The sequence below is a fragment of the Leisingera aquaemixtae genome, from assembly GCF_001458395.1.
Taxonomy (GTDB): domain Bacteria; phylum Pseudomonadota; class Alphaproteobacteria; order Rhodobacterales; family Rhodobacteraceae; genus Leisingera; species Leisingera aquaemixtae.
The window spans coordinates 1-220,372 of sequence record NZ_CYSR01000021.1; the positions used below are offsets into that span (position 1 = coordinate 1).

At 64.6% G+C, this 220,372-nt stretch carries 215 protein-coding genes, 2 tRNA genes, 1 other RNA gene, 2 pseudogenes and 1 riboswitch (1 of these 221 cut by a window edge); of the genes and pseudogenes, 95 read left to right on the forward strand and 125 right to left on the reverse strand.

Annotation, left to right across the window (positions count from 1 at the left end):
* From PHA8399_RS21930 to thyA (PHA8399_RS08515), 4 genes and pseudogenes are all read right to left on the reverse strand, one after another.
* Positions 1–458: pseudogene (locus tag PHA8399_RS21930) on the reverse strand (transposase); the annotation flags it as partial.
* A 30-nt stretch (positions 459–488) separates the two neighbouring features.
* Complete coding sequence (locus tag PHA8399_RS22285; protein WP_145977009.1) at positions 489–1,526, reverse strand: hypothetical protein; 1,038 nt, start codon at positions 1,524–1,526, stop codon at positions 489–491.
* Positions 1,527–1,533: 7 nt separating this feature from the next.
* Complete coding sequence (thyA, locus tag PHA8399_RS08510; RefSeq protein ID WP_058285729.1) at positions 1,534–2,430, reverse strand: thymidylate synthase; 897 nt, start codon at positions 2,428–2,430, stop codon at positions 1,534–1,536.
* 192 nt (positions 2,431–2,622) lie between these two features.
* Positions 2,623–3,189, reverse strand: a pseudogene (gene thyA / locus PHA8399_RS08515) (thymidylate synthase); the annotation flags it as partial.
* Between the two features lie 249 nt (positions 3,190–3,438).
* On the opposite strand from thyA (PHA8399_RS08515), the gene PHA8399_RS08520 reads away from it, so the two are divergent.
* The 3 genes from PHA8399_RS08520 to PHA8399_RS08530 all read left to right on the forward strand — a co-directional run bounded on the left by PHA8399_RS08520 (position 3,439) and on the right by PHA8399_RS08530 (position 6,287).
* Positions 3,439–4,344 carry a hypothetical protein gene (locus PHA8399_RS08520; protein WP_058285730.1) on the forward strand — a complete coding sequence of 302 codons (906 nt, stop codon included), beginning with the start codon at positions 3,439–3,441 and terminating at the stop codon, positions 4,342–4,344.
* A gap of 3 nt (positions 4,345–4,347) precedes the next feature.
* Entirely contained in the window at positions 4,348–5,784 is a 1,437-nt protein-coding gene (locus tag PHA8399_RS08525; RefSeq protein WP_058285731.1) for a hypothetical protein, read from the forward strand.
* A gap of 74 nt (positions 5,785–5,858) precedes the next feature.
* A complete protein-coding gene (locus PHA8399_RS08530) occupies positions 5,859–6,287 on the forward strand; it encodes a VOC family protein (RefSeq protein WP_008554058.1) in 429 nt (142 codons plus the stop codon).
* A gap of 135 nt (positions 6,288–6,422) precedes the next feature.
* Here the strand turns inward: PHA8399_RS08530 and PHA8399_RS08535 are convergent, their stop codons facing one another.
* Together PHA8399_RS08535 and PHA8399_RS08540 are read right to left on the reverse strand one after the other, a co-directional pair.
* Positions 6,423–6,614 carry a hypothetical protein gene (locus tag PHA8399_RS08535; protein ID WP_058285732.1) on the reverse strand — a complete coding sequence of 64 codons (192 nt, stop codon included), beginning with the start codon at positions 6,612–6,614 and terminating at the stop codon, positions 6,423–6,425.
* A gap of 13 nt (positions 6,615–6,627) precedes the next feature.
* The gene (locus PHA8399_RS08540) at positions 6,628–6,867 is read right to left on the reverse strand and encodes a YdcH family protein (RefSeq protein ID WP_058285733.1); all 240 of its coding nucleotides are present in this window, start codon (positions 6,865–6,867) and stop codon (positions 6,628–6,630) included.
* Between the two features lie 141 nt (positions 6,868–7,008).
* Here PHA8399_RS08540 and PHA8399_RS08545 point away from each other — a divergent pair, with 141 nt between their 5' ends.
* Positions 7,009–7,932, forward strand: coding sequence for a hydrogen peroxide-inducible genes activator (locus tag PHA8399_RS08545; protein ID WP_058285734.1), 924 nt, complete (start codon positions 7,009–7,011; stop codon positions 7,930–7,932).
* A gap of 563 nt (positions 7,933–8,495) precedes the next feature.
* On the opposite strand, the gene PHA8399_RS08550 is transcribed toward PHA8399_RS08545, so the two are convergent.
* The 3 genes from PHA8399_RS08550 to PHA8399_RS08560 form a co-directional block, all read right to left on the reverse strand.
* On the reverse strand, positions 8,496–8,993 hold the full coding sequence (locus tag PHA8399_RS08550) for a MarR family winged helix-turn-helix transcriptional regulator (protein ID WP_375543687.1): 498 nt from the start codon (positions 8,991–8,993) through the stop codon (positions 8,496–8,498).
* A gap of 76 nt (positions 8,994–9,069) precedes the next feature.
* Positions 9,070–9,327 carry a succinate dehydrogenase assembly factor 2 gene (locus PHA8399_RS08555; protein ID WP_058285736.1) on the reverse strand — a complete coding sequence of 86 codons (258 nt, stop codon included), beginning with the start codon at positions 9,325–9,327 and terminating at the stop codon, positions 9,070–9,072.
* Between the two features lie 7 nt (positions 9,328–9,334).
* On the reverse strand, positions 9,335–9,751 hold the full coding sequence (locus tag PHA8399_RS08560) for a helix-turn-helix domain-containing protein (protein WP_058285737.1): 417 nt from the start codon (positions 9,749–9,751) through the stop codon (positions 9,335–9,337).
* Positions 9,752–9,847: 96 nt separating this feature from the next.
* Here PHA8399_RS08560 and PHA8399_RS08565 point away from each other — a divergent pair, with 96 nt between their 5' ends.
* Together PHA8399_RS08565 and PHA8399_RS08570 are read left to right on the forward strand one after the other, a co-directional pair.
* Positions 9,848–11,050, forward strand: coding sequence for a pyridoxal phosphate-dependent aminotransferase (locus PHA8399_RS08565; protein ID WP_058285738.1), 1,203 nt, complete (start codon positions 9,848–9,850; stop codon positions 11,048–11,050).
* Between the two features lie 13 nt (positions 11,051–11,063).
* Positions 11,064–11,477 (forward strand): hypothetical protein, encoded by a 414-nt coding sequence (locus PHA8399_RS08570; RefSeq protein ID WP_058285739.1) that lies wholly within the window; start codon positions 11,064–11,066, stop codon positions 11,475–11,477.
* Positions 11,478–11,498: 21 nt separating this feature from the next.
* On the opposite strand, the gene PHA8399_RS08575 is transcribed toward PHA8399_RS08570, so the two are convergent.
* Positions 11,499–12,290 (reverse strand): hypothetical protein, encoded by a 792-nt coding sequence (locus PHA8399_RS08575; RefSeq protein ID WP_058285740.1) that lies wholly within the window; start codon positions 12,288–12,290, stop codon positions 11,499–11,501.
* A 219-nt stretch (positions 12,291–12,509) separates the two neighbouring features.
* Between PHA8399_RS08575 and PHA8399_RS08580 the strand changes: the two genes are divergently transcribed.
* Positions 12,510–13,373, forward strand: a complete 864-nt coding sequence (locus PHA8399_RS08580) for a delta-class carbonic anhydrase (protein ID WP_058285741.1) — start codon at positions 12,510–12,512, stop codon at positions 13,371–13,373.
* Between the two features lie 149 nt (positions 13,374–13,522).
* The gene (locus PHA8399_RS08585; protein WP_058285742.1) at positions 13,523–13,885 is read left to right on the forward strand and encodes a PRC-barrel domain-containing protein; all 363 of its coding nucleotides are present in this window, start codon (positions 13,523–13,525) and stop codon (positions 13,883–13,885) included.
* A 24-nt stretch (positions 13,886–13,909) separates the two neighbouring features.
* On the opposite strand, the gene PHA8399_RS08590 is transcribed toward PHA8399_RS08585, so the two are convergent.
* The gene (locus PHA8399_RS08590) at positions 13,910–14,356 is read right to left on the reverse strand and encodes a nucleoside deaminase (protein WP_082649498.1); all 447 of its coding nucleotides are present in this window, start codon (positions 14,354–14,356) and stop codon (positions 13,910–13,912) included.
* 171 nt (positions 14,357–14,527) lie between these two features.
* On the opposite strand from PHA8399_RS08590, the gene PHA8399_RS08595 reads away from it, so the two are divergent.
* Positions 14,528–14,896 (forward strand): DUF1428 domain-containing protein, encoded by a 369-nt coding sequence (locus tag PHA8399_RS08595; protein WP_058285743.1) that lies wholly within the window; start codon positions 14,528–14,530, stop codon positions 14,894–14,896.
* 15 nt (positions 14,897–14,911) lie between these two features.
* Here the strand turns inward: PHA8399_RS08595 and PHA8399_RS08600 are convergent, their stop codons facing one another.
* Positions 14,912–16,294 carry an MATE family efflux transporter gene (locus PHA8399_RS08600; protein ID WP_058285744.1) on the reverse strand — a complete coding sequence of 461 codons (1,383 nt, stop codon included), beginning with the start codon at positions 16,292–16,294 and terminating at the stop codon, positions 14,912–14,914.
* A 118-nt stretch (positions 16,295–16,412) separates the two neighbouring features.
* Between PHA8399_RS08600 and PHA8399_RS08605 the strand changes: the two genes are divergently transcribed.
* The gene (locus PHA8399_RS08605) at positions 16,413–17,063 is read left to right on the forward strand and encodes a TIGR02453 family protein (protein WP_058285745.1); all 651 of its coding nucleotides are present in this window, start codon (positions 16,413–16,415) and stop codon (positions 17,061–17,063) included.
* Between the two features lie 3 nt (positions 17,064–17,066).
* On the opposite strand, the gene PHA8399_RS08610 is transcribed toward PHA8399_RS08605, so the two are convergent.
* The 5 genes from PHA8399_RS08610 to PHA8399_RS08630 form a co-directional block, all read right to left on the reverse strand.
* Complete coding sequence (locus PHA8399_RS08610) at positions 17,067–17,981, reverse strand: nickel/cobalt transporter (protein WP_058285746.1); 915 nt, start codon at positions 17,979–17,981, stop codon at positions 17,067–17,069.
* A gap of 1 nt (position 17,982) precedes the next feature.
* On the reverse strand, positions 17,983–18,618 hold the full coding sequence (locus PHA8399_RS08615; protein WP_058285747.1) for a DUF1007 family protein: 636 nt from the start codon (positions 18,616–18,618) through the stop codon (positions 17,983–17,985).
* A 63-nt stretch (positions 18,619–18,681) separates the two neighbouring features.
* Positions 18,682–19,623 carry a polyphosphate kinase 2 gene (gene ppk2, locus PHA8399_RS08620; protein WP_058285748.1) on the reverse strand — a complete coding sequence of 314 codons (942 nt, stop codon included), beginning with the start codon at positions 19,621–19,623 and terminating at the stop codon, positions 18,682–18,684.
* Between the two features lie 180 nt (positions 19,624–19,803).
* Entirely contained in the window at positions 19,804–20,412 is a 609-nt protein-coding gene (locus tag PHA8399_RS08625) for a carboxymuconolactone decarboxylase family protein (RefSeq protein WP_058285749.1), read from the reverse strand.
* Between the two features lie 233 nt (positions 20,413–20,645).
* Entirely contained in the window at positions 20,646–22,061 is a 1,416-nt protein-coding gene (locus PHA8399_RS08630; protein WP_058285750.1) for a pyridoxal phosphate-dependent decarboxylase family protein, read from the reverse strand.
* 333 nt (positions 22,062–22,394) lie between these two features.
* On the opposite strand from PHA8399_RS08630, the gene parE reads away from it, so the two are divergent.
* The 7 genes from parE (at position 22,395) to PHA8399_RS08660 (ending at position 28,614) form a co-directional block, all read left to right on the forward strand.
* Positions 22,395–24,353, forward strand: a complete 1,959-nt coding sequence (gene parE / locus PHA8399_RS08635; RefSeq protein ID WP_058285751.1) for a DNA topoisomerase IV subunit B — start codon at positions 22,395–22,397, stop codon at positions 24,351–24,353.
* Positions 24,354–24,357: 4 nt separating this feature from the next.
* Positions 24,358–24,582, forward strand: a complete 225-nt coding sequence (locus PHA8399_RS08640; protein WP_058285752.1) for a hypothetical protein — start codon at positions 24,358–24,360, stop codon at positions 24,580–24,582.
* A gap of 136 nt (positions 24,583–24,718) precedes the next feature.
* Positions 24,719–25,210 carry a Pycsar system effector family protein gene (locus PHA8399_RS08645; RefSeq protein ID WP_058285753.1) on the forward strand — a complete coding sequence of 164 codons (492 nt, stop codon included), beginning with the start codon at positions 24,719–24,721 and terminating at the stop codon, positions 25,208–25,210.
* The gene (locus PHA8399_RS21940; RefSeq protein ID WP_082649500.1) at positions 25,200–25,910 is read left to right on the forward strand and encodes an adenylate/guanylate cyclase domain-containing protein; all 711 of its coding nucleotides are present in this window, start codon (positions 25,200–25,202) and stop codon (positions 25,908–25,910) included. The genes PHA8399_RS08645 and PHA8399_RS21940 overlap by 11 nt, the downstream gene beginning before the upstream one ends.
* 558 nt (positions 25,911–26,468) lie before the next feature.
* A complete protein-coding gene (locus tag PHA8399_RS08650) occupies positions 26,469–27,233 on the forward strand; it encodes a hypothetical protein (protein ID WP_058285754.1) in 765 nt (254 codons plus the stop codon).
* A gap of 29 nt (positions 27,234–27,262) precedes the next feature.
* Positions 27,263–27,919 (forward strand): DNA-3-methyladenine glycosylase I, encoded by a 657-nt coding sequence (locus PHA8399_RS08655; protein WP_058285755.1) that lies wholly within the window; start codon positions 27,263–27,265, stop codon positions 27,917–27,919.
* Between the two features lie 14 nt (positions 27,920–27,933).
* Positions 27,934–28,614, forward strand: coding sequence for a hypothetical protein (locus tag PHA8399_RS08660; protein ID WP_058285756.1), 681 nt, complete (start codon positions 27,934–27,936; stop codon positions 28,612–28,614).
* On the opposite strand, the gene PHA8399_RS08665 is transcribed toward PHA8399_RS08660, so the two are convergent.
* On the reverse strand, positions 28,595–29,308 hold the full coding sequence (locus tag PHA8399_RS08665) for a hypothetical protein (protein ID WP_058285757.1): 714 nt from the start codon (positions 29,306–29,308) through the stop codon (positions 28,595–28,597). The two genes, PHA8399_RS08660 and PHA8399_RS08665, sit on opposite strands and share 20 nt — an antisense overlap.
* A 172-nt stretch (positions 29,309–29,480) precedes the next feature.
* Between PHA8399_RS08665 and PHA8399_RS08670 the strand changes: the two genes are divergently transcribed.
* Both PHA8399_RS08670 and PHA8399_RS08675 read left to right on the forward strand, forming a co-directional pair.
* Entirely contained in the window at positions 29,481–29,915 is a 435-nt protein-coding gene (locus tag PHA8399_RS08670) for a DMT family transporter (RefSeq protein WP_058285758.1), read from the forward strand.
* Positions 29,916–29,923: 8 nt separating this feature from the next.
* Complete coding sequence (locus tag PHA8399_RS08675; RefSeq protein WP_058285759.1) at positions 29,924–30,361, forward strand: hypothetical protein; 438 nt, start codon at positions 29,924–29,926, stop codon at positions 30,359–30,361.
* A gap of 160 nt (positions 30,362–30,521) precedes the next feature.
* On the opposite strand, the gene PHA8399_RS08680 is transcribed toward PHA8399_RS08675, so the two are convergent.
* Entirely contained in the window at positions 30,522–30,863 is a 342-nt protein-coding gene (locus PHA8399_RS08680) for a zinc ribbon domain-containing protein YjdM (RefSeq protein WP_058285760.1), read from the reverse strand.
* A gap of 110 nt (positions 30,864–30,973) precedes the next feature.
* Between PHA8399_RS08680 and PHA8399_RS08685 the strand changes: the two genes are divergently transcribed.
* Positions 30,974–31,795 (forward strand): class I SAM-dependent methyltransferase, encoded by an 822-nt coding sequence (locus PHA8399_RS08685; protein WP_058285761.1) that lies wholly within the window; start codon positions 30,974–30,976, stop codon positions 31,793–31,795.
* On the opposite strand, the gene PHA8399_RS08690 is transcribed toward PHA8399_RS08685, so the two are convergent.
* The 4 genes from PHA8399_RS08690 to PHA8399_RS08705 all read right to left on the reverse strand — a co-directional run bounded on the left by PHA8399_RS08690 (position 31,792) and on the right by PHA8399_RS08705 (position 35,016).
* Positions 31,792–32,115 carry a bactofilin family protein gene (locus PHA8399_RS08690; protein ID WP_058285762.1) on the reverse strand — a complete coding sequence of 108 codons (324 nt, stop codon included), beginning with the start codon at positions 32,113–32,115 and terminating at the stop codon, positions 31,792–31,794. The genes PHA8399_RS08685 and PHA8399_RS08690 overlap by 4 nt on opposite strands.
* A 139-nt stretch (positions 32,116–32,254) precedes the next feature.
* A complete protein-coding gene (locus PHA8399_RS08695; RefSeq protein ID WP_058285763.1) occupies positions 32,255–32,914 on the reverse strand; it encodes an efflux RND transporter periplasmic adaptor subunit in 660 nt (219 codons plus the stop codon).
* A gap of 139 nt (positions 32,915–33,053) precedes the next feature.
* Entirely contained in the window at positions 33,054–33,737 is a 684-nt protein-coding gene (locus tag PHA8399_RS08700; RefSeq protein ID WP_058285764.1) for an ABC transporter ATP-binding protein, read from the reverse strand.
* The gene (locus PHA8399_RS08705; protein WP_058285765.1) at positions 33,730–35,016 is read right to left on the reverse strand and encodes a lipoprotein-releasing ABC transporter permease subunit; all 1,287 of its coding nucleotides are present in this window, start codon (positions 35,014–35,016) and stop codon (positions 33,730–33,732) included. The genes PHA8399_RS08700 and PHA8399_RS08705 overlap by 8 nt, the downstream gene beginning before the upstream one ends.
* Positions 35,017–35,233: 217 nt before the next feature.
* Between PHA8399_RS08705 and PHA8399_RS08710 the strand changes: the two genes are divergently transcribed.
* Positions 35,234–35,722: an HPP family protein gene (locus PHA8399_RS08710; protein ID WP_058285766.1), complete on the forward strand. Its 489-nt coding sequence runs from the start codon at positions 35,234–35,236 to the stop codon at positions 35,720–35,722.
* Between the two features lie 23 nt (positions 35,723–35,745).
* On the opposite strand, the gene PHA8399_RS08715 is transcribed toward PHA8399_RS08710, so the two are convergent.
* From PHA8399_RS08715 to PHA8399_RS08725, 3 genes are all read right to left on the reverse strand, one after another.
* Positions 35,746–36,261 carry a carboxymuconolactone decarboxylase family protein gene (locus tag PHA8399_RS08715; RefSeq protein WP_058285767.1) on the reverse strand — a complete coding sequence of 172 codons (516 nt, stop codon included), beginning with the start codon at positions 36,259–36,261 and terminating at the stop codon, positions 35,746–35,748.
* A 135-nt stretch (positions 36,262–36,396) separates the two neighbouring features.
* Positions 36,397–37,755: a proline--tRNA ligase gene (proS, locus tag PHA8399_RS08720; protein ID WP_058285768.1), complete on the reverse strand. Its 1,359-nt coding sequence runs from the start codon at positions 37,753–37,755 to the stop codon at positions 36,397–36,399.
* A 262-nt stretch (positions 37,756–38,017) separates the two neighbouring features.
* Positions 38,018–39,061 carry a phospholipase D family protein gene (locus PHA8399_RS08725; RefSeq protein ID WP_058285769.1) on the reverse strand — a complete coding sequence of 348 codons (1,044 nt, stop codon included), beginning with the start codon at positions 39,059–39,061 and terminating at the stop codon, positions 38,018–38,020.
* 183 nt (positions 39,062–39,244) lie between these two features.
* Between PHA8399_RS08725 and PHA8399_RS08730 the strand changes: the two genes are divergently transcribed.
* The 4 genes from PHA8399_RS08730 (at position 39,245) to PHA8399_RS08745 (ending at position 44,215) form a co-directional block, all read left to right on the forward strand.
* Entirely contained in the window at positions 39,245–40,609 is a 1,365-nt protein-coding gene (locus tag PHA8399_RS08730; protein WP_058285770.1) for an FAD-dependent oxidoreductase, read from the forward strand.
* Between the two features lie 174 nt (positions 40,610–40,783).
* Complete coding sequence (locus PHA8399_RS08735; protein ID WP_058285771.1) at positions 40,784–41,857, forward strand: AI-2E family transporter; 1,074 nt, start codon at positions 40,784–40,786, stop codon at positions 41,855–41,857.
* Between the two features lie 5 nt (positions 41,858–41,862).
* Positions 41,863–42,570, forward strand: coding sequence for an HdaA/DnaA family protein (locus tag PHA8399_RS08740; RefSeq protein WP_058285772.1), 708 nt, complete (start codon positions 41,863–41,865; stop codon positions 42,568–42,570).
* A 52-nt stretch (positions 42,571–42,622) separates the two neighbouring features.
* Positions 42,623–44,215, forward strand: coding sequence for a Ppx/GppA family phosphatase (locus PHA8399_RS08745; protein ID WP_058285773.1), 1,593 nt, complete (start codon positions 42,623–42,625; stop codon positions 44,213–44,215).
* A 14-nt stretch (positions 44,216–44,229) separates the two neighbouring features.
* Here the strand turns inward: PHA8399_RS08745 and PHA8399_RS08750 are convergent, their stop codons facing one another.
* Complete coding sequence (locus PHA8399_RS08750) at positions 44,230–44,610, reverse strand: hypothetical protein (protein ID WP_058285774.1); 381 nt, start codon at positions 44,608–44,610, stop codon at positions 44,230–44,232.
* 231 nt (positions 44,611–44,841) lie between these two features.
* Positions 44,842–45,306: a DUF1330 domain-containing protein gene (locus PHA8399_RS08755; protein ID WP_058285775.1), complete on the reverse strand. Its 465-nt coding sequence runs from the start codon at positions 45,304–45,306 to the stop codon at positions 44,842–44,844.
* A gap of 134 nt (positions 45,307–45,440) precedes the next feature.
* Between PHA8399_RS08755 and PHA8399_RS08760 the strand changes: the two genes are divergently transcribed.
* Positions 45,441–45,800: a winged helix-turn-helix transcriptional regulator gene (locus PHA8399_RS08760; protein WP_244270181.1), complete on the forward strand. Its 360-nt coding sequence runs from the start codon at positions 45,441–45,443 to the stop codon at positions 45,798–45,800.
* A 151-nt stretch (positions 45,801–45,951) separates the two neighbouring features.
* Here the strand turns inward: PHA8399_RS08760 and PHA8399_RS08765 are convergent, their stop codons facing one another.
* From PHA8399_RS08765 to PHA8399_RS08795, 7 genes are all read right to left on the reverse strand, one after another.
* Positions 45,952–46,947, reverse strand: coding sequence for an endonuclease/exonuclease/phosphatase family protein (locus PHA8399_RS08765; RefSeq protein ID WP_058285776.1), 996 nt, complete (start codon positions 46,945–46,947; stop codon positions 45,952–45,954).
* Complete coding sequence (locus PHA8399_RS08770; protein WP_058285777.1) at positions 46,928–47,626, reverse strand: molecular chaperone DjiA; 699 nt, start codon at positions 47,624–47,626, stop codon at positions 46,928–46,930. Before PHA8399_RS08770 ends, PHA8399_RS08765 begins: the two co-directional genes overlap by 20 nt.
* A 9-nt stretch (positions 47,627–47,635) precedes the next feature.
* The gene (locus tag PHA8399_RS08775; protein ID WP_058285778.1) at positions 47,636–48,157 is read right to left on the reverse strand and encodes a GNAT family N-acetyltransferase; all 522 of its coding nucleotides are present in this window, start codon (positions 48,155–48,157) and stop codon (positions 47,636–47,638) included.
* Positions 48,154–48,762: a VOC family protein gene (locus PHA8399_RS08780; protein WP_058285779.1), complete on the reverse strand. Its 609-nt coding sequence runs from the start codon at positions 48,760–48,762 to the stop codon at positions 48,154–48,156. The genes PHA8399_RS08775 and PHA8399_RS08780 overlap by 4 nt, the downstream gene beginning before the upstream one ends.
* Before the next feature lie 104 nt (positions 48,763–48,866).
* The gene (locus tag PHA8399_RS08785; RefSeq protein WP_058285780.1) at positions 48,867–49,355 is read right to left on the reverse strand and encodes an MAPEG family protein; all 489 of its coding nucleotides are present in this window, start codon (positions 49,353–49,355) and stop codon (positions 48,867–48,869) included.
* A gap of 299 nt (positions 49,356–49,654) precedes the next feature.
* A complete protein-coding gene (gene scpA / locus PHA8399_RS08790) occupies positions 49,655–51,784 on the reverse strand; it encodes a methylmalonyl-CoA mutase (protein WP_058285781.1) in 2,130 nt (709 codons plus the stop codon).
* Positions 51,750–52,685: a hypothetical protein gene (locus tag PHA8399_RS08795; RefSeq protein ID WP_058285782.1), complete on the reverse strand. Its 936-nt coding sequence runs from the start codon at positions 52,683–52,685 to the stop codon at positions 51,750–51,752. The genes scpA and PHA8399_RS08795 overlap by 35 nt, the downstream gene beginning before the upstream one ends.
* Positions 52,686–52,862: 177 nt before the next feature.
* Between PHA8399_RS08795 and PHA8399_RS08800 the strand changes: the two genes are divergently transcribed.
* Positions 52,863–53,297 carry a DUF4174 domain-containing protein gene (locus PHA8399_RS08800; RefSeq protein WP_058285783.1) on the forward strand — a complete coding sequence of 145 codons (435 nt, stop codon included), beginning with the start codon at positions 52,863–52,865 and terminating at the stop codon, positions 53,295–53,297.
* Positions 53,298–53,316: 19 nt separating this feature from the next.
* Here the strand turns inward: PHA8399_RS08800 and PHA8399_RS08805 are convergent, their stop codons facing one another.
* The 3 genes from PHA8399_RS08805 to PHA8399_RS08815 all read right to left on the reverse strand — a co-directional run bounded on the left by PHA8399_RS08805 (position 53,317) and on the right by PHA8399_RS08815 (position 56,345).
* Positions 53,317–53,820, reverse strand: coding sequence for a hypothetical protein (locus PHA8399_RS08805; RefSeq protein WP_058285784.1), 504 nt, complete (start codon positions 53,818–53,820; stop codon positions 53,317–53,319).
* Positions 53,821–53,967: 147 nt separating this feature from the next.
* Positions 53,968–56,013 (reverse strand): acetyl-CoA carboxylase biotin carboxylase subunit, encoded by a 2,046-nt coding sequence (locus PHA8399_RS08810; RefSeq protein WP_058285785.1) that lies wholly within the window; start codon positions 56,011–56,013, stop codon positions 53,968–53,970.
* 128 nt (positions 56,014–56,141) lie between these two features.
* Positions 56,142–56,345, reverse strand: a complete 204-nt coding sequence (locus PHA8399_RS08815; RefSeq protein WP_008555836.1) for a hypothetical protein — start codon at positions 56,343–56,345, stop codon at positions 56,142–56,144.
* A 677-nt stretch (positions 56,346–57,022) separates the two neighbouring features.
* Here PHA8399_RS08815 and PHA8399_RS08820 point away from each other — a divergent pair.
* Positions 57,023–58,168 carry a DcaP family trimeric outer membrane transporter gene (locus PHA8399_RS08820; protein ID WP_058285786.1) on the forward strand — a complete coding sequence of 382 codons (1,146 nt, stop codon included), beginning with the start codon at positions 57,023–57,025 and terminating at the stop codon, positions 58,166–58,168.
* Positions 58,169–58,254: 86 nt separating this feature from the next.
* On the opposite strand, the gene PHA8399_RS08825 is transcribed toward PHA8399_RS08820, so the two are convergent.
* The 8 genes from PHA8399_RS08825 to PHA8399_RS08855 all read right to left on the reverse strand — a co-directional run bounded on the left by PHA8399_RS08825 (position 58,255) and on the right by PHA8399_RS08855 (position 66,103).
* Positions 58,255–58,599, reverse strand: a complete 345-nt coding sequence (locus tag PHA8399_RS08825) for a hypothetical protein (protein ID WP_058285787.1) — start codon at positions 58,597–58,599, stop codon at positions 58,255–58,257.
* A gap of 69 nt (positions 58,600–58,668) precedes the next feature.
* Positions 58,669–58,809, reverse strand: coding sequence for a hypothetical protein (locus PHA8399_RS22645; protein ID WP_008556504.1), 141 nt, complete (start codon positions 58,807–58,809; stop codon positions 58,669–58,671).
* A 214-nt stretch (positions 58,810–59,023) separates the two neighbouring features.
* A complete protein-coding gene (locus PHA8399_RS08830; RefSeq protein WP_058285788.1) occupies positions 59,024–59,527 on the reverse strand; it encodes a DUF6497 family protein in 504 nt (167 codons plus the stop codon).
* Positions 59,524–59,952, reverse strand: coding sequence for a hypothetical protein (locus tag PHA8399_RS08835; RefSeq protein ID WP_058285789.1), 429 nt, complete (start codon positions 59,950–59,952; stop codon positions 59,524–59,526). Before PHA8399_RS08835 ends, PHA8399_RS08830 begins: the two co-directional genes overlap by 4 nt.
* A 79-nt stretch (positions 59,953–60,031) precedes the next feature.
* Entirely contained in the window at positions 60,032–61,564 is a 1,533-nt protein-coding gene (locus PHA8399_RS08840) for an acyl-CoA carboxylase subunit beta (protein WP_058285790.1), read from the reverse strand.
* Positions 61,565–61,730: 166 nt separating this feature from the next.
* A complete protein-coding gene (locus PHA8399_RS08845) occupies positions 61,731–62,939 on the reverse strand; it encodes a hypothetical protein (protein ID WP_058285791.1) in 1,209 nt (402 codons plus the stop codon).
* Positions 62,940–62,948: 9 nt separating this feature from the next.
* Positions 62,949–63,332, reverse strand: coding sequence for a hypothetical protein (locus PHA8399_RS08850; RefSeq protein WP_058285792.1), 384 nt, complete (start codon positions 63,330–63,332; stop codon positions 62,949–62,951).
* The gene (locus PHA8399_RS08855; protein WP_058285793.1) at positions 63,329–66,103 is read right to left on the reverse strand and encodes a hypothetical protein; all 2,775 of its coding nucleotides are present in this window, start codon (positions 66,101–66,103) and stop codon (positions 63,329–63,331) included. Before PHA8399_RS08855 ends, PHA8399_RS08850 begins: the two co-directional genes overlap by 4 nt.
* 181 nt (positions 66,104–66,284) lie before the next feature.
* Here PHA8399_RS08855 and PHA8399_RS08860 point away from each other — a divergent pair, with 181 nt between their 5' ends.
* The 4 genes from PHA8399_RS08860 to PHA8399_RS08875 all read left to right on the forward strand — a co-directional run bounded on the left by PHA8399_RS08860 (position 66,285) and on the right by PHA8399_RS08875 (position 70,493).
* Positions 66,285–67,496, forward strand: a complete 1,212-nt coding sequence (locus tag PHA8399_RS08860; protein WP_058285794.1) for a multidrug effflux MFS transporter — start codon at positions 66,285–66,287, stop codon at positions 67,494–67,496.
* Between the two features lie 75 nt (positions 67,497–67,571).
* The gene (locus tag PHA8399_RS08865; RefSeq protein ID WP_058285795.1) at positions 67,572–68,960 is read left to right on the forward strand and encodes a helix-turn-helix domain-containing protein; all 1,389 of its coding nucleotides are present in this window, start codon (positions 67,572–67,574) and stop codon (positions 68,958–68,960) included.
* 45 nt (positions 68,961–69,005) lie between these two features.
* A complete protein-coding gene (locus tag PHA8399_RS08870) occupies positions 69,006–69,833 on the forward strand; it encodes a patatin-like phospholipase family protein (RefSeq protein ID WP_058285796.1) in 828 nt (275 codons plus the stop codon).
* Between the two features lie 201 nt (positions 69,834–70,034).
* A complete protein-coding gene (locus PHA8399_RS08875) occupies positions 70,035–70,493 on the forward strand; it encodes a c-type cytochrome (RefSeq protein WP_058285797.1) in 459 nt (152 codons plus the stop codon).
* Between the two features lie 109 nt (positions 70,494–70,602).
* Here the strand turns inward: PHA8399_RS08875 and PHA8399_RS08880 are convergent, their stop codons facing one another.
* The 5 genes from PHA8399_RS08880 to PHA8399_RS08900 all read right to left on the reverse strand — a co-directional run bounded on the left by PHA8399_RS08880 (position 70,603) and on the right by PHA8399_RS08900 (position 77,195).
* Positions 70,603–70,842: an HP1242/YdcH family protein gene (locus PHA8399_RS08880; RefSeq protein WP_058285798.1), complete on the reverse strand. Its 240-nt coding sequence runs from the start codon at positions 70,840–70,842 to the stop codon at positions 70,603–70,605.
* Positions 70,843–71,017: 175 nt separating this feature from the next.
* Positions 71,018–72,673 carry a choline dehydrogenase gene (gene betA / locus PHA8399_RS08885; RefSeq protein ID WP_058285799.1) on the reverse strand — a complete coding sequence of 552 codons (1,656 nt, stop codon included), beginning with the start codon at positions 72,671–72,673 and terminating at the stop codon, positions 71,018–71,020.
* A gap of 166 nt (positions 72,674–72,839) precedes the next feature.
* Positions 72,840–74,297, reverse strand: coding sequence for a betaine-aldehyde dehydrogenase (gene betB / locus PHA8399_RS08890; RefSeq protein WP_058285800.1), 1,458 nt, complete (start codon positions 74,295–74,297; stop codon positions 72,840–72,842).
* 56 nt (positions 74,298–74,353) lie between these two features.
* On the reverse strand, positions 74,354–75,862 hold the full coding sequence (gene betC / locus PHA8399_RS08895) for a choline-sulfatase (RefSeq protein WP_058285801.1): 1,509 nt from the start codon (positions 75,860–75,862) through the stop codon (positions 74,354–74,356).
* Between the two features lie 124 nt (positions 75,863–75,986).
* On the reverse strand, positions 75,987–77,195 hold the full coding sequence (locus tag PHA8399_RS08900; RefSeq protein ID WP_058285802.1) for a choline transporter: 1,209 nt from the start codon (positions 77,193–77,195) through the stop codon (positions 75,987–75,989).
* Between the two features lie 159 nt (positions 77,196–77,354).
* Here PHA8399_RS08900 and betI point away from each other — a divergent pair, with 159 nt between their 5' ends.
* Positions 77,355–77,930: a choline-binding transcriptional repressor BetI gene (betI, locus tag PHA8399_RS08905; protein WP_058285803.1), complete on the forward strand. Its 576-nt coding sequence runs from the start codon at positions 77,355–77,357 to the stop codon at positions 77,928–77,930.
* 17 nt (positions 77,931–77,947) lie between these two features.
* Here betI and PHA8399_RS08910 read toward each other — a convergent pair whose 3' ends face one another.
* The 4 genes from PHA8399_RS08910 to PHA8399_RS08925 all read right to left on the reverse strand — a co-directional run bounded on the left by PHA8399_RS08910 (position 77,948) and on the right by PHA8399_RS08925 (position 81,652).
* Complete coding sequence (locus tag PHA8399_RS08910; protein ID WP_058285804.1) at positions 77,948–78,952, reverse strand: DUF1036 domain-containing protein; 1,005 nt, start codon at positions 78,950–78,952, stop codon at positions 77,948–77,950.
* Positions 78,953–79,018: 66 nt separating this feature from the next.
* On the reverse strand, positions 79,019–79,939 hold the full coding sequence (locus PHA8399_RS08915; protein WP_058285805.1) for a DMT family transporter: 921 nt from the start codon (positions 79,937–79,939) through the stop codon (positions 79,019–79,021).
* Between the two features lie 93 nt (positions 79,940–80,032).
* Complete coding sequence (locus tag PHA8399_RS08920) at positions 80,033–80,965, reverse strand: pirin family protein (protein WP_058285806.1); 933 nt, start codon at positions 80,963–80,965, stop codon at positions 80,033–80,035.
* An 84-nt stretch (positions 80,966–81,049) separates the two neighbouring features.
* On the reverse strand, positions 81,050–81,652 hold the full coding sequence (locus tag PHA8399_RS08925) for a LysE/ArgO family amino acid transporter (RefSeq protein WP_058285807.1): 603 nt from the start codon (positions 81,650–81,652) through the stop codon (positions 81,050–81,052).
* Between the two features lie 90 nt (positions 81,653–81,742).
* Between PHA8399_RS08925 and PHA8399_RS08930 the strand changes: the two genes are divergently transcribed.
* Positions 81,743–82,627, forward strand: coding sequence for a LysR family transcriptional regulator ArgP (locus PHA8399_RS08930; protein ID WP_058285808.1), 885 nt, complete (start codon positions 81,743–81,745; stop codon positions 82,625–82,627).
* 101 nt (positions 82,628–82,728) lie between these two features.
* The gene (locus tag PHA8399_RS08935; protein WP_058285809.1) at positions 82,729–83,577 is read left to right on the forward strand and encodes a COG3904 family protein; all 849 of its coding nucleotides are present in this window, start codon (positions 82,729–82,731) and stop codon (positions 83,575–83,577) included.
* 135 nt (positions 83,578–83,712) lie between these two features.
* On the opposite strand, the gene PHA8399_RS08940 is transcribed toward PHA8399_RS08935, so the two are convergent.
* A complete protein-coding gene (locus tag PHA8399_RS08940; RefSeq protein WP_058286145.1) occupies positions 83,713–84,453 on the reverse strand; it encodes a YebC/PmpR family DNA-binding transcriptional regulator in 741 nt (246 codons plus the stop codon).
* Positions 84,454–84,576: 123 nt separating this feature from the next.
* Between PHA8399_RS08940 and PHA8399_RS08945 the strand changes: the two genes are divergently transcribed.
* Positions 84,577–86,352, forward strand: coding sequence for an SLC13 family permease (locus PHA8399_RS08945; protein WP_058285810.1), 1,776 nt, complete (start codon positions 84,577–84,579; stop codon positions 86,350–86,352).
* Between the two features lie 290 nt (positions 86,353–86,642).
* Here PHA8399_RS08945 and PHA8399_RS08950 read toward each other — a convergent pair whose 3' ends face one another.
* From PHA8399_RS08950 to mgtE, 4 genes are all read right to left on the reverse strand, one after another.
* Positions 86,643–88,421 (reverse strand): SLC13 family permease, encoded by a 1,779-nt coding sequence (locus PHA8399_RS08950; protein WP_058285811.1) that lies wholly within the window; start codon positions 88,419–88,421, stop codon positions 86,643–86,645.
* A 213-nt stretch (positions 88,422–88,634) separates the two neighbouring features.
* Positions 88,635–89,447, reverse strand: a complete 813-nt coding sequence (locus tag PHA8399_RS08955; protein WP_058285812.1) for a TIGR00282 family metallophosphoesterase — start codon at positions 89,445–89,447, stop codon at positions 88,635–88,637.
* Positions 89,448–89,562: 115 nt separating this feature from the next.
* A complete protein-coding gene (locus PHA8399_RS08960) occupies positions 89,563–90,126 on the reverse strand; it encodes a 5-formyltetrahydrofolate cyclo-ligase (RefSeq protein ID WP_058285813.1) in 564 nt (187 codons plus the stop codon).
* 9 nt (positions 90,127–90,135) lie between these two features.
* Positions 90,136–91,524, reverse strand: a complete 1,389-nt coding sequence (gene mgtE, locus PHA8399_RS08965) for a magnesium transporter (RefSeq protein ID WP_058285814.1) — start codon at positions 91,522–91,524, stop codon at positions 90,136–90,138.
* Between the two features lie 146 nt (positions 91,525–91,670).
* On the opposite strand from mgtE, the gene guaD reads away from it, so the two are divergent.
* On the forward strand, positions 91,671–92,966 hold the full coding sequence (gene guaD, locus PHA8399_RS08970) for a guanine deaminase (protein WP_058285815.1): 1,296 nt from the start codon (positions 91,671–91,673) through the stop codon (positions 92,964–92,966).
* Between the two features lie 10 nt (positions 92,967–92,976).
* On the opposite strand, the gene PHA8399_RS08975 is transcribed toward guaD, so the two are convergent.
* The 4 genes from PHA8399_RS08975 to PHA8399_RS08990 all read right to left on the reverse strand — a co-directional run bounded on the left by PHA8399_RS08975 (position 92,977) and on the right by PHA8399_RS08990 (position 96,138).
* Positions 92,977–93,417, reverse strand: coding sequence for a CAP domain-containing protein (locus PHA8399_RS08975; RefSeq protein WP_058285816.1), 441 nt, complete (start codon positions 93,415–93,417; stop codon positions 92,977–92,979).
* A 4-nt stretch (positions 93,418–93,421) separates the two neighbouring features.
* Positions 93,422–94,759: an 8-oxoguanine deaminase gene (locus PHA8399_RS08980; protein ID WP_058285817.1), complete on the reverse strand. Its 1,338-nt coding sequence runs from the start codon at positions 94,757–94,759 to the stop codon at positions 93,422–93,424.
* A gap of 118 nt (positions 94,760–94,877) precedes the next feature.
* Positions 94,878–95,669 carry a histidinol-phosphatase gene (gene hisN / locus PHA8399_RS08985; RefSeq protein WP_058285818.1) on the reverse strand — a complete coding sequence of 264 codons (792 nt, stop codon included), beginning with the start codon at positions 95,667–95,669 and terminating at the stop codon, positions 94,878–94,880.
* A gap of 97 nt (positions 95,670–95,766) precedes the next feature.
* On the reverse strand, positions 95,767–96,138 hold the full coding sequence (locus tag PHA8399_RS08990) for a helix-turn-helix domain-containing protein (protein WP_058285819.1): 372 nt from the start codon (positions 96,136–96,138) through the stop codon (positions 95,767–95,769).
* A 352-nt stretch (positions 96,139–96,490) separates the two neighbouring features.
* Here PHA8399_RS08990 and PHA8399_RS08995 point away from each other — a divergent pair, with 352 nt between their 5' ends.
* Positions 96,491–97,459, forward strand: coding sequence for an NADPH:quinone oxidoreductase family protein (locus tag PHA8399_RS08995; protein ID WP_058285820.1), 969 nt, complete (start codon positions 96,491–96,493; stop codon positions 97,457–97,459).
* A 261-nt stretch (positions 97,460–97,720) separates the two neighbouring features.
* On the opposite strand, the gene PHA8399_RS09000 is transcribed toward PHA8399_RS08995, so the two are convergent.
* Complete coding sequence (locus PHA8399_RS09000) at positions 97,721–98,602, reverse strand: LysR family transcriptional regulator (protein WP_058285821.1); 882 nt, start codon at positions 98,600–98,602, stop codon at positions 97,721–97,723.
* A gap of 126 nt (positions 98,603–98,728) precedes the next feature.
* On the opposite strand from PHA8399_RS09000, the gene PHA8399_RS09005 reads away from it, so the two are divergent.
* The 3 genes from PHA8399_RS09005 (at position 98,729) to PHA8399_RS09015 (ending at position 100,499) form a co-directional block, all read left to right on the forward strand.
* A complete protein-coding gene (locus PHA8399_RS09005; protein ID WP_058285822.1) occupies positions 98,729–98,950 on the forward strand; it encodes a DUF1127 domain-containing protein in 222 nt (73 codons plus the stop codon).
* Between the two features lie 196 nt (positions 98,951–99,146).
* Entirely contained in the window at positions 99,147–99,923 is a 777-nt protein-coding gene (locus PHA8399_RS09010) for a Bax inhibitor-1/YccA family protein (protein ID WP_058285823.1), read from the forward strand.
* An 87-nt stretch (positions 99,924–100,010) separates the two neighbouring features.
* The gene (locus tag PHA8399_RS09015; RefSeq protein ID WP_058286146.1) at positions 100,011–100,499 is read left to right on the forward strand and encodes a GNAT family N-acetyltransferase; all 489 of its coding nucleotides are present in this window, start codon (positions 100,011–100,013) and stop codon (positions 100,497–100,499) included.
* A gap of 2 nt (positions 100,500–100,501) precedes the next feature.
* On the opposite strand, the gene PHA8399_RS09020 is transcribed toward PHA8399_RS09015, so the two are convergent.
* From PHA8399_RS09020 to gatC, 7 genes are all read right to left on the reverse strand, one after another.
* On the reverse strand, positions 100,502–100,927 hold the full coding sequence (locus tag PHA8399_RS09020) for a hypothetical protein (RefSeq protein WP_141890740.1): 426 nt from the start codon (positions 100,925–100,927) through the stop codon (positions 100,502–100,504).
* Between the two features lie 218 nt (positions 100,928–101,145).
* Complete coding sequence (gene rpmG / locus PHA8399_RS09025) at positions 101,146–101,313, reverse strand: 50S ribosomal protein L33 (RefSeq protein WP_008554190.1); 168 nt, start codon at positions 101,311–101,313, stop codon at positions 101,146–101,148.
* A 119-nt stretch (positions 101,314–101,432) separates the two neighbouring features.
* Positions 101,433–101,867: RNase P RNA component class A (rnpB, locus tag PHA8399_RS10790), an RNA gene on the reverse strand.
* 192 nt (positions 101,868–102,059) lie between these two features.
* Positions 102,060–102,755, reverse strand: coding sequence for an N-acetylmuramoyl-L-alanine amidase (locus tag PHA8399_RS09030; protein ID WP_058285825.1), 696 nt, complete (start codon positions 102,753–102,755; stop codon positions 102,060–102,062).
* Positions 102,755–103,522: an excalibur calcium-binding domain-containing protein gene (locus PHA8399_RS09035; protein ID WP_058285826.1), complete on the reverse strand. Its 768-nt coding sequence runs from the start codon at positions 103,520–103,522 to the stop codon at positions 102,755–102,757. Before PHA8399_RS09035 ends, PHA8399_RS09030 begins: the two co-directional genes overlap by 1 nt.
* Before the next feature lie 41 nt (positions 103,523–103,563).
* Positions 103,564–105,051 (reverse strand): Asp-tRNA(Asn)/Glu-tRNA(Gln) amidotransferase subunit GatA, encoded by a 1,488-nt coding sequence (gene gatA / locus PHA8399_RS09040; protein ID WP_058285827.1) that lies wholly within the window; start codon positions 105,049–105,051, stop codon positions 103,564–103,566.
* 5 nt (positions 105,052–105,056) lie between these two features.
* Complete coding sequence (gene gatC / locus PHA8399_RS09045; protein ID WP_008553297.1) at positions 105,057–105,344, reverse strand: Asp-tRNA(Asn)/Glu-tRNA(Gln) amidotransferase subunit GatC; 288 nt, start codon at positions 105,342–105,344, stop codon at positions 105,057–105,059.
* A 186-nt stretch (positions 105,345–105,530) separates the two neighbouring features.
* Between gatC and PHA8399_RS09050 the strand changes: the two genes are divergently transcribed.
* A complete protein-coding gene (locus PHA8399_RS09050; protein WP_058285828.1) occupies positions 105,531–106,223 on the forward strand; it encodes a metal-dependent hydrolase in 693 nt (230 codons plus the stop codon).
* A gap of 105 nt (positions 106,224–106,328) precedes the next feature.
* Here the strand turns inward: PHA8399_RS09050 and PHA8399_RS09055 are convergent, their stop codons facing one another.
* The 5 genes from PHA8399_RS09055 to PHA8399_RS09075 form a co-directional block, all read right to left on the reverse strand.
* Positions 106,329–106,952, reverse strand: coding sequence for a DNA-3-methyladenine glycosylase I (locus PHA8399_RS09055; RefSeq protein WP_058285829.1), 624 nt, complete (start codon positions 106,950–106,952; stop codon positions 106,329–106,331).
* Positions 106,949–107,242, reverse strand: coding sequence for a YciI family protein (locus PHA8399_RS09060; protein ID WP_058285830.1), 294 nt, complete (start codon positions 107,240–107,242; stop codon positions 106,949–106,951). Before PHA8399_RS09060 ends, PHA8399_RS09055 begins: the two co-directional genes overlap by 4 nt.
* Positions 107,243–107,263: 21 nt before the next feature.
* Complete coding sequence (locus tag PHA8399_RS09065) at positions 107,264–107,845, reverse strand: TetR/AcrR family transcriptional regulator (protein WP_058285831.1); 582 nt, start codon at positions 107,843–107,845, stop codon at positions 107,264–107,266.
* A 76-nt stretch (positions 107,846–107,921) separates the two neighbouring features.
* Entirely contained in the window at positions 107,922–108,746 is an 825-nt protein-coding gene (locus PHA8399_RS09070; protein WP_058285832.1) for an aminoglycoside phosphotransferase family protein, read from the reverse strand.
* A complete protein-coding gene (locus tag PHA8399_RS09075; RefSeq protein ID WP_058285833.1) occupies positions 108,730–109,200 on the reverse strand; it encodes a nucleoside deaminase in 471 nt (156 codons plus the stop codon). The genes PHA8399_RS09070 and PHA8399_RS09075 overlap by 17 nt, the downstream gene beginning before the upstream one ends.
* Before the next feature lie 62 nt (positions 109,201–109,262).
* Here PHA8399_RS09075 and PHA8399_RS09080 point away from each other — a divergent pair, with 62 nt between their 5' ends.
* The 6 genes from PHA8399_RS09080 to PHA8399_RS09105 all read left to right on the forward strand — a co-directional run bounded on the left by PHA8399_RS09080 (position 109,263) and on the right by PHA8399_RS09105 (position 115,966).
* On the forward strand, positions 109,263–110,318 hold the full coding sequence (locus tag PHA8399_RS09080) for a pseudouridine synthase (RefSeq protein WP_058285834.1): 1,056 nt from the start codon (positions 109,263–109,265) through the stop codon (positions 110,316–110,318).
* Between the two features lie 174 nt (positions 110,319–110,492).
* On the forward strand, positions 110,493–111,386 hold the full coding sequence (locus PHA8399_RS09085) for a 5-bromo-4-chloroindolyl phosphate hydrolysis family protein (protein ID WP_058285835.1): 894 nt from the start codon (positions 110,493–110,495) through the stop codon (positions 111,384–111,386).
* Between the two features lie 18 nt (positions 111,387–111,404).
* Positions 111,405–112,595 (forward strand): toxic anion resistance protein, encoded by a 1,191-nt coding sequence (locus PHA8399_RS09090; RefSeq protein ID WP_058285836.1) that lies wholly within the window; start codon positions 111,405–111,407, stop codon positions 112,593–112,595.
* A gap of 53 nt (positions 112,596–112,648) precedes the next feature.
* Positions 112,649–113,542 carry a DUF2927 domain-containing protein gene (locus PHA8399_RS09095; protein WP_167592835.1) on the forward strand — a complete coding sequence of 298 codons (894 nt, stop codon included), beginning with the start codon at positions 112,649–112,651 and terminating at the stop codon, positions 113,540–113,542.
* A gap of 26 nt (positions 113,543–113,568) precedes the next feature.
* A complete protein-coding gene (locus tag PHA8399_RS09100; RefSeq protein WP_058285837.1) occupies positions 113,569–114,756 on the forward strand; it encodes an SPFH domain-containing protein in 1,188 nt (395 codons plus the stop codon).
* A gap of 88 nt (positions 114,757–114,844) precedes the next feature.
* On the forward strand, positions 114,845–115,966 hold the full coding sequence (locus PHA8399_RS09105) for a TFIIB-type zinc ribbon-containing protein (RefSeq protein ID WP_058285838.1): 1,122 nt from the start codon (positions 114,845–114,847) through the stop codon (positions 115,964–115,966).
* Positions 115,967–116,070: 104 nt separating this feature from the next.
* Here the strand turns inward: PHA8399_RS09105 and PHA8399_RS09110 are convergent, their stop codons facing one another.
* Positions 116,071–116,490: an Hsp20/alpha crystallin family protein gene (locus tag PHA8399_RS09110; RefSeq protein ID WP_058285839.1), complete on the reverse strand. Its 420-nt coding sequence runs from the start codon at positions 116,488–116,490 to the stop codon at positions 116,071–116,073.
* A gap of 130 nt (positions 116,491–116,620) precedes the next feature.
* On the opposite strand from PHA8399_RS09110, the gene PHA8399_RS09115 reads away from it, so the two are divergent.
* The 10 genes from PHA8399_RS09115 (at position 116,621) to PHA8399_RS09160 (ending at position 126,447) form a co-directional block, all read left to right on the forward strand.
* Positions 116,621–117,301: a nitroreductase gene (locus PHA8399_RS09115; protein WP_145977024.1), complete on the forward strand. Its 681-nt coding sequence runs from the start codon at positions 116,621–116,623 to the stop codon at positions 117,299–117,301.
* A gap of 22 nt (positions 117,302–117,323) precedes the next feature.
* Positions 117,324–117,770: a D-aminoacyl-tRNA deacylase gene (dtd, locus tag PHA8399_RS09120; protein ID WP_058285840.1), complete on the forward strand. Its 447-nt coding sequence runs from the start codon at positions 117,324–117,326 to the stop codon at positions 117,768–117,770.
* 405 nt (positions 117,771–118,175) lie between these two features.
* Positions 118,176–119,759 (forward strand): ABC transporter substrate-binding protein, encoded by a 1,584-nt coding sequence (locus PHA8399_RS09125; protein WP_058285841.1) that lies wholly within the window; start codon positions 118,176–118,178, stop codon positions 119,757–119,759.
* A complete protein-coding gene (locus tag PHA8399_RS09130) occupies positions 119,760–120,716 on the forward strand; it encodes an ABC transporter permease (RefSeq protein ID WP_058285842.1) in 957 nt (318 codons plus the stop codon).
* Positions 120,713–121,528, forward strand: coding sequence for an ABC transporter permease (locus PHA8399_RS09135; RefSeq protein WP_058285843.1), 816 nt, complete (start codon positions 120,713–120,715; stop codon positions 121,526–121,528). The genes PHA8399_RS09130 and PHA8399_RS09135 overlap by 4 nt, the downstream gene beginning before the upstream one ends.
* Positions 121,525–123,162: an ABC transporter ATP-binding protein gene (locus PHA8399_RS09140; protein WP_058285844.1), complete on the forward strand. Its 1,638-nt coding sequence runs from the start codon at positions 121,525–121,527 to the stop codon at positions 123,160–123,162. Before PHA8399_RS09135 ends, PHA8399_RS09140 begins: the two co-directional genes overlap by 4 nt.
* Before the next feature lie 214 nt (positions 123,163–123,376).
* On the forward strand, positions 123,377–124,018 hold the full coding sequence (locus tag PHA8399_RS09145) for a DUF1326 domain-containing protein (RefSeq protein WP_058285845.1): 642 nt from the start codon (positions 123,377–123,379) through the stop codon (positions 124,016–124,018).
* Positions 124,002–124,850 carry a DUF2182 domain-containing protein gene (locus tag PHA8399_RS09150; protein ID WP_244270183.1) on the forward strand — a complete coding sequence of 283 codons (849 nt, stop codon included), beginning with the start codon at positions 124,002–124,004 and terminating at the stop codon, positions 124,848–124,850. Before PHA8399_RS09145 ends, PHA8399_RS09150 begins: the two co-directional genes overlap by 17 nt.
* Positions 124,851–124,983: 133 nt before the next feature.
* Positions 124,984–125,820, forward strand: coding sequence for an alkaline phosphatase family protein (locus PHA8399_RS09155; protein WP_058285846.1), 837 nt, complete (start codon positions 124,984–124,986; stop codon positions 125,818–125,820).
* Positions 125,821–125,889: 69 nt separating this feature from the next.
* Positions 125,890–126,447 carry a DUF4453 domain-containing protein gene (locus PHA8399_RS09160; protein WP_058285847.1) on the forward strand — a complete coding sequence of 186 codons (558 nt, stop codon included), beginning with the start codon at positions 125,890–125,892 and terminating at the stop codon, positions 126,445–126,447.
* Positions 126,448–126,467: 20 nt separating this feature from the next.
* Here the strand turns inward: PHA8399_RS09160 and PHA8399_RS09165 are convergent, their stop codons facing one another.
* The 4 genes from PHA8399_RS09165 to PHA8399_RS09180 all read right to left on the reverse strand — a co-directional run bounded on the left by PHA8399_RS09165 (position 126,468) and on the right by PHA8399_RS09180 (position 131,689).
* Entirely contained in the window at positions 126,468–127,394 is a 927-nt protein-coding gene (locus tag PHA8399_RS09165) for an alpha/beta hydrolase (protein ID WP_058285848.1), read from the reverse strand.
* A gap of 120 nt (positions 127,395–127,514) precedes the next feature.
* Positions 127,515–129,410 carry an acyl-CoA synthetase gene (locus PHA8399_RS09170; protein ID WP_058285849.1) on the reverse strand — a complete coding sequence of 632 codons (1,896 nt, stop codon included), beginning with the start codon at positions 129,408–129,410 and terminating at the stop codon, positions 127,515–127,517.
* Positions 129,411–129,621: 211 nt separating this feature from the next.
* Complete coding sequence (locus PHA8399_RS09175) at positions 129,622–131,421, reverse strand: ABC transporter transmembrane domain-containing protein (RefSeq protein WP_058286150.1); 1,800 nt, start codon at positions 131,419–131,421, stop codon at positions 129,622–129,624.
* 194 nt (positions 131,422–131,615) lie between these two features.
* Positions 131,616–131,689: transfer RNA gene (locus PHA8399_RS09180), tRNA-Gly, on the reverse strand.
* A 174-nt stretch (positions 131,690–131,863) separates the two neighbouring features.
* Between PHA8399_RS09180 and PHA8399_RS09185 the strand changes: the two genes are divergently transcribed.
* The 3 genes from PHA8399_RS09185 (at position 131,864) to PHA8399_RS09195 (ending at position 134,375) form a co-directional block, all read left to right on the forward strand.
* On the forward strand, positions 131,864–132,571 hold the full coding sequence (locus tag PHA8399_RS09185; RefSeq protein ID WP_082649504.1) for a CbiX/SirB N-terminal domain-containing protein: 708 nt from the start codon (positions 131,864–131,866) through the stop codon (positions 132,569–132,571).
* Positions 132,572–132,695: 124 nt separating this feature from the next.
* Positions 132,696–132,769: transfer RNA gene (locus PHA8399_RS09190), tRNA-Cys, on the forward strand.
* 166 nt (positions 132,770–132,935) lie between these two features.
* Complete coding sequence (locus tag PHA8399_RS09195; protein WP_208856281.1) at positions 132,936–134,375, forward strand: tyrosine-type recombinase/integrase; 1,440 nt, start codon at positions 132,936–132,938, stop codon at positions 134,373–134,375.
* Positions 134,376–134,499: 124 nt separating this feature from the next.
* On the opposite strand, the gene PHA8399_RS09200 is transcribed toward PHA8399_RS09195, so the two are convergent.
* Positions 134,500–135,945: a hypothetical protein gene (locus PHA8399_RS09200; RefSeq protein ID WP_058285852.1), complete on the reverse strand. Its 1,446-nt coding sequence runs from the start codon at positions 135,943–135,945 to the stop codon at positions 134,500–134,502.
* A gap of 494 nt (positions 135,946–136,439) precedes the next feature.
* Here PHA8399_RS09200 and PHA8399_RS09205 point away from each other — a divergent pair, with 494 nt between their 5' ends.
* Complete coding sequence (locus tag PHA8399_RS09205) at positions 136,440–137,072, forward strand: recombinase family protein (protein ID WP_058285853.1); 633 nt, start codon at positions 136,440–136,442, stop codon at positions 137,070–137,072.
* Positions 137,073–137,104: 32 nt separating this feature from the next.
* Here PHA8399_RS09205 and PHA8399_RS22290 read toward each other — a convergent pair whose 3' ends face one another.
* The 14 genes from PHA8399_RS22290 to PHA8399_RS09275 all read right to left on the reverse strand — a co-directional run bounded on the left by PHA8399_RS22290 (position 137,105) and on the right by PHA8399_RS09275 (position 155,276).
* Positions 137,105–137,632, reverse strand: a complete 528-nt coding sequence (locus PHA8399_RS22290; RefSeq protein ID WP_145977013.1) for a PIN domain-containing protein — start codon at positions 137,630–137,632, stop codon at positions 137,105–137,107.
* On the reverse strand, positions 137,629–138,363 hold the full coding sequence (locus PHA8399_RS09215; protein ID WP_058285855.1) for a hypothetical protein: 735 nt from the start codon (positions 138,361–138,363) through the stop codon (positions 137,629–137,631). The genes PHA8399_RS22290 and PHA8399_RS09215 overlap by 4 nt, the downstream gene beginning before the upstream one ends.
* A 787-nt stretch (positions 138,364–139,150) precedes the next feature.
* On the reverse strand, positions 139,151–140,764 hold the full coding sequence (locus PHA8399_RS09220) for an AMP-binding protein (RefSeq protein WP_058285856.1): 1,614 nt from the start codon (positions 140,762–140,764) through the stop codon (positions 139,151–139,153).
* Between the two features lies 1 nt (position 140,765).
* Positions 140,766–141,926 carry an acyl-CoA dehydrogenase family protein gene (locus PHA8399_RS09225; protein WP_058285857.1) on the reverse strand — a complete coding sequence of 387 codons (1,161 nt, stop codon included), beginning with the start codon at positions 141,924–141,926 and terminating at the stop codon, positions 140,766–140,768.
* A gap of 109 nt (positions 141,927–142,035) precedes the next feature.
* On the reverse strand, positions 142,036–142,839 hold the full coding sequence (locus tag PHA8399_RS09230; RefSeq protein ID WP_058285858.1) for an enoyl-CoA hydratase family protein: 804 nt from the start codon (positions 142,837–142,839) through the stop codon (positions 142,036–142,038).
* Positions 142,839–143,291 (reverse strand): MarR family winged helix-turn-helix transcriptional regulator, encoded by a 453-nt coding sequence (locus PHA8399_RS09235; RefSeq protein WP_058285859.1) that lies wholly within the window; start codon positions 143,289–143,291, stop codon positions 142,839–142,841. Before PHA8399_RS09235 ends, PHA8399_RS09230 begins: the two co-directional genes overlap by 1 nt.
* Positions 143,288–144,043: an SDR family NAD(P)-dependent oxidoreductase gene (locus PHA8399_RS09240; protein WP_058285860.1), complete on the reverse strand. Its 756-nt coding sequence runs from the start codon at positions 144,041–144,043 to the stop codon at positions 143,288–143,290. Before PHA8399_RS09240 ends, PHA8399_RS09235 begins: the two co-directional genes overlap by 4 nt.
* Positions 144,040–146,334 (reverse strand): bifunctional salicylyl-CoA 5-hydroxylase/oxidoreductase, encoded by a 2,295-nt coding sequence (locus PHA8399_RS09245; protein WP_058285861.1) that lies wholly within the window; start codon positions 146,332–146,334, stop codon positions 144,040–144,042. Before PHA8399_RS09245 ends, PHA8399_RS09240 begins: the two co-directional genes overlap by 4 nt.
* Positions 146,335–146,540: 206 nt before the next feature.
* On the reverse strand, positions 146,541–148,781 hold the full coding sequence (gene ptsP, locus PHA8399_RS09250; protein WP_058285862.1) for a phosphoenolpyruvate--protein phosphotransferase: 2,241 nt from the start codon (positions 148,779–148,781) through the stop codon (positions 146,541–146,543).
* A 270-nt stretch (positions 148,782–149,051) separates the two neighbouring features.
* Entirely contained in the window at positions 149,052–150,290 is a 1,239-nt protein-coding gene (locus PHA8399_RS09255) for an aspartate kinase (RefSeq protein ID WP_058285863.1), read from the reverse strand.
* A gap of 178 nt (positions 150,291–150,468) precedes the next feature.
* Positions 150,469–151,917, reverse strand: a complete 1,449-nt coding sequence (locus PHA8399_RS09260) for a TrkH family potassium uptake protein (RefSeq protein ID WP_058285864.1) — start codon at positions 151,915–151,917, stop codon at positions 150,469–150,471.
* Between the two features lie 47 nt (positions 151,918–151,964).
* Positions 151,965–152,903 (reverse strand): hypothetical protein, encoded by a 939-nt coding sequence (locus tag PHA8399_RS09265; RefSeq protein WP_058285865.1) that lies wholly within the window; start codon positions 152,901–152,903, stop codon positions 151,965–151,967.
* Positions 152,904–153,206: 303 nt separating this feature from the next.
* Entirely contained in the window at positions 153,207–154,310 is a 1,104-nt protein-coding gene (gene folE2, locus PHA8399_RS09270) for a GTP cyclohydrolase FolE2 (RefSeq protein WP_058285866.1), read from the reverse strand.
* Positions 154,311–154,421: 111 nt separating this feature from the next.
* Complete coding sequence (locus PHA8399_RS09275) at positions 154,422–155,276, reverse strand: LysR substrate-binding domain-containing protein (RefSeq protein WP_058285867.1); 855 nt, start codon at positions 155,274–155,276, stop codon at positions 154,422–154,424.
* A 109-nt stretch (positions 155,277–155,385) separates the two neighbouring features.
* Between PHA8399_RS09275 and PHA8399_RS09280 the strand changes: the two genes are divergently transcribed.
* Positions 155,386–156,174: a HalD/BesD family halogenase gene (locus PHA8399_RS09280; RefSeq protein ID WP_058285868.1), complete on the forward strand. Its 789-nt coding sequence runs from the start codon at positions 155,386–155,388 to the stop codon at positions 156,172–156,174.
* A 105-nt stretch (positions 156,175–156,279) separates the two neighbouring features.
* Here PHA8399_RS09280 and metZ read toward each other — a convergent pair whose 3' ends face one another.
* Positions 156,280–157,470, reverse strand: coding sequence for an O-succinylhomoserine sulfhydrylase (gene metZ / locus PHA8399_RS09285; protein ID WP_058285869.1), 1,191 nt, complete (start codon positions 157,468–157,470; stop codon positions 156,280–156,282).
* Positions 157,471–157,529: 59 nt separating this feature from the next.
* A riboswitch (SAM riboswitch) is annotated at positions 157,530–157,608 on the reverse strand.
* Positions 157,609–157,756: 148 nt separating this feature from the next.
* On the opposite strand from metZ, the gene PHA8399_RS09290 reads away from it, so the two are divergent.
* On the forward strand, positions 157,757–158,437 hold the full coding sequence (locus PHA8399_RS09290; RefSeq protein ID WP_058285870.1) for a glutathione S-transferase N-terminal domain-containing protein: 681 nt from the start codon (positions 157,757–157,759) through the stop codon (positions 158,435–158,437).
* 105 nt (positions 158,438–158,542) lie between these two features.
* On the opposite strand, the gene PHA8399_RS09295 is transcribed toward PHA8399_RS09290, so the two are convergent.
* The 4 genes from PHA8399_RS09295 to PHA8399_RS09310 all read right to left on the reverse strand — a co-directional run bounded on the left by PHA8399_RS09295 (position 158,543) and on the right by PHA8399_RS09310 (position 162,088).
* Positions 158,543–159,154 (reverse strand): inner membrane-spanning protein YciB, encoded by a 612-nt coding sequence (locus PHA8399_RS09295; protein WP_058285871.1) that lies wholly within the window; start codon positions 159,152–159,154, stop codon positions 158,543–158,545.
* Between the two features lie 29 nt (positions 159,155–159,183).
* Positions 159,184–160,086: an EamA family transporter gene (locus PHA8399_RS09300; protein ID WP_058285872.1), complete on the reverse strand. Its 903-nt coding sequence runs from the start codon at positions 160,084–160,086 to the stop codon at positions 159,184–159,186.
* Between the two features lie 83 nt (positions 160,087–160,169).
* Positions 160,170–161,369 carry a signal recognition particle-docking protein FtsY gene (ftsY, locus tag PHA8399_RS09305; RefSeq protein WP_058285873.1) on the reverse strand — a complete coding sequence of 400 codons (1,200 nt, stop codon included), beginning with the start codon at positions 161,367–161,369 and terminating at the stop codon, positions 160,170–160,172.
* A 77-nt stretch (positions 161,370–161,446) separates the two neighbouring features.
* On the reverse strand, positions 161,447–162,088 hold the full coding sequence (locus tag PHA8399_RS09310; RefSeq protein WP_058285874.1) for a lysoplasmalogenase family protein: 642 nt from the start codon (positions 162,086–162,088) through the stop codon (positions 161,447–161,449).
* Positions 162,089–162,220: 132 nt separating this feature from the next.
* Here PHA8399_RS09310 and PHA8399_RS09315 point away from each other — a divergent pair, with 132 nt between their 5' ends.
* On the forward strand, positions 162,221–162,616 hold the full coding sequence (locus tag PHA8399_RS09315; protein WP_058285875.1) for a hypothetical protein: 396 nt from the start codon (positions 162,221–162,223) through the stop codon (positions 162,614–162,616).
* 19 nt (positions 162,617–162,635) lie between these two features.
* On the opposite strand, the gene xseA is transcribed toward PHA8399_RS09315, so the two are convergent.
* Positions 162,636–164,132 (reverse strand): exodeoxyribonuclease VII large subunit, encoded by a 1,497-nt coding sequence (gene xseA, locus PHA8399_RS09320; RefSeq protein WP_058285876.1) that lies wholly within the window; start codon positions 164,130–164,132, stop codon positions 162,636–162,638.
* Positions 164,133–164,268: 136 nt separating this feature from the next.
* Between xseA and purD the strand changes: the two genes are divergently transcribed.
* Complete coding sequence (gene purD, locus PHA8399_RS09325; RefSeq protein ID WP_058285877.1) at positions 164,269–165,534, forward strand: phosphoribosylamine--glycine ligase; 1,266 nt, start codon at positions 164,269–164,271, stop codon at positions 165,532–165,534.
* A 726-nt stretch (positions 165,535–166,260) separates the two neighbouring features.
* Here purD and PHA8399_RS09330 read toward each other — a convergent pair.
* The 3 genes from PHA8399_RS09330 to PHA8399_RS09340 form a co-directional block, all read right to left on the reverse strand.
* Positions 166,261–167,985, reverse strand: a complete 1,725-nt coding sequence (locus tag PHA8399_RS09330; RefSeq protein WP_058285878.1) for a DUF1217 domain-containing protein — start codon at positions 167,983–167,985, stop codon at positions 166,261–166,263.
* A 253-nt stretch (positions 167,986–168,238) separates the two neighbouring features.
* Positions 168,239–168,991 (reverse strand): VCBS repeat-containing protein, encoded by a 753-nt coding sequence (locus PHA8399_RS09335; protein ID WP_244270184.1) that lies wholly within the window; start codon positions 168,989–168,991, stop codon positions 168,239–168,241.
* A 92-nt stretch (positions 168,992–169,083) separates the two neighbouring features.
* Positions 169,084–169,407, reverse strand: coding sequence for a 2Fe-2S iron-sulfur cluster-binding protein (locus PHA8399_RS09340; RefSeq protein WP_058285880.1), 324 nt, complete (start codon positions 169,405–169,407; stop codon positions 169,084–169,086).
* Positions 169,408–169,573: 166 nt separating this feature from the next.
* Between PHA8399_RS09340 and PHA8399_RS09345 the strand changes: the two genes are divergently transcribed.
* The 4 genes from PHA8399_RS09345 (at position 169,574) to PHA8399_RS09360 (ending at position 172,258) form a co-directional block, all read left to right on the forward strand.
* The gene (locus tag PHA8399_RS09345) at positions 169,574–170,035 is read left to right on the forward strand and encodes an OB-fold nucleic acid binding domain-containing protein (RefSeq protein WP_058285881.1); all 462 of its coding nucleotides are present in this window, start codon (positions 169,574–169,576) and stop codon (positions 170,033–170,035) included.
* A 74-nt stretch (positions 170,036–170,109) separates the two neighbouring features.
* A complete protein-coding gene (locus PHA8399_RS09350) occupies positions 170,110–170,640 on the forward strand; it encodes a peptidoglycan-binding domain-containing protein (RefSeq protein ID WP_058285882.1) in 531 nt (176 codons plus the stop codon).
* An 88-nt stretch (positions 170,641–170,728) separates the two neighbouring features.
* Complete coding sequence (locus PHA8399_RS09355) at positions 170,729–171,397, forward strand: Crp/Fnr family transcriptional regulator (RefSeq protein WP_058285883.1); 669 nt, start codon at positions 170,729–170,731, stop codon at positions 171,395–171,397.
* 348 nt (positions 171,398–171,745) lie between these two features.
* Entirely contained in the window at positions 171,746–172,258 is a 513-nt protein-coding gene (locus PHA8399_RS09360) for a class I SAM-dependent methyltransferase (RefSeq protein ID WP_058285884.1), read from the forward strand.
* Positions 172,259–172,331: 73 nt separating this feature from the next.
* Here PHA8399_RS09360 and PHA8399_RS09365 read toward each other — a convergent pair whose 3' ends face one another.
* The 6 genes from PHA8399_RS09365 to rpiA all read right to left on the reverse strand — a co-directional run bounded on the left by PHA8399_RS09365 (position 172,332) and on the right by rpiA (position 178,792).
* The gene (locus tag PHA8399_RS09365) at positions 172,332–173,771 is read right to left on the reverse strand and encodes a Do family serine endopeptidase (RefSeq protein ID WP_244270185.1); all 1,440 of its coding nucleotides are present in this window, start codon (positions 173,769–173,771) and stop codon (positions 172,332–172,334) included.
* A 291-nt stretch (positions 173,772–174,062) separates the two neighbouring features.
* Entirely contained in the window at positions 174,063–174,257 is a 195-nt protein-coding gene (locus PHA8399_RS09370) for a DUF2065 family protein (RefSeq protein ID WP_058285886.1), read from the reverse strand.
* Positions 174,257–175,138, reverse strand: a complete 882-nt coding sequence (gene hflC / locus PHA8399_RS09375) for a protease modulator HflC (RefSeq protein ID WP_058285887.1) — start codon at positions 175,136–175,138, stop codon at positions 174,257–174,259. The genes PHA8399_RS09370 and hflC overlap by 1 nt, the downstream gene beginning before the upstream one ends.
* Positions 175,138–176,286, reverse strand: coding sequence for an FtsH protease activity modulator HflK (hflK, locus tag PHA8399_RS09380; protein ID WP_058285888.1), 1,149 nt, complete (start codon positions 176,284–176,286; stop codon positions 175,138–175,140). Before hflK ends, hflC begins: the two co-directional genes overlap by 1 nt.
* An 80-nt stretch (positions 176,287–176,366) precedes the next feature.
* Positions 176,367–177,722, reverse strand: coding sequence for a glutathione-disulfide reductase (gene gor / locus PHA8399_RS09385; RefSeq protein WP_058285889.1), 1,356 nt, complete (start codon positions 177,720–177,722; stop codon positions 176,367–176,369).
* Positions 177,723–178,003: 281 nt separating this feature from the next.
* Positions 178,004–178,792 (reverse strand): ribose-5-phosphate isomerase RpiA, encoded by a 789-nt coding sequence (rpiA, locus tag PHA8399_RS09390; RefSeq protein WP_027244357.1) that lies wholly within the window; start codon positions 178,790–178,792, stop codon positions 178,004–178,006.
* Positions 178,793–178,931: 139 nt separating this feature from the next.
* On the opposite strand from rpiA, the gene PHA8399_RS09395 reads away from it, so the two are divergent.
* The 9 genes from PHA8399_RS09395 to PHA8399_RS09435 all read left to right on the forward strand — a co-directional run bounded on the left by PHA8399_RS09395 (position 178,932) and on the right by PHA8399_RS09435 (position 188,391).
* Positions 178,932–179,708 carry a methyltransferase domain-containing protein gene (locus tag PHA8399_RS09395; RefSeq protein ID WP_058285890.1) on the forward strand — a complete coding sequence of 259 codons (777 nt, stop codon included), beginning with the start codon at positions 178,932–178,934 and terminating at the stop codon, positions 179,706–179,708.
* A 470-nt stretch (positions 179,709–180,178) separates the two neighbouring features.
* The gene (locus tag PHA8399_RS09400; protein WP_058285891.1) at positions 180,179–180,670 is read left to right on the forward strand and encodes an Lrp/AsnC family transcriptional regulator; all 492 of its coding nucleotides are present in this window, start codon (positions 180,179–180,181) and stop codon (positions 180,668–180,670) included.
* A gap of 160 nt (positions 180,671–180,830) precedes the next feature.
* The gene (locus PHA8399_RS09405; RefSeq protein WP_058285892.1) at positions 180,831–181,973 is read left to right on the forward strand and encodes a glycine cleavage T C-terminal barrel domain-containing protein; all 1,143 of its coding nucleotides are present in this window, start codon (positions 180,831–180,833) and stop codon (positions 181,971–181,973) included.
* Positions 181,974–181,996: 23 nt separating this feature from the next.
* Complete coding sequence (locus PHA8399_RS09410; protein ID WP_058285893.1) at positions 181,997–182,446, forward strand: OsmC family protein; 450 nt, start codon at positions 181,997–181,999, stop codon at positions 182,444–182,446.
* A 23-nt stretch (positions 182,447–182,469) separates the two neighbouring features.
* Positions 182,470–183,270 carry an enoyl-CoA hydratase gene (locus tag PHA8399_RS09415; RefSeq protein WP_058285894.1) on the forward strand — a complete coding sequence of 267 codons (801 nt, stop codon included), beginning with the start codon at positions 182,470–182,472 and terminating at the stop codon, positions 183,268–183,270.
* 4 nt (positions 183,271–183,274) lie between these two features.
* Entirely contained in the window at positions 183,275–184,909 is a 1,635-nt protein-coding gene (locus PHA8399_RS09420; RefSeq protein WP_058285895.1) for an acyl-CoA synthetase, read from the forward strand.
* Between the two features lie 235 nt (positions 184,910–185,144).
* Positions 185,145–185,852, forward strand: a complete 708-nt coding sequence (locus tag PHA8399_RS09425) for a glutathione S-transferase family protein (RefSeq protein WP_058285896.1) — start codon at positions 185,145–185,147, stop codon at positions 185,850–185,852.
* Positions 185,852–187,225 (forward strand): L-serine ammonia-lyase, encoded by a 1,374-nt coding sequence (locus PHA8399_RS09430; RefSeq protein WP_058285897.1) that lies wholly within the window; start codon positions 185,852–185,854, stop codon positions 187,223–187,225. Before PHA8399_RS09425 ends, PHA8399_RS09430 begins: the two co-directional genes overlap by 1 nt.
* Before the next feature lie 251 nt (positions 187,226–187,476).
* Positions 187,477–188,391 carry a DMT family transporter gene (locus PHA8399_RS09435; RefSeq protein ID WP_058285898.1) on the forward strand — a complete coding sequence of 305 codons (915 nt, stop codon included), beginning with the start codon at positions 187,477–187,479 and terminating at the stop codon, positions 188,389–188,391.
* 3 nt (positions 188,392–188,394) lie between these two features.
* Here PHA8399_RS09435 and PHA8399_RS09440 read toward each other — a convergent pair whose 3' ends face one another.
* Positions 188,395–189,060 carry a thiamine diphosphokinase gene (locus tag PHA8399_RS09440; protein WP_058285899.1) on the reverse strand — a complete coding sequence of 222 codons (666 nt, stop codon included), beginning with the start codon at positions 189,058–189,060 and terminating at the stop codon, positions 188,395–188,397.
* A 140-nt stretch (positions 189,061–189,200) separates the two neighbouring features.
* On the opposite strand from PHA8399_RS09440, the gene PHA8399_RS22650 reads away from it, so the two are divergent.
* Positions 189,201–191,264 carry a chemotaxis protein CheA gene (locus PHA8399_RS22650; protein ID WP_167592834.1) on the forward strand — a complete coding sequence of 688 codons (2,064 nt, stop codon included), beginning with the start codon at positions 189,201–189,203 and terminating at the stop codon, positions 191,262–191,264.
* A 166-nt stretch (positions 191,265–191,430) separates the two neighbouring features.
* On the opposite strand, the gene PHA8399_RS09450 is transcribed toward PHA8399_RS22650, so the two are convergent.
* The 5 genes from PHA8399_RS09450 to nthA all read right to left on the reverse strand — a co-directional run bounded on the left by PHA8399_RS09450 (position 191,431) and on the right by nthA (position 195,292).
* The gene (locus PHA8399_RS09450; protein WP_058285901.1) at positions 191,431–191,667 is read right to left on the reverse strand and encodes a DUF2842 domain-containing protein; all 237 of its coding nucleotides are present in this window, start codon (positions 191,665–191,667) and stop codon (positions 191,431–191,433) included.
* Positions 191,667–192,980, reverse strand: a complete 1,314-nt coding sequence (locus PHA8399_RS09455; protein WP_058285902.1) for an adenylosuccinate synthase — start codon at positions 192,978–192,980, stop codon at positions 191,667–191,669. Before PHA8399_RS09455 ends, PHA8399_RS09450 begins: the two co-directional genes overlap by 1 nt.
* A gap of 685 nt (positions 192,981–193,665) precedes the next feature.
* Positions 193,666–193,992: a nitrile hydratase accessory protein gene (locus PHA8399_RS09460; protein WP_058285903.1), complete on the reverse strand. Its 327-nt coding sequence runs from the start codon at positions 193,990–193,992 to the stop codon at positions 193,666–193,668.
* Complete coding sequence (gene nthB / locus PHA8399_RS09465) at positions 193,989–194,666, reverse strand: nitrile hydratase subunit beta (RefSeq protein WP_058285904.1); 678 nt, start codon at positions 194,664–194,666, stop codon at positions 193,989–193,991. The genes PHA8399_RS09460 and nthB overlap by 4 nt, the downstream gene beginning before the upstream one ends.
* On the reverse strand, positions 194,663–195,292 hold the full coding sequence (nthA, locus tag PHA8399_RS09470) for a nitrile hydratase subunit alpha (protein WP_058286151.1): 630 nt from the start codon (positions 195,290–195,292) through the stop codon (positions 194,663–194,665). The genes nthB and nthA overlap by 4 nt, the downstream gene beginning before the upstream one ends.
* Before the next feature lie 172 nt (positions 195,293–195,464).
* Here nthA and secG point away from each other — a divergent pair, with 172 nt between their 5' ends.
* Together secG and pyrG are read left to right on the forward strand one after the other, a co-directional pair.
* Positions 195,465–195,830, forward strand: coding sequence for a preprotein translocase subunit SecG (secG, locus tag PHA8399_RS09475; RefSeq protein ID WP_058285905.1), 366 nt, complete (start codon positions 195,465–195,467; stop codon positions 195,828–195,830).
* A 172-nt stretch (positions 195,831–196,002) separates the two neighbouring features.
* Positions 196,003–197,646 carry a CTP synthase gene (gene pyrG, locus PHA8399_RS09480; protein WP_058285906.1) on the forward strand — a complete coding sequence of 548 codons (1,644 nt, stop codon included), beginning with the start codon at positions 196,003–196,005 and terminating at the stop codon, positions 197,644–197,646.
* 160 nt (positions 197,647–197,806) lie between these two features.
* Here pyrG and PHA8399_RS09485 read toward each other — a convergent pair whose 3' ends face one another.
* Positions 197,807–198,187 carry a DUF983 domain-containing protein gene (locus PHA8399_RS09485; protein WP_058285907.1) on the reverse strand — a complete coding sequence of 127 codons (381 nt, stop codon included), beginning with the start codon at positions 198,185–198,187 and terminating at the stop codon, positions 197,807–197,809.
* 146 nt (positions 198,188–198,333) lie between these two features.
* Here PHA8399_RS09485 and PHA8399_RS09490 point away from each other — a divergent pair, with 146 nt between their 5' ends.
* The 3 genes from PHA8399_RS09490 to PHA8399_RS09500 all read left to right on the forward strand — a co-directional run bounded on the left by PHA8399_RS09490 (position 198,334) and on the right by PHA8399_RS09500 (position 201,066).
* Positions 198,334–199,704: an aminotransferase-like domain-containing protein gene (locus tag PHA8399_RS09490; RefSeq protein ID WP_058285908.1), complete on the forward strand. Its 1,371-nt coding sequence runs from the start codon at positions 198,334–198,336 to the stop codon at positions 199,702–199,704.
* 44 nt (positions 199,705–199,748) lie between these two features.
* Complete coding sequence (locus PHA8399_RS09495; RefSeq protein WP_058285909.1) at positions 199,749–200,081, forward strand: DnaJ family domain-containing protein; 333 nt, start codon at positions 199,749–199,751, stop codon at positions 200,079–200,081.
* Positions 200,082–200,163: 82 nt separating this feature from the next.
* The gene (locus PHA8399_RS09500; protein ID WP_058285910.1) at positions 200,164–201,066 is read left to right on the forward strand and encodes a fructose bisphosphate aldolase; all 903 of its coding nucleotides are present in this window, start codon (positions 200,164–200,166) and stop codon (positions 201,064–201,066) included.
* A 115-nt stretch (positions 201,067–201,181) separates the two neighbouring features.
* On the opposite strand, the gene PHA8399_RS09505 is transcribed toward PHA8399_RS09500, so the two are convergent.
* From PHA8399_RS09505 to PHA8399_RS09515, 3 genes are all read right to left on the reverse strand, one after another.
* Entirely contained in the window at positions 201,182–201,457 is a 276-nt protein-coding gene (locus PHA8399_RS09505) for a hypothetical protein (protein ID WP_244270186.1), read from the reverse strand.
* Positions 201,454–201,651, reverse strand: coding sequence for a hypothetical protein (locus PHA8399_RS09510; RefSeq protein WP_008555795.1), 198 nt, complete (start codon positions 201,649–201,651; stop codon positions 201,454–201,456). Before PHA8399_RS09510 ends, PHA8399_RS09505 begins: the two co-directional genes overlap by 4 nt.
* 416 nt (positions 201,652–202,067) lie before the next feature.
* A complete protein-coding gene (locus PHA8399_RS09515) occupies positions 202,068–202,853 on the reverse strand; it encodes a crotonase/enoyl-CoA hydratase family protein (protein ID WP_058285912.1) in 786 nt (261 codons plus the stop codon).
* A gap of 143 nt (positions 202,854–202,996) precedes the next feature.
* Here PHA8399_RS09515 and PHA8399_RS09520 point away from each other — a divergent pair, with 143 nt between their 5' ends.
* Positions 202,997–204,109: a pyridoxal phosphate-dependent aminotransferase gene (locus tag PHA8399_RS09520; protein WP_058285913.1), complete on the forward strand. Its 1,113-nt coding sequence runs from the start codon at positions 202,997–202,999 to the stop codon at positions 204,107–204,109.
* A 90-nt stretch (positions 204,110–204,199) separates the two neighbouring features.
* Complete coding sequence (locus PHA8399_RS09525; protein ID WP_058285914.1) at positions 204,200–204,394, forward strand: hypothetical protein; 195 nt, start codon at positions 204,200–204,202, stop codon at positions 204,392–204,394.
* A gap of 31 nt (positions 204,395–204,425) precedes the next feature.
* Here the strand turns inward: PHA8399_RS09525 and PHA8399_RS09530 are convergent, their stop codons facing one another.
* Positions 204,426–205,634, reverse strand: coding sequence for a pyridoxal-phosphate-dependent aminotransferase family protein (locus PHA8399_RS09530; protein WP_058285915.1), 1,209 nt, complete (start codon positions 205,632–205,634; stop codon positions 204,426–204,428).
* 208 nt (positions 205,635–205,842) lie between these two features.
* On the opposite strand from PHA8399_RS09530, the gene PHA8399_RS09535 reads away from it, so the two are divergent.
* Positions 205,843–207,708, forward strand: a complete 1,866-nt coding sequence (locus PHA8399_RS09535) for an ABC transporter ATP-binding protein (protein ID WP_058286152.1) — start codon at positions 205,843–205,845, stop codon at positions 207,706–207,708.
* A gap of 102 nt (positions 207,709–207,810) precedes the next feature.
* On the opposite strand, the gene PHA8399_RS09540 is transcribed toward PHA8399_RS09535, so the two are convergent.
* On the reverse strand, positions 207,811–208,491 hold the full coding sequence (locus PHA8399_RS09540; protein ID WP_058285916.1) for a TIGR04283 family arsenosugar biosynthesis glycosyltransferase: 681 nt from the start codon (positions 208,489–208,491) through the stop codon (positions 207,811–207,813).
* 99 nt (positions 208,492–208,590) lie between these two features.
* Here PHA8399_RS09540 and ygfZ point away from each other — a divergent pair, with 99 nt between their 5' ends.
* The 7 genes from ygfZ (at position 208,591) to PHA8399_RS09575 (ending at position 219,764) form a co-directional block, all read left to right on the forward strand.
* Positions 208,591–209,325 (forward strand): CAF17-like 4Fe-4S cluster assembly/insertion protein YgfZ, encoded by a 735-nt coding sequence (gene ygfZ / locus PHA8399_RS09545; protein ID WP_058285917.1) that lies wholly within the window; start codon positions 208,591–208,593, stop codon positions 209,323–209,325.
* Positions 209,322–210,125: a fructosamine kinase family protein gene (locus PHA8399_RS09550; RefSeq protein ID WP_058285918.1), complete on the forward strand. Its 804-nt coding sequence runs from the start codon at positions 209,322–209,324 to the stop codon at positions 210,123–210,125. The genes ygfZ and PHA8399_RS09550 overlap by 4 nt, the downstream gene beginning before the upstream one ends.
* Before the next feature lie 72 nt (positions 210,126–210,197).
* Positions 210,198–210,743 (forward strand): hypothetical protein, encoded by a 546-nt coding sequence (locus tag PHA8399_RS09555; protein WP_058285919.1) that lies wholly within the window; start codon positions 210,198–210,200, stop codon positions 210,741–210,743.
* A 468-nt stretch (positions 210,744–211,211) separates the two neighbouring features.
* Positions 211,212–213,596 carry a hypothetical protein gene (locus PHA8399_RS09560; RefSeq protein ID WP_145977016.1) on the forward strand — a complete coding sequence of 795 codons (2,385 nt, stop codon included), beginning with the start codon at positions 211,212–211,214 and terminating at the stop codon, positions 213,594–213,596.
* A gap of 135 nt (positions 213,597–213,731) precedes the next feature.
* Positions 213,732–216,434, forward strand: a complete 2,703-nt coding sequence (locus tag PHA8399_RS09565) for a class I SAM-dependent DNA methyltransferase (RefSeq protein WP_058285921.1) — start codon at positions 213,732–213,734, stop codon at positions 216,432–216,434.
* Complete coding sequence (locus PHA8399_RS09570) at positions 216,434–218,497, forward strand: DEAD/DEAH box helicase (protein ID WP_058285922.1); 2,064 nt, start codon at positions 216,434–216,436, stop codon at positions 218,495–218,497. The genes PHA8399_RS09565 and PHA8399_RS09570 overlap by 1 nt, the downstream gene beginning before the upstream one ends.
* 10 nt (positions 218,498–218,507) lie before the next feature.
* Positions 218,508–219,764, forward strand: a complete 1,257-nt coding sequence (locus PHA8399_RS09575) for a GIY-YIG nuclease family protein (RefSeq protein ID WP_058286153.1) — start codon at positions 218,508–218,510, stop codon at positions 219,762–219,764.
* A gap of 310 nt (positions 219,765–220,074) precedes the next feature.
* Here PHA8399_RS09575 and efp read toward each other — a convergent pair whose 3' ends face one another.
* On the reverse strand, positions 220,075–220,372 hold the 3' portion of the coding sequence (gene efp / locus PHA8399_RS09580; RefSeq protein ID WP_058285923.1) for an elongation factor P. It continues 266 nt past the right edge of the window; the window shows 298 of its 564 coding nt (coding positions 267–564); its start codon lies beyond the right edge, outside the window; the stop codon is at positions 220,075–220,077.

A 220,372-nucleotide genomic window follows, 5' to 3' on the forward strand; every position in this document is an offset into this window, starting at 1 on the left:
GATCCGCCGGTAGCCGAACCGGCGGCGTTTGCCAGCGATCTCCTTCATCTCCTGGCGGATCTCAGGATGGTCCGGCGGGCGTTCGCGCCGGACCGTCTTGGGGTCGACACCGACAAGCCGGCAGGCCCTGCGCTGCGAGATGTCATGATCCCGCATTGCATTGAGCGCTGCCTCTCGCCGCTCTTTCGGTGTCGTCAGCTTTTTCCCAGCAGGTCTTTCAAAACCACGTTGTCGAGCATCGTGTCTGCCAGCAGCCGCTTCAGCTTGGCATTCTCATCTTCCAGCGCCTTCAGCCGCGCGGCCTCCGATACCTCCATGCCGCCATACTTGGACTTCAGCTTGTAAAAGGTTGCCGGGCTCAGGCCGTGCCGGCGGCACACCTCCGCCGTCGGCATCCCGGCTTCCTGCTCTTTGATCATCCCGATGATTTGCGCCTCGGTGAAACGGCTCTTACGCATTCGTCTGCTCCTACATAGGTTGGACAGACTCTACTTCATGGTGAGGGATTTTGCGGGGGGCAGGTCAATCTCGCTCAACTTCGAAGGGGAGCAACCTATCTTCTTGGCATAGTAACTGCGATTGACTTTTCCGCTTTTCCCCGTGACAACGGAATCCAATGCGAGATCAGATTCAAGAACCATGCGAAGCTTCTCGGCCAGAATTGCAATCTCGCGGGCAGCTATCTTCTGATTGTACTCGTCGATAACATCTTTGAAACGGTTCAGAGAGGATGGAGAGCAACCTAGCTTTTCCGAATAATATTTGCGGCTGACTTTTCCCCGGAAACTAGCGATGCGTCCTGAGGAAAAATCGCTCTCAAGAAGATCGCGGAGTTTTTCTTCGGAAAGGTGGCCGCATTTTCCCGCGATCCTAGTACTAGCTTTCAAACCTAGCTTTGCCTCGGACTCCGAGAAGACAGAGACAAACTGGGTCATTGTTGCTGGAGACCACCCGAGCAGGGCCGCATAATGGCGCCTAATAATTTTCCCGCGGCGAGAAGCGATTCCTTCTTCAGTGTTGAGTTCTTTGTCAAGAACCCCGCGAAGTGCATCTTCTGAAACTGTACCGCGTGCACTTCCAGTAGGTGGGCTAGCCCCCCACTCTAGCTTGCGCTCGTACTCAGAAAACACAGAAATGTGACGTGTAAGTGCACTTTTGGTGCACCCGAGCAGGCCTGAGTAGTGGAGACGGCTAATTTTTCCACCTCTAGAAGGAACAATTCTTCCAGCTTTAAAGTCCTGCTCAAGAAGGTTACGGAGCTTCAGCTCTGTAGCCGACAAACGCTGCTCTCCAACTTTCAATCTGAGCTTTTGCTCATACTCACTGAAGACAAAAAGAAAATGCCACAATGCCGCCCTGGAACACCCAAGTACATTGGCATAATGACTACGGCTGATTTTGCCACCTCGTGACTCTACGACACAGCCGGACTGATAATCCGCCTCAAGAACGGCTCGAACTTTTTCTTCGGATAGTCTGCCCTGAGAACCCTCAAACTTTCTCGAGGAACCAGCCTCTGCAGACATTCCGAGCCTACACCGCCACTTCAGCCTTTATGTGGGGATGGGGATCGTACCCTTCCACTTTAAAGTCTTCAATCTGATAGTCATCAATACTAGCTGCCCGCCTAGTCAGAGAAATTTTGGGCAAGGGGCGAGGTTCACGCTTGAGCTGCTCGCGAGCTTGATCAAAATGGTTGCGATAGAGGTGCACATCACCACCAAACCAGACCAATTCGCCCGGTCGAAGACCCGCCTGTTGCGCAAGCATGAGCAGGAGTGCTGAAGCCCCTACGTAGTTGAAGGCAGCGCCCAACAGCAAATCGACTGACCTCTGGAATAAAAGGCAATCCAACCGCCCATCAGACGTCACATGGAACTGGTATACCATATGACAAGGCGGCAACGCCATCTCTCCCAGTTCGGCGACATTCCATCCATGAAAGAGCATGCGACGGCTTGCTGGAGTTTCTCGCAGCGACCGGATCAGCACTTCAATCTGGTCATGCTCACGCCCGTCAGCCCCCATCCAGCGCCGCCACTGTTTCCCATATACGGGGCCGAGTTCTCCCCATTGAGTTGCGAAACTATCGTCTTCAACAACCCTTCGCTCAAATTCCTCTTGCGTTACTTGCTCACCAGTCTCGCGCCGATAGACGGCTAGAGGCCAATCTGTCCAAATTCGAACGTTCTCCCGCAGAAGGGGCTGAATGTTGGTTCCACCAGTTAAGAACCAGAGCATTTCCTTGATGGCGGTCTTCCAATAGACGCGCTTGGTCGTCAGAATCGGAGCACTTCCATCCGACAGGTCAAACCGGACCATCGCGCCGAACAGTGAACGCGTTCCAACACCGGTTCTGTCAATGCGCTCGTCCCCGTGCTCCAGAACTCGCTCCATCAAGTCCAGATACTGATACTCCGGATGCCGCATAACTCCGCCTCCACAAACGTTTCTTTTACCGCCGTCAGCTCATAACTGCGGCCACTTTCCTCGATCATAATGCAAAGCGCGCGCAGGGCTACTGCTCATTCTGCCACAATAGCGCTATTAAGCCACGGTTGCGCGCAACGGCCTGAAAAAGCTGTGCAATAAGCGGGTTGCCACCCCCGCTATGCCGGAAAAAAACGGTACCCCCAGGAACATGTCGGCAGAGCGCTGGTACAGCTGCAAATGCATCTTGCCGCCCGCCACCCGCACCTGCCACAGCGTATGGCAGGGCGGCAGCGCCATGTCCGGCACGTCCGCCGGATTCCAGGCCGAAACGATCAAGCGGCGGCTGTCGGGGCTTTTACGGATCATCTCCACCAGATCCGCGATCTGATCGACGCTGCCGGCGCGGTAAAGCGGCTCATCCCCGGTGGTGCCTTCCGCCAGCTCCAGCTTGGGAAACCGGCGCCACTGATGGCCGTAAACCGGACCCAGATCGCCGTTCTCATCCGCCCATTCATCCCAGATCGAAACGCCGTTTTCCTTCAGGTAACGGATGTTGGTGTCGCCCGACAGGAACCACAACAGCTCATGGATGATGGAGCGCAGATGCAGCTTCTTGGTGGTAACCAGCGGAAACCCGTCGGCCAGGCTGTAGCGCGCCTGCATCCCGAAACAGCTCAGCGTGCCGGTGCCGGTGCGGTCGTCCGATGGCACGCCATTGTCCAGAATGTGGCGCAGCTGATCCAGATACTGCTGCATGGAGCCCCCCCCTGGCTTTGCCCTGAATATCACGCCCCGGAATACCCCCTGCACCGCCAGCCGCCAAGGGTAAAAATCCGTGCCGGGGCGCGTCCGCCCCACAACATATACGCCGCACAACCGGGCCAAAGCCTACATACGGGTAGCGCATCCGCCACGGTTGCGCCGGAATCCTCAGTGTTCAATTGACTTTGCCGCGGCCGCGCCCGAAGGTGGCGCAAAACGATAAAGATATTGAGGTAGAGGCAGATGAGGCGCTTTTGGCTAGGGATCGCGGCGGCGGCCGCGCTGTCCGCGTGCGGCGGGGGCAACCCGTTTACCACCGGGACAGGAGATCCGGATGACGTCACCGGCACGATCCCGGAAGCTATTGCAAACGATCTTGACAGCGTCAGCTACAATCCCGCCAGCCAAACCCTGACCGTGACCGGCGTCAGCTTGGACGAAACGCCCTTCTCCGCCACCTACGTGCGCAAGCCGTCACTGGACCGCGACGGGTACGAGGCCTACACGGTCCAGGATTCTTCTCTCGACCGCCACTCCACCGCTTATGCGCGCGAGATCGAGGGCGGATATGCTGTTGTTGTCGCGACGGGCGGTCAGTTCGGCTACTATTTCGCCGGCGCCAACTACGGCCGCAGCGGCGCTTACTCCGCCCCCGCCACAGATCAGCCGTCCGGCGGACTCGTCAGCTACGCAGGGTCCTACATCGGTCTCTTGAATGTTGCCGGCAGCGGCGAAGACCTGCTGCCCGTGACGCCCGGCACACCAACCGACGTGCTGCCGACGCAAGCCGCCGAAATCACTGGCGACGTGCTGATCAACGCAGACTTTGCTGACAATGCCGTCAATGGCCTGATCTACAACCGCGCCGTCAGAGATGACGGCTCAGTGTCCCCGACAAATCTGGAACTGGCGCCGACTGCCATTGCTTCGGACGGGACGTTCTCGGGCTTGGCAACGATCAATCAGCAATCTGTCGGCGAGTATGGCGGTGTCTTCTCCGGTACGAATGCCGCTTCGGTCGCCGGTGGTGTCCACGCAACCGGCCACATCACCGAATACGGTCCGGAAATTGAGGAATACGGCGTGTTTGTGCTTGGCCAATGCGGGGGCGCCAGCAGCGACCCGCTTTGCGACCAGCCGACACCTTAAGCCATGCGGAAGGCAGCCGCCGCCGCGCTGCTAGGACTGGGGCTGTGTTCGGCGCAGCCCCAGGCGCAGGAAGCCGGGCGGCAACAGGCTCACCTGTCGCTCCAGCAGGGGCATGTTCTTGCGGCGCATGCCTTGAATTCCGGCAACCACCAGCTGGCGCTGCGGGTGTCGGAGGCGCTGCTGCAGGCCGACCGCAAGAACCACCTGGCCTGGCACCTTCAGGCCGCCGCCTATGCGCAGGCCGGGCAGCCGGATAAGGGCCGCAAATCCGCCGCCCGCGCCTTCCGCTTTGCCCCCGACGACGCCACCAAATACCAGATGGCCCAGCTCGCCTCCCGGCTGGCCTTTCAGGGCGGCAGCCCGCTCCTGTCGCAATACTGGCTGCGCCGCACCGCCGTCTACGCCCCCGACAGAAAGGCCGAAGAGCTGATCGCCAAGGACTATCAGGCGCTGCGCCGCATCAGCCCCTGGTCCTTCCGGCTGAGCGGCGGGCTGAAACCGTCGAACAATGTGAACAACGGCTCCGATGCCGCGACGCAGGAAATCGACGGGCTGTCGTCGCATGAAAACCGGTTCGGGCCGCGGGCGGTTGCCCTGTCCGGTCTCATTGGCACCTTTGATGCCGGCATAACCCGCCGCCTGCGCCAAAGCGACGCCAGCCTGACCACGCTCAGCGGGCGCCTCTATGTGCAGCGCGTGGCCCTGTCCTCCGGCGCCAAGGCAGAGGCGGCAGATCTTGCCGCCAGCACCGGGACCACGGCCCCCCGGAATTCAGAATTCGGATCCACCTATGGCGAGATCACCCTCAGCCACGCCTTCACCGCCGGCCCTGCGGACAAGGGCGGCAGCGCCCGGGCCGACCTGACCGCCGCCACCTCCTGGTACGGCGGCCAACGAAACTACAACCTTGCGAAACTGTCTGCCGCCCGCAGCTGGGCCCTCTCGCCCCGCAGCCGCCTCACTCTCAACGGCAGCGCCGAACACCGCCTGGATCCGCGTTTTGCCAGCCTGGCAGCCGATGTCTTCGGCCTAGGGGCATCGCTGTCGCGCAAGCTTGAAAACGGCGACAGCCTCACCTTCACGCTAGGCCTGCGCGACACCCGGGCAAACAGCGTGAACTCCAGCGGCCAAACCGCCACCGTTCACGTCGGCTATGCCTTCGGCCAGCTGGTCGGCCCGGCCAGGATCAGCACCGGCCTGATTTTGGGGGCCGCAGATTACCCGGACCACATTTTCTATGACGGCAGTGACTGGCAGCCCATCCCCGGCGGCCGCCAGGACCGCTCCGTCTATGCTGACCTGAACCTGTTCTTCGAAGACTACGACTACGCCGGCTTTGCGCCAATGCTGCGGGTCCGGGCCGGCAAGCGCAGTTCCAACCACAGCCGCTTTGACAGCTCGGAATTCTCCGTCTCGCTGGGGATCGAGTCAAAATTCTAAGACCGCCCGGCGCTTTTGCTGGCCTTCCCGCGCCGCGCCGCTAAAGTCCCTGACAGCGATAACAGGAGACCCCCATGCCCCTCAAATATCTGCACACCATGGTCCGGGTGAAGGATCTGGAGAAATCCATGGCCTTCTACGAGCTGCTGGGCCTCAAGGAGACCCGGCGCTGGGAAAACGAGCAGGGCCGCTTCACCCTGATCTTCATGGCACCGCCGGGCCAGGAGGAAACCCCGCTGGAGCTGACCTACAACTGGGACGGCGACGACGCGCTGCCCGATGACAGCCGCCATTTCGGCCATCTTGCCTATGGGGTGGACGATATCTATGCCACCTGCCAGCACCTGATGGACAATGGCGTCACCATCAACCGGCCGCCGCGCGACGGGCACATGGCCTTCGTGCGCTCCCCCGACAACGTCTCCATCGAACTGCTGCAGAACGGCGAGTCGCTGGCCCCGGCAGAACCTTGGGCCAGCATGGAAAACACCGGCCACTGGTAAGGGCCGGCAGGCCGCGGGGTCCGGTACGGACCGGCGGCGGCCCGTTCGATCGGTTCGGCTGAAAAGAAATCAGCCCTCCGGCTTGCACCGGAGGGCGATCAGGCGGCTTCGCGCGGCGCGCGTGTCTCCGCCCCCTCAGGCCCGGCGGGTCTGGGATCCGAACGTCAGCGTCACCTGCGAACGCTGCCCGGCGATAAAGGGGCTGCCGCCATCAGGACCGTCGTCGTCCTCTTTTTCTTCCTCATCAAGCAGGGCCGCGCGCATATCGTCCAGATCGGCGCTGTGCATAAAGCCCGCACCGCTCAGCGGATGTGTATACTGAAACATCACCGCTGCCTCCCTATGCGGACTGCTGCTGCGTGAAGCCCGGCAGCCCGGTGCGGCGCAGCTGGGTCAGGCAGCGCATGATCTCGTCCTTGGTCCGCAGGCGCTGGCGCTTCAGCCCCTGCAGCATCATGCTGCACGGCGACGGGCGTTTCAGCTCCTTGGCGATTTTCGCCTTCAGCGACTGGTGCTTCAGGCGCAGCTTGGCCAGCCTCACCTGCAGCGAGAAAACCTTTACCCGTGGACTGTTCTTCATCAATTGCCTCCTTTTTCAAGTACCGGCGGCACACCACCCCGCCGCCTGACACTCAAGATGGGCTGCCATTGCCTTTTAAGAAGCCAATAGTATTGTGAAAAAAGATAGGTTTTCCCTATCCAACGCAAGGGAGGGCCCCAGATGCCGGAGATCACCCTGCGCCAGCTGCGCTATTTCTCTGTCCTCAGCAAAGCCCTGCAATACCGCAATGCGGCGCGGCAGCTGGGCATCAGCCAGCCCTCCCTAAGCCTGCAGATCGCCGCGCTGGAGAAGGCCCTGGACACGCGCCTGATCGAACGGCGGCGCAGCGGCCTGATCCTGACGCCGGCAGGACGGGACACCGCCCTCCAGGCCGAAAAGATCCTGCAGGATGTGGAGCGGCTCAGCCAGACCGCGGGAGCCTCCGGCGCCCAGCTGGAGGGCACCCTGCGGCTCGGTTCGTCGCCGACAATCGGCCCCTACCTGCTGCCGCGGGTGCTGCGGCGCCTGCATCAGTCTTTCCCGGACCTCAAGCTGGTCATCCGCGACGCCCCCCCGCGCGAGCTGACGGAGGATCTGCTGGCGGGCCGGCACGATCTGATCCTGACCCAGCTGCCGGTGCCGCGCGATGACATCCGCCACACCTTCCTGTTCCGGGAGCCGCTGAGCCTGGCTGTGGCCCGGGACCACCCGCTGGCCGGCCAAAAGCGGGTGAAGACCGCGGATCTGGCCGGGGAGAACCTGCTCAGCCTCAACCCGTCTTACACGCTGAGCCGCCAGGTCTCGCACCTCAGCGCGGCGTCGGGGGCAAACCTGCGCGAGGATTTCGAGGGCACCAGCCTTGATGCCCTGCGCCAGATGGTCTCGCTTGGCATGGGCGTCACGCTGCTGCCCGCGCTGTATGTCGGCTCCGAAGTCAAGCGCGGCGAAGGCGATGTCGCAGTGATCCCGATGCAGCCGGTGCTTTACCGGCAGGCCGGCCTGGCCTGGCGCCGCGGCAGCGGCAGCCCGCCCGCCTTCCTGAAACTCGCGGACTTCATCCGAAGCGTTGCCGAACAGGAATTTTCCGATCAGGTGATCCTGTAAGCCCGGACATAGGCCAGGTCGCGCGGGGGCCGCAGTGAACCGGAACTGCCTGCCTGCCGGCAAGGCCCCAGGCCAGCGCCCGGTCCGCTGCAGGCAGCCCCAGCCCAGTCAGCCCAGTCCGCCTACACAGCCAGCCCGGTCAGCACAGTCAGCCCGCCAACGCATCCAGTCCGGTCAAAACTGTTAGCGTGATGGAGCTGCGCCTGGGCGGCCCCGGTTGCGCATTTGACTGTACCGCCCGGCACAACGCAAAAAACCGGCACAGCGCCTGACCGGTGCTGTCCGTGCCCGGCGGTGCAATATCCCGCCTTCCGGTTTTCTGAAAAACACAAACCAATAAAAATTTCCGCCTCAGCGGGACAAGCCGCCGCAGGGTAAACCCCTCACGCGGGAACAAGGGCGGTCACTTCTGCAACCTTCAGCCGCGGCCCCGCACGGGTCCCGGCGCTTTGCCCTTCAATACACCCGGAACACGGTTTCCCCTCATGCCCGGTTCTGGCCTGCCAGTGCTTTGCCAGCATTTCACGGCCCGTCGCCACCGGGATCATCGCCCGGCCAGCGCCTTAGTAGATATAGCGGATCTGATCCGACCAGTAGCGCTCCACCCGCTTCAGCGAGGCGGTGATATCCTCGATCCCCTCCGAGGAGATCACGTTCTTGCCTTCCAGCCCTTCGGCATGGCGGGCGAACAGCGCCGACACGATGTCGCGGATCTCGCGGCCGCGCTGAGTCAGCCGCACCCGCACCGAGCGGCGGTCGATCTCGCAGCGCTGATGGTGCATATAGCCCATCTCGACCAGCTTCTTGAGGTTGTAGCTGACATTGCTGCCCTGATAGTAGCCGCGGGTCTTCAATTCCCCGGCGGTCACCTCATTGTCACCGATGTTGAACAGCAAAAGCGCCTGAACCGCGTTGATTTCCAGCACGCCGACGCGTTCAAACTCGTCCTTGATGACATCCAGCAGCAGACGGTGGAGACGCTCGACAAGGGCCAGCGCCTCCAGGTAGCCAGTCATGAAACCTTTGCGGTCCGTCCGGCTAATTGGCAATTCCATACTCATTCGCATCTCCGACTCGAATTTGCTTCTGAGGTAAGATGCCAACAATTCCCGAAAAATCGGTTAAGCCGGTATTTTATTATTTTTGGTACGTTTGCGCTATGTCCGCGACCAGTGCGCGGAACCGCTCCTGCGGCTCCGCCTGGCCGGTCACCCACTGGTACAGATCCTGGTCGTTTTCGTGCAGCAGCTGGTCATAAAGATCCAGCTGCGCAGGATCCATCTGCTCCAGATTGGCGGCTGCAAAGGCCGACAGCAGGATATCCATTTCCTTGATACCCCGGCGCATAGAGCGCATCTGCAGCCGTTTCAGGCGGATGGTCCGGTCTTCCTGCATCCTGGTCTCAGGCAACTTCTGTGGTCTGGCCGTCATTGACCTGCAGCAGGGTCCGCAGCTTCTTCTCCAGCCGCGCCGCCCGCTCCGCATTCTGGCGCATTTCGCTGCGCAGGTCACGCAACTCGTTCAGAATGCTTGTGAAATCGCCCGCTTCCAGCTCCAGCGGCGCTGGTTCCGACATCCCTTCGCCCTCGCCGGTCAGCAGCCAGGACATCGACACGTTCAACACGCCGGCCAGCATCGTCAGCTTGTTGGCGCGCGGCTCCGCCAGGTCGCGTTCCCAGGCGCTGAGCGTGGACTTCTTGATCCCAAGCCGGCGCGCAAGCTGGCCCTGGGTCATTCCGGCAGCTTCCCGTGCAGCCGCCACGCGGTCGCCAAATGTCGCTGCGTCCGGGCCGTACCAGTCTGTAGTCTGCTCCGTCATTGCCAGTTCTCCTCATCCAGTTTGAACGCGGCTTGATCGCCGTCCAGCCGCACCCTATGACAGTTGCGAGCAACATACAAACCGAGGCCGCAGACCATGTCTTTCCTGTCCGAGACCTTATCCCGCGTCAAACCGTCACCGACCATTGCGATGACGGCCAAGGCGGCCGAGCTGAAGGCCGCCGGACGCGACGTCATCGGCCTCAGCGCCGGCGAGCCGGACTTTGACACGCCGCAAAACATCAAGGACGCGGCCGTCGCCGCCATCGCCGCGGGCAAGACCAAATACACCGCCCCCGACGGCATCGCAGAGCTGAAACAGGCGGTCTGCGCCAAGATGAAGCGCGATCACGGGCTGGACTACACGCCGGCGCAGGTCTCGGTCGGCACCGGCGGCAAGCAGACGCTGTACAACGCCCTGATGGCCACCCTGAACGACGGCGACGAGGTGGTGATTCCCGCCCCTTACTGGGTTTCCTACCCCGACATGGTGCTGCTGGCGGGCGGCACGCCGGTGATTGCCGAGACCTCGCTGCAGACCAATTTCAAGCTGACCGCGGATCAGCTGGAGGCGGCGATCACCCCCAAGACCAAATGGCTCATCTTCAACTCCCCCTCCAACCCCACCGGCGCGGGCTACAGCCGGGAGGAGCTGAAGGCGCTGACAGACGTGCTGCTGCGCCACCCGCATGTCTGGGTGATGACCGACGACATGTATGAGCATCTGGCCTATGACGGGTTCGAATTCTGCACCCCCGCCCAGGTGGAACCGCAGCTCTATGACCGCACCCTCACCTGCAACGGTGTCTCCAAGGCCTATGCGATGACCGGCTGGCGGATCGGCTATGCCGCAGGCCCGGAAAAGCTGATCGCAGCCATGCGCAAGGTGCAGTCGCAGTCCACCTCCAACCCCTGCTCGGTCAGCCAATGGGCCGCGGTGGAGGCGCTCAACGGCACCCAGGACTTCCTGGCGCCCAACAACGAAATGTTCGTCCGCCGCCGCGATCTGGTGGTGTCGATGCTGAATGAAATCGACGGCATCTCCTGCCCCACGCCGGAAGGCGCGTTCTACGTCTACCCCTCCATCGCCGGGCTGATCGGCAAGACCACGCCCGCGGGCAAGGTGATCGAAACCGACGAGGATTTTGCCACCGCCCTGCTGGAAGAGGCCGATGTCGCCGTGGTCTTTGGTGCGGCCTTCGGCCTGTCGCCGAACTTCCGCGTCAGCTACGCCACCTCGGACGCAGCGCTGGAGGAGGCCTGCCGCCGCATCCAGACCTTCTGCGCCGCGCTGGCCTGACAGGAGACAAGGCATGAGCGCCGATCTGCCGGAGTATTATTTCCGCGTCCGCGAGAACGGCGCTTTTGTCTTCCGCGTCGACACCGAAAACCGCCAGCGGCGGATCGAGATGGACCAGATCGCCGTTGTGAACATCCGCAACGGCGAGATCAAGCCGCACGGCCAGCGCCAGCTCAGCGATCAGGACATGGCCGAGATCAAGTCCTGGATGGCGGCCCGCGCCGCCACCCTCGCCGCCCGCGATACCGACGATATCCACCGGGCCATCGACCATCTGAACCTGACCGCCCACTGGGCCAACAGCCGCGCCACCGATGAGCAGCTGGAGGATATCACCGATGCGCTGCTGCTGGCCATGCACGACCTGCGCAGCGTGCTGGTGCGCAAGAAGGCTGATCGGCTGATCAAGGCCCGCGGCGGCGAATAAGCCACCCGCATCGCGGCCGGGTCAGCCGCAAAACAGCGAGCGCACCGAGTAAGACCGGAACCGCACCGGCGGCGGCCGCCGGTCCCGGCCGTCCAGCCCCGAAGCACGCGGCGGCAGCAGCGGGTTCCCCAGCAAGAACAGGCTGCGCTGCCATTGCTCCAGCGGCGTTCCAGCCTGCGGGCCGCCCAGTTGCAGCCGCCACTGCAGATGCAGTATGCCCCGTGACCGCGCATCGCCGCCCAGCCGGAACAGGCGGCGGGCGCTTGCAGGCACAGGCTGCGGCTCCGCGCCCTCCACGCTGGCGATTTGGCAAATGTGCTGGGCCGCCACCGCCGCCTCCAGCCCGCCGCCCGGTTGCTGACGGAACAGGGTGACGGCGTGACCGGCCTTGATGCCAGCCCCGCGGATGGCAAACTCAAGCACCCGCGGCAGCTCAAACCGCTGTGTTTGCGCACCCGGCCCGAACAGCCGGTCCTCGCCCTGCCAGCGTTCGCCGCTGGCAAACCGCAGCACATAGCGTCCCGGCGGCACCAGCACCTTGAAGAATGCGCCGCCCTCGATATAGGCCGCCAGCGCCGCCGCGCCGGTCTCTGCATCGCTGAGGGTGAGGTAATAATCCGCCCCCGCCGGCGTCTTCACTTGCAAGGGAAACACAGCGGGCAGCCCGGTGCGGTTCCACATCAGCCCGGCCCGCGGCGGCACGGGGCTGGTCTGCGCGGGCACAGCAGCCGGCAACAGGCAGGCCAGCAGCGCCAGCAGCAGGACCTGCCGCAGACCCGGCCACCGCGTGCTGATGAAATGGCGTCGTGCCATGCTGGCGCCTCCCTGCCGGCGGCAATCTTGCTCCCCCTGTAGCTTACCACAGCGCCGCCGCAGGAAAAGCGTGGCGAAATCAACCTATGCGATATTAATAATCCTTAAACACAACTTAATTATCACACCAATGCCGCTGCCGCCCTGGCAGCCGGGAACGGCACCTGCGGCGGCACCCCGGCGCAATTTCTCTGGTTTTCAGTTACAACAGGATCCCCCATGCAAAAAGTGACTCTGGCCCTGGCCGCCGCAACCGCCTCCGCTTTGCTCACCAGCACCGCCGCTTATGCGGTTGATGCGGCCCCGGTTGCTGATGACGTGATCGCGGCGCAGCGCGCTGCGCTTGCTGCCCGGACCAAAGGCGCGGGCTTCGGCCCGCAATCCCCGCGCGACATTGATGCCGCTTCCGGCGCCAACAGCCGCAGCTTTGAACCGGCCCCGCCCTCCACCGCCATGAATCTCTGTAACATCCACTTTCACAAGAACGCCGAACACCGCGGCGGTGAATTCACCACCTATGCCGGCAATGGCGACGGCCAGGGCCACGGCACCGGCTACACATACGACGGCACGCTGACCGCGGCAGAAACCGCCGCGCTGGATCACCCGATCAGCGCCTCCGCCCATGGCGGCCTGCAGCCCGGCGACACGATCGAGGTGCATTACGTCCACTCCACAGCCCAAGTGCAGCCCGGCCCCACGCTCGGCGCCTGCCTCAGCGATGCCATCAAGAACCCCCAGCTGAGGGTGGAGGCGCAGGTGTTTGTGCTGGTGAACGATGACGCCGCGCTTGATTTCGCCGTGCTGGCCGAACCCGGCATGGCCAACGGGCTGCATCAGGCCGTCAATATTCCCAGCACCACCGGCACTCCGCTGCAATATGCAGGCTCCACCACCGGCCCCGGCTATAACGAGGCTGGCTCCCCCTTTCAGGTGACCTGGAGCGTGCGCCCCAAGGTTGCCAAGGTGAACATCCATTCGGTCTGGAAATGGCTGGACGGCAATATCTTTGACGAGGACCACGCGCACGGCGTGCGCAATCTGGTGACCAATCCGGACCTGCTGTCGCACATCACCCGGTAACCGCCTGAACCGCTCCGCCTGGCCTGCTGCCGCCCCCGACGCAGGCCAGGCAAGGGACTTCGCGCCGCCCGGCCCGCCCGCCCGGCACCGGAACAATCGGCCAGCCGGGACGTTGTTTCTCTGTCCACACGGGAAACAGGAGCAAGACCATGCAACAGGCTCAACACGGCTCTGGCGGCAGCCTCGTCTCGACAAATGACGTCACCGGCACCGCGGTCTACGACAAGACCGGCGAGAAGGCGGGCACCATTGATCACCTGATGATCGACAAGTCCTCTGGCAAGGCCGTTTACGCGATCATGACCTTCGGCGGCTTCCTGGGCCTTGGCGAACGGGAATTCGTGATCCCGTGGGGGGCGCTTTCATACGACAGCGGCCTGGACGGGTTCCGCACCAGCATCACCCCGGACCAGCTGAAAAGCGCCCCGGCGCAATACGAGGGCTGGCACCGCGACCGCAAGCACGAGGAAAGCATCTACGATCACTACCACGTGCCCTATTACTGGTTCTGACCGCCCTGCCCCTCTCCGGCGCCCCTATTCGGCGATGTCTTCCGCCCACAGCTCCGGCTTTTCGCGGATGAACCGCTGCATCAGCGCGATGCAGTCCGGGTCTTCGGCGATCACCACCTCGACACCGCGGGAGCGCAGGAATTCTTCATTGCCGCCAAAGTTCTGCGTGTCGCCGATCACCACCCGCGGAATGCCGAACTGCACGATGGTGCCGCTGCACATCATGCAGGGCGACAGCGAGGTATAAAGCACCGTATCGCGATAGGACGTCTGCCGCCCCGCCTTGCGCAGCGCATCCATCTCGCCATGCGCAATCGGGTCGCCCATCTGCACCCGCTGATTGCGCCCCTGCGCCACCACCTGGCCGCCGCGCGCCAGCACCGAGCCGATCGGGCAGCCGCCCTCGTCAAATCCCGCCTTGGCTTCCTCATAGGCAATCCGCAGCAGGCGCTTGTCGTCGTCGGTCATCATGGGCAAGGGGCTTTCCGGTTGAAAATCAGGCTGTTCCAGAACCCTGCCCGCAGGGTGCCAGACGGTCAACCCCGCGCCGCGGCGCGCAGCAAGAGACTGGAGCGAACGGCCGCCCCGTGCCACACTCGCCCAGGCCGGGCCGCGCCCCGGCCGATCCTTGGGAGGGCCGCCATGTATGTCGCCGGATTCGTGATCCCCGTGCCGGAAGAAAACTTCGAAGCCTACAGGGCCTGGGCGAAAACCAGTGCCAAGCTGTTCCGGGAATACGGCTGTCTCGAGTCTGTCGATTCCTGGGAGGACAACGTGCCGGACGGCGAGAACACCGATTTCCGCCGCGCCGTCGCCGCCCGCCCGGGGGAGCGGATCGTCTTTTGCTGGCAGGTCTGGCCCAGCCGGGAAGACATGGAAGAGGCCGAGGCCCGGATCGCCAAGGACACCCGGTTTGACATCCCGGTCGAAATCCCCTTTGACCACCGCCGCCTGATCCTGGGCGCGTTCTCCCCCATCCACATCATGGGGCGCGGCACCGGGGAGGACTGACCGGCCCTGCCCGGCTTACGCGGGCTTCGCCCCCACCCGTTTGATCGACTGCCCCCAAAACCGCTTCATCAGGAACAGCCCCGCTGCGGTAAGCCCCGCAACCAGCCCCATCCAGACGCCGGCGCCGCCCCAGCCAAGCACGAACCCCATGACATAAGAGGCCGGGATGCCCACTGCCCAATAGCTGAGCACCGCAATCACCATCGGCACGCCGGTGTCCTGCACCCCGCGCAGCAGGCCCAGCGCAACCGCCTGCATCCCGTCCATCATCTGAAACAGCGCCGCCGCCGCCAGCAGGCCCCCGCCGATCAGCAGGATCTGATCCTTCTGCGGGTCGGCCGGGTCCAGGAACAGCGACATCAGCGGGCCGGGGATGGCCAGGAACAGGGTGATCCCCACCACCGAAACCCCCAGCGACATCACCGTCACCACCTTGCCGCCGCGCGCCATATGCGCCCGGTCGCCGCGGCCAAAGGCATTGCCCGCGCGAATGGTGGCGGCATTGGACAGCCCCAGATGCACCATGAACGTCAGCCCCGCCAGCGAGATCGCAATCCCATGCGCCGCCAGCGGCACCGTGCCCAGCCAGCCCATCATCATCGCCGAGGCCGCAAACAGGCTGCTCTCGCTCAGCGTCGTGAGGCCAATCGGCGCCCCCATCCGGAACACCCGGGCCAGCATCTCCCAGTCGGGCCGCTGGAAGTTCTTCAGCAGTTCATGCTCCGGCAGCGCTTTCAGCGCATAGGCCAGCACCAGCGCAAAGGACACCCCGTTGGTCACCAGGGAGGCAATCGCCGCCCCGGTAATCCCCAGCTCCGGCGCGCCCCAGTTGCCGAAAATCAGCGCATAGTTCACCAGCGCATTCAGCACCGCCCCGATCACCGATAGCCACAGCACGATCTGGGTCCGCTCCAGCGCCGCCAGATAGGATTTGGCGACCATGTACAACAGCGCCGGAAAGACCGCCCAGCCGGCGATCCGCAGATACTCTGCCGCCGCATGGGCCACCTGCGGCTCTTGCCCCAGCAAAAGCAGGATCGGCTCCGACCACCACAGCAAGGGCATCGCCAGCGCGCCATAGGCCAGCGACAGCCACAGCCCCATCCGGGTGGAGCGGCGGATCTGCCGCTCCTCGCCAGCGCCGGCCGCCGCCGCCACCATCGGCATCACCGCAAAGGCAAAGCCGGACCCCAGGAGGAAGATCGAAAAGAAATAGGTCGAGCCCAGCGTCACCGCCGCCAACTCCTCCACCCCGTACCAGCCCAGCATCACCGTATCGGTGAGGCCGATGGCAAACTGCGCCACATGGCCGCCGATCAGCGGCAGGCCAAGAACGGCAATCGCCCGGGCATGGCCGCCGGGGGACATTTCGGAGTGTCGGTTCGTTAACGTGCTCATGAAATCAGCCTTAGGCCCGCCGGAGGGCTCCGGCAAGAGCAGAGTCTCCTTGCCCCCCGCACAGGCCCATGGTGGTATTCTGCACAGACCGCCCCACCGCTTGCAGGAGCCTATTCAAATGACCGACCCCTTTGCGCAGCTGATCCCCGACGCCCGCGCCTTCCTGACGGAGCTGTCGCAGGACAACAGCCGCGACTGGTTCACTGCGCATAAGGACCGGTATGAGGCGCAGCTCAAATCCCCCGCCTTGCTGCTTCTGGACGAGGTCGCGCAGGCGATCACCAAACGGACCGGCAGGCAGGCCGTGCCCAGACTGTTCCGCCCTCAGCGCGACATCCGGTTTTCCAAGGACAAGACGCCCTACAAGACCCATCTGCACATGATGTGGACGGTCAACAGCGCAGGCTGCGCGCTGTTCTTCGGCATCGACCCCCAGTCCTGCACCACCGGCGGCGGCATCATGAACTTGACAAAGGCGCAATTGCCTGTCTGGCGCACCGCGGTCGACGGCGAAACCGGGGATGAGGCCGCAGCCTTGGTGGACATCTTGGCGCTCAAGGGCTTTGCCTCTAATGAGCCCGAGCTGAAACGCGTTCCCGCCCCCTTTGGCAAGGCCCATCCCCACGGCCACCTGCTGCAGCGCAAGTCGCTGACCTTCTGGCACGAAATGAGCCCGCGCGAACAGGCCGCCCCGATGGCGGCGCTGATGTCCGCCTATCTGACGCTGGAGCCGATGTTCAATCTGTTGCAGGAGGCCCTGGACGCGTGAGCGTCACAGCGCCCGCAGCATGATCTGAAAGGCCAGCACGGCCACCACACCGCCCGCCAGGATCTCCAGCACCGCGGCTGCCCGCAAGGCACCGGTCCCTTGCATCTGCGCCAGCGCCCCCTTGCGCATGGTGACGGCAGCGGCGGCCACGGCGACCGTGACCGTGGCCGTGCCCAGCCCCATGGCAAAGGCACCGGCGATGCCGGACCACAGAACGCCCATCCGCCAGGTCAGCAGAAGCAGGAACACCGCCCCGGTGCAGGGACGCAGCGCCACCGCGCCCACAATCGCCAGCGCATCGCGCAGCGAGTGGACATTGGCCGCTTCCTCCGCCGTTGGCCCGTGCCGGTGCCCGCAGGAGGAACACACCTCCCCAGCCTCATAATCATGGTGGTGATGGCCGTGTGCACCGTGTCCGCCAGCCCGGCTGCCCATCAGCCGCCGCAGGCCCCGCGCCAGCAGCCACAGGCCCACCAGCGCAATCAGCCCATAGGACAGCGGCGCCAGCACATCCTCTGCCGCGCTGGTCAGCTGCTCGCGGCCCCAGTCCAGCAGCATCAGCCCGCCCGCCACCAGCAAGACCGCCGTGGCCGCCTGCGCCAGCGAGGACGCCAGCGCCAGCCCGGCCAGCCGCAGCAAGGGCACCGGCTTGCCCATGCCATAGCCGCCGATCACCAGCTTGCCATGGCCCGGCCCGGCGGCGTGGAAAAACCCGTACGCGAAACACAAGGACAGCAGCGCCGTCAGCGCCCCCGGCTCACCCGCGCGCAAGGCCCGCAGGCCCCGCGCCATCGCATTCTGCGCCTCCCGCTGGCCTTCCGCCGCCCAGGCCGACACCAGCCCGGCGCCGCCAAACCCCCACAGCCAGACCGCCAGACCCGCCACGCCCAGCGCAGCTATGGCCAGGAAAAACCGCACCTTACGTCCCGCATCTCAACCGCACAGTATCGGCAAAGGCCTCTCCCACCTCCGGGTAGGCCTCCTCCGCCTGGTCCGCAGGCATCGCGTAAAGCAGCTCTTCCACCTTGGTATAGGCCGCATCCAGATCCGGCGGTGTGACGCTGGCCTGGCAGCCGCCCGAAACCTCCAGGCCGCCGGTCATCGTGTATGCGGTGTAATAGCCCGGATCATAGGCCTTGATCACCAAGCCATCGGCGGCCTGCGGCTCTGCCAGCACGCGGCGGTGCCGGGTAGTGATGCGCCCGTCCGCCACTTCGGTGGCCAGATGCTCCGGCGCGCCCAGTTCCAGCACAACGCCTGCACGGGTCAGATAGGTGTCGCCCTGAAACCCCTCGACCCAGGCCATGTCGAACCCCTGCAGCTTCGCCAGCTCCTGCGCCGTCAGCGCGCCGTCGTAGTCGCCATCCAGCCCCCGGTCCTCGAAGATCAGCAGCGAATAGAACTCGTCATAGGCCCAGGTGATCTCAACCGCCTCCAGCTGCCCGGAGTCCGAGACAATCACCTTCAGGGCGGTATCGACAAAGATATGCGGATGCGACCCGGCATCCTGCGGGGCCAGCACTGCAGCGGCCAACAAGGGAATAATACGCTTCATGGGTCAAAGCTTTACGCCTCCGGCGGCAGCCCCGCAACTGCGGGTCCGCGCCGCAGGCGAGGATCAGCGCGCCCGGGTGCCGGGATGCAGCGCCTTGCCCAGGATGTGGTCCGACTGATGGATCACGTGATGCGCCTGCCCCACGATCAGCGGATCCGGCACCGCCGCGATCTCCGGGTCCTTGCCCGGATACTCCAGCGACGCCAGGAAATGCCGCATGCAGTTGATCCGCGCCCGCTTCTTGCAGTTGGACTTGATCACCGTCCAGGGCGCATCCGCGGTATCGGTGTAAAAGAACATCGCCTCCTTGGCCTCGGTGTAGTCATCCCATTTGCCGAGCGACGCCTTGTCGATCGGCGACAGCTTCCACTGCTTCAGCGGATCGGTCTCGCGTGCGCCGAACCGCCGTTTCTGCTCTTCCTGGGTGACCGAGAACCAGTATTTGTACAGCCGGACACCCGAACGCACCAGCATCCGCTCGAACTCCGGCGCCTGGCGCATGAACTCCAGGTACTCGTTAGGCTCGCAAAAGCTCATCACCCGCTCGACGCCTGCGCGGTTGTACCAGGAGCGGTCATAGAACACGATCTCGCCAGCCGTCGGCAGATGCTGCACATAGCGCTGGAAATACCATTGACCGCGCTCCTCGTCCGAGGGCTTGTTCAGCGCCACCACCCGGGCCGAGCGCGGGTTCAGGTGTTCGGTGAACCGCTTGATGGTGCCGCCCTTGCCCGCCGCATCGCGGCCCTCGAACAGCATCACGAACTTTTCCCCGGTCTCCTGCGCCCACAGCTGCACCTTCAACAGCTCCGCCTGCAGCCGCGCCTTCTCCGCCTCATAGGCCCGGCGCGCCATCTTGCGCGGGTATGGATACTCTCCGCTCTCAAAGGCCCGCCGGATATCCTCCGCGCTTGGCGCCCGCGGCGCCGCCGGCACCGGCTCCTGCCCTGTTCCCGTCCCTGTCGCTGCGGCCTTGGTCACAATCTTCTCTGCTGCGGCGTCCATAAAAATCTCCCTCTTTCAATCAGCGCCGCAACCATAGCGCCGCTGCCGCCGCCCTGCCCTGACCTGCATCAAAAGATGCGCAGTTCGCACACCAAAAGCGGCCCCCTGGGCCGCTTGATCCGTTTCTTCTGGCTGCAAATATCCCGGGGTGAGGCCCGCAGGGGCCGAGGGGCGGCGCCCCTACTTGTGCCCCCAATCGCCCGGATCGTCCGAATTGTTCGGGCTCAGCCCCAGCACATCCCCCTTGGCAGAGCATCCCAGCCCCAGCACCGTCCGGTTGGCATAGGCGAAATAGGCGGTCACCTGGTTGATCTCCAGGATCTCCCCGTCATCAAACCCCGCGTCCCGCAGCGCCCCGATATCCGCCGCGGTCACGCTGGCGGGTTCTTCGGTCAGCATCCGCGCATAGCCCATCGCCAGCACCTGCGCCGCCTCCAGCGGCGCGGCTTCCGGCTCGCGCGCCTCGATCGCCGCCCGGATTGCCCGCCCGCGCTCCGCGTCCCCCAGCAGCCGCTGCAGGCCTGCAAAGTGATGCTCGACGCAATAGGCGCAATCGTTCAGGGACGAGACCCAGACCCCCAGCACCTCCAGAAACCATTTCGGCACCTTGTTGCCGGTGTGGTGCAGCACATTCTTGTACAGCGCCATGTGGCCTTCCATCGAATGCGGCCGCAGGGAATGCACCATCATGATGTTGTCGACATTGTTGGCCGGCCCGGTCACCCGCTCATACAGCATCTTCAGCTTGCCGGTTGCCTCTTCAAACGGAACGGTCCTGATCCAGGCCATGTCTCTCTCCTTGTGTGTCCGGCATGGAGAGTAGCGGGATCTGACGTGGCGGAAAGACGGAACCGAACGTCACAGATCTTACGCAAGGCGGCACCGCCGCCCCGCGCCTGCCTGCCCCCCCGGCAGGCGCGTTCACCCGCGCAACAAGACGCAACGGCAATCATCTATCGCGCCGGGCGCCAAGCCGCCCCGTCACGCCTGCGCCTGCCCAGGCAGGCGCGGGGCTCATCGCTTTACGCCGACGCCTCCCGCGCCACCGCGGCAATCGCCGCCCGCACATCCGCCTCGCGGCTGCGGTGGTTGGTGATCGCCGCACGCAGCATCACGCGGCCGCCTGCCCGGGTGGTCGAGAACACCGCCTCGCCGCTTTCCTGCAGGGTCTGGGCAATGCGGGCATTCACCTCCGACTGCGCCTCCGGCGCCAGATCGCGGCGCGCGGTGAAGACGCAGACGTTCGACACCACCGGTGCCCCCAGGGCCATCAGGGGCTGCGCCTCGACCTCTGCCGCCATCAGCGCCGCCAGTTCGCAATTGCCGGTGATCGCTTGCGCAAACGCCGCCTCGCCATAGGTCTCAAGCGCCGTCCAGACCTTCAGCGCCCGGTTGCCGCGGCTCAGGTCGATGCCATAGTCGCAGAACCACGGCTCGCCGCCCGCCAGCCCGCGCTCGGCGCCTTCCAGATAGGCGGGCCGCGCCGCAAAAGCCGCCCGGTGCTCCTCCTCGTTGCGCAACAGCGCCATGCCGCAGTCATAGCCCACATACATCCACTTGTGGAAATCCAGCGCGATGCTGTCGGCCCGCCCGATGCCGTCGGACAGCGACCGGTAGGGCTCTGCCGCGATCCGCGTCCAGGCGCCGAACGCCCCGTCTACATGCAGCCACAGCCCCAGCGCCGCCGCCGCATCGGCCAGCGCGTTCAAATCGTCAAACAGCCCCAGGTCCACGGTGCCCGCATTGCCCACCACCAGAAAGGGCACCGCGCCCTCGGCCTTGTCGCTTGCAACCATCTCCGCCAGTGCGGCGCAGTCCAGCTTGCCGTCCGCCAGCGGCACCATCCGCAGGTTGTCCGAGCCGATGCCCAGCAGCTCCACCGCCTTCAGCGTCGCGTTATGCACGCCCTCGCCCGCATAGGCGGTCAGCCGCACCGCGCCCTGCCCCTGCTTGCGCAGATCCTTCAGCACCCGCAGCCGCGCCGCCTGAAAGGCAATCACCGTCGCCTGCGAGGTGCCGGTCACCAGAATGCCGCTGGCGCTCTCCGGCATCCCCATCCTGGCCCGCGTCCAGTCCACCACCGCGCGCTCCATGTAGTTCGCGCCATGGTCGCGCCCGCCCATATTGGCATTGACCGCCGCCGCCGCCAGGCTGCTGATCAGATCCGAGGCCAGCCCCGATCCCTGCACCCAGCCCCAGAACCGCGGATGGGTGTTGCCGCCATGATAGGGCAGCACATCGCGGATGATCCGGTCCACCGCCGCCTGCGGCCCCAGCGCCTCCGCCGTCACCGCATAGCGGGCGCCGATGTCGTCCGGCACCGGCTGCCAGGGGCGGTCCGCCGCCTGCTGCATCTGGTCCAGCGCCGCCTCCAGCATCCGCTGCGCCTCGGCCCGGAACGCCGCCCAGTCCTGCGTCTTGATTCCCTTCTCAGCCACCCGGCGGCCCTCCTCCTGCCCTTCGCTGGCCGAGGTTTAGACCGCAGCCCCCCGCGCCGCACGGAAAATATCGACGCACCCGGATAACCGGAACTTACCTTCGAAGGAATGAAAACGGTTTCCGCGCCGCCGCAGCGAAGCCACCGCGCCGTCTGCCAGAAAATCCGCCCGCCCCCCCGCCCGCGGCCGTGCAAGGCCCTCTCCGCTCAATTTCCCAGCCTTTGCAATGCCCCGCCCGGCCTTATCCACAGCCCCCTGCACCCCTCTTCCACCCGGCTGCGACACCTGCCATAATGGCCGCCAATCAACACCAAGGAAGAGCAGTTCCCGCACATGGCCGACGATCTCCTCAGCACGCCTGCAGCCGATACCTATGACGCCTCCTCGATCGAGGTTCTGGAAGGCCTCGAACCGGTCCGCCAGCGCCCCGGCATGTATATCGGCGGCACCGATGAGCGCGCGCTGCACCACATGGTGGCAGAGATCCTCGACAACTCGATGGACGAGGCCGTCGCGGGCCACGCCAACCGCATCGAAGTAACCCTGCACTCGGACTACTCCGTCACCATTTCGGACAACGGCCGCGGCATCCCGATCGACCCGCACCCCAAGTTCCCGGACAAATCCGCGCTCGAGGTGATCCTCTGCACCCTGCACGCGGGCGGCAAATTCTCCGGCAAGGCCTACCAGACCTCCGGCGGCCTGCACGGCGTCGGCTCTTCCGTCGTGAACGCGCTGTCGGATTCCATGGTCGTGCAAGTGGCCAAGAACAAGGAACTGTTCGAACAGCGCTTCTCCCGCGGCCTGCCCCAGGGCCCGGTCGAGAAGATCGGCGCCGCCCCCAACAAGCGCGGCACCTTCGTGACCTTCCACGCCGATGAGCAGATCTTCGGCTCCCACCGGTTCAAGCCCAAGCGCCTGTTCACCCTGGTGCGCTCCAAGGCCTATCTGTTCTCCGGCGTCGAAATCCGCTGGAAGACCGAGATCGACGACGGCGAGACGCCCGCCGAGGCCACATTCCACTTCCCCGGCGGCCTGCGCGACTACCTGACAGAGGTGCTGGGCAAGGCAACCACCTACGCCGACGCGCCCTTTGCCGGCAAGGTCGAGTTCCGCGAGAAATTCGGCGCGCCCGGCTATGTCGAATGGGCGATCAACTGGACCCCGTCGCGCGACGGCTTCACCCAGTCCTACTGCAACACCGTCCCCACGCCCGAGGGCGGCACCCATGTTGCGGGCTTCTGGGCCGCGATCCTCAAGGGCATCAAGGCCTATGGCGAGCTGGTCAGCAACAAGAAAGCCGGCAACATCACCCGCGACGACCTGATGGCGGGCGGCTGCGCGCTGGTCTCCTGCTTCATCGCCGACCCCGCCTTTGTCGGCCAGACCAAGGACCGCCTGTCGACCGAGAGCGCCGCCAAGATGGTGGAAAACTCGGTCCGCGACCATTTCGACAACTGGCTGGCTGCCGACACCAAATCGGCCGGCGCCATCCTCGACTTCCTGATCCTGCGCGCTGAGGAACGCCTGCGCCGCAAGCAGGAGAAGGAAACCCAGCGCAAGTCCGCCACCAAGAAGCTGCGCCTGCCCGGTAAGCTGACCGACTGCACCTCCAAGGACCGGGCCGGCACCGAGCTGTTCATCGTCGAGGGCGACTCGGCGGGCGGCTCCGGCAAGGGCGCGCGCAACCGTGAATACCAGGCGCTTTTGCCCCTCAAGGGCAAGATCCTGAACGTCCTTGGCGCCGCCTCCAACAAGCTCGGCTCCAACGCCGAGATCAACGATCTCTGCGAGGCACTGGGGGTCGGGCTTGGCACCAAGTTCAACCTCGACGATCTGCGCTATGACAAGATCATCATCATGACCGACGCGGACGTCGACGGCGCCCATATCGCGTCCTTGCTAATGACCTTCTTCTTCACCCAGATGCGCCCGCTGATTGACAGCGGCCACCTCTACCTCGCCTGCCCGCCGCTGTTCCGCCTGACCCAAGGCGCGCGCCGCGTCTACTGCCTGGACGAGGCCGAGCGCGACAAATGGCTGGAGAAGGGCCTGGGCGGCAAGGGCAAGATCGACGTCTCCCGCTTCAAGGGTCTTGGCGAAATGGACGCCAAGGATCTGAAGGAGACCACGATGGACCCCAAGACCCGCAAGCTGATCCGCGTCACCATCGACGAGGACGAGCCCGGCGAGACCGGCGACCTGGTCGAGCGCCTGATGGGCAAGAAACCCGAACTCCGCTTCCAGTATATCCAGGAAAACGCGAAGTTCGTGGAGGAGTTGGACGTCTAAGCCGATGGCTTTCAAGCTTTTCGCTGGGCTTTTCTTGGCCCTGCATGTTTTCTTCCTCCTGCTACTTTACCTCAAGGCGAGGGAGGAAGACGCATCGCTTGGCATTCTGGAGTTCTGGTTTGGTCGTGCGCGACCTCACCCAGTGCTGCAGTTTTTGATGCTGCTGGCGTCCGCAGCTACTGCTTGGATGCTGACCGCCGTAATCGTGGCGGTGTTCTTGGCTGGGTAGCTCCCAAAGGGGGCGATGGCCCGATTGACGCACGAACACCACTCCCTTACACGCATAGGGTGCGTCGCATTCATATCACACCTCAACACGCAATCTAGATTAAATTCTATTGCGAGACAACCCAAGGAGTTAAAGCTTGAACAGGCTTGAGTTTCTGGAGAAAAACCTAGAGCGCCAAATTGGATTTGTACGCGCGTCGGAGACTCGCGTTCAGTTTTTGCTGCCGTCACTATCAGTAGCAATGGCGGCTTGGCTCGCAGGGTTCTTGAAAGCTGATTTTTCGAGCGAAATCACTGTGCTTTCCGGAACGTTAGCCCTTATTGGATTTATGATTTCTGCGTTTTTCACGTGGCAATCCCTCTACCCAAAAATAGATGGCGCACAGGATTCCAACATCTTCTTTGGCGGCATTGCCTCCAAAACCTTTGAGAACTTCAAACAATCAATTGAAAATATTGACAGCGAAAAATATGAACGCGATCTAACAGCGCAAGTGCACATTAACGCGAATATTGCACTTAGAAAATTCAAATCCGTTCAAAAAGCCATGATGTTTTGGTACATCTCGCTTTTACCGCTGCTTCTTTTTTTGATCCTGACACTTGAGGACATTCGTCGTGGCACGTGACTACCGTTCAGATGTTTCGACTATCATCAGCACTACTTGGGATACCGCAGAATCCGAGAATTTCCCAGTCACTTCTGACGTTAAGTTGGCTGGGGGTGCAAAATGGGTTTCGGCAACCTACCTGTACGCAGACCTCGCAAACTCATCTAAAATGGCAAAAACTTTTGACCGTAGAGTAACTGCAAAAATTATTAAGTCCTTCCTGCAATCGGCTACTTACTTAGTTCAGGAAAACAGCGGGCGAGTTATTAGTTTTGACGGAGATCGCATTATGGGAGTATTTACCGGGGGGTCAAAAAACACTAACGCCGTAAGATGTGCCTTGAACATAAACTGGGTTGTCTCTGAGGTTATCCGGTCAAAGTTTGAATCAAGCTATTCGTCAGTCAAAGAGGCGGACTTTGAGATATCTCATGGAGTTGGAGTTGATACTGGTCGAGCGCTTATTGTGCGAGGTGGTGTGAGGGGGAATAACGACCTTATCTCAATAGGTCGCGCTCCAAACCTCGCCGCTAAGCTTAGCGACTTGCGTAACGGTTACACGACAAGAATAACTGAAGACGTTTACAATAGTATGAGCGACGATGTTAAGTATGCACATAAGGATGGATCCAATATGTGGGAAAGTGCAAGTTGGTCATTCTTGGACGATGAAGTCGACATATTGCGTAGCACATGGTGGCGCAAGCCCGGTGCCTAAAACTTCTGATAAGAAGTTTGGCTGAGTCTCTACCCGCTCCCACGTCCCATCCTTATTCTCCCGCCAAACGGTGGGCGGAATCGCCCACCCTACGCGCACCCTTCAAAGGTGTTGCGCCAAACCCCAAACCACCGCACGCCCCGCTTCCGCCCCCTTAACCCCGCCCTGCCATACTCCAATGCGTCGCGACACCCCGGTGCGGACTGACACCCCGCACCACCAGGAGATACGGGAGCCCCCAAGACCACCTCTTCATCGGGTGCAGGGGTTCTCCGCAGACCGAGAGCTTTCGAGCGGACATGGGGGCTTGCGATCCCCTGCCCGGCCCTCCGCCTCTGGCCCCTCCGGGCCCTTGGCGGCGCCGCCACCTCTACACCGGCCGGCACGACACGGCCAAACAGCACAACGGCCCACCGGCCCCAGACAGCCAGCCACCGGACGGAGACCCCTCCCGCCCGGCCAAACCCGCGCATCCGGTGACAGCTTCGTGAGGGCTGTTGCCTGAAACCCCTGTCCCTTCCTATGGTCAGGCCAGCCAGACACATCAGGGGACCTGCCATGGGCTTCATCGCGGACAACCAGCTGCCGCTTCTCATCCTGTTCTTCCTGACCGGCCTCATCGCCACCGCCTTCCTGTTCCGCAAGCCGCCGGGCCACCGGGCCTGGAAACTGGCCGATCTGGTCTGGGTGCTGCTGGGCGGCTTCGGCGCTCTGGTCGCCGTGATCTCCGGCATCTACGCCGCCGACAGCTCCAAGCTGGAACGCCAGATCGACATCGCCTATGCCGCCACCGCCGCCTTCGACCGCGACGCCGCCCGCTTCCGCCTGCGCTTCTGCGACCCCGCCTATGACGCCGACATCGCGGTTCTGTGCGAAAAGGTCGAATTCCTCTCCGCCTCCACCGCCGGCAACGCTGAACTGCCGCTGTTCATTGCGGTGACGGATGAAGTGGCACCGCTGCAGGGCCTCAGCTTCCTGTTCGGCGGCACCCGCGCCGGGATGGCGGAGATGAAGGACATGGAAGCCCAGGCCAGCGCCTTCGACCCGGAGGCGTTCCTGGTCTTCACAGCGCTCGACGGCCCCGCGCAGGAAGCCGTCGCCAACATGCGCCGCAAGGTGCCCGCTATTGCCGGCGACTTCCTGATCATCGCCCGCGCCTATGACGACCTCATCGCCCATGTGTCCAAGCTCAAGGACGAATGGGAATACCTGCAGGACAACGCCCATATCCTGGTCCTGCAGATCATCGCGCTTTGCCTCGTCAGCTTCGCCGCGCCCTTCCGCCTCGGCAAATCCATTGTCGAGCTGCGCCGCCCCCGCTAACCTGACCAGACCCCAACAGGACCCCGCCCATGCGCAGCTTTGACGAGATCTATGCCATTTCCGCAGACCGCCACGGCGGCCCCGCGGCGCTGGAGGAAAAACTCTCCAAACCCGACCCCAAAGCGGCGGATCTGCCGGAGGACCGCTGGCTCTCTGTGATGACCAAATGCATCTTCCAGGCGGGCTTCAACTGGAAAGTGATCGAGGCGAAATGGGACGGGTTCGAGGAGGTTTTTCACCGCTTCGACCCAGGACCTTGCGCCTTCATGCCAGAGGATGAATTCGACCGGATCCTGAGCGATACCCGCGTGGTCCGCAACGGCGCCAAGCTGGCCACGGTCCGCCACAACGCCGCCTTCCTGATGGACCTGCGCGATGAGGGCGGCGCGGGCAAGGTGCTGGGCGGCTGGCCCGCCACCGATTACATCGGGCTGTTGGAGATGCTCAAGACACGCGGCGCCCGGCTGGGCGGCAATACCGGCCAGTACGCCATGCGCTTTGCCGGCCGCGACAGTTTCATCCTCAGCCAGGACGTCACTGCGCGCCTCATCGCCGAAGGCGTGATCGGCAAACCCGCAACCTCCAAATCCGCACTGAAGGCGGTGCAGAAAGCCTTCAACACATGGATGGACCAATCCGGCCGCTCCCTCACCGAAATCAGCCGCGTGCTGGCGATGAGCTGCTGAGCTGAGGCGAACGCATGATCCGCTGCCTGCTCCTCGCCCTCCTGCTCCTGACCGCCTGCGGCCGCCCGCTGACGGAGACGGAGCGCGCCTATCTGGGCACCCTGCACGGCACCAGCCTCAACCCGGACAAGGTCCGCATCGTGGACGGCGCCCCCTTGGGGCCGATCACCCTGCACCGCACCCCGCGCCCGCGCGTCACCTGCCGCGAGCGCATCCTGCCGCCGGTCAGGGAGGAGATCATCACCACCAAACCTGCCGCTGTCGCCCTGTTCAACCGCATCTTCTTCACCCGCGACTGGTACGTGGACAACTACCTGCCGGACTACCCGGACCGGCTGCACCTGGTGGAGGCGATGCTGCTGGCGCATGAGGCCACCCACGTCTGGCAATGGCAGAACCGCAGCCGCACCGGCTATTCCCCGCTGCGGGCGGCGGCGGAACACGGCCCGGACCGCGACCCCTACCTGTTCGCCCTGGAAGGCAGCGCCGATTTCCTCGCCTACGGGTTTGAACAGCAGGGCGCCATCATGGAGGAATACGTCTGCTGCCGCTCCCTGGCTCCGCAGGCGGAGCGCACCAAGCGGCTGCACAGGATGCTGGCCGCCGCCATGCCGGTCAGCCCGCTGCCGCAAAGCCGCGAAAGCGACGTCTACCTGCCGTGGAAGGATGCCAGCCTCAAGGGGATTTGCGGCTGACGGGCGCCAGATCCGCAGGTCCCTGCCCCTCCGCCTGCCAGCCCGTCTGCGCCTCCGCCCGCCCGGCCGCCTGCCCGGCTTGCAGTCCCGCGCGCTTTGACAGCAGCCCGGCCACGGCGGCCGCCACGGCCGTCATCAGCGCGATCAGCAGCAGATAGCACGTCAGGATCTGCGTTGCCGGAAGCGTGAAATTCAGCTGCGGAAACGCGCCCAGGGCCACCGGCAGGTACCAGGACACCGCCGAAACCGCGCCCGAGGCCGCAAACAGCGTGCGCTGCTTATGCCCCATCCCCTCAAACAGCGGCCGCCCGGCCTGCCTGCGCAGATGCGGCAGGACGACCGCATGGATGAACACCCCGTTCAGAGTCAGCACCGCAACCACCAGAAGCTTGGCATGAACCTTGGGGTTCTCCAGCTTCACCGGATCCGTCAGCGCATAGTGCAGCAAAAAGCCGAACCCGGTCAGCCAGAGAAGCTTCAGCCCCGCATCCACAACCTTGGACGCAAACTCAAAGATGGCAACACGCTCGGCGCTCACCTGCCCCTGCAGGAAAAACCGCAGCAGCAGCAGATCCAGCAGCGTGGCACTGCCCAGCCCTGCGGCCAGGCCGATGAAGTGCAGGAACCTGAGACCGGTTCTGGCGGTTTCGGCAGGATCATCAAGAAACAGGCTGGGAAGGCTGGACAGCGGCATGGGGACCTTTGGCGGAGTCAGAGTTGCGGAACGTGGCGCCTGCATACATGCAATTGCGAGTCATTCGCAATTAAAAAGTCAACACACCCGCACATCGGGCCGCAACGTAGCACTTGTTTTGCCGGGCAGATCCCGTCCACAACACTGCCAACGCACCTGCAGGAGCCGCACCATGACCCACTACGCCCTCATCATGCTGGCCGCAGGCCTTGGCATCCCGGTGCTGGCGGCGCTGAACGCAGCGCTCGGCAAGCTGATCGGCTCCCCGGCCTCGGCCGCGGTGGTGCTGTTCCTGATCGCGCTGGTTGCCACCATCCTTTACGCGCTGATCGCCGGCCCGCAGGCGCTGGCCAAGATCCCCGCCGCGCCCAAGCATCTGCTGCTGGCAGGCGTCCTGGTGGCATTCTACGTCCTGTCGATCACCCACGTCGCGCCGCATTTCGGCGTCGGCAACGCGGTGTTCTTCGTGCTGATCGGCCAGCTGATCTCCGCCGCCGCCATCGACCACTTCGGCCTGTTCGGCGCCCAGGTCAGCCCGCTCACGCTCACCCGGGCCGCAGGCATTTCGGTGATGGCGCTGGGGGTCTGGATCACCCAGATGGCGTGAGAGGAAACGTGATCAAACGCCTCCTTACGTATTTTGCGGCATTCTTGGCGGGCTTCCTGACATGGCTGGGGTTCACAGCTCTTGAGGCTATGAACCCGTTTCTTCCTTGGCAGTATCCGGTTTTGGCTCTTGTTACAGGCATGTCCTTTCCGGGCGGCGCGCCACCCGCTCTGCATTATCTGAACCATGCGGCAGAAACCTGGTTCCCCTTCCTCGTGGCCTTCCTGACCGCCTATACTCTGACAAAGAGGAGAGCCAGATTTCGAGGCGCTCTGACGCTTTATGCCACCTTCCTCTTTTGGTCTTTTTGCATGGTGATCCTAGCCGGTGCAGGCATTCCCTTGCCCACCGTTTTCTGGATCGGGCTTTCCGGAACTTTTGCAGGCGGAGCTATCCTCTACTGTCGTTTGGTCGATCGCTCATTAGAGACCGGCTCGCCGAAATAACTCCTTGGCCGGCATAATACATCGTCTGCCGCCGCCCTCAGCCCGCGCGCCGCGCCGTTCCATACCAGAGATCAAAACCGGCCAATTCTCTGACTGCTGGGAGCAATGGAGCCAGCACGCCGCAGCAGTAACAATCGCCGTCAGGTTCGCGGAAACGGCCCTAGCCGGCCACCTTCTTCACAAACTGTGACTTCAGCCCGATCGGGCCGACGCCCGGCACCTTGCAATCAATGTCATGATCGCTCTCCACCAGCCGGATGCCGCGCACCTTGGTGCCGACCTTGATGACCGAGGACGTGCCCTTCAGCTTCAGATCCTTGATGACCGTCACGGTGTCGCCGTCGGCCAAGAGATTGCCGACACTGTCGCGCACCTCCTTGGCATCGCCCGCGGCCTCCCCCGCCGCCCACTCATGGGCGCATTCGGGGCAGATCAGCAGGGCATCCACCTGATAGGTATAGGCAGAGGAGCATTCGGGGCACGGCGGCAAGGTGTCTGTCATGCCCCGCCAATAGCCCGGAACCCGGCGCAAGGCCAGAGACAGATCCGCCCGGCCCCGCCCAGCCCAGCCTGTGCTATAATCCAGATCGGGGTCAGCGAAAGGCCAGTATCATGACCGGCAAAATCCCGGACCACTACAGCGGCGGCGGCAATCTGGCGGACCGGATTGCGCGGGACCTGCGCGCCAAAGGACTGGAACCCGCCGAGCTTGCGACCGCCGATTTCGAAGCCTTGGACGAATTTCATTTCCGCGGCCGGGCTGCAACGCTGGAGCTCGCCTCGCAAATGCGGCTGACGGCACGGTCAGAGGTGCTCGACATCGGCTCCGGCCTCGGCGGCGTGGCGCGGACAATCGCGCAGACTGCGGGTTGCCATGTCACCGGCATCGACCTGACGCCGGAGCTGTGCGCGGCAGCGGCGGAAATCTCTGGCTGGCTGGGCCTTTCGGAAAAAACCCTGTTCCTGCAAGGCGATGCAACGGACCTGCCGTTTGCCGACAACAGCTTTGACGCCGCCATCACCGTTCATGCGGCGATGAACATCGCCGCCAAGGACCGGATGTATGCTGAAGCCCGGCGGGTACTGCGGCCCGGCGGGAGGTTTGCAATTTTTGACATCCTGCAGGGCGAAGGCGGCGAAATTATCTTTCCCGTGCCCTGGGCCGCGGAGCCGTCGATCAGCTATCTGGCCAGACCGAAGGAGATGGAAACCCTGCTCCGCGCGGCCGGCTTCAAACTGCTGCACAGCACCGATTCAACATCCGAAAGCCTGCGCTGGCTGGAGCAGCGCGCCGCCGGCACCGGGCCCTCCCCGCTGGTGCCCGTCACCACCCGCCTGCTGTTCGGTGACGGCTATACCTTGATGGTTCAGAACCAGCTGCGCGCCCTGCGCGAGCGGCGGATGCTGACCTGCGGCTTCCTCTGCTCCGCTTAAGGGGCCGTCTTGCCGCTGACCTTGATGTTGCCTTGCAGCTGTGCGCCGCTTTCGGTGGACATGCTCTGGGCCGAGACATCCGCCTGCACTTTCGAACCGGCCGCCAGCCGCAGGTCCTCGCACTGGATCTTGCCGCTGTAGACGCCTTCGACGGTGACCGACTTCGCGCTGAGCGCGCCATCCACGGTGCCGCCTTCCAGCACCGTCACCGCCTGCGCCGACACATCGCCGACCACCCGGCCGCGCACTTCGACGCTGCCCTTGCTGGAGGTGATATTGCCTTCGATCGTCACATCTTTCTCGATTACCGAATTCACCACGTCTCAGCCCTTTCTGCGCATCCCCGGACAGCCTACCCCGCCCGGCCAAGTTTTAACAGCTGATAGCAAACCGCCGCCCCGGGGCCAAAGCCGCCCCGGCCCGGGCGGCAAGGTTCCGCCAACCGCCCGCACCTGCCGCCTATTCCACTTGCGGAAAGGGCGCTGCCAGCGGTGCGGCACCATACTGGAACAGCGACCCCCAGAACCCGCCCGGGCTGGGCTGCCAGGGTGCCGTGTTCATGTCCAGCGCCACGCAGGGCGAGGACCGCGTGGCCGGGTTCACCTTGGCCCGCTCGCAGCGTTCCGGTGTGGAGTGGCAGGCCGCGAGGAAAGCCTGCGGCCCGGGTTTGCCGCTGTCCTCCTGATAGCAATAGCGGAGGGCTTCCTCCTGCAGCTGGGCGCGGGCCTGCTCGACCAGCTGCAGGTTGCCTGCCACCGTCCTGCTGGCCGTCTCCAGCGCCGCCGCCGCGTCCTGCTGCACCAGCTCCGCCTCGCGCTGCAGCTCCGTTGACCCGGCCTCCGCAGGCCCCGCCTCTGCTGCCTGCAGCGCCTCGGTCAGCCGGGCGTTCACCTTCTGCGCCTCCGCCAGCGCGGTCTGCAGTTCCGCCACGGTGGCATCGTATTCGACCAGCTTCGATTTCCACTTGAAGCCGGCAAAGCTGCCCTCCTCGAACCCGGCGCTGACCAGAATGGCGTTCAGTCTCTGCGGAAACAGCAGGAACACCGCAAACAGCGCAATCACCGACAGATCGCGCAAAAGCACCACCAGGTCCTTCAGGACCGAAACCGACTTCTGCATCTGAACCCACCGTCACTGAAACCAAACCAGTGACAGAGTGGCCTAACGCAGGGGATCAGGTCAAATACCTTGGATTCAGCCGGGCGAGACGCGGAAACAGCGACCGGCGGCGCTGCGCAACGCCCCCTGGCTCAGCCGCCTAAACCGGCACCAGCAGCCCGTTCTCCAGCTTCACCTGCCGGTCCATCCGCGCTGCCAGTTCCAGGTTGTGGGTGGCGATCAGAGCCGACAACCCAGTGCCGCGCACCAGCTCCATCAGCGCCGCAAACACCTGATCGGAGGTGCCGGGGTCGAGGTTCCCGGTCGGCTCATCCGCCAGCAGCACCCGCGGGCTATTGGCCAGCGCCCGGCAGAAGGCGACCCGCTGCTGCTCGCCGCCCGACAGCGCGGCGGGCCGATGATCGGCGCGCGCCGCCAGCCCCACCGTGCCCAGCAGATCCGCCGCCCGCGCCACCGCGGCCTTTTGCGTGGCGCCATTGGCCAGCTGCGGCAGCACGATGTTCTCCAGCGCCGAAAACTCCGGCAGCAGGTGGTGGAACTGGTAGACAAAGCCCACTTCCTGACGGCGCACACGGGTGCGGCGGCGGTCGCCCTTGCGGGTCACGTCCTCGCCCGCCACCCGCACCTCGCCCGCGTCCGGCGTGTCCAGAAGGCCGGCAATATGCAACAGCGTCGACTTGCCCGCGCCCGACGGCGCCACCAGCGCCACAACCTCGCCCGCCCGCAGGCTCAGGTCCGCGCCGCGCAGCACATCGACCTGCCCCGGCGTGCCGGTCAGATAGGATTTGGTGATCCCCTTCAGCTCCAGCGTGATCTCACTCATAGCGCAGCGCCTCCACCGGGTTGAGGCGCGCCGCGCGGCGGGCCGGGAAAATGGTCACGAAGAACGACAGCCCCAGCGACAGCGCCGTGGCCGAGATCACATCGGCCAGCCGCAGTTCCGCGGGCAGCGCATAGATGCCGCGGATCGACGGGTCCCAGACGCCGCCGCCCATGATGTAGTTCACGAAGGAGAAGATCGGGTCGATATAGAGCGCAAACAGGCAGCCCAGCACCACGCCGCAAAGGGTGCCGATGACGCCGGTGAAGGCGCCGCAGATGAAGAACACCCGCATGATCGACCCTTCGCTGAGGCCAATGGTGCGCAGGATGCCGATGTCGCGGCCCTTGTTCTTGACCAGCATGATCAACCCCGAGACGATGTTCATCGCCGCGATCAGCACCAGGATCGACAGGATGATGAACATCACGTTGTCCTCGACCTCCAAGGCGCGCAGGAAGCCGCCGGAAGCATCGCGCCAGGTCCACACCCCCGCGGTGCCGCCCGCCGCCTGCTGGATCGCCAGCGCCAGCGCATCGGCGTTTTCGGGGTTGTCGACCATCACCTCGATCTCATCCGCCACGCCCTCGCGGTTGAAGAAGGCTTGCGCCTCGGCAAAGGGCAGGTAGACGCGGGTGCGGTCGATGTCCCAGCGCCCGGCGGTGAAGACATAAACCACCTCATAGGCATTCACCCGCGGGCTGGTGCCGAAGGCGGTCTTGACGCCGTTGGGGGAGATCAGCTTGATCTTGTCGCCCACGCTCACCCCCAGTTCCCGCGCCACGCCGGAGCCGATGGCGATCCCGTCCTCAAACCGCGCCAGATCGCCCACGGATTCCTCGCTTTGCGCGACGCCGGGAATGCCCTGGATGTCCTTGGCGGAGATGCCGAACACCTCGACGCCTGCATTGCGCTGGCGCAGGTTGGCCATCACCTGCCCCTTGACCAGCGGTGCGGCACGGGTGACGCCGGGCACCGCGGCGACGGTCTCTGCCAGCGCCTCATAGTCCGGGAGGCTGCGGTCCAGCACCCCGGCCTCGTTCACCTCGCCATAGGAATAGACGGTGACATGCGCGTTGGCGCCTAGGATGGTGCCGACAAACTCCGACCTGAAGCCGGAGCGCACCGCCAGCGTGGCAATCAGCGCAAAGACCGCGAGCGTGATGCCGATGAGGCTGATCCAGGTCATCACGCTGACCCCGCCCTCGGCCTTGCGGGCGCGCAGATAGCGCCAGGCGATGATCCATTCGAAACGGGAAAACGGCGGTGGTGTCGTGGCCATAGAGGGGTCCTGCCCGGGAAATTTGCCTGCAACCTGTGCTGCCTAACGCCTGGGGTCAAGGTGCGGTTGCATATCGGCCCGATAATCCGCCGGCCCAGGCCGGAACCGGCCCCGCACGGCGTCACCGCAACGTGACCTGCCGCATCTGCCCATTGCCTTGCGTTCGCGCTGCAGTAAGGCTTTATCAGCCCGGTTCCGGCTTTAATTGGTGAGAACGATGGACAGATACTTCAAACGCGCGCTTCCGCATCCCTCGCTGCGCACGGTGGTCATGGCGGGGCTGGGTGCCTTTCTGGCAATTGCTGCGCTGTCGCTGCTCACAACCCATGCCAACCTCCTGCTGCTGATCGCCCCCTTCGGCGCCAGCTGCGTCCTGCTGTTTTCAGTTCCCGCCAGCCCGCTGTCGCAGCCCGCGCATGTGGTCGGCGGGCATGTTCTGGCCACTGCCGTCGCACTGGCGCTGAACGCGCTGCTGCCGGACAGCTGGTGGGCGCTGGCGCTGGCCGTGGGCCTGTCGATCGCGCTGATGGCGGCGCTGCGGCTGACCCATCCGCCCGCGGGCGCCGATCCGCTGGTGGTCTTTGCCACCGATCCCGGCATTTCCTTCCTGCTGTTCCCGGTGCTGACCGGCGCCGTGGCGCTGGTGGCGATTGCCGCGCTGTTCCACCGTCTCTCGGGCCATGAATACCCGCTGAAACACGGCTGAGCGCGCGCCCCTGAGGCCAAGGTCTATTTACCGCGCACCGCCTGCGCCATTGCGGCATAGGAGTTCACCAGCTCCTGTGCCGTTGGCCGCGGCTCCGGCGCCTGTCCCGGCTCGGCCAGCCCGGCGGCCTTGACGATGGTGTTGATGAAGCTGAAGACGCCGCAGACCTCCACCACCTCATAAAGCGCGGCTTCGCTCCAGCCTGCCGTGACGGCCTCCTCAAAGGCCTGCGAAAGACCCTCGGCCTCGCCGCCGTGCAGGGCACGGGCGTATTCCAGCAGGGGCCGGATACGGTCCTGTGTTGCCGCCACCGGGCCGCAAAACACGTCCGAGAACAGGCTGTGGTAGTGAACGCAATAGGCCACATCGTTCAGGCCGGAGACATAGGCGGCAATCGCCTCGCGTTCGCCCCGCGACAGCGCGCCGCTGCCGCACATGATGCTGTCCAGCAGATGCAGCAACTGTTCCGCGTTCCGGGGAAAAGACGACAGCACATGCGTCAGCCCGCTGTCTTTTTCGATACCGCTGAAGCTGGCCACGTCCGTTCTCCCGCCTTGGATACTGCCAAGGCTAGCAGCCGGGCTGCCCTCTGTCAGTGCCCCTGCCCGCCCGGCAATGGAAAACCCCGCCAGCATCTGCCGGCGGGGCTGTTTCCTTCGAACTGGCAGGCTGGCTCAGAAGCCGCGGCCGGTGCGGTGTTTCTCATAGATGGCCACCACCTTCTTCACCGCCTCTTCCGGGCTCAGCTCCTCGCTTTCGCCGGTGCGGCGCGAGGTCAGTTCCACCACGCCGTTCTTCAGGCCCCGCGGGCCGACGGTGATGCGCCAGGGCAGGCCGATCAGGTCCATGGTGGCAAACTTGCCGCCCGCACGCTCGTTGCGGTCGTCATAGAGCGGATCCAGACCGGCCGCGCTCAGCGCCGCATAGAGCTGGTTGCAGGCCGCGTCCGCCTCGTCGTCGCCCTGCTTGAGGTTGACGATACCGCAGTGGAACGGGGTCACGCCTTCGGGCCAGATGATGCCGTTGTCGTCGTGGCTGGCCTCGATGATGGCGCCCAGCAGGCGCGAGACGCCAATGCCGTGGCTGCCCATGTGGACCGGCACCGGCTTGCCGTCGGGGCCCTGCACGGTGGCGCCCATCGACTCGGAATACTTGGTGCCGAAGTAGAAAATCTGCCCGACCTCGATACCGCGGGCAAAGCGGCGGCGCTCTTCCGGCACCTGCTCCTGGAACACCACCTCGTCGTGGGTCTCGTCGGTGCGGGCATAGCGGGAGGTGAATTCCTCCAGCACCGCCTGGCACTGCTCGACGCTGTCATAGTCGATATCACGGTCGCCGAAGGTGAGGTCGGTCACGGCGGAGTCATAGAACACCTCGGACTCGCCGGTTTCGGCCAGCACCAGGAATTCATGGGTGTAATCGCCGCCGATCGGGCCGCCGTCGGCGCGCATCGGGATCGCCTGCAGGCCCATGCGCTCGTAGGTGCGCAAATAGCTGACCAAGTGGCGGTTGTAGGCGTGCAGCGCGTCTTCCTTGGAGAGGTCGAAGTTGTAGCCGTCCTTCATGTAGAACTCGCGGCCCCGCATTACGCCGAAGCGCGGGCGGATCTCGTCGCGGAACTTCCACTGCACCTGATACATGGTCAGCGGCAGGTCCTTGTAGGAGGACACATGGGCGCGGAAGATGTCGGTGATCATCTCCTCGTTGGTGGGGCCGAACAGCATGTCGCGGTCGTGGCGGTCCTTGATGCGCAGCATCTCCTGGCCGTAGTCGTCATAGCGGCCCGACTCGCGCCACAGGTCGGCGGGCTGCATGGTGGCCATCAGCATCGGGATGTGGCCCGCGCGGATCTGCTCGTCGTGGACGATGCTTTCGATCTTCTTCAGCACCTTGAAGCCCAGCGGCAGCCAGGAATAGATCCCGGCGGAGGATTGCTTGATCATCCCGGCGCGCAGCATCAGCCGGTGGCTGACGATCTGGGCTTCCGAGGGGTTCTCTTTCAGAACCGGCAGAAAATAGCGGGACAGGCGCATCTTGGCTCCATCGGTGATGTGGGTTCGCGTTCCCGCCCGGTTTAGTGGGTGTGAGGGGTGCGGGCAAGGGGATGATCCGTTGTGGCGGTATGCGGCCCGAACCGGCTTCTGCCGTAACAGTGGCTGCTTGCCCTCTTGGGACGTGAGGCGCCAGCCGCACGGCCCGCGCCTGACCTTCCCCGCGGGAAGGCGCTTCACGCCTCCCCAAGGTCAGGCCCGGGCCTTGTGTCGCGCAAGGGCGGCAAGACAGCACGCCCTGTTATCAGGCGCGTTCCACCGAAAAAGACTGCCTGCTACTTTCCATCCCTTTACCAAGTTTGGCAGAACCTGCGGCATAACGCGCGAACTCAGAGAGCTTGATAACCACCCCTTCGCTCACATCAAGTTCTTTCGATTTTGCAAACTCAAGAAGGCACTTAGCGAAACTCTTTCTAGCCTCTGCTGCAAGAGGTGAATACCCGAGGAAACTGTCGAGTTTCCGGGCCGCTTGAAACGGTTCACCGTCAAGTTTGTAATCCGGGAACTCTCCCGTTCGCTGGCAATAACCTTCAAAAACTAGGCTTCCTGCATGTGGCTTGCGGAAGTCTATCAGCATTCCGTCACTCGGCAAGTTGTCCCAACCCCAATAGAAGGTAAGATCTTCGTTCAAGAGCTCATTGGTTTCTTGCTCTTTCGCAAAATACGCACTCTTTTCATTTTTTGTCATCGATGGATAAATCGCAATGTAGGCAGGCTTATCTTCAAACCAGTCTGGTTCCTCCAGCAACGCATCCCATAGCGTTTTGTGGCGCGCAGGCCGGGATTGCATCATTTCAAGGTTATGCTGCCGCTCGTTCCAAACCTTTAGAGCCTCATCAATCAAGTCAGGCCTATCACGTAAGTTTTGCGACATCAGCCGAAGTTCGTCAAACTTACCCGCAAGCTCATTTTTCTTCGTTTTGCTCTTAAAAGTTACATTTAACTCCTCCCATCCCGACTGGTCCATCCCTTGCAGTCCCAAGCCGTTAACAGAAGCATTTGAAGACCCCACGAACCCGAGTTGGTTACCAACCACCCCGAACTTTGCGTGCAATCTGTCCAGCGCAAAAACTTGCGCTCCTCGCCCCAACAGGTCGCGCACAACGTTCGGATTGGTTCCTCCCATTTTCAAGTTGCAGATTACTTCAACACCACTAAGCGGTTGATCACCGAACAGTTTGAGCGCTCCGTTCCCCCAGAAAGCAATCGCCAATTTTGCAGAAGGCTTGCGCTTGAAGGCACCCAGAACTTTGGCTTGGAGACCCGGCCCATCAATAAAATTGCTCATTTGAAACTCCTTGAATGTAATCTGATGAATTGGTCACAGAACAATCAACCAGAAGCAACCCCACCGCGGCGCTACGATGCTGTTTTCCGGCCCCCGCGGCGCAAAAGAACTTGAATCGCCATTCAAGATTCGAAAGTGTTAGCGGAAACGCCAAACACGGCGGCAAGTCCCAGGGAGAGAGACGTGACCAAAACCATCCATGAGCCGGCCCGCGAGATTCCGGTCATCCATGAAACAGACGTGCTGGTGGTGGGCTCCGGCCCCGGCGGGCTGTCGGCGGCCTTGGCGGCGGCGCGCGCAGGCGTGGAGGTCACCCTCCTGGACCGCTTCGGCTGCTTTGGCGGCAATATCACCACCGTGGGGGTCGAGGGCTTTGCCTGGTACCGGCACGAGGAAACGGTGGAGGCCGGCGGCATCGGCTGGGAGTTCGAGGAACGTGCCAAGGCGATGGGTGCGGCGGTGCCGGAAAGCCAGTCGCTGAGCTATGAGCTGGACAGCGAGGGCTTCAAGCTGGTCGCGGACAAGCTGGTCGAAGAGGCCGGCATCCACCCGATGCTGCACCGGGTGTTCGTGGCGCCGATCCGTGAGGGCAGCCGGATCACCGGCGTTATCGTCGAGAGCAAGGCAGGCCGCGAGGCGGTGCTGGCCAAGCGTGTGATCGACGCCACCGGCGACGCCGACATTGCCCATATGATGGGCGCGCCTTGCGTGAAAACCCCGGTGGAGCAGATGCAGGCGGCCAGCGTGATGTTCCACATCGCGGGCGTGGACAAACAGAAGTTCATGGAAGGTGTCAAAGCCGATCCGCAGACCTATGCCAACTGGTCGACCGGCGAATGGCAGGTGGAGACCTCGGGCAAGGAAGACGCAATGTTCTCCCCCTTCCTGGCCAAGCCCTTTGCCCAGGCGATCCGCGACGGGGTGATTCCGGCGCATCTGAACACCATCGGCGGCACCTGGGGCGCGGTGCATGACTCGGGCGAGATGACCTATATGAACCTGGTGCATCTGGCGGGCATCGACGGCACCGACCCCGACAGCATGACCCGGGGCGAGATCGAGGGGCGCAAACAGGCGATGCACGCGATTGATGCCTTGCGCGCCTACACGCCGGGCTGCGCGGGCGCGCGGCTTCGCAACTTCGGCATGACCATCGGCATCCGCGACACCCGCAAGATCGACGCGCATCATAACATCACCGAGGACGAGACCCGCAACCAGGGCCGGTTCGAGGATACCATCGGGATTTACCCTGAGTTCATCGACGGCTACGGCGTGCTGATCCTGCCCACCACCGGGCGCTACATGCAGATCCCCTACCGGTCGATGCTGCCTAAAGGGGTTGAGGGGCTGCTGGTGACCGGCCGCGCCATCGGCGGCGACCGGATTGCCCATGCGGCGACGCGCAACATGGCCTGCTGCGCGGTGGCCGGACAGGGCGCAGGCGTGGCGGCGGCGCTGTCGGTGAAGTCAGACTGCGCGCTGGACGCGGTCAGCCTTTCCGCGCTGCACGGGGAACTGCAGCGCCAGGGGGTAAGGCTTCACTGACAAGGGGCCGCGGCGCCGCCGGGTCTATCCAGAATTTGCCCCCGGCCTTTTGCGCCTTATCCCCGCCTTGCCCACAGGCGATTTGCCCGCGGCCCTTGCAAGCGCCCGCCCCATCAGGGAAGACTACCGCCAAGGATCCTGAACCAAAACGGGCCAAGGGCGGGTTGTCTGATCATGGCGCTACCAGCAAAGAAACAGTTTAAATACTGGGGCGTTGCCGCCCTGGTCTTTGCCGTGGTGATGTGGTCGCTTGGCCATGTGCTGCTGCCCTTCATCCTGGGCGCCGCGATTGCCTATATGATCGACCCGATTGCCGACCGGCTGGAGGCCTGGGGCATGAGCCGCTCGGGCGCCACCGCGACCATCACGGTGGGCACGCTGGTGGTGTTCGTGCTGCTGCTTCTGGTGGTGGTGCCGACACTGATCTACCAGATGATCGACCTTGCCAATGTGCTGCCCAAGCTGATCGGCGATGCGCGCAACTTCGTCAATGACCGCTTCCCGGCGGTCTTTGAACAGGACAGCCGCATTCACCAGGCGATCTCCGCCCTCGCCGAGACCCTGCAGTCGCGCGCGGTGCAGGTGCTGCAATCGGTGGCAGGCTCCGCGGTCTCGCTGCTGAATGTGGTGGTGCTTTTGGTGATCGTGCCGGTAGTGGCGGTCTATCTGCTGCTGGATTGGGACCGGATGATTGCCCGCATCGACGAGCTGCTGCCGCGCGACCACCAGCCGGTGATCCGCCGCCTGGCCGGTGACATCGACGCGGCGCTGGCGTCCTTTATCCGCGGCATGGGCACGGTCTGCCTGATCCTTGGCACCTACTATGCGGTGGCGCTGATGCTGGTGGGGCTGAACTTTGGCCTCGCCGTCGGGTTCATTGCCGGGCTGGTCACCTTCATTCCCTATCTTGGCGCGCTGATCGGCGGCGCGCTGGCGATTGGGCTGGCGCTGTTCCAGTTCTGGGGCGACTGGGTCTCGATCGGGCTGGTGGCGCTGATTTTTGTCGTCGGCCAGGTGATCGAGGGCAACTTCCTGACGCCCAAGCTGGTGGGCGACTCGGTCGGGCTGCACCCGGTCTGGCTGCTGCTGGCACTGTCGGTGTTCGGCGCCCTGTTCGGCTTTGTCGGGATGTTGATCGCGGTGCCGGTGGCGGCGGCGCTGGGGGTGGTTGCCCGCTTTGTGACCGAGCAGTACCTGGACAGCCGCCTGTATCAGGGCCAGGGCCACCGGGACGCGGGAACGGAATAAACCAGATGGCACATCAGCTGAGTTTTGATCTCCCGGCGAAACCTGCGCTGGGGCGGGAGGATTTCTTTGTCGCGCCCTCCAATGCGATGGCGGTGGCGCTTCTGGATCCGCAGTTTGCCTGGCCCAGCGGCAAGCTGGTGCTGACCGGCCCCAAGGGTGCCGGCAAGTCGCATCTGGCGCATGTCTGGGCCAGCCAGACGGGCGCCCGCATCATTCCCGCCGCAAAGCTGACAGCCGGGGCGGTGCCGGAGCTGTCGCACGGCCCGATCGCGGTGGAGGACGTGCCGCAGATCGCTGCCGACCCTGAGCGGCAGAACGCCCTGTTCCATCTGCACAATCTGGTTCTGGCGCAGGGCCATGCGCTGGTGATGACCGGCCAGCCCGCGCCCAATCTCTGGGGCCTCACCCTGCCCGACCTGCAAAGCCGGGTGCAGGCCGCCACCCACGCCGAGCTGCAGCCGCCGGACGACCAGCTGCTGGCGGTGGTGCTGGCCAAGCTGTTCAACGACCGCCAGATCACGCCGAAGCCCGATGTGATTCCCTACCTGGTGGCGCATATGGACCGCTCCTTTGCCGCCGCGGCGCAGATGGTGCGGCGGCTGGACCACCTGTCGCTGGCCGAAAAACGCAGCCTGACCCGGCCCCTGGCGGTGCGGGTGCTGTCGGAAAGCCGGGAGAAGGAAACGGAAAATGACGCAGCCGCAAGCGGTTGACCCCTGCCCGCCCTTCGGCGATCCTGACCGCGGATTGCAAGACGGAGCCCTCATGAACGTCACCCAGGACCCCGCCGCCGCCAGCACCGATTGGGGCCCCTTCGGGCGTCCGATCTTTCACGACCCCGGCGCCCGGGCGCTGTCCCGCGTGGGGGTGGTCGATGTCGGCTCCAACTCGGTCCGCCTGGTGGTGTTCGACGGCGCCGCCCGCAGCCCGGCCTATTTCTACAACGAAAAGATCATGTGCGCGCTTGGCGCGGGCTTGTCGGATTCGGGCCGCCTGAACCCCGAGGGCCGCGCCCGCGCCCTGTCGGCGCTGCACCGGTTCCAGTATCTGGCCAAGGGCATGGGGCTGCCGCCCTTGTCCGCCGTCGCCACCGCCGCGGTGCGCGACGCCGAGGACGGGCCGGAATTTTGCGCGGAAGTGCTGCGCCAGACCGGCCTCAAGATCCACGTGATCGACGGGCGCGAAGAGGCGCGGCTGTCGGCGCAGGGCGTGCTGCTGGGCTGGCCCGGTGCCTATGGGCTGGTCTGCGATATCGGCGGCTCCTCGATGGAGCTGGCGGAGATCCAGGAAAACACCGTGGGCCGCCGGGTGACCTCGCCGCTGGGGCCCTTGAAGCTGTGCGACGTCAAGGGCGGGCGCAGGGGCCGCAAGGAATACATCCGCGACGTCATCGAGCAGCTGAAGGAAGAGATGGGCACCCAGCGCGACCGGCTGTTCCTGGTCGGCGGCAGCTGGCGCGCGATTGCCCGCATCGACATGCACCGGCGCGGCTATCCGCTGAAGGTGCTGCATGAATACCGGATGTCGGCCAAGGACGTGCGCGAGACCGCGCGCTATATCGAGACCCGCAACCTCGACAAGCTGCGCGACGCCTGCGGCGTTTCTGCCAGCCGGATGTCGCTGGTGCCTTATGCGATCGACGTGCTGACCCGGCTGGTCAAGACCTTCAAGCCCAAGGACATCGCGGTTTCCAGCTATGGCATCCGCGAGGGGCTTTTGTACGAGCAGATGCCGCAGCGGCTGCGCGCCCGCGACCCGCTGATCGAAGCCTCCCGCTTTGCCGAGATGAAGGACGCGCGGGTGCCGGGCTTCGGCAAGACGCTCTATGATTTCGTGAGCCCGCTGTTCAGCGGCGCCCGGCACAGCAAGCGGCGGCTGGTCAAGGCCGCCTGCCTGCTGCATGACGTCAGCTGGCGGGCGCATCCCGACTACCGCGCCGAGGTCTGTTTCGACAATGCCACCCGCGCCAACCTGGGCGGGCTGAAGCATTCGGAGCGGGTGTTCCTGGGCCTGGCGCTCTTGCACCGCTACAGCAACAAGCGGCGCGGCAGCAGTTTCGAATACCTCTATGGCCTGCTGGACGAGAAGGGCCAGCACGAGGCCGAGGTGCTGGGCAAGGCGATGCGGTTTGGCGCCATGATGATGATGACCGGCAACGGCAACATCGGCACGCTGCGCTGGCAGCCGCGCAAGCGGGTGCTGCATGTGGAGCTGCCGGACGCGGCGCGGCCGCTGTACGGCGAGGTGGCCGAGGCCCGGCTGCAGTCGCTGGGCAAGGCGCTGGAGGCGGAGATCGACCTGAAGTTCAGCAAGCCCGCACCGCCCCCGGATGCGGAAGCAGAGGCAGGGGCGGAATAAGCCGGGCGGGGGCGTCAGATCTCGGTAACGCCTTCCTCATCCTCGCTGTCCTTGGCGGCGGGCGCGTTGTCCTTTGGCTTCTTGCGAATGATGATATCGCCGTTGGGCAGAATTTCGGGCATCTCATAGGCGCTCCAGTCCTCCACCTCCTTGGCGATACCGGCCAGCGCAGGCCCCATCCGGGACAGGAATTCAGCCATCGAGGGGCCGGCCTCCTCCATCATGCCCTGCAGGCCCTCCAGCGCCGGCGCCATCTCCTGGCGCAAGCCTTCCCAGAACAGCTCCGCCCCGCGCTCCATCAGCGAGGGGCCGCTGTCCTCCGCCTCCGCGTCCTGGGCGGCGAGCGGGCTGGAGATGAGGGCGATCAGGGCGGCGGGCAGAAGGATCTGTTTCATGGGGCTAATATAGGGCCGCCTGCGCTGCGCGAACAGAGGGGGGCGGAACAAGGGGTGGGTTTGGCGGGGGGACGTGCGGGACGGAGCCGAAGTTCACGCGATTACCTGAAAGTCAGCTTCATCGATTAGCGCTACCGTTAACGTAATCTCTTGCCTGAGATCGTCTCCAAACATCGTATTATTCAGTGGTGGACCAGGCGTGTGCCGGATGCCTTAACAATGTCAGGTAGCCTACCCTAGACAAAGCGACACTTTTTGATCGCTGCAGGCCGCAATTCGATGAATATAGGCTTCCCGGTAAGCCTCCAATTCAAAGAGTGAAAGCAGCGCACTGGGATTTGGATAAGACCCGATTGCGACCAGATCCCATTCTTCAGCGGTCCCGATGAATGTCTTGCCGAAGGGCGCAACCAACAGAAATTTGCCTCCGACCTTTTCGAGGCTTGGCATACTCACGGCTGCATATCGCTGGAATGCTTCCTGTCCTGAAATATTGCTCTGGGCTGCTGCAAAGTCCTTGGGATAGAGCGCGCTGTCACGCATCTTGAAGAAGTTCACTAAGGTGACGGGTTGGTTGTTTGGGCATTTGGCCAGTGCTTTCCAAGCGTCTTCGCCGGGTTGCCCGCTGCCTTCCGCACCCCAATTTGCAAGAATGCTCTCAATACGGTCAATCAAGCTGAGTTGTGTCATCGTCATAACTGTATTTCCCATCTGCTAGCCCGCCAGTGTTGACGGTTGCGCTGTAACTATTGGATAAGTGCACTTATACAAGTAGGCAGTATTTTTTGGGGTAGTATGCTTTCTTGTACTATTGGAAGCGGAGACCGATTGTGACCGACAACCTTCAACCGATACCACCAACCGCTGCGGGCTTGTGTCAGCTTCCTTGTCCGATGCCGGACATCGTCTCACTCGTTGGCGGCAAATGGAAACTGATTATCCTGCAAATACTGGTATTTGACGGAACCCAGAGGTTCGGCGAACTTAAAAGGCGCTTGGACGGCGTGAGCCAAACCATGCTGACCAATCAATTGAGAGCGCTCGAAAGCGATCAGCTGATAACACGCAAAATTTTTCCCGAGGTCCCGCCACGTGTTGAATACAGCGCAACCCCCCTCGCGAAAGACATGGAAGATGTGTTTTACGCCATGCGTGATTGGTGGAAGAGAAACCACACTGGGGCTGATTGACGAAAAGTTGCCCTTTGTCCGCTTTCACCCAAACCAGAATTTGATCAACGACGCAGCATCAGTCACTCTGGGCTCGAAGCCCCCTTTCACTGCCCTAGGCTTCCCAAAACTCACCGCCCCTCCCCGCCAACCGGCCCGCAGCCCCCCTCCCTCACTCCAGCGCGATATCCAGCGTCACCGGGAAGTGGTCGGAGGCGTTGAGCAGCGCGTCGCGCAGCTCCTCGTCGGCGTAGCATTCGGCGTCCTCGAACGGGTGCCAGATCCGCCACTGCGGGTCAAAGCGCATCAGGCTGTGCGAGATCATCACATAGTCCAGCAGCGCCGGGAAATAGCGTTTGGAGTCAGAGTTGTAGAACCGCGAGGTGCTGGGCAGCGAGGTGGCGCGCGGCTGCAGCAGGGATTGCGCGTGGGGGTCGTTCAGCAGATCCCCCAGCACGATCTCGATCGAGGACTGGCCGAAATGCTCTTCGTAGCCGTCGGCGCCGGGGCCGTCGTTCAAATCGCCCAGCACCACCACATGCTCGCCCGCGGCCACATGGTCCGCCACCCGCAGGTGGAGCCAGTTGGCCTGCGCCAGCTGCTTGCGCTGGTTGGCGATGGACAGCGCGGTGATCTCCTCCGGCGCGCTGGCCCCGTGCGGCGCCTTGGACTTCAGATGCGCGCCGATCATCCGCAGCCGGGTGCCGCCGCGGGTGGTGACTGCCAGCTCCAGCGGCGGTTTGGAGAAGGCAACCGTGTCCCGCTGGTCGTCCACATCGAGGTCGATCTCAAACACGCCGTTGAACTGCGGCGCGGCGGCGCTGGCGCGGGCGTCATGCACCGCATCCAGCACTTCGGGATCATAAAGCAGCGCGATCTCCTGATGGGTGTCATTGGGGAACCCGGTGACCGCCTCGCAGGCGCGCAGCCCGGCCTCTGCCGCAAAAGCCTCCAGCGCGCGGGTGGTGCGCTGGGTGCGTCCCGTGTTGGGGGCCTCGATCACCATCACGGCATCGGCGTCCAGGCGGCGCAGCACATGGGCAATCGCGCGCCCCTGGGTATAGCGGTCGACGCCGTAAACGCCCGACGGCTTGCCGTCCAGCATCAGCCGGTCGTTCTTATCGAACAGATAGGCGAACCATTCGATATTATACGTGGCCAGCCGCATTGCCGCCGCACCCGCTGATTTCATCCCAGGCGCGGTTGATGTCGCTCATCCGCTTTTCCGCCAGCCGCACCGCTTCTTCCGGCACGCCGCGGGCGATCATCGCATCCGGGTGGGTGTCGCGCACCAGCTTGCGCCAGTGCTTGCGGATGTCTTCCTTGCTCATCTCCGGGCTGACGCCCAGCACCGTGTAGGGATCCTTGGGCGCATCCGGCACGAACCGGGCGCGCAGCGCCTGGAACTGCTGCGGCGACTGGCCGAAGATGCGGCTCACCTCCTCCAGAAACTCATTCTCGCCGGGATGATAGAACCCGTCGGCCATGGCGATGTGAAACAGCCCCTCCATCAGATCGCAGAGCGTGGTCGGGTCGTCGGCAAACATCTTCTGGATGCGGCGGGCGTATTCCTGGTAGCCGGCCACATCGGTGCGCGCCATGTTGAACACCCGCGCCGCGCCGGTTTCGTCGTCCTGGGCGATCTGGAACACCTCGCGGAAGGCGGTGACCTCGTCCCTGGTGACCTGGCCGTCGGCCTTGGCCATCTTGGCGCCAAGCGCAATGACGGCAATGGCAAAGGCCACGGTGCGCTCGGGCGGGGCGCGCAGGCGGTCGAAGACTTCGCTGAGGCCTTCGCCTGCGGCAAGCGCGGAGAGCGCGTCGGATATGCGGGTCCAAAGTGACATGGGCTCAGCCTATCCGGGATTGACGGAACTGTCAGGGGCGGGAATGCCCGGCGTCAGGATTTTCTGCATGAAAACAGTGTCCAGCCAAAGGCCGTTCTTGCAGCCGAGCTCCGGCATCCGGGCGGTCTCCGCGTAGCCCAGAGCGGCGTGAAAGGCGATGGCGCCGGGGTTGGCGCTGCTGACGCTGGCGATCAGAACGTGCAGCCCCGCCTCCTTTGCCCTGGCTTCCAGCGCCTGCATCAGCGCCCGCCCTGCCCCCTGCCCCTGTGCCGCGGGCAGCAGGTGGATGGTGTGCTCAGCCGTGAAGCGGTAGCCGGGGCCGGAGCGGAACGGGAAATAGTGCGCGTGTCCGAGGATGCTGCCGTCCTGCTCCGCCACCAGATAGGCGCCGTTGCTGGCGGCGATCTGGCCGCGCACCTGCTCCGGCGTCTTTTCAATGGTGTTGAAGGTCGCCAGGGTGTCGCGGATCACCCAGTTGACGATGGCGCAGACGGCCTCGGCGTCGGCGTCGGTTGCGGGGCGGACGATCATCTGAGCAGCCTGGTTCCATGCGGGGTGCTGAACTCCGCCATCATGGCGGGCGCGCCCGGCTCCACCTTGACGCGCGGGTCGCTGAGGATGCGGTCCAGCGCTGCCTGCAGCGCGGCGGCCTCCGGGTGGCTGAGAATCAGGCGGCGCAGGCGGCAGCCCGATTGCGGCAGCCTGGCGGCGGGCGGCTCTGCCTGCCATTCAAGGACCGCGGGGAAGAGATTGTCAAAGGGCAAGAGACCGTCCGCAGGCACCGTCATCAGCCAGCTGAGGTCCCCGCGCTGCATCTGCACGTGGCGCTGCGCATGGGGCGGCAGCAGGGGTTTCTCCGCTTCCAGGTCCTCGCTGCGCAGAATCCAGTTGCTGAGCCGTGCGGGGCCGGTGAATTGGTCGAGGTTGAACCAGCGCGGCTGCTCCTGCGGCCGGGCGTCGGGGTCGATGGCGATGGCTTCCAGATAGAGGCCATCCTCCAGCCCGGTCAGCCGATTATGGGTGCCATAGCGGGCGTGGGAGCCGCCGGGGCCGAAGGGAATGCCGAGGGCTTCTTCGGTATGGACAACGGCCTCCTCCAGCGTTGTGCCGGCCACGGCCAGGTGATCGAGTATCATATCCGCCCTCCCCTTTTGCGCGTGAGACTAGCGGCGCTGCGGCGGGGCGCAAGGCGGGAAATGGTGGCCGCACGGCGCCTGCGGCTTGTTTCCGGGCGCAAGCCTCACAGCCACATTGCCAGCGCCCAGACCCCGGCAATCACGGTCGGGTAAAACGTCCCGGCAAACCCCAGCCCGCGTAAGGGCGGCGACAGGTGGTAGCCCGCCCAGAACAGAACCCGCATCAGCGCAAAGGACAGGCCAAGGGCGATGGCAACCGCCCCGCCCAGGGTGACGGCGGCAAAGGGCCAGAGGGCCAGCGCCAGCGCCAGCTGCTCGATGGTGTTGGCCAGCACCCGCTGGTCGATTTCCGCCGCGGAGCCGGGGGTGAAGGGATCGCCGTCAATGATGGTATCATCAAAGAACCGCCGCTGCGCCAGGCGGCCGATGATCAGCGCCAGCACCAGACCGGGCGCGAGGAAGGCGCCGGGCAAAGCGATGGGGGCCGGGATATAGGGCAGGCCCAGCCATTGCGGCAGGCCGGTGACCAGCACGCCCCAGAGGGCGCCGAGGGCCATGCCGGTGAGGATCTGAGGGCGTTTGGAGCGCAGCATGGCGCCACTCAACCACCGCCGCACAGATTTGCCAAGCCATGGCGCCGCCGCCCCGGCGAACAGCTGCGGCTGGCAGCATCAAGCCTCTGAAAAACAGGATCTCCCGCCCGGCGGCGGCTTGTGCCTTTGGCACATCCGCGCCCGTTGGGCGCGGCATCGCACGCCATCCGGCGTGCGATGCAGGCAGCCCGCCCCATCGGGGCGGGCTGCCGGACCCAAAGCCGCCAAGGGGGCGGCCCGAAGGGCGGGTCCCTGCGGGTGCGGGAGAGCCTCCCTGCCCCGCAAGGCCCTTTGTTTGCTTAAGGGCGCGCTTCGCGGATCAGGCGCAGGATGTCCTGGGCCGCTTCCGGGATGTTGGTGCCGGGGCCGAAGATGGCCTTGACGCCCTTGGAATACAGGAACTCGTAGTCCTGCTGCGGGATCACCCCGCCGCAGATCACGATGATGTCGCCTGCGCCTTCGGCCTTCAGCGCCTCGACCAGCTGCGGTGCGAGGGTCTTGTGGCCCGCGGCCTGGCTGGAGATGCCGATCACATGCACATCGTTGTCGATGGCGTCCTGGGCGGCTTCTTCCGGGGTCTGGAACAAGGGGCCGACGTCGACGTCGAAACCGATGTCGGCGAAGGCGGTGGCGATCACCTTGGCGCCGCGGTCGTGGCCGTCCTGGCCCATTTTCACAACCAGCAGGCGCGGGCGGCGGCCCTCTTCTTCGGCAAAGTCCTCGATCGACTTCTGGATCGCGGCAAAGCCCTCGTCGCCCTCGTAGGCAGCGCCGTAGACGCCCGCCAGGGTTTTCACCTCGGCGCGGTGGCGGCCGAATTCCTTTTCCATTGCCATGGAGATCTCTCCGACTGAGGCCCGCGCGCGGGCGGCTTCGACTGCGGCTTCCAGGAGGTTGCCGCTGCCTTCCTTGGCGCGGCGGGTGAGTTCTTCCAAAGCAGCCTGGCAGGCGGCTTCGTCGCGGGTCTTGCGCATCGTCTCAAGGCGGGCGATCTGCGACTCGCGCACCGCGTGGTTGTCCACGTCGAGGATGTCGATCGGGTCTTCCTTGTCCTTGCGGTACTTGTTGACGCCGACGACCACCTCTTCGCCGCGGTCGATCATCGCCTGGCGGCGGGCGGCCGATTCCTCGATGCGCAGCTTGGGCATCCCGGACTCGACGGCCTTGGTCATGCCGCCCATCTCCTCAACCTCTTCCATCAGCGCCCAGGCCTTTTCGACCAGTTCGTTGGTGAGGCTTTCGATGTAGTAGGAGCCGGCCAGCGGATCGACCACGTTGGTGACGCCGGTTTCCTCCTGCAGCACCAACTGGGTGTTGCGGGCGATGCGGGCGGAGAAGTCGGTGGGCAGCGCGATGGCCTCATCCAGCGCGTTGGTGTGCAGCGACTGGGTGCCGCCGAGGACCGCCGACATCGCCTCATACGCGGTGCGGATCACGTTGTTGTAGGGGTCCTGCTCCTGCAAGCTGACGCCCGACGTCTGGCAGTGGGTGCGCAGCATCTTGGAGCGTTCGGACTTGGCGTCGAATTCGGTCATCACCCGGTGCCACAGGGTGCGGGCGGCGCGCAGCTTGGCGATTTCCATGAAGAAGTTCATGCCGATCGCAAAGAAGAACGACAGGCGGCCAGCGAATTTGTCCACATCCATGCCGGCGTCGATCGCGGCGCGCACGTATTCGCGCCCGTCCGCGATGGTATAGGCCAGCTCCTGCACCAGGTTCGCGCCGGCCTCTTGCATGTGGTAGCCGGAGATCGAGATGGAGTTGAACTTGGGCATCTCGTTCGAGGTGTATTCGATGATGTCCGAGATGATCCGCATCGAGGGTTTCGGCGGATAGATATAGGTGTTGCGGACCATGAACTCCTTCAGAATGTCATTCTGAATGGTGCCCGCAAGCAGGGATTTGTCGTGGCCCTGCTCCTCGCCTGCGACGATGAAGGAGGCCAGAACCGGGATCACCGCGCCGTTCATGGTCATCGAGACGGAAACCTTGTCAAGCGGGATGCCGTCGAACAGGATCTTCATGTCCTCAACGCTGTCAATCGCAACGCCGGCCTTGCCGACATCGCCGACCACGCGCGGGTGGTCGCTGTCATAGCCGCGGTGGGTGGCGAGGTCGAAGGCGACCGAGACGCCCTGCTGGCCGGCAGCCAGGTTGCGGCGGTAAAACGCGTTGGATTCCTCCGCGGTGGAGAAGCCCGCGTACTGGCGGATGGTCCAGGGGCGGCCTGCGTACATGGTGGCCTTCACCCCGCGGGTGAAGGGGCCGAACCCGGGCAGCGTGCCCATGTGGGGCAGATCCTTGGTGTCGTCTTCGGTATAGAGCGGCTTGACCTCGATGCCTTCCAGCGTCTGCCAGTTGAGGTCGTCAACAGCCCGTCCGCGCAGCTCTTTCTCAGCCAGAGCCCGCCATTCGTCTTTGTTTGTCATCAGGTCTTCCTCTTGTCAGTGCGATACGGGGCGGGTTCGTGCCCGCCGCCTGTTTATCCGGGTCTTGTGCCAGCGCAGCGAGGCCGTCCGCCCCGCCCGCAAGCCACATCATGTCGTCGGCATAGGCCTCGCGCAGGGCAGCGGTCTGCGCGTCTGTGAAGGGGCGCCAGCGGCCTGTGCCCTCTGGCAGCTGAGCCGCCGCGGAGGACGGCAGGCTGGCGCGCAGGTCCTGCAGGCAGAGCGACGCATTCAGGCGCACCCGCGCATGGGTGCGCGGGGCATCCATGCCGGTGAGGGACGCCAGCGCCGCCTCGGGCCGGGCGCCGAAGGTTTCGAACGGCAGCACATGCAGGCGCACGCCGGGCATGGCGCAGGCAATGTCGGTGATCACGTCGCGCCAGCTGCGCGCCCCCCGCGCCAGCCGGTCCAGGCTGTTCGCCGTGGGCATCTTGTGGCCGCGCGCCACCGCATAGGCCAGCGCCGAGGTCCAGTAACCGTCGAGGCTGCGGATCGACAGCGCCACATCGGTCACCGCGCCGCCAAAAGCCTCGGCAAAGCGCGCCATACGCTCCCCCGCGCCGCTGTAGAGGTCGCCGAGGCGCAGGTTGGCGCGGACCGCGCCAAGCATGTTTTCCTCGCTGACCAGCAGCTGCTGCACGCCTGCCTCGCGGCTGGCCGCCATCTGCAGCTGCAGCCGCCCCTTGGCCCGCTGCACCAGATCGCGGCCGGTGACAGGCGCCGGGCCGGGCTGGATGCCGTGGAACAGCGCCCCGCCGCGGGTGCGGTACGGCCCCCAGAAGCCGATGCCCTGGCAGGCCAGCGGCTGCGCGTTCTGGCGCATGTATTCCTGGAACGATGTCGTTGCGCAACGGTGCGCGCCGGTGTGAAGGATGACTTTCATCGTTGTACGGGACCTCTGCTGGAGGGCCGCAGGCCGCAGCCCGGTCGTCGGGAATTGCACAATCATGGCCGGCAACCCCTCATTATCCCGTTAACGATGATATTTTTTGGCCAAGCCGCAGACTTCGCGGTCGCATTTGCCGGAGCGGTGCATATATTCAACGGGACAGGAGAGATCATGAGAGCAATCCTAACCGTTGTTTTGGCAGGTTTTCTTCCGCTGGCGTCGGTGGCGGCCGATGGCAGCACATCCGATTTGATCCAGCCCGGGTATGACGTGGAGCTGGAGGAATTCCAGTGGACGTACCGGCCGGTGGTGGTGTTCGCCGACAGCCCCGAGGACCCCCGGTACCATGAGCAAATCGAGCGGCTGATGCAGGGTGCCGAAGCATTGCGCAAGCGCGATGTTGTGGTGCTGACCGATACCGACCCGGCCGCCAAATCCGCACTGCGCAAGAAGCTGCGGCCGCGCGGCTTCATGCTGGTGCTGGTGGGCAAGGACGGCGGCGTCAAGCTGAGGAAGCCGCACCCCTGGACGGTGCGCGAATTGTCCCGCACCATCGACAAATTCCCGGACCGGCTGCGCGAAGTGGAAGAGCGGCGCGGCGAGTGAGCCCGCCCCGCACGTCCGCTCAGCCGTTGCCGCGGACGTAGATCAGCGCCATTGCCTGTTTGTCCAAGACCACCATGGCGCCGGTTTCCGGCACGAAGACCAGGGTGGAGGCCGGATTGCGGATCGCCTGATAATACACCGATTTGACCAGATCGGTCATGCAGCTGAGCCCCGCCAGCCCGGAGTTCAGCACTTCCAGCCCCTGCGGCAGGTCGCGGGACATGATGTCCTCTGTCACCGCGTTGGGGGATTTGCCGGCCACGGCAAACATCACCGGCTCGCCGGTCTCCAGCATCGTCATGCCGGTGTTGAGCGAGCGGGCGCGTTTCACCAGCGAGGTGATGCGCGGGTTTTCCGCGGTGTGGAACACCGCTGCGGTGCAGCTCATCGAGCTTTGGAAGAAAAACGTCTCCCCCAGCTCCACCCAGGCGGACAGCTGGGCGCGCAGGGCCGCCTCCTTGTCCAGGGCACAGGCCGGCAGAAACGCCAGAGCGGTCAACAGGCAGGTCAGGAGACGGGTCATGCGGCACCTTGAGGTCGTCAAACCGCCGCAGTGTCGCAGAATTTTCTGAAGATTCGGTGCATGGCGCACCCTGTGCCGGGGCAGGCACGGCAGCAGGGGCGGGATAACCCGCTTGCCCGGCTGCATATGTGCCTGCCCCGAGATGCATTATTCGAATTCCATGATCACATCGTCGACCGCCAGGCTGTCGCCCGGCGCGGCGTTGATCTTGGACACCACGCCCTTGCGCTCGGCGCGCAGGATGTTTTCCATCTTCATGGCTTCGACGGTGCACAAGTTCTGGCCCTCCTGGACCTCCTGCCCCACTTCGACATCGACCTTCACAATGAGGCCGGGCATCGGGCAAAGCAGCAGTTTGGAGGTGTCGGGCGCGACCTTTTCCGGCATCAGCGCGGCCAGCTCGGCCTGGCGCGGGGTGCGCACCTTTACGGCCAAGTCGGCGCCGCGGGAGCGGATGCGGAAGCCCTGGGTCGCCTTGCCGGTCTTCAGCACCAGGGTCTCGCCGTTGACTTTCACGGTGGCCAGCTGGTCGCCCGGGGTCCAGTCGGAGGTGACACGGTAGCTGCCGCCGCCCTGGAAGTTCACCGTGGCGCCTTCGCGGTCGGCGTCGATGACCACGTCAAAGGACTGGCCCTGCAGGCTGACCACCCAGTCGGTGCCGACCTTGCGCTCGTGGTTGTCCATCCGGCCGGAGACGCGGGTGCGGCGGATTTCGGCAACCCGGTGCATCGCGGCGCAGGCGGCAGCGATCTTGCGCAGGTCGTCGCTGTGCAGTTCCACGCCCTCGAAGCCTTCCGGGTACTCCTCGGCGATGAAGGCGGTGGTCATGTCGCCGGAGATGAACTTCGGGTGGTCCATCACCGCCGACAGGAACGGCAGGTTGTGGCCGATGCCCTCCACCTCGAAGCTGTCCAGCGCGATCCGCATCGCGTCGATCGCCTCTTCGCGGGTCGGCGCCCAGGTGCAGAGCTTGGCGATCATCGGGTCGTAGTACATCGAGATCTCGCCGCCCTCATAGACGCCGGTGTCGTTGCGCACGGCGGTCTCGCCCGCAGGCGCATTGCCCTGCCACTTGCCGTTTTCCAGCATCGGCCCGGCAGCGGTTTCCTGCGGCGGGCGGTAGCGGGTCAGACGGCCGATGGAAGGCAGGAAGCCGCGGTAGGGATCTTCGGCATAGAGGCGGTTTTCAATCGCCCAGCCGGTGAGCTTCACATCTTCCTGGCGCAGCGGCAGTTCCGCGCCGGCGGCGACGCGGATCATCTGTTCCACCAGGTCGACGCCGGTGATCAGCTCCGTGACCGGGTGTTCCACCTGCAGGCGGGTGTTCATTTCCAGGAAGTAGAAGTTCTTGTCGCCATCGACGATGAATTCCACGGTGCCGGCAGAGGCATAGCCCACCGCCTTGGCCAGCGCGACGGCCTGTTCGCCCATCGCCTTGCGGGTGTCTTCGTCCAGGAACGGCGACGGCGCTTCTTCGACGACCTTCTGGTTGCGGCGCTGGATCGAGCATTCGCGCTCGCCCAGGTAGATGCCGTTACCGTGCGTGTCGCAGAGCACCTGGATTTCGATATGGCGCGGCTGGGTCACGAACTTCTCGATGAAGATCCGGTCGTCGCCAAAGGAGTTCGCCGCCTCGTTCTTGGAGGACTGGAAGCCTTCGCGGGCCTCTTCGTCGTTCCAGGCGATCCGCATCCCCTTGCCGCCGCCGCCGGCGGAGGCCTTGATCATCACCGGGTAGCCGATCTCATTCGAAATCTTCACCGCCTCGTCGGCATCGGCAATCAGGCCCATGTAGCCGGGCACGGTGGAGACGCCAGCCTCCTGGGCGATCTTCTTGGAGGTGATCTTGTCGCCCATGCTTTCAATCGAATTCACCGGCGGGCCGACAAAGGCGACGCCTTCGGCGGCCAGGGCCTCGGCGAATTTGGAGTTCTCGGACAGGAAGCCGTAGCCCGGATGCACCGCCTGGGCGCCGGTCTTGCGGATCGCCTCCATCACCTTGTCGATGACGATATAGGACTGGTTGGCCGGCGGCGGGCCGATGTGGACAGCCTCGTCGGCCATCTGCACATGCAGGGCCTGCTTGTCGGCGTCGGAGTAGATGGCAACGGTCTTGATGCCCATTTTCCGCGCGGTTTTGATCACGCGGCAGGCGATCTCGCCCCGGTTGGCGATCAGGATCTTATCAAACATAGGCAGTCCCTTGTTTCTTGGTATTCCGGAATGCAAAACGCCGCGCCCGGGGCAAGCCCAGGCACGGCGTCAGCGCGACAGGATGGCCGGCCCCGGCGGGGCGGCTGTTCAGAGCTGCGGCAGCAGCCTCAGCATTTGCGGGGGTTCTGTTCGCAGTAAACGAGGTTTGCGGCAACGCCGACAGCGGCGCCGGTGACCAGGTTGGCGTCGAGCAGGGCAGCGCCCGCCGCGCCCGCGCCGGCGCCGTAGACGACGCGCTCGCCGGTGGTGTCGCCACAGGCCGCCGCCAGGCCGCACAGCGAGAGCGCTGCGATAAGAGATTTTGCCCGCATGTCCATGTTCCTTCTTCCGGGGACGTGATTGTCCCGCCGGAATTTGCAGGCAACAGGGCGTTGCGCAACGGCGCAAATGCACCGCCCTCCAGTTGGGCGGAGGCTTGCCGCATCGGGGGGGTAGAACGGCAAGCTTCCGCCGCTGCCTGAAGGGGATAAAAGACGGGCAGGCCGCGGATGGGGTCGCGTACCTGCCCGTTCAGGCGAAGGGGCCGGAACAGATGCTCGGCACGGCAGCGTGGCTGCGCTGCCAGGTTCACGATGCACGCCCCGAAGGCTGCTGTAAGCCCCGGAATTCCAGCGCCGCGGATTTGGGCAAGTTCCCGCTGTTTCGCGAGACCCGTGTGCAAGTTCACGCCGACGTTACGGGCGGTTGCCGGACGGCTGCCGCGGGTGCGCATCAGCGGCGTCACATATCCGTGACGCAGGCGACGCTGCCGTGAACCGCGGCGGCTGCCGCGCAAGGCCGCGCGTGAACAGGCCCCCGTGCCGGGGACAGGATTCTGGTTGCCAGGCATGGCCTTGGGGAACGGGTTCACAAATCCGGCAGCAGAGCGTGAGTTTCCATCACCTTTAGCGGCGCTGTGGATCACGGCTGCTCTCTTTGATGTCACTTCCCCCTGTTTGACCTGCATGGGAGCCTTGAAGAACACCAAATAAGGAGGAGGGATAACCCCATGAAAAAAGTGCTCAAAGGGCATTTCACCCTGGCTGCTGCAGCCCTTGCCGGCAGTGCCGGGCTGGCGCAGGCGGACACCCAGTCCGACCTGCTGGACCTGCGGGCCCGCGTCGAGGCGCTGGAGGCGGAGAACCAGCAGGCCGGCGGCATCCCCGGCGATTTCCGGCTTGGCGGCACGTCGGTCGATATCTACGGCTATGTGAAGGCCGATTTCTTTTACGACTTCGACTTCATCCAGGGCGACAGCGCATTCGTGAACAACATCGGTGAACCGGTGAACGCCACCGATGGCAGGTTCGACGCAACCATCCGTCAAACGCGTCTGGGGATCCGCACCAGCACCCAAACCGGTATCGGCCTGCTTCAGGGCCAGCTTGAACTGGATCTCTTTGGCGGTTCTTCCAGCAGCCCGGAGCTGCGGGTGCGCCATGCCAATATCCAGATCGGCGACCACTGGCTGATCGGCCAGACCTGGACCAACTTCATGCCCATCGGCCAGTACCCGGCCTCGGTGGAATTCAACGGCCCGGTCGGCATCGCCTTCGCCCGCAGGCCGCAGGTGCGCTACAGCAACAGCTTCGGCAACGGGTTCGACTACAGCCTGTCGATCGAGGAAAGCGCGGTGCCGTCCGACGACCCGGTCTTCACCGCAGCGGTGCAGTACAGCAATGACGTGGTCACCGCCCGGATTGCCGGGCTGACCGGCAATGCCGTAAGCGGCGGCGTCGAGACGGACCAGACCGGCGTCACCCTGTCGGGGGCGATCACCCCGTGGAATGGCGGCCTGTTCCAGGCCACATATGTCACCGGCGAAGCGATCGGCCCGCTGCTGATCGGGCTTGGCGATGCCATCTCCGGCGGCCAGGCCAATGACGTCGACGGCTATACGCTGGAGTTCCGGCAGCAGATCAACGACCAATGGAACGTCGGCATCGCCTACGGGCGTGAAGATTACGATCTGCCGACCTCGACCGGCACGCTGTCGTTCACCGAGCTGGAGACCATCCACGTGAATGCGTTCTACAGCCCGGCCGACAACCTGACGTTCAGCGCCGAGTACATCTTTGGCGAGCGCAACGACACGATCTCCGGCAACAGTTTTGACGGCGACCGGATCCAGCTGGCGGTGCAGCTGGACTTCTGACCGGCGGGCCGCCCCGCAGCGCAAACCCCTGCCCCGCAAGCAGCCTTGCGGGGATGCGGGCGCGGTATGCGTGCGGGGCGCCTGCATCAGCTGAACGCCTCCGGGAAGGAGGCGCGTGCGACCGCCTCGTCAATGACCAGCAGCGCCTCATAGCTTTCGGGATCAAACGGATCTTCGGCGGGAACCACCTCGCGGCCGAACAGCCAGCTGAGGCGGCCTGCATCAAGGTTGCCGCGCTCGAACGGCTGGTCGCCGAAATGCTCCCACAGCGCCTGCATGAACGTCTGGTCGACACGCCTGTCGACGTGCTTGCGGTCGCGGAAGCGCTCGCGCCGGATCAGCGGCGTGACCCCTTTGGGGTTGGGGCGGCGGATGGTGAATTGGAAATCAGTGCCGGGCATACGGCCCGGGAACCCGCGGTGTTTCAGCATTTGGGTGCCTCCGGTCCGGCACCCCACGGGGCGGCGGGGGCCGGCCGCAGGGCCGGACCCCTGTAGGGATTAGTTGTACTTGCCGGTGAATTCTGGCTCTTGCGAGACCGGCTGCGGCTCAACCACGACGAACTCTTCTTCCTGCTGGGCGCAGGCGGTAACAGCGGCCAGCAGGCCGGCCAGGGCGATAAGCTTGATGCTCTTGGACATTTCTGTCTCCTGATAAAATTCGTGAAACCTGCGGGGGCTGCGCCCGCCGCATGCCTCAACCTCAATGCGAAGGCAGTCAAACAACTGCCCGTGCTGAGGATAGCCGGGTTTGCGGCCAAGTCACATCCAAATCGCGGCAAATGGCAGCGCTGTGGCTGCAATGCCGCAAGTTTTTGCCGATCTAAGCTTTGCCCCGCAAGATGTTGTGGACGCATCAGAAAGCCTCCCACATGCAGGCCGCGCCGTCGGGGCGGTAGGCCTCGAAGAACTGGGTCGCTTCCGGGTCCTGCGCGCCAAAGGGCAGCTCCCGGTCGGACAGCGATATCACCACCCGCGCAGCGGTCATCCCGTGTTCGGCCAGATAGGGCAGCGCCAGGCTGCCGCACAGATGGTCCATGTCGGGGGCCGCGGTGTCATAGCTGACGGTGCCGGTGCCGCGGGCGATCTGCGGCGCCAGGAAACGGAACCGCGCCCAGAGCTGCGGCGGCTGGCCCGGCTGGCCGGGCGCCTCGTCCAGCAGCACTTCTGCCAGGGTCACGAGCTGGCCCGAAGGCACGGCAATGGCGTCTGCGGCCAGCGCGGCCTGGGCAATGAGCGCAAAGGGGATGGCCGCCAGATATCCGCAGCCCCGGCCCCCGGTTTCCCGGGCTCCTCCGGCCGGAGCTGCAGGCGCTGCGCAAGTGGCGCGCGCTGTCTGATATCGGCTGGAGCGGATCATGACGCTGATTCGCCCTTCATGTCAATTTTTGCCGCGAATCTGTGCGAATCCTTCGCATCTGCCCGGGAATCACGCAGCGCGGCACCCTGCCGCCCGCCGGCATGGCGGACCCAGCGGGCCCGGCTGGACGCATTTTCCAGAACCTCAGCGATAAGCCCGGCGGCATTGGACGGCACCCGGCCCATCACCTGGCCGCCTGCCCGCACCCTGACTTCCTGCCCCTCGGCGGTGATTTCCACCACCGGGGAAAAGCCGCGCAAGGATTGCAGCTTACGCCACATGTCCTGACGGATCTGATGCGCCAGCCGCAGCGGGTCGCCCGCGGGCAGCGCAGTCACCGCCGCCACGTCGAAGCGCGCAGGCAGACGGCGCGACAGCGTCAGGCTGCTGTCCGTGCGGATGATATGCCAACGGCTGCGGGTCAAGCTCCCGGATCCCTCTTCTTCTGGCAAAAAATATCCTCGGGGGTGCGGGGGCAGACAGCCCCCGCTGAAACATCCGCGGTTACAGCGGAATGTTGTCGTGCTTCTTCCACGGGTTCTTCAGCTGCTTGCCCCGCAGAGAGGCAAAGGCGCGGCTGACCCGGCGGCGGGTGGACTGGGGCATGATCACCTCGTCGATGAAGCCGCGTTCGGCCGCCACGAAGGGGTTGGCGAAACGGTCTTCATATTCCGCGGTTTTCTGGGCGATCTTTTCGGGATCGTTCAGATCGGCGCGGTGGATGATCTCGGTGGCGCCCTTGGCGCCCATCACCGCAATCTCGGCGGTCGGCCAGGCATAGTTGAAGTCGCCGCGCAGGTGCTTGGAGGCCATCACGTCATAGGCACCGCCATAGGCCTTGCGGGTGATCACGGTGACCTTCGGCACGGTGGCTTCGCCATAGGCGAACAGCAGTTTTGCACCGTGCTTGATGACGCCGCCGTATTCCTGCGAGGTGCCCGGCAGGAAGCCCGGCACGTCGACGAAGGTCAGGATCGGGATCTCGAAACAGTCGCAGAAGCGCACGAAACGGGCGGCCTTGCGGCTGGAGTCGATGTCGAGGCAGCCGGCCAGCACCATCGGCTGGTTGGCGACGACGCCGACGGTCTGGCCTTCGAGACGGATGAAGCCGGTGATGATGTTCTTGGCGAAATCCTCCTGGATCTCGTAGAAGTCGCCCTCGTCCGCTACCTTGGTGATCAGCTCCTTCATGTCGTAGGGGCTGTTGGGGTTTTCCGGGATCAGGGTATCCAGGCTGCTCTCCAGGCGGCCCGGCTCATCAAAGAACGGGCGCACCGGCGGTTTTTCGCGGTTGTTGAGCGGCAGGAAGTCGACCAGGCGGCGGACTTCGGCCAGGGCTTCCACATCGTTTTCAAACGCACCGTCAGCGACGGAGGATTTCCGGGTGTGGGTGGAGGCGCCGCCCAGTTCCTCAGCCGTCACCACCTCGTTGGTCACGGTTTTCACCACGTCCGGGCCGGTCACGAACATGTAGGAGGTGTCCTTGACCATAAAGATGAAGTCGGTCATCGCCGGGGAGTAGACCGCGCCGCCGGCGCAAGGCCCCATGATGACGGAGATCTGCGGGATCACGCCGGAGGCCATGATGTTGCGCTGAAAAATTTCGGCGTAGCCTGCCAGGGCATCGACGCCTTCTTGGATGCGGGCGCCGCCGGAATCGTTGATGCCGATTACCGGCGCGCCGTTTTGCACCGCCATGTCCATGATCTTGCAGATCTTCTGGGCGTGGGTCGCGGAGACCGAACCGCCCAGCACGGTGAAATCCTGGGAGAAGACATAGACCTGGCGGCCGTTGATGGTGCCCCAGCCGGTGACCACGCCGTCCCCTGCGGGCTTGTTGTCTTCCATGCCGAAATCGGTGCAGCGGTGGCTGACGAACATGTCGAATTCTTCGAAGCTGTCCTCGTCCAGCAACAGCTCGATCCGTTCGCGGGCTGTCAGCTTGCCGCGCCCATGCTGTGCGTCGATGCGGCGCTGGCCGCCGCCCAGCCGCGCGTCTTCGCGGCGGTCTTCCAGCTCGGAAAGGATGTCTTTCATGGCACATGTCCCCTGTAGATGTCACCGGGACCATATATTGCGCAGGCGCCAAGCCAAAGGACATTATCGCAAATTTGCAAACCGTTAGCATACGTGGTTAGCAAATTTGAAAATCAGCAAAGTCAGGCGTCGGCGTCCGGCCCCGCGCCGCAGCCGGGCCGCCCTGTCAGGCGGCCTTGGCGATGTCCGCCATCTGCCGCAGGGCGCTGGTCAGCGGCGCCTTGACCGGGACGGAGACGCCAAAGGGGTTGTCTTCGACCATGGTGATCACCGGATCGTTCTTGAGGAACTTGAGATAGGCCGCGATCTGGGCCAGCAGCGCCTGCGCTGCGGCCTTGCGGGCCTCGCCGGTGGCGGATTTCATCTCGAACAGCGCCTTCATCAGGGCGGTCTGGTTGCCGTCGGTGACCCCGGCCAGCCCGGCGTCGGCGATCTGCGCCAGCACCGGGTGGTTCTGGGAGCGCAGCGCCGCCTGCAGCTCGGAGACGCCGCGGTCGACGTCTTCCTTGGCAGCCTGCCAAATCTCCATCACGTCTGCCTGCGGCGCCTCAGCCTCTGCCGGGGCGTCCAGCGCCTTGATCAGCGCCTTGAGGCCCGCTGCGGCGTCCGGCAGGGCGCCGGATTTGAGACTGGCGGCAATGGCGCGGGCCTGCTCGGCCAGCGGTGCGGCCTGCTCCGGCGGCAGGGTCTTGATCCGGGCCGCCTGCGCCGCTAGCAGCTTGCTGAGCTTGGCGGCCTGTCCGGATTGCGCCGGGGCCGGTTCGGGCTGCGCCTGAAGCTTGGCCAGCGCCGCCTCCAGCCGGTCGAGCCGGGCGGCGCAGCCGTCGTGATCGCCCTGCCCCAGCAGCTTGGCGCCAGCCTTGAGTTCCGGGGCGAGCCTGGCCGCGAGCTCAGGATTGCCCAGCGCTTTGACCGCCGCGGCGGCGGCGGTGACGCGCTGTTTCAGCGCGGCTGCCGCGCCCCCATCCGCCTGTGCCGGGGCGCTGGTTTCCAGCGCTTCCGCGTCGTCATCCGGCAGGCTGTCCTCGTCGATGATGCTGCCGTCAGGGCCGACCAGCACCGGCTTGAACTTGACCATGCCTTCGGTCTTGAAGCGCTTCTTCAGCTGCTTGACGATGCCCTTCAGCGGCTTTTCCGGCTGCAGGAAGACCTCGTTCTCCTCCACCCGCAGGGTGCCGAAACAGGTCTTCTTGATGCCCGGCATCTTCTTCATGTCGCCGCGCAGCACCTTGCCGGGCTTGCGCAGGTCGACCATCAGCCCGCAGTTTTCCGGCTTGCCCGCCAGGCCGAAGGCAAAGGGCAGTTCGTTGCCGCTGGCCTTGGACTTTTTCAGCAATTTCAGGACGGCATCGGAATCAAAAGCCTGGTCTGGCATGGTATCCTCCTAGCTGGCGCTGCCGGCGGCGGCGGCCCAGTCCTCTGCGCTCATATCAACAAACTCCAGATCCGCCTCATCGCCGGGATCTGACAGCGGCTGGCCGGGCCAGATCATCCCGTAGGCGCGGCGGAACAGCGCCTCAAGCTCCTGATCGCTGAACGGGTACTGCTGGCCTGCAAACTCGCCGATGCGGCCGCGCGGATTGGCGATCAGGGAATCCAGCGCCAGCCGCAGCCAGTCCAGGTTGCCCTCCTTGTGGGCGCGCCTGTGCATGGCGCGGATGTCGGCGTCGAACTGGGAGAGGTCAGCCATCGGATCGGGCGCGTTGACGGCCCGGCCCATGGTCAGCAGCCGCGTGTAGCCCGCGATCAGTTCCTTGCGGATTTTCATGGGATCATGTTCCCCGGATTGGCGTTGGTGTAGGTCTTGGTCTCATTGTCCCAGCCGTCGGCGACCGGGTATTGCTGCATCATCACCCAGCGGCCCGGGATCTTGGCCGGGGCGGCGCCGTGCCGCTCCTGGTATTTAGCGGCGTAATCGGCGTTGTCCTGCGGCTTCACCTCCGCATGGGCCGTGCCGGGGGCGGGATGGTCCGTGGTTTCGGCGGGCAGTTTCTCCGGCTCCCAGATGAAGTTCACATAGGCGCGGGTCAGGCCCTCGATCTCCTCGAAGGTTTCATAGGTCTTATCGGGGACCGGCTCGCCGTTGTCGTCCAGGCGCACGTGTTTCTTGTGGCCGACAAAGGCCTTGTCGATCGGGCGGCCGTGCTCGACGGTGCAGTCGAAGTTTTCCTCGGGCCAGTCGAGCGGGTCGCCGGAGACCGTCATTTCCGTATCGCCGATCTCGACGCCCTTGGCCTTGGCCGCCTGGGCCGCCAGTTCGCGGCCTGCCAGCCAGTCCTGCGGGCTGTGGAACTTGGAGGAGGCGCCGGTGTAGGAGCGTTCGTCATCTGTTTTCGCGTTCGGCGGCTTGCCGGTCTTGAGGCGCTGGATCAGGTCCTCGTCGCTGACGCCGGGGCCGTGGCGGTCCAGCGAGTGGCCTGCGTTGCTGTCCACGCCGTCCTTCGCCTCGCAGTCCTTCGCGGCTTCCTTGCAAAGCGCCTGCAGATCCGTGCGGATGCTGTCAAAGGCGGTTTTGGCCTTGGCGAAATCGGGTTTCTTAGCCTCATCCTCAGCTGCCGCAACCCGCTCCTTGAACGGTGTCAGCTTGCCGGCGTCCGTGCCGGCCCGTTCCAGGGCCTTGAGGATGCCCTGCACCTGGAAGCGGGCGGTTGCCATCGGCTTGACCTCCGCCAGCAGTTTCTGGTGGGCGTCCAGCATCAGGAAGGCGTCGCCGTAGTCCTTGTCACTGTCCGCCCGGTCCGTGGCGGTTTTCAGCGACTCGTCCAATTTGTCTTCGGCCGGTTTCAGATCGAGGTATTTCTTGGTCCGGCTGTGCTCTTTTTCGACCTTGGCCAGCTTGGCGCGGTAGTCCGCCATCGCCAGCACCAGGTCCATGTAATCGGTGCCGTCCAGCACCGCCTGCAACTCGCTGGCGGCCTTGGCGGGATCGCCGCCGCGGGCCGTCACCTCTGCGGTCTTGAGTGCCGCATCCAGCGGGCCGGTCAGCTCATCCGCATCGCCGGGCAGAACCGCCAGCAGATCTTCGGCAGCCTGCTTGGCCTCCAGATATGCCGGCATCGCACGCAGCAGCGCCAGCGCGCCGGGCACCGCGGCCACCGCCTCGGGGTATTTCTGCGCGGCTAGGGCATTGTTTACCGGCTGTTGGAAATCATACCCGGCAGCCGCCGGATAGCGCTGCAGGATCTGCGCCATCTCGCGCCGCTCATCCACGACCTTCATGAGCTGGAACAGCGCGTTGAGCTTGACGTGGTACTGCGGCGCGCCCGCGTCCTTGTCGAAGTTCCCGGCATCCGCCAGCGCTTTATGCGCGTCCCAGGTGGCGGTGAGGTCGGACAGCTCAGGGTCCGCCAGAACCTTCTTGAGCGCCTCGTATTTCTTCTCCAGCGCCTTCACGATCTGCTTGGAGCGGCTCTGGCGCATCAGCACGCGGTTCGCATTTTCCCAGACCTTCAAATCCGCCATCGCCCCGGCAGGGTCATTGGCGCCCTTGAACTTCTGCTTGGCATCGGCTGCGGCCAAGGCATCGCGGAACCCCTTGTCGGCCCTCAGCGACGCATCGAAGGTGCGCATGTAGCGGGCCAGCGCGCTGCGCTGCGGGGAGCTGTAGCCGATCAGCTCCTGCAGCAGCGCCTCGGCTTCGGTGAACTTCTGTTCCTTATAGGCCTTCTTCTTGGCGTTTTTCAGGTGGTTGCGGTAATCCTTGGCGTCCGGCACCATGCTGGACAGGATGAAGTCGCAGCGGTCGTGGGTGTTTGCCATGTAGTCCGCCAGCAGCGCGTCAAAGCTGAGCGCCTTGGCCAGATCGCCCTCGTCGCCGAGGTTGGCTTTCCAGCCCTCCAGCGCCGTTTTCGCCGCGCCGAAATCGCCGGTCTTGGAATGGCCTGCGGCGGTTTTCATCCTGGCGCTGCGGTCGGCCTCCGCGGTGTCCTTGGCGCCGCCGCTGAGCGCGGCAATCAGCGCCAGCGTGCCGCGGGTCCAGGTGTCGAAGAACAGGCCGTAGGTATTGGCGGCCGCTGCCTTGGCGGTGATGTCCTTGGCCGAGGCCTCCACCGCCTCGAAATCGGAAACCGTGACCGCGGCGGCCATCGCCTTGTGCGCGGCTTTGATCAGCCCTTCCAGATAGGTGAAAGCGCCCTGATCGAGACTGTCGCGCACCGACGCGCACTTGGCCTCAGCCGCGGCAAGGGCGGCTAGGGCCTTGTCCCTGGCCGCTGCGGTGGCGGTTTGCGCGGCGATCTGGCCGGACAGCTTTTGGATATCGCTGTCGATCTGATCGAAAGCATCCACGCCGCCGGCGCTGAGGATTTCCTTTTTCAGCGCCTTGCGCCCGCCCGCCAGGCTGCGCCGGGCGCCGGAGCTGAGCGCGGCAGGAATGGTGATCTTGGCCAGTTCCGCCAGCGCCGCCTTGCGCCGCAGGTCCAGATCCTCATCCCCGGGATCCGGCATATCCGGCATGGTCCAGGCCTTGACGGCATAAAACCGTTCGGCCCATTCGCGGATGGCCGGGTTGTTGGCAAGCGGATCCGGGGTAGTGGCCATGTATCACCTCAACACAACAAACGGGCGGCCCTGGGGAAATGCGCGGAAATACGCGCTGCCTGAGCAACCATAGGTGACGCCGAGAAATTCTTGCAAGGAACTTTTGACGCTGCGGCAGCTCTGTGCGCGGCTGCGCAGAGGATTGATGGACAACGCCGGCCGACTGCTCTAACCGGATGGTATGTCCACATATGATACCCGGGCCGCCGGCCAGCGGACGCCTCCGCGCATCTTCACCCTGATCCTGCTGGCAGGCCTGTCGGCGCTTGGCATGAACCTGCATCTGCCGTCGCTGGCGGGCATGTCGGAGTATTACGCGGTCGACTACCGGGTGATGCAGCTGTCGGTGGCGCTGTATCTGGCGGGCAATGCGGTGGTGCAGATCTTTGTCGGTCCGATTTCCGACCAGATGGGGCGGCGGCCGGTGATCCTGACCAGCATCGTGCTGTTCCTCCTGGCGACGCTGGGCTGCATCTATGCGCCGACGGCAGAGGTGTTCCTGATGTTCCGGGTGGCGCAGACGGCGGTTGCGGCCACCATGGTGCTGAGCCGCGCCGCGGTGCGCGATCTTTATGACACCAACGAGGCGGCCAGCATGATCGGCTATGTCACCATGGGCATGGCAATCGTGCCGATGATCGGCCCGGCGATCGGCGGCTTTCTGGATCAGTGGATGGGCTGGAAGGCCAATTTCTGGATGCTGTTCCTGGTCGGCGCGGCGACGCTTGTGATCACCTTCACCGATTTCGGCGAGACCGCGCACAAGAGCGGCAAGACGCTGGTGGCGCAGTTCCGCGAGTATCCCGAGCTGCTGCGCTCGCCGCGGTTCTGGGGCTATTCGCTGTCCTCGGGTCTCGCTTCGGGGGCGTTCTTTGCCTACCTGGGCGGCGCGCCTTTTGTCGGCACCGAGGTCTACGGGCTGAGCACGGCGGAACTGGGCGTTTACTTCTCCGCGCCTGCGGTGGGGTATTTTGCCGGCAACTTCATCTCCGGCCGCTACTCCATGCGGCTGGGGGTCAACCGCATGGTGCTGTGGGGCTGCGTGATCAACGGCGGCGGGGTGCTGCTGTCGCTGCTGATTGCGATGGCGGGCGCGGACAGCGTGTTCACCTTCTTTGGCCTCATGTGCTTTGTCGGCCTGGGCAACGGCATGGCGATCCCGAATGCCACCGCCGGCGCCATTTCCGTGCGGCCGCATCTGGCGGGCACGGCGTCGGGCCTTAGCGGCGCAATCATGATCGGCGCCGGTGCGGCGCTCAGCGCCTTTGCTGGGATGCTGCTGGTGCCCGGGTCGACGGCAGTGCCGCTGCTGGTGATCATGTTTGCCACTGCCGCCAGCGGTCTGATTGCGATCCTGCTGGTGGTCTGGCGGGAGCGGCAGATCGGCGCTTAAGCGCCGCCGCGGCCTTGCAGGCGCCCCTTTGCAATTATACTGTTCGCAGGAGTTCGATTTGCAAAGGCGCACCCCATGGCCACCCAGAAACTTTATGCCGGCGCCAAGCTGCGCGAGATGCGGCAGCGGCTGGAGCTGACGCAGAAGGATTTCGCCGCCAAGCTGGGCGTCTCCCTGCCCTATCTGAACCAGATGGAGAACAACAACCGCCCGGTGTCCACCACGGTGGTGCTGGCGCTGGCGCAGGAGTTCGGCATGGATGTGACCGAGCTGAGCGCGGGCGACAGCGAGCGGCTGGTCAGCGACATGCGCGAGGCGATGGCGGATCCGGTGTTTGCCGATGATGCGCCGCCGCTGGCCGACCTGAGGCTGACGGCCTCGAACGCGCCGGCGCTGGCGCGGGCCTTTCTGGCGCTGCACCGGGCCTACCGGCAGACCCATGAGCGGCTTGCCTCATTGGATGAGGCGCTGGGGCGGGAGGATGCGCGCATTCAGGCCAGCCCCTGGGAAGAGGTGCGCGATTTCTTCCATTACTGCGACAATTACATCGACGCGGTGGATCACGCGGCAGAACGGTTTGCCGCCACCAGCGACATCCGCGCCGCCGCCATTGCCGAGCTGGAGCGCGGCGGCATCACCGTCCGCCAGACCGAAATGGAGGGGCTGCGGCATTATGATGCCGGGGCGCAGGTGCTGAATCTCTCCAACCGCTCCGCGCCGCAGACGCAGCTGTTCCAGATGCTGCTGCAGGTGGCGCTGCTCAGGCAGAACACTTTGCTGGAGGCCACGCTGGACTTTGCAAAGTTCCAGAGCGAGGAAGCCCGCTCCATCGCCAAGATCGGGCTCGCCAACTATTTCGCGGGCGCGGCCCTGATGCCCTATGGCCGGTTTCTGGAGGCCGCGCAGGCCTGCCGCCATGACCTGGAGGTGCTGGCGATCCGGTTCGGCGCCTCGATCGAGCAGATTGCGCACCGGCTGTCGACAATGCAGCGGCCCGGCGCCAAGGGGGTGCCGTTCTTCTTCGTGCGGGTCGATCAGGCGGGCACCATCACCAAGCGGCATTCGGCCACGCGGCTGCAGTTTGCCCGGTTCGGCGGCGCCTGCCCCTTGTGGAACGTGCACCGGGCGTTTGAGACCCCGGGCCGGTTCCTGCGCCAGCTGGCGGAGACGCCGGACGGGGTGCGCTATATCTCGCTGGCGCGGGATGTGTCGAAACCGGGCGGGTCCTTCGGGGCGCCGGTCAGGCGCTATGCGATTGCGCTGGGGTGCGAGGTGCGCCACGCGGATGCGCTGGTCTATGCGGACGGACTGGATGTGAGCCAGGACAGCGCCTATGAGCCGATCGGCATCTCCTGCCGCATTTGCGAGCGCAAGGACTGCCACCAGCGCTCTGTCCCGCCGCTGGAGCGGCGGCTGACCATCAACACCGATCAGCGCGGCGTGCTGCCCTATGAGGTCAGCTGACGCCGCGGCTGGCCTGCAGCCGCCGCGCGCTTTAGGTTAGGGATCATGGCGGCATTTGAACAACTGGTCCTGTCCGGCGGTGGATGCCGCTGTTTCTGGCAGGGCGGCTTTCTGCACGTGGTGCAGGATGCGCTGCCGCTGCGACCTGTCCGGGTGACAGGGGTGTCCGGCGGCGCGCTGACGCTGGCCGGGTTCCTGGCGGGCCGCGGGGAGCGGGTGCTGGCAGAGATGAAGGACGCTTTCCGGAAGACAAGCAGCAACATCAGTTGGCACCAGACCGGCGAGGGCGGGCTGACCCCGCACCAGCGGGTCTATGGGGAGGTGGTTACCCGGGCGCTGGACGGCGATGCGATGGCGCAGGTGGCTGCCGGGCCGCAGGCGCAGATCCTGCTGGGCCATCCGCCATCGCACCGCTGGGCGCGGCTGACGGGCAGCCTGGCCACGCTGGCCTATGAGGCGGAGCTGCACCTGGTCGGCTCGCCGCATTTCAACTGGGCGGAGCGGCTGGGTGTCACCTCCAGCCTGGTGGACGCAAACGCCGCGGCGCGCGACGGCAGGCTAGCCGATCTGGTGCGGTTTGCCGCCACCATCCCGCCGGTGTTCGAGCCGCCGCGCTGGAACGGGCGGGCGGTGATCGACGGCGGCATGGCCGATCAGGCGCCGATGCCGGAACCCAACGAGGGGCGCACGCTGGTGCTGCTGACCCGCCGCTACAAGCGCCTGCCGGAGGTCGCGGGACGGCTGTATGTGGCGCCTGAGGAAGAAGTGCCCGCCGACAAGATCGACTTTACCGATCCGGCGAAAATCCAGGCGACCTGGGACGCCGGGCTGGCCGCGGGAGAGGCTTTTTTGCGGGACGCCGCCGCTGGCTGATCCACGGCTTCGAGCGCGTCACGGCGCGCGGGATTGATCTGCGTTATTGCAGCAGAGTTTTTGCGATGGAACACTGCATCTGTCAGGCACGGCCATACGCGGCCGCAGCAGTTCCGGCGTTCCCTGCGGGAGAGGGAAAAGCCGCGCCTGGGTGTCTCACGCTTTTGTTTGGTACGGGTATTTCTGGTTTGGGAGGATGACATGACTATTGCCAAGAAAATCGGGCGCAAGCTGCCCACGGCCGTTTACGCATGTGTTTCGCTGATTGCATTCGCAGGTCAGGGCAGTGCGTTTGATGAAGCTGCACAGGTGGCCTTGGGCCACACAGAATACATGGCGCAATGTGCATCCTGCCATGGCCCGAACGGCAAGGGGGACGGCCCCGTGGCCCAGGTGCTTGTGAACAAGCCGCCGGATCTTACGGCCATTTCGGCGCGCTACAGCGGCCAGTTCCCGGCCGATGACATTCAAGCGATAATCGATGGCCGGAACATGGTCAACCCGCACGGCGACCGCGGGATGCCGGTCTGGGGCAACCGTTACTTTGCCTTGGGCATGGAAAAGTCAAAGTCGGTTCCCCATGACGTCGATGCGCAGGCGCTTGCGTTCGGACGTGTGGCCGCGCTGGTGAAGTTCCTGCAGTCCATTCAGGCAGAATGACCGGCTGCGGCAGCCGCGGCGGGACACGCCGCCAGCCAGGGCCTTTGGCGGGGCGCAAAAAAGGGGAGCATCAGCGATGCCCCCCTTCGGTCACAAACCGGTCTTTGCCTTACGCTTTGGACAGGATCCCCCAGATCTCATCCTTCAGCACGGCGCGCTGTTTGCGCATCTCGGTTTCGGCCTGAGCGCTGACCGGCTCCACGTTGGTTTCTGCCCGGTGCACGGCGCGGTTCACCTCGTGGTATTCATCCGCCAGCTTGGCGAAATGCGCGTCCGACTGTTTCAGCTGGCTCATCAGCGCCGCTTTTTCCGGGAATTCGTCGGCCAGTTCATGGGGAGTATTGGACACCTGCTCGCTCCTTTTTCCTAGGGTCGGTTGCAGATTATGCCGCGCCCTGCCCCGCCACTTTGACGCGGATCAAAAGATGTGCGCGGCGCGCTGATTTTCTGAAGGAAATTCTGCAAAAAATAAGCCGCCCGCACAAAGGGGAGGTGGCGGGCGGCTTGCTGGCTTGGCAGCAGGATCAGCGCTGCGCTTCGCGCCAGTTCGGGTTGAACCACGGCTCTGCGTTGGAGGACGGCAGGCGGCGGCCCAGGATGTGGTCGGAGGCCTTCTCGCCGGTCATGATCGAGGGGCCGTTGAGGTTGCCGTTGGTGATCCGCGGGAAGATCGAGCTGTCGGCAACGCGCAGGCCGTCGACGCCGATGACGCGGCATTCCGGGTCGACGACGGCCATCGGATCCTCAGCCGCGCCCATCTTGCAGGTGCCGCAGGGGTGATAGGCGCTTTCCACATGCTCGCGCAGGAAGCCGTCGATCTCGTCGTCGGTCTGCAGGTGCTCGCCGGGCTGGATCTCGTGCTTGAGGAAGGGCTTCATCGCGTCCTGGGCGAAGATCTCACGCGTGAGGCGCACGCATTTGCGGAAGTCGATCCAGTCCTGTTCTGTCGACATGTAGTTGAACAGGATGTTCGGCGCGTCCTTGGGGTCGGCGGAGGCCAGCGTGACCTCGCCGCGCGAGGGCGAGCGCATCGGGCCGACGTGGGCCTGGAAGCCATGCCCCTCTGCCGCGGCCTGTCCGTCGTAGCGGACCGCGATGGGCAGGAAGTGGTACTGGATGTCCGGGTAATCCACGCCCTTATCTGAGCGGATGAAGGCGGCGCTTTCGAACTGGTTGGAGGCCCCGAGACCGGTCTTGGTGAACAGCCACTGCGCACCGACCAGGCCCTTGCCCACCAGGTTCCAGTATTTGAACAGGGTGATCGGCTGCTTGCAGGCGAACTGGAAGTAGAATTCCAGATGGTCCTGCAGGTTCTGGCCGACGCCGGGGCGGTCGGCGACCACATCAATGCCATGCTCGGCCAGGTGCTTGGCCGGGCCGATGCCGGAGAGCATCAGCATCTTGGGGGAATTCAGCGAGGATGCGGCCAGGATCACCTCGGCGTTGGCGCGGATAACCTCGACCTTGCCGCCGCGTTCGATCTCGACGCCCACGGCGCGGCCATCCTCGATCACCACCTTGCGGGCGAAGGCGCGGATCAGATCGCAGTTATCACGTTTCAGCGCGGGCTTCAGATAGGCGTTGGCGGCGGACCAGCGGCGGCCCTTGTAGACCGTCATCTCCATCGGGCCGAAGCCCTCCTGCTGTTCGCCGTTATAGTCGGAGGTGACCGGGTAGCCTGCCTGCGCGCCTGCCTTGACGAAGGCGTCATGCAGCGGGTTGTCGCGGGGGCCTCGGGTCACATGCAGCGGGCCGTCCTTGCCGCGCCAGTCCGGGTCGCCGCCATGGCCGCGGTCGTTCCAGGTTTCCATGCGTTTGAAGTAGGGCAGCACGTCGGCATAGGACCAGCCCGCGGCGCCCGACTCGGCCCAGTGGTTGTAGTCGCCCGCGTGGCCGCGCACATAGACCATGCCGTTGATCGAGGAGGAGCCGCCGATCACCTTGCCGCGCGGGCAGACCAGTTCGCGGCCGCCCAGATGCGGTTCAGGCTGGGATTTGTAGCCCCAGTCATACAGCGGCATGTTCATCGGGTAGCTGAGCGCGCCCGGCATCTGGATAAACGGCCCGGCATCGGTGCCGCCGTGTTCGATCACCAAGACCTTCTTGCCGGCCTCGCTGAGCCGGTAGGCCATGGCACAGCCCGCAGAGCCGGCGCCGACAATCACATAATCCGCGTTCATTTCTTCTCTCCGTCGCTGAGACCGGGGGCTGCCCGCCTGCCCGGCTCTGCCTTGCATTTCCTGCCGGGCTGCCCGCCTGGGCAGGCAGCTCCGGTTGTCCTGCGCCCTGCCCTGATTGCCCTTTTGGGCAACGGGGCGGGCGGTTGGGCGTTGCCCGAAAAGGCAATCAGAACGCCGCTTCGACGTCGCCCATGCGGACGTAGACCGACTTCACCTGGCTGAAGTGCTTGATCGCCTCTTTCGAGTTCTCGCGGCCCACGCCGGAGGCCTTCACTCCGCCGAACGGCGCCTCGACCGGCGCGTCGTTGTAGGAGTTGATGAAGCAGCTGCCGGCCTCCAGCTGGCCAATCACCCGGTGAGCGCGGCTGAAGTCGTTGGTGAAGACGCCGGCGGACAGGCCGAATTCGGTGTCATTGGCCCGCGCGATCACCTCTTCCTCGGTGTCGAAGTCCAGAACCGACATCACCGGGCCGAAGATTTCCTCGCGCGCGATGGTCATGTCGTCGGTCACATCGGCAAAGACGGTGGGTTCAACGAAGAAGCCCGGCATATCTGCGCGCTTGCCGCCGCAGATCAGGCGGGCGCCTTCCTCTTTGCCTTTTTCGATGTAGCCCAGCACGATGTTCATCTGGTTTTCGGTGACCATCGGGCCAAAGCTGGTCGCCTCGTCCTGCGGATCGCCCAGCACGGCGGCGCCGGTGCGTTCCGCCAGGCGGGCCAGGAATTTCTCCTTGATGCCTTTCTGCACGAACACGCGGGTGCCGTTGGAGCAGACCTGGCCGGAGGAGTAGAAGTTGCCGTTGATGGCGCCGCCGACGGCGTTTTCCACATCCGCATCGTCAAAGATGATCAGCGGCGATTTGCCGCCCAGTTCCATGGTGACGTGCTTCATGCCTGCGGCGGCGGCAGCATAGACCTTCTTGCCGGTCGGCACCGAGCCGGTCAGCGAGACCTTGTCGACGCGCGGGTCGGTGACCAGCGCGGCCCCGACCTCACCCATGCCCTGGATGACGTTGTAGAGGCCCGCGGGCAGGCCCGCCTCGTGCAGGATCTCGGCCACTTTCAGGGCGCAGAGCGGCGTGGTCTCGGAGGGTTTGAACACCATCGAGTTGCCGCAGGCCAGTGCGGGCGCGCCTTTCCAGCAGGCGATCTGGGTCGGATAGTTCCAGGCGCCGATACCGACACACAGGCCCAGTGCCTCGCGCACGGTATAGACCCAGTCCTCGCCCATCGGGATGTGCTCGCCGGTCAGGGAGCCAGCGAGGCCGCCAAAGTATTCCAGCGCGTCGGCGCCGGAGGTTGCGTCGGCCACCAGGGTTTCCTGCAGCGGTTTGCCGGTGTCATAGGTTTCCAGAACAGACAGTTCATGGTTGCGCTCGCGCATGATGTCGGCGGCGCGGCGCAGGATGCGGCCGCGCTCGGTGCCGGTCATCTTGCCCCATGCCTTTTGCGCTTCCTTGGCGGTGGACAGCGCCTGTTCGACGATTGCGGGCGTCGCGGCGTAGACGGTGGCGATCTGCTCACCCGTTGCGGCGTAGATGACCGGGATCGGGGTGCCTGCGGTGTCTTCGACGTATGCGCCGTTGATGAAGTGGCTGGCTTTGGGCTGTGCGGGATGTGTCATGGTGTGTGTCTCCAGCGGGGGTTTTCAGCAGGGGAGATGCTGAACGGTTGCTATGGTTATTCGCCCCGGGGAAAGCGTTTGCTTTCCTCGAGGGTGTCGAGATTCATGTGGTTGCGCATGTAGCGCTCAGAGGCCTTTTGCAGCGGCTGGTAGTCCCAGGGGTAATAGCCGCCCTGGCGCAGCGCCTCGTAGACGACCCAGCGGCGGGCCTGGCTGGCGCGCACGTCTGCGTCGAAGGTCTCCAGGTTCCAGCGCGCCTCTGACTTGGCGCGCAGCGTCTGCAGGGTGCCGGCGTGGGCCGGGTCCTCTGCCAGATTGGTCAGCTCGTGCGGGTCGGCCTCCAGATCGAACAGCTGATCGGGGTCGAGCGCGCAGCGGTTGTACTTCCACTTGCCGTAGCGCATGGAGACCAGCGGCGCATAAGACGCCTCTGCCGCGTATTCCATCAGCACCGGCTCAGTCCGTTCGGAGCCGGTGGCCAGCGGCACCAGGTTCTGGCCGTCGGTCCAGGGCTCGATCTCGCCCATGTCGGCACCGGCAAGCGCGCCCAGCGTCGGGGTCACGTCGATGGTGGAGACCGGGGTTTCGATCAGGCCCGCAGGCAGGTCCGGCGATGCGATCATCAGCGGCACCCGCGAAGAGCCTTCGAAGAAGTTCATCTTGAACCACAATCCGCGCTCGCCCAGCATGTCGCCGTGGTCGGAGACAAACAGGATGATCGCCTCCTGCCGGGTGGTTTCCAGCACGTTCAGGATCTCGCCGATCTTGTCGTCCAGATAGGAGATGTTGGCGAAATAGGCGCGGCGGGAGCGCTTGATGTCCTCTTGCGAGATGTCGAAGCTGCGCCAGTCGTTGGCGTCAAAAATCCGCTGCGCGTGGGGGTCGTGCTCCTCGTAGGCCATCGCCGGAACCTCGGGCAGCAGGTGTTCGCAGTCCTCATAGAGATCCCAGTACTTGCGGCGGGCCACGTAAGGATCATGCGGATGGGTGAAGGAGACGGTGACGCACCACGGGCGATCGTCCAGGCCGCGCGACAGCTCATAAAGCTTGGCGGTGGCGTTGTAGGCGACCTCGTCGTCGTATTCCATCTGGTTGGAGGTCTCCGCCACCCCTGCCCCGGTGACAGACCCCATGTTGTGGTACCACCAGTCGATGCGCTCGCCCGGCTTGCGGTAATCCGGGGTCCAGCCGAAGTCCGCCGGGTAGATGTCGGTGGTCAGGCGGTCCTCGAACCCGTGCAGCTGGTCGGGGCCGACAAAGTGCATCTTGCCCGAGAGGCAGGTGTAATAGCCGGCGCGGCGCAGGTGGTGGGCGTAGGTCGGGATATCGCTGCGGAATTCAGCCGCGTTGTCATAGACGCCGGTGCGCGAGGGCAGCTGGCCGGACATGAAGGAAGCACGGCCCGGCGCGCAGAGCGGCGACGCGGTGTAGGCGTTGGCAAAGCGGGTGGAGCGTTCCGCCAGCTTTTTCAGGTTCGGAGCGTGCAGCCATTCGGCGGGGCCGTCCGGGAAAAGCGTCCCATTCAACTGGTCAACCATCAGGATCAGGATATTCGGGGCACTCATCGCAGACCTCCCAAGAATTGGCGATGCTTTGCAAAGGCGCCTGGCAGGCCCGAAGGCGCTGCCAGGCAGTTGGAGGCTGGTCCCCTCATTCGGGGAAACTTGGGGGCCAGCCGGGAGACCGCCCTTAGTGGGCCGTCTTGATCTTCTCGAAATCGAGGGTGTTTTCCTCGGGCGAGGCGTCGATGCTCATCACGTCGCTGCGCTTGAAGGCCAGGATGTAGGCGAGGCAGGCCACGTAAATGCCGATCACGATGGTGCCGATCCACTGGATCTGCAGCCACTGGCTCTGGAAGGCCAGCGTGAGGCCGAAGAGCACAACCGCGTTGCCGAGCACATAGGGAATGGTGCCGAACCGCTTGGCCGTCAGGTTCAGGTTGTCGGTGTAGAGGCGGATCAGCGAGTCAAAGGAGTTGACCACGAAGATGATGCCCACCGCGACCATGGAGACGTTGATCAGCAGCGTCGTTTCGATGCTGTTCAGGTGGTAATAGTACAGCACCGAGAACCACACACCCAGCGGGATCGACGGGAAGATCAGCAGCGCTGCCAGGACCTGCCAGGTCTTAAGGCCGCCGACAAAGCGCGAGGTGAACTGGCCGATCATGATCGACCATGCGAACCACCAGAACAGGTAGAACTCATGATAGTCGGTCAGCGGCAGGATGAACTTGTGAATGTTGGAGAAGTAGCCGCCGATGTTGCCTGCGGTGTCGGCAAAGGCGCCCAGGCCCATGCCCGCATAGGCCCACATGCCCAGGATCAGCGCCATGAACAGCACGGTGGAGCCAACCGACAGGATGCGCACGTATTTGATGTCGGTGGAGGAGAAGGCGGCAAACAGGATCACCAGGAAGGTGATGACATAGAAGGCCGGGATCACGGTTTCGCCGTCGCCCATGAAGGTTGCGTAATACGGCAGGTAGATCAGGAACAGCGCGCCGGTGAAGGCGCAGGTGCCGATGATCACGATGTTGTTGATCCATTTCACCAGCGGGATCTCAAAGAACTTCACCCGCGGCTCGATCACGCAGAAATAGAAGGTCGTCAGGAAATAGAAGCCCCAGATCAGGAAACCCCAGAAGCCGAACTCAAGCGCCAGCGGGTTGGTGAAGCCATAGGCCGGTTCCGCGGCGGTGTCCGCATAGAGCGGGAAATCCCAGGCCAGCGGGAACATGATCAGGCCCACGTCCAGGCCGGAGGTGAACAGGATTGCGATGAAGGTGAAAAGGTGAACGGGGGTCACGCCGACGTTGCGGACGTTCCACCACTTGATCACGCAGAACGCCACCAGCGCAAAGGCCAGCAGAATCCCGAATGAGATTATGTAGGTCATATGTCCCTCCCATTTCCGGACGGTTTCCGCCCTTAGACATGGATTGGGTACATATCACAGCCGGCTGACCGGCCAAACGGTTTTTTGAATGGCCGTTCAAGATTTCATTTCCTTCTAACAACAGTTGAAACGGCGCCCCAATTGCCGCACAACTTTGTCATGAGCAGGAAACGCATCCGGGACATCCGCAACGAAGAGCTGATCGAAGCCACCATCATCGCCGTGCACAAGCGGGGCTATGGGGTTGTAACGATGGCGGAAATCGCCAGGGAAGCCGGCGCGTCGGCGGCCTCGATCAACTATTATTTCGGCTCCAAGGAAGGGCTGATGGAAGCCACGATGCTGCATCTTTTAGGCAAGCTGCGGCGCGCAATGAGCGACGGATACGCCACCGCGCGCACCCCGCGCGAGCGGCTTTATGCGGTGATGGATGCGAACTTTGCCGACGAACTGTTCACCGTTCCGCAGTGCAGCATCTGGATGCAGTTCTGGGCAAATGCCCCCTATTCGCCGCGACTCAGCCGCCTGCACCGAATCAACCGCGCCCGGGTGCGCAGCCATTTCCTGGCCGAGCTGCGGGCGCTGCTGCCGGCGGAACAGCTGGAAACCGCGCGCCAGGCGCTGCAGTGCTACATGGATGGTGTCTGGCTGCAGGCGGCGCAATCCGAGGAGGCGCTGAACCCGCAGGACGCCCGCGCGGCGGCGCACCGGGTGGTGGATCTGGTGATCCCCTGAACGCCTGAGACTTTGCCCTAGCCCTCCGGCAGGCGCCGGTAGACCAGCCGGGTGCCGCGCGGCAGGTAGATCAGGGTCAGCTCATCGCTGCTAAGAGACTGGATCCGGTAGCACAAGCCGGTGCCGCGTTCGCTGTCGCGGGCCAGCAGAAAATCCCCGGCCGTGCCCGCGCCGTGGCAGGTGTCCAGCACCGAGACGAATTCCGGCGGCATCGCGCTGCCCCTGTAGCTGACCTGGCGCACCGCGCCGGACAGGGTGAAGCTGTCGCCGGGATCCGCCGCGGACACCCAGCGTCCCTGCATCTGCCGCAAGAGCCGGTCATGGCGGTTCGGCTGGCGCAAGACGGCGCTGTGCAGGTCCAGATCACCGTGAGAGCCGAAGGAACTGATCAGTTCCCCCTCAACCGCCAGCGGGGCGCCCTGCTGCAAAGTCATCAGAAACGCAAATTCAGGCGCGGCAGCCTGTTTGCCGGCGGTGGCCCGGATCTCCATGCCGCCGCCGACAAAGCGGCAGGCCGCAGGGGCGCCCTCCTGCTCCGGGCTGCAGCCCTGCAGGACAACCTCTGCCGCGTAGGGTGTGCCGCCGGCTTCATCTGTGTCTGGCGCAGCGGCCGTGGCCTGGGAACGGGAACTGAGCGAAATCTTCTGACTGTCCGGGCTGATGCGGGCCCTGGCGAAGGCCTGTTCGCGGTAGCCGCGAGCGGCGCACTCCCCGCTGCCCCCGGCGCGGAACGGCCCTGCTTTGGTGCAAAAGCGGATGCTGTCGTCGCGGAACTGGTATCCCGGGCTTTCGGCGCGGAAGTAGAAGAACTTGCCCTGATACCCCTCCGGCAGAGGGTTGATGCAGTCGCCCGGCGCCAGAGCCTGCCAGCCCTGGGTGATCCAGCTGCCATCGGTGCGCGCCGTCACGGCGAGCTGGTGCAGGGCCCCGGTATCATTGCAGATACTGGTCCCGGCACTGGCGGCCGCCGGCTCTGACAGGGCAGCCAGCAGCAGCGCTGGCAGCCAAAGGAAAAACGCCATTCACAGCCCCCGCTGACACGTGTAAGGGCGGGAGATTACCCCGGACTTGTAACATCTATAAGACGATCAAAGCCCGGCCGGGTTACCGGAAGGTGTAGCGGCCTTCTTTTTGATCCTGGCTTCACGCCAGGAGATGAAACTGACCGCCGCCAGGATCAGCCCGCCGCCGGAAACCACCCAGATATCGACCGGCTCTGCAAACACCAGGGCGCCCAGCAGGGTGGCCCAGACCAGCTGCAGGAAGGTGACCGGCTGGGTCACCGTCACGGGTGCCGCGGCAAAGGCCAGGGTCATGGTGTAATGGCCCGCGGTGGCGAAGCAGGCGACGCCGAACAGGATCGCGACCTCTGTCAGGGTGGGTGTCACCCAGACGGCCAGGGCAAAGGGGGCAAGCCCCAGCGTAACGAAGACCGAGAGCATCGCCACCACCACCGCCGGGCTGTTGCTGCCAACAGTGAACTTGGCGATCAGGTAGGAGGCGCCGAAGGACACCGCGGTGAACAGCATGGCAATGTGGCCGGGCGAGACCTCGCGGAAGCCCGGGCGCAGGATGATCAGCGCGCCGATCAGGGCAACAGCAATGGCTGAGATGCGGCGGAAGGCCAGCTTCTCGCCCAGGAACAGCGCCGCGCCCAAGGTCACATAGACCGGCGACAGGTAGTTCATCGCCGTGACCTCGGCCAGCGGGATCTGGGTCATGGCGTAGAACCACAGGATCACACCCGCCGTATGCACCGCGCCGCGGCCCGCATAGAGCCCCCACAGCCGCGGGGTCAGCTGCGCCCTGCGCAGGGATCCCGCCATCGGGATCAGAAACACCAGCCCCAGCAAATAGCGCAGAAACGCGCTTTCGGCGGGCGGGATGCGGCTGCCCAGGTATTTGACCAGTGCCGTCACCGCGACAAAGCACAGCCCCGTGACCACCATCCAGAACACGCCCTTGAGCGGGTTTTGGAGGGCTGGGGCGGTGTCTGCGGTCTGGCTCATGAGGTGACAGAACACCCGTTCGGGCGGCGGCACAAGGCTTCACATGTGAAATAGTTCCGGGCGGGCCGCTTTGCGCGCCGGAACGCTGCGGCGTCAGGGCAGCGGGATGAACTCCTGATCATCGCCCGGCGGCAGCTGAAAGCGCCCGTGCTGCCAGTCGCCGGCAGCCCAGGATTCCTTGGCCGCCTCGATCCGGTCGCGGGAGGAGGCGACGAAGTTCCACCAGATATAGCGCGGCCCGTTCAGCGTCTCGCCGCCCAGCGCCATCAGCCGGGCGCCTTCGGGGCCTGCGGTCACGGTGATTTCGTCACCCGGGCGGAACACCATCATGCGGCCGGCCTCGAAGGTTTCGCCGGCAATCTCGACTGCCCCCTGGGTCACATAGATGCCCCGGTCCTCATGATCCGTGGGCAAGGGCAGTTTGGACCCGGCCTGCAGCACCACATCGGCATAGAAGGTGTCGGAATAGAGCGTTGCCGGGGCTTTCTCTCCCCAGGCGGTGCCGAGGATCAGCCGGGCGGCCTTGCCCTCGCCCTCCAGCAGCGGCAGCGCCTCCTTGCCATGGTGTTCAAAGGTTGCGGGCGCATCCTCGTGGCTTTCGGGCAGCGCGATCCAGGTCTGGATGCCGAACAGGCTGCTGGCGCCCTGGCGGGTCGCGGCGGAGGTGCGCTCGGAATGGGTGACGCCCTCGCCCGCCACCATCCAGTTCACCTCGCCCGGATAGATCATCTGGTGGGTGCCCAGGGAATCGCGGTGCTCGAACTCGCCCTCGTAGAGATAGGTCACGGTGCCGAGGCCGATATGCGGATGCGGGCGGACGTCGATGCCCTGCCCCGTCAGGAACTCCGCCGGGCCTGCCTGGTCGAAGAAGATGAAGGGCCCGACCATCTGGCGGCGCGGCGCGGGCAGCGCGCGGCGGACCTCAAAGCCGCCGATGTCGCGGGCGCGCGGGATGATTACCGTTTCGATCGCGTCGAGACCGCCCGCATCGGGGCATTGCGGTTCAAGTGCCGGGTTCCAGCTCATCCTTCCCTCCTGTCGGTGGCTACAGGGAAAAGGTAGCGCAATTCCGCGCAGGCGTTAGGGGGAGCCGCGCACAGGCGCTGTTCGTCACATCAGGAGCAGCTTTACCGCGATGGCCCACATGGTAAGGCCAACGATGGCATCCAGCACCTGCCAGGCGCGCGGGCGGGCAAACACCGGGGCCAGCAGGCTGGCGCCATAGCCGAGCGTGAAGAAGAAGGTGAAGCTGGCGATGGCCGCGCCGGCGGCAAAGACCAGCGGCTGCGGGTACTGAGCGGAGATTGAGCCGAGGAGCACCACCGTGTCGAGGTAGACATGCGGGTTCAGCCAGGTCAGCGCCAGAACGGTGGCCAGCACCGGCAGCAGCGCGGCGCCTGCGCCGTCCTGCGCCGCTTCCAGCTTTTCCCCGCCCTGCCAGGCGGCGCGCAGGGCGCGGGCGCCGTACCAGATCAGGAAGGCAGCCCCGCCCCAGCGCATCGCCTGTTCGAACCACGGCACCGCCAGCGCCAGAGAGCCAAAGCCGAAAACGCCCGCGGTGATCAGCACCGCGTCGGAGCCGGCGCAGGTGAGACAGATCCAGAACACATGCTGACGCCGCAGCCCCTGGCGCAGGACAAAGGCGTTCTGAGCGCCAATCGCCATAATCAGGCTGAGCCCCAGGGCAAATCCGGCAATCAGGCTGGGGGGCATGGGTGTCTCCTTTTGTGCGTCTGCGGTTTGACTACCGGCCGCCCAGCCATTAATCCAGTTAAAGAGACTTAACTCAGATTAGAGTTTCTAATGCGTTTGGATCCCAGCCAGCTGGCAGCGCTGAGCGCAGTCTTGCGCCTTGGCTCGTTTGAGGCGGCGGCGCAGGCGCTGTCCGTGACGCCCTCGGCCGTATCTCAGCGGATCAAGGCGCTGGAGGACCGCATCGGTACTGCGCTTGTGCTGCGAGCATCGCCCTGCACCGGCACTGCGGCGGGCCTCAGGATTGCCAAACATGCCGAAGATATCGGCCTTTTGGAGGCGCAGCTGGCGCGCGAGCTGGCGCTGGAGGGCGGTTCCGGCCCGGTGCGGCTGCGAATTGCGGTCAATGCCGACAGCCTGGCGAGCTGGTTCATCGGGGCGATGGCGGCGGTGGAGGGGGTGCTGTTTGATCTGCTGGTGGATGATCAGGATCACAGCGCGGAGTGGCTGAAGCGGGGCGAGGTCTCCGCCGCGGTGACCGCCAGTTCCAAGCCGGTGACCGGGTTTGAGGCCACTCCGCTGGGCACGCTGGATTACGCGGCGACCGCCAGCCCGGAGTTCATGGCGCGCTGGTTTGCGCACGGGGTGACCCCGGAGGCGGCTGCAAAAGCGCCTTGTATGATCTTCAACGCCAAGGACAATCTGCAGCGGCTGTGGCTGGAGCGCAATGTGGCGCCCGGCCTGTCGCCGCCCGCCCATTTCCTGCCGTCGACCCAGGCGTTCATCGACGCTGCCGCGGCGGGCCTGGGCTGGGGCATGAATCCGCTGCCGATGGTGGCGGAGGATATCCGCAGCGGGCGGCTGGTGCCGCTGATTGCCGGCAGCACGCTGCCGGTGCCGCTGACCTGGCAGGTGGCACGGGTGATGGCGCCCGCCCTTGCCGAAGTCACCCGCGCCGTGCAGAAATCGGCAAGACAGTATCTGACGCAAGACTAGCCTGCCCCGCCGGAAAGGTCCGCGATGTTTTCTGAAGGCAAACCCCTGCCTGCCCCGCAGCCCGCGCCCGCCTTGGCCAAGGCGGCGGCAGGGCTGAACGGATGAGCGCCCTGCCCCCGCCTCTCCCGCGCAGCCTCGCGCTGCAGGTGGTGCTGCCGCGGGGCTGTCTGGTGCTGGGGTGGCTGGCGTTGAACCAATGGGTCCGGCTGCCGGTGCCGCTGGCCTTTGTGCTGATGGCGGCGGACGGGCTGTTTCTGCTGTGGCAGGCCCGGGCGTTTCAGCTGAGCGCCGATGCGCATGTGCGCAGCACCGGGGCGATGATGCCGGTCTGGGGCGGCTATCTGGTGCTGCTGTTTGCAGGCTTTGCGGCGCTGATCCTGTGGTGGGACACGCTGCTGATTGCCCGGGCGGTGGAGGAGCCTGCCTATGCCGAACAGCGGCGGCTGGAGCGCGAGGCCAAGTACAGCCTGAGGCTGTCCGGCGACGGGCTTGTGCTGATCTTCGACGGGGAAATCACCCACGGGCTGACCCGCCGGATGGAAGCCGTTCTGGCCGCCGCGCCGGAGGTGCGCCGGGTGCGGCTGGCGGGGCCCGGCGGGCTGATCTATGAGGCCCGCGGCGCGGCAAGGCTGATCCGGCGGCATCAATTGGATACCGAGGCCGCGGCGCTGTGCGCCTCAGCCTGCACGCTGATTTTTGCCGCCGGGCGCACGCGCCGCCTGGCCGCCGGCGGGCAGTTGGGGTTTCACGGTTATGCGCTGATGTTCGAAGGCGGGCTGCCGCAGGTGGATCTGCAGAAGGAACAGCAGAAGGACCTGGCCTTTTTTGAACAGCAGGGCATCCGCGCGGCGTTTGCCCGTCAGATCTTTGCCGTTGGCAACGGGGAGCTGTGGATCCCGTCACACCCGGATCTGCGGGCGGCCGGGGTGCTGACCGGGGAGGCGCATTGAGGGGGCGCTGCCCCCTCGGCCCCTTGGGCCTCACCCCTGGGATATTTGCAGCCAGAAGAAGCGGTCTTGCGTGTTTGAGCTACGAAAAAGGCCCGCCGGGATGGCGGGCCTTGATGGATCGTGCCGGGCGGCGGCTTAAAGCTGCGCCATGACCTCGTCGGAGGCCTCGAAGTTGGTGGTGACGCGCTGCACGTCGTCGTCGTCTTCCAGCGCATCGACCAGCTTCATCAGCTTCTGCATGCCGTCCAGGTCCAGTTCGGTGGTGGTGGTCGGTTTCCAGACCAGCTTGGTCGACTCGGATTCGCCCAGCTCCGCTTCCAGCGCGTTGGACACGTCATTCAGGTCGGAGTCGGCACAATAGATGATGTGGCCGTCCTCGGAGCTTTCGACATCCTCGGCGCCGGCTTCGATCGCCGCCATCATCACGGTGTCCGCATCGCCGGCGGAGGCCGGGTAGGTCACCTCGCCCTTGCGGTCGAACATGAAGCCGACCGAACCGGTTTCGCCCAGGTTGCCGCCGTTCTTGCCGAAGATCGAGCGCACGTTGGAGGCGGTGCGGTTCTTGTTGTCGGTCATCGCCTCGACGATCACCGCGACGCCGGCCGGGCCGTAGCCCTCATAGCGGATTTCATCATAGTTCTCGGCGTCGCCGCCGATGGCCTTCTTGATGGCGCGTTCGATCACGTCCTTGGGGACGGATTGGCTCTTGGCTTCCTTGACGGCCAGGCGCAGGCGCGGGTTCTTGTCGGGATCGGGGTCGCCCATCTTGGCGGCCACGGTGATCTCCTTGGCCAGCTTGGAAAACAGTTTTGACCGCGCCGCGTCCTGACGGCCCTTGCGGTGCTGAATGTTAGCCCATTTTGAATGGCCTGCCATGGTGCATCCTTGCTGCTTAATATCCGAATTGGCGCTCATATAGCCCGTGCCGGCACCTGCTTTCAAGCGCCCCTGCCCCGGCTTCGCTCTTGTTCCCTTGTTTTGGATGGCTAAGGTGGCGGTATGACATTCGATCAAGCCGTTTTATTTGCCCTTTTTGCCGCCGTTTTCGGCCTGCTTCTGTGGGGGCGCTGGCGCTACGACCTGGTGGCCTTTGCGGCGCTGCTTGCGGGCGTGGTGCTGGGGGTGGTGCCCGCGGGCGAAGCGTTTTCCGGCTTCGGGCATCCGGCAACGCTGGTGGTGGCGCTGGTGCTGATCGTCTCTGCCGGGCTGGTGCGCTCCGGCGCGGTGTTCCTGATCACCCGGACGCTGGTGGAGTCCGGGCGCGGCCTGGGCGCCCATATTGCGCTGATGGGCGGCGTGGGCGCGGTGCTGTCGGCCTTTATGAACAATGTGGCGGCGCTGGCGCTGTTGATGCCGGTGGACATCCAGACTGCCCGCAAGGCAGGCCGCGCGCCGGGGCTGAGCCTGATGCCCCTGTCCTTTGCCACCATCCTGGGCGGCATGGCGACGCTGATCGGCACGCCGCCCAACATCATCATTGCAGCGATCCGCGAGGAGACGCTGGGCGAGCCTTTCCGGATGTTCGATTTTGCCCCGGTGGGCGGTGCCGCGGCGCTGGCAGGGCTGGCGTTTGTGGCGCTGATCGGCTGGCGGCTGATCCCGGCGCGGGAAAACGCCGCCGGCGCCTCGGAGGCGCAGCTGGCGCCCTATATCGCGGAGCTGACGGTGGGCGAAGAGTCCGGTCTCATCGGCAAGCGCCTGGGAGAGCTGGATGAGGAGGCTGAGAAGGCGGATGTCGCCATTCTCGGGCTGATCCGCGATGGCAAGCGGCGCTACGGGCGTTCTGTCGCGGCCATTCTGCGGGAGGGCGACGCGCTGGTGATCGAGGCCGAGCCGGAAGCGCTGGACGAGTTCCGCAGCGCGCTGAAGCTGGATTTTGCCGATGCCGCCCGGCAGGAAAAGCTGACCGCAGCGGGCGAAGGGCTGGAGCTGCTGGAGCTGGTGGTGCCCGAGACCGCACGCATCCGCGGCCGCAGCGCACAGGCCATCGGCCTGTCCTGGCGGCAAAGCGCGGTGCTGCTGGGCATTTCCCGGCAAGGCCGCCGTATCACCCACCATATCCGTCAGACCAAGATCGAGGCGGGGGATATCCTGCTGCTGCTGTGCCCGCGCGGGCGCAGCGCCGATGTCGCCGACTGGCTGGGCTGCCTGCCGCTGGCCGCCCGCGGCCTGGCGGTGACGTCCAATGACAAGACCTGGGCCGCCATCGGGCTGTTTGCCGCCGCAGTGCTGGCGGCCTCTGTGGGGCTGCTTTATCTGCCGGTCGCTCTGGGGCTGGTTGCGGTGGGCTACGTGCTGCTGAAGATCCTGCCGGTGGCGGAGATTTATGACCATGTGGAGTGGCCGGTGGTGGTGCTCCTCGGCTCGATGATCCCGCTGGGGGCGGCGCTGGATTCCTCGGGCGGCACCGCGCTGATTGCCGGAGCGCTGACCACGCTGACAGAAGGCCTGCCGGCCTGGGCGGTGCTGACGGTGCTGATGGTGGTCACGATGACGCTGTCGGATGTGCTGAACAACACCGCCACGGCAATTGTCGCGGCCCCTGTGGGCATCCAGATGGCGGACACCTTGGGGGTCTCGCCCGATCCGTTCCTGATGGCGGTTGCGGTGGCGGCCTCCGCGGCCTTCCTGACGCCTATCGGGCACAAGAACAACACGCTGGTGCTGGGGCCAGGCGGCTACCGCTTTGGCGATTACTGGCGCATGGGCCTGCCGCTTGAGGTGCTGGTCATCGCCGTGTCGATCCCGGCCATTCTGGTGTTCTGGCCGTTGTGACGGGGCGGCGCAAAACTTTTACACAAAAGTTCTGCTATAAAATTCTTCACAAGAATTTTGCCGCCTGCACCGCAGCCACCACCGCCTGTCCCGCATCGGCCGCCCAAGCCTGCGACACCAGCGCGATGACCGTCGAACCAGCCAGCACAACAAACAAGAAAATTCTCCGCGTCTCCATGATACCCCCTATGAACACTCACCCTGTTCTATATGGGGCCCGCACTGCTAATTTCCCGTAAAGACTTGCCCGCCCGGCGGCTGTCCGCCGCGTCCGGCTCACTCTCCGGTGGTCAGAGCGGCCAGATGAACGGGATGATCAGCGACGCCAGCATACCGACGGTCAGGTTCAGCGGGATGCCGACACGCAGGAAATCGGTGAACTTATAGCCGCCTGGGCCGTAAACCAGCGTGTTGGTCTGATAGCCGATCGGGGTGGCAAAGGAGGCCGAGGCCGCCACCATCACCGCCACCACCAGCGGCCGCGGGTCGACCCCCATCGCCTGGGCGAGGCCGATGGCAATCGGGGTCACCACCACCGCCACCGCATTGTTGGACACCAGCTCAGTCAAGACCGACGTCAGCAGGTAGACCGCCCAGACCAGCAGGAAAGGCGGCAGCATCGACAGGGCCGGCGCGATGGCGTTGACGATCAGGGCAACCGCTCCGGAGCTTTCCAGCGCCGCGCCAATCGCCAGCATCGAGAAGACCAGCGCCAAGAGCCGCCCGTCGACAAAGGAAAACGCCTCATCCGCGTCGATGCAGCGGGTGATAAAGACCAGCGACACCATCAGCACCGACAGCATCAGGATCGGCGCCACGCCAAAGGCGGCCAGCACCACGATGCCCAAAAGCGCGGCAACCGCAATCGGCGCGTGACTGCGGCGGTAGGCGCGCTGGGTCGGCTGCGAGACATCCGCCAGGTCCATGTCGGCGGCCAGACGCTGGATGTCGGCGGGGGCGCCCTCCAGCAGCAGCGTGTCGCCGATCCGCACCACCAGATCGTCGAGCTGCACGCCGATGTTCTGGTTCCGCCGGTGCACCGCCAGCGTGTAGACGCCGTAGCGGCGGCGCAGGCGCAGGGCGCCGAGCGAGCGGCCCACCATGCGGCAGCCCGGGGTGATCAGCACTTCGACAGTCTGGGTTTCCACCGCGGAGACCTGGTCGACCCGCTTCAGCTCCTTGTTGGTTTGCAGGCTCAGAAGCTCGGTCATCCGCGTGCGCAGGACAACCCGGTCGCCGACTTGCAGCTCAACGCCTTCGAGGTTGCGGCGCAGGGACTCGTCGCCGCGGATCACGTCGATCAGCCGAACGCCCGGGCGCTTGAACAGCTGCACGCCGGTGACTTCGCGGCCGATCAGGTTGCTTTCCGGCGGGATCACCGCCTCAGTAAAGAACTTCATCCTCGACTTGTCGCTCAGCATGGCCGCCATGCTGTCGCGTTCCGGCAGCAGCCGCGGCGCGATGAAGCGCAGGTAAACCATGCCGTAGGCGATCAGGATCAGGCCCAGCGGGGTGACTTCGAAAATGGTGAAGGGGGCCAGCCCCTGCGCCCGCGCGACACCATCCACCAGCAGGTTGGTCGAGGTGCCGATCAGCGTCAGCGTGCCGCCCAGGATTGCCGCATAGCTGAGCGGAATCAGCATCTTGGAGGCCGAAACGTTCAAGATCCGGGAGATCTGGATGAACACCGGAATCATCACCACCACCACCGGCGTGTTGGAGACCACAGCCGAGGCGGACACCACAAACGCCATCAGCAGCGCCACGGCGAGCCTTGGATTGACCTCTGCCTGTTTCTTGGCGATCTGAGTGAAGGCATCCAGCGCGCCAGTGCGCACCAGCGCGCCCATGATGATGAACATCGCGGCGATGGTCCAGGGCGCCGGGTTGGCCAGCACCGGCAGCGCCTCGCCGTAAGGCAGGACGCCGGTGGCCAGCATGGCAGCCACGCCGGTCAGCGCCACCACCTCGGTCGGGTAGGTCTCCCGCAGGAACGCCACAAACATGGCCAGGACAATCGCAAGCGCCAGGAAGGGGCTGCCGGTGTCACCAAATTGGAAAAACTGCATGTGCCGTGACTATGCCCATATTGTTTAAGGCGGGTTTAGCGCGCGGGACAGCGCTCTGCCATCGCGCAGTTTCCCTGAAACCCTTTGGCGGAGCAAGAAATTCCGCACCTGCTCAGGCGCGCCCGGTGCCATTCGGGAGAATCCGCAGCAATTCCCGGCAATTCCGGCCGGGCTTCCTGCCTTAGCCTGCCGGCGGCAGCCAGCGGCTGCCGCTCAGAGAGCCGATTCCTGCAGCAGTCCGCCGTTGCGAACCATGCGAATCTGTTTGGCGGCGCCAGTGCGGTCATCGGTCTCGACAAAGACGCCGGACAGGGTGGCTTCGCCGTCTGCGGGGGAAAAGCGCGTCTTCGGCATACCGGTCAGGAAGCGGCGCATCGGTTCGGCCTTATCCATGCCGATGACCGAATTGTAATCGCCGCACATGCCCGCATCGGTCAGATAGCCGGTGCCTTCGGACAGGATCTGTGCATCCGCGGTCGGCACATGGGTGTGGGTGCCTGCAACCAGCGAGGCGCGGCCGTTGCAGAAATGGCCCATTGCCATCTTCTCGGAGGTGGCCTCGCAATGCATGTCGACGATCACCGCCTGCGCCAGCCCGCCGCGCGGATGCGCCTTCAGCACCGCCTCGACCGCGCCGAAGGGATCGTCAAAGGCGCGTTTCATGAACACCTGGCCCAGCGCCTGCACCACCAGAACCTTGCGCCCGCCCGGCGCGTTGAACAGGCGGTAGCCGCGGCCGGGGGCGCCCTTGGCAAAGTTCAAGGGCCGGATGATGCGCGGCTCTTTCTCAATGTACTGCAGCATGTCCTTCTGGTCGAAGGCATGATCGCCCAAGGTCAGGCAGTCGACGCCTGCGTCCAGCAGCAGCTTGGCGTGCTCGCCGCTCAGCCCCATGCCGTTGGAGGCGTTCTCGCCGTTCACCACGACAAAATCGAGCCGCCAGTCCTGCCGCAGCCGCCGCAGATTTTCGGTGATGGCACGGCGCCCGGCGCGGCCCATCACATCGCCTAAAAACAGAATTCGCATTACGGCGTGGTACGCGGATGCGCCCGGCAGGACAAGTCCCGCCGCAGGCGCGCAAAACTTTTCTGAAACGTTTTGCCAGGATTTTTCACAAAAATACTGGCCGCCCGGGGCGGCGTCAGCGTGAAAACTGCAGGATGCGGCTTTCGGTGACGATCATGTCGAGCGGCTGGTCGGTGGGTTCCAGCGGCAGGTCTTCGGCCTCTTGCGCGTCAAAGGCGAACCCGATTGCCAGCGTGGCGCGCTTGCCGCGCAGCAGTTCCAGCGTGCGGTCGTAAAAGCCGCCGCCATAGCCAAGCCGCCCGCCGTTGGCATCAAAGGCAACCAGCGGCACAATCAGGATTTCCGGTTCGAAGAAGTCGTCCACTTCCGGCACCATGGCGCCAAAGGGGCCTTCGCGCAGCGGGCCTTCGGGCTGCCAGCGGCTGAATTTCAGCGGCTGACCCGCCCCCAGGATCACCGGCACGCCGACGGGGCCGTGCGCCGCCGCCTCGGCCATCGCGGGCACGGGATCAATCTCTGTACGGATCGGCATGTAGCCCGACAGCGGCACGCCGCGGTAGCCGGCGAGCACCTCTGACAGGCGGCCTGCGGCGCCGGGGATGTTGCGATCAAACGCCCCTTTGCGGCGGGCAAAGGCGGCTTTGCGGGCGGCGGCCTTGATTTCAGTCAGATCCGTCATGGCGGTCTCCTACAGCAGTACGGCGGCGGCCAGGCCGAGGAAGGCAAAGAAGCCGACCACATCGGTCACCGTGGTCACAAAGGCGCCGGAAGCAAGCGCGGGGTCAACTCCGGCTTTCTCCAATAGAACCGGGATCACCGTTCCCGCCAGCCCCGCCACGACCAGATTGACCACCATAGCGACGGCAATCACCACACCCAGCATCGGCGAACCGAACCAGGCCAGCCCTACCAGCCCCATGACGATGGCAAAGATCACCCCGTTGACCAGCCCCACCAGCACCTCCCGCCGGATCACCCGCCAGACGTTGGAGCCGGTCAGGTCGCGGGTGGCAATGGCGCGCACCGCCACCGTCAGCGACTGGGTGCCGGCATTGCCGCCCATGGAGGCGACAATCGGCATCAGCACGGCCAGTGCCACGATCTGGGCAATCGCGGCCTCGAACTGGGCGATGACCAGCGAGGCCAGCACCGCCGTCGCCAGGTTGACCGCCAGCCAGGGAAAGCGGCGCTTGGTGGTCTCGATCACCCGGTCTGCCAGCGAGCTTTCCTCGCCCACACCGGCCAGGCGCAGGATGTCCTCCTCGTGCTCCTCGTCCAGCACGATCATCGCGTCGTCGATGGTGATCACCCCGACCAGGCGGCCCTCGTCATCGACCACCGGCGCGGAAATCAGGTGGTACTGGTTGAAGGCATAGGCCACGTCTTCTTCGTCCTGATCCGCCGGAATGACCTGAAAGGTTTCTTCCATCAGATGGGTCAGCGGCACCTCGCGCTTGGAGGCCATGATCCGGCCAAGGGTGACATTGCCGACGGGATGAGCGCGCGGATCGACCACCACAACGTGATAGAACTGTTCTGGCAGATCCTCGGAAGCCCGCATGTAGTCAATGGCCTGACCGACATTCCAATGCTCCGGCGCCATCACCACCTCACGCTGCATCAGGCGGCCTGCGGAGTTTTCCGGATAGCTCAGCGATTGCTCGACCGCGACCCGGTCGGCGTCTTCCAGAACCTCAAGGATGGCTTCCTGCTGCGGCTCTTCCAGGTCTTCCAGCAGGTCGACCACATCGTCGCTTTCCAGCTCCCGCACCGCCTCGGCCAAAACCGCGGGGTTGAGGATGGAGATCACTTCCTCACGGATGCTTTCATCCAGTTCCGAGAGGATTTCGCCGTCGAACTCGCGGTCGTAGAGGTGGATGAGCCGGGTGCGCTCAGCAGACTCGATCTGCTCCAAAAGGTCGGCGATGTCAGCCGCGTGCAGATCTTCCAGCAGGCCGGTCAGGGTCTGCTGGTCGCCCTGCTCCACCGCCTCCAGAACCTGGGCAACGAGCTTGCGGTCGAGGTGGTAGGCGTCGTCCTGAGACACGTCGCCGCTGATGTTGTCGCCGCTGCTCATGTGATGCCCCCGGGTTATTTTGTGAGTATTTGCCTGCAAAATAGAAGAAGCCGCTACCGGAAAACAATGACATTGGCATAATCTGTCCGAAGCTGATGCGGCGGGTATCCTGCATGGTCTGAATTTGCAAGGAAAGGGTTGGAGAAATGGCCACCGGTTTCATCCTGAAGGGGCAAGTTCTGTCCTTCACCGGCTCCCCCTTTGGCGGCGGGCGGCCGGAAGACGCGGCCCGTCTTCAGGAGGCGGTGGCGGTGCAGGACGGGCTGATTGCAGGCGCCGGCACGCTGGCCGAAATGCAGGCGCTGCTGCCGGAGGCTGAGGTCCGTGATCACGGGCAAAGCCTGATCCTGGCCGGCTTTGTCGATGCCCATGTGCATTACCCGCAGACCGCGATCATCGCCAGCTGGGGCAAGCGGCTGATCGACTGGCTCAACAGCTATACCTTTCCGGAAGAGATGCGGTTCAGCAACCGCGGCTATGCTGATGAAATTGCGGGGCGCTACCTGGACTTGACCGCGGCGCATGGCACCACCACGGTCTGCAGCTACTGCACCATCCATCCCGAAAGCGCGGATGCGTTCTTTGCCGCGGCGCAGGTGCGCGGGCAGCGGGTGGCCGCGGGCAAGACCTGCATGGACCGCAACGCACCGGAGGGGCTGCGGGACACCGCGCAGTCGGCCTATGACGACTCGGAGGCTTTGATCGAACGCTGGCACAGGGTGGACCGGTTGGAATACGCCATCACGCCGCGGTTCTCCCCCACCTCAACGCCAGAGCAGCTGGAGGCAATCGGGGCGCTGTGGGCCAAGCATCCGGAATGCCTGATGCAGACGCATCTGAGCGAGCAGACCGATGAGATCGCCTGGGTCCGGGAGCTGTTCCCGCAGGCGCGGGATTACCTGGACACCTATGAGGAATTCGGCCTGCTGGGCGCCAAGGGATTGTACGGCCACGCCATCCACCTGGAGGAGCGCGAGCGGCACCGCCTGCGCGAGTACGGCGCGGCGCTGATCCATTGTCCGACCTCGAACACCTTCATCGGATCCGGGTTGTTCGACATGGCCGGGCTGATGGCCGAGGGGCAGCGGATCGGCCTTGCCACCGACACCGGCGGCGGGTCGAGCTTTTCGATGCTGCGCACCATGGCCGCGGCCTATGAGATCGGCCAGCTGCGCGGCACGCCGCTGCATGCGGCGCAGCTGTTGTGGCTGGCGACTCAGGGGTCGGCCGCCGCGCTGCGGATGGACGGGAAGATCGGCAATATTTCAGAAGGCATGGAGGCGGATCTGGTGGTGCTGGACCTCGCCTCCACCCCTGCCATTGCCCAGCGGGCGGAACGGGCAGAGGATCTGTGGGAGGCGGTGTTTCCGACCATCATGATGGGTGACGACCGGGCGATTGCAGAAGTCTGGATCGGCGGCAGGCGGGTCACGGGCGGATAACAGCGCCGCCTCAGCAGCCCGGGCGCGCCAGCACCATCACCCAGATATTGCCAGCGCCGCGGGCGATGGCGAATTCGGTCACTTCGCGGCTGAGCAAGTTTCTGCGGTGGCCGCGGGAGGCCTGCCAGCTGGCCATCACCTCCGCCAGGCCGGGCTGGCCCTTGGCAATATTCTCGGCCGCCGCACACCAGCCGTACCCGGCACCTGTCAGACGGGTGCCAAGAGTGCTGCCGCTGCTGCCGGTGTGAGAGAAGAACCCTTTGCGCGCCATGTCCCCGGCATGGGCGTGCGCGGCCTGTTCCAGCCTGGCGGAATAGGCCAGCGGCGGCAGGCCGGAGCCTGCGCGCAAGCTGTTGATGCCGGCCAAGGCGGCGGACCGGTCCACTTCTTCCGCCTGGGCCTGCACGGCCCACAGGAGGAGGAAGGCTGCGGCAAGCCGCCGTTTCTTCATGGCGTCACCCCTCCATCAGCCGCTGCGCCAGCCCGCGGTGGCGCTCCAGCAGCCGGGGCAGATCCACCGTGGTCAGCTCGCCGCCGCGGATGATCTGCCTGCCCTCGACAAACAGGTGCTTGACCCGGGTTGGGCCGGCCAGCAGCAGGGCGGCGGCGTCCCAGCTGCCGCTGGAGGCAACGCCGGTGGTATCCCAGATAGCGATATCGGCGCGCTTGCCCGGTTCCAGACGGCCGCAGTCCGGGCGGCCCAGAACATCCGCGCCGCCACGGGTGGCGATCTCCAGCGCTTCATAGGCGCTCATCGCGTCCGCGCCATAGGCGACCCTTTGCAGCAGCATGGCCTGCCGCGCCTCGGCGCTGAGGCTGGCCATGTCGTTGCTGGCGGAGCCATCGACCCCCAGCCCCACCGGCACCCCTGCGTCGCGCATCGAACGCACCGGCGCGATGCCGCTGCCGAGGCGGCAGTTGGAACAGGGGCAATGGGCAACCCCGGTGCGGGTTCTGGCAAAGAGATCAATCTCCTGCACGTCAAGCTTAACGCAGTGCGCGTGCCAGACGTCATCGCCGGTCCAGCCCAGTTCTTCGGCATATTGGCCGGGACGGCAGCCGAATTGCGCCTGGGAGTAGGCGATGTCCTCGTCGTTCTCCGCCAGGTGGGTGTGCAGCATCACGCCTTTGTCGCGGGCCAGCAGCGCGGTATCGCGCATCAGCTCGCGGCTGACCGAAAACGGCGAGCACGGCGCCAGGCCTACCCGGCACATGGAGCCTTCGGAGGGATCATGGAAGGCATCCACCACCCGGATCATGTCGTCCAGGATGGCGCGCTCATCCTCGACCAGGCTGTCCGGCGGCAGGCCGCCGTCGCTTTCGCCGATACTCATGGCGCCGCGGGTCGGGTGGAACCGCAGGCCGATGCTGCGGGCCGCGTGAATAGTGTCCTCCAGCCGCGCGCCGTTGGGATAGAGGTACAGGTGGTCTGCGCTGAGCGTGCAGCCCGACAGCGCCAGTTCGGCAAGGCCCAGCTGGGCGGACACAAACATCTCGTCCGGGGTGAAGCGCGCCCAGACCGGATAGAGCCGCTGCAGCCAGCCGAACAGCAGCGCGTCCTGCGCGCCGGGCACGGCGCGGGTGAGGTTCTGGTAGAGGTGGTGATGGGTGTTGACCAGACCGGGCGTCACCACGCAGCCGCGGCCGGAGACAGTCTCGCCGCTGGTCTGTAGCCCCTGCCCCAACGCGACGATTTCGCCGCCGCGGATCAGCACATCCGCACCGTGCAATACGCGCCGCGCATCATCCATCGTCAGGACGGTACCGGCATTTTGAATCAGGATTTCTGCCATCTTCACACACTCCTTTTGGCAGCCCGCTTCAGTGGAATGTGTGATTGGCCGATGGAAAACGGGCGAAGAACCGGCCTGCCGCGCAGAGTACAGGCCGGCACTGCCGGTTTCAAGCCCGTCAGGCCTGGCGCAGAAGCTCCAGCGCGGCGGCGTGAATCCGGGCATTGGCCGCCGCCAGCGCCCGCCCGCCCTGATGGGCCGGGTTGCCCTGCCAGTCGGTGACGATGCCGCCCGCCGCCTGGATCAGCGCAATCGGCGCCTGGATGTCATAGGCGTTGAGGCCGGCTTCGATCACCAAGTCCACCTGCCCTGCGGCCACCAGCGCATAGGCATAGCAATCGGTGCCGTAGCGGGTCAGCTTGGCGCGGGCAGACACCCGCTCGAAGCCGGCACGCTCCTCGGCGGTGCCGACCTCAGGGAATGTGGTGAACAGGATGGCGTCTTCCAGCGCAGCGGTGGCGCGGGTTTCCAGCGGCCGCTCGCCCAGCGGGCCGGTCATCATGGCGGTCTCAGGACCGCCGCAGAAGCGCTCGCCGGTGTAGGGCTGGTCGATCACGCCCAGGAACGGGCCGTTTTCATCTGCAAGCGCAATCAGAACACCCCAGGTCGGCGTGCCGCTGATGAAGCCGCGGGTGCCGTCGATCGGATCCAACACCCAGGTGCGGCCGGAGGTGCCGGGCACAGAGCCGAATTCCTCGCCTAGGATGCCGTCCGCGGGGCGCAGCTCTGCCAGCACGGCGCGCATCGCCTGCTCCGCGGCGCGGTCGGCCACGGTGACGGGATCAAACCCGCCAGCCAGCTTGTTTTCGGTGCTGAGAGAGCTGGTGCGGAAATGCGGCAAGATGGCAGCGCGGGCCGCGTCTGCCATCCTGTGAGCAACATCGAGATCGGAAAATGCAGCTTGTGTCATGCTTGAACGGGTGCCACCCGGCCGGTGTCAATGCAAGCGCAAATCCCGCCGCAAGGCCGGTTTTGCGCCGCAAGGACCGTCAGGGCCCGTCCAGCTTTCAGGCGGCGTCGCTCAGCACCCGCGCCAGTTCGAACAGGCGGCGGCGCTGGTTCTCCGGAATTGCGTAGTAGGACCGCACCAGATCGAGCGCTTCCTTGTCGCCCATCAGGTCCTCCGGCACAGCGGTTTTATCGGCCGCGGCCTTGCCCTCTTCCTGCAGGCCTTCGAAGAAAAAGCTCACCGGCACTTCGAGGGCGTCGGAAATATCCCACAGCCGCGATGCGCTGACCCGGTTTGCACCGGTTTCATACTTCTGAATCTGCTGAAATTTGATGCCGACTTGTTCGGCTAGCTGCTGCTGCGTCATGCCGATCAGCCACCGGCGGTGGCGGATGCGCTTTCCCACATGCACGTCAACGGGATGAGCCATGCGTTTCTCCTAAGTCTCAAAATCCGGCTGCACCCCGGACCGCTTCATTCCTATAACCTGTTCTGGCGCCTTCAAATCTTTGCCGGAACACGGTTCCCCATCAGAGCGATCTGAGATCAACCTCTACGCAAAAGTGTACAACCCTTGCGTTTGATTGCAAGACTGCCGTCGCCCCCGGCGGGGTCCGCAAGCTCAACCGCATGATTTCATGTATCATTTTTCTAAACGTTTTATTGCCAAGCGGCTGCCGATCGCGTACCTCCCCAAAAATAGCGAGGTGTGCCCGGGTGCGGAGGCCCGGCAGTGTGCTCCTGCGAATCACCCCGATTCCCGCAGAAGGTGAGGAGAAATTATGCTGGCTTATCAAGTTTCCGCCTTTGACAAACCGGCGGCCCTGACGGAAACCGCATGCCCGTCTCCGGCGCCCGGCCAGGCAGCTGTTGCGCTGCGGGCCTGCGGCCTGAATTTCGCCGATCTGCTGATGATGAAGGGCAGCTATCAGGACACGCCTGAACCGCCCTTCACCCTGGGGCTGGAGGCGGCCGGCGTGGTGACCGCGCTAGGGGAAGGCACCGAAGGATTTGCCGCAGGCGACCGTGTGGCGGTGTTTGGCGGCTGCGGCGGGCTGGCCGAGGCGGGCGTGTTTGAGGCCGCGCGGCTGATCCGGATCCCCGATGCGATGAGTTTTGAGCAGGCCGCTGCGATACAGATCGCCTATGGCACCAGCCACATGGCGCTGGACCATTGCGCCCGGCTGCAGCCCGGCGAAACCTTGCTGGTGACAGGCGCTGCGGGCGGTGTTGGACTGACTGCAGTGGAGATCGGCAAGCTGATGGGCGCAACGGTGATCGCCCAGGCCCGCGGCCGGGAGAAGCTGGAGGTCGCCGCAGCCGCAGGGGCGGATCATCTGATCGACGCCGGTGAAGACCTGCGCAGCGCGGTCAAGGCGCTCGGCGGCGCTGATGTGGTTTACGACGCCGTGGGCGGCGACGTGTGGAAGGCCGCCTTCCGGTCCGCCAATCCCGGCGCGCGGCTGCTGCCGGTGGGTTTTGCCGGCGGCGAGGTGCCGCAGATTCCGGCCAATCATCTGCTGGTGAAGAACCTGACCGTGATCGGCTTTTATCTGGGCGGCTACATGAAGTTCCGCCCCGAGGCGGTGCGGCGCTCCTTTGAGACGCTGTTTGCCTGGCACAGCGAGGGCCGCATCAAGCCTCACATCAGCCATGTTCTGCCGCTGGAACGGGCCGGCGAAGGGCTGGAACTGCTGCGCAGCCGCAAGTCCACGGGCAAGGTCGTGATCACGACCAGCACCAGCGGCTGACAGCACGAAACCGCTGACAGAAGAACGCCTGGCGCCGCGGCAGCTCCCGCCCGTCGCCGGTGCATCTGAACATGCACCGCTCCCGTTGGGCCAGGCTCAGCGCCCCTGGCGCTGAGCCTGGCCCAAGGCCGCTAGGGCTGCGCTGGCGCAGCCAGGGCAGCCCGCGGGCGCGGGAGCCCCTGCCGGTCAGCCCGGCCTGTCCTTGTCCTGCTGACCGGGTCCCGCTAATCGGGCAGACCGTCCGGCCCGTGCTGCCGGGACTTAACTCGCGGCCCGCATCGGTGCCGACCACAGCCCCTGGAAGCCCTGACGGATGAACTCGGCCAGCTCTTCGACATAGGGCGCGCGCACCCGCTCTGCCCCATAGAGGTTGATGTGCTGCATCGGCAGGTCCGGCAGGCCGCAGCCCTGGCCGATCAGCTCCTGAAAGCCGGGCTGAGTGCCCTCCAGCAGCACGCCCACGGCAAGGTCGGCGCTGACCGTCGCCTCCACCGTCCGGTCGGAATCGCTGTCGAGCGCCATCTCCCATTCGATGCCCGCCTCGTCCAGCGCCGCCGTGGCCACCGGACGGAAACTGCAGTTGCGGCAGAAACCCAGCCGCAGCGGGCGCTGCCGCCAGACCGACCCGTCCGGCGCGCCGACCCAGCGCAGCGGCATGCTGTGGATCGTCTCGCCGCCCTCGCCCGCACCGGTCTCGGTGGTCAGGATCAGGTCAAAGGCGCCGCGCCCGAACTCTGTCTTGAGATCGCGGGTGTTGGAGGTGCAGAGGTTCACATTCACCCGCGGATAATTGAGGTTGAACCGCTTCAGAACCGCCGGGATCACCGGGTGCACCACGTCATGCGGCACCCCGAGCAGCACCTCCCCCTCATAGGCCTGATCCGTCAGCCTGCCGATCACCTCGTCATTCAGCGCCACCATCCGGCGGGCATATCCCAGCAGCTGCTCGCCCTCCGCCGTGAGCGCGATGGTGCGGCCGGATCGGTCCAGCAGATCCACCCCCAGCAGCTCCTCCAGCCGCTTCAGCTGCATGGACACCGCCGACTGGGTCAAATGCAGAAAACCCGCCGCCCGGGTCACACCGCCATGGTCCGCCACCGCCGCAAATGAGCGGAGCGTGGTGATATCGAGATTCCTTACCATCACAACACCTGATGCATTTCATCAAAAACATTCGTTTTCAATATATGGCACAGAGCGCCATATTCATCAACACAATTGATCACCCACAAGGGAAGCATCACAAACGCAACTGAAGGACTCGCCGACATGACCCATGCAACAGCCTCCTGCCCCGCCAGCTGCCGCCCCCAAGAGCCGCACCGCTCGCTGCTCAGCCGCCTGCGCCTGCTGTGGACTGTCCGGCGCCAGCGGAATCAACTTGCCGCGCTGGACGAGCGAGCGCTCAGGGACATCGGGGTGACCCGGGCAGAGGCGGATGCCGAAGCCCGCCGCGGGTTCTGGAGCGCACCCTCGCACTGGCTGCGCTGAGCGGGGAGCCCGCCCGCACCCGGCTTTTCCGGCGGGCCGCTGAAAAGCGGCCCGTTTACTTGCCTTTTTCATGTATTTCTTGGTCCGGAATACTTGAACCGCAAGGCGCTTCGCCCGATATTTAGCGGGAAAGCTGCCAGCCGCGGCGAAATTCGCGCGCAGGCAGCAAGGGAGTAGATTACGGAGACCATTGAGAATGGCACAGTTTGACACCATCCGGTCTGCAGCCGGCGCCCGCGCCGCGCAGATTGATGAGGGCCTGCGCGCCCACATGAACAAAGTCTACGCCACCATGGCGGCAGGCACGTTCATCACCTTCCTGGCCGCCTGGGCAGTCGCCGGGCTGGCTGTCACCACCGACCCGGCCAACGCCGTGGCGCAGCTGAGCGCTGACAAGTATCTGACCAACGTCGGCTATGCGCTTTATGCCTCGCCGCTGAAGTGGGTGATCATGTTTGCGCCGCTGGCCTTTGTGTTCGGCATCGGCGCCGCGGCCAACCGCATGTCCGCAGCGGGCGTGCAGCTGCTGTTCTACGTCTTTGCCACCGTGATGGGCCTGTCGATCAGCTCGATCTTCCTGGTCTTCACCGGCGAAAGCATCGTGCAGGTGTTCCTGATCACCTCCATCGCCTTTGCGGGCCTGTCGCTTGTGGGTTACACCACCAAGAAGGACCTCAGCGGCATGGGCGCCTTCCTGATCATGGGCCTGATCGGCCTGATCGTGGCGTCGATCGTCAACATCTTCCTGGCGTCGTCGGCAATGGCCTTTGCGATCTCGGTGATCGGCGTGCTGATCTTTGCGGGCCTCACCGCCTATGACACCCAGCGGATCAAGAACGACTACCTGCAGATGGCCCACGCGGGCGACCAGGAGTGGCTGGCGAAGTCCGCGATCATGGGTGCGCTGAGCCTGTATCTGGACTTCATCAACATGTTCATGATGCTGCTCCATCTGCTTGGCAACCGCGAATAAGCGCACCTCAATTTCAGGCACGGCAAGGGGCGGATCGGATTGATCCGCCCCTTCTTTTTTTCCAACAACAATAAAAAGGTTTATCCCATGAAAATAATTGAGGTTCCCGCCGCAGACGCAGAGCGCCTGGTGCCGCTGCTGCAGGATCTGCACGCGCTGCATGTTGCCTATCAGCCGGAGCGCCACATTCCGGCGCCGGGCAGCGATGGCCTGGCCGGGTGGCTGCAGGGCTGGCTGGGCGCAGAGACCATTTTTGCCTTGGCAGCGGAAAGCCCGCAGGGCACCCTGCTGGGGTATCTGATCTATGAGCTGCAGGACCGCCCTGCCCTGCCCCTCCGTCCGGCCGAGACACGCGCCATGCTGCATCATATCTCGGTCACCGGGGCCTGGCGGCGGATGGGCGTCGGCAAGGCGCTGGTGGAAGCGATGAAAGCCCGCGCGCTGGACGCCGGGGCCACGGTGATCGCGGCCACCTATGCGCCCTTCAACACCGCCTCAGCCGCGCTGATGAAGGGAATGGGAATGGAGCCGGTGCTGACCATGGCGGAATGGCGCGCCAAAGGCTCAGCGCCCTGAATTCAGGACTCCGCGCCCGAGCAGTCCAGCCCTGTGGAGATGGCAATGGTCCCGCGGCTGCTCGCCACTTCGCGGATATCACCTTCCAGGCGGCAGCCCGACGCCCTGACCACCAGGCCGCGGAAGTCCGCTTCGGCGATATCCGGCAGGCTGTTCACCGCACTGTGCTCAGGCACGCTCAGCACGGCCATTCCCGCGCTGCCGGACCGGACCAGGCTCAACGAGAGCTCCCGCCCCTGGATCTGCACGGTTCTGTCCACCACAGCCCTGCCTGCGGGCTCCGCCGCCGCAACCGGGGCTGCCGGCGCGGCATGCAGGTGAACCGCCGTGACCGCTGGCGGCAGCGGCACTGCCGCCCCTGCATCAAAGGAACTTGAAACCGGCGCCGCGGCCGCTGTCAGCGCCGCGGCAATCAATAGTGTTTTCACAGCTCATCCACCCGCTTGCTCATTAACCCACAAGGTCCAGGCTAGAGCGGAATTGCGGCGGAAAGATGCCGCATCGTCCGGCAGATACGGACAATCAAAACCGCATTTACCGGTAATTGACGGCAATTCCCCGGGGCGCCGCCGGGGCCGCTCTCTGCAAAAGAAAACGGGCCGCGACTTGCGCGACCCGTTTCCGGAAATCATCCCGAAGGAAAGGCTTACTTGATTTTGCCTTCCTTGTACTCGACGTGCTTGCGCACAACCGGGTCGTACTTCCGCACAACCATTTTTTCGGTCATGGTGCGTGCGTTCTTCTTGGTGACATAGAAGTGGCCGGTGCCCGCGCTCGAGTTCAGGCGGATCTTGATGGTGGTCGGCTTCGCCATGGTGCTTCTCCTGCGTCCGAAAAGGCAGGGGCCTCTCGGTAAATTCCTATCTGAAGCCCGGCTTTTACCCGCCTCAGCCCCCAAGTCAATAGGATTCTCCCCCATTCCCCAAGGGATTTATGCGCAGAAGGCCTGTAAGCCGGATCCTGTCCCCCCGGGACCGTAATCCCGGGTTCGACGGCCATTCATCTAGGCGGCGCATTGCTGCGCCGCTCAAGCTGCCAACCCGGCCCCTCTCGGCTGAAGCGTACCTAGCGGCGGTTTCCCGGTTGCCCGGGACCTGCCCGCGCGGGGGCCCTATTTGGCATTGCTCCCGGTGGGGCTTGCCGTGCCGCCGCTGTTGCCAGCAGCGCGGTGGGCTCTTACCCCACCGTTTCACCCTTACCCGCGCGGATGCTCCTTTGGCGGACCTCCGGTCCGGCGGGCGGTTTGTTTTCTGTGGCGCTTTCCGTCGGGTTTCCCCGCCCGGGCGTTACCCGGCACCGTTGCTTCATGGAGTCCGGACTTTCCTCGAGGGGCGCTTGCGCGCCCCGCGCGGCCGTCCAGCCTTCTGCGCGACTGGAGGCGTAGAAAGATCGGTGAGCGGCGTCAAGCGGATAGTGCGGATTGAGGGGCTTTGCCCCTCTCGGCCCCGCCTTTGGGCCGGGGCCAATTCACCCCAGGATATTTGCGGCCAGAAGAATAAAGGATCCAAACTTCTTCTGGCCGGAAATATCCCGGAGCGCGAGGCAGAGCCTCGCAAACCATCAGGCGTAAAGCGCGTCCGGCCCGAGAGCGGCGAAATCCGAAGGCGTCAACGGGCCGTGCGCCCAGGGCCGGAAGCGCAGGCGGACGGCGGCCAGAAGCGCCTCATCCTCCGCCTCCGCAGTAAAGCCGGCTGCCGCGGCCGCCTTGCGGAACTGCTCAAAGGAAGGGGTGCGCGGCACCTGGCCCTTGCCGGGCCCGGCTGCCAGCCCCTGCCGCGCCAGGCGGTTCCAGTCAAACCGCGGGCCCGGGTCGAACTTGCGCCCCGGCGCCATGCAGGAATGCCCGATCACCCCTGGCGCGGGGATGTCCCAGCGCTGCATCACGCCGCGCATCAGCTCCTCCAGCGCGGCCATCTGCGGCGCGCTGAACGGGTGCGAGCCGAGGTTGTCGAGTTCGATGCCGATGGAGCGGGAGTTGATGTCCGCCTGCCCGTGCCACGCGCCGGCGCCGGCGTGCCAGGCGCGGTGCTCTTCCGCCACCATCTGCCACAGGGTGCCGTCAGCGCCGATCAGATAGTGGGCGGAAACCTCCGCCGCCGGATCGCAGAGCCGCTCAAGCGCGGCCTGCGCGCCCTGCATGGCGGTGTAGTGCAGAACGATCAGGGACGGCTTCAGTCCGTCCCTGCGCGGCCCGAAGTTCGGGCTGGGATGCCAGAGGGCGCCCGGCTGATCAGCCCCGCGCGGATCCGCTGCCATCAGTTCTGGACGGCCAGCCGGTAAGGGGCCGGGTCCCAGCCGCAGGCATAGCCGTCGCCATCCGGGTCCAGCGCCTTGCGGTCGCGCTCCGGCCCGCCGGTGGCGAGAAAGGCGACCTGGGCCTGGTCGGGAGAAGCAAAGTCTGCGCAGTTGCGCTGGTTGCGGGCCTTCAGGTTGATGCCGGAGCGGCTGTAGACGCGCACGCCCTTGGGATTGCTGGTGCCGAGGGCATAGCGCACGATGTTGGGCCCTGCCTCCTCCGTGCGCTGCGGCACTGCAACCGGCTGCACCTGCTGGTATTGCGCCCGCTGGCGCTCCAGCCGGGCCGCATCGCTTTCGATCGACTGCCGGGCAGCGACCGCCTCAAAGTCGTTCTCATCCGAAATCCGGCCGTCGCCAGCCAGCTGCGGTGCCGGGTTCGAGGGGTTCGCCTGCAGCGGCTCAACGCCGGAGCCGGTGCTGGAGGTGGCCAGCGCTGCCGCGGTTTCGCGGGCGATGTCCGCGCCGCTGGCGGCGGTGCTGGCCGTGGTGAACGTGCCCGCCGCAGTCGCCGAGCCGGGGCTGCGCGGTGCTGCCGCGGGCTGGACCGGTTCTGACGATACCCGCGCCGGCGGCACCAGCGGTTCGCCGGTGATGGTGGTGCCCGCGGCGGGCGGCGGCGCAAAGGGATCGCCGTCAATGCCCGCGGCACTGTCCGGAACCTGTGGCGAACAGGCAGCCATAACCAAAAGGCTGCCTGCGGCGGCGTAAGATGCGAATGCGCGCATGGGGTTACCTGTCTGCTCTGCTCAAGTGCTGAGGCAGAGGATTACCACCATTGCTGCGGCTTGGCTACAAAGCCGGCCGCATTTTCCAGAGCATAGGCAGTGTTCAGCAGATCGCCCTCTTCCCAGGGCTTGCCGATCAGCTGAAGACCCAGCGGCAGACCCTGCTTGTCGAGCCCTGCCGGCACCGCAATGCCCGGCAGACCCGCCAGGTTCACGGTGACGGTGAAGACGTCGTTCAGGTACATCTGCACCGGATCCGCCTCGGTCATCTCGCCCAGGCCAAAGGCCGCCGACGGGGTGGCCGGGGTCAGGATGGCGTCGACACCGGCGGCAAAGACGTCCTCGAAGTCCTTCTTGATCAGGGTGCGGACCTTGCGGGCGCGATTGTAGTAAGCGTCGTAGAAGCCAGCCGACAGCACGTAGGTGCCGACCATCACGCGGCGCTGTACCTCATGGCCGAAACCTTCGGCGCGGGTCTTCTCGTACATCTCGGTGATGCCGTCGCCGGCCTCCAGCGTGGCGCGGCGGCCATAGCGGACACCGTCGTAACGGGCGAGGTTCGAGGAGGCCTCAGCCGGGGCGATCACATAGTAGGCGGGCAGCGCGTATTTGGTGTGGGGCAGCGAGATGTCGACGATCTCCGCCCCTGCCGCTTTCAGCATTTCGGCGCCATCCGACCACAGTTTCCCGATCTCGCCCGGCATGCCGTCCATGCGGTATTCCTTGGGGATACCGATCTTCTTGCCGCGGATGTCGCCGGTCAGCATCGCCTCGAAATCCGGCACCGTCAGTTCGGCAGAGGTCGAATCCTTGGGGTCGTGGCCGCACATGGCTTCCAGCATGATCGCCGCGTCGCGCACCGATTTGGTCATCGGGCCGGCCTGATCCAGCGAGGAGGCAAAGGCGACGATGCCCCAGCGCGAGCAGCGGCCGTAGGTCGGCTTGATGCCGACGGTGCCGGTGAAGGCGGCGGGCTGGCGGATCGAGCCGCCGGTGTCGGTGCCAGTGGCCGCAAGGCAGAGGTCAGCTGCCACGGCAGAGGCCGAGCCGCCGGAGGAGCCGCCCGGGGTCAGCTGGGCGTCGTCATTGCCGCGGCGCCAGGGGCTGACGGCATTGCCGTAGACTGAGGTTTCGTTGGAGGAGCCCATTGCGAACTCATCCATGTTCAGCTTGCCCAGCATGACGGAGCCCGCGTCTGCCAGCTTCTGGCTGACGGTGGATTCATACTCCGGCTTGAAGCCTTCGAGGATTTTGGAGGCCGCCTGCGAGGGCACGCCCTTGGTGCAGAACAGATCCTTGATGCCGATCGGCAGTCCGCACATGGAGGGCGCCTCGCCCGCCTTGATGCGCTCATCCGCAGCCTTGGCGCGTTCCATCGCGATCTCGGGGGTCTTGTGCACGAACGCATTGAGCGCATCAGCTGCGTCGATTGCTTTGAGGCAGGCCTCGGTCAGCTCGACGGAAGTGGTGTCGCCCTTGCGCAGCGCGTCGCGGGCCTCTGCCAGGCCCAGTTTGTTCAGATCGCTCATGTCTCTCACTCCACGACTTTGGGCACTGCGAAAAAGCCTTCGCGGGCGTCCGGCGCATTGGCCAGGATCTTGTCCTGCTGGTTGCCGTCAGTGACTTCGTCCTTGCGGCGCTTGAGGCGCTGCGGGGTGACGGAGGTCATCGGCTCGACGCCCTCGACATCCACCTCGTTCAGCTGCTCGATGAAGCCCAGGATATTGTTGAACTCGTCTGCCAGCGCCGGAAGTGCTGCGTCCTCAACCTTGATCCGGGCCAGTTTGGCCACCTTGGCGGCAGTGCTTTGGTCAATCGACATGGAAACCCTCATCTGGTGTTGGGTAGGCATTTACCGCCGTGCCGCCTGCGCTGCAAGCCGGCATGGGGTGTTCGCTGCGTTGCGCGGGCTTGCCGCGGCAGGCGCGGCCAAATTTCCGAAGGCTTCGATTCCATTTCGCATCAGGCCTGTTAGGCTTTTGCCAAAGACAACGCGAGGAGAAAACCGATGAAGATCATTTGGCTGGGCCACGGCTCATTCCGCATCGAGACCGGCGGCCTGGTGCTGCTGGTGGACCCCTGGCTGAGCGGCAACCCGGTGCTGCCCGAAGACCAGCACGAGGCGGCGATTGCAGGCGCCACCCATATCCTGCTGACCCATGTGCATTTCGACCACGTGGTGGATGTGCTGCCGCTGGCCAAACGGCTGAAGGTGCCGGTGATCGGGCAATACGATCTGATGGGACTGTGGGGCGAGACCGAAGGGGTTGATACCACTGGCTTCAACAAGGGCGGAACGGTGGATCTGGGCAGTGTGCAGGTGGCGATGGTGCCGGCCTCGCACAGTTCCACTTTCAGCACCGAGGACGGGCTGCGCACCGGCGGCTCGGAAGTGGGTTACATGCTGATAGCAGAGGGCAAGACGGTCTACCTGTCCGGCGACACCGCGATCATGGCGGACATGGAGTGGATGGGGGATTATTACAAACCCGATGTAGGCATCCTGTCGGCGGGCGGCCATTTCACCATGGACATGAAACAGGCGGCCTATGCGGCCAAGCGGTATTTCAACTTCAAGACAGTGATTCCCTGCCACTACAAGAGTTTCCCGGTGCTGGCGCAGGACGCCAAGGACCTGATCGAGGGGCTGCCGGGGGTGGAGGTGATCGAGCCGGAAGTGATGAAGGCGATCGAGGTCTGACCCGCACAGGCTGGCGCGGCGTCTCCCGCCCGTCGCCGGATCTGCCGGGCAGATCCGCTCCCGTTGGGCATGGCGCCGGGCCTGGCGGCCCGGCGCGGGCGGCCCTCAGGCCGCCGGTTTCATCTGCGGCACAGTGAAAGCCGCGCGCGCCGCGTCGGCCTTCTGGCGGCAGATGCAGCCGCGGGCGTGGTCATTGATCAGCCCCATCGCCTGCATGAATGCAAAAACCGTGGTCGGGCCGACGAATTTCCAGCCGCGTTTCTTGAGTGCCTTCGACAGCGCCACGGACTCGGGGCTGGTTGAGGCGGTCTGCGGCTCCGGCAGCTCTTCCGGCTTTGGCTCATAGCTCCAGAAGAACGCCGCCAGCGAGCCCGCCTCTGCCACCAGTTCCTGCGCCCGGGCGGCATTGCTGATCACCGCCTCGATCTTGCCGCGGTGGCGGATGATGCCCTTGTCCTGCACCAGCCGCTCCACATCTGCCGCGCCGAACTTGGCCATTTCGTTGAAGTCGAACCCGGCGAAGGCGGCGCGGAAGTTCTCGCGCTTGTCCAGGATGGTGCGCCAGCTGAGGCCGGACTGGAAGCTTTCCAGGCAAACCTTCTCAAACAGGCGGATGTCGTCGCCAACCGGGTAGCCCCACTCCTCGTCGTGGTAGCGCAGGAAATCCGGGGCCGAGGCGGCCCAGGCGCAGCGGGGCTGGCCGTCGGCAGCAGTGAAGGTGCGGCTCATTCCCCGCCCCGCAGGAAATCAAGCCGGGGGTCCATCATGGTGGGCGCCACGCCGATGATTTCCGGCTCCACCACACCGCCGGTCACAAAGGGGTCCTGCGCGACGCGGGCGGTCAGGTCCTCTTCGCTTTCCCCCACAGCAAGGATCGCACCGCCTTCGCCATCGGTCATTGACCCGGCTGCAAGGAACACCCCGTCCTCAAACCCCTGCTTCAGCCAGGCCTTGTGGCCCTCCAGAAATTCGGCCAGCCGGTCTGTCTGCGCCGCAAATGTCAGCAAAATGAAATACATGTCCGTCTCCTGTGATGCGTTCTAAAGGGGATGCTCCGGCGGCAGCTGATCCCTGAGCCAGTCCTGCATCAGCGCCACCTCGCGGTTGATGAATTCCGTGTCGCCAAACGCCTGCGCCAGCGCCGCCACACCCTGGCTGCGGGCCAGCAGATGCATCGCCAGCCCGCCGGACCGCGCGCCGCACCCCAGCGCCTGAAACTGCAGGCTGAGCCAGTCCTGAAAGAGCGTAAAGAGTGCCGCAGCCTGCGCCTGCGCAGCGTGGTTCAGCTTGCCCAGCTCGGTGACCAAGGATCCGACCGGGCAGCCATAGAGGGTGATCTTGGCCTGGTTGGCGATCAGGATGCGGATGAAGCAGGTGATCCGCTGCGCGGGGCTTGCGCTTTGCGCCTGCCAATCGTTCAGCATGGCACGGGTATTGGCCATGCGGCGCGCGATCACCGCCTCAAGGATCTCGTCCTTAGTCTTGAAATGGTAATAGAAATTGCCGCGCGAGATGCCGACCGCCGCAGCGATATCCGCAAAGGACGCCGCCTCGAATCCGCGTTCATAGAACAGCTGATCCGCAGCTTCTGTAATCCGGTCCCTGGTTGTTTCCTGCACCACCTCAGCCCTCTAGGACAATTGACCTACAAACCGCAGATTAGGACGATCAACCTAACTCATCAAGCGTGAATGCAAGCTAGCCTTCTGCAGCGTTGAGAAGAGCCCCGAGCAGGTGGAGTTCCGGATCATTCCCGAGCCGGCCGCCGTTTCGCCAGGCCATCGAGAGCGCGCATTTCGCAGCCGCCCATTGCAGGAGCCGCCTTCGCCCCACTTGGAACTCCTGCGACCAAAGGGTTGCCAGGAAACTGATACGCTCTGGCTCACGCACCAGATCCAGCGCCCCGCGCGGGTGGCGAAAAGCATTGGCGAGTTCGTAAGTGCGCTCTCCCAGCACTCCCTTGGCATCAAACGCGCAATAGCCGCGATCGCCTAGACGGATGTTGCTGTGATGCAGATCGCCATGCAGCGGACGCACATCCTGCGGATCAGCCAGAAGCCGCCGCGCGAGCGCCTGGCTGCGAAAAATGTTTGTGCGTGCCTCCTCGGAAGCCCCGGCTGAAACCGTCAACGAAAACAGCGCCGTGAACCAGTCTTCGAGCCGCGGATAGCCCGCTTCGGGGATAGCACTCGCATGCAGCCCGTTGGCGACCCGCACCAGCTCCGCGGCGGCATCGGCATCCCTGCCGGCGCGGCTGAGATCCCCCAGCGGCGGCCCGCTAAGCCACTCTATCAATGCAGCCGACGCCGTGACTTTGTAGACCTTGGCCGCCGGACCGCCCGCCGCAACGAGAAACCGGAACCCCCCGGCCTCGTTCCGCATCCCCTTGGAACCGTAGATTTTGAGCACCGCAGGGCTGCCATCGGCGCGACACACCTTCCAAAGAACTGCAAGCCCTGTCTCCTCCACCAATTCAGGTGCGGAAACGCCAAATTCAGCTAGAATTTCAGGCGCCGGGATCATTCCGCAGCCTTTTACCAGCAAAAAATTCCTTGAGCAGCGCGCTGGCCTCGCCTTCCGCGATCCCGTCATAGACTTCCGGCGCGTGATGCGCCTGCGGATGAGAGAACACGCAGGCGCCATGCGCCACCCCGCCGGACTTGGGATCGGCGGCGCCGTAGTACACCCGGCGGATGCGGGCGGCGGCGATGGCGGCGGCACACATGGCGCAAGGCTCCAGCGTGACATAGAGGTCGTAGCCGGTCAGCCGCTCGCTGCCCAAAGCGGCACAGGCTTCGCGGATGGTCAGGATCTCGGCGTGGGCGGTGGGGTCGCTCAGCTCGCGAGTGCGGTTGCCTGCCAGCGCCGCCACCTGCCCGTCCGGCGCGATCAGCGCAGCGCCGACCGGCACCTCGCCGCGCGCTGCCGCCGCCCGCGCCTGTTCCAGCGCCTTGTCCATATGCGATTTGAATGCCATGCCCCTTCCTGCCTGCGATTGCCCGCTTTCGCAAGGCAGCGGAATGCTCTATGGCACGAGGCATGAGCAAAACACCCGCATCCCCCAAGGGCAAACCGGCCCCGAAATCTCAGCCCCGCAAGGCCACCGCAAAACCGGAGGGCGCCGCGCCCGAGGGCGACCGCATCGCCAAGGTCCTGTCGCGCGCAGGCGTCGCCTCGCGCCGCGAGGCTGAGCGCATGATCGCCGAGGGCCGCGTGTCGGTGAACGGCAAGAAGATTGACAGCCCGGCGCTGAACGTGACCGCGAAGGACCGCATCAGCATTGATGGCCAGCCCCTGCCGGAGGCGGAGGCGCCGCGGATGTGGCTGTATTACAAGCCCATCGGGCTGGTGACATCGAACAGCGACGAGAAGGGCCGCACGACAATCTTTGACGAGCTGCCGGAAGACATGCCGCGGGTGATGACGGTCGGCCGCCTTGACCTCAACTCCGAAGGGCTGCTGCTGCTGACCAATGACGGCGGCATCAAACGCAAGCTGGAGCTGCCTGCCACCGGCTGGCTGCGCCGCTACCGGGTTCGGATCAACGGCCGCCCCAAGGACGAGGATTTTGCCCCCCTGCGCAAGGGCCTGGTGATCGAGGGCGAGAGGTTCCAGCCGATGACCGTGTCGCTGGACCGCCAGCAGGGCGCCAACGCCTGGCTGACCGTCGGCCTGCGCGAAGGCAAGAACCGCGAGATCCGCCGCGCGATGGAGGATATCGGCTTCAGCGTGAACCGGCTGCTGCGGGTATCTTACGGGCCGTTCCAGTTGGGCAACCTGAAACCGGGAGAGGTCGAGGAACTGCGCGCCCGCGTGGTGCGCGACCAGCTGGGGCTGGCGGAGGAAGAGGAAATACCGGCGACCCGCCCCACCCGCAACCGCGGCGGCAAGCCCGCAGGTAAACCGATGGGCAAGCCTGCAGGCAAACCGATGGGCAAGCCCGCAGGCAAACCGGTCGGGAAACAGGCCGCGCAGCCTTCGGGCAAGCAGGGCAACCCGGGCAGAACCGCAGGCAAAGCCCCGCCAGCACGCGGCGCCCGGCCGGATCAGCGCGGCGGCGGCAAACGGCCCGCCGGCAAGAATCCCCGCCGCTGAGCCATTTCCCGCGGACTTCCCCCTAGCAACAGCGCCAGCTATCCCCTAGATTTCCAATCAGTTAATCTTCGCTGGCCGTTCCTGGGGGAGCTTGCGTGCAAAAAATTGCTTATGTCGCCCTTTTGATCCTGATGTTCGGGCTCAGCACTGGCTGGATCGTGGGGGGCTGAGCGGATGGCACAGCGCTACGGCGGCAAACACAGCCCTGGCAAAAAAACCGGGCCGCAAGGCTCCGCTCCGCAGCAGACTTACCGCAACGCGCAGGTGGATCCGGTCGGGATGCGCGCCAACGTGCTGTTTGTGCCGCCCGCCCTCCTGGCCCTGCTGTCGCTGAATGACGGCGCGGCCGGGCTGGCCTTGGGGCTGATCGGCGCGGGGCTGTGGACCGGCGGCGCCTTCCTGCTGCGCGAAGGGCTCAAGGCCGAAGCCGCCTTTGCCGCCCGCAAGGTGGCCCGCAGACCCGCCCTGCCCCGCAAGATCCTGGCAGCGCTGCTGGCAGGCGCCGGCGCGGCGCTGGCGGCGTGGAAAGGGGAACCCGGCCTGCTGAGCGCCGTCATCTATGGCACGGCGGCGGCTGGCCTGCATCTTGCGGCCTTTGGCATCGACCCGCTTCACGACAAGGGCGCGGAGGGCACCGACACCTTCCAGCGGTCCCGGGTGGCCCGCGCGGTGGATGAGGCCGAACAAAACCTTGCCGCCATGAAGGACGCCGCCCTGCGCGCCCGCGACCGCACGGTGGAGGCACGGGTGGAGCAGTTCCAGTCGGTTGCGCGCGAGCTGTTCCGCACGGTTGAGGAAGATCCCCGTGACCTGACCGCGGCGCGAAAGTACCTGACCGTCTATCTGCAGGGCGCCCGTGACGCGACGGTGAAATTCGCCGATATTTACGCCCGCAGCCAGGACGCCCAGGCCCGCGAAGGCTATTTGGCGCTGCTGGATGATCTGGAACAGAACTTTGCCGCGCGCACCCGCAAGATGCTGGTGGAGGACCGCACGGACCTGACGATTGAGATTGATGTGCTGCGCGACCGTTTGCAGCGCGAGGGGGTCCATCTGGACCGGAACTGATTAGCGAGGAAGCCGTTCATGTCTGAAGCTGTGCAACAGAAGGCCGCCCAGGCCGAGGCCCTGGTTCAAGAGGTCACCGCCATCGAACTGCCGGAACCCGTGGCGGAGGTGCAGCCGCTGGAGCAGGCCGACGCCCTCACCAGCGAAGCCATCCGGGTGCGGATGGACCGGATCGACATGGCCGATACCAATTCCATCATCCATTTCGGCTCTGCCGCGCAGGCGGAGCTGCAGACGATCAGCCAGGCGATGCTTTCGGATGTGCGGAACAAGGATGTGGGCCCCGCGGGCGACAGCTTGCGCAACATCGTGACCACCATCCGCGGCTTCTCCGTCTCCGAGCTGGACATCCGCCGCAAGCCGGCCTTCTGGGAGCGGCTTTTGGGCAGGGCCGCGCCCTTTGCCAAGTTCACCGCGCGCTATGAAACCGTGCAGGAGCAGATCGACAGGATCACGGATGACCTCCTGGGCCACGAGCACCGGCTGCTGAAGGACATCAAGTCGCTCGACCTGCTGTATGAAAAGACGCTGGGCTTCTATGACGAGCTGGCGCTTTACATCGCGGCGGGCGAGGCCAAGCTGGCGCAGCTGGACAGCGCGGATATCCCGGCCAAGGAGGCCGAGGTGCAGGCCGCCGCAGAAGGCGATAAGGTCATGAAGGCCCAGGAACTGCGCGACCTGCGCGCCGCGCGCGACGATCTGGAGCGGCGGGTGCATGACCTGAAGCTGACACGCCAGGTCACCATGCAGTCGCTGCCTTCGATCCGGCTGGTGCAGGAAAACGACAAGTCGCTGGTGACCAAGATCAACTCCACCCTGGTCAACACCGTGCCGCTGTGGGAGACCCAGCTGGCGCAGGCGCTGACCATCCGGCGCTCGGCTCAGGCGGCCGCCGCGGTGCGCGATGCCAATGACCTGACCAATGAGCTCTTGACCTCCAACGCGGCCAACTTGCGGCAGTCCAACGAGATGATCCGCCAGGAGATGGAGCGCGGCGTCTTTGACATCGAAGCGGTGAAACAGGCCAACGCGGATCTGATCGGCACCATTCAGGACAGCTTGCGGATTGCCGATGAGGGCAAGGCCAAGCGCGCCGCCGCCGAGGCCGAGCTGGTGAAGATGGAGGCCGAGCTGCGCGACACGCTGGCCGCGGCGAAGGCCCGCCGCGACGGGACCGGCGACACGGCCGGCACCGCGGTGCCGAACTGAAGGCGGTGGCAGGCCTTCAGGCATATAAGGCGGTTTGGAAAGGCGGCGCGGCGCTGGCCGGCCTGGCAGCCCTGGCGGCATGCCTGCCAGCTTCCCAGCCGGAATCGCTGGTGCCGCAGCCCCGCCCGGCGGTGCCGCAGCCTGCGGTTTACAAACCCTCCGCCGACAGCGCGCAGCTGGCCTACTATTACAACGCCCTGCAGCGCGACCTGCTGACCCGCGGCCTGCTGCGCACCGACGGCGGCGGCCCGGACACGCCCTATGACGCCGAGGATCTGGCCGACAGCTTCGAGGCGCTGGCGTTTTACGACGAATACGGCGGCTCCGGCATTTCCGGCGGCTTGGGCCGCTGGGCAGGCCCGGTGCGGATCGCGGCGGAGTTCGGCCCTTCGGTGCCGGCCGCCCGGCGCGCAGAGGACCGCGAAACCCTCAGCGCCTATGCCGCCCGGCTGGCCCGGATCACCGGCCATCCGGTCGCCACCGTGGCCGCGCGCGGCAACTTCCATGTGATCTTTGCCAGCCTCGACGACAGCGCCTTTGTCGCCGAGCGGGTGCGTGAGCTGCTGCCCTCGATCAGCGCCAGGGACCTGTCGCTGCTGGCCGCGCCACCGCGCAGCTTTTACTGCCTGGTGGTGGCGGGCGGGCCGCAGAGCGACCCTTTGTCCTACACCCGCGGGGTGGCGCTGATCCGGGCCGAGCACCCGGACCTGGTGCGCAGAAGCTGCGTGCATGAGGAAGTGGCGCAAGGGTTGGGCCTGAGGAACGACAGCCCGCGGGCGCGGCCCTCGATCTTCAACGACGATGACGAATTTGCGCTGCTGACCAGCTTTGACGAAAAACTGCTGCAGATGCTGTATGATCCAAGACTGACAACTGGGATGAGCGCCGAGGAGGCCCGCCCCATCATCCGCATTCTCGCCCGCGAGGCGATGGGCCAGGAACTGTAGGCCGCCAAAGGAAGAGGACCTGAAACATGGGTATTTTCGATTTTCTCAAAGGCGAATTCATCGATGTCATTCACTGGGTGGATGACACCCATGACACCATGGTCTGGCGGTTCGAGCGCGAGGGGCATGCGATCAAATACGGCGCCAAGCTGACGGTGCGCGAGGGCCAGGCGGCGGTGTTCGTGCATGAGGGCCAGCTGGCGGATGTGTTCACCCCCGGTCTCTACCTGCTGGAAACCAACAACATGCCGGTGATGACAACGCTGCAGCATTGGGACCATGGCTTCCAGTCGCCGTTCAAGTCGGAAATCTACTTTGTCGACACCACCCGGTTCAGCGACCTGAAGTGGGGCACCAAGAACCCGATCATCTGCCGCGACCCGGAGTTCGGCCCGGTCCGGCTGCGCGCCTATGGCACCTATACGATCAAGGTCGCCGACCCGGCCCGCTTCCTGTCGGAGATCGTCGGCACCGATGGCGAGTTCACCATGGACGAGATCTCCTATCAGATCCGCAACATCATCGTGCAGGAGTTCTCCCGCGTCATTGCCGGCTCCGGCATTCCGGTGCTGGACATGGCCGCCAACACTGCCGATCTGGGCAAGCTGGTGGCGGCGGAAATTTCCGGCACCCTGGCGGAGTACGGCCTGATGATGCCGGAACTCTACATCGAGAACATCTCGCTGCCGCCCGCGGTGGAGGAAGCGCTGGACAAGCGCACCCAGATGGGCGTGCTGGGCGATCTGGGCCGTTACACCCAGTTTTCCGCCGCCGAGGCGATGACCGCCGCGGCCAGAACCCCGAACAGCGGCATGGGCGCAGGCATGGGGATGGGCATGGGAATGGCGATGGCCCAGCAGATGGGCCAGGCCCTGCAGGGAGGCGCCCCCTCTCAGGCAGCGGGTCAGCCGGCCGGGCCATGGGGCGCACGGCCCGCACCCGCTGCGCCGCAAGCGTCTGCGCCTGCAGCGCCGCCCCCGCCGCCGGTGGAGCATGTCTGGCACATCGCGGCGGACGGTCAGACCTCCGGGCCGTTTTCCAAGGCTCGGATGGGGCGGATGGCGCAGGACGGCAGCCTGACGCGGGACACCCACGTCTGGACGCCGGGCCAGGACGGCTGGAAACGAGCGGGCGATGTGATGGAACTGGCGCAGCTGTTCACCATCCTGCCGCCGCCTCCGCCTCCGCCCCCCCCGGCCCCGCCGGCCGGCTGAGCCTTGGCTGCGGCGGCGTCCGGACCGCGATGCCGCCGCGCTCATTCCTTCTGTTGAATTTTCACCGCAGGTTTCCCTCCCCGTGACGATGCCCCCGCCGCCGCCAGCCGCCAGCGCGCCCTCTGCCCAAGAGGACAGCCACCGCTTCCCCTGCCCCAATTGCGGTTCCGATTACCGTTTCGACCCGACCGCAGGCGCGCTGATCTGCGATCACTGCGGCCACCGCGAAGAGGTGCGCAGCGGGCCGTGGAAGGGCTCCGCCCTGCGGGAGCTGGACTTCCGCACTGCCGTGGCCGAGCAGCTGCCGGAGGCAGAAATCGAAGTCACCCGCGTCTCCGTCTGCCCGAACTGCGCAGCCCAGGTCGAATTCGACCCGGACACCCACGCCAAGGAATGCCCCTTCTGCGCCACACCGGTCGTGACCGGCACCGGCGAAAACCGCCACATCAAGCCGAAGGGCGTATTGCCCTTTGCGGTCACGGAGCGCGCCGCGCACAAGGCGATGACCGATTGGCTGGGGCGGCTGTGGTTCGCACCCGGCGGGCTCAAGGACTATGCCCGCAAGGGGCGGCGGATGCAGGGGATCTATGTGCCCTATTGGACTTATGACGCCCAGACCCGCAGTTCCTATACCGGTCACCGCGGCACCGTTTACTATGTCACCGAAACCTTCCAGCGGGACGGCAAGATGCAGACCCGGCAGGTGGCCAAGGTGCGCTGGCGGCTCGCCTCCGGCCGGGTGCAACGGTTCTTTGACGATGTGCTCGTGCTGGCCTCCAAAAGCCTGCCGAAACCCTATACCGAGGCGCTGGAGCCCTGGGACCTGTCGCAGCTCGAACCCTATCAGCCGCAGTATCTGGCCGGGTTCCGCGCCGAAGCCTATGCGGTGGAGCTGGAGGCAGGTTTTGCAGAGGCAGGCCAGAAAATGGAGCGCGTCATCGAGCGCGACGTGCGGTTTGACATCGGCGGCGACCGGCAGCGCATCAGCAGCATCGACACACAAATGTCCGATGTGACCTTCAAACACATCCTGCTGCCGGTCTGGCTGGCAGCCTATAAGTACCGCGGCAAGACCTACCGCTTTGTGGTCAACGGGCAGTCGGGCCGGGTCCAGGGCGAGCGGCCCTATTCCGCGTGGAAGATTGCCATTGCGGTCATACTGGCGCTCGCCATTGCTGCGGGCATCGCCCTGCTGGCCAGCCAGCAATAAGCCCTGAACATGCGGAAGGGGGAGCTGCCTCCCCCTTCCTGACCCGGCCAATGCCTGTTCCCGGCTGCTGGCGGGAACCAAGACCGCTCCCTGTCAGCCTTCTGTCAGCCCTTACTGATCTCGATCTTGCGGGCGGTCTCTGGCTGCTCCAGCGCCTTTTTCGGCACAGAAATATGCAGCACACCGTCCTCCATCCTGGCAGAAGCCGCCTGACCGTCAGCATCTTCCGGCAGGCGGAAGGAGCGGCGGAAGGCACCATACTGGCGTTCGCTGAAATACCAGGTGTCGCCTGTTTTCTCGGACTGGGTTTTCTTCTCGCCGCGGATCGTCAGCACGCCGTTGTCCACGGTCAGCTCAACATCGCCCAAGGCAACGCCCGGAAGCTCCATCGCAATATCGTAGGCTTCCTTGCCCGAAGAGGCCTCAGTCGCGGGATTGAGCCAATCGGCGAGACGGGTTCCGAAGCTTCGGAACGGGTCATAAAGCGACGGCCAGAAACCGCCATGTTCGGTTTTTTCCACCATAGTCCAGCCTCCTTTCCTGTTACGGCCCATAGTAGCTCTGACGCTGCGGCACTGCTTTGATCCGGCGCAAGCGGGGCGCTTGCGCAAGCGGGTATCTGACGCCAATCTGGCCGTTAGCCGCCTGAAGGGACTGGACGTGACACCGGATTTGCTAAGCCTGAACACCCTGTTTGACGCCCGCCACAGCTGCCGGGCCTTCCGCCCGGAGCCGGTGCCGCGCGCCGTGATTGAAGACATTCTGCGCACCGCGCAAAAGGTGCCGTCCTGGTGCAATGCGCAGCCCTGGAAGGTGACGGTCTGCAGCGGTGCCGAAGCAGATCGCGTGCGGGCCGCCCTTCTGAAGGCGGCGGAGGGCGGCGGCCACAGCCCGGACCTGCCCTTTCCCGATGGGTACTCGGCTGAGTACCAGCAGCGGCGGCGGGACTGCGGCTGGGCGCTCTATGAGGCGGTCGGCGTGCAGAAAGGCGACCGGGCCGGGTCGGCGCGGCAGATGATGGAGAATTACCGGCTGTTCGGCGCTCCGCATTGCGCAATCCTGTCCTCCCCGGCAGAATTAGGGCCGTATGGCGCGATGGATTGCGGCGGCTTTGTTGCCGCCTTCACCCTGGCTGCCCGGGCGGCTGGGGTTGCCAGCATCCCGCAGGCGGCGGTTGCCTCCTTTGCGCCGCTGCTGCATGAACTGCTGGAGATACCGGACGACCGGATCATCCTCTGCGCCATTTCCTTTGGCTATGGCGACGGGGACCACCCGGCCAACAGCTTCCGCACCAGCCGGGCGGCGCTGGAGCACTTTGCGGACTGGCGCGGCTGAGGCAGGACAAGGACGGGCACATATGCGGGCATTGATACAGCGGGTCAGCGAGGCCTCGGTCACGGTGGATGGCGAGACCCTGGGAGAGATCGGGTCCGGCCTGCTGATCCTGGTCTGCGCCATGCAGGGCGACAGCGAGGCGCAGGCGGATCAGCTGGCGGCGAAGATCTCCAAGCTCAGGATCTTCAAGGATGAGGACGGCAAGATGAACCGCTCGGTGCTGGACACCGGCGGCAGCGCCCTGGTGGTCAGCCAGTTCACCTTGGCCGCAGACACCCGCCGCGGCAACCGGCCCGGATTTTCGGCAGCCGCCGCCCCGGCTGAGGGCGAGCGGCTGTATGAATACTTCGCCGGCCGGCTGGCCCAGCTTGGTTTGGAAACAGCCAAGGGACGGTTCGGCGCCGACATGAAAGTGCGGCTGCTGAACGACGGCCCGGTGACCATCTGGATGGACACCGAGCAGCTCTGACAGGCCCGCGCAGCCCTGCCCCGCCCGGCCCGCCTGAACCGCACTGGCGGCCGCTTGATCCAGGCGCCGGAGGCGGCGTTTTCAGGCCAGAAAGCATCGATTCTCCCCCAGTTACCGCCAACACCCGGCACCATCCCGGCCAATTCATAAAAAATCCGTCATTCTCGCGCACAAAAATTTCTTGTCGCATTCCAGATGTTTTTTTGATTTACACCCGGCATGGCAGCCAAAAACGGCACCTTGCTTGAGAAAGGCGACCTGCCTTCTACGGGCCTCACCGGCGTGTATGCCGCCTTACCAAGCGCTCCGCGAATAACGCTTGCTAGGTTGCGGCAAATGCGCAAATCTTGAACCATCAATCAAAAAACAGGTGCCTGGAGCACCGCAACCAATCGGGAGAACTCAATGAACAGACACATGCAGTATCTGGCCAGTCAGGCTGTGGCGGGCAAACTTTCGCGCCGTGACTTCCTGGGCAAGGCCGCCGCACTGGGCTTTACCGCTGTATCCGCCAACCTGCTGCTGTCCAGCGCCGCCAAGGCGGCCGGCCCGCAAAAAGGCGGCACTATCCGTCTCGGCCTGCAGGGCGGGTCCACCACCGACAGCCTGGATCCGGCGCTGGTCACCAATACCGTTGGCCTGATGGTCACCCGCCTGTGGGGGGAAACGCTGGTCGAGCTGGCAGAGGACGGCGGCATCGAAGGCAAGCTGGCCGAAAGCTATGAAGCCTCGGCCGACGCCAAGACCTGGACCTTCAAGCTGCGCTCCGGCGTGACCTATTCGAACGGCCAGAACGTGACCGCCGAAGATGTGGTCAAGACGATGGAGCGCCACAGCGGCGAAGACACCAAGTCGGGCGCCCTGGGCATCATGCGCGGCATCAAGGACGTGCGCGCGGACGGCGACAGCGTTGTCTTCGAACTGGACAGCCCGAACGCCGACCTGCCCTATCTGCTGGCCGACTACCACCTGATTATCCAGCCGGGCGGCGGCATGGACGATCCGGCAGCCGCCATCGGCACCGGCCCCTACATCATGAAGTCCTCCGACATGGGCGTGCGCTTCGTGGCCGAGAAGAACCCGAACTACTGGGGCGATCTGGGCAACGCGGACACCGTGGAAATCATCGTCATCAACGACGACACTGCCCGCGTCGCGGCGCTGCAGTCCGGCCAGGTGGATGTGATCGACCGGGTGCCGCCGCGCACCGCGAAACTGGTGGACCGTGCGCCGAACATCACCGTGCATTCGACCTCCGCGGCCGGCCATTACGTGTTCATCATGCATTGCAACACCGCGCCGTTCGACAACAACGACGTGCGCCTGGCGCTGAAATACGGCATCAACCGCCAGGAAATGGTCGACAAGATCCTGAACGGCTACGGCACCGTCGGCAACGACACCCCGATCAACGCCTCCTATCCGATGTACACCGAGCTGGAACAGCGCCAGTTTGACCCGGACAAGGCGATGCACCACCTGAAGAAGTCCGGCCACGACGGCTCGATCCTGCTGCGCACCTCGGACAACTCCTTCCCGGGCGCGCCGGACGCGTCTGCGCTGTTCCAGCAGTCGCTGGCAGGCGCCGGCATCAAGCTGGACGTCAAGCGCGAGCCGAACGACGGCTACTGGTCGGAAGTCTGGAACAACAAGCCGTTCTGCACCAGCTACTGGGGCGGCCGTCCGACACAGGACCAGATGTTCACCACCGCCTATCTGTCCACCGCGGACTGGAACGACACCCGGTTCAACAACGAGCAGTTCGACCAGATGCTAGTGGCCGCACGCGGCGAGCTGGACGTTGCCAAGCGGACGCAGATGTATGCCGACATGTCGACCATCCTGCGCGACGAAGGCGGCCTGATCTGCCCGATGTTCAACGACTTCGTCGAGGCGACCACCGACAAGGTCGACGGCTTTGTCGAAGGCATCCCGGGCCAGGTTCTGATGAACGGCTATGCAGCCAGCAAGCTGTGGGTCAAAGCCTAAATGTCCCCGGTTGTAAAACTTTTGGCTCAGCGCATCGCGCTGAGCCTCCTGCTTCTTTTGCTCATCTCAGTGGTGATCTTTGCCGGCACGATGGTGCTGCCCGGCGATGTCGCCCAGTCGATTCTGGGCCAGTCGGCAACCCCGGAAGCGCTCGCCAACCTGCGGGCAGAGCTGGGTGTCAACGATCCGCCCGTGCAGCGCTATTTCGCCTGGCTGTTCGGTGCCATCCAAGGCGACCTGGGAACTGCGCTCACCAGCGGCCAGGATATTTCCGAAGCCCTCGCCAGCCGCTTCTGGAACACGCTGTTCCTCGCATTCTGGGCTGCCGTGGTGGCGGTGCCGCTGGCCATCTTTCTGGGCCTGGTCGCCGTCCGCTTCAAGGACCGCTGGCCCGACAAACTGATCTCCGGCGTAACCCTCGCCTCGATCTCCATCCCCGAATTTCTGATCGGCTACGTGCTGATGTATCTCGTCGCAGTGAAGCTGCGATGGTTCCCGTCGGTGGCGATGATCAACGACAACATGAATCTGTTCGAAAAGCTCAACGCGATCGCCCTGCCCATCGCCGTGCTCACCCTGGTTGTGCTGGCGCATATGATGCGGATGACGCGGGCCGCGATCCTGAACGTGATGCAGTCGGCTTATATTGAAACAGCCGAGCTGAAGGGCCTCAACGCCTTTCAGGTGATCTACCGCCATGCTTTCCCGAACGCCATTGCCCCGATCGTCAACGTGGTGATGCTGAACCTCGCCTATCTGGTGGTCGGCGTTGTGGTGATCGAGGTGGTGTTCGTCTACCCCGGCATGGGCCAGTATCTGGTTGACCATGTGTCCAAGCGGGACGTCCCTGTGGTGCAGGCCTGCGGCCTGATCTTTGCCGCCGTCTATATCGGTTTGAACATGATCGCTGACATCGTCGCCATTCTGAGCAACCCGCGCCTGAGGCACCCGAAATGAAGAATATCCCCATTTCCGCACTCATCGGGCTGTTCTTCACGGCCCTGTACTTTCTCGGCGCGATCTTTGCGCCGCTGCTGGCCCCCTATGGGGTGGGTGAAGTGGTTGGCGACGTCTGGGAACCCGCCAGCTCCGACTTTCTCCTGGGCACCGACAACATCGGCCGGGATCTGCTGACCCGGATGATCTACGGCGGCCAAACCACGATCTTCATCGCCACCGCTGCGACCTTGCTGTCTTTTACGACCGGATCCATTCTGGGCTTCATCGCCGCCGAGGCCGGCGGCTGGCTGGATCAGGCGATGTCGCGGTTTGTCGACCTGATCATGTCGATCCCGACGCTGATCTTTGCCCTCGTCGTGCTGTCGGTCATGCCGGTGACCATCCCGATCCTGATCGTGGTGATGGGTCTGCTGGACTCGACCCGGGTCTACCGGCTGGCGCGGGCGGTTGCGGTCGATATCGAGGTGATGGACTACGTCGAGGCCGCGCGCCTGCGCGGCGAGAAAACCTCCTGGATCATCTTCCGTGAAATCCTGCCCAACGCGCTGTCGCCGCTGGTGGCCGAGATGGGGCTGCGGTTCATCTTTGCGGTGCTGTTCGTCTCCACCCTGTCCTTCCTGGGCCTGGGTGTGCAGCCGCCGGCAGCCGACTGGGGCGGCATCGTGAAGGAAAACAAGGACGGCATTGTCTACGGCATTCCCGCGGCCCTGATCCCAGCCTTTGCCATCGCCACCCTGGCGATCTCGGTCAACCTGGTGGCTGACTGGGTGCTGAACCGGACCACATCGCTGAAAGGAGGCCGCGGATGAGCGATACCCTGTTGAAAGTCCGCGACCTGAAAATCGGCGCGACCATCTATCCGCCGGGCGAAAAGCCCCGTGATATCGAGATCGTGCACGGGGTCAGCTTTGACCTCGCGCCCGGCAAGGTGCTGGGGCTGATCGGGGAATCCGGTGCCGGCAAATCGACCATCGGCCTGGCCTCCATGGCCTATGGCCGCGGCGGTGTGAAGATCACCGGCGGCGAAGTCTGGGTCAACGGCCGCGACGTCCTCAAGTCCAAGCTTGGCGACATCCGCAAGCTGCGCGGCGGCGAGGTCACCTATGTGTCGCAATCCGCGGCAGCCTCCTTCAACCCGGCCAAGAAAATCATGGAGCAGGTGGTCGAGGCCGCGGTGGAGCAGAAGAAGTTCTCCCGCAAGGAGGCCGAGGCGCGGGCACGGACCCTGTTTGCCAAGCTGGGCCTGCCGGATCCGGAGAACATCGGCGAGCGCTACCCCCACCAGGTGTCGGGCGGCCAGCTGCAGCGCTGCATGACCGCGCTGGCACTGTGCCCGGAGCCGGATCTGGTGGTGTTCGACGAGCCGACAACCGCGCTCGACGTGACCACCCAGATCGACGTGCTGATGGCGATCAAGGAAGCGATCCGCGACACTGGCGTTGCCGCGCTCTACATCACCCACGATCTGGCAGTCGTGGCGCAGGTCAGCGACGACATCATGGTGCTGAAGATGGGCAACACGGTCGAATACGGCCCTGTCGACCAGATCATCAACAACCCGCAGGAGGAGTACACCCAGGCGCTGGTCTCGGTGCGCTCCATCGAGCATGAGGAAAAGGCCCCCACCGCGGAGCCGGTGCTGAGCGTGCGCAACATCACCGCGCGCTACAAGGGCACCCAGTTCGACGTGCTGCACAATGTGAACGTCGATCTGTACCCCGGCCAGACCCTGGCGGTGGTGGGCGAGTCCGGCTCCGGAAAGTCCACCCTCGCCCGCGTGATCACCGGCCTTCTGCCGCCGCGCGAGGGTGAGATCGAATTTGCCGGCCGCACCCTCTCGCCCGACCTCAAGGGCCGCAGCCGCGAAGACCTGCGCGAGCTGCAGATGATCTACCAGATGGCGGACGTGGCGATGAACCCGCGCCAGACCGTCGGCACCATCATCGGCCGCCCGCTGGAGTTTTACTTCGGCATGCGGGGCAAGGAGAAGCGCAAGCGGATCATTGAGCTGCTGGACGAGATCGAGCTGGGCGAGAAGTTCATGGACCGCTATCCGGCAGAGCTGTCCGGCGGCCAGAAGCAGCGTGTCTGCATCGCCCGCTCGCTGGCGGCCAAGCCCAAGATGATCATCTGCGACGAGGTCACCTCGGCGCTGGACCCCTTGGTGGCGGACGGCATCCTGAAGCTGCTGCTGGAGCTGCAGAAGATCGAGGATGTCGCCTATCTGTTCATCACCCACGATCTGGCGACTGTGCGGGCCATCTCCGACAACATCGCGGTGATGTATCAGGGCAAGGTGCAGCGCTACGGCAGCAAGTCCAAGGTGCTGAGCCCGCCGTTTGACGATTACACCGATCTGCTGCTCAGCTCCGTTCCGGAAATGAAGCTCGGCTGGCTGGAAGAGGTGATCGCCCACCGCAAGATGGAAAGCGCCGGCAACTGATTCCACCGCTGGATGCAAAGCCCCTGCCCCGCTGCGGGCGGGGGCTATTTCTTTTTTCCGGTCTTTCTGTTTTGTGGTACTTTGACGCCACTGGGAGAGTGCGGCGATACCAGCCGCAAGCAAGAATATCTGACCGAGCGCAGTTGAGTTCCCGCAGGCCGGCCCCGAAACCTCCGGGCAGTTTTGCTTTTCACGCAGAACAGGAGGGAATGTCATGACGGATTGGGCCATTCACGGACAGGAAATCGGCAACTGCAACTGCAATCCCGGGTGCCCCTGCCAGTTTTCCCAGCTGCCCACGGACGGCACTTGCGAGGCTTTGCTGACCTACCGCATCGACAAGGGGCATTACGGCAGCGTCAAGCTGGACGGCCTGTATGCTGCGGTTCTCTATAAATGGCCGGGCCCGGTGCATGAGGGCAACGGCCAGATGCAGATGATTATCGACGAACGCGCAACGGACGAGCAGCGCGCAGCGCTGGAAGCGATCATGACAGGCAAAGACACCGACGAGTTTGCCACCATGTTCTCGGTGTTCAGCCTGATGAGCCCGACCCGGCACGAGACGCTGAGCGCGAAAATTTCGCTGGACTATGACGCGGAGAGCGGCACCGGCACCGCAACAGTGGGCAACTATGCAGAAACCAAGGTGCAGCCGATCCCGAACATTGTCTCCGGTGATCCGCATTTCATCAGCATCGCGCTGCCGAACGGGTTTGAGTTTTCCAAGGCCACAATGGCATGCGGCACCACCCAAACCCGCAATGCAGCCATCACCTTGGAAAAGAACAGCGGAACCCACGCCCATATCGCCGAGTTGCACCTGACCGGCAGAGGCGTTGAGCGCGCGGCCTGAGAACGCCGTGCCGCGGGCGCAGCACAGCACGGGGCCCGCGGAATGGCTGGCGCGCCGTGGCGAAGCCGTGGTGCTGGGCGCCGCGGCCATCGTTGTTGCGCTCAGCGCGGCCTATACGGTGCTTGGCGCGGGCATGGAAATGACCGCGGTCGAAATGACCCGGATGGCCGGCCCCATCGGCGAACCGATGCAGATGGGACCCGGCACCGCCTGGACGGCGGGCTATGCCGGTCTGATCTTTCTGATGTGGTGGCTGATGATGATCGCCATGATGACCCCCGGCGCGGCCCCTGTCCTGCTGCTGTTCACCGCCCTCAAGAAAGCCGGCTCAAGCCCCGCCCGGGCGCCGCTGCTCAGCCTTTTGTTCCTGAGCGGCTACCTGCTGGCCTGGGCGGTCTTTTCACTCGCCGCCACCGCTGTGCAGTGGGGGCTGGAAACCGCTGGCCTGTCAAACGGGCCTATGATGTCGCTCAGCAGCCGTGCCCTTGCGGGGGCGCTGCTGCTGGCGGCGGGCGCCTATCAGTTCACCCCCTGCAAGCACGCCTGCCTCTCCCACTGCCGGACGCCGGTTCAATTTCTGACCGCGCACCACCGCACAGGCATGGCTGGTGCTGTACTGATGGGCGCCCACCATGGCGCATACTGCCTGGGCTGCTGCTGGGCGCTGATGCTGCTGCTGTTTGCGGGCGGGGTCATGAACCTGTACTGGATCGCCGGTATTGCGCTCTACGTGCTGGCCGAAAAGCATCTGGCGCGCGCCCGGCTGTTCGCTCCGGCCGCTGGCCTCCTGCTGATGCTTGCCGGCGCCAGCCTGATGGCCACCGCGTTCTGAGCCGCGGCAGGCCTGCCCTCCCCCAACATGGTGCCGGTTTCAGACCATCCCTTCGCTTTTTGAATGGCGTTTCAGGAAACTGACATCAAAATGGGGCACCGAAGCCACTGCAAGGCAAAGAGGGATTCGGGCCATGGACACAAAACTTCTGCTCATCATTCTGGACGGCGTGCCCTGGCGCAACTTCCGCCGCCTGTTCGGCAACCTGGAAGGCTGGGTGGACAGCGGCGACGCCCGCGTGTGGAAGCTGCGCAGCGTGCTGCCGTCGATTTCCGCCAGCTGCTATGCTTCGATCCACACCGGCGTGGCGCCCGCCGTTCATGGCTGCACCGGCAATGCCAATGTGTTCCGGCTGAAGGAAAAGGACGTGTTCAGCCAGGTCCGCGCGGCAGGCGGCGTGACCGGCGCCGTGGCGCACAGCTTCTGGTCGTCCTTCTTCAACCGCCATCCGTTCGACTGCGTGCGCGACATCGAATATGACGAACCGGAAAGCAAGACCATCAGCCACGGCCGGTTCCACACCATGACCGGTTACGGCAAGGACAATCAGATGACCCCGTCAGATGTGGACCTGTTCGGCACGCTGACCAATCTCTGCCTGCGCTTCGGCCTCGACTACGGGATGCTGCACACCTGCACGCTGGACAGCATGGGCCACCGCTATTTCCACGACTGCCAGGAGATGGACCACGCCTGTTTCGTGATGGATGAGATGCTGGCCCCCTTCATCACCCGCTGGCGCGATCTGGGCTATGAGGTGATTGTCACCGCCGACCACGGCCAGGACGAGCGCGGCCACCACGGCGGCCGCAGCCCGCTGCAGCAGGAAACCGCGCTCTATTACTTTGGCGAGGCCGACGGCCCCGACCACAGTGACGTCATCGACCAGCGCCAGCTGGCCCCCACGATCCTGAAACTGCTGGGCGCTCCCATCGCCGGCACCATGAAGGCAGAGCCGTTCCTGAGGTAACGTGATTGCGGCGGCCCGTGTGCTATTATGGCCCTCAGCCGCCGTTCTCATTTGCCGGAAAGGACTGCCATGAAATCCCTTGCTGCCGCCTTCTGCCTGTTTGCCGCGCCGGTTCTGGCCGGCGATACCTGCCACGACCTCTGGTTCACCCGGAACGCGGTGATCGACCGGGCCGGCTACTGCTTCGACTCGCCGCTGGGCCAGGCCGTGTTTGACAACCGGGGCTGCCTTGGCAAGTCCGTCTCGCTGCCGCCGCAGGACGAAAGGCTGGTGGCACAGGTCAAGCAGATGGAGGCCCGCATCGGCTGCCGGGTGAACAACAAGCAGACCTACCTGAACCTGCAAGACCTCCATCTGCGCTACCAGCTGTGGGACCTGCCGGTGCATGATGAGTTCGAAGGCGCCTGCCTGGGCTGGCTGGGGCCGGCGATGGGCCTTCGGGCCGGGCACCGGCCGGATGCCCCGCTGGTCGGGCGGATCAATCCCGGCGACTACGTCAAGTTTTCTCATATCCCGGTGGGCAGCTGGACCTATGTCACCACCTCCGGCCCGGACTGGCAGGTGATCAGCGGCGGCTGGCTGGATAGGTCGCAGTCTGAAGAGCGGTGCCAGGAGTTTGCCGGTTAGATTTTGCCGGCTAGGCGTTCTTAATCATCATAGGCCCAGATGCCCTGCCCCAGCGCCTCGATGGCAACCGAGATCCGCTCAAAGCTGTCACGGGCGCGGCTGACGCTGTGGCGGGCACGCAGATAGCCGTGGATCAGACCCGGCTCGTTGATCCAATGCGCCTTGCCGCCGTCGCCGATGATGCGGTCCCGGTAATCGCGCGAGTCGTCGCGGACCGGATCGCAATCGGCTGTCACCAGAACCGTCGGCGGCAGGCCGGAAAAATCGCTGTCCTGAAGCGGTGCAAACAGCGGATCGCTCTTGGGCGCTGCGCGGTCCGTGCGGATGTTCATGTAATACAGCACATCCTCGCGGGTCAGCATCGGCGCCTGGGCGTGTTCGATGTAGGAGCCCTGGTCCGTATCACCGCCAAAGACGCCGTAGATCAGCACCTGCCCCAGCAGCGCATCGGTCCGGCCCCGGGCGTGGTGCGCCACCGCAGCGCAGATGTTCGCCCCGGCACTGTCGCCCGCCAGTACAACCCCCTTGCCATAGGTCTTTTCGACCCAGTTCAGCACCGTCCAGGCGTCTTCGAACGCGGCGGGGTGCTTGTGCTCCGGGGCCAGCCGGTAATCCACCGCCACCACCCTGTAGCCGGTCTGGGCACAGAGCTCGGCGCAGATGTCGTCGTGGCTGTCCAGCCCCCCCACGACAAAACCGCCGCCGTGGCAGAACAGCACCGTGCGGGTGGGGTCGCCCGCGGTATAGATCCGCACGGGCACGCCGCCAGCCCGGGCGTCCTTGAAGGTGACGAAGTCCGGACGCGGCGCACGGAACTCCCGGGCCATGCAGTCATAGATGCGGCGCTGCTCGTCTATGGACATGTCCGTGGCGTCATCGGGATAGAGCTCGCCGGTCTTCTGGATGAAATCCCAGGTCTCCTCGTCGATCAGCCGTTCGTAGTCCATCTGCGAGCCTCCCTGCACGCCGCGTTTTCCCGAGCCTAGGCAGAGATTCCCGCAAAGGGAATGCCTGAATGAAAAAGCGCCCCTGAGGGCGCCCTTTGATGTTGCATCAGATGACAGCGGTCACGCTGCCGCGGCAGGCTCCCACGGCCGGGTGAAGCTGTTCAGAACACCGTTGATATCCGCATCCGAGCTGCCGTTGGCGGCGACCTGCGCCACCAGCCCGCGCTTCTTGTCATCAATCACGCTGACTACCCGCGCCGCGATCCCGGCCTGTTCCAGAGCGCCGTTGTAGACACGGGTGATCGCCAGTTTGCGCAGATCAGGCTTGAACACCTTGCCCACCGCAGTTTTCGGCAGCTCATCCAGCACCGTCAGATGCTTGGGGATCGCCGCGCGCTCATGCACGTGGATCTTGCAGTATTCCAGCAGCTCCTGCTCGCTGACCGAAGCGCCATCGACCAGTTCGACAAAGGCGCAGGGCAGCTCTCCGGAGTGGGCGTCCGGCTGGCCGATCGCGCCTGCAAAGGCCACCGCGGAATGCCCCAGGAGCGCTTCCTCGATCTCAGCCGGGTCGATGTTGTGGCCGCCGCGGATGATCAGATCCTTGGCGCGGCCGGTGATCCACAGGTAGCCATCCTCGTCGATGCGGCCCAGATCGCCGGTGCGCAGGAATTTGTCCTGATAGTAGAGATCGACGTTCTTGTCGGCTTCGGTATAGGTGCTGCCGGCAAAAACCCCGGGGTTGGACACGCAGATCTCGCCCACCTCGTCCACCCCGCATTCCAGCGGGCCGCCGTTGGTCTGTTTGACGATCCGCACGTCCGTATAAGGGAACGGAATGCCGACAGAGCCGACCTTCTTCTCGCCGCCGGGCGGGTTGCAGGACACCAGGCAGGTGGCCTCGGTCAGGCCATAGCCCTCGACAATGGTGACGCCGGAGGCGCTTTCGAACCGCTTGAACAGCTCCATCGGCATCGGGGCGGAGCCGGAAAACGCCGTCTTGACGGTCGAGATATCCGCATCCACCGGCCGCTGCATCAGCGCCGACACCGCGGTGGGCACGGTGATGACAAAGGTGATCTTCCAGCGCTCGATCAGCTTCCAGAAATTGTCGAACACCCCCTCGCCGCGGTAGCCCTGCGGCGTCGGGAACACCACATGCGCGCCAGAGGCCACCGCCGCCATCATGATCACATGCACAGCAAAGACATGGAACAGCGGCAGCGGGCAGATGATGTTGTCTTCCTCGGTGAAAAGCAGGGTGCTGCCCAGCCAGCCGTTATAGACCAGGCCCGAATACTTGTGCTGCGCCACCTTGGGCATGCCCGTGGTTCCGCCGGTGTGGAAATAGCAGGCCACCCGGTCGCCGGTGCTGTCCGCGAAGGCCAGCGTCTTGGGGTGTTTCGCCATCTCCTTGGCAAAGCTCATGTAATCGGCATGCGCGGCCTTGGCCTGGTTATCCAGCTTGGGCCGTACCAGCGGGACGATCCAAGATTTCGGCGGTGTCAGATAGCGGTTCAGATCCACCTCCAGCACCGTGTTCACCCCCGGCGCGTGGCGCACCGCCTCGGCCACTTTCTGCGCCACGTCGGTCTTGGGGAAAGGCCGCAGGGTTACCACCACCTTGGCCTTTGTCTCGCGCAGGATCGAGGCGATCTGCTCCGGCTCCAGCAGCGGGTTGATCGGGTTCACGATCCCCGCCACCGCGCCGCCCAGCATGGTCACCAGCGTCTCGTTGCAGTTGGGCAGCACATAGGCCACCACGTCCTTCTCACCGATACCCAGCGCGCGGAACATGTTGGCTGCCTGGCTCACCTGCTCCTTCAGCGTGCGCCAGGTCAGGGTTTCCGCCTTGTCCTTGGGGCCAGAAAAGATCTGATAGCTGACCGCATTGCTGTCCGGATACTTGTCCGCCGTGCGCGACAGCAGCCCATACAGCGTGGCTGGCAAATCCCGCGCCTCGTACGGCATTTCGTTCTGCAGCGCGTTACGGTCCGTAATCCCGCTAAAACCCATTCGTCTCCTCCCCGTACCCCCGGTGTCTCGGGGTGTGTTCTCGTTCGCCACAGACTATTGGAAACACGCATTTGCGCAAGCTCCGGCACGGGGTCACGTCAAGGCAGGTTGCGGCATGACGTGACGCCAATTCCACCGGGAACCGGCCTTCTGCCGCAAAAAACGCCCCGGACAAGGTCCGGGGCGCCTGGAATCATGCAAATGGCAGCGGTTACTCCGCGGCCAAACCTTCGGTGAACTGCAGCTTGGCAAGGCGCGCATAAAGGCCGCCCTGCGCCACCAGTTCATCATGGCTGCCGGTGGCGACGACGCGGCCCTGGTCCATCACCACGATGCGGTCCGCCTTCTTCACCGTCGCCAGACGGTGCGCCACGATCAGCGTGGTGCGGCCCTGGCTCAGTTCATCCACCGCGGCCTGCACCAGCCGTTCGCTTTCTGCATCCAGCGCCGAGGTTGCCTCATCCAAGAGCAGCACCGGCGCGTCCCGCAGGATGGCGCGTGCAATGGCGATCCGCTGCTTCTGCCCGCCCGACAGCATCACGCCCCTTTCGCCGACAAAGCTGTCATAGCCGTCCGGCAGCGTGGAAATGAACTCATGCGCCGCGGCAGCCTTGGCAGCGGCTTCCACTTCCGCATCGGAGGCGCCGGGGCGGCCAAACCGGATGTTCTCGCGGGCCGAGGCGGCAAAGATCACCGGATCCTGCGGCACCAGTGCGATATGGCGGCGGAACTCATCCCGCTGCAGGTGTTTCAGCGCCACACCGTCCAGCTTCACCGCGCCCTGATTGGGATCATAAAAGCGCTGCAGCAGCTGGATGATGGTGGTCTTCCCCGCACCCGACGGGCCGACAAAGGCCACAGTCTCACCCGGCTGCACCGTCAGCGACACATCCTCCAGCGCTGAAATGTCCGGCCGCGACGGATAGCGGAAGGAGACATTCTCAAATGCGATCTCCCCTCTGACCGGCGCGGGCAGCACCTGCGCGGCCGCCGGATCCACCACGGTGTCCTCGGCATTCAGCAATTCCACCAGCCGCTCGGTTGCCCCGGCGGCCCGCTGCAGCTCGCTCCAGATCTCTGACAGCGCCGCCACCGAGCCAGCAACCAGAACTGCGTAGATTACGAACTGGACCAGCGTGCCCTCGGTCATCACGCCGGCGCGCACGTCGTTGGCCCCCATCCACAAAACGCCGACAATGCCGGAAAACACCAGGAAGATCACGATCACCGTCAGATAGGCCCGCGTCCGGATGCGGCGGCGTGAGACGTCAAAGGCGGTTTCGGTCATCTCGCCGAACTTCAGGCGGCTGGCGTTTTCATGGGTAAAAGCCTGCACCGTCTGCACCGCCCCCAGCGCCTCGCCCGCGTTTCCGGACGACGCCGCGATCCAGTCCTGGTTCTCCTTGCTGATCGCGCGCAGCCGGCGGCCCAAGAACAGGATCGGCACGATCACCGCCGGCACGATCAGCAGAACCATCATCGTCAGCTTGGCCGAGGTCAGCAGCATCAGCACCATGCCGCCCAGGAAAATCAGCAGGTTGCGCAGCGCAATCGACACCGACGAGCCCAGCACCGACTGAATCAGCGTGGTGTCCGTGGTGATCCGGCTCAAAACCTCGCCTGTCATGATGCGCTCGTAAAACTCGGGGCTCATGCCGATCACCCGGTCAAACACCGCCTTGCGGATATCGGCCACCACCCGCTCTCCCAAACGGGTCACCAGCGCGTAGCGCACACCGGTGCCCACGGCCAGCAGCGCGGCGATGACCAGCGCAGCGCTGAAATAGAGGTTCAGCAGCTCGGAGTCGGAGATCCGGAAATTGTCCACCACCCGGCGCACCGCCAGCGGCAGCGTCAGCGACAGCGCCGCCGTCAGCACCAGCGCGCAGGTGGCTGCAAACATCAGCCCCCGGTAGGGCCGCATGAACGGCCACAAGGCCGAGAGCACGCCAATTTTCCGGGACTTTTCCCGCTCCTGTTCCGCGTTCGGGGCCGCTTGTCTCCGCGCCATTCCGGATCCTTCTGCACTTTTGGTCTTGCGGGCCTGGAACCCGCGCATTTGCCAAGGTTCATGGCCCCGCAGGCGCCGCACGTCAAGCGCAGAGCAGTTTCAAACTGTGTATGAGAATGGCAACCGCCCGCGTCACACTGTATCAGCAAAGGCTTGGTATCAGCGCGGCGCTTGGGCAGGCGGCGGGGAAGGTCTGGAGCGGGTAGCGGGAATCGAACCCGCACCTTAAGCTTGGAAGGCTCTTATGATACCATTTCACCATACCCGCTCAGGACATCTGCTGATTTATGGGAAGCGCCGGAGAAGGTCAACCACCTTGAATTGCTTTCCCCGAAGGCGGCTGGAAAATTCTGTGCAACCCTTGCGCAACGCCCCCCAAGCCCCCCAAATGATGGGGAAATCCCGCGGCCTTGCAGCCGCCTGAACGATCCGGGAGCACACTGTGGCCGATACCCCGCAAACCGCCGTCATCACCGCCCACGGCCAGCCTTCCGCCCCTGCCCCGGCCGAGGCGGATCTGGCAAACCTCGCGGCGGCGGTTGCCGCGCATCTGCCTGGCTGGGACATCCGCTCCGCCACCCTTGCCACACCGCAGCGGCTGGAGGAGGTGACGGCAAATGGCGCTGTCGTCTATCCGTTCTTCATGTCGCAGGGGTATTTCACCGCCAAGGTGCTGCCGGCGCGCCTGAAGGGGGTCAGCTGCCGCACTGCGGCGCCTTTCGGCCTGGATGCCGCCCTGCCGCCTCTGGCGGCCCAGGCTGTTCAGCAGGCGGCGCTGGCGCAGGGGTGGAATACGGACGGGCTCCACCTGCTGCTGGCCGCTCACGGCTCCGCCCGCGGCCCCAAGGCGGCCGAGGCCGCCGAAGACTTCGCCGACAGACTGCGCCCTCTGCTGCCCGGCTGCACGGTCACCACCGGGTACGTCGAACAGGACCCGCGTATTGAAACCAAGGCGGCACAGCTGCCCGCCCGTGCGCTTTGCCTGCCGTTCTTTGCCCAGGCCGGAGACCACGTGAAAGACGACATTCCCGCAGCGCTGGAGGCGGCCCGGTTCGGCGGCGCGGTGCTGCCCGTCACCGGCGCGCTGCCGGGCGTTCCCAAGCTGATCGCCGCGGCCATCCGCACCGCAGCCTTGGACTGCGAACCATGACCACCCCCCGGCCCGGCGGGATTCTACCCAACCGGAAAGAAAAATAATTTTCGGCCAGGGCAAAGGCAAAACGCCTCTTGCGCCAGCGCAGTGCATGTGATTAATCACGCCTTACACCACGGATGGCGAGTTGGCGGAGTGGTGACGCAGCGGATTGCAAATCCGTGTACACCGGTTCGATTCCGGTACTCGCCTCCAACCTTCTCTCTTCCCCTTATCTCCTTGATTTGCTAGGCCTGCGGGCCTCATAGGCAGTGCCATTGACATTACGTCTGGCACTATCACTGACATTATGGACGGAGACAGGGCCTTGGAGTGGCACCCCGCGACAGTTAGCCTTCGGGGCGAAATTTACTATGTGGTCATGACGGTGCCGCTGGAAGCCCGGGCTGCCATGGATGGCAAACCACAAGTCCGGCGGTCCGCAAGGACGACCGACCGGAAAATTGCTGAACAGCGCCGCTTCGAGCTGGAGGGTGTTCTGCGCGAGCAGGTTACCCGGGCCGTCCGCAAAGCCGGGCTGCACCAAGTTGAAAGCAAGTACCTTCGGGCCGTGCGTGAACTCCGCCTGATGAACCACGTCTATGGGCATGGCTACGACGAGGAATTCAACGAACCTGTTCTGCAAACCTTGGCAGAGCCGCCGCAGAGCCTGCGGGAGGCTGAGGATGCCATCCAGCAACTCCAGCAGTTCGCCCTGTCCTTGCGCCAAGCGGAACTGTCTCCCGAAGATGCAGGGGCGTTCATTCGGCTTTATGAACACTTCCAGGGCCAGCCGCCCAGCGCGGGCTTGGCACAGGAATGGGTCGACGCCGCCGTTTCCGAGCTTGGGGCCTGCTTTTCTACCGAAGATGCCTCTCCGACGCTGAGTTCCTATTTGGACAACTATGAGCGTAAGCTGGACCTGCGAATTGGCCAGAATGACCTCAAGCCCAAGACGGCTAAGGCAAGGGTCAAGAACATCCGGCAGTTCATTGATGCTGTGGGCGACCTTCCGTTGCACAGCTTGCAGGCCACCAACGCCTACGTCTTCGCCCAGCATCTGGCTGGTGAGGGTCACGCGAACTCGACCATCAAGACCCGGATCAGCGACGTTTCCACGATGTTGGAGGCGGCTGTCCAGGACGGGGAGCTTGCCCAAAACCCATTCCTGAACCTCAAATTGAGCCGGATCGGCACACGCGGCCAGCACTATGCTCCGCTAAGCGATGAACTTCTCGGGCAGCTGTTCTCCATCCCGAAGCTGCCGCAAGCGGTTCGGGAAATCTGGGCTTTCCTGATCTGCACTGGAATGCGGCTGGACGAGGCGGCGCTGTGCAAACTTCACCAAGTGAAGGAGCAGGACGGAATTCTGTACTTTGACCTGCAGAACGCCGAAGTCAAAAACCGACAGTCCCAGCGCCGCGTACCCATCTGCAGCACTCTGGAGCCATTGATCCGACGGATGCTGCACGACCGCGCTGGATGCGACCGGCTCTTTGACTTCCCGATTAAGGCGGATGGTAAATCCCGAGCCTCTGAGAAGTGTGGTTACTGGATGAAGAAGGTCAACCTCAACAAGATTTCCGGCGACCCCTCGGCACGATACACCAATCACTCCATGCGCGGCTCCTTCAAGGACAAGATGCGGGACGCAGAAGTCGGCCTAGAAGTCCACAACGCCATATTGGGGCATGACCAGCACACGGTTAGCGCATCCTACGGCCGCGGTCCCAGCTTGGCTGCAATGAAAACCGCCGTAGACAAGGCCCAGCACCCCTACTTGGGTTGGATCGCCCAAGGGACCGCTTGCAGGGAAGGCTGACACACGGAACAGGCGCCAGAAGTTCCGGCTGATGGCCGGGCTTCTGTAACCATACCCTTACGACGGCACCGAGACTGTAGGTTGACAAGACCGCCAGACGGAGGGGGTGGCAAAGCCGTAAATATCAGCACGCCTTCACCGTCACGCTGGCACCGGGAAACATAGAGGTGAACTCCCGCTTCATGACCTCTCCGGTCAGGTCTGCGTGGCGTTCTTCTACCACAAAACTGTCATGGATCGGGATGGCGGTTACCCCCTGATCCAACAGGCTACCCAGGACACAGAGGGCTAAACGGCTGTCCACCGCCTGCAGTTCAGCCCAAGCGGCCTCATTCCCGCCCTGGTGGGGCGACATACCCCCATGAAAGCCCCAGAAGGCGTCATACAGTTCCACGTCACGTCCTTTGCGGAAACCGCCAGCCTCCCGAAGCATCTGCCTCAGAGCAGACAAGGCCTTAGACCGGGTTGCCGTGCCAACAGACCGGACCAGCACAGCCTTCATGTCATCCCGGCGGTACCCAGGAACGGCGTAAAGGTCCTCAGTGTCCGGCATCGGCTTGCCCTGACGGGCATACAGCAGGGCCATCTGCATCCCGCCATAGTCCAGCTCTGCGGTGGGCTTGCCATTGATGGTGAGCTGCCGACGATACTCCTTTGGCAGCCCCTGAACCCAATGCCCATAGAGACGGCCGGCGCGGCCATCCTCTTCACTGAAGACGCGGTACACATTCTTCTGGCCGCCCAACAGAAAGCGGGGTCTGCCCTCCTTGAAGTCGCACAGGGCCTCGTACTGGCTGTAGCTGGTCATCGGGCAGGACAGGCGCTGCTTCATCAGCGCCTTGTTCAAGTCCGGCAGGATCTGCTCATCAGTATTCAATGGCCGTGCCAGGATCTGCTTCACCTTCCTACCGTCGGCCCTACGGCGGGAGACCTGCAGCAGCTCACCTTCTGCCTGCGCCTTCGCCTTCTGTATGCCCTTCGGGTGGTACGGGAAGACCAGGCCATGCAGCACCATCCAGTCCAGGAACGGAGTGGTGGGCCTTACCCGTGTTCGGCTTCGCCTGCCGCTACTGGCGTCATAGTGGGCCGGGACCATCTGCAGCCAGCCCACCTGCACCAAGGCCAGCACCAGCCCTCTAAAGGCGGAATGGCTGAGGTCATCGTATACCTGCCCCTTGCCGAAGGCCCCACGGTCCAGAGGGATTGCCACGCAGCTTTGCCTGCGGATGCTGCCATTGGACTGGATGGCGGGGGCCGAGGCCACGTGTGCCAGCGAGTGCAGCAATGCCTTCATGGCCGGGATGATCTGGTCCCGCTTTATCCGGGAGAGATCCCGGACATCGCCACGGGTTTTGCCATGCACCACGACCGGCTGGCCGATAGCGGTACAGAGTTCTTTATCCTGGCGCAGGCGGGCATGCAGGCTTTGGGCTGCATCGGCCAGAATACGGCTATAGCCGGGACCTCCGGAAAGGTCTGTGGCCAAGGGGATGGAGGCCTTGGGGTCGAAGGGGGCGAAGTCGCCCGTGGTGGCGCCAGCCACAACAGCAAGTTGGTCGAGTTCAGTCATCGGCAATCAGGAGGAAACGGGGAACCAAGCCCTCCAACTCCGCCTGCGGCAGGGGGAAGGCCAACTATATAACACCGGCAATAATACCCCATAACCTTCTTGAAAACAACGATATTTTAAACAGCGCAGGCAACTTTACAGCGCCTTCCACCCAATCTCGGGGCGGGGCCGTATACGCTAACGGGATACCCCGGGGTGGCACTCGCCCCCCTCCTCATGCAGGACCGCCGTAGAGCATCTTCCCACGGCCCGTACAGCGCCGGAACGCTGCCCAGGCACCCGGGGTGGTCAATGATCATTCCGCCCGTGTGAGGGCCACCCGTGTCTGCTCTCAGGCGCATTCTTGCCCCACCACGGCGACCACAAACCCGTCCGTAAGGGTATACCTCCACGGACACCAGAAATTAGCCGCCTCGGGGTGTACGTAAGAGCTGACTTCCATCATTGGACAGCCTACTCTACGGACAGCACCCTTATGGACACCCGGAGGCCCTATGTCCCAGACCATCCTTTATGCCCGTGTCAGCACCACGGAGCAGACCATCGACCACCAGAAGGCCCAGGCAGAGGCCGCAGGCTTCCAAATTGACGAGGTGGTGGCAGACCACGGCGTGTCTGGCGTCTCCACCCGGCTAGCAGACCGGTCAGAGGGAAAGCGGCTGTACGACAAGCTGCGCAAGGGCGACGTGCTGGTGGTGCGGTGGGTGGATCGGCTGGGCCGGAATTACCAGGACGTCACGGACACCATCCGGGAGTTCATGCGGCGGGGCGTGGTGATCCGCACAGTGATCAACAACATGACCTTCGACGGCGCTGCCACGGACCCGATGCAGGAAGCCGTGAGAGACGCCCTGATAGCCTTTATGGCCGCTACGGCCCAGGCGCAGGCAGAAGCCACCAGAGAGGCCCAGAGAGCCGGTATAGAGGCCGCTAGGGGGGATGCTGGCCGGTACCGGGGCAAGAAGCCCAGCTACGACCAACAGGCGCTGCAAAGGGTTCTGAGCCTGTCGGCGGAAGGCGCTGGTACCTCAGAAATAGCGAAGGCCACCGGTCTAACCCGGCAAACCGTGCTACGAATCAAGGGCAACCCTATCGCCGCCCAAACCGCCGTCGAGAAATGGTCGTAACTCCGACCACAAGACAGGCACTGGCACACGGCTTAGTCAGCCAGATTAAGCTTCCCCTGTGCATATCTGGCGGGAATGGGTAGTTCCCAAGTGTGCTTGACGGCCAACCCGATCTCTTCTGCGAAATGCGTCTGCCGGTCGTCATCTGTGTAAATTATGTCAGCCTTGTTCACCTTGGCCGTGACAGCAATTTGCCGGTCATTCTTAATAGCCTGACGCGGCCCAAATTCTTTAGACTTCAGCGTCCCGTTTTCTTTCGCCAGCCTGGTTACTTCTGCCAACTCGATTGCACACCTCTGGTCAAATGCAACAATACGAATGGCCGTCGAACTGTTCAGGACGTCCATGGCATTTTCCAGGGAAGGTACAGCCGCAAGGGCCTCAGCCAATGACGGGGACGGAATGATCACCTTTCCAGACCGCGCTTCAATATCCTCAATAAGGCCTTTCACTCGGGCTTCGCAGGAGGAAACCGGCCGCCCTGTGCTTGGGTCCAACGGAGGCGGGGCTGACGGGTTCAGCAGCAACGTCAACAACGTGTTGTCCAATGCAACTATCATTGGTTGTCCTCGCCCTCTTCACGAACGGCCTTCATCAGCCCTATGGGATCATCCGGCCAATCAATCTGGACGCCCTCTAACCGCTTCAGCGCCTGAGACAGTGTTTCTTTTTGCAAACGGTGGACATCGGTGACGTGAAGGGACCCAAGACGCCATGCCTTATCTGGTCCACGCTCCCACTGCCCCTTGCCTACAAGCCGGACATCTTCAAACAGAAAGCCGCGCAGGCGAATAGCCAGCTTGAAATCGGCGTCGGCATTCACCTTGCCGTATTCTTGCGTTTCAACCCGCAACTTCACAGAATTTGGGGTGCCTGCTAGATGATAGAGATTTCCGCAAATCTCAATATCTCCAACCGCAGTACGCAGCAGGGGCTTCTCGACTATACCGCCTGGGAACGCCACGATGTTACTGCCGTTCTTATCCGTAAATACAGCCTCTGCTCCGTCCTCGCTGAGCATCCGGTTGATTTCCTCGTAGGCTTTGCTCGCACTTTTGGACGCACTACCCACCTGAACCTGCCGAAGATCTGCCAGCACATCACTTTCCTTGCCCTGATCAATCGCGAAGGCGTTGGCCACGCTTCCTTCTCGAATGCCTACTAAATGCACGGCTGCAGGATTGGAGAACATCGCCCTCAGCTTCCCGAAGTACTCCACCAATCGGTCGAACGGCATTGTATCGGGCTTGAAGCCCTCAATTTTGAACTCATAGTTGTGGTCTTCGGACATTTGATCGCCCCTCCAGCGAGCAGCAGCGTCGGTCTACATGACGTGTAACTGGTTTACTCCTGGTTACGCATTTTGGGCTAAGGGATCTTCAGTGACCGGTGCATCAAGAACACAGCACAACTAACATCGCCAGTACATGGGCAACTGGCGGATGGCCCCCGACATTCTGCACCGGGGGCCGGGAGGCTTAGTGGCAGTGGTAGGGCTTGCTGCCTGCGTGGCAGCACTGACCTCTGGGGGAGTCTTTTCTGCAGCCTCCGCCGTGCTGCACTTCTTGCGCCTCCAAGCCAAACTCTGCGCCGTACGTCATTGCTGCAGCGCCGAGCGGCACTGAAAATGCAGAAAGGGCGGCAGCGACTAGCACTAATTTCTTCATGAGAGATATCCTAACTTGTTACGTCCGCCACCTTAAAACCCTAAGGTGAACTCGGACGTTTTCACGCTATTTTAAGCAGACAAAATCTGCAACAACGTTTCCAGGTTGTGGCAATACACCGCAAAGGGTCTCTGGCACTCCGGCACCCCATCATGCTTCAGATTAAGTCACCGACATTAGATCTGACATTGCGGTCAAACGCGATATGCTTTTTTAATGTTTAAAATCAATGGCTTGCATGAAAATCAGCTTTCTCGGATAAAATCCGGTACTCGCCTCCACCTTAGTTCCCTAAATTCCGTGACATCCCAAAGCGCTGCAGCCGCACAGGTCGCACGCGCTCTGCGCAGCATCGAACCACCCGGCGGCAAGGCGGCCGCCAGGGGGATCTGCAAATGATACCCGCCACAGCTAGCTCTTCAGCCGGAACCGCTGGATCTTGCCGGTCTCCGTCTTCGGCAGCGCGCCGGTGAACACCACCGAGCGCGGATACTTGTACGGCGCGATCACCGCCTTCACGTGGTCCTGCAGCTGTTTGACCAGTTCCTCCGACGGCACCTGCCCTTCGGCCAGCACCACATGCGCCTGCACGATCTCGCCGCGGGCCTCATCCGGAGCACCGACCACGGCGCATTCCGCCACCGCCTCATGCGCCAAGAGCGCCGCCTCCACCTCCGGCCCGGCAATATTGTAGCCGGCCGAGACAATCATGTCGTCGTTGCGCGCGGCGAAATGGAGATAGCCGTCCGCGTCCTGGATGAAGCTGTCGCCGGTGATGTTCCAGCCATCCCTCACGTAATCCGCCTGACGGCTGTCCGCCAGATAGCGGCAGCCGGTCGGCCCCTTCACCGCCAGCCGCCCGGCCTCGCCGCGCGGGGCCTCGTTGCCGTCTGCATCCAGCACCTTCACCTGATAACCACTCACCGGCTTGCCGGTGCAGGCCGGGCGGTGGTCGCTGAACCGGTTGGTGATGAAGATATGCAAGAGCTCCGTCGCGCCGATCCCGTCCAGCATCGGTTTGCCGGTTTTCTCCATCCACTCCTGATAAACCGGCGCAGGCAGCGTCTCGCCAGCGGAGACCGCGGCCCGCAGCGACGACAGATCCGCCCCCTCCTCCATCGCCCGCAGCATCACCCGGTAGGCAGTCGGCGCGGTAAAGCAGACCGTTGCCTTGTATTTCTCGATGATCTCGATGAGGTTCGGCGGCGAAGCGTTTTCCAGAAGCGTTGCCGCCGCGCCAAACCGCAAGGGAAAGATCGCCAGCCCCCCCAGGCCAAAGGTGAAGGCCAGCGGCGGCGAGCCGACAAACACATCCTCAGGCTGCACATCCAGCACTTCGCGGGCATAGCCGTCAGCGATGATCAGCAGATCGCGGTGAAAATGCATCGTCGCCTTGGGCGAGCCGGTGGTGCCAGAGGTAAAGCCCAGAAGCGCAACATCATCGCGGCCGGTTTTCACCGCCTGATAGGTCACCGGTTTTTCCAGCGCCAGCCGGTCCAGTTCCGCATCGTGGTTGGAGGTACCGTCAAAGCCCACAACCGTTTTCAGGAACTTCGACTCCTTGGCGCAGGCGACCAACTCATCCTTCAGACGGGTATCGCACAGGGCGTGCGACACCTCGGCCTTGTCGACGATCTTGGCCAGCTCCCCCTTGCGCAGCAGCGGCATGGTGTTGACCACCACCGCGCCCGCCTTGGTCGCCGCCAGCCAGCAGGCCACCATGGCCGGGTTGTTGGCCGAACGGATCAGCACGCGGTTGCCGGGCTTCACGCCCAGATCCTCGCTCAGAACATGCGCCAGCCGGTTGGTCCAGTCGGCCAGCTCCTTGTAGGTGCGGTAGCGGCCGTTGCCGATCAGCGCGGTATGGTCGCCAAAGCCCTTCTCCACCATCGCATCGGTCAGTTCGACCGCTGCATTCAGGTATTCGGGATAGTCGAAGCCCTCCAGCAGGAACTCCGGCCACTGGTCCGCCGGCGGCAGGTTGTCCCGGGTGAATGTGTCTACATGGGCCGTTGGTCCCAGCATCTCAATTCCCTCCCTGAAAGGCACCCAGCGCCTGGCGCGCGATCACCACCCGCTGCACGTCCGAGGCCCCCTCGTAAATGCGCAAGGCCCGGATATCGCGGTACAGCTCCTCCACTTTCTGCCCGCGGCGCACACCGTCGCCGCCATGCAGTTGCACCGCCTTGTCGATGACCTGCTGCGCCTGATCGGTGGAGAACAGCTTGGCCATCGCTGCCTCCCGCGTGACCCGCGCGGCACCGGAATCCTTGGCCCAGGCGGCGCGGTAGACCAGCAGCGCGCTGGCATCCACATCCAGCGCCATGTCGGCGATATGGCCCTGCACCATCTGCAACTCAAACAGCGGCGCGCCCTGCACCGTGCGTTCGCTCACCCGCTGCAGTGCTTCATCCAGCGCCCGGCGGGCAAAGCCCAGCGCCGCCGCCGCCACAGTGGAGCGGAAGACATCCAGCACCGACATCGCGATCTTGAACCCCTGCCCCGGCTGCCCCAGCAGCGCCGATTTCGGGATGCGGCAATCGGTGAACCGCAGCGTCGCCAGCGGGTGCGGCGCGATCACCTGCTGGCGCTCAACAACCTCAAAACCCGGCAAACCTGCGGGCACGATAAAGGCCGACAGCCCCTTGGCCCCCGGCGCCTCGCCGGTGCGGGCAAACAGCGTGTAGACATCGGCAATCCCGCCGTTGGAGATCCAGGTCTTCTCGCCATTCAGCACATAATGATCGCCGTCCAGAGTGGCGGTCATGGTGGAATTCGCCACATCCGACCCTGACTGCGGCTCGGTCAGGGCAAAGGCCGAAATCGCCTTGCCCGCCCGCGTCAGCGGCAGCCATTCCGCCTGCTGCTCCGGGGTGCCGAACAGCGAAATCGCCCCCGTCCCCAGCCCCTGCATGGCAAAGGCGAAATCGGCCAGCCCGTCATGGCGCGCCAGCGTCTCGCGGATCAGGCACAGCGTGCGCACATCCAAGGTCTCACCGGCTTCGGCACCGCTGTGCCGGGTCCAGCCCGCCGCACCCAGCGCCGCCACCAGAGACCGGCAGGCCGCATCCGTGTCCGAATGATCAATCCCACCCAGATGCGCCCCGGCCCACTCGTCCAGCTCCGCCGCCAGGGCACGGTGCCAGTCCTCAAAGAACGGCCAGGTTAGAAAGCTCTTGTCCGCCATCCGCGTTTCCTCCCGCTGAACAGGCTGCCGCCCGTTTCATCTTTCCCAAAATACTCCCGCCGGAGGCACCGGCGCCCTCCTCCGGCGCAGGCTCCAGCCGTGTCACGGCTCAGTCGCCTTCAAACAGCGGCTTTTCCTTCTTCACGAAGGCATGATAGGCGCGTTCGAAATCCGCGGTCTGCATGCAGATCGCCTGCGCCTGCGCCTCTGCCTCGATCGCCTGTTCGATCGACATAGACCATTCCTGCGCCAGCATGGTCTTGGTCATCATATGCCCGAAGTTCGGCCCCGCCGCGATCCGCTCCGCCCAGCTCTGCGCCTCTGCTTCCAGCGCATCCGCCGCAACCAGCTTGTTGTGAAAGCCCCAGGCGAGTCCCTCCTCGGCGCTCATCGAGCGGCCCGTGTACAGCAGCTCTGCCGCCCGGCCCTGGCCGATGATCCGCGGCAGGATTGCGCAGGCGCCCATATCGCAGCCCGCCAAACCGACGCGCGTGAACAGAAACGCGGTCTTCGCCTCTGGCGTCGCGATCCGGATGTCAGAGGCCATAGCGATGATCGCGCCCGCACCAACGCAGATCCCGTCAATCGCCGCAATCACCGGCTTGCCGCAATTCACCATTGCCTTGACCAGATCGCCGGTCATCCGGGTGAACGCCAAAAGCTCCTTCATGCTCATCTTTGTCAGCGGCCCGATAATGTCATGCACATCGCCGCCAGAGCAGAAGTTGCCGCCGTTGGAGGCAAAGACCACCGCCTTGACCGTATCGTCATAGTGCAGATCCCGGAACCAGTCGCGCAGCTCCGCGTAGCTGTCGAAGGTCAGCGGGTTCTTCCGCTCCGGCCGGTCCAGCGAGACGGTGGCCACACCGTCTTCGATCCGGCACAGGAAGTGTTTCGGGTCCGTGTTCAGCATCACGCCTTGCCTCCGTTTTCCAGACGCCGCGCAACCGCGTCCAGGCTTTCTGTTATTCTCTGCGCCTCATCCGCGGTCAGCCCGTCAAAGGCCGCGTTGATCCAGCCTTCATGCGCGTCCGCCTGCCGGGCAAACTCCGCCTTGCCCGCCGGGGTCAGCCGCACCAGGTTGGCGCGCCGGTCGCCCTCGACCTTCTCGCGCAGCACATGGCCGTCCTCGACCAGCCGCTCGACAATGCCGGTCACGTTGCCGTTGGAGACTTTCAGAACCCCCGACAGTTCGCTCATCTTCAGGCCTTTGTCGTGCTGCATCAGCGCCGCCATCACATCGAACCGCGGCAGCGTGGTTGCGAAATCACGGCGCAGGTTCTCGCGCACTTCGCTCTCCACCGCCTTGGTGGCCTTCAGCACCTTCAGCCACAGCCGCAGCCGGTCTTTCGAAGTTGTGCTCAAATCTCCCCTCCCGAAATCGGCAGCGCGCTGCCGTTGACCGATCCTGCGCCTGCGCTGGCCAGCCACAGCGCCGCCTCTGCCACTTCTTCCGGCTGGATGAAGCGGTCCTGCGGGTTGCCCCGGCGCAGGGACTTCGCCGCCTGCTCCGCTGTCATGCCGGTCTTGGCCACGATATTGTCCAGCGATCTTTGCAGCAGCGGCGTTTCAATGAAACCCGGGCAGATCGCATTCACCGTCACCCCGGTTTTCGCCAGCTCCACCGCCAGCGCCCGGGTCAGGCCGACAACCCCGTGCTTCGCCGCGCAATAACCGGAGACGTAAGGATAGCCCTTCAGCCCGGCGGTAGAGGCCACGGCAATCAGCCGCCCCCAGCCCTGGTCTTTCATGCTCGGCAGACAGGCCTGCCACAGGTTGAAGACGCCGGTCAGATTGACCGACAGCGCCGCCTCGAAATCCCCGGTGGTCATCCGCTCAAAAAGTTTGGAGGGCGCAGCACCGGCATTGGCCAGCGCAATGCTGACCGGCCCGTTGGCCTCTACTGCCTCACTCAGCGCCCTATCCAGCGCCGCCCTGTCCGTCACATCGCACACAGCGGCGAACGCGCCCGTGCGGTCCGCCACCTCCTGCAACGGGTCCATGCGGCGGCCCAGGATTGTGACCTTGGCGCCGCCCGCGGCAAACCGCGCGGCAAGCTCCGCGCCGACGCCCGAGCCGCCGCCGGAAATCACCGCATGTCTGCCGTCCACGCTCATGCCCGGATCACCTCCGCCTCTCGGTCCGCCAGCCGCCACAGCTGATCGCGGCCCGCGTGATAGGGCAGCGGCCACTCGCCATGCCTGTCGCCGATCCGCGCCGCCTCGTGCAGGCTCCAATAGGGATCAGCCAGATGCGGGCGGCCGACGCAGACCAGATCCGCCCGCCCCGCCATCAGGATCGAGTTAGCATGATCCGCCTCATAGATGTTGCCAACCGCCATCGTGGCAATCCCGGCCTCGTTGCGGATGCGGTCGGAAAACGGCGTCTGGAACATGCGGCCATAAACCGGCTGCGCATCAGTCGAAGTCTGCCCGGCAGAGACGTCAATGATATCGGCACCGGCGGCGGTGAAGGCCTTGGCGATCTCCACTGCCTCCTCGGGTGTCACGCCTTCGTCGCCGACCCAGTCGTTGGCGGAGATCCTGACCGACATCGGCTTGTCCTCCGGCCAGACCGCGCGCATCGCCTGGAACACCTCCAGCGGGTAGCGCAGGCGGTTTTCGAGGCTGCCGCCGTATTCATCCTGCCTGATGTTCGATTTTGGCGAGATGAAGGACGAAATAAGATAGCCATGCGCCGCATGAAGTTCGATCATGTCAAACCCGGCGCGCTCCGCCATCTGCGCTGCAGCCACGAATTCCGCCTTGATCGCATCCATTTCCGCGCGTGAGATTTCCCGCGGTGCCGGGTTGTTGTCCGACCACGGGATCGCTGAAGCCGAGACCGTCTCCCAGTTCCCGTCAGGCAAGGGCGCATCCATCTCCTCCCAGCCCAGCTGGGTTGAGCCCTTGCGGCCCGAGTGGCCGATCTGGCAGCAGATCTTTGCGCTGGTCTCACCGTGGACGAAATCCGTCAGCCGCTTCCACGCCGCTTCATGCTCCGGCGCGTAAAGCCCCGGGCAGCCCAGCGAGATCCGCCCCTCCGCCGAGACACACGTCATCTCGGTATAAACCAGCCCCGCCCCGCCCTTGGCGCGCTCGCCGTAATGGATCAGGTGCCAGTCGGTCGGGCAGCCCTCCACCGCCTTGTACTGCGCCATGGGGGAGACCACGATGCGGTTCTTCAGCTCCATACCGCGCAAGGCATAGGGCGCGAACATCGGCGGCCGCACCGGCGCATCCGCAGGCGCGCCCGCCTTGTCCTGAAACCACTTCTCGGCGCTTTGCAGCCACTCCGCATCGCGCAGGCGCAGGTTTTCATGGGAAATCCGCTGCGAGCGGGTCAGCAGCGAATAATTGAACTGAACCGGATCCATGTCCAGGTAGCGCTCGACCTCCTCGAACCACTCCAGCGAATTGCGCGCCGCCGATTGCAGCCGCAGCACATCCAGCCGCCGCTCCTCCTGATAGCGCTCGAAGGCGCGCTCCAGCGACGGCTCGGTGCTGACCAGTTCCGCCAGCGCAATCGCGCTGTCAAAGGCCAGCCGCGACCCCGACCCGATGGAGAAATGCGCGGTGGCCGACGCATCGCCCAGCAGCACCACATTCTCATGATGCCACTTCTCGCAGAGCACCCGCGGGAAGTTGATCCACACCGCCGCCCCGCGCAGATGCGCCGCGTTCGACATCAGCGCGTGACCGTCCAGATGATCGGCAAAGATCTCCTCGCAGGTGCGGATGATCTCCTCCTTGCTCATGCCCTCAAACCCCCAGGCCTCCCAGGTCTCGGCAGAGCATTCGACGATCACTGTCGCGGTATCGGCGTCGAACTGATAGGCGTGGATCCACATCCAGCCGTGCTTGGTCTTCTCGAAGATGAAGGTGAAGGCATCATCGAATTTCTGATGGGTGCCCAGCCAGATGAACTTGCAGGGCCGCACATCGATTTCCGGTTTAAAATGCTCCGCGAACTCATTGCGGACACTGGAATTCAAGCCGTCGCAGCCAACCACCAGATCGTATTCTTTCTGATATTCGGCCGCAGTCCTGGCAACGGTTTCAAACTGCAGGTTCACGCCCAGTTCCCGCGCGCGGTCCTGCAGCAGCAAGAGCATCTTCTTGCGTCCGATCCCGGCAAAGCCGTGGCCGCCCGACACCGTGCGGGTGCCGTCATGGACAACCGCAATGTCGTCCCAATAGGCAAAGCTCTCCCGGATTGCCGCCGCGCTTTTGGGGTCGTTTGCGCTCAGGTTCTCCAGCGCGTCATCCGACAGCACCACGCCCCAGCCAAAGGTGTCATCCGCCTTGTTGCGCTCGACCACCGTGACCTCAGCCTCCGGCTGGCGCAGTTTCATCGAGATCGCAAAGTAGAGGCCGGCAGGCCCTCCCCCCAGACAGACGACTTTCATGACCATCCCCTCCCGCTCAGCGCTGTTTACGGCGATCAGGATAGGGGGGTCCGGAAAAACTTCAAGCCTAAAGTTTTAAGCTTGAAGCAAATGGCTGCAGGAAACCCCCGCGTCCCGGATCCCGGGCCGCTTCACGAAGGTAAAACGCACTGGCACGCGACCCGGACGGTGCGGCCAGACGGGCCCGCCGCACAGCCCGGCGCGGATCACAGCCCCCGCAGGTACTCCATCACCGCCGGGCGCACCGCCTGGTCGCCGCGGTGGCGGGCGTCAGCGATGATCTTGCGCAGCTCGCCCAGATCCACCCGCAGCAGCAGCGATTTAACCGGCCCGATCGAGGCCGGGCGCATCGACAGCGTGCGGATGCCCATCGCAGCCAGGCAGACCGCCTCCACCGGGCGCCCCGCATCCTCGCCGCAGAAGCTCAGCGGCGTGCCTGAGATGGCGCAGCGTTCGACGATCCGCTCAATGAAGCTCAGGAAGCTGACGTTCAGCGTGTCATAGCGGCGGCGCACCCGCTCATTCTCGCGATCGGCCGCAAAGAAGAACTGCTTCAGGTCGTTGCCGCCGATCGAGATAAACGCCACCTCGTCAAAGAACTTCTGCGGCGCATAGGCCAGCGACGGCGTCTCCAGCATCGCGCCCACTTCCAGATCGGAAGGCAGAACGTGGCCCAGAATACGCTCGCGCTCGATAGTCTTTTCGACCTCGGCCTTGGCGGCGCGGTATTCCTCGAACTGCGCCACAAAGGGGAACATGACCGACAGCGGCCGCCCTTCGGCGGCGCGCAGCAGCGCCTGCAGCTGCATCCGCATCACCCCGGGCTTGTCCAGCCCGACCCGGATCGCCCGCCAGCCCAGCGCCGGATTCGGCTCATCCGTGGGCTTCATGTAAGGCAGCACCTTATCCGACCCGATATCCAGCGTGCGGAACACCACCGGCTTGCCGTGCGCCGCATCCAGCACCCGCTTGTACAAGGCCTTCAGCTCCGACCGCTTGGGCATCTGGTTGCGCACCAGGAACTGCAGCTCCGTGCGGAACAGCCCCACCCCCTCGGCGCCGGAGCCGTCCAGCGACGGCAGATCCGCCATCAGGCCCGCATTCATCATCATGTTGATGCGCTGCCCGTCGGTGGTCACCGCGGGTTTGTTGCGGATCGAGGCATAACGCTCCTGCGCCTGAGTGTGCATCGCGATCTTGTCGCGGAAGGCGCCAACGACGGTTTCGTCGGGACGCAGATGCACAACGCCCTGGTCGCCGTCCACCATGATGTGGTCGCCATTCAGCGCCTCGGTGGTGATGCGCTTGGCATTCACCACCAGCGGAATCGCCAGCGCCCGCGCGACAATGGCCGCGTGAGAGCCGACGGAGCCCTCCTCCAGCACGATCCCGCGCAGGCCGCGGCCGTATTCCAGCAGGTCGCCCGGGCCGATGTTGCGGGCAATCAGGATCGGGTTCTCCGGAAGCTCCGCGCCCGTATCGGCGCCCTGGCCGGTCAGGATGCGCAGCAGCCGGTTCGACAGGTCGTCCAGATCGCTGAGCCGTTCGCGCAAATAGGCGTCCTGCACCTGGCTCATCCGGGCGCGGGCCTGGGACTGTTCCTTCTCCACCGCCGCCTCGGCGCTCAGGCCGCGGGCGATGTCCTCTTCCATCCGCCGCATCCAGCCCTTGGAATTGGCAAACATCCTATAGGCTTCCAGAACCTGCAGCTGCTCCTTGTCGCCGTTGCGCGACACCTCCAGCATCTTGTCGACACCGACCCGCAGCTCCTCCACCGCATCGTGCAGCCGCTCCAGCTCGCGCTGCGGATCATCGGCAATCGGATTGGTGACAATCACCCGCGGCTCGTGCAGCCAGACATTGCCTTCCGCCGCGCCCTCCTGGGCGGAGGTGCCGTGAATCAGCACCGCCTGCTGGTGCAGCGGCGACAGCGCCGCGCCCTCGCCGACAAAGGCGCCCAGCTCGGTCATCTCGGCGATCACCATCGCCACCACTTCCAGCGCATAAACCGCATCCGAGGAAAACTCGCGCGCTTCCTTGGACTGCACCACCAGCACACCCAGCATCTCGCCCAGCCGCTGAACCGGCACGCCCAGGAAGGAGGAATACCGCTCCTCCCCGGTTTCCGGCATGTAGCGGAAACCTTTGGCATTGGGCGCGTCCGGCGTGTTCACCACCTTGCCAAAGCGCGCCACCCGGCCCACCAGGCCCTCGCCGATGCGCATCCGGGTCTGGTGCACCGATTCGATGTTCAGGCCCTGGGTCGCGCACAGCTCCAGTGTCTCGTCATCGCGGAACAGATAGACCGAGCACACCTCGGTCCCCATGCTGTCGGCGATCAGATGGGTGATCTTGTCGAGCCGCGCCTGACCGGCATCATCACTCGCCATCGCCTCGCGCAATCGGCCCAGAAGCTTCCTGCTTTCGGATTCCGTACTATCGGCCATTCTCACCCTCTCCCGAGGTCGTTTCCCCGCACGCTGCCGTCCGACTGGTGTTCCGGAACGGATACCGCCCAGAGTAGTACGCCAGCGCTCTCTCCTCCACCTACTTGTCCCACCCTGAACTGAAAAGTCCAAGTGTTTTTACTGCATTGCCTGCAATCAGAGCAGCGCCTGCCGGGGCTGCGCAGAATACAGCGCGGTGCAGCCCAGACACAACAAAGGCGCCGGAAGGGCGCCCTTGCAGTGAGTCGGTTCTCAGGTCAGGATCAGCGCTCAGCCGGTTTTATGCAGCTCAAACGCATCATGCAGCGCCTGCACGGCCAGCTCCATGTACTTGCGGTCGATCAGCACCGAAATCTTGATTTCCGAGGTGGTGATCACCTTGATGTTGATGCCCTCGTCCGAAAGCACCTTGAACATTTTCGCCGCCACGCCGGACTGCGAACGCATACCGATGCCGACCACCGACACCTTGGCCACATTCCGGTCGGCCAGCAGCTCGGCATAGTTCAGCTCGCCCTTTTCCTTGATCGCCAGCAGCGCCTGCTCGGCGCGGACAACCTGATCGGTCGGGCAGGAGAAGGTCATGTCGGTGCGGCCCTCTTCGGAGATATCCTGCACGATCATGTCCACGTTCACGCCCGCGTCGCTCAGCGTGGTGAAGATGGTGGCCGCGATGCCGGGGCGGTCGGCCACCGACTGCACGGTCAGCTTGGCTTCGTCACGGGAATAGGCCACACCGGCCACAACATTGGATTCCATGATTTCCTCCTCGTCGCAGACCAGGGTTCCGGCCTCGTCGGACTGTTCCTCAAAGCTCGACAGAACGCGCAGCTTCACCTTATAGCGCATTGCCAGTTCGACCGAGCGGGTTTGCAGCACCTTGGCCCCCAGCGAGGCCAGCTCCAGCATCTCTTCAAAGGCGATTTTATCCAGCTTGCGCGCCTTGTCGCAAATCCGCGGATCGGTGGTATAGACCCCGTCCACGTCGGTGTAGATGTCGCAGCGCTCGGCCTCGAACGCGGCGGCAAACGCCACTGCCGTGGTGTCCGAACCGCCCCGGCCCAGCGTAGTGATCCGCCCCTCGGGGCTGATGCCCTGGAACCCGGCGACGACAGCCACCTTCATGCCCTCGGCAAACTTGGCGCGAATGTTTTCCGGCGGGATCTCCTCGATCCGGGCCTGGCTGTGCGCCGAATTGGTCTTGAGCGGCACCTGCCAGCCCTGCCAGCTGCGCGCCGGAACATCCATCTCCTGCAGCGTCAGCGCCATAAGGCCCGCGGTCACGTTCTCGCCCGAGGACACCACGGCATCATATTCGCGCGCATCATACAGCGGCGAGGTTTCGTCAACCCAGCCCACCAGCTCATTGGTCTTGCCGGACATGGCAGAGACGATGACGATCACGTCATAGCCCTTGGCCACTTCAACGCCGACGCGTTTGGCGGCGCGGCGGATGCGGTCCAGGTTGGCGACAGAAGTGCCGCCGAATTTCATCACAAGTACGGGCATATGGAGCGGGTCTCCCTGCGCTTGCGGGTTTCGGTCCCGAGCCTCATATGCGAGCGGCCCTGCAAGGGCAAGAGCGCGCAGCCCCATCCGGCAAGGAAGCTGCGGCTGAACCGCCCCCTCCGGCGCGGCAAACCGCCACAACCGCCGGTTTGCGCAATTTCTGCCAATCCGCAGGCCTTCAGCCGCGCCAGAACCGCACCGTCAGAATGGCATAGACCGCCATCAGCTCCAGCCGCCCGATCAGCATTGCCGCGCTCAGGATCCATTTCGCCGGGTCGTTGAGGGTGGAGAAGTTCCCGGCAGGCCCGATGGTATCGCCGAGGCCCGGGCCGATATTGGCCACCGCAGTGGCCGCGCCCGACACCGCAGTGACGAAGTCCAGCCCCGTCAGCGCCAGCGCCCAGGCGACCACGCCCAATGTGACCACGAAAAACATGAAGAAGGAGATCACCGAGCTCAGCACTTCAGTGTCCACCGGGCGCCCGTCATAACGGGTGATGAACACCCCGTGCGGCGAACGGATGCGCTGGATCTGGTTGCGGATCGAGGCAAACAGCAGCTGATAGCGGAAGATCTTGATCGAACAGGCGGTGGACCCCGCGCAGCCGCCGATCAGCCCGGTGAAAAAGAAGATCATCACCAGGAAGCTGCCCCATTGCATGTAATCGGCGCTGGCATAGCCGGTGCCGGACATGATCGAGGTGATGTTGAACAGGGCCGAGCGCAGCGCTTCCTCGCCGCCGTGCGGGCGCGCGTAATACAGCACCCCCGCGGCGATCGCGACCAGCAGCCCCAGCGTCATCATGAAGCCGCGGATCTGGCTGTCGAGCAGCATCGGCGTGCCGTGGCCGTTGATCAGCTGCACATAGCGCACGAACGGCAGCGCCGCGAGGATCATGAAGACGGACGCGGCATATTCCACCGGCCCGGCAAAGGCGCCGAAGGACGCATCGTAATTGGCAAAGCCGCCGGTGGCGATGGTGGTCATCGAATGCACCAGCGCATCAAACGGCCCCATGCCCATCACCATGTAGACCAGCATGCAGACCAGCGTCAGCGACACGTAGATCAGCGAGATCTGCTTGGCGATCGCCTGCGCGCGCGGCAGGATTTTGCCAAAGGTGTCAAAGCTTTCGGATTTGAAGATCTGCATCCCCCCGACCCGCAGCTCGGGCAGGAACACCATCGCAACCACAATGATGCCTATACCGCCAAGCCACTGCAGGATGCCGCGCCACAAAAGCAGCCCGCGCGGCAGATCATCCAGTCCCGAAATCACCGTCGATCCGGTGGTGGTCAGCCCCGACATCGCCTCAAAAAAGGCATCGACAAACCGCAGCTCGGTGGCTCCCAGCATCAGCGGCACCGCCCCGAACAGCGGCAGCGCCAGCCAGACCGTCGTGGTCAGAAGGAAGGTCTGGCGAATGCTCAGCCCCTCCTTCACCCCGTTGGCGCAGCTCAGCGCCAGCAGGCCGCCCACCAGGATGGTGAACACTGCGCTTTCGAGAAATACATGCCATTCGCCGCGGCCGTCCAGCAGGTCGACCAGCAGCGGGAACACCATCATGGCTCCCAAGATGACGACCAGCAGGCCGATGACATACCCAACCGGGCGGAGATCCAACATGCGGCGCAGCGTTGGCCCCCCGCGCGGTAAGTGTCAAGTGTGCGGCGCTATTCGCCGCGGCCGCTTTTGCCCGCGGCGTTGCGCTGCGGCATCTTCGGCAGTGAGGACGGCTGGCGCGGCCGCTTCGCAGAACCGGATTGGGCTGCCTCTGCCTTGGCAGGAGCTTGCGCCTCCGCGGCTGGGGCTTTTGCCTCGGGTGCTTTGGCCTCTGCTGTTTTCACCTCAGGCGCCTTTGCTGCCGGCGCCTTTGTTTCTGGCACCTTTGCTTCAGCCGCCTTTGCCTCCGGCGCTTTTGCGTCAGGCGTTTTTGCTTCAGGCGCCGCGGCCTTTGCTTCAACTGCCTTTATCTCCTGCGCCTTTGCCTCAGCGGCCTTTGCTTGCGGCGCTGCGGCAGGTGCTGCGGCGGGCTTGGCCGCGGGTGTTCCTTCCGCCTTGGCGGCCTGTTCCGGCGCGCTCTTGCGGGCGGAGGAGGCGCGGAACACCGCAGGCGCCTCTTTCATTCCGGCTCCGGCAGCCGGTCCGTCTTGCTTGGCGGCCTGTTTGTCCTCTGCCGCTTTGGCGGGCTGCGCCGCGGCCGGTTCTGCCTGCTCCGGCTTCGCCGCCGTATTTGCCGCCGCTGCACGGACCGGGGCCTTTCGCGCGGCAGGCTTGCGGGTTGCGGTCTTGCGGGCCGCTTTCCGGGCCGTCTTGGCAGCCGGTGCCTTGCGGGGCGCCGCCTTGACTGCGGCTTCCGCCTCGGGCTCCGCTGCGGTGTCCGCCTTCACGTCCGCTTTGGCCGCCGGTGCGGTCTCCGCGGCTGCCGGGTTTGCCCCCATCAGCCGCCGTTGCGCCTCAAGCATTGAATGCGCCATCCGCATCTGCTCATAGGGGGCCTGCAGCGCGGCCTCTGCCGCCTGGCGCCACAGCTTCAGCTGCATACCGGCTGCAAAGCCGGCCCATTCATGCGCCCGGGCCGTGAAACCGGCAATATGGTGAAAGCTCGTCATCTGATACTCCTCAAGTCCTGCACTGGCCTCGCGCCGGGTCTGCGTTGCGATCTCCGGGCAAAGGTAACAGGGAGCGGCCGCCGGTTCAGCACCGGGCCGGGTACAGCAGAATCCGGGCCGTCAATTGCAGACACCTGCGCACAAGCTCCCCTGCCCCCGGCAGGATAACCGGGGGATTCGCAAGGCAGGCTAACATGCGTTTCTGCGCAGCGGCATAAATTTTGCGGCAATGCAGAAAATGCCGCGCCGCAGGGCCGATTCAGGCGGAAACCTGCCTGCACAACAGGCAGGGCCGCGTCCGGCTCAGCCGTGGTGGATCAGGGTCGCGAACAGTTTCGGGTCCAGGCTCATCGCCTTGAACAGCGGGCCCTGGGTCAGCACGCTGACGGCATCATGGCTGTGCAAGCTTTCCTGATGGCTGGCCACCACCCGGAAATCGCCGATCCGCGGATCGCCCTGCAGCGCCTCGCAAAACAGCCGCGCCGCATCTTCGACAAAGATCGGGTTGGCAGCGTTCAGCTCGGCAAAGGCCTGCTCGTCCTCGCGCTTCACCATCACCTGGGTCTCGGTCGGCACCGCCTTGCGGCACAGCTCGATCAGGTCCTCGAACCACAGGCACTGGCTGCCCGGCACCGACTGCACCGAAATCCGCGCGACAGAGCGCTGCGAATGCGGCGTCGCCAGCTGGCCGCGCGCCTGGCGGGCGTGCTCCGACAGTTCCAGCGAGCACGGGCAGGTCGAGGAATAGACATAGTCCAGGTGCATGATCTTCTCGCGCACCCCGTCGTGGTCCACCAGCTCCAGCGCAAAGTCGTAATACTGGTAGCCGCTGAGGCCCGAGCGCAGGCTTTCCACCCTTGCAGGGAAGGAAAACCGCATCTGGATGCGCGCATCCGGGCTGTCCAGATCGCTCAGGTAGTCATCCAGCGCTCTGGCCATGACCTCGAAGCTGAACGTGCGCTCCGCGTGCTTGTAGAAGGTGCGCATGATCCGGGACATATTGATGCCCTTCTTGCCCGCATCCAGGGACACGGTGCCGGTCACACTGGTTTCCAGCGTCAGATCGCCGTCGTCGCGGGTGTGAAAGCGGATCGGCAGGCGGAAGTTGGAGATCCCCACATGCTGGATCTGCTCCTTCGCGCCGCGGATCAGGCTGGTCGGCCCGTTCTGCAGATCCGGCAGCGTCGCGCGGTAAGCCTCGTCCGACTTGAAGTCCTCGGGGTACTGCCGCGACAGCTCGGGGTAGTTGCCGACCTCGCGGCCGGGCAGCAGCCGCGCAACGGCCGGATCCAGCTCGGCAATCTCGGTCTCGGTCACAGTGCCGGCCCAGGCCCGCAGCACATCCAGCGCGGCGGCAGCTGCCTCGCGGTCCGGCGCCTCAACAGCGTCGCGGTTGTGAATGTTCATCGGCGTCTCCCCCAAGTGATACGGCCCATATAGGGTGCGGCAGGCCACCCTCATATACTGTTACGCGGCAATTATCAAAACGGATCCGCCATTTGCGGCAGAACCGGCGCCTTAACGGACCCCCAACGCCTCAGCAAGCGCGCTCAACCGCCGCGAACGCGACTTGTAATGGGCCGTGACCAGGACATAGGGCCGCGCCATCTCCAGCGCCGGACCGGGCAGCCGGTGCAGCCTGCCCGCCCGGATTTCGCCGCCCGCCACCTGCTCCGGCAGCAGCGCAATGCCCAGCCCCGCCTGCACCAGCGACACCACCGAGGGCACCGACTGGCCTATGACCGCAGGCGAGAGGTCTTGGCGTTCAATCCCGTGCTGCGCAAAATACGCCCGCCAGCCCGGAACCGACGATATCGTCTCGCCCCAGGCAACCTCGACCAGCGGCGCGCTGCGCAGATCGGCCTGCGGGTCCGCCCCGACGGGCACCAGCCGGTCCTTGAACAGCACCTGCGTGCGGTGCTCGGGATGCTCACCGCCATAGGTCAGCCGGGCATCAATGCCCTCAGCCTCCAGATCAATCCTGTCATCCTCGATCCTGAGCCGCACCGGCAAATCTGGCCGCGCCTGCGCAAACAGCTTCAGCCGCTCCGGCAGCCACAGCTGCGCCAGCGCCGGCGTGGCCGAAATCACCAGCGGACGCCGGGTGCCGCCCTCGGTCAGCGCCTCGGTAAAGCTCGCTATCTCCGCCAGCGAGACCGCGGCCCGCTGATAGTAGTCCCGCCCCGCATCGGTCAGCCGCACCTGATTGGCGCGGCGGGTGAACAGCGTCAGCCCCAGCCACTCCTCCAGGTTCTTGACCTGCATCGACACCGCCGCCGAACTCACTCCCAGCTCCGCCCCCGCAGCCGAAAAGCTCCCGGTCCGGGCGGCGCACTCAAAGGCGCGCAGGGCATTGAGCGGCGGCAGTTTCATGGCCGCACAGTGCAAGTTTTTCTTATGCTCGCCAAGATATTTTACAGTGGTCAGACCCCCGCCCCGCGCGCAGGCTTGGGAAAAGCCCAAAACCCCTAAGGAACACCCCATGCGCGACATTCTTGATCTCGACCGTTACCCGCTCGACCGCCCCGGCAGCCCGGAATGGCAGGCGCTGGTGGACCGCTGCCGCGCCGAACTGGCCCGTGACGGCATGTTCAGCCTCGACGGGCTGATGAAGCCGGAGGTGGCGCAAGCCGCCGCCGACGCGCTGAAAGGCAAGTTTGAGACCGAAAGCTTCCACCACAAGCGCGCCCACAACATCTATTTCAAGGACCGTGTCGAGGGGCTGGCGCCGGACCACCCGGCGCTGCAGAAGGTCGAGACCTCGAACTTCACCCTCTGCGCCGACCAGTTCCCCGGCTCGCCGGTTCTGCGGCTTTACGACTGGCCGCCCTTTGCGGAGTTCTTGGCCGCCACCATGGACAAGCCCGCGCTTTACACCATGGACGACCCGCTGGCGCGGCTGAACATCATGTCCTACGGGGCGGAGCAGGCGCTGAACTGGCACTTCGACCGTTCCGAATTCACCACCACCATGCTGCTGCAAGCGCCCGAGGCAGGCGGCGAATTCATCTACAGCCCTGAGCTGCGCAGTGACGGCGACCCGAATTACGCGGGCGTCGAGCGGCTGCTGCGGGGGGAGGACCCCAACATGCGTTCGATCATCCTGGCCCCCGGCACTCTGAACATTTTCCGCGGCAAGAACTCGCCCCACCGTGTGGGTACGGTCAAAGGCGGCAAGACGCGGGTGATCGCTGTCTTCACCTCCTACGAACGCCCCGGCGTGCGCTTCACCGACGCGGAAAACATCGGCTTCTACGGCCGCGCCTCCTGACCCGAATGCGCCGAAAAGAGAGAGGGGGCTGTCTGCCCCCTCTTGAGCCTTCCGGCTCAATTCACCCCCGAGAGTATTTCGGGAAAGATGAAATTCTGCCGGATCTCAGGCCTGCGCGGCCTCCAGCGCGGCCTTGATGTCAGCGATCAGGTCGTCGGCATCCTCCAGTCCGACCGAGAAGCGCACCAGGCCGGGCGTGATGCCCAGCTCCGCCTTCAATGCGTCGCTCAGGCGCTGGTGGGTGGTGGTCGCCGGGTGGGTGGCGATCGACTTGGCATCGCCCAGATTGTTGGAGATCACCGGGATGGTCAGCGCGTTCAGGAACTTGAACGCCGCCGCCTTGCCGCCCTTCAGGTCCAGCGACAAGACAGTGCCGCCCTTGCCGCCCAGCTGGCTCTGCACCAGCGCGTTCTGCGCATGGCCTTTCAGCCCCGGATAGATGGTGCGCTCCAGCGCCGGATGGCCGTCCAGCGCCTCGGCAATCTTCAGCGCGGTCTCCGCCTGGGCATTGACCCGCAGCGACAGGGTCTCCAGCCCCTTCAGCATCACCCAGGCATTGAACGGGCTCAAGGAGCCGCCGGTGTGTTTCATGTAGGGTTCCAGCGTGCCGCGGATGTAGTCTTTGGTGCCCAGCACCACCCCGCCCAGCGCCCGGCCCTGACCGTCGATATGCTTGGTCGCGGAATAGATCACCACATCGGCGCCCTGCTGGATCGCGTTGGAGAACACCGGGGTCGAGAACACGTTGTCCACCACCACCGTGGCGCCGGCCGAATGGGCGATCTCAGCCACCGCCTTGATGTCGATCACCTCCAGCGTCGGGTTCGACATGCTCTCGAAGAACACCGCCCGGGTGTCCGGGCTCACGGCGGCCTTCCAGGCGTCAAGGTCGGTGCCGTCAATGAACGTCACCTCCACTCCGAAGCGGCCCAGCACATCCGCCAGGATATAGTTGCAGGAGCCGAACAGCGCCTTGGCCGAGACGATGTGGTCGCCCGCCTTCACCAGCGAGGTCAGCGCGCCGTTGACCGCCGCCATGCCGGAGGCGGTGGCAAAGGCGTCTTCGGCCCCTTCCAGCGCCGCGATGCGCTTTTCGAACATATCGACGGTCGGGTTGCCGTAGCGGGCATAGATGAACTCATCCGGGCCGGTCTCGATGAACCGCGCTTCTGCCTGCTCGGCAGTCTCGTAGACAAAGCCCTGGGTCAGAAAGATCGCTTCGCTGACCTCGTTGTACTGGCTGCGGCGGGTGCCTGCATGCACCAGCTTGGTGCGGCTGTTCCAGGTGTCGCTCATCTTCAGTCTCCTCGCGCCCATAGCGCACAAAAAACCCCCAATCGGCCAAGCGAAAGGGGGTCCTTCACGTCCTGACCTCTTTAGCGGGATTGTTTAACGTGGCCCGCAATCCGGTAACAAATCGCCACGATGTGATGCAGCGGCTTTACGCATCTTGCGGGATTCGGTCAAGCGGCTGGATCCCCGCACGCCACCCGCCAGGGTCACAGCGATGTGAGCGCCAATGCCCCTTGCCCGGCCCCGCGCCCCATGCTCCTGTGGCCGGGCATACAGACGGAGGCACGCGATGCAGGACCCGATCCGGCTCTTTTACTGGCCGACACCAAATGGCTGGAAAATCTCCATCGCGCTGGAGGAGATGGGCCTGCCTTATGACGTCACCCTGATCGACATCGGCAAGGGCGACCAGTTCGCGCCGGAGTTCCTGAAGATCTCCCCCAACAACCGGATGCCCGCGATCATAGATCCGGACGGGCCGGGCGGCGCGCCGGTCTCCCTGTTCGAAAGCGGCGCCATCCTCCAGTACCTCGCGCGCAAGACCGGGCAATTCTACGGCGCGGACGAACGCGCGCGGCTCAGGGTGGATCAATGGCTGATGTGGCAGATGGGCGGCGTCGGCCCGATGGCGGGCCAGGCGCATCACTTCCTGAAATACGCCTCGGAGGACCTGCCCTATGCCAAGGACCGCTACCGCAGCGAGGTCGCCCGCCTCTATGGCGTTTTGGACCGGCAGCTGGCGGAGAACGAATATGTGGCGGGAGCGGACTGTACGATTGCCGACATGGCCATCTGGCCCTGGGCGTCCTTATGGGAGGGCCAGCAGCAAACCCTGGAGGACAAGCCGCATCTGGCCCGCTGGCTGGATCTGATGTGGTCGCGCCCCGGCGTGGTGGCGGGCCGGGCGCTGCACGCGGACCTGCGGGCGGACAGCAAGGCGCAGCAGGTGATATTCGGGCAAGACCGGTAAAGCGCGCAACCGCAGCGCACCGCAGGTGCGCTGCCCGGCCCAAGGCTTTGCGCCGCATCTTTGATGCGGGGCAAAGGCGCGGGAGCCCGCCGCTGCCGCCGGGGGTTACTCCGCCGGGCCGGCCTCTTCCTCGTCGCTGTATTTCTGGAACAGCTGCCCCTGCAGCATGAAAAAGGCAAACATCGCCACCGGCAGGCCGAAGGTTTTGAAATAGACCCAGGTCTCGGTGCTCTGGCTGCGCCAGATCAGCTCATTGGCCACCGCGAGGCCAAAGAAGAAGGCGCACAGCCGCCGGGTCAGGATCATCCAGCCCTCCTGCTTCAAGGGCATCAGCTCCTCCATCACCACCTTGAGCCAGCTTTGCCCGCGTATCAGCCCCAGCCCCAGCAATCCGCCGAACAGCAGATACAGCATCGTCGGCTTCATCTTGATGAACCGGTCGTCGTTGAACCACACCGACATGCCGCCAAACAGCACCACCAGAATGAGCGTGGCAAACTGCATCCGCGACAGATGCCCCGTCAGCTTCCACAGCGCGAGCGTGGACACCACCATCAGCGGAATGAAGGCCGCGGTGATGACGATGAAGCCCTTGTATTCGCTGCCGCCGATCAGAAACACCTCATCCTTCAGCTTCAGATAGCCGATGAAGAACAGGACCACGGGTCCCAGTTCCAGCACCATCTTCAGAGTCGGGTTGATCTTCTTTGCGGCCATGGGGCCTCCTCAATGCTCTCGCGGCGGTCTCAGCCGCCCATTTCCACTATCACGGCGCCCAGGGCGATCAAAGCCATCAAGGCAATCCGCCGCGGCCCCACAGTTTCCTTCAGCACCAGCCAGCCGATGAGGGCGGCAAACACGGTGGAGGTCTCGCGCAGCACCGCCGCCTCCCCCACCTTGTCCAGCCGCGTCGCCAGCATGATGGCGCCAAAGGAGGCAAAGGCCACCAGCCCGCCAAAGACCCCCCGGACCATCAGCGGCCCCGGTGCGGGCGGTTCCGCCATGCTGCGCCAGCGGGTGAAGGCAATCACCGGAAACACCAGCCCGTCGATCATGAAAAACCACGCCAGGAAGGTGAACGGATCCGCCGTCGCCCGGATGCCATAGGCGTCATATGTGGTGTAGGCGGCCACAAACAACCCGGTCACAACCGCCAGCCCCAGCGCAATCCCCAGCGTGTCGCGGTTCACCGTCAGGTAGCGGTAGTTGTATCCCGCAAGGCCAAAGATCCCCGCCAACAGCACCGCCACCCCCAGCCACTGCACGAGGGTGAACACCTCGCCGAACAGAAAGAAGGAGCCGATCACCGTGAACAGCGGCCCGGTCCCGCGCACCACCGGGTAGACCACGGTATAGCTGCCCTTGGTATAGGCCAGCGCCTGAAACAGCTTGTAGAAGACGTGGATCGCCCAGGCGACAGCAAAGATCAGCCACATATGCGGCTCCGGCCAGGGCACCACGAACAGCGCAAACGGCGCCGCCATCACACAGTAGGAAAAGTCGATCGCCCCGCGCGACAGCCAGGGATCATGCCGCCCCTTTTGCAGCGCCCCGAAAACCGCGTGCAGAAAGGCAGCCCAGATGGCCAGAAACAGCGCGGCTTGATGCCCGGCCTCGGTGCCCTCCAGGGAGATCAGCCAATCGCTCAAATCAAATGCCTTTGCGCGGGAGGAAAGCGCCGGGGGCTCTGCCCCCGGACCCCCGGGATATTTTCAGCCAGATGAATAAAGGATCAGGATTTCTCCAAACCCGTCAGCGCAGCGGCGAATTCTTCCGGATCGAAGGGGGCCAGATCGTCGATCTGCTCACCCACCCCGATGGCGTGGATCGGCAGGCCGAACTTGTCGGCCAGCGCCACCAGAACGCCGCCCTTGGCGGTGCCGTCCAGCTTGGTCATCACCAGGCCGGAGACATCGGCCAGCTGCTGGAAGGTGCCGACCTGGCTCAGCGCGTTCTGGCCGGTGGTGGCGTCCAGCACCAGCAGGGTATTGTGCGGCGCGGTCTCGTCCTTCTTGCGGATCACCCGGACGATCTTGGCCAGCTCCTCCATCAGGTCGGCGCGGTTCTGCAGCCGGCCTGCGGTGTCGATCATCAAAAGGTCGGCACCGTCCTCCTGCGCCTTGGTCATTGCATCAAACGCCAGCGACGCAGGATCGGAGCCTTCTGGCGCGGTCAGCACCGGCACGCCGGCCCGGTCGCCCCAGACCTGCAGCTGTTCGACGGCGGCGGCGCGGAAGGTATCGCCCGCGGCAATCACCACCTTTTTTCCCGCCCCCTTGAACTGGCTGGCCAGCTTGCCGATGGTTGTGGTCTTGCCGGAGCCGTTGACCCCCACGACCAGCACCACCTGCGGGCGCTTGGCATAGATCGGCAAGGGCTTTGCGACCGGTTCCATGATGCGCGCGACTTCCTGCGCCAGCAGTTCCTTGATCTCGCGGCTGGAGACCTTCTTGCCCATCCGGCCCTCGGCCAGGTTGGCGGTCACCCGCAGCGCAGTGTCCACGCCCATGTCAGCGGCGATCAGCAGCTCTTCCAGCTGCTCCAGCATGTCGTCATCCAGCGCCCGGCGCGGCTCGGCGGCGGCGGTGCCGCGGCCCATCAGACGGCCCAGGAGGCCCGGAGATTTCTTCTCAGGCTCCGGTCCCGCCTGCGGCGCAGGTTCGCGGGCCGCTGCCGGTTCCGGCGCGGGCGCAGGTTCGGACGCAGGCTCCGGCTCGGCCACGGAGTCAGGCTGCGGAACCGGCGCCGGGGCGGGCTGCTCCGGCGTCACTGCCGGGGACGCTGCCAGAGACTCAGCCAGCGACTCAGGCAGGGCCTCCGCCGCCTCATCCGCAGCGCTCTCCGCGCCCTCCTCGACAATCGCATCGAGCCCCTGCTCGAGCTTGGAGGAGGATTTGAACAGCCGCTCCTTGAGCTTTGAGAAAAACGCCATCTTGGTCTCCGCAAAAGGGTCTGCCCCTCACCTAATGCGGATTGGGCCGGAGTGCAAAGCGCAACGCGTCGCGGAGATCAGGAAAATGCCGCCAGAAAGCCCGCTTGCGCCCCCCAGTAAAGCGGCCAGACCGCATAAGGCGTGATCCGGCGCAGCGGATGATCTTCCGGCAAGACAAAGGTCTCCGCCGCCAGCACCATGTCCGACAGCATGAAGGCCGCGGCCGCGGCAAAGACCCAGGTGCCGGACGGCAGCGTCAGCGCCGCCGCCCCCATGCCGAGGATGATCGGGATATAGGCCAGCACCGGCCCTTTCAGCGCCCCGGCGCGCGGCGCCAGGATCCGCGCCATCACCAGCCCCAGCAGCAGCAGAACCGCCGCGATGATTGCCCCCGGCATCTGCAGCAGCCGCGCCGGATCGCTTGCCTCCTGCGTCAGGAACAGCACCGCATAGGCCAAATGCCCGGCCGCAAAGGCGCCGACCCCCGCCATGAACGCCCCCTCACCGTCGCGCGACAGGAACAGATCCCCTAGCGCGCACAGCGCCAGCGAAGCCGCCAGCGGCCAGGGCGCCCCCGCCAGCAGCGCCGCCAGCGCCAGCAAAGCGACCGATGCCGTTTTCAGCACACTGCGCAGCAAACCGGGCGGCTGCGCTGCCATGGCCAGATAAACCAAAGCGCAGGCCGCAGCCCCTGCCCATAGCATCAGTTCCGCCGCCATCTCCTGCCTCCCCTTTGATTTTCCGCCACTCTGTTCCTGCAGGCCGCGTGCCGTCAAAGGTGACCCAGCGGGAGCCTGCGCAGAAACACGCAACGCTTGGCGCCGGCGCCGGTCCTGAGGCACAGTGGCCTCATGCGCTCCTTGATGATTCTTCTGCTGGCAGCCCTGCCCGCCCCGCTGGCGGCAGGGGAGCCGCTTGGCGCCGCGGAATTCGACCGCTACACCCAGGGCCGCACGCTGTTCTATGGCTTTGGCGGCTCCCTCTACGGGGTCGAACGCTACCTGCCGGGCCGCCGCGTGGTCTGGTCCTTCCTGGACGGCAAATGCCAGGACGGCAGCTGGTACGAGGAAGCGGGCCAGATCTGTTTCGTCTATGACAACCGCGATGATCCGCAGTGCTGGACCTTTGAGCTCACCCCCGGCGGGCTGACAGCCCGGTTCGAGGATGATCCAGCCGCGACCGAGCTTTATGAGGCCGAAGACATCGGCAACGAGATGCTGTGTTACGGCCCCGACGTGGGCACCTGAGGCCGCCGGAAATGCACCGCTAGAACAGCGATCCCTGGCCGCCGCCCTTTGCCGGCGGGTTCGGTCCAGCCGTCGTCGGCGGCTCCGCGGTGCCGCCCTCCAGATCCAGCGTGCCATCGGCAAATTCGATCTGCAGGGCACCGGCCTTGGCGGCAGCAGCCCGGGTGGTCAGGATCTCCGCGCCCGAACGCACCACCGTATAGCCGCGCTCCAGCGTTGCCTTGTAGCTCAGGATTTCCAGCTGCCGCCCGGTGGCGGTCAGGGCCTGCCGCTGGCGGTCGATGCGCGCGGCCTGCGCCGCATTCAGACGCTGCACCAGCTGCGCAAGCCGGTCCTGCTGCTGCTTCACCTCTCTTTGGATCGGCCGCAGGCTGAGGCGCGAGGACAGGTTCTGCAACCGGTTGCGCCGCCCCTCGACCAGCTGGCGCAGGGTGGCCGGGCGCAAGCTGGCCGCGGTTTCGCTCAGATGCACCCGCCGCCGCTGCACGCCGGAAATCAGCGCGCCGGGCAGCCGGTCGGAAATCCGGTCCAGCCGCTGCCGCGGGGTTTCCAGAAGCGTGTCGGGTTTCGGCAAGGCCCGGGCCAGATCGTTCAGCCGCTGGCGCCTGAGCTGCACCGCCTGGCCTGCCGCTCGGGTCAGCCGCGCGCCCTGGGTCTCAGTCCAGGCCATCAGCTCCAGCCGCACCGGCACCGCCAGCTCCGCCGCCGCGGTTGGGGTCGGCGCCCGGCGGTCGGACACGAAGTCGATGAGCGTGGTGTCCGTCTCATGCCCCACCGCAGAGATCAGCGGGATCTGCGAGGCCGCCGCGGCGCGGGCCACGATCTCCTCGTTGAAGCCCCACAGGTCCTCGATCGAGCCGCCGCCGCGGGCAACGATAATCAGATCGGGCCGCGGCAGCGCGCCGCCCGGCGTCAGCCGGTTGAAGCCCTCGATGGCGCGGGCCACCTCCGGCGCGCAAGTTTTCCCCTGCACCGCCACCGGCCAGACCAGCACCTTGCGCGGAAACCGGTCGCGCAGCCGGTGCAGAATATCGCGGATCACCGCACCCGACGGCGAGGTCACCACCCCGATGATCTGCGGCAGGTAGGGCAGCGGCTTCTTGCGCTCAGGCGCAAACAGGCCTTCCGCCTCCAGCTGCTTCTTGCGCTTTTCCAGCAGCGCCATCAGCGCACCCTGCCCGGCAACCGCAACCTCATCCACGTTCATGTTGTACTTGGACTGCGCCCCGAACGCCGTCAGCCGACCGGTGACGACGACCTCCAGCCCTTCCTCCGGCACCACCGACAAGCCGCTGATCTGCCCCTTCCACGTCGTGCAAGCCAGCACCGAGCGGTCGTCCTTGATGTCGTAGTACAAATGCCCGGAGCGCGCCTTGAACACCCGCCCCACTTCGCCGCGCACCCGGATGCGGCCAAAGGTGCCCTCCAGCGTACGCTTCACCTCGCCGGAAATCTCGGAAACGGTGAACTCCGGGGCGTTCTGCCCAGGCTGAGGATCGTCAAACAGGTCGGACATCGGGGGCTGCTCTCCTGCGGCTTTAGGCCGGTCTTGTTTTGAAGTCGCGCGCAGCATAGAACGCGCCGCAAGCAAGGCAAGCCCCGGGAGGCCACCCGGGACGCCACAGGGCTCAGGCAGATCGGAGAATGCGCCAATGAACATCCTTATCCTCGGCAGCGGCGGGCGTGAACATGCACTGGCCTGGGCAGTGATGCAGAACCCCAAATGCGACAAGCTGATCGTGGCGCCGGGCAACGCGGGCATCGCACAGATCGCCGATTGCGCCACTTTCGACATCGAGGACGGCGGCACCGTGGCCGCCTTTGCCGAGGAAAACGCCATCGACTTCGTGATCGTCGGCCCCGAGGCGCCGCTGGCCGCGGGCGTTGCCGACCGGCTGCGCGAGGCAGGCCTCCTGGTGTTCGGCCCCTCCGAGGCCGCCGCCCGGCTGGAAGCCTCCAAGAGCTTCACCAAGGAAATCTGCGACGCGGCAAACGCCCCCACCGCGGGCTACGGCCATTTCACCGATGCAGACGCCGCCAAGGCCCATGTGCGCCAGCACGGCGTTCCCACCGTGGTCAAGGCTGACGGTCTGGCCGCAGGCAAAGGCGTGATCATCGCGATGACCGAGGACGAGGCCATGGCGGCCATCGACGACATGTTCGGCGGTGTCTTTGGCGGCGCCGGCGCCGAGGTGGTGATCGAGGAGTTCATGGAAGGCGAGGAAGCCTCCCTGTTCGTGCTGGTGGACGGCGAGGACGTTCTGGCGATCGGCTCCGCCCAGGACCACAAGCGCGTCGGCGAAGGCGACACCGGCCTTAACACCGGCGGCATGGGCGCCTACTCCCCCGCGCCGGTGCTGTCGGCAGAGGTCGAGGCAAAGGCGATGGAAGAGATCGTCAAGCCCACCATGAAGGTGATGGCGGAACGCGGCATGCCCTATCAGGGCGTGCTATATGCCGGCCTGATGATCAAGGACGGTTTGCCGCGGCTGGTGGAATACAACGTCCGCTTCGGCGATCCGGAATGCCAGGTGCTGATGATGCGCCTCGGCGCCCAAGCGCTGGACCTGATGCACGCCGCGGCTGAGGGCCGCCTGGGCGAGGCGCAGGTGAACTGGGCCGACGATCACGCAATCACCGTAGTGATGGCGGCAGAGGGCTACCCGGGGTCTTACGAGAAATTCTCCGAAATCAAGGGCCTGGACGCGCTGCCCGAGGACAGCAGCAATATGGTGTTCCATGCGGGCACCCAGGAACAGGACGGCAAGGTGCTGGCCGTCGGCGGCCGGGTGCTGAACGTGACCGCCCGCGGCGGCTCCCTGCAGGAGGCCCGCGACCGCGCCTATGCGATGGTGGACGGGGTTGAGTGGCCGCAGGGCTTCTTCCGCCGCGACATCGGCTGGCGCGCGCTGAAGTAACACGGCAGGCAGGCAGGCAGGGGCTCCCGCCTGCTCCCGGTCAATCACAGATTGCCCGTCTCAGTTGGGCGTGGCCGGGCGCTGCCGCGCCCGGCGGCGGCATCCGGCGGCAAGTGCCGCACCCGATTACGCCACTTGGCGCCGCAGCCTGGAAGACAGGGTGCAGCCGCACCCTGCGCTGGCACCCTGGGTCCGCACCCGCCGCCCGGTACGCCGCGCCGGAACCGGGGCGCTTTGCCCGCCGCGCCAAGCGGCAGTCTTCGGGCAACGGAACGGCGTCTGGCCCTGCCCGCTCTGGCACGTCGGCGCAGCTGCTGAACCGGCCCGCCCTGCCGGGAAGAGACGGTGAGCGCACGCTGGGAGCACCCTTCAGGTTTTTCCATCGTTTCAATAAGTTCTGAGAAAAAACTCGCGCAGGTCCGCCTGCGCGGGCGGGTGCGGACCCGTCCGCGCCCGCCTGTGTTCCGTTTGCCCGTCTGTGTACTGTCCGCCCGCCAGTGTACCGTCTGAAGGCAGTGCCCCGCGGCCGCAATCCCGGACAGCCGGAGACCGCGCCAGCGGCGCGCCTCTGCCTGCCCTTGTGCTCCTGACTTCAAAACCAAAGCTCCGGCAGGCCTGTCAGCCCCCGACAGGCCCGCCCAGGCCGCTGCCGGATCAATACGGCACGCTGCTTTCAGTCTGCCCGCCGGGCAGCGCGGTCAAAAGCCTGCAGCCGGCACCGCGGCCCTAGAACGTGTTCAGATCGCTCAGCAGCAGGAACCGCTTGCGGAACTGATCCAGCATCTCCGGCTCCAGGAAATCGGCCGGGTGGGTGGTGCCAAAGGCGGAAAAGGCGCGGTCCTTCATCTCCACCAACTGGCGATCAATATCCAGCTGCGCAATACCGGACGGCAGGCCCAGCGCAGTCTCGAAAACAGTGCGCAGCGGCGGCGACCCGATGATATTGTACCAGTGGGCGTTCTCGCTGCCGCCCTCATCTACAACATCTTGCAGCTCGCGCTCCAGCGCCAGCGCCAGCCGCATGTTCGGATCCGAGTTGCCGATCTCGATTTCGAACTGGCGGGTGGTGTAAAGCTCGGCAAGTTCCTCGGCAAACCCTTCCGGATACTCCCGGCTGGTCTCCCCCGCGTTGAAGGAGAAGGCCTGTGTCATGGCCTTCAATCCGGTATCATAGTGCGTGTTGGCGTAGGACGTTCTGGAGGAGAGGTCGGACTCAAACGCCTTCAGCACGGTATCGAAATCAGTGCTTCGCTTGCTTTGGCCGAACAGGTCCAGCGTGGCCTCGAACAGGCTCAGGTCAAAAACCAGTTCCCGCGGGTTGGTGAAGGTGCCCAGCTTATCGGTAATCTCATCCGCGAACACCTGCATCTTGCTGACAGGCTCGGGCCATTGGTTCTGGAAGGCATCGGCAAAGTCGTAAAAGGCCAGATTTTCCGGCTGGTTCACGAAGGAGTTCGGGTCGGACAGGTCGGATTCCAGAACCTGTCTCAGATAGGTCTCCCCCCGGTCGCTCAGGTTGAAAGTGTCCAGCGCATGCGCCAGCAGCTGCGGGTTCGACAGCAGCTCCTCCGGATCGGTCATCGCGTTGATATCCGGCCAGCCGAAGCCAAAGGCCTCTGACACCGCAAGATAGCGCTTGTCCTCCAGCTGGTTGACGAAGGAGTCGGGATCGGTGGTATCCGAATTCAGCACCCGCCGCAGGAAATCGGGATAGGTTCTTTCCAGACCGAATGTGTCAATCACGGCCTGCAGCAGATCTTCATCCGCCAGCAGATCATCCGCGCTGGCCAGGCCGTCAGTGTGCTGGTTGAACTCGCTAACCAGCGCCTCGATGCTGTTTTCATACTCCGGCGCCTGGCCGAAATCGAACTGCCCGGCAAAGGCCGCATAGCGCGGATCAGACAGCTTGTTGGCAAAGGAATTGGGGTCGTCCAGGTCGGACTCCAGGACTTTCTGCAGAAAGAACTGATTGTTTTCCAGCCCCTCCAGCCCGGCATTGCCAAGCGCCTTGCGCAGCAGGGTGCTGTTTGACAGCAGGTCATCCGGCGTGGTGATACCGGCAAATTCGCTCCCCGCCCTGGCACTGGGCAGCTTGGGTCCGTCGGAGCTGCCAAAGCCAAAGGTTTCCGCCAGCGCCTGGTACCGGCTGTCGTTCAGCCGGTTCACGATCGACTTGGGATCGCTCATGTCGGATTCCAGCACCTGCTTGATGAAGGCCCTGTTGTTGATATCCTCATCCAGGCCAAAGGCGCCCAGTGTCACGGTCAGCAGGTTGTAGTCATCCAGCAGCTGGTCCGCCGACTGAATGCTGGTGATGCGCTGCGTGAAATCCTGCACCGTCCGGTCAAGGACGGGCGATTTCTCGTAAACCTCCTGCTGCTGGTCCCGGGTCCGCTGCAGGAAGCTCCATCCCGCAATGCCGGTGCCGAACACATATGGCGTAAAGCTCACCCTGCTGTCTCCTGTAAAACCGTTCCGGGCCGGCGCGCCCGGATCTGCCCATCCGGCACAAGATTACCCGAAGGTGGTGAATAAACTGGAAACGGACCTGGAGACTTTTGAACCGCGGGCTAACCGCGGGCAGGCAAGCACCCCGCACTGGCCGCAGGAGGCCGCGAGCGCTCCCGCCTGCTCAGTCCCATCCCCGCGGGGATGGGACCCGCAGTTGGGCCGGGCGCCGCGCACAGCGCGGCGCGGGCGGCGCTCAGCGGCAGGCCAGCGCGTGCCGCAGGCCGGTGTCCGGCCGGAACGGGCCGATGTCCCGGCTGGCGATGCGGCCCTCCTGCAGCCGTGAGGCGATGATCAGGCGCCAGCCGCCGCTGACCGTCACCAGTTCCGGCCCCTCGCCGCAATCGCGGATGCCGGAGGTGATGAAATCGTCTCCGATGCGGTGGTTGGTTAGCCCGGGTTTGCTGGCAACCTCGCTCAGCGCACCGTCCCGGAACCGCCAGATGCGCAGGATCTTGGCCAGATGCGGCCGGTCGATATAGGCGATTTCCGCATGCCCGTCGCCATCCAGATCCGCAGCACCAATAGGGGCGAGCCAGCGGTGGCTCTGGCCGATGTAGGGCGTCTGTGCAATCAGCTCCAGGCGGCCCGCCCGCAGGCCGTAAACGGCAATCTGCGCCCCCTTGCTGCGGTGGCTGCGGACGGTGATGATTTCCGGATGCGCGCCACCGTCGAGATCGGCCAGCAGCGGCGCCAGATCCTCGAACACATGGGCCTCGTCCAAAGTCACGCTGACACCGCAGCGGCCGGGCAACGCCGGCGACCAGTACCGCAGCGTCTCCGGCTCCAGCGCATCGCCCAGAACCCCGTGCCCGTAGCGGCCGGTCAGGTCCTCATAAGCTGCGGCCCCTTCGCCCATCCGGACCAGCGACCCCTCCACCGTGCGCGGGCTGGAAGAGGAACCGGGGCCGCAGTCTTCATCAGCCTGCGCCGCAGACGGCCCGGCCAACGCCAGCCCCAAACACACCGCCCGCCACGCGCGGCGGGCAGAACCGGGCCGGGCGCGCATCCGCAGACGTTGCGCTGCCGGCCCGTTGATCATCAGATCTGCTTTTCGGGCATATGCACCACCAGACCGTCCAGATCGTCGGTCACCTTGATCTGGCAGGTCAGGCGCGAGCGGGCCGGATCGGGCTCATAGGCGAAATCCAGCATGTCCTCTTCCATGTCGTCCTTGGCGGGCAGCTTCTCGACCCAGTCCGGCGCGATGTACACATGGCAGGTCGAGCACGCGCAGGCGCCGCCGCAATCGGCCTCGATACCCGGAATGTTGTTGTCGCGCGCGCCTTCCATCACGGTCAGCCCGCTGGCCACATCCACAACATGTTCGGTGCCGTTGTGCTCGATGTAAGTGATCTTTGCCATTGTCAGCTCTCTTCCCTTTTCCGGTACTTGCGCGACTGTGTAGCCAAGCGCCCGCGCCGGTGCCAGCCCCAATTGCGACCCTGCCCTGCCGCAGCTGGACTTTCCGGCACAATGTTCTATATTTGTTCACTCTGGAAATTTCTCAACCGCGGAGCCCGTTTGCCTCATGCCAGCCCCCTCTGCAGCCGCCTCTGCAGCCCCAGCCGCAGGGCCCGCCGCCGCAGCGCCCCCGGCATCGCCCGGCCGCGCCCGGCCCTGGCCGCGCCCGCCCCACTGCCTGCCCGCCGCCCGGCTGCAGGAGCCGCCGGAAAACGCCCGTGTCACCGTCGCGGGGCTGGTGATCCTGCGCCAGCGCCCGGGCACCGCCAAGGGGGTCATCTTCGTCACCCTCGAAGATGAGACCGGCGTCGTGAACGTGATCGTCTGGCGCAAGATTTACGAGGCGTTCCGCCGCGCGGTGATCTCCGGGCGGCTGCTGCGCGTCACCGGGCGGCTGCAGCGGGCGCATTCGGTCACCCATGTGATTGCCGAAACGGTCGAGGACATCTCCCCCATGCTCGACCTCCTGCTGGCGGAGCAGGGCCGCCAGGGCGATCCGGCCTTTGCGGACGGCAGCGAACTGAGCTAGGCTGCCGCCAAAGCAAAAGCGCCCGGCACCGGCAGGGGCGCCGCCCACAGGCACCCTGACAAAGGCATCCGGGCATGACGCCACCCCTCCTCACGACCTGCCGGCGTCTCGCGCCCGCGCTGCTGCTGGCCGCCCTGGCAGCCCTGCCCGCCTGCGTCCAGCCGCCGCCCGGCGGCGATGTCTCGCGCGCGGGGCGCTACGCCCCGCCCGGCGCGCCGCCCGATACCTGCTGGAGCAAACACACCTCACCCGCCGTGATCGAGACCGTCACCAGCCAGGTGCTGGCCCGGCCCGCAGAAACCGACAGCAGCGGCCGGATCGTCCGCCCCGCGCTGTTCCGCACCGACACCCGCCAGCAGATCGTGCAGCCGCGGCAGGAACACTGGTTCGAAATCCCCTGCCCCGCCAGCATGACGCCTGAGCTTATCCGCACCCTGCAGCGCGCCCTGACCGCCCGCGGCCTCTACCGCGGCCCCGTCCACGGGCAGATGGACGCCGCCACCCGCGCGGCGGTGCAGCGCTACCAGGCGCCGCTGGGGCTGGACAGCGGCACTCTGTCGCTGGACACCGCCCGCAAGCTGGGGCTGGTCGCGGTGGCGGGCTGAACCGGGCGATTCAGTTCCCCGGTTCCCCGGGGGCCAAGCCTCTGCTAAGCTCCGCCGGACTGGGCTCCAGACGCAAAGAGACTTGGCCATGCTGACAACCCGCCTGCCGGATTCCGGCTTCCTTTCCGGCGCCTCGGGCCCGCTGCGCCGGATGCTGGAAAGCCAGGCCACGGAGGTGCGCCTGCGCCAGGGCGAGGTGCTGTTCGAACAGGGCGATGCGGGCGATGCGCTCTATGCGATTGCCGAAGGCGCGCTGGAGTTTTCGGTGCTGTCGGCCTCGGGCCGCAAGCTGTCGCTCGACATGATGCGCCCCGGCGCGGTGTTCGGCGAGATCACCCTGTTCGATCCGGGCGAGCGCACCGCCACCGCCATCGCCGCCGAGCCCAGCCGGGTACTGCGCCTGCGCAGCGGCGACGTGGTGGAGCAGATCCGCCAGCACCCGGACCTGGCCGCCGACCTGTTGCGGCTGGCCGGGCAGCGGATGCGCTGGATGAACACTCAGCTGAACGAACAGGTGTTCCTGCCGATGCCGGTGCGGCTGGCGCGCAAGCTGCTGTACCTCGCGCCCGAAGGCCGCGACGGCCGCGTGGCGCTGTCCCAGGCGGAGCTGGCGGAGTTTGTCGGCGCCACCCGCGAGGCGGTGTCCAAGACCCTGGCCGCCTGGAAGCGCAGCGGGCTGGTCGGCATCAGCCGCGGCGGCGTGCAGATCCTCGACCGCACCGAACTCGCCGTGCTGGCGGAACCAGATTCCATCTGATCGCGCCGCCGGATGCAGATTTCTGCAAGATAATCCGCGCTCTGTAATCCCGGTCACAGATCCCGCCGCCGCCGCGCGCCATAACGGCCTTACAGAAAGCCATTAACCGTTCCATCCCGATGGCGGCCTGTCCAACAAGAGCCATGTGCCCGCCAGCACATGGCTCTTCCCTATTGCCACCTCCGCCCTGACAGCCGCCGGAATTCGACGCGAATTCCGGCCCGGAAAACACGTGTTTTCCGGGCCGTTTCCCGCGCCGGGAAACGGTTCCCTCTCCCGCCCGCCATCCCTCTTGTTCAAGAAATATTCACTTAGCCATTCCCCAATCCGGCCGCTACGGTGCCGCGCATGGCTTATGACTACGACAAACTCTACCGCGAAACCCCGGATGCCCTTGGGGCGCCGTCCGCCGCCTTCACGGCCTTTTTCGACCGGCTGGACGCGCGCGGGCTGGACGTTCTGGATGCCGGCTGCGGCCAGGGCCGGGATGCGCTGTTCATCGCCCACATGGGCCACCGGGTGACTGGCGTCGACATCTCGCCGCACGGCATCCGGCACCTTCTGGCGGCGGCTCAGCGGGAAAACCTCGCCATAACCGGCATCGCCGCAGACCTTACCGTCTGGGCACCGGACAAGGACTACGACATCCTGCTGTTCGACCGGACCTTGCATATGCTGGCAGCGCCTCAGCGGCGGGCGCTGCTGACCCGCTGCCTGCCGCACCTGCGCCCCGGCGGCTGGGTCCTGATCTCGGATGAACAACGCAATCTCAAAGAGTTCCGCCAGGTCTTCGCCAGCCAGTCCGGCGGCTGGCACACGGACCAGAACAGCCGCGGCCTCTTGTTTGTAAGGCGCGGCTGAAGTCCCGGCGGCAAACAAAATGGCCGGGCTGATGCCCGGCCATTCCTTGTTCAAGCGGTTCCGCCTCCGGCGGTTACTCCGGCAGGTTCAGCGCCACAAAGCGCGGCTCGCCGCCGCGGCGCACCAGGAGCAGCAGCGACTTGCGGCCTGCCTCCTTGGCTTCCTCGACCCGGGCTTCCAGGTCACTGATCGAGATGACCTTCTGCTGGCCCGCCTCGGTGATCACATCGCCGGCGCGCAGGCCTTTCTCCCAGGCTTCCGAGGTCTCGTCCACCGACAGGATTGCAAGGCCCTCGACCTCTTCCCCGACATTCAGCTCGCTGCGCATCTGCTCGGTCAGCGCGCCGACCGACAACCCCAGCAGCTCCTTCTCGGAGGAATCCGGCTGACCGTCGCCGGTCTGCGGGGCGGCGGGACCGCGTTCCGCATCCTCGCGGCGGCCCAGGGTCACCCGCAGGGTTTCGGTCTTGCCTTCGCGGTAGACCACGACACGCACGGTCTTGCCCACCTCGGCGTTGCCGACCTGTCGCACCAGGCCGCGGGTGTCGCGCACGTCCACGCCGTCAAAGCTGACGATCACATCACCGGCCAGCACGCCCGCGTCCTTGGCCGGGCCGTCCGGCACATCGGTGACCAGCGCGCCGCGCGCCTTGTCCAGCCCGATCGCCTCAGCCAGGTCAGCATCCACATCCTGGATCTTCACACCCAGCCAGCCGCGGCGGGTCTCGCCGAATTCCTTCAGCTGATCGACCACCTTGACCACCACATTGGACGCCATCGAAAAGCCGATGCCGATGGAGCCGCCGTTGGGCGACAGGATCGCGGTGTTCACGCCGACCACGTCGCCATCCATGTTGAACAGCGGCCCGCCGGAGTTGCCCCGGTTGATCGCCGCATCGGTCTGGATGTAGTCGTCATAAGACCCCGACAGCTCGCGGTTGCGGGCCGACACGATGCCCGCCGACAACGAGAACCCCTGCCCCAGCGGGTTGCCCATCGCCACCACCCAGTCGCCGACGCGGGCGGTGTCGCTGTCGCCGAACTTGACGAATTTCAGCGGTGCCGGGGCCTTGACCTTCAACAGTGCGATATCGGTGTTGGGATCGGTGCCGATCACCTCGGCCGGCAGCAAGTCCCTGGGCTGGCCTTCGCCCGGGTAGAACTCGATCTCGATCTCGTCGGCACCCTCGATCACGTGGTTGTTGGTGACGATATAGCCGTCCTCGGAGATCACAAAGCCGGAGCCCAGCGCCGAAGAGCGGCGCGGCCGGCTGCCATTGCCGTTGCGGTCCTGGAACTCGCGGAAGAAATCCTCAAACGGCGAGCCTTCCGGCACGATGCCCTGCGGCCCGGTGCGCCCCTCGACAACGGTGGTGGTGGTGATGTTGACCACCGCCGGGCTCACCCGCTCGGCCAGCGGCGCCAGGCTTTCGGGCCGGGCCATCGCGGATACCGCCTGCATCAGCAGGACCGCCATGCTCAGCACCGCAAGCCAGATCAGGCGCATCGTCATGCCCCTGCTGCCTGCCTGGCCGGAAATTGCAATTGCCTGTGGCTGCACGGAACTACTCCTTGTCCTGTCTAATTCTTCTTTTCCCCCGGCCCGGCGCAAACGCCAGACACGCCCGGGGGAGTCTTATGCACCCAATGTAAGAACTTCCGCCCGGCCCGCAACAAATGTTGCAAGGAATAAAGCGGCTGTGAGCCGGAAATCCGGCCGCAGCCGCAGGCGCAGGCCCTGTTGCTGCCATCCTAACAGGGCAGACCTGAATTTTCGCTGAAATTCTGCGCCCGCCGCGCCGCCTCAAAGCCCAAGCTGGAAGCCCAGCCAGACCAGGATCAGCCCCAGCGCCAGCGCCGCCAGCCCGGCATTGCGGCGCTGCTCCTCGGTCAGCGTGCGCAGCATTTCCAGCAGGCGCTCGACAAGCGAAGGGGCCAGTGCGTACACCAGCCCCTCTGCAATCAGCACCAGCCCGAGGGCCAGCAGGACGAACCCCATCACTGCACCAAGGGCTTGCCGTCAGACGATTTCAGGTAGTTGAAGAAATCGGAATCCGGCGACAGCACCATGGAGGAGTTGCTCCCCTGCAGCGCGCCCACATAGGCGTTGAGGCTGCGGTAGAACTCAAAGAACTCCGGATCGGCGCCATAGGCAGTGGCAAAGATGCCGTTGCGCTCGGCGTCCGCCTCACCGCGGATCACCTCGGCCTCGCGCTCGGCTTCGGACACCAGCTCGACCTCGGTCCGGTCGGCCTGGGCGCGCACCCGCTGCGCCGCCTCTTCACCGCGGGCGATCTCGTCCGCCGCTTCCCGCTCGCGCTCGGCGCGCATCCGGGCAAAGGTGGCTTCCAGGTTGGCCTGCGGCAGGTCGGTGCGCTTCAGCCGCACGTCGATCACTTCCAGACCCAGCTGGCGGGCCTGGGTGATCGCGCCGTTGCGGATCCGCAGCATCAGCGCCGCCCGGTCCGACGACAGGATGTCGTTGGAGCTGACCGAACCCAGCACCTCACGGGTCTGGGCGCGCATGATCTTGTCCAAGCGCTGCTCGCCGGCACCGATGCCGCCGCCGCCAACCGCCTGGCGGAAGGTTTCCACATTAGCGATCCGGTAGCGCGCGAAGGCGTCCACGATCAGGCGGCGGTCGTCCAGCGGAGTGACCTCCAGCGGGCCGACTTCGAGGCTCAGGATTCGGTCATCGTAACGCACGACATTGTCGATAACCGGCAGTTTGAAGGCCAGACCCGGGGTTTCCTTGATGTCGACAACCCGGCCAAAGCGCAGCACCAGCGCCTTTTGCCGTTCGTCCACGATGAAGACCGCCGACAGCACAGCAATCGCCGCAACCACCAGAACCGGCAGAAGAAGAGTAGATTTCCGCATCAGTTTTCCTCCGTCCGGCGCAGTTCATTGAGCGGCAGATACGGCACGACAGCCTGCCCGCCTTCGCCGGTGGTGTCATCCAGGATGATCTTGTCGACACCGCTCAGCACTTGCTCCATGGTCTCCAGGTACAGGCGCTTGCGGGTCACTTCCGGCGCTTTCTGGTATTCCTCCAGAACCGCGCTGAAGCGGCTCGCCTCACCCTGGGCTTCGTTCACCACCTGGGCGCGGTAGGCCTCGGCCTCTTCCAGCGTCTGCGCGGCCTGGCCGCGGGCACCTGCCAGCTTGCGGTTGGCATAAGCATCAGCCTGCTTTTCCAGCCGGTCGCGTTCTTGGCCTGCCGACTGCACTTCGCGGAAGGCGTCCTTCACCGGTTCTGGCGGATCGGCACCGTCAAAGTTCACCCGCACGATATTCACGCCGCTGTTGTAGCTGTCCAGCGTGGTCTGGATCAGCTCTTCCAGACGGGCGGTGATCGCGCCGCGGTCGCGGTTCAGGATCGGTGCCAGTTCGGACTGGGCGATGATCTCGCGCATGGCCGATTCCGACACCGCGTTGATGGTGGTGCGCGGGTTGGCCAGGTTGAACAGGTATTTCGCCGGATCGGAGATGTTCCAGACCACCTGGAAATCCACGTCGATGATGTTTTCATCGCCGGTCAGCATCAGACCCGCCTCGCCGCCGCGCGAGCCGGCGCCGATGTTCTCGGTCTGCTCGACCCGCACCGGGATCACCTCATAGGTGACCACCGGCCAGGGGGCAAAGTTCAGACCCGGCTGGCCGGTGTCCGAATACTTGCCCAGGAACAGTTCCACCGACTGCTCTTCCGGCTTGACGGTATAGATGCTGGCAAAGCCCCACAGGACCACAGCGGCAACAGCCGCCAGGCCCAGCGTGCCCTTGGTGAACAGCGGCGCGCCGCCGCCGGGTCCGCCGCGCCCGCCACGGCCGCCGCCGCCGCCGCGTCCGCCCATCAGCACGCGCAGCTGCTCCTGGCCTTTCTTCACCAGCTCGTCGATTTCGGGAATCTGGGGATCTTCCGGCTTGCGGCCGCCGCCGCCATTCTTACCGCCGTTGTTGCCCCGGTTGCCTCCTCCGCCGCCGGAGGAGCCGCCGCCCCCCCATGGGCCACCGCTATTGCCCGCCATTTGTCTCCTATCCGTTTGCTGCCGCCCGTGATCTTTCACGACAGGCGGCATGTGGTGTCAGTTATTGCCGGCGCCGCGTCTTATCTTGAGCGCACCGGAGTCTTCAGCGTTACCAACTCTTCCGACATTGTCGGATGCACCGCAACCGTGCGGTCGAAATCTTCCTTGGTTGCACCCATCTTTACGGCGATTCCGGCCAGCTGGATCATCTCTCCCGCACCGGGTGCGACGATATGGCAGCCCAGCACCTTGCGGGTTTCCTTGCTGACGATCAGCTTCATCAGCACCCGCTGCGCCCGGCCGGCAAAGGCCTGCTGCATCGGTTTGAAGGACGTCGCGTAGACCTCAATCGGCTCCCGCTCGCCTGCCTCCTCCTCGCTCAGCCCGATGGTGCCCATCTCCGGCTGGGTGAAAATCGCGGTCGGGATCAGCTCGTGATCGGGGCTGGTCGGGTTGCCCTTGAACACCGTCTCGACAAAAGCCATCGCCTCGCGGATCGCCACCGGCGTCAGCGCCACCCGGTCGGTCACATCGCCGATCGCATAGACCGAGGGAACCGAAGTCTGGCTGTATTCATCCACGACGATCTCGCCCTTGCGGCCGCGCTCCACGCCGATCTCCTCCAGGCCCAGATTATCCGCATTCGGGTTGCGGCCGGTGGCATACATCACCTTGTCGAACAGCCGTTCCTGCCCGTTGGTCGACTTGACCCGGATCTTGTCCCCGTCCCGGCGCATCTCCAGCACGTTGGTGCCCAGATGCACATCAATGCCCGCCTGGCACATTTCCTCGGAGATCAGCCCGCGCGCCTCGTCGTCAAAGCCGCGCAGGATCTGCGCGCCGCGGTAGTACTGGGTGGTCTCGACGCCCAGCCCGTTCATGATGCCCGCGAACTCGCAGGCGATATAGCCGCCGCCGACGATCAGCAGGCTTTCGGGCAGCTTGTCCAGGGTGAACATCTCGTTCGAGGTGATAGCCAGTTCCGAGCCCGGGAAGTCCGGCACCGACGGCCAGCCGCCGGTGGCGATCAGGATATGCTTGGCGGTCTTGCGGGTGCCGTCGGCCAGTTCCACCGTGTGGGCATCGGCCAGCTTGGCGCGCTGGTCGAAACTGTCGACGCCGTTGTTCTTCAGGATATTGCGGTAGACGCCTTCCAGCCGGTCCAGCTCCGCGTGCAGCTTGCCCCTGAAGGTCTCCCAGTTGAAGGCGCCGGGCTGAATGTCCCAGCCATAGGCCCGGGCGTCCTCCACCATGCCGGCGTATTCGGAGGCAAACACCATCAGCTTTTTCGGCACGCAGCCGCGGATCACGCAAGTGCCGCCATAGCGGTCTTCCTCTGCCAGCGCCACCTTGGCGCCTTCCTGCGCCGCGACGCGGGCAGCCCGCACCCCGCCGGAACCGCCGCCGATGACAAACAGATCGTAATCAAAGCTCATGAATATCCGCCCTTTGCATGTCCTGTGCTGGTATCCCACAACGGAGCACCAAACGCCATATGCCCAAGTGGGCGTTATTGCGCCGCTTTCAACCTTTTGGCGCGGATTCACGCGGGGTTGTGAAGCGGGATGGCCAGTTCAGCACCCGAGCCGGCAGCCAGCCCGCGCCCGCCCGGCAGCGCCGCGCCGCCGGGACAAATGCAAAACGCCCGCCCCGGCAGCTGCGGGACGGGCGCGGCCCGGCCTGACGGCCGGGTGCCAAGCTCACACTGAGCCGCAGCTTAATCGTGCAGGTCGGTGAACAGGTTGTCTGTGTCGACAAACTCCAGCTTGTCCTTCTCGACAGTGCCCTCGTTGATGTCGCGCACCTCGACCCGGCCGTCGCCATAGCCGATCACCACGGTGTCGCAGATGTCGATGAACAGCCCGTTCTCGATCACGCCGGGGATCTGGTTCAGCACCAGCGCCAGCTGGCGGGCGTTGCCGATGCGGTGCAGATGCAGGTCCAGGATATAATTGCCCTCGTCGGTCACAAACGGCACATCGCCGTTCATCCGCAGTGTGGTGCTGCGGCCCATCACGTCCATCGACACCAGGGTTTCCTCGATCAGCGCCTGGCTGCTCTGCCAGCCAAAGCGCAGCACCTCCACCGGCAGCGGGAAGGCGCCCAGGGTCTCGACCGATTTGCTGGCATCGGCAATCACCACCATCTGATCCGACGCTGTGGCGACGATCTTCTCCTGCAGATGCGCGCCGCCGCCGCCCTTGATCAGGTTCAGGTCGGCATCGAACTCATCGGCGCCGTCGATGGTCATGTCCAGCCATTTGGCCTCGTCCAGCGACACCACGTTGATGCCCACATCGCGGGCCAGCGCGGCGGTGCGCGACGAGGTCGGCACGGCGGTGATCTTCAGCCCGTCCTTCTGCACCATCTCGCCCAGGCAGCGCACCAGCCAGGCCGCGGTGGAGCCGGTGCCGAGGCCGACCCGCATTCCGTCCTCCACCATTTCGGCCGCCCGCTTGGCAGCTACGAATTTCGCCTTGTCGATGGGCGACAGTTCTCCGGTCATGTGTTCGGCTCCGTGAAACGCGTTTGCCGCGGTTATAGGCAGTTTGCCGCCCGGGTGCGAGAGGGCTTTTGCACCGCCCCAAAAGTGGAAACCGCGCCATTCCGGCCTATAGGTTAACTATTTAAGGGGGACCGAAGTCATGCTGCAATTCGACGAGGAAACCACCCGCGTGCTGGAGGACGCCTATCAGGGCGCCGACATCTCCCGGCGGCGGCGCGCCAGTTTCGATGCGCTGGCGCCGCAGCCGGGCGACCGGATCCTGGATCTGGGCTGCGGCAACGGCCTGCTGACAGCGGAACTCGCCCGCGCCACCGGCCCCGCAGGCCATGTCACCGGACTGGACGCCAGCCCCGACATGCTGGCCGCCGCGCGCCAGCGGCTGCAGGGGCGCAGCAACACCACCCTGACCGAAAGCGATGCCGCCAGCCTGCCGTTTAAGCCGGAAAGCTTCGACAAGGCGGTGTCGGTGCAGGTGTTCGAATACATCACCAGCCGCCGCCCGGTGCTGCGCGCCCTCTATTACGTGCTGAAGCCGGACGGCCGCCTGGTGATCGGAGATATACACTTCGACACCTTCGCCTGGCACAGCGACAACCGCGCCCGGATGCAGCGGTTCATGGATATCTGGGACAGCCACCTGGCCGAACGCGCGGTGCCTGCCCGCTTGCCGGAGGAACTGCGCGACTGCGGTTTTGCCCTCGAATCGATGCGGCCCGTCACCCTCTGCGATACCAGCCTGCGCCCCGACGGCCTGGCGGCGGTGATGATCCGCCTGATCCGCGCCTATGCGGTGCAGACAGGGGCCACCGACGAAGACGACGCCGCCGCCTGGGCGCAGGAGCAGGAGGAGCTGGCGCAAGAGGGCCGGTTCTTCTTCTCCCTCACCCATTTCGTCTGCACCGCCCGGCGGATCTGACCCGGCATGCGCTGCCCAGGGCAACGGCCAGCCCCCTGCGTCAAGCCCCCCTGTCCCGATCCGGCCGCGCCCCGCGGCATTTCTGAACGCCTGCGTTGCGGGACTAAGTGAAAATTCGCTGCAAGCTGCCTCAAAGGCGGCAAACTGCGCATTTTGCCTGCGGCGATCCGCTGGAAGGGCGGTTTCCGGACCTTCACCGCACCTTTTGGCGGCAGTCGATAGGCCGGTTAAGCCGGTTTTCAGAACAGTCAGCTGCGGCGCGCCCCGGATTTCTTATGCCTGGATTTGACCATGACGCAGCGGCCGTTGGTTTTACAGGTTTCATGCAATACGCTCTTTCGCAGCTTTCTCCAGAGGACAGCCGGTGGCCTGCGCGCCAAACCAGCCTTGCTGGAGCAAGATGTAGCTTCCGGGTTCTTGGCGGTGATTGTATTGGACCGCCAAACCCTTGCTTTGAAAGGCCCTGATGCATGGACAAGTTCAGCCTCGATGCGACCGATATCCGCATCCTCAGTGCAGTCCAGAAACACGGCCAGCTGAGCAAAACCAAGCTGGCGGAAATCGTCAACTTGTCGCCAACCCCGTGCTGGGCCCGCCTTGCGAAATTGAAGGCAGCCGGGTTCATACGCGGCTATCACGCCGACATTGCGCTCGACCGGGTCTGCGATTTCACGCAGGTTATCGTGACGGTCTCGCTGACCCATCACCGCAAGTCTGATTTTGACCGTTTCGAGGGCCATATCCGGAAGCTGGACGCGGTCACCGAATGCATCGCCACAGGCGGTGGCATGGATTACGTCCTGAAGGTCTTCACCCCGAGCCTGGCAGCCTTTCAGGAACTGATGGAAACCCTGCTGGCGGTCGAACTGGGGATTGACCGCTACATGACCTACATCGTGACGCGCCACGTCAAATCCGCCCAGCCGAATCTCTCCGGCCTGACGGCCAGGCCGGGCAAATGACGGACCCCGCCTGAACGGTCTGCCAGCCCGCCGGCATCAGCCCATTCGGGCTTTCCGCAGCTTGTTTTCAGTCCGCTCCCGGCCTGACTGCGGGGGTAATCCTTCACCCAGTTCAAACAGGCCGCGGCTGATCGGGCCGCCGGTGAAAAGGGTGAAAGACATGACGCAATCAGACGGCTTCGGGTTCGGCACACAGATCCGCAAATCCCCCTATTTCGACGCCACTGTCCGCTGGGGCGCCAAGGGGTTTTCGGTGTACAACCACATGTACATCCCGCGCGATTTCGGCGATCCGGAGCAGAACTTCTGGAACCTGGTGAACGATGCGATCCTGTGCGACGTGGCGGTCGAGCGCCAGGTGGAGATCACCGGCCCGGATGCGGCGGAGTTCGTGCAGATGCTCACACCGCGCGACCTGTCGAAAATGGCCGTTGGCCAGTGCAAATACATCCTGATCACCAATGCCGACGGCGGCATTCTGAACGACCCGATCCTGCTGCGGCTGGCGGAAAACCACTTCTGGATCTCGCTGGCGGACAGCGACATCCTGCTGTGGGCGCAAGGCGTGGCGGTGCATTCCGGCATGGATGTCTCCCTCTGCGAACCTGATGTGTCGCCGCTGCAGCTGCAAGGCCCGAAGTCCGGCGAGATCATGCGCGCGCTGTTCGGCGACAGCATCATGGACCTGAAATACTACTGGCTGCGCGAGGTTGATCTGGACGGCATTCCGCTGATCGTGTCGCGCACCGGGTGGTCCAGCGAGCTGGGCTATGAGCTGTACCTGCAGGACGGGTCGCGCGGCGGCGAGCTGTGGGAAAAAATCATGGCGGCGGGCCAGCCCTTTGGCCTGCAGCCGGGCCACACCTCCTCGATCCGGCGGATCGAAGGCGGCATGCTGTCCTATCACGCTGATGCCGACATCCACACCAACCCCTTTGAGCTCGGGTTTGACCGGCTGGTGGATCTCGGCATGGAAGCCGGTTTCATCGGCAAGGAAGCTCTGCGCCGCATCAAGGAGAAAGGTGTCAGCCGCAAACAGGTAGGGCTGGTTATCGAGTGTGAACCGCTGAAAGGCCCCAACACCACCTTCTGGCCGATCACCAAAGATGGCGGCACCGTCGGCAAGGTGACTTCGGCCGTCTACTCGCCGCGCCTTGAGAAGAACATCGCACTGGCGATGGTCTCGGCAGGGAGTTCTGAACTGGGCACCGAAGTCGAAGTGAAGACTGCCAGCGGCCCGGCAAAGGCCACAATTGTCGAAATCCCCTTCTACGACCCCAAAAAATCGCTCGCAGCAAGCTAACGCCAGAACGAGGACTTACGGAAATGTCGGATATTTCGATCGATCTGCACTGGCATCGCATTGAGCCTGAGCTCAAGCCCGGCGCCTACACGGCCGAGCATACCGTTCAGCTCAACAACGGCTACGACGTGCAAGTGGACGCCGCCCCCGATTATGGCGGCGACCCCAGCTGCACCAATCCCGAGCAGGCGCTGGCCTCGGCGCTGTCCAGCTGTCACATGCTGACCTTTCTTGCTCTGGCCGCCAAGGCCGGCTGGCCGGTGGCCAGCTACCATGATCATGTGGTGGCGCATCTGGGCAAGAACCCGAAGGGCAAGATGTCGGTGAACCGCTTGGATATGCACCCGGTGGTGCGTTTCGACACCGGCTTTCAGGTCAATGATGCGGAACTGGCGCAAATGCAGGACCGGGCGCACCGGTACTGTTTCATCGCCAATACACTGGCTGACTTCGTCGAGATCAACGTTCACTGACCCTCAAAACAGGAGAGAGCCCCGTGCAAGACACCGATATCCTGCTGCGCGATCTGGATGACGCCGGCATCTTGCGTCTGACCCTGAACGATGCCGGGCGGCGCAATGCCCTGTCCGAAGCGATGCTGGCGGCACTGGCTGCAGCCTTTGCCGAAGCGGGGGAAAACCCGCAGGTGCGCGTTGTCATCCTGGCGGCAAACGGCCCGGCCTTTTGCGCCGGGCATGATCTGAAAGAGATGACCGCCGGACGCGCGGCTGCGGACGGCGGGCGGGCCTATTTTGCCAAGGTGATGGCGATGTGCTCTGCCACCATGCAGGCGATTGTGAACTGCCCCAAACCAGTGATTGCCGAGGTCACGGGGATCGCCACTGCGGCGGGCTGCCAACTGGTGGCCAGCTGTGACCTGGCCGTTGCGGCGGATACCGCGCAGTTCAGCACACCGGGGGTGCATATCGGCCTGTTCTGCTCGACGCCGATGGTGGCCCTGTCGCGCAATGTCACCAGCAAGCATGCAATAGAAATGCTGCTGACCGGCGACATGACCCCGGCCCGGCGGGCAGAGGAGATCGGCCTGATCAACCGCGCCGTTCCGCCCGCAGGGCTGCGGGAGGCCACGATGGAAATGGCCCGCAAGATCGCGTCCAAGTCGGTGATGACCCTGGCCACCGGCAAACGCGCCTTTTATGCGCAGCGGGAAATGCCCCTGACCGACGCCTATACCTATGCTTCAGGTGTGATGGTGGACAACATGCTCGCCCGCGATGCCGAAGAGGGCATCAGCGCCTTCCTCGAAAAACGCAGCCCCCAATGGCAGGATCACTAAGATCATGACGGACAACCTGTACAACACCGGTCTGGACCGCACCCCCGCGAACTATCAGCCGCTGACACCGCTGACCTTCCTGGAACGCGCCGCCAGCGTCTTTCCGGACCGCACGGCCATCGTGCATGGGACCCTGCGGCGCAACTATGCAGAGTTTTACGCGCGCTCGCGGCGGCTTGCTTCTGCCCTGGCCAAGAACGGCATCACCCGCGGCGACACCGTGTCGGCGCTGCTGCCCAACACGCCGGCGATGCTGGAGTGCCATTACGGCGTGCCGATGTGCGGCGCAGTGCTGCACTCAATCAACACCCGCCTGGATGCGGCGGTGATCGCGTTTCAGCTTGACCACGCGATGTCGAAGCTGGTGATCGTCGACAGCGAATTCATGCCGCTGATGCAGGAGGCGCTGGCGCTTGCCAAAGTGTCGCCGGTCCTGATTCAGTACGGCGATCCTGAGTATGACGGCGCGAAGACAGACGTGGAGGCCGCTGACTACGAGGTGTTCCTGACCCGCGGCAACCCCGATTTCAACTGGCTGATGCCGGAAGACGAATGGGATGCGATCTCGATCAACTACACCTCCGGCACCACCGGCGACCCCAAGGGCGTGGTCTCGCACCACCGGGGCGCCTATCTGCTGGCGCAGGGCAACGCGCTAACCACCTCGATGCAGAAACACGCGGTCTATCTCTGGACCCTGCCGATGTTCCACTGCAACGGCTGGTGTTTCCCCTGGACTTTGTCCGCCATCGCCGGCACCCATGTGTGTCTGCGGCAGGTGCGGGCAGAACCGATCTGGAACGCTCTTGCAGACGAGGGGGTAACCCACCTGTGCGGCGCCCCCATCGTGATGTCGCTGCTGATCTCGGCACCGGAGGAGGCGAAACGCGATCTCGCCGAGCAAGTGCAGTTCTTCACCGCCGCCGCGCCGCCGCCCGAAAGCCTGCTGGCCGGGATGAAGGCCGCAGGCTTCGACGTGACCCATCTGTACGGGCTGACGGAAACCTACGGTCCTGCGGTGGTCAATGACTGGCACAGCGGCTGGTCGGATCTGCCGCCTGCCGAACAGGCCGCACTGAAGGCGCGCCAGGGCGTGCGCTACCTGCCGCTGGAACAGCTGGATGTGCTGGACCCGGAGACGATGCGGCCGGTACCGCGCGACGGCCAGACCATGGGCGAGGTCATGTTCCGCGGCAATGTCGTGATGAAGGGCTATTTCCGCAATCCCAAGGCCACTGAGGAGGCCTTTGCCAGCGGCTGGTTCCACTCCGGCGATCTGGGTGTCATGCACCCCGACGGCTATATCCAGCTCAAGGACCGGTCCAAAGACATCATCATCTCGGGCGGCGAGAACATCTCCTCGATCGAGGTCGAAGAGGCGCTTTACCGCCACCCTGCGGTTGCGGTGGCTGCTGTGGTGGCAATGCCGCATGAAAAATGGGGTGAAACCCCCTGTGCCTTTGTCGAACTGGCGAAGGGGCACGAGGCGGACGCAGAAACCTTGCGCAGCTGGTGCCGCGACCACCTTGCGCCTTACAAAGTCCCCGGGAAGTTTATCTTCACGGCCATCCCAAGAACTTCAACCGGGAAGATCCAGAAATTCACCCTGCGCGAGCAGGCAAGGGAAATCGCGTCCTGACCAGGGGCGCAGAACTTCGGCCAATGGCGGCTTTACACAGTTCCTACGCGTTCATTTCTCGCGCAGCATCAGGTACTCTCGGGCTCTGAACACCCTTTTACCGCGTTGGGCCTGAACGGCTTCTTTCCGCCGCTTCAGGCCCCGCCTGCCAAACATGCATCACAAAGGCGGGTTTCCTATTGGAAACGCCGGAAACGGACACATATTCCGCACGTCTGCGTCATAATACTGCGTCATGAAACCCGAGTACCGCCTGCACTACGCCCCCGACAATGCCTCACTGGTCATCCGGCTGGTGCTGGAGGAGCTTGGCCAGCCCTATGAAACCCTGCTGGTCGACCGCAGGGCCGAGGCGCAGAACAGCCCCGCCTACCGGGCGCTGAACCCGAACGGGCTGATCCCGGTGCTGGAAACCCCGGACGGGCCGCTGTTTGAAACCGCCGCCATCCTCCTGTGGCTGTCCGAACGCCACGGCGCGATGGCGCCGCAGCCCGGCAGCGCGGACCGCGCCGCCTTCCTGAAATGGCTGGTCTTTGTCTCCAACACCCTGCACGCCGACCTGCGGATGCTGTTCTACCCGGAGAAATACATCGGCCCGGAGCAGGCGCATAAGGCGCAGCTGCAAACCGTGCTGCGCCAGCGGCTGCACCAGCATCTGACCAACCTCGATCAGGCCGCCGCCGCCCGACCCGCTTGGCTTGGTGCGCCGCAGCCCTCGGTTCTGGACTATTACCTGGCTTGCCAGATACGCTGGATGGCGCTCTACCCTGCGCAGGCCGACAAATCCTGGTTCACCCTGGCCCATTACCCCAGCCTGCAGCGCCTCTGCGCCGCACTGGAACACCGTCCCGCCGTTGCCGTGTCGCGCGAGGCCGAGGGCCTCGGCGCCACCCCGTTCACATCTCCGGCCTACGCCAATCCCCCAGAAGGATCAGCCACCTGATGTTCCTCTCCGTTTTCGACATGTTCAAGGTGGGCATCGGCCCGTCGTCCTCCCACACCATGGGGCCGATGGTTGCCGCCGCGCGCTTCCTCGACATGATGCGCGCCTCGCCCTTTGAATTCCACGGGTTGCGCGCCTCGCTGCACGGCTCGCTTGCCTTCACCGGCGTCGGCCACGCCACCGACCGCGCCACCATCCTCGGCCTCGGCGGCTTTGTTGCCCATGACTACGATGACGAGAAGGCAGAGGCCTTCCTGGCGGAGCTGAACAAGACCCATAAGATGCACCCCGAGGGGCTGGGCGAACTGCATTTTGACCCCAAGGCCGACATGATCTTCGACTATGATCACGCGCTGCCGGGCCATGCCAACGGCATGATCCTGATGGCCACCGATGCCCAGGGCGATGTGATCCTGAAACAGGTGTTCTACTCGATCGGCGGCGGTTTTGTCGTCACCGAGGAGGAACTGGCCGCAGGCAAGGCGACCGACGAGGGCGACCCGGTGCCCTACCCGTTCAAATCCGCCGCCGAAATGCTGGAGATGGCCAAGGCCAGCGGCAAGTCGATCGCCGAGATGAAGCGCGCCAACGAGATTTCCCGCGGCTGCTCCGAGAGCCTCGCCAAGGGCACCGCCCGGATCTGGCAGGTGATGAACGACTGCATCAACCGCGGGCTGGAGCGCGACGGCATCCTGCCCGGCGGCCTCAAGGTGCGCCGCCGGGCCAAGGGCATCTATGACGCGCTGATGGCGGAACGCGGCCTGAACCAGACCGCGCCGCACACCATCAACGACTGGATGAGCGTCTACGCGATGGCGGTGAACGAAGAGAACGCGGCCGGCGGCCAGGTCGTGACCGCCCCCACCAACGGCGCCGCAGGCACCCTGCCCGCGGTGATCCGCTACTACCTCGACCATGTTCCGGGCGCGTCTGAGGCCCATGTCGAGGACTTCCTGCTGACCGCCGCCGCAATTGCCGGCCTGGTCAAGTACAACGCGTCTATCTCTGGCGCCGAGGCCGGCTGCCAGGCAGAGGTCGGCTCTGCCGCCGCGATGTCCGCCGCGGGCCTCTGCGCGGTGATGGGCGGCACGCCCGAACAGGTGGAAAACGCCGCCGAGATCGCATTGGAGCATCACCTGGGCATGACCTGCGATCCCGTAAAGGGGCTGGTGCAGGTCCCCTGCATCGAACGCAACGGTCTGGCGGCAATCAAGGCGGTCTCCGCCGCGTCTCTTGCCTTGCGCGGCGACGGCCAGCACTTCGTGCCGCTGGACGCCTGCATCGAGACCATGCGCCAGACCGGCGCCGACATGCATGACAAGTACAAGGAAACCTCGCTCGGCGGCCTGGCGGTGAACGTGCCGAACTGCTGAGTTTTCCCGCTTTCCTGCAAGGTTAGCTCTACACAAGGCCCGGGCCTGACCTTGGGAAGGTGCGAATGCGCCTTCCCGAGGGGAGTGAAGGCCGTCTCGGAAACACTCCGGGGGAGTGTTTCAGGCCCGAACGGGCGGAGCCCAAGGCGCGGGCCGTGCCGCTGCGCGACACGCCCCCAAAGGGCGCAACACCACTCCTTTCCCCGCAACTCCAGCTTGCGCCGCAGACCGCGCAGGCCTAGCGTGGCGCCATGACACAGGACCGGCCCCTCCTCGGCATCGCCTTGATGCTGGGCTTCTGCATGGTGATCCCGCTGGGCGACGCCATCGCCAAACTGCTGACCAACCGGGTGCCGGTTGCCCAGATCGTCTTCATCCGCTTTGCCGCCCAGGCCGCGATCCTGCTGCCGCTGGCTCTGGCCCTGCGCCTGCCGCTCAGCCTGTCGCGCCGGGTGGCGCCGCTCCTGTTCCTGCGCACGCTGCTGCAGATGGGCGGCATCGCCGCCATGTTCACCGCCTTCCGCTACCTGCCCCTGGCCGACGCGGTGGCAATTGCCTTCGTGATGCCCTTCCTGATGCTCCTGCTGGGCAAATATGTCCTGCACGAGAACGTCGGCCTGCACCGCCTCGGCGCCTGCGTCGTCGGCTTCACCGGCACTCTGCTGGTCATTCAGCCCAGCTTTGCCGCGGTCGGCTGGAACGCGCTCTGGCCGCTCCTGGTGGCGGTGATCTTTGCCCTCTTCATGCTGATCACCCGCAAGATCGCCAAGGAAACCGACCCGGTTTCCGTTCAGGCGGTGGCCGGCGTCATGGGCACCGTGCTGCTGGCCCCGGTGCTGCTGATCGGCGATGCCGCCGGCGTTGCCGCCCTTTCCACCGCCCTGCCGCCGCAGGACACCTGGGGCCTGCTGGCCGCCGCCGGCGCGCTCGGCACCATCGCGCATCTGCTGATGACCTGGAGCCTGCGGTTCGCCCCCACCTCCACCCTCGCCTCGATGCAATACCTTGAGATCCCGGTGGCCGTGTTCTTCGGCTGGCTGATCTTTGCGGAACTCCCCAATACGCTCGCCGCCTTCGGCATCCTGCTGACCATCACCGCGGGCCTCTATGCGGTGATGCGCGAGCGCAAACCTGACGAAACCGAAGAGCGCATCAACCCCGCCTGAGGCCTAACGGTCCAGCCGCACCGCGCCCAGCACATCCGCCAGCAGCCGCCGCGGCACAATCGCCAACAGGCCCGGCCCCTCCGGCAGCAGCCGCACCGGCCCCAGCGCCCGGTTCGAGGTGCCGATCCGCCCCATTGGCGACATCACCAGCCCCTCGATCGGCCACTCCAGCCCCTCCGACCGCCCTGTCACCTCCTGCATCGGGAACAGCGAAATCACCTCGCCCGCCCGCGCCGGCAGCGCTACCTCATGCGTCAGGTGAAAAATCACCTCCGTTTCGCCAATCAGCACGCACGGGGTGTCATGCCCCTGCACCAGCGTGCTGAACGCCGCCAGCTGGTGATCGACCCGCGCCCCCAGGAACCCGACCGCCAGCACCGCCGGCGCCGCAATCGCGCGCAGCGCCTTGTCGAAATCGGTGCTGTCCTGCTCCGCCACCGGGTGCAGCGCTTCCGGCGGCAGCTGCGCCCGCACCGCTTCGCTCAGCGAGTCGAAATCCCCGATCACCGCCTGCGGCCGGTATCCCGCCGCCAGCGCCGCCGCCGCGCCGCCGTCCGCCGCCACCAGCTTGGGCGCCAGCGCCAGCGCCTCCTCCAGCGCGCCGGTGGCGATTTCGCCGCCGCCAATCAGGGTGATTGGTTCCGGAGCTTCAACAATCAGTCTGTCCATTCGGCATATTCCCGCCTGTTTTGGAAACAGGTCACAATCTGAACACAAAATGATACGATCAATTGCACGGATTCGAGCAAAATTGGTCCTTCCAGCCAATAAGGTGAACGGCAACAGATGTGGCGAAGACGAGCGAGCTGATGGTACACAATAACAAAGTCTTGACGGTATCCTATGGAACCTTTTCCTGCACATTGGAAGGGTTCGAGGACTCCTTCGGCACGATGAAGGCCATCGCCGAGTATTTCCGCGACCTGGCCGCCGACGACCGGTACTTCGGCGCCGAGCCGCCGCAGCCCGATGCCGACATGCTGGCCCGCATCGCCCAGCGCGAGATCGCCCGCCAGGTCGAGGCCCGCACCAGCGAAAGCGGCATCCACCTGCGCGCCGCCACCCCGGCGCTTGGCGCCGCCCCGGCGCCCGCGGCGGCTCCGGTTGAGGAGCCGGTTGCGGAACAGCCCGCTCCTGCCCCGGCAGAAGACCCGGCCGCCGAAGTTGAAACTGAAACTCCCGTAAGCGCCACCGCAGAAGCAGCGGCCACCCCGGCCTCCGCAGCGGAAACCGCTGAACCGGAGGCTGAGACCGAAGCGGCGCACTCCGCCGAAGCCGAAGCCGAAGCCGAAGCCGAAGCCGAAGCCGAAGCCGAAGCCGAAGAAACCATCGCCGCGGCCCTCGAAGACGCAAGCGCCGCCCCGCAGCTGGAGCAGCCTGCTGACACTCCCTCGGTCGAGCTGCTGGAAATCAGCGAATCCGCCCCTGAGGACGTCTCTGAAGCCGAAGCAGAGGACACCGCCCCGGCGCCGCACCAGCCCTTGGAACCGGCCGCCGACAGCATCGCGGCCAAGCTGCAGCGCATCCGCGCCGTAGTGGCCCAGGCGCCCGAAGAGGACTTCAGCGAAGACGAGCATGCCGACGACGTGCTGGAAAACGCCGCCGAGGAGATCGCCAGCGCACTGATGGAGGACGACGACAGCGGCGCCCCCGATTTCGATGACGAGGGCGACGACGAAATCGCCCGCACCCTGGACCGCCTGGACCTGGGCCGCGCAGCGGCACAGCAGCCGGACACCGCCGCGCAGACCCGCGCCGAAGAGGCTGAAGAGGCCGCTGAAGATACCCCTGACGGCAGCCTGTTCGCGGACCTCGACGGCGACACCGCAGCAGACCAGGACGACCAAGATGCAGCTGCCAGCCTGCCGGCAGAGGATGACGCCGGTGAGGCGCCCGCCCCGGCCCCTGCGCCGCGCGTGCGCATCACCAAGGTCAAGCGCAGCGATTTCGACAAGGCCCTCGCCTCCGGACGCCTGCAGGACACCGGCAGCCGCTCGCAGCCGGACCCCGCTCCGCCGGCCCTGTCAGAGGAGGACGAAGCCGACCTGATGCGCGAACTGGCCGAGGTGGAGGCGGAAATCCTGGCCGCATCGGACCGGCCCGATGACTCCGGTGCCACCGCCGCCAGCGATGACAGCGATGACAGCAGCACCGCGGCGCCTGCCGCCGCGCAGGCCGCAGCCTCCCGCCTGGCAGACAGCGATGTCAGCCGCCTGATGGCCGCCGCGGATGAAAAGCTCGAAGACCCCGAATCGGCGTCCTCGCGCGAGGCCTACAGCCATCTGCGCGCCGCCGTAGCCGCGACCAAGGCCGGCCCGGCAGGCGGCACCGGCGACAGCGACGACGCGCAAGCCTACCGCGAGGATCTGGCCAGCGTGGTGCGCCCGCGCCGCCCGGGCAGCCGCCAGGCAAGCTCCGAGCGTCCGCCCGCCCCGGCATCCCGCCCGGCGCCGCTGAAACTGGTTGCGGCCCAGCGCATCGACCCGGGCGCGGCCGCGGGCCAGTCTGCGGGTCAGGCCGCGGGTCAGCCGGTGCGCCCGCGCCGGGTCTCGGCCGCGGTTCTGGGCGAGCAGCCCGAAACCGGCGGCAGCGGCTTTGCCGCCTACGCCGAAGAACGCGGCGCCGCCGAACTGCATGAGCTGCTGGAGGCCGCCGCCGCCTACATGAGCTTCGTCGAGGGCCGCGATCACTTCTCGCGCCCGCAGCTGATGAACAAGGTGCGCAGCGCCGGCAGCAGCGACTTCAACCGCGAAGACGGGCTGCGCTCCTTCGGCCAGCTGCTGCGCGACGGCAAGATCGAACGCTCCGGCAACGGCCAGTTCACCGCCTCCGGCGACATCGGCTTCAAACCCGGAAAACGCGCCGCGGGCTGACCCCTGGCCAGACAAACAAAAAGGCGGCCCTGCAAGGCCGCCTTTTTCCGTTTCCAAAGCCCTGCGGGCTTCATCTTTCCAGAAATACTCCAGGGTGAATTGGCCGCGAGGCCAAGAGGGGCAGCGCCCCTCCTAATATCAAACCTGCGGGGCAGCGCCCCTCCCCTTACTGGTCCTCAGCGTCCGGGTCTGCCTGACCCACGCCGCGGAACACGAACTTGAACGGCAGCACCCAGACGATGCCGAGGCCCACATAGACGATCAGTTCCAGCCACAGCGGCGGACGGTCCAGCCAGTTCATCACCGTGACCGCGGCCACGATATAGACCGGCATCCCGACCAGCAGGATGATCAAAGCCCAGCGCCGCCGGGCCTTGTAGCTCAGGCCTTGCTTCTCAGCCATCAGTCAGCGAACGGGTCGGTCACCAGGATGGTGTCGTCCCGCTCCGGGCTGGTGGAGAGCAGCGCGACCGGGCATTCGATCAGCTCTTCCACGCGCTTCACGTATTTGATCGCATTGGCGGGCAGGTCGTTCCAGCTGCGCGCGCCTTCGGTCGACTCGCTCCAGCCCGGCATTTCCTCATAGATGGGGGTGCAGCGGGCCTGCTGATCCGCAGCGGTCGGCAGGTAGTCCAGACGTTCGCCGTCCAGCTCATAGCCCACACAGATCTTCAGCGTCTCGAAGCCGTCCAGCACATCCAGCTTGGTCAGCGAAATGCCGTTGATGCCGGAGGTGGCGCAGGTCTGGCGCACCAGGCAGGCATCAAACCAGCCGCAGCGGCGCTGGCGGCCGGTGGTGGTGCCGAACTCATGGCCGCGGGTGCCCAGACGCTCGCCATCCGCATCCGGGGTGCCGTCTTCCTTCAGCAGCTCGGTCGGGAACGGCCCTTCACCGACGCGGGTGGTATAGGCCTTCACGATGCCCAGCACATAGTCGATCGAACCCGGACCGATGCCGACACCGGTCGCCGCCTGGCCCGCAATCACGTTGGAGGAGGTCACAAACGGGTAAGTGCCGAAATCAATGTCCAGGAGCGCGCCTTGCGCGCCTTCGAACAGGATCCGCTTGCCCGCCTTGCGCTTCTCGTTCAGCACCTTCCAGACCGGTGCCGCAAAGGGCAGGATCTGCGGCGCGATCTCTTTCAGCTGGGCGATCAGCGCATCGCGGTCCACCGGATCGACGCCCAGGCCCTTGCGCAGCGGATCGTGATGCTGCAGCGCCCGGTCGACGCGGGCAATCAGGGTCGCCTCATCGGCCAGGTCGGCAACCCGGATCGCGCGGCGGCCCACCTTGTCCTCATAGGCCGGGCCGATGCCGCGGCCGGTGGTGCCGATCTTGGTGCCTTTCGACGCCGCTTCCTCGCGCGCCCGGTCCAGCTCGCCATGCAGCGGCAGGATCAGCGGCGTGTTCTCAGCGATCATCAGGGTCTCCGGGGTGATCTCCACGCCCTGCGCCTGAACGGTCGCGATTTCCTTGATCAGATGCCAGGGATCCAGCACCACGCCATTGCCGATGACGCTGAGCTTGCCACCGCGCACCACGCCCGAGGGCAGCGCGTGCAGCTTGTAGACCTTGCCGTCAATGACCAGCGTGTGGCCGGCGTTATGGCCGCCCTGGAAGCGGGCGATCACGTCAGCGCGCTCGCTCAGCCAGTCCACGATCTTGCCTTTCCCTTCGTCGCCCCACTGGGCGCCGACTACGACGACATTGGCCATATCCGGTCCTTTACAGTCTGGTTCAAACCCACGCTCATATAGCGATGCTGCGCAGGCAGTGGAACCGGAAATTCGCCGCAGGAGATGGCTTGGCCAAGGTTTTCGCCCCGATCACCAAGGGCTGCGCCTGCCTGGGCAGGCGCGACTGCCCCTGCCTGTTACTGATTCCCCAAGAACACAGCGCCAACCTCAGGGCGCGTGCCTGCCCGCGGGGTGGCGCTGCTAGGGCTGTGCATGGCAGTTTATCCCGGCACCGTCCGTACAAGCTAACGCGAGAGCACTGCCCCCTCCAAAGCGCCAGCCCGGTGGGGCGGGCAGGCGCACGCCCGCAGGGTGTTGCGCCGCCGCCGTACGCTCCCTTCACCTGATCCTCACGCCCCTCTGCCAGACTGCCTCCTGATCGCGATCCCCCGCCATGGCTCCGCGCATGGGCCATGATACGAGGCGCAGGCATCTGTGCGGCTGCCTGCGCGACACCCGGAGACCGGCCCTGATAAAAAGGGGGTCGTCCAGGAAATCCTGTCCGAGCAGGCTCCCCGTGGGGTCTGTCCACCTCCACCCGGCGGCGCCGCCCCCTTAATTGGGACACAGGCACAGCGGAACGGCAAAAAGGACACAGGACGAAACAAGAGAAAACCGCCCAGGCCGCCCCGGCCCCGGCGGCCAAAGCCGCGCGCGCTCAGCCCTACAGCTTCACCGGCGCGCCATGCGGCGTCGACAGATAGGCCTCCTCCCAGCGGCTGCGCATCACTTCGGCCTCAGCGCGCGACGCGGCCCCCTGCTCCGCCAGGAACATCTCCAGCGTTTCCAGCCAGGCACGGAAGTAATCCTCGCCGCCATCCAGCTCGCGGCTCAGGCCGTGGCGCTTCAGCGTCGCGGAAAACCGCTCCACCCAGTCGGCCCAGCTGAACCGCCCGGCCTCATTCAGATGCACGGTCAGCGCAAAGACCTGCGCGTGCCAGGGTTCGGCAAAGACAGGCTCCGGCGCGGCAACCTCGGGACAGATACTCATAGCGGCTCCAGATAGCTCTGCCACAGGTCCAGCACCACCTCGTCCTCCGGGTGCTCGGGATGCGCCCACAAAGCGCTGGCATGAAACCGCACCGCATAAAGCGGCTCCGGCGCCTCGCCCAGCCCATGCGCACTGCTGTCGGGGAAGACATGCGTGCCATGCAGCCGCAGGATATAACCCTGCGCCCCGGCGGCATAGGCAGGCAGCCGGGTGTGGCCGCCATCCACCAGCGCGTTATCCGCCGGTATCCGCGCCCGCACCGCCTGCCCGGGCGAGAACCGCGGCAGCGGCCCGCCCTCCCGGTCCGCCGGGCCGCCCTTGGCCAGCACCCCGGCAACATTCTCCGCCTTCAAGGCCCGCTCCGCCAGCTTATGCAGACCGGCGGCGCCCTTGCCCTCCAGATCCGCGCGCGTCAGCACGCCCTTCTCCACCAGCAGATCCGCCAGCGCCGCGATCCATTTCTCGTAATAGGAAAAGCGGGCGTAATCTTTGGGCGACAGCTTCTCGCGCGCATGGCGCGAGGTGTCGATGTTCCACTGGCCCAGCGCGCCGCAGGCCAGCGTCACCGCCAGGGCACGCGCGTGCCAGTCCTCGGCAAAGACCGGCGCGTCCTCCGCCTCGGGCGCCACCGGACCGTCGCCGAATCGCCCGCCCATGTCATGCACCCGGGTCATGCCAGCGCCTCCCCCGGCACCTTGGCCAGGCCGGTGCCGATCATGCTGTCGCGGGTGACCAGCGCCGCCAGCTCCTCCTCGCCCAGGCTCTCCGAGCCTTCGGGCCGCGCCGGCAGCACAAGATAGCGGACCTCGGCGGTCGAATCCCAGACCCGCACCGCGCAGCTCTCCGGCAGCGTCACCCCGAACTCCGCCAGCACCTTGCGCGGCTCGCGCACCGCGCGGGCGCGGTAGGCGTCGGATTTGTACCAGCCCGGCGGAATGCCCAGCAAAGGCCACGGGTAGCAGCTGCATAAGGTGCACACGACCATATTGTGCTGCTGCGCTGTGTTCTCCACCACCACCATGTGCTCACCCTGGCGGCCGTAAAGCCCAAGCTCCGCCAGAACCGGATCGGCATCCGCCAAAAGCGCCGCCTTGAAATCCGGATCGCTCCAGGCGCGGGCCACCACCCGGGCGCCGTTTTGCGGGCCGATGCGGTTCTGGTAGGTGTCGATGATCTCCTCCAGCGCGGCGGGGTCGATCAGGCCTTTCTCGGTGAGAATCGTCTCCAGCGCCTTGACCCGCAAGGCAGGGTCTGGCGGCAGGAGGGCGTGCGGGTGGTCGTCGTGATGATCATGAGGCATGAAAAAACTCTGCCCCGCGCCAAGGGCCTGCGTCCAGCCGCAAAACATTGGCGCGGCCGCCTCTGACTGCACGTCACAGCTGCTGCCCGGCATCAGGCAAACTCCGCCCTTGCCCCCCCGGGCAATCTTGCCTATTTACCGCCCGATACTCAGCCAACCGCCGCAGGGACCCATGGAAAACGTTGTTCTCATCATCCATCTTCTTCTGGCTCTCGGCCTTATTGCCGTGGTGCTGCTGCAGCGCTCCGAAGGCGGCGGTCTGGGCATGGGCGGCGGCGGCGGCGGCGCCATCTCGGGCCGTGCGGCGGCCACGGCGCTTGGCAAGGTGACCTGGCTGCTGGCGATTGCCTTCATCTGCACCTCGATCACCCTGACCATCATGGCGGCGCAGAAATCCGCAGGCTCCTCGGTCACCGACCGGCTGGCGGCGCCGCAGTCCGAAGACAGCAGCGCACCAGCAGTGCCGGCACCGCTGGGCAGCGACCTGCTGCCGCCCAGCGAAGGCGACAACGCGCCGCTGGTTCCCAGCGCCGACTAACCTACTACACCTTGAGAGGGTTATAGGAACCGCAACAGCATCTTGCGGTTCCCTTGCGCATTTCGTGCGAATCCTTTATATATGAAGTCCCGTGATGCTGCGGTTTTTGGAATGATTCCGATCACCGCCGGGCAGCTGAAATCTGACTTCTCACGGGGGCAGCCGAACACATATGGCGCGTTTCATCTTTATCACTGGCGGTGTTGTTTCATCCCTGGGCAAAGGCCTGGCTTCGGCAGCACTGGGGGCACTTCTGCAGGCCCGCGGATACTCCGTCCGCCTGCGCAAGCTGGACCCCTATCTGAACGTCGATCCGGGCACCATGAGCCCGTTTGAGCACGGCGAGGTCTTCGTCACCGACGACGGTGCCGAGACCGATCTGGACCTCGGCCATTACGAGCGCTTCACCGGCGTGCCCGCCCGCAAGACCGACTCGATCTCGTCGGGCCGGATCTACACCAACGTGCTGGAGAAGGAGCGCCGCGGCGACTACCTCGGCAAGACCATCCAGGTCATTCCGCACGTCACCAACGAAATCAAGGACTTCATCTCCATCGGCGAGGATGAGGTCGATTTCATGCTCTGCGAGATCGGCGGCACCGTCGGCGACATCGAGGGCCTGCCCTTCTTCGAGGCGATCCGCCAGTTCGCCCAGGACAAGCCGCGCGGCGAGTGCATCTTCATGCACCTTACCCTGCTGCCCTACATCAAGGCCTCCGGCGAGCTGAAGACCAAGCCGACCCAGCACTCCGTGAAGGAGCTGCGCTCCATCGGCCTGGCGCCGGACATCCTGGTCTGCCGCTCCGAAGGCCCGATCCCGAAGAAAGAGCGCGAGAAGCTGGCGCTGTTCTGCAACGTGCGCCCGGATTCGGTGATTGCCGCGCAGGACCTCAAATCCATCTACGAAGCACCGCTGGCCTATCACCGCGAGGGCATGGACCAGGCAGTGCTGGACGCCTTTGGCATTGCCCCCGCCCCCAAGCCGAACCTGGAGCGCTGGGAAGATGTGGCCGACCGCATCTACAACCCCGAGGGCGAAGTGCGGGTGGCCATCGTCGGCAAATACACCCAGCTGGAAGACGCCTATAAATCCATCGCCGAGGCGCTGACCCACGGCGGCATGTCGAACCGGGTCAAGGTGCGGATCGAATGGGTCGATGCGGAGCTGTTTGACAAGGAAGACGCCGCCCCGCACCTGCAGGGCTTCCACGCGATCCTGGTGCCCGGCGGCTTTGGCGAGCGCGGCACCGAGGGCAAGATCAAGGCAGCCCAGTACGCGCGCGAAAACAAGGTGCCGTACCTCGGCATCTGCCTCGGCATGCAGATGGCGGTGATCGAAGCCGCGCGCAACGTGGCAGGCATTGCCGAGGCGGGGTCGGAAGAGTTCGACCACGAGGCTGGCAAGAAGCGCTTTGAACCCGTTGTCTACCACCTCAAGGAATGGGTGCAGGGCAATATGACGGTCGAGCGCAAAGTGGGCGACGACAAAGGCGGCACCATGCGCCTGGGCGCCTATGACGCGACCCTGGCCGAAGGCTCCAAGGTGGCCGAGGTCTATGGCAGCACCCATATCGAGGAGCGCCACCGCCACCGGTATGAGGTCGACACCAAATACCGCGAGCAGCTGGAAAAATGCGGCCTCACCTTCTCCGGCATGTCGCCGGACGGCCGCCTGCCGGAAATCGTGGAGTGGACAGACCACCCGTGGTTCATCGGCGTGCAGTTCCACCCGGAGCTGAAATCCAAACCCTTTGCGCCGCACCCGCTGTTCGACGGTTTCGTGCGCGCCGCGAAAGAGGCGTCGCGGCTGGTCTGAGGGATCGCGCGGCAGGCGGAATTCTCCCGCCCGTCGCCTGCGCATGGCACATGCGCGGCTCCCGTTGGGCCCAGCGCCGCCAAGGCGGCGCTGGGAGAAAGCAGAAAAAGGCGGGCCGCTGGCCCGCCTTTTGCATTTTGATTGATTGAAGGCGGGCGGCTCAGAAGCCGTGCATCCGCTTGGCCCATTGATAGGCCACCACCAGCCCCTTCATCCGCGGCAGCATGATCAGCGAGGCCCCGACGGTGATCACCGACATGATGATCGCCAGCGTCCAGGGGTCCGGGCGCAGCTGGGTGTAGACGATGTGCAGCGCAAAGCCGAGGATGTGGCCGACCACCAGAATGGTCAGATAGGCCGGGCCGTCATCAGCGCGCTGGTGGTGCAGCTCCTGGCCGCACTCGGTGCAGCTGTCGTTCACCTTCAGGTAGCTGTGCAGCAGCTTGCCGCCGCCGCAGTTCGGGCAGCGCAGCTGCACCCCCTTCAGCAAGGCGGGCTTCAGCTCCCGCGGCTCCTGTTCGGCTAGATCAATCCCGGTCATCGCGGCGTCTCCTTGGGTTTGCCGCCTGATACCGCGATTCCGCAATTGAATGCAAACAATATGCAATCATTGATATTGCATTTAATGCCATACTGATGCATTGAACCAATCATTCACGACACAAAACGGCCCCAGGAGGCACCGCGATGAAACAATGGACCCCTGCCCGGCTGGACAGCGGCAAGCCCCGCTATCTGGAAATCGCCGAGGCGATCGGGGCCGACATCGAGGCAGGCGTGCTGGAACCCGGCGACCGGCTGCCGCCGCAGCGCCGGGTGGCGCAGGATACGGGGCTGGATTTCTCCACTGTGTCAAGGGGATACGCCGAAGCGGTGCGGCGCGGCTATATCGAGAGCTTTGTCGGCCGCGGCACCTTTGTGCGCGCCGCCGAGGCCCTGGCCGGGCGCCCCGATCCGCGCCGGGCACTGGAAGAAGACCCGATGATGAACATGCCGCCGGAGCCGGACGACCCGGCCCTGCTCGCCCGGATGCAGGAGGGGCTGCAGCATGTTTCGGCCAGCCTCCTGCCATTGTTGCGCTATCAGTCGGTGACCGGCAGCCCGCAGGACCGCGCCATCGCGGCGGCGTGGATGCAGGCCAACGGCCTGCCCTGCGCACCGGAGCGGCTGGTGATCACGCCGGGCGCCCATGCCAGCATCTATGCGATTCTGACGGTGCTGTGCGAACCGGGCTCCACCGTGCTGTGCGAAGATGTGACCTATCCCGGGCTGCGCTCGATTGCGGCGCGGCTGGGCCTCCGGCTTGTCGGGCTGGCGGGCGACAAGGACGGCATCCGGCCGGAGGCCCTGGCCAAGGCGATCCAGGACCACTGGCCCGCGGCGCTGTACCTCAATCCGACGCTGCAGAACCCGACCACCCGGACCATGCCCGCCAAGCGGCGGCAGGAGGTCGCGGCGGTGCTGCAAGCCCATGACCTGCCGCTGATCGAGGATGACGCCTACTGCTTTGTCGACAATGGCGCGCCGCAGCCGGTCAGCAGCCTGATTCCCAGCCTTGGCTGGCATATCGCGGGGATTTCCAAGTGCTTTGGCGCCGGGCTGCGGCTGGCCTACACCACGGTGCCGGAGCGCGCCGCGCCGGGGCAGTTCAGCCAGGCGCTGCGCGCGATGCATGTGATGGTCTCGCCCTTGAACCTGGCGCTGCTGGGCCGCTGGATCGAGGACGGCACCGCGGCGGCGATCCAGAAATCGCTCCGCAAGGCGGCCGCGGAACGGCAGGCGCTGGCGGGGGAGGTGCTGAAGGACTGCTTTACGCAAAGCGATCCGCTGGCCTTCAACCTGTGGCTGACCCTGCCCCGCGGCACCAGCCGGGCCGAGCTGATGGGCCGCATGGCGGGCCGCCAGATCGGCATCATGCCCAGCGATGCCTTCACCGTGTCGGGCGTGCCGGAGGAAGCCGTGCGGGTGTGCCTGGGCGGCCCGATCGGCCTGGAGCAGCTGCGCGCGGACCTGATGGCGCTGAATGATGCGGTCACCCGCAAAGACTGGCTGGGATGAGCCGCGGCTGGTAAGCTTGCGCCGTACCCGCAACGAGGTTCCGCATGATCCGCGCCTTCCGCAACCTGATCGAACGGCAGCTGGCCAAAGCCCAGGCCGAAGGGCAGTTTCAGGGCCTGGAAGGCGAAGGCAAGCCGCTGCCCGACCGCAGCGGCGAGGCGCATCTGGATGCGGGTTTGGCGGCGGGGTTGCGGATCATGGCCGAGGCCGGCGTGGTGCCGGAGGAGTTCCGGCTGCAGGCGGACCTGGACGCGGCGCGCAAGGATTATACCGCGCTGACGGACCCGCAGGCGCGCCGGGCGGCGATGGCGCGGATCTCCGATCTGGAAATGCGCTGCAACATGGCGCGGGATGCGCGGAAATCCTTCTTCCGTTAGCGCAACACCCCGTTGTTTCCGGCGCAATTCACGCTATAGACAGCGCCAAGACATCACACCATCCGCAAGAGAGTGAGGCATTATGGCCAAAGACGCTTCCGTACAGCAGGAACAACTCGACCGCATCGCCAACGGCAAGGGCTTTATCGCCGCGCTGGACCAGTCGGGCGGCTCCACCCCGAAGGCGCTGAAGCTTTATGGCGTGAACGAGGACGCCTATTCGAACGACGGCGAGATGTTCGCCGAGATCCACAAGATGCGCACCCGCATCATCACCTCGCCGAGCTTCACCAAGGAGCGCATCCTGGGCGCGATCCTGTTTGAAAAGACCATGGACGGCGAGATCGAGGGCAAGCCGACGGCCGAGTACCTGTGGGACAACTGCGGCGTGGTGCCGTTCCTGAAGGTCGACAAGGGCCTGGCGGACGAGGAAAACGGCGTGCAGATGATGAAGCCGATGCCGGAACTGGACGCGCTGCTGGCGCGCGCCAGCGATAAAGGCATCTTCGGCACCAAGATGCGCTCTGTCATCAAGGACGCCAATGCCGAGGGCATCAAGGCGGTTGTCGCGCAGCAGTTCGAAGTGGGCCAGCAGATCGTTGCGGCCGGCCTGGTGCCGATCATCGAGCCGGAAGTGGACATCAACTCCGCCACCAAGGCAGAAGCCGAGGAGCTGCTGAAGGTGGAGATCAAGGCGCAGCTGGACGCGCTGCCGTCCGATGCCAAGGTGGCGCTGAAGCTGACCATCCCGTCCAAGGCGGGCCTCTATGATGAGCTGGCGGACCACGCCAATGTGGTGCGGGTTGTGGCGCTGTCGGGTGGCTACACCACCGATGACGCCTGCGCGCGCCTGGCGCAGAACCCCAAGATGATCGCCTCCTTCAGCCGCGCCCTGACCGAGGGCCTGAACGTGGCTATGAGCGATGAAGACTATGACGCCGCGCTTGGCGCCAATATCTCCAAGATCTACGACGCATCGCTGTAATCCGGCTGGTTCCGGACATGGCAAGGGCCGCGCCTGCTGAGGCTGCGGCCCTTTTTTTGTGCTGGCTGGCGGGCGGGCCGCCGGGCCGGTGCGCGCCCCGGGGTCAGGCGGCAGATCAGACCCCGGAGCGCCCGGCGCAGCAGACCGCCAGCACCAGCCCGGCACCGCTGAGGAAGGGCAGCCAGAAGTAGCGCAGCGCCGCCAGGGTGAACCAGCCGGGCTGCGCCTCCGGCGCCTGGCCGGCCCCGCCGAGCCAGACCCAGAACACCAGCGCCGCGGCGGAGATCAGAACCCCGCTGAAGGCGAGCAGCCAGCGGGCGGAACTAGGCATCCGCGCCTCTGCCGCGGTGTGCCGCTCCGCTATCCGGCTGGCTGCAAGCCATCCGCTCACGCCGCTTCGGTCAGCGACGGGCGCAGGCCAGTGCAGCTGACCCGGTTTTCGTTTGAGGCCAGATAGCGCTGCGCCTCCTCTCGGTTGCCGAAGCTCAGGGCCTCGTCATAGAAATATGTGATCCTGTCCCCGGTCCGGGACAGCAAGGCGCCGCTCTCAAACAAAATAAACCACTTCTTACGCACCAGATGCATCAGCCTCACTCCTTTCTGAAGCCCGGCCCAGGGCGGTCTCAGCCTGGCCGGTTCCACTGCAGTTCCAGAGGGTGCGCGCAGCCGTCCGGGTCCCCCGCTGTCCGTCTGCCAGGTGCTGGATCTGCCCCTGTTGCGCCCTCTTGAAGTCAGGTTTTGCGCCCAGAGGTTGCCAAAAGGTTAACGTGTCTTTCTGCTGGTTTTACGCGGCATTATTCTGCCGGCAGGCGGCGGTTTCCCGCTTGCGTCGGCGGGTTTACGTAAAATTTGGCAAAAACCCGCCGTTGCAGTTTCCGAGGTTGCTTTTTCAGCAAAAACGCCCCTGCCGGGCGCTGCCGCCCCGCCCGGCGGGACGGGGTTTTTCCGGGCCGGGGAACGCGGCCGGCGCGGGGCGTTTGCCGCGCCGGACCGGCCTGCCCTCAGCGGAAGTTCGGCGGCCTTTTCTGCAGCTGGGCGGTGACCGCCTCCATCTGGTCGGGCTTGCCAATCAGCGCCAGCTGTTCGGCGCTTTCGGCCAGCAGCACCTCGGCCTGGGAGGCGCCGCTTTCGGCCTGGGCAATCAGCCGCTTGGCGGCGCGGATCGCGGAGGGGCTTTGCGCGGCGATGGTAGCGGCCAGTTCAGAGGCGCGCGACAGCGGGTTGCCGGCCAGCTCTGTCACCAGGCCCCAGTCCAGCGCCTGCTGCGCTTCGATCTTTTCCGCCGTGTAAGTCAGGCGGCGCAGCACGTCGGAGCGCACCAGCCGCGGCAGCAGCGCCATGCCGCCCATATCGGGGATCAGCCCCCATTTCATCTCCATCACCGACAGCTTTGCCTCGGGGTGGGCGATGCGGATATCGGCGCCCAGCGCGATCTGCAGCCCGCCGCCGAAACAGGCGCCATGCACCGCGGCGATCACCGGCACCGGCACCCGCCGCCAGACCATGGCCACCTCCTGAAAGGCATTGGCGTCGTGGTGGGTGCGGTCCATCACAAAGCTGTCGAGGTCGCGCTGCGCCAGCACGGCGAAGCTGGCCATGTCGAGCCCGGCGCAGAAGCTTTTGCCGGCACCCGACAGCACCACCGCGCGGGCGTCCGAGGCGGCCACTTCCTGCCCGGCGGCGATGATCGCCTGCACCATCTCCTCGTCCAGCGCGTTGTGCTTGTCCGGCCGGGCAAGCGTGACATAGGCAATGTGGTCCTTGTAGCCGGTGGTAACTCTGGCCATGGTCTTCTCCCCGCTGAAAATTCCCGGCCAGCCTGCCCCGGAAGCAAGGCTGTTTCCAGTGCAACGTCGGGGCAGGCAGACGCGGGGCGCGGCGCTGCGCGGCAGGCCTTGCCGCGCGCCGCCGCTTGGGGTTATCTGCCGCCATGACTGGCCCCCGTTACACCCCGCTTGCCCTCTCCCTGCCCGCCACCGTGCCCTTTGTCGGGCCCGAAACCCAAGAGCGCGCGCGCGGCGTGCCCTTTGCTGCGCGGCTGGGGGCGAATGAAAACATCTTCGGCCCTTCGCCCAGGACGGTTGAGGCGATGGCGCAGGCCGCCGCGGAGATCTGGAAATACGGCGATGCCGAGAACCATGACCTGCGCCAGGCGCTGGCGGCGCATCACGGGGTGCGGCCGGACAACATCATGGTTGGCGAAGGCATCGACGGCCTGCTTGGCTGCCTGGTGCGGCTGCTGATCGGCCAGGGCGATGCGGTGGTGACCTCGCTGGGGGCCTATCCCACATTCAATTACCATGTGTCTGGCTTTGGCGGGGTGATTCACACGGTGCCCTACAAGGACGACCGCGAGGATTACGGCGCGCTGTTTGCCAAGGCGGCGGAGACGGACGCCAAGATCGTCTATCTTGCCAACCCCGACAACCCGATGGGCAGCTGGCACAAGGGGGCAGACATTGCCGCGGCGCTGGACACGCTGCCCGCGGGCTGTTTGCTGCTGCTGGACGAGGCCTATGTGGAATGCGCGCCCGAGGGCACCGCGGCCCCCATCAGCGCCGATGATGCGCGGGTGATCCGGATGCGCACGTTTTCCAAGGCCTACGGCATGGCCGGGGCGCGGGCGGGATATGCGCTGGGGCATCCGGAGCTGATCTCTGCCTTCAACAAGGTGCGCAACCATTTCGGCATGAACCGGGCGGCGCAGGCGGGCGCGCTGGCGGCCTTGCAGGATCAGGCGTGGCTGGCGCAGGTGACGGCGCAGATCGCGGACGCGCGGGCGCGGATTGCGGAGATTGCCGCGCAGAACGGCCTCAGCGCCCTGCCCTCGGCCGCCAATTTCGTGGCGATCGACTGCGGCCGGGACGGCGCCTTTGCCAAGGCGGTGCTGGACGCGCTGGTGGATCAGGGGATCTTTGTGCGGATGCCCTTTGCCGCGCCGCAGAACCGCTGCATCCGCGTGAGCTGCGGGCCGGAGGCGGAGCTGGCCGCCTTTGCCGCCGCGCTGCCACGGGCGCTGGAGGCCGCGCGAGGGGCTGGCTGAAACCTGCCGGCCGCCGCCGGATCGCGGCGGTTTTACCGGACATTCACCACTCCTGTACTACCATTTTACAGTAGTACCTGGAGATAAGTCATGCGTGACCACGAACTGCCGGACGGCATGCCGGATTTCTTCACTGCCGCGATCACTTTTACCGGAATCAACCTCATGTGGATCTTCTTTGTGATCTGGGTGATGTACGGGCTGGTTCCCGTGCTGGTGGTGGCGGTGCTGATCAACCATTTCATCACCAGGCTGGACATCCGGCTGAATTCGCAAAAGGCGTGACGCCGCCTTTTGCCCGCGCCCGGGCGGAGGCCTAGACGCCCGCGAGCGCGGTTGCCGCGGCCTCCAGAGCGCCGTCCCCGTGCGGGATGTCCAGCGCCTTGAGACCGGTTTCGATGCCGCCCAGAAGGCCCATGATCATATGGCCGTTGACGTGGCCCATGTGGCCAAGCCGGAAGAAGCCGTGCCATTCCGGGCTGCGCGGCGGCGCCATGCCCAGGCCGATGCCAAGGGTGAGGCCCAGATTCTGCTCCAGCCACATCCGCAGCTCGGTTCCCAGCGGCGATCCGATGTGCAGCGCGGTGACCGCGTGGGAGCGCAGGGCGCGGTCCGGCACGTTCATCTTCAGCGGGCCGTCCCGGCCCCAGGCCTCGCAAGCGGCCCAGATGGCGCGGGCCAGACGGGCGTGGCGGGCCCAGACCGCCTCTATCCCCTCGGCGTGGATCATGTCCAGCGCGGCGCGCAGGCCGTAAAGGTGATGGGTGGGCGCGGTGCCGCCGAAATACTGATAGAACTCTTCCGGGTTGGCGCGCGGCTCCCAGTCCCAGTAGCGGCTGATCCGCGGCAGCGCCCGGCGCGCCTCGGCGGCGCGGGCGTTGAAGAACACAAAGCCCATGCCCGCAGGCACCATCAGCCCCTTCTGGCAGGCGGTGACCATCACGTCCACGCCCCACCCGTCCATCTCGAACCGGTCGCAGCCGAGCGAGGCGATGCAGTCGGCCATCAGCAGTGCCGGGTGGCCCGCATCATCCAGCGCCCGGCGCAGGGCGGCGACATCGTTGCGGATCGAGCTGGAGGTGTCCACATGCACGCCCAGCACCGCCTTGATGCGGTGGCCGGTGTCGGCGGCCAGCGCCGCGGCGATCCGGTCCATGTCCCAGGGCGCGTGATTGCCGAAGTCCAGGATCTCGGTCTCAATGCCCAGGCCTTGCGCCATTTCCGCCCAGCCGATGGCAAAGCGGCCCGACGAGGGCACCAGCACCCTGTCGCCCGGCTGCAAGGTGTTTTGCAGCGCGGCCTCCCAGGCGCCGTGACCGTTGGAGATGTAGATCGCAACCTGGTGCTGCGTGCGCGCCACCCGGCGCAGGTCCGGAATCAGGGCGGCGGTCATCTCCACCAGCTCGCCCGCGTAGATATTGGGAGAGGCCCGGTGCATCGCCTGCAGCACCTGGTCCGGAATGACCGAAGGCCCGGGGATGGCAAGGTAAGACCGGCCTGCCGACACGTTCACTGATCCGCTCATTTCTGGTGTTCCTTGCAGCGCGGAGGACGCCCCTGCCCGCCGCGGTTGATCTGTCCTGCCACACTAGCCGTACGGCGCGCCGGGTCAATTCCGCAGAGCGCTGCGTCACGGCGAATTGCTTGCGCCCTGCTGCCCACCTGCTTAAATGGCGCTGGAACGACAGGGAAAGGCCCGCAATGACACGAATTTCCTGCCGGAAAGCGCTGCAATGAGCCAGAAACCGCACAAGTCCTCGAAGGAGCTGTTCGGCTGGCTGTGGCGCGGATACCTGCGCCATTACATCGGGCTGCTGGGCGTCGCCGTGATCTTCATGCTGGTGGAAGGCGCCACCATGGGGGCGCTTGGCTACATGATGCAGCCGATGTTCGACCTGGTGTTTGTCGCGGGCAATTCCGACGCGCTGGTCTGGGTCAGCCTGGCGTTTCTGGCGATCTTCACCCTGCGCGGCGTGTCCAGCGTCACCCAGAAAGTGCTGCTGAGCAAGGTGTCGCAAACCTCTGCCGCGCATCTGCGCAAGGACATGCTGGCCCGCCTCATCCGCCAGGACCCGGCGTTTCACCAGCAGCACCCGCCGGGGCTGCTGATCCAGCGGGTGCAGTCGGACGTCAATGCGATCAACGCGGTCTGGCAGGCGGTGATCACCGGCGCGGGCCGCGATCTGGTGGCGCTGGTGGCGGTGCTGGGCGTGGCCTTCAGCATCGACTGGCGCTGGACGCTGATCCTGCTGATCGGGGTGCCGGTGCTGCTGCTGCCGATCGCCTCGATCCAGCGCTACGTGCGCAAGAAAGCGTCGCGGGCGCGCGATCTGGGGGCCGATCTGGCGACCCGGCTGGACGAGATTTTCCACGGCATCGTGCCGGTCAAGCTGAACCGGCTGGAGGAGTATCAGGCCCGCCGGTTTGGCGAACGCCAGGACGAATTTGTCCGCTCCGAGGTGAAGGCGGCCTTTGGCACCTCCTCGATTTCCGGGATGACCGACATCATGGCGGGCGTCGGCTTCATGGCGGTGCTGCTCTATGGCGGCAATGAGATCATCGCCGGGGAAAAGAGCGTCGGCCAGTTCATGAGCTTCTTCACCTCGATCGGGCTGTCGTTTGAACCGATGCGGCGGCTGGCCAATATCTCGGGCGTGTGGCAGGGCGCGGCGGCGGCCCTGGAGCGGATCAAGGAGCTGCTGGACGCGCCGATCCTGCTGAGCGAGCCTGCCGCGCCGAAGCCGGCGCCAGAGGGGCTGCCGGAGATCCGGCTGGAGGGCGTTGGCCTGTCCTATGGCGACGCCCGGATCCTGCAGGGGCTCAACCTGGCGGCCGAGGCCGGCAAGACCACGGCGCTGGTCGGGGCCTCCGGCGCGGGCAAGTCGACGATCTTCAACCTGCTGACGCGGATGGTCGATCCGCAAACGGGGTCTGTTACCGTCGGCGGGGTCGAGGTTCAGGACCTGAACACCGCCGACCTGCGCAGCCTGTTTTCGGTGGTGACGCAGGATGCGATGCTGTTTGACGAGACCTTGCGCGAGAACATCGTGCTGGGGCGGACTGATGTCAGCGACGAAGAGCTGCAGGCGGCGCTGGATGCCTCGCATGTGGCGGATTTCCTGCCCAAGCTGGAGCACGGCCTGGAAACCCGGGTCGGCCCGCGCGGCTCGGCCCTGTCGGGCGGCCAGCGGCAGCGGGTGGTGATCGCACGGGCGCTGTTGCGCAACACGCCGGTCTTGCTGCTGGACGAGGCGACCTCGGCCCTGGATGCCCAGTCGGAGAAGGTCGTGCAGCAGGCGCTGGACAAGCTGGCGGGCGGGCGCACCACTCTGGTGATCGCGCATCGGCTCTCGACCATCCGCAACGCCGACAAGATCGTGGTGATGGACCGCGGCCGGGTTGTGGACCAGGGCAGCCATGACGAGCTGCTGGCCCGCGGCGGCATCTATGCCGATCTGTACCGGCTGCAGTTTCAGGACGGTAAGACGCTGGTGGATACCACAAGCATCGCGGCCCAGGCAGAACAGGTGCCGGAGGGCGCGGCGCATAACGGCAAGGAACGCTGGTTCCGCCGCTTTGCCCGCAAGGTGTTCGGGTAGTCAGGATGAACTGTTCCGCCCGGCCGAAAGGCCGGGCAGCGCCCGTCCGCCCCCATGGGCGGGCGCTTCGCTTCCGCCCGCGGACCGGCGCTGCCCTCTCTTCTATTTCCTGTAAGAAGCCGCCAGTTTGTGTGTGTCGCACCCCAGAAAGTAACACGCTAGCGTCCACAGGTTCCGGGTCCCGCGCCGCAGCCAGCCGGCCCGCTGATAGCGCGCCGCACTGGTCAGCGCCGCTGAGGGCAAGGCGGTCAGCCCCTCAAGGCGGCGCACCAGCGCCACATCCTCCATCAGCGGCTGGTCGGGGTAGCCGCCCGCGGCCTCATATTCCTCGCGGCGGATCAGCAAACCCTGGTCGCCGTAGGGCAGCCCGAACAGGCGCGCGCGGAAGTTGGCCCAGCCGGCGACCCAGGCGGGCAGCAGCCCGCGCGCCCGGAAGCGCAGCCGGAAATAGGCGGGATGCCCCTGCCCCTCCTGCACATGCTGCGCCACTGCTGCGGCCCAGCCCGGCTCCAGGCGGGTGTCGGCGTGCAGCACCAGCAGCCAATCGCCCCTGGCCGCTGCGCAGCCCCGGCGCAGCTGGCCGCCGCGCGAGGGCGCGCCGCTGATCCACTCGGCACCTGCGGCCTGGGCGATGGCGCGGGTCTCGTCGGCGGAGCCGCCGTCGGTGATGATCAGCTCGCGGATCAGCCCGGCGCCCAGCCCCTCCATCAGATGCTCCAGGCAGGCGGGCAGCTCCTCCGCGGCGTTGAGGGTCGGGATCACGATACTGACCGGCGCGGGCATGAGGGCCTCCTGGGCGGATTTGCTGTTTTCTTCCGCCCTGCTTCCTATATCACTGGGCCAAGCAGCGAAACGCCCCCAGAGGCACACAGGAGAAAACACATGAGCGACCGCCGTATCCTGCGCCTGAGCGGCAGCGACGCCAAGAGCTTCCTGCAAGGGCTTGTCACCAATAACGTCGACCGGCTGGAAGACGGCTTGGTCTATGCCGCGCTTTTGACGCCGCAGGGCAAGTACATCGCGGATTTCTTTCTGGCGGGCGATGGCGATGCGGTCCTGCTGGACGTGGACGCCGCGCTGGCCGAGGGCTTGCTGAAGCGGTTGAACATGTACCGGCTGCGCGCCGATGTGCAGGTGGAGATGACGGAGCTGCAGGTCAAGCGCGGCACCGGGGCGGCCCCGGACGGGGCGCTGCAGGATCCGCGCCACCCGGCGATGGGCTGGCGGCTCTATGGGCTTGAAGGCGGCGATGACGGCAGCGACTGGGACGCGATCCGGGTGGCCCATTGCATCCCGGAAACCGGGGTCGAGTTGGGGCCGGAGAGCTATATCCTGGAGGCGGGGTTTGAGGCTTTGAACGGGGTGGACTTCCGCAAGGGCTGCTATGTCGGCCAGGAGGTGACCGCGCGGATGAAGCATAAGACCGAGCTGCGCAAGGGGTTCCGCACGGTTGAGGTCGAGGGCGCGGCGCCGGTGGGGACGGAGATCACCGCCGGGGGCAAGCCGGCTGGCACGCTGTTCACCCAATCGGGCGGCAAGGGCATTGCCTACCTGCGGTTTGACCGCGCCAAGGGGGAGATGCAGGCCGGGGACGCCCGCGTCACCTGGCCGGAGTGAGCGGGCTGAACCAGACGGTTCTGGCCCTGCTGGGCGCGGAAGTTGCAGGCGCCCGGCCGCTGCATGGCGGCGACCTGTCGGAGGTGCAGCTTCTGTCTTTAAGCGACGGCCGCCGGGTGGTGGCCAAGACCGGGCCGCAGGTTGCGGCGGAGGCGGCGATGCTGCGCGCGATCCGGGCCGCGGGCGTGCCTGCGCCGGAGGTGCTGGGCGTTGCCGGTCCTGTGCTGCTGATGGAGGCGCTGGAGGAGACCGCGGCCAGCACGGCGGGCTGGCAGGCCTTGGGTGGTGCGCTGCGGCAGCTGCATTCGATGACAGGCCGGCAGTACGGCTGGGCGGAGGACTATGCCTTTGGCGCGGTGAAAATCCCCAATGCGCCGCTGCCGGACTGGCCGGCGTTCTGGGCCAGCCGCCGCCTGCTGGCCGCCCCGGACGCCCTGCCCCGCAATCTGCGGCTGCGGATTGAGGCGCTGTGCAAGCGGCTGCCGGACTTGCTGCCCGCCGCGCCGCCTGCCGCCCTGCTGCATGGCGATCTGTGGACCGGAAATGTGCTGTTCAGCGGCGCTGGCGCCTATCTGATCGACCCGGCCTGTTATCACGGGCACGGCGAGGTTGATCTGGCGATGCTGCACCTGTTCGGCACACCGCCTGCGGCGTTTCATGACAGCTATGGCGCGCTGGAGCCGGGGTATGACGAGCGCCGCCGCATCTATCAGCTGTGGCCCGCGCTGGTGCACCTGCGGCTGTTCGGCGCCGGCTACCGGGGGATGGTGGAGGCGCGGCTGGAGGCGCTGGGGGTCTGACAATCCTCTGTTCACATCCTTGCGCTAGGGTCGCGGGCAAAACCTGCGGGTGATCAACGAAAAGGGTGTTTCATGCGACTGATATTCGGGGCCTGCCTGGCTGCGCTGGCGGCCTCCCCCGCGCTGGCGGATTACTGGAATTACAATGACTGGCATGTCGCCACCGAGCCGCATGTGACGGAACAGGACAGCTATCTGAGCTGCCGCGCCTGGACCGGCGGCGATGGCGATCCGATCCTGGCGCTGGAGGTGTTTTCCGGCGATGCCGGCCCGCCCGCAGCCTATCCGATGGCCCAGGTGCAGGAATATGCGGCGCGCCATTACCCGACCATGATGCAGCAGGGCGGCACGGTGGATTTCATCTTTGACTTCGACCGGACGTTCTCGATCGCGGCAGGGATCAATTCAAGGATCAATGAGGAAGGCCTGGCGGAGGCCGAAAGCGTGCTGCGGTTTCAGGACCATGTGCCGATGCTGCAAGCGATGAAACAGGGCCGCTGGGTGGAGATCTGGGCGGGGAACGACATGGTTTATGAGGCCTCGCTCAGCGGCTTCACCGCCGCCTATGGCAAGATGATGGACGAATGCGGCTTCAGCCTGGCGCTGCCTGCGGGGTGATCCATCCGCCGGCGCACAGGTTTTCTGAAAACGTCTGCCAAGAATTTTCAGAACCGCCTTAGGCGCCGCGCGGAAACGGAAAAAGCCGCCCCCGAGGGAGTGACGCATTCCGTGTGGTGGGACACGCTTACAACAAACCCTGTCGCGCAAGTCGCGGCAGGGTTTTGTTTTTGAATGGAAAAATGACGTGCAGATGCTGGTGTAAAAACGCGAAAATCCCGAGAAAATTTTCTCGGGCGCCGCAAGCGGTCACTCGATGCGAAAAAAAGTTTGATCGAACCAAACATTTTCGCTTCTGATTTTCAAAATAGAGCCAATATCCCTCGGTCACAAGCTTGATGTTCGCAGTGGTGCGGAATCCACGGATTTTCTTCCGTGACCACTCCAAATTGCGCGTGGTTTCTGCTTTCTGATCGGAAAAAACGACTCGAGGCGGAACCGCGAAGATCTGAGGTTCCGATGGCAGGCTTGGCTACATTCAACTTCAAACTCTCGCAGCTTTACCCAGGCTCAGGCGAGCACAAGCTCAACACCTGCGGCAATCCGGACTGCTCCAACTTCGGTCATCCAATGACGGAGCGCGCGGCGCGGCGGGAACTCTGGCGATCAAAGCGGCCGGACCTCACTCCAGAACAGCTCAAGCTCTATGAGACCAATGGTCCTGGCGCTTACAAACTGGCTGGCTCCAAGGCGAAGCATCTTCGCGTTTCCAGCGCATTCCAGTTCGATGGCAATCCTCACGAGTGGTCAGATCAGCGGACCATTCGGTGCCTCGGTCAGACACGGGATGGCTCACCATGCAAATCAGGTTTCTCAATCCTCTCCCCGGCCCATCTGGCGGAAGAGGTCGACCGGTTGCGGAACTACAATGGCGTCCTCGACGGACCTTCGTGCGGCGCTTGCGGGGTGCGTCTTCTCGACAAACCTGACGAGTTTGCACTGAATGGCGCTCATGAAAGAACAAAGGACCGGGATGGCAAGCCTGCCAAAAGAAACGCCGCTCCAAAATCCATTCGGGTGGTGCACAAACCGTGCAAGGGCAAGAAAGGCGCGCGCTTTTCTGTGTCCTTGCCTCATGCCGGGCAAAAGAACACCGCGGACAACCTTCGCATCCTCGGTGCAGTCCTGAACAGCGCAGGTATCATTGACATTCAGAGAACCCTAAGCATTGCGACCGGCAAAAGCATCGGCATGTCCCGCATCTACGATCGCATCGCCTGGTTCGAGGAGGTATACCTTGCCTACGAGCGCGAGATGCTGCGCCGCTGGAAGGCAAAGATCGAAAAGAGCGGCGAGTTGATCGAACATCGCCTCAGCCATGATGACATGGTTCTGACAGTGAACTGGGAAACCGCGGCAGACCGGCGGAATACCCAGTTGAACTGCGCGGTCACTGCCGATGCACGTAGCGGTTACGTGTATCGGCTCGATGTTGATTTCGATCCCAGGGCTGCACCCCTTGATGTTTTCAACTCGACTTATCTGGACGAAGAAGGGCAGCCTCAAAACCTCTCGCAAGAATACCCCGGGAGTAAGGTCGCATCGGCGCCGAAGTTTTCATGGCAGCGCCCAACTGGCCGGTTTCATGAAAGCCAGTTCTTTGGGGCCTGCGTGAACGAGATCCGAGCGTTCCAGATATGTGCCAAGCGGCGGATGCCAAAGAGGACGAAGGATCAGCAGGACGAACGCAAAGAGATCATGGACCGCACCGACGGCATGATCGCCAAGATCCGCGAGATCTCCGAAGGTTGGTTTGGGTTCCCCTTCGATGACACCGATGAACGGGGATCGTTCAAGGGCGTCACCACCCGGGACACTTACACGAAGGGGGCGCACTTCATCCTGCTGAAGGAGATGCTGCCTTACGGCTCAATAGTCCTGACGACGGAACAGGAGGCAACACTTCCACCTCTGCTGCCTCATATATTCGACCAGGAGATCCGCGAGAACCGCTTCACCTGGCTTGCGATGTCATTCAATAAGAAGGCGACAAAGCCGGAAAGACAGAGGCTGGTCAACGGCTATCGCCGCGCACGGAAGAAGTTCCGCGACAAAGGATTATATAACGGCCGGTTTGATCCGGACACGGACGAGCAAGCGATCACAGAAGCGTTTATCGCCAGCGGCCTCTCAACAGCCCTTCGGGGCACTTCGTCGCCGTTTCAGATATCCAACTATAAAATCAGAAGCTTTCCGGGCCTGTGGGTGAAGTCGCCAACTGAGGCAAGCGGTGAGATCGGCAAGGTGGTTGGATTTCCAATCGTGCCCCGCCCGCTCCGCCAAACCCTCAAGCAGGTTCCATTCGACCAGGAACAGCTCGATGCCGACCTGCGGAGAGAATTGGCGCCGCTGGTTTACAAGGCGACCTTTCAACCCGTTAGCAGCTTCATGAATTCACTGCGCACGCGCCTCAGCGTTGCGGACCGGGCCGGCAGCGGTGGCGCACGCGTTGGCGGAACCTACATTCAAGGGGCAATCTTCAATCCGAAGATCCTGGTTTCAATCCTCAACATCTACCGGGTCCACTACAACTTCTTCGAGGAGCGCAGCTATGCGTGCCCATATGCAGAGATTGACGACCTGATCGACCCGCCGGTGATGATACAGAGGGCGATGCCGATACCTGGGACGGATGAATTCGTCGACCTCCCTCCAAAACCAAGGCGGGTGCCTGCCAAGAAGACGCCGGCCATGCGGCATGGCATGGATGCCTTCACCAAGAAGAAGGATGGCTCCGAGGTGCCCCCTGACCTCTATCGAGTGCTGTATCGTCCGTGGCTCTACATGGGGACCAAGCTCGGTGCCCGCTTCGAGCGGTCTCGCGGCAAGAGACGACAGTCCCAGGCGGACTGACGAAGAGGAAATGCGTGCAACTGATGGGAATGCCTTGGCTTCCCCACGCGCGCAAGGTTAGGTTGATTTGAATCTGGATTTCCATCGTAAAGAGGCTTTTCCTAACTGTTTTGGGAACAACCCGCCGAGTAAAGCATGAACCCCACCGAGATTTCCGACGCCCTCGAGGCTATTTCAACAGCGCCATTTGATCCGGCCGAGTTTGGCTATGACTTCGCCGCCGCCACGGGCAATGCAAAAGCTACAGTGTCCAGGCTCCGCCCGGGCAAGCGAACTCTGAATAAATCGAAGATCTCAGGCGCGGTCCTGATGAACCGCCGTTTTTATTACATTCCGGCGGAGCTTGGTCAGGCAGATGCAGCCATGGAGCTGCTGCTTTCGGACAAGAAAACCATCCAACACAAGCCGGAGATTTTGATTGCAACCGACGGCCAGGATGTGGTCGCGCGACATCCTGCATCGGGCGATACACTGCGCTGCTCCTTCGTCGACCTTCACCACCATTTTGGCTTCTTCCTGCCCGCCGCGGGCATGACACGGTTCAAGGCCGCGGAAGAAAACGAGGTCGACATCAAGGCCACCGGCAAGCTGGCCAAACTCTACGACGCACTGATCAAAAAGAACCCCGACTGGGCAACTGAAGATCGGCGCCATGACCTCAACCAGTTCATGACCCGGATGATCTTCTGCCTCTTCGCCGAGGATGTTGGGATTTTCCCAAAGGATCAGTTCAGCCGGCTAATCGTCAACCATTCCGGCGAAAAAGGCGTCGAGGCACACCTGGTGATCCGCGATGCCTTCGCTGCGATGAACCTGCCAAAGGACGGCCGCGCCCATCTTCCTGCCTGGACGCAGGAGCTGGAATACGTCAACGGCGGATTGTTCTCGGGTCAGCCGGATTGCCCTGTTTTCGATCCCATCGCCTGGGGCTACCTGCTGGATGCGGCGGGTGAGGATTGGCGCAAGATCAACCCCGACATCTTCGGCTCCATGATCCAGTCGATTGCTGACGCAAAGCGGCGCAGCGAGTTGGGGATGCACTACACCTCTGTGCCGAACATCCTGAAAGTGCTGGGTCCACTTTTCCTGGACGATTTGGATGCCGCCATCGAGAAAGCCTGGGACCGGCCCAATTCGCTGGAAAAGCTACTGACCCGGCTCGGTCGCATCCGGGTTTTTGATCCGGCCTGTGGGTCGGGTAACTTCCTGGTGGTTGCTTACCGGCAACTGCGTGAGCGGGAAATGAAGGTGATGAAGCGCCTGGTGGATTTGACCGGGCAATCCCTGATGAAGTTGAGTTCGACCCTCAGCCTGTCGAGCTTCCATGGGATCGAAATCACTGATTTCGGTGCCGAAACCGCAAAACTTGCCCTGTTCATTGCCGAATACCAGGCCAACGCTGAAATGTCTGAGATGTTCGGGGCCGCGACCGAAACGCTGCCCTTGCGCGACGGCGGCCATATCGTTTGCGCAAACGCTCTGCGGGTGGACTGGCAGACGGTTTGCCCTCCGCCGAAGGGCGAAGAAGAAGTGTATATTGCGGGCAACCCGCCGTTTTTAGGGTCCAACTATCAGTCAAAAGAACAGAAGGTCGATCTTGCCAACGTGTTTACCGGCAAGATTAAAAGTTTTGCGGCCTTCGATTTTGTCGCGGCATGGTTTTACAAGGCCGCAGCGTTCATTCGCGGGCGGAGGTGCAAGGCCGCTCTGGTGGCGACCAACTCTGTTTGCCAAGGCTATTCTGTCGCCGCACTGTGGCCGCATGTTTTGGGGAGTGACCTGGAAATCGGCTTTGCCCACAAAGATTTCAAATGGCGCAACAACGCGTCATCTAATGCTGCTGTCATCTGTTCGATTGTGGGGCTTCAGCCAAAATCAACGGCACTCAAACGGCTGTTCTCGGATGGTGTAGAAACACCCAGCGATCGCATCAACGCCTATCTGGTGAATGGGCCCGAAACCTATGTGGAAACAGAACGCAAAAGCCTTTTCGACCTTCCATTCATGTGCAAGGGAAACCAGCCAACAGACGGCGGCGGCCTGATCCTAACACAGGAGGAACGCGACGACCTGTTGGCGGAGAATCCGGATGCCGCGCAGTTTCTATATAAGTTTGCAGGTTCGCAAGAAATCGTGCGGGGATTCACCCGATATTGCCTATGGATCGAACAAAGCCAAGCGGACGACGCAGCCTGGATTAAACCGATTGGCAGGCGTATCGAGGCCGTGCGTCAGTTTAGGCTGGCCAGCGCCAAGGCACGCACCCGCGACATGGCCCTGCGGCCGTTTGAATTTGATGAAATCCGGGTGCGGCCTGGTAAATCATCAATCCTGGTTCCCAGCGTGACTTCGGAGCGTCGCCCATACCTGCCGGTGGATATGGTCGGGGCGGATGTTATTCCTTCCAACCTCAATTTCGCCCTCTACGACGCCCCGGAATGGTGCCTTGCGCTGATTGCCTCCCGCCTGCATCTGGTCTGGATCGGCACCGTCTGCGGCAAGCTGAAATCGGATTTCCGCTATTCCAACACCCTGGGCTGGAACACCTTCCCAGTGCCTCGGTTTACCCCAGGCCAGCTGGAGCAGTTCGACGCCTCGGCGCGGATGATCCTGAAGACGCGCTACATGCATCACCCCAAGACCATCGCTGAGCTCTACGACCCTGACAAGATGCCAGATGACCTGCGCGAAGTGCATCGTCAGAACGATGAGCTTCTGGAAAGCATGTATATCGGCCGCCCCTTCCGCAATGACACCGAGCGCTTGGAAAAACTGTTCAAACTCTATGCCGCCCGCGTCGAGAAGCTGAAATCAGAACCGAAGAAGGGAGCTGCCTGATGGTCGATCTCATCAAAATGACCTATGGCTCCAAGGGCGGGCCGCGCTCAAACGCGCTGGGAATGCGTGAAATGCAGGCCCGCGTTTACGAGGCCCGCGCCGCGCAATTCATTCTACTGAAAGCGCCACCTGCTGCCGGCAAATCCCGCGCGCTGATGTTCGTGGCACTCGACAAGTTGGAAAACCAAGGGGTGAAGAAGGCCATCGTCGCGGTGCCGGAAACCTCGATCGGCGGATCATTCAAGTCAACCGACCTGACCAGTTTTGGTTTTCATCGGGACTGGGTGGTGAATGAACGGTGGAACCTTTGCCTGTCCGGCGAGGAAGGTAAGGCCAAAGCCCAGAAGGTGAAGACCTTTGAGGACTTCATGGGTTCGGAAGACGAAGTGATCGTCTGCACCCATGCCACCTTCCGTTTTGCTTTCGAGGAGATCGTCGCCAAACGCGGCATCGAGGCGTTTGACGACTGCCTGATAGCCATTGATGAATTCCACCATGTAGCGGCCAGTGATGACAACCGTCTGGGGGAAATCCTGCGCCGCCTTCTGAACCGCGAAAAGGCGCATGTCATGGCTATGACCGGCTCCTACTTCCGTGGCGACAGCGTGCCGGTCCTACGCCCTGAGGATGAGGCCAGGTTCCGCTCGATCACCTATTCCTATTACGAGCAGATCGAGGGCTATGAGCACCTGAAGTCTCTGGGGATTTCCTACGCCTTCTACCGGGGGCGTTACATCTCGGCGATCAAGGATGTTCTGGACACCGATCTCAAGACCATCATCCATATCCCGCATCGCGGCTCGGCCGAGGCCTTTGGCGAAAAGCACGATGAAGTTGGAAAGATCTATGACGCCATCGGTGAACATATCGGCCACGATCCGGAAACCGGCTTCGACCTGGTGCGACGGGAGGATGGGCGTGTTCTGAAAATCGCCGATCTGGTCGACGACGGCCCAGAGAGGGACGGCGTCAAAGCTGCCCTGCAAGCTGAGATCCAGGGAGAGGACGGCAAACGCGACGATGCCGCTGACCGGGCCAAGGTTGATTTGATCGTGGCGCTTGGCATGGCGAAAGAAGGTTTCGACTGGGTCTGGTGCGAACACGCCTTGACCATCGGATACCGAAACAGCCTGACCGAGATCGTGCAAATCGTGGGCCGAGCCACTCGTGATGCGCCTGGAAAATTCCACGCCCAATTCACAAACCTTGTCGCTGAGCCCGGCGTGGAAACCACCGTTGTTGCGGACGCTGTGAACGATATGCTCAAGGCGATCTCAGGTGCTCTGCTAATGGAGCAAGTGCTGGCGCCCAACTTCCGCTTCTACCGGAGAGAGGACGGCGATATCCGGGAACCGGTGCATGTTGACAAGGAAGGCCGCGTTAACATTGGTATCGGCGGGCTTCTGGAGCCGCCCACGCCGCGGGCTCGGGCGATCGTCGAGGATGACATGCAGGATCTGGTCGCCAAGGCCTGCCAAGCCATGGACCGGCGCGTGGTTGCCGATGATGTGGCCCCCGAAGTGGCGACACAGTTGGTGCTGACCGAAATTGTCGAGAAAAGCTACGAGAATCTGACCGCCGAGGAAACTGAAGCGATCCGTCAGGATCTGGCCGCTCGGATGAACCTGATTGGAATGGCGAAACGTCACGAAGATAATCCCGGGTTCAACGACCAGGCCGAGGCGTTCAATGGGAAAAATGAAGAGGACGGTGATGGACCTAACCATTCGCTTCTCAACATGGTGAAGCGCTTCATCAATGTGCGCGAGTTGGACATTGACCTGATCGACTCGATCAACCCTTTTCGCGAAGGGTTTGACGTCGCATCCCGTGCCTTTGATGCGCCGCTGCTAAAGAACATTCAGAGCGCAATGGTCGCGCAACGCATTCAAATGTCTGAAGACGAGGCTCTTGTCCTGTGGCCTCGCATTAAGCGCTTCACAAAGCAAGAGGGGCGTGCACCCAATCCGCATTCGGAAGATCCGCTTGAGAAGCGGCTTGCAGAGGCGCATGCCTATGTTCGCGCAAAGAAAGCGGAACGCCTCCGCGCCGCGGCGGTTTGAGGTAGGAAACATGGCGAGATACAGGTCACTCGATGAAATCTTTGACGAGGAAGATGAGCTCGGCCTTCTGAAAAATGTGAAGCCCAGAAGGCCTGCTTCCTCGACGCCCGATGATCGAAATGCGGAAATCGTCGCTGAAGTAAATGCATTCTATGAAGCCCATGGTCGCCTGCCGGATGAAGGTGGGCAGACCATCGAAGAAATGAAACTGGGGACGATTTGGCAATCCATTCGTGGCATGCCTACAGAGGCTATGCTCGCAGCAGACAAAAACCGGCTTTTGGGGTATGGAGTTCCTGTAAGCGAATTTGCTTTTGAGAAAGAAACCACTGAGGTGCCTCAGGAGCCGTCTTGGCGAGATGAACCTGAAGATGAGGCTGTGCCATCCAGCCTCGACGATATCTTCGCGGAAGACGACGAAGATTTTCCTGAAGCTGTAATCGGTCTAAGGCATGTCACGCCGGCGGCAGAGAGGGAGCAGCCAAGTCACCGTGCGGACATGTTCCCCTGTTCTGATTTCCAACTATTCGAGCAGGGCTTTATCGACATGCAAGCCAAACTGGAAACTGGCGAACGTGATGTCAGCCCCATTGAAGACCGGCAAGAACTGCGGATCAACGAGGGTGACTTTATCATTCATCGCGGGTTGCTTGCCTACATAGCCGAAAAGACTGAACACACCCGCCGCGGAGGGAAGCCAGATCAACGCCTCAGGATAATCTTTTCCAACGGCATGGAAAATGACCCCCTTGTCTCCTCTCTGCGCAAAGCCCTCGCGGCAGATAAAACAGCCCGCTATATTCACAGGCCAGGCCTTGGCCCTCTCGACCCTGAATGGGAAGAGGACGCTTTGGAGCTGACCGGCACCATTTATGTGGCGCGCAGCAAGTCTGAGCGCCCTGAAATAAAAGAGGTTCGTCACATCCTGCACAAGATCGGTGTAACGTCTCAGGACGTTCGACGCCGAGTGGCAGACGCGCGCAATGATGCAACCTTTCTACTTGCCGATGTAGATATCGTTGCAACCTACGAACTGCGAAATCTTTCCAGAATGAAGATCGAAGATCTGCTTCACAGGTTCTTTGATGCTGCCCGTCCTTCTGGCCTGACCATAACAGACCGCTTTGGAAAAAAGGTCTTCCCTCGGGAGTGGTTTTATGTCCTTCCCGAACATGTGGCTGAAGCGGTCAAGCTGATCCAGGATGGAACCATGCATCTCTATCGTTACGATCCGACTGTTCAAAAGATCGAAAGGATCGAGGATTGAAAGCATAACGCGCCGATGATCGGTAAGTATCTCTCAAATGCAAGGGCTTCGTTCGATCACACCAAAAATCTACGACTTGCAGCGGAGAGCAGCAACCAGGCGAAGCAGCCTAAAGTTTCGGGACCGGAGCCTCTTCCGCAAACGCCGATCATAAGCCCATGTGATGATTTATAAAAAACTGCGCCCCTGTGAGGGGCGCAGCGATGTCTGTTTTTCACAGTAGGTTTAAGATAGCTCCGGCCAGTGTCCCACCACACGGAATGCGTCACCGAGGGAGGGCGGCTTTCTCACGTCCGGGACGCGGCCTGGATCAGGCGCGCTCGGAATACTCCATGGTCTCGGTGTTGACCACGATCATCTCGTCCTGGCCGACAAACGGCGGCACCATCACCTTGACGCCGTTCTCCAGGATCGCGGGCTTGAAGGAGTTTGCCGCGGTCTGGCCTTTGACGACCGGCTCGGTCTCGACGATCTTGCAGGTGACTTTCTGCGGCAGGGTCGCGTTCAGCGCCTCGGACTCGTGGAATTCCACCACGATGGTCATGCCGTCCTGCAGGAACGGGCGGCGGTCGCCCAGAAGCTCTGCCGGCAGTTCGATCTGCTCGTAG

What these genes read in the sequence shown, in the direction of transcription:
- proS (WP_058285768.1), bottom strand. Translation starts at nt 37,755, where the DNA reads ATGCGCCTGTCCCGCTATTTTCTGCCGGTTCTGAAAGAGAACCCCTCG.
- parE (WP_058285751.1), top strand. Translation starts at nt 22,395, where the DNA reads ATGGCCGACGATCTCCTCAGCACGCCTGCAGCCGATACCTATGACGCC.
- PHA8399_RS09435 (WP_058285898.1), top strand. Translation starts at nt 187,477, where the DNA reads ATGACACAGGACCGGCCCCTCCTCGGCATCGCCTTGATGCTGGGCTTC.
- PHA8399_RS08930 (WP_058285808.1), top strand. Translation starts at nt 81,743, where the DNA reads ATGCGTTTGGATCCCAGCCAGCTGGCAGCGCTGAGCGCAGTCTTGCGC.
- PHA8399_RS08650 (WP_058285754.1), top strand. Translation starts at nt 26,469, where the DNA reads ATGGGCTTCATCGCGGACAACCAGCTGCCGCTTCTCATCCTGTTCTTC.
- PHA8399_RS09350 (WP_058285882.1), top strand. Translation starts at nt 170,110, where the DNA reads ATGACGCCACCCCTCCTCACGACCTGCCGGCGTCTCGCGCCCGCGCTG.
- gatA (WP_058285827.1), bottom strand. Translation starts at nt 105,051, where the DNA reads ATGAGCGATCTGAACAAACTGGGCCTGGCAGAGGCCCGCGACGCGCTG.
- PHA8399_RS08975 (WP_058285816.1), bottom strand. Translation starts at nt 93,417, where the DNA reads ATGAAGAAACGGCGGCTTGCCGCAGCCTTCCTCCTCCTGTGGGCCGTG.
- PHA8399_RS09525 (WP_058285914.1), top strand. Translation starts at nt 204,200, where the DNA reads ATGCGTGACCACGAACTGCCGGACGGCATGCCGGATTTCTTCACTGCC.
- PHA8399_RS08950 (WP_058285811.1), bottom strand. Translation starts at nt 88,421, where the DNA reads ATGCAGTTTTTCCAATTTGGTGACACCGGCAGCCCCTTCCTGGCGCTT.
- PHA8399_RS08820 (WP_058285786.1), top strand. Translation starts at nt 57,023, where the DNA reads ATGAAAAAAGTGCTCAAAGGGCATTTCACCCTGGCTGCTGCAGCCCTT.
- PHA8399_RS08810 (WP_058285785.1), bottom strand. Translation starts at nt 56,013, where the DNA reads ATGTTTGATAAGATCCTGATCGCCAACCGGGGCGAGATCGCCTGCCGC.
- PHA8399_RS08605 (WP_058285745.1), top strand. Translation starts at nt 16,413, where the DNA reads ATGACCGACCCCTTTGCGCAGCTGATCCCCGACGCCCGCGCCTTCCTG.
- gor (WP_058285889.1), bottom strand. Translation starts at nt 177,722, where the DNA reads ATGAGCTTTGATTACGATCTGTTTGTCATCGGCGGCGGTTCCGGCGGG.
- PHA8399_RS09455 (WP_058285902.1), bottom strand. Translation starts at nt 192,980, where the DNA reads ATGGCCAATGTCGTCGTAGTCGGCGCCCAGTGGGGCGACGAAGGGAAA.
- PHA8399_RS08830 (WP_058285788.1), bottom strand. Translation starts at nt 59,527, where the DNA reads ATGATCCGCTCCAGCCGATATCAGACAGCGCGCGCCACTTGCGCAGCG.
- PHA8399_RS08875 (WP_058285797.1), top strand. Translation starts at nt 70,035, where the DNA reads ATGACTATTGCCAAGAAAATCGGGCGCAAGCTGCCCACGGCCGTTTAC.
- PHA8399_RS09135 (WP_058285843.1), top strand. Translation starts at nt 120,713, where the DNA reads ATGAAGAATATCCCCATTTCCGCACTCATCGGGCTGTTCTTCACGGCC.
- PHA8399_RS08815 (WP_008555836.1), bottom strand. Translation starts at nt 56,345, where the DNA reads ATGCGGGCAAAATCTCTTATCGCAGCGCTCTCGCTGTGCGGCCTGGCG.
- guaD (WP_058285815.1), top strand. Translation starts at nt 91,671, where the DNA reads ATGGCCACCGGTTTCATCCTGAAGGGGCAAGTTCTGTCCTTCACCGGC.
- PHA8399_RS22285 (WP_145977009.1), bottom strand. Translation starts at nt 1,526, where the DNA reads ATGTCTGCAGAGGCTGGTTCCTCGAGAAAGTTTGAGGGTTCTCAGGGC.
- PHA8399_RS09225 (WP_058285857.1), bottom strand. Translation starts at nt 141,926, where the DNA reads ATGGCGGACAAGAGCTTTCTAACCTGGCCGTTCTTTGAGGACTGGCAC.
- PHA8399_RS09155 (WP_058285846.1), top strand. Translation starts at nt 124,984, where the DNA reads ATGGACACAAAACTTCTGCTCATCATTCTGGACGGCGTGCCCTGGCGC.
- PHA8399_RS09070 (WP_058285832.1), bottom strand. Translation starts at nt 108,746, where the DNA reads ATGATCCCGGCGCCTGAAATTCTAGCTGAATTTGGCGTTTCCGCACCT.
- PHA8399_RS09360 (WP_058285884.1), top strand. Translation starts at nt 171,746, where the DNA reads ATGGCTTATGACTACGACAAACTCTACCGCGAAACCCCGGATGCCCTT.
- PHA8399_RS09555 (WP_058285919.1), top strand. Translation starts at nt 210,198, where the DNA reads ATGCGACTGATATTCGGGGCCTGCCTGGCTGCGCTGGCGGCCTCCCCC.
- PHA8399_RS09280 (WP_058285868.1), top strand. Translation starts at nt 155,386, where the DNA reads ATGCGCGACATTCTTGATCTCGACCGTTACCCGCTCGACCGCCCCGGC.
- PHA8399_RS09515 (WP_058285912.1), bottom strand. Translation starts at nt 202,853, where the DNA reads ATGGCCAGAGTTACCACCGGCTACAAGGACCACATTGCCTATGTCACG.
- PHA8399_RS09170 (WP_058285849.1), bottom strand. Translation starts at nt 129,410, where the DNA reads ATGGGTTTTAGCGGGATTACGGACCGTAACGCGCTGCAGAACGAAATG.
- PHA8399_RS08825 (WP_058285787.1), bottom strand. Translation starts at nt 58,599, where the DNA reads ATGCTGAAACACCGCGGGTTCCCGGGCCGTATGCCCGGCACTGATTTC.
- dtd (WP_058285840.1), top strand. Translation starts at nt 117,324, where the DNA reads ATGCGGGCATTGATACAGCGGGTCAGCGAGGCCTCGGTCACGGTGGAT.
- PHA8399_RS08560 (WP_058285737.1), bottom strand. Translation starts at nt 9,751, where the DNA reads ATGACGGAGCAGACTACAGACTGGTACGGCCCGGACGCAGCGACATTT.
- scpA (WP_058285781.1), bottom strand. Translation starts at nt 51,784, where the DNA reads ATGACAAACAAAGACGAATGGCGGGCTCTGGCTGAGAAAGAGCTGCGC.
- PHA8399_RS09100 (WP_058285837.1), top strand. Translation starts at nt 113,569, where the DNA reads ATGGGTATTTTCGATTTTCTCAAAGGCGAATTCATCGATGTCATTCAC.
- PHA8399_RS08860 (WP_058285794.1), top strand. Translation starts at nt 66,285, where the DNA reads ATGTCCACATATGATACCCGGGCCGCCGGCCAGCGGACGCCTCCGCGC.
- PHA8399_RS09195 (WP_208856281.1), top strand. Translation starts at nt 132,936, where the DNA reads ATGACGGTGCCGCTGGAAGCCCGGGCTGCCATGGATGGCAAACCACAA.
- betC (WP_058285801.1), bottom strand. Translation starts at nt 75,862, where the DNA reads ATGAGTGCCCCGAATATCCTGATCCTGATGGTTGACCAGTTGAATGGG.
- PHA8399_RS08710 (WP_058285766.1), top strand. Translation starts at nt 35,234, where the DNA reads ATGGACAGATACTTCAAACGCGCGCTTCCGCATCCCTCGCTGCGCACG.
- PHA8399_RS08550 (WP_375543687.1), bottom strand. Translation starts at nt 8,993, where the DNA reads ATGAGTATGGAATTGCCAATTAGCCGGACGGACCGCAAAGGTTTCATG.
- PHA8399_RS08770 (WP_058285777.1), bottom strand. Translation starts at nt 47,626, where the DNA reads ATGTCACTTTGGACCCGCATATCCGACGCGCTCTCCGCGCTTGCCGCA.
- PHA8399_RS08680 (WP_058285760.1), bottom strand. Translation starts at nt 30,863, where the DNA reads ATGACAGACACCTTGCCGCCGTGCCCCGAATGCTCCTCTGCCTATACC.
- PHA8399_RS08570 (WP_058285739.1), top strand. Translation starts at nt 11,064, where the DNA reads ATGAGCGCCGATCTGCCGGAGTATTATTTCCGCGTCCGCGAGAACGGC.
- PHA8399_RS22645 (WP_008556504.1), bottom strand. Translation starts at nt 58,809, where the DNA reads ATGTCCAAGAGCATCAAGCTTATCGCCCTGGCCGGCCTGCTGGCCGCT.
- PHA8399_RS08960 (WP_058285813.1), bottom strand. Translation starts at nt 90,126, where the DNA reads ATGACGGATCTGACTGAAATCAAGGCCGCCGCCCGCAAAGCCGCCTTT.
- PHA8399_RS09130 (WP_058285842.1), top strand. Translation starts at nt 119,760, where the DNA reads ATGTCCCCGGTTGTAAAACTTTTGGCTCAGCGCATCGCGCTGAGCCTC.
- PHA8399_RS08725 (WP_058285769.1), bottom strand. Translation starts at nt 39,061, where the DNA reads ATGAGCAATTTTATTGATGGGCCGGGTCTCCAAGCCAAAGTTCTGGGT.
- PHA8399_RS09405 (WP_058285892.1), top strand. Translation starts at nt 180,831, where the DNA reads ATGACGCAATCAGACGGCTTCGGGTTCGGCACACAGATCCGCAAATCC.
- PHA8399_RS09260 (WP_058285864.1), bottom strand. Translation starts at nt 151,917, where the DNA reads ATGTTGGATCTCCGCCCGGTTGGGTATGTCATCGGCCTGCTGGTCGTC.
- PHA8399_RS08795 (WP_058285782.1), bottom strand. Translation starts at nt 52,685, where the DNA reads ATGAAAGTCATCCTTCACACCGGCGCGCACCGTTGCGCAACGACATCG.
- PHA8399_RS09460 (WP_058285903.1), bottom strand. Translation starts at nt 193,992, where the DNA reads ATGAGTATCTGTCCCGAGGTTGCCGCGCCGGAGCCTGTCTTTGCCGAA.
- PHA8399_RS09160 (WP_058285847.1), top strand. Translation starts at nt 125,890, where the DNA reads ATGAAATCCCTTGCTGCCGCCTTCTGCCTGTTTGCCGCGCCGGTTCTG.
- PHA8399_RS08945 (WP_058285810.1), top strand. Translation starts at nt 84,577, where the DNA reads ATGACATTCGATCAAGCCGTTTTATTTGCCCTTTTTGCCGCCGTTTTC.
- PHA8399_RS09265 (WP_058285865.1), bottom strand. Translation starts at nt 152,903, where the DNA reads ATGACGAGCTTTCACCATATTGCCGGTTTCACGGCCCGGGCGCATGAA.
- folE2 (WP_058285866.1), bottom strand. Translation starts at nt 154,310, where the DNA reads ATGAACATTCACAACCGCGACGCTGTTGAGGCGCCGGACCGCGAGGCA.
- PHA8399_RS08780 (WP_058285779.1), bottom strand. Translation starts at nt 48,762, where the DNA reads ATGATACTCGATCACCTGGCCGTGGCCGGCACAACGCTGGAGGAGGCC.
- PHA8399_RS09200 (WP_058285852.1), bottom strand. Translation starts at nt 135,945, where the DNA reads ATGACTGAACTCGACCAACTTGCTGTTGTGGCTGGCGCCACCACGGGC.
- PHA8399_RS09535 (WP_058286152.1), top strand. Translation starts at nt 205,843, where the DNA reads ATGAGCCAGAAACCGCACAAGTCCTCGAAGGAGCTGTTCGGCTGGCTG.
- PHA8399_RS08535 (WP_058285732.1), bottom strand. Translation starts at nt 6,614, where the DNA reads ATGTTTCAGTATACACATCCGCTGAGCGGTGCGGGCTTTATGCACAGC.
- PHA8399_RS08765 (WP_058285776.1), bottom strand. Translation starts at nt 46,947, where the DNA reads ATGCGGCTGGCCACGTATAATATCGAATGGTTCGCCTATCTGTTCGAT.
- PHA8399_RS09310 (WP_058285874.1), bottom strand. Translation starts at nt 162,088, where the DNA reads ATGGCGGCGGAACTGATGCTATGGGCAGGGGCTGCGGCCTGCGCTTTG.
- PHA8399_RS09490 (WP_058285908.1), top strand. Translation starts at nt 198,334, where the DNA reads ATGAAACAATGGACCCCTGCCCGGCTGGACAGCGGCAAGCCCCGCTAT.
- PHA8399_RS08910 (WP_058285804.1), bottom strand. Translation starts at nt 78,952, where the DNA reads ATGGCGTTTTTCCTTTGGCTGCCAGCGCTGCTGCTGGCTGCCCTGTCA.
- rpmG (WP_008554190.1), bottom strand. Translation starts at nt 101,313, where the DNA reads ATGGCGAAGCCGACCACCATCAAGATCCGCCTGAACTCGAGCGCGGGC.
- PHA8399_RS09510 (WP_008555795.1), bottom strand. Translation starts at nt 201,651, where the DNA reads ATGCATCTGGTGCGTAAGAAGTGGTTTATTTTGTTTGAGAGCGGCGCC.
- PHA8399_RS09530 (WP_058285915.1), bottom strand. Translation starts at nt 205,634, where the DNA reads ATGAGCGGATCAGTGAACGTGTCGGCAGGCCGGTCTTACCTTGCCATC.
- ftsY (WP_058285873.1), bottom strand. Translation starts at nt 161,369, where the DNA reads ATGGCGTTTTTCTCAAAGCTCAAGGAGCGGCTGTTCAAATCCTCCTCC.
- PHA8399_RS08735 (WP_058285771.1), top strand. Translation starts at nt 40,784, where the DNA reads ATGGCGCTACCAGCAAAGAAACAGTTTAAATACTGGGGCGTTGCCGCC.
- ppk2 (WP_058285748.1), bottom strand. Translation starts at nt 19,623, where the DNA reads ATGGACGCCGCAGCAGAGAAGATTGTGACCAAGGCCGCAGCGACAGGG.
- PHA8399_RS09005 (WP_058285822.1), top strand. Translation starts at nt 98,729, where the DNA reads ATGACCCATGCAACAGCCTCCTGCCCCGCCAGCTGCCGCCCCCAAGAG.
- PHA8399_RS08925 (WP_058285807.1), bottom strand. Translation starts at nt 81,652, where the DNA reads ATGCCCCCCAGCCTGATTGCCGGATTTGCCCTGGGGCTCAGCCTGATT.
- PHA8399_RS09030 (WP_058285825.1), bottom strand. Translation starts at nt 102,755, where the DNA reads ATGGCAGCGGATCCGCGCGGGGCTGATCAGCCGGGCGCCCTCTGGCAT.
- PHA8399_RS09355 (WP_058285883.1), top strand. Translation starts at nt 170,729, where the DNA reads ATGCTGACAACCCGCCTGCCGGATTCCGGCTTCCTTTCCGGCGCCTCG.
- pyrG (WP_058285906.1), top strand. Translation starts at nt 196,003, where the DNA reads ATGGCGCGTTTCATCTTTATCACTGGCGGTGTTGTTTCATCCCTGGGC.
- PHA8399_RS08740 (WP_058285772.1), top strand. Translation starts at nt 41,863, where the DNA reads ATGGCACATCAGCTGAGTTTTGATCTCCCGGCGAAACCTGCGCTGGGG.
- PHA8399_RS09240 (WP_058285860.1), bottom strand. Translation starts at nt 144,043, where the DNA reads ATGAGCGTGGACGGCAGACATGCGGTGATTTCCGGCGGCGGCTCGGGC.
- PHA8399_RS22650 (WP_167592834.1), top strand. Translation starts at nt 189,201, where the DNA reads ATGGTACACAATAACAAAGTCTTGACGGTATCCTATGGAACCTTTTCC.
- PHA8399_RS08865 (WP_058285795.1), top strand. Translation starts at nt 67,572, where the DNA reads ATGGCCACCCAGAAACTTTATGCCGGCGCCAAGCTGCGCGAGATGCGG.
- PHA8399_RS09410 (WP_058285893.1), top strand. Translation starts at nt 181,997, where the DNA reads ATGTCGGATATTTCGATCGATCTGCACTGGCATCGCATTGAGCCTGAG.
- PHA8399_RS08915 (WP_058285805.1), bottom strand. Translation starts at nt 79,939, where the DNA reads ATGAGCCAGACCGCAGACACCGCCCCAGCCCTCCAAAACCCGCTCAAG.
- PHA8399_RS08575 (WP_058285740.1), bottom strand. Translation starts at nt 12,290, where the DNA reads ATGGCACGACGCCATTTCATCAGCACGCGGTGGCCGGGTCTGCGGCAG.
- thyA (WP_058285729.1), bottom strand. Translation starts at nt 2,430, where the DNA reads ATGCGGCATCCGGAGTATCAGTATCTGGACTTGATGGAGCGAGTTCTG.
- purD (WP_058285877.1), top strand. Translation starts at nt 164,269, where the DNA reads ATGAACATCCTTATCCTCGGCAGCGGCGGGCGTGAACATGCACTGGCC.
- PHA8399_RS09010 (WP_058285823.1), top strand. Translation starts at nt 99,147, where the DNA reads ATGGCACAGTTTGACACCATCCGGTCTGCAGCCGGCGCCCGCGCCGCG.
- betB (WP_058285800.1), bottom strand. Translation starts at nt 74,297, where the DNA reads ATGACACATCCCGCACAGCCCAAAGCCAGCCACTTCATCAACGGCGCA.
- PHA8399_RS08990 (WP_058285819.1), bottom strand. Translation starts at nt 96,138, where the DNA reads ATGGCTCATCCCGTTGACGTGCATGTGGGAAAGCGCATCCGCCACCGC.
- PHA8399_RS09165 (WP_058285848.1), bottom strand. Translation starts at nt 127,394, where the DNA reads ATGGACTACGAACGGCTGATCGACGAGGAGACCTGGGATTTCATCCAG.
- PHA8399_RS08935 (WP_058285809.1), top strand. Translation starts at nt 82,729, where the DNA reads ATGAGCGCCCTGCCCCCGCCTCTCCCGCGCAGCCTCGCGCTGCAGGTG.
- PHA8399_RS08685 (WP_058285761.1), top strand. Translation starts at nt 30,974, where the DNA reads ATGACCGGCAAAATCCCGGACCACTACAGCGGCGGCGGCAATCTGGCG.
- PHA8399_RS09500 (WP_058285910.1), top strand. Translation starts at nt 200,164, where the DNA reads ATGGCCAAAGACGCTTCCGTACAGCAGGAACAACTCGACCGCATCGCC.
- PHA8399_RS08775 (WP_058285778.1), bottom strand. Translation starts at nt 48,157, where the DNA reads ATGATCGTCCGCCCCGCAACCGACGCCGACGCCGAGGCCGTCTGCGCC.
- PHA8399_RS09400 (WP_058285891.1), top strand. Translation starts at nt 180,179, where the DNA reads ATGGACAAGTTCAGCCTCGATGCGACCGATATCCGCATCCTCAGTGCA.
- PHA8399_RS09575 (WP_058286153.1), top strand. Translation starts at nt 218,508, where the DNA reads ATGGCGAGATACAGGTCACTCGATGAAATCTTTGACGAGGAAGATGAG.
- PHA8399_RS08745 (WP_058285773.1), top strand. Translation starts at nt 42,623, where the DNA reads ATGAACGTCACCCAGGACCCCGCCGCCGCCAGCACCGATTGGGGCCCC.
- PHA8399_RS09290 (WP_058285870.1), top strand. Translation starts at nt 157,757, where the DNA reads ATGCAGGACCCGATCCGGCTCTTTTACTGGCCGACACCAAATGGCTGG.
- PHA8399_RS08870 (WP_058285796.1), top strand. Translation starts at nt 69,006, where the DNA reads ATGGCGGCATTTGAACAACTGGTCCTGTCCGGCGGTGGATGCCGCTGT.
- PHA8399_RS08590 (WP_082649498.1), bottom strand. Translation starts at nt 14,356, where the DNA reads ATGATGACCGACGACGACAAGCGCCTGCTGCGGATTGCCTATGAGGAA.
- PHA8399_RS08805 (WP_058285784.1), bottom strand. Translation starts at nt 53,820, where the DNA reads ATGACCCGTCTCCTGACCTGCCTGTTGACCGCTCTGGCGTTTCTGCCG.
- secG (WP_058285905.1), top strand. Translation starts at nt 195,465, where the DNA reads ATGGAAAACGTTGTTCTCATCATCCATCTTCTTCTGGCTCTCGGCCTT.
- PHA8399_RS08840 (WP_058285790.1), bottom strand. Translation starts at nt 61,564, where the DNA reads ATGAAAGACATCCTTTCCGAGCTGGAAGACCGCCGCGAAGACGCGCGG.
- PHA8399_RS09015 (WP_058286146.1), top strand. Translation starts at nt 100,011, where the DNA reads ATGAAAATAATTGAGGTTCCCGCCGCAGACGCAGAGCGCCTGGTGCCG.
- PHA8399_RS08540 (WP_058285733.1), bottom strand. Translation starts at nt 6,867, where the DNA reads ATGAAGAACAGTCCACGGGTAAAGGTTTTCTCGCTGCAGGTGAGGCTG.
- PHA8399_RS22290 (WP_145977013.1), bottom strand. Translation starts at nt 137,632, where the DNA reads ATGATAGTTGCATTGGACAACACGTTGTTGACGTTGCTGCTGAACCCG.
- PHA8399_RS09000 (WP_058285821.1), bottom strand. Translation starts at nt 98,602, where the DNA reads ATGGTAAGGAATCTCGATATCACCACGCTCCGCTCATTTGCGGCGGTG.
- PHA8399_RS09395 (WP_058285890.1), top strand. Translation starts at nt 178,932, where the DNA reads ATGCTGCAATTCGACGAGGAAACCACCCGCGTGCTGGAGGACGCCTAT.
- rpiA (WP_027244357.1), bottom strand. Translation starts at nt 178,792, where the DNA reads ATGACCGGAGAACTGTCGCCCATCGACAAGGCGAAATTCGTAGCTGCC.
- PHA8399_RS09205 (WP_058285853.1), top strand. Translation starts at nt 136,440, where the DNA reads ATGTCCCAGACCATCCTTTATGCCCGTGTCAGCACCACGGAGCAGACC.
- hisN (WP_058285818.1), bottom strand. Translation starts at nt 95,669, where the DNA reads ATGACACAAGCTGCATTTTCCGATCTCGATGTTGCTCACAGGATGGCA.
- PHA8399_RS08565 (WP_058285738.1), top strand. Translation starts at nt 9,848, where the DNA reads ATGTCTTTCCTGTCCGAGACCTTATCCCGCGTCAAACCGTCACCGACC.
- PHA8399_RS08855 (WP_058285793.1), bottom strand. Translation starts at nt 66,103, where the DNA reads ATGGCCACTACCCCGGATCCGCTTGCCAACAACCCGGCCATCCGCGAA.
- PHA8399_RS09365 (WP_244270185.1), bottom strand. Translation starts at nt 173,771, where the DNA reads ATGACGATGCGCCTGATCTGGCTTGCGGTGCTGAGCATGGCGGTCCTG.
- PHA8399_RS09035 (WP_058285826.1), bottom strand. Translation starts at nt 103,522, where the DNA reads ATGCGCGCATTCGCATCTTACGCCGCCGCAGGCAGCCTTTTGGTTATG.
- PHA8399_RS09540 (WP_058285916.1), bottom strand. Translation starts at nt 208,491, where the DNA reads ATGCCCGCGCCGGTCAGTATCGTGATCCCGACCCTCAACGCCGCGGAG.
- PHA8399_RS09050 (WP_058285828.1), top strand. Translation starts at nt 105,531, where the DNA reads ATGAAGATCATTTGGCTGGGCCACGGCTCATTCCGCATCGAGACCGGC.
- PHA8399_RS09565 (WP_058285921.1), top strand. Translation starts at nt 213,732, where the DNA reads ATGAACCCCACCGAGATTTCCGACGCCCTCGAGGCTATTTCAACAGCG.
- PHA8399_RS09125 (WP_058285841.1), top strand. Translation starts at nt 118,176, where the DNA reads ATGAACAGACACATGCAGTATCTGGCCAGTCAGGCTGTGGCGGGCAAA.
- PHA8399_RS08655 (WP_058285755.1), top strand. Translation starts at nt 27,263, where the DNA reads ATGCGCAGCTTTGACGAGATCTATGCCATTTCCGCAGACCGCCACGGC.
- PHA8399_RS08520 (WP_058285730.1), top strand. Translation starts at nt 3,439, where the DNA reads ATGAGGCGCTTTTGGCTAGGGATCGCGGCGGCGGCCGCGCTGTCCGCG.
- PHA8399_RS08955 (WP_058285812.1), bottom strand. Translation starts at nt 89,447, where the DNA reads ATGCGAATTCTGTTTTTAGGCGATGTGATGGGCCGCGCCGGGCGCCGT.
- PHA8399_RS08995 (WP_058285820.1), top strand. Translation starts at nt 96,491, where the DNA reads ATGCTGGCTTATCAAGTTTCCGCCTTTGACAAACCGGCGGCCCTGACG.
- PHA8399_RS09215 (WP_058285855.1), bottom strand. Translation starts at nt 138,363, where the DNA reads ATGTCCGAAGACCACAACTATGAGTTCAAAATTGAGGGCTTCAAGCCC.
- PHA8399_RS08665 (WP_058285757.1), bottom strand. Translation starts at nt 29,308, where the DNA reads ATGCCGCTGTCCAGCCTTCCCAGCCTGTTTCTTGATGATCCTGCCGAA.
- PHA8399_RS08900 (WP_058285802.1), bottom strand. Translation starts at nt 77,195, where the DNA reads ATGACCTACATAATCTCATTCGGGATTCTGCTGGCCTTTGCGCTGGTG.
- PHA8399_RS08625 (WP_058285749.1), bottom strand. Translation starts at nt 20,412, where the DNA reads ATGGCCTGGATCAGGACCGTTCCGTTTGAAGAGGCAACCGGCAAGCTG.
- PHA8399_RS09110 (WP_058285839.1), bottom strand. Translation starts at nt 116,490, where the DNA reads ATGGTGGAAAAAACCGAACATGGCGGTTTCTGGCCGTCGCTTTATGAC.
- PHA8399_RS09425 (WP_058285896.1), top strand. Translation starts at nt 185,145, where the DNA reads ATGAAACCCGAGTACCGCCTGCACTACGCCCCCGACAATGCCTCACTG.
- PHA8399_RS08660 (WP_058285756.1), top strand. Translation starts at nt 27,934, where the DNA reads ATGATCCGCTGCCTGCTCCTCGCCCTCCTGCTCCTGACCGCCTGCGGC.
- PHA8399_RS09145 (WP_058285845.1), top strand. Translation starts at nt 123,377, where the DNA reads ATGACGGATTGGGCCATTCACGGACAGGAAATCGGCAACTGCAACTGC.
- PHA8399_RS08555 (WP_058285736.1), bottom strand. Translation starts at nt 9,327, where the DNA reads ATGCAGGAAGACCGGACCATCCGCCTGAAACGGCTGCAGATGCGCTCT.
- PHA8399_RS09295 (WP_058285871.1), bottom strand. Translation starts at nt 159,154, where the DNA reads ATGGCCGCAAAGAAGATCAACCCGACTCTGAAGATGGTGCTGGAACTG.
- PHA8399_RS08845 (WP_058285791.1), bottom strand. Translation starts at nt 62,939, where the DNA reads ATGCCAGACCAGGCTTTTGATTCCGATGCCGTCCTGAAATTGCTGAAA.
- PHA8399_RS09275 (WP_058285867.1), bottom strand. Translation starts at nt 155,276, where the DNA reads ATGAAACTGCCGCCGCTCAATGCCCTGCGCGCCTTTGAGTGCGCCGCC.
- PHA8399_RS08530 (WP_008554058.1), top strand. Translation starts at nt 5,859, where the DNA reads ATGCCCCTCAAATATCTGCACACCATGGTCCGGGTGAAGGATCTGGAG.
- PHA8399_RS09245 (WP_058285861.1), bottom strand. Translation starts at nt 146,334, where the DNA reads ATGAAAGTCGTCTGTCTGGGGGGAGGGCCTGCCGGCCTCTACTTTGCG.
- PHA8399_RS09315 (WP_058285875.1), top strand. Translation starts at nt 162,221, where the DNA reads ATGCGCTCCTTGATGATTCTTCTGCTGGCAGCCCTGCCCGCCCCGCTG.
- PHA8399_RS09220 (WP_058285856.1), bottom strand. Translation starts at nt 140,764, where the DNA reads ATGCTGGGACCAACGGCCCATGTAGACACATTCACCCGGGACAACCTG.
- betI (WP_058285803.1), top strand. Translation starts at nt 77,355, where the DNA reads ATGAGCAGGAAACGCATCCGGGACATCCGCAACGAAGAGCTGATCGAA.
- PHA8399_RS09055 (WP_058285829.1), bottom strand. Translation starts at nt 106,952, where the DNA reads ATGAGCCGCACCTTCACTGCTGCCGACGGCCAGCCCCGCTGCGCCTGG.
- PHA8399_RS09450 (WP_058285901.1), bottom strand. Translation starts at nt 191,667, where the DNA reads ATGGCTGAGAAGCAAGGCCTGAGCTACAAGGCCCGGCGGCGCTGGGCT.
- PHA8399_RS08580 (WP_058285741.1), top strand. Translation starts at nt 12,510, where the DNA reads ATGCAAAAAGTGACTCTGGCCCTGGCCGCCGCAACCGCCTCCGCTTTG.
- PHA8399_RS09140 (WP_058285844.1), top strand. Translation starts at nt 121,525, where the DNA reads ATGAGCGATACCCTGTTGAAAGTCCGCGACCTGAAAATCGGCGCGACC.
- betA (WP_058285799.1), bottom strand. Translation starts at nt 72,673, where the DNA reads ATGAACGCGGATTATGTGATTGTCGGCGCCGGCTCTGCGGGCTGTGCC.
- PHA8399_RS09075 (WP_058285833.1), bottom strand. Translation starts at nt 109,200, where the DNA reads ATGGCATTCAAATCGCATATGGACAAGGCGCTGGAACAGGCGCGGGCG.
- PHA8399_RS08700 (WP_058285764.1), bottom strand. Translation starts at nt 33,737, where the DNA reads ATGAGTGAGATCACGCTGGAGCTGAAGGGGATCACCAAATCCTATCTG.
- PHA8399_RS09175 (WP_058286150.1), bottom strand. Translation starts at nt 131,421, where the DNA reads ATGGCGCGGAGACAAGCGGCCCCGAACGCGGAACAGGAGCGGGAAAAG.
- PHA8399_RS08850 (WP_058285792.1), bottom strand. Translation starts at nt 63,332, where the DNA reads ATGAAAATCCGCAAGGAACTGATCGCGGGCTACACGCGGCTGCTGACC.
- PHA8399_RS09340 (WP_058285880.1), bottom strand. Translation starts at nt 169,407, where the DNA reads ATGGCAAAGATCACTTACATCGAGCACAACGGCACCGAACATGTTGTG.
- PHA8399_RS09430 (WP_058285897.1), top strand. Translation starts at nt 185,852, where the DNA reads ATGTTCCTCTCCGTTTTCGACATGTTCAAGGTGGGCATCGGCCCGTCG.
- PHA8399_RS08525 (WP_058285731.1), top strand. Translation starts at nt 4,348, where the DNA reads ATGCGGAAGGCAGCCGCCGCCGCGCTGCTAGGACTGGGGCTGTGTTCG.
- ygfZ (WP_058285917.1), top strand. Translation starts at nt 208,591, where the DNA reads ATGAGCGACCGCCGTATCCTGCGCCTGAGCGGCAGCGACGCCAAGAGC.
- hflK (WP_058285888.1), bottom strand. Translation starts at nt 176,286, where the DNA reads ATGGCGGGCAATAGCGGTGGCCCATGGGGGGGCGGCGGCTCCTCCGGC.
- PHA8399_RS08920 (WP_058285806.1), bottom strand. Translation starts at nt 80,965, where the DNA reads ATGAGCTGGAACCCGGCACTTGAACCGCAATGCCCCGATGCGGGCGGT.
- PHA8399_RS08940 (WP_058286145.1), bottom strand. Translation starts at nt 84,453, where the DNA reads ATGGCAGGCCATTCAAAATGGGCTAACATTCAGCACCGCAAGGGCCGT.
- PHA8399_RS08615 (WP_058285747.1), bottom strand. Translation starts at nt 18,618, where the DNA reads ATGAAGCGTATTATTCCCTTGTTGGCCGCTGCAGTGCTGGCCCCGCAG.
- PHA8399_RS08600 (WP_058285744.1), bottom strand. Translation starts at nt 16,294, where the DNA reads ATGAGCACGTTAACGAACCGACACTCCGAAATGTCCCCCGGCGGCCAT.
- PHA8399_RS09440 (WP_058285899.1), bottom strand. Translation starts at nt 189,060, where the DNA reads ATGGACAGACTGATTGTTGAAGCTCCGGAACCAATCACCCTGATTGGC.
- PHA8399_RS09085 (WP_058285835.1), top strand. Translation starts at nt 110,493, where the DNA reads ATGGCACAGCGCTACGGCGGCAAACACAGCCCTGGCAAAAAAACCGGG.
- PHA8399_RS09105 (WP_058285838.1), top strand. Translation starts at nt 114,845, where the DNA reads ATGCCCCCGCCGCCGCCAGCCGCCAGCGCGCCCTCTGCCCAAGAGGAC.
- mgtE (WP_058285814.1), bottom strand. Translation starts at nt 91,524, where the DNA reads ATGAGCAGCGGCGACAACATCAGCGGCGACGTGTCTCAGGACGACGCC.
- PHA8399_RS09520 (WP_058285913.1), top strand. Translation starts at nt 202,997, where the DNA reads ATGACTGGCCCCCGTTACACCCCGCTTGCCCTCTCCCTGCCCGCCACC.
- PHA8399_RS08695 (WP_058285763.1), bottom strand. Translation starts at nt 32,914, where the DNA reads ATGCAGAAGTCGGTTTCGGTCCTGAAGGACCTGGTGGTGCTTTTGCGC.
- PHA8399_RS09570 (WP_058285922.1), top strand. Translation starts at nt 216,434, where the DNA reads ATGGTCGATCTCATCAAAATGACCTATGGCTCCAAGGGCGGGCCGCGC.
- PHA8399_RS08785 (WP_058285780.1), bottom strand. Translation starts at nt 49,355, where the DNA reads ATGCTGCGCTCCAAACGCCCTCAGATCCTCACCGGCATGGCCCTCGGC.
- nthA (WP_058286151.1), bottom strand. Translation starts at nt 195,292, where the DNA reads ATGCCTCATGATCATCACGACGACCACCCGCACGCCCTCCTGCCGCCA.
- PHA8399_RS09255 (WP_058285863.1), bottom strand. Translation starts at nt 150,290, where the DNA reads ATGCCCGTACTTGTGATGAAATTCGGCGGCACTTCTGTCGCCAACCTG.
- PHA8399_RS09060 (WP_058285830.1), bottom strand. Translation starts at nt 107,242, where the DNA reads ATGTATTTCATTTTGCTGACATTTGCGGCGCAGACAGACCGGCTGGCC.
- PHA8399_RS09345 (WP_058285881.1), top strand. Translation starts at nt 169,574, where the DNA reads ATGCCAGCCCCCTCTGCAGCCGCCTCTGCAGCCCCAGCCGCAGGGCCC.
- PHA8399_RS08755 (WP_058285775.1), bottom strand. Translation starts at nt 45,306, where the DNA reads ATGACGATGACACAACTCAGCTTGATTGACCGTATTGAGAGCATTCTT.
- PHA8399_RS09080 (WP_058285834.1), top strand. Translation starts at nt 109,263, where the DNA reads ATGAGCAAAACACCCGCATCCCCCAAGGGCAAACCGGCCCCGAAATCT.
- PHA8399_RS08800 (WP_058285783.1), top strand. Translation starts at nt 52,863, where the DNA reads ATGAGAGCAATCCTAACCGTTGTTTTGGCAGGTTTTCTTCCGCTGGCG.
- PHA8399_RS08670 (WP_058285758.1), top strand. Translation starts at nt 29,481, where the DNA reads ATGACCCACTACGCCCTCATCATGCTGGCCGCAGGCCTTGGCATCCCG.
- ptsP (WP_058285862.1), bottom strand. Translation starts at nt 148,781, where the DNA reads ATGGCCGATAGTACGGAATCCGAAAGCAGGAAGCTTCTGGGCCGATTG.
- PHA8399_RS08980 (WP_058285817.1), bottom strand. Translation starts at nt 94,759, where the DNA reads ATGGCAGAAATCCTGATTCAAAATGCCGGTACCGTCCTGACGATGGAT.
- PHA8399_RS08640 (WP_058285752.1), top strand. Translation starts at nt 24,358, where the DNA reads ATGGCTTTCAAGCTTTTCGCTGGGCTTTTCTTGGCCCTGCATGTTTTC.
- PHA8399_RS09370 (WP_058285886.1), bottom strand. Translation starts at nt 174,257, where the DNA reads ATGGGGTTCGTCCTGCTGGCCCTCGGGCTGGTGCTGATTGCAGAGGGG.
- nthB (WP_058285904.1), bottom strand. Translation starts at nt 194,666, where the DNA reads ATGACCCGGGTGCATGACATGGGCGGGCGATTCGGCGACGGTCCGGTG.
- PHA8399_RS09485 (WP_058285907.1), bottom strand. Translation starts at nt 198,187, where the DNA reads ATGACCGGGATTGATCTAGCCGAACAGGAGCCGCGGGAGCTGAAGCCC.
- PHA8399_RS08750 (WP_058285774.1), bottom strand. Translation starts at nt 44,610, where the DNA reads ATGAAACAGATCCTTCTGCCCGCCGCCCTGATCGCCCTCATCTCCAGC.
- PHA8399_RS08705 (WP_058285765.1), bottom strand. Translation starts at nt 35,016, where the DNA reads ATGGCCACGACACCACCGCCGTTTTCCCGTTTCGAATGGATCATCGCC.
- PHA8399_RS09420 (WP_058285895.1), top strand. Translation starts at nt 183,275, where the DNA reads ATGACGGACAACCTGTACAACACCGGTCTGGACCGCACCCCCGCGAAC.
- PHA8399_RS09090 (WP_058285836.1), top strand. Translation starts at nt 111,405, where the DNA reads ATGTCTGAAGCTGTGCAACAGAAGGCCGCCCAGGCCGAGGCCCTGGTT.
- metZ (WP_058285869.1), bottom strand. Translation starts at nt 157,470, where the DNA reads ATGAGCGACACCTGGAACAGCCGCACCAAGCTGGTGCATGCAGGCACC.
- gatC (WP_008553297.1), bottom strand. Translation starts at nt 105,344, where the DNA reads ATGTCGATTGACCAAAGCACTGCCGCCAAGGTGGCCAAACTGGCCCGG.
- PHA8399_RS08595 (WP_058285743.1), top strand. Translation starts at nt 14,528, where the DNA reads ATGTATGTCGCCGGATTCGTGATCCCCGTGCCGGAAGAAAACTTCGAA.
- xseA (WP_058285876.1), bottom strand. Translation starts at nt 164,132, where the DNA reads ATGTCCGACCTGTTTGACGATCCTCAGCCTGGGCAGAACGCCCCGGAG.
- PHA8399_RS08585 (WP_058285742.1), top strand. Translation starts at nt 13,523, where the DNA reads ATGCAACAGGCTCAACACGGCTCTGGCGGCAGCCTCGTCTCGACAAAT.
- PHA8399_RS09495 (WP_058285909.1), top strand. Translation starts at nt 199,749, where the DNA reads ATGATCCGCGCCTTCCGCAACCTGATCGAACGGCAGCTGGCCAAAGCC.
- PHA8399_RS09230 (WP_058285858.1), bottom strand. Translation starts at nt 142,839, where the DNA reads ATGCTGAACACGGACCCGAAACACTTCCTGTGCCGGATCGAAGACGGT.
- PHA8399_RS08545 (WP_058285734.1), top strand. Translation starts at nt 7,009, where the DNA reads ATGCCGGAGATCACCCTGCGCCAGCTGCGCTATTTCTCTGTCCTCAGC.
- hflC (WP_058285887.1), bottom strand. Translation starts at nt 175,138, where the DNA reads ATGCGGAAATCTACTCTTCTTCTGCCGGTTCTGGTGGTTGCGGCGATT.